Genomic DNA, 230,686 nt, shown 5'->3' on the forward strand with positions numbered 1-230,686 from the left:
AGGATTGATTGCCAATTCATCCCGATTTTTTACTGTACCTGTCACTTCAATGACATATTCACTACGGCATTTATCTGCGATTTCCCATGCTTCTTTATTGATTTCTGGATTAAAGACAAGTTGAACAATCCCTTCACGATCACGTAAATCGATAAAGATCACGCCACCTAAGTCACGTCTTTTTTGTACCCAACCTTTTAATGTAACTGTTTGTCCTAACTGCTTTTCTGAAACCAGTCCACAGTAAACTGTTCGTTGTGCCATCATTTTTCCTCCTGTTCAGTAGATAATGTCATTTCATCATAGACTTTATCAAAGTGGTCATAAATATCTTCTAGTGCAAAGCTTTTCTCTGTACGATTAGCCATTGATTTGACGTTGATCGTTTGATTTGCTAGTTCATCCGCACCAATCACTAAAACCAACTTCGCATCGGCTTTGTCTGCTGTCTTAAATTGTGCTTTGGCTTTACGTCCCATAAAATCACGATCTGCGGAAAAACCAAAATCACGGATTGCTTGAACGATTTTCAACGCTTCGATATTTGTTTCTTCGCCTAGTGCCACCACATAGGCATCTAATGTATTCATTACAGGAACAGCTACTTCTTCTGCCTCCATCGTTAATAAAATACGTTCGATCCCCATCGCAAAACCAAATCCTGGTGTCGCTGGTCCGCCTAGTTCTTCCACTAAGTTATCGTAACGTCCTCCAGCACAGATCGTTGCTTGTGCGCCCATTTTAGGCGCGTCACTCATCACTTCAAAAATCGTATGCGTATAATAATCCAATCCACGAACCATGTTGCTGTCGATTTCGTAAGGCACATCTAACGCATCCAACATGGCAATCACTGTTTCAAAATGCGCTTTGGCTTTTTCACTTAAATAATCTAAGATCGATGGCGCTTCTGCGACAAATTTTTGATCACGTTTATCTTTGCTGTCTAATACACGCAAAGGATTTTCGTGTAAGCGACGTTGTGAATCTTCACTTAATTCAGCTTCGAATGGGACAAGATAATCGATCAACGCTTGGCGATAGGCTTGACGTGTTTCTTGATCCCCTAAAGAGTTGATCACTAAGCGGATTTGACTGATCCCAAGTTGTTTGAAGAAGTCTAAGGCCATCACCATGCTTTCAACATCTGTCGCAGGATTTTCAGAGCCGAATGCTTCGACACCGATTTGGTGAAATTGACGTAAGCGGCCTTTTTGAGGACGCTCATAACGAAACATTGGTCCCATATAAAATGTTTTGTAAGGTTTTGTGTATTCTGGTCCAAATAATTTGTTTTCAACAAACGAACGAACGATTGGCGCAGTTCCTTCTGGACGAAGCGTAACATGACGCTCGCCTTTGTCATAAAAATCATACATTTCTTTTGAAACGATATCCGTCGTATCGCCTACACTACGAGCGATCACTTCATAATGCTCAAAAATCGGCGTGCGGATCTCATTATATTGGTAATCTTTGAATAATAAACGGGCAGTTTCTTCCACAAATTGCCATTTTTCGGATTCTCCAGGTAAAATATCATTTGTTCCTTTTGGTCTTTGGAAGTTCATCTTTTTCTCTCCTTTTCTTCACACTATGTAGTCAATGCAAACAAAAAACACCCTTGTTCGCCATGAACAAGGGTGAATGATTATTTCATACACGGTACCACCTATATTTGAAAGATTGCTCTTTCCTCTCACGATTAACGCTCGTCTACGGGACGGCTTTGCACGCGTCCATCTCCAGAGTGTCTTTCAGAAACTACTTGTTTTAGATCGCTCTCAGCCACGACGATCCTCTCTTATAAAGCCTTTAGTTACTTACTCGCTCTTTCATCGATATTTAGATATTAATTATAACCTACTAAAAACACAGCTTAAAGTCAAGTATATTCTTGTTGATTTCTTTTTCAAAGTCTTTTTGATTCAGCTTTTGTTCTTTTTGATTTAGACTAAATAAAAAAGGAGGTAGAAAAATGTCAGAAGTAAAAATTGGTCATTCTCAAGTATATGCCGAAGCAATCGGCTTAGGTGCAAATGCAGTCGGAGGACATAATCTGTTTTCTGGATTAGCGGATGAAACCGGAAAAGAAGTTGTCAGAGCCGCCTTAGATAATGGCTTGAACCTCATCGATACTGCTTATATTTATGGCGAAGGTCGTTCGGAACAATTGATTGGAGAAGTCTTGCAAGAACCGGCTTATGAGCGTTCCCGCATCATCATTGCCACCAAAGCAGCTCATCTCCCAGATCAACCAAAAAAATTTGATAATTCTCCTGAATTTTTGAAAAAATCAGTTGATGAAGCTTTAGAACGTTTGCAGACAGATTACATCGATATTTTTTATATCCATTTTCCAGACGAAGAGACACCTAAAAACGAGGCAGTTGCCGCTTTACACGAACTGAAAGAAGCGGGGAAAATCCGTGCCATCGGTGTATCGAATTTCACTTTAGAGCAATTGAAAGAAGCCAATCAAGACGGCTATATCGATATCGTACAAGATCAATTCAGTTTGATCCATCGCACAGCGGAAAAAGAATTATTCCCTTACCTCGAAGCTAACGAGATTGGTTTTGTGCCTTATTTCCCACTTGCTTCAGGTTTATTGACTGGCAAGTATGATCTAGAAAGTCCAAAACATTTTTCTGAAGATGATCCTAGAAAGAACAAACCAAACTTTCAAGGTGAACGATATGAACAAATCATCACAGCGGTCGATCAACTCAAACCGCTTGCTGAAAAGTACCAAGCAACTACTGCTCAATTAGTCTTAGCTTGGTATATCGCGCACCCGCGGATTTCATTTGTCATTCCTGGCGCAAAGAAACCCGAACAAGTCGCAGATAATGCCAAAGCTTTGGATATTCACTTATCTTTAGAAGATGCTCAAACAATCGATCAGCTATTCCGAGAGTTTAAATAATACTCAAAAACAACCATCGAGTGAAAATGCGGTGGTTGTTTTTTTTATTATGTACAAGATGTTTCAGCATAATCCTAGCTCCTTTTTCATTTCGTCATGCGAGACGCTTTCATCAAATTTCTGATGATCCTTCATCGCTTCATTATAGATTGCCAAGTCAATTTGTCTTTCTAACGTACCTAATATCATCGTTCTGGCTAATTCCGATATCGTCAGTCCGTTCAAATCAGCCATTGCCAACATCAATGCTTTTTCTTTCTCTGATACATGAATTGTAACTTCGCTCATTCTTTTATACCTCCTGTATATTTTTATAGAACGAGGTCGGGAGAGAAGGAGTCCACTACCTAAGAGGCTACTTCTCTTCCCTCTACCTAATCGATTCAAATACGTACCCCATGCTGAAAGTCCACGTTATTCTTTATACAATAATCCTCGGCTATTCGGATAAGTCGGAAATTGATTGAATGGAATCGTCCAATCTTGTTCTGGCACAGCAAAGGCAAAACGATTCACTAATTGATCGGAAAAGACGCGTAAACTATGCAACGTGATCCATTCACCTGCGCATCGGTGCATTTTTCGGAAGTCACCGCCACCTTGCGCAATCATCTCATACTCTTCTTCATAAGAGATTTTTTTCGCTTTACCAATATACCGTTTGATCAAAAATGCCTCTGGTGAATCCACTGTCCGTTCATCATGATTTGTTCCATACAAATCTAAAATCACCCAGCTGTCTTTAGGAATGCGGTAACCATCTACTTCTACATCTTGCAAAGCAAATGCCGGTAACATGGGGAAAAATGGATAGTATCGACGCATCTCCTGAATAAAAGGATCTTGTAACTCCGTAAAATCATTTTTCAGTTGTTGATAGAGATCTGGTCGGCTGAAAAGAGCATGCCCCATCAATGCCGCCCATACGGTCAATGCCACAGTCGGCCGTATGATATTCAACAGTTCTACCGCAGCAATATCCAATGGTAAGAGATTTCCCTTAAGATCGGTCGCATTCGCAAAAGCATAGAGCGCTACATTTTCTTTTCCGGCTACTGGATTTTCTCGTGCTTCTTCTAACAACTCTTGCGCCCATTTTTCTGATTTTTTTCGATTCTCTACTCCTTTAAAATGATCGATCGGCGAAGTGACTGTCCCACTGATCATAGAGATCTGATAATCTGCCAGTTGGTTGATCTCTTCTTCTGAATAATCCGCTAAGTTGATTCCCGACCACTCACATATAGCGGTAAAAAGTACTTTTTTACTCAGGTCAAATAACTCAAAAGTACCATGTTGTTGTTCCAATTCATGTGCCAATACTCGATCCAATATTTGATGATAGTCTTCCATTCGCTCTGGCGTCATCAAATCCATAAAAATTGCTTTACGGTGATGATGTTCCGCGCCATCTAAAGACTGCACACCGTCCTTTCCAAACAATGTTTTTTGGACCATTTTAGGCATTGCACCTTCTCGTTTGAAATTTCTTGGATCATAAAAACGCTTCGCTGCCTCTTCTCCGTAGATGATCACAGCTTCCTTATTGAATATCTTTGCTTTCACAACAGGTGATTGGGCTTCTTCTCTTAGCTTTCCAAGCATTTTGTAGCCCTCGTTATAGTATTTTTTGATTTCGGTCATTTTGATATCGACCACGGGAATTTCTTGCATGTTTTTTGCTCCTCCTAATAAATAACTTTAGATATTATTAGGATACTCCTTGTACAATAAAACTGACAAAAGAAGTGTTTGAGACGGAACTATACCATTTATTCCTCTTGCGCTGCCTAATCCCAAATAAACGGCTTCCTCATAACTCATTCACATTAAATAAGATTTCATTATAACGTTCTGTAGCTCTGTCACTCACTTGTCCTTTTTCACAAAAAGATAATTTCCTTAACTTAGGCACCACTCTTTCCACTCGAATCATTCCTTCGTCTAATTGGGAAGCCAGCGCATGTAGTGCTTCTTTAAATCGCACGTCTTTTCTAGCGTATTTGTAAAAAGATAGAACATAGACATAATAAAATAAATTGTAACTTCTAAATGGGTATTCTACTTGCATGAATAGTGTCCCAATCCCATGATGACAAGGTCCAATCGGTTTTTTTATCGTCCAATGAGTCAATAAAAATTCCACTGCTTGGTCCAACCGCTCATCAATGTTGATCCATTCGGAGAAACGAAAAGCATCTAAAACTGTTAAGGTCGTCATAGGTGTAGAAAATTCAGTTTCAGGACCTTTGCAATAACTATACTTATTGCACTTCCATCCGCCATCATCTTCTTGAGTCGCTAGAAAATAATCGAATGTCTTTTTGAGTCTCTTGTCTGTTGCATGTTCCAAATAACACAATGTTCGAAGTGCAGCAGCCGTATGGCAGGGGTAGATCGCACCCTTTGGCGAAACTTTGAATCGTCCATCTTTCCGCCATGCTTCAAATATCAAATTCGCCGTTTCTTGCATGACCTTTTCTCCAGGTAAAACACCGGCATCTAAAAGATACAACGGGCATTCTAACGTAGTAAAAGGGGCGCCTTTGATCAACTTTTTATCTGGTGTTGCCCAGTAATCAAAGCCATTATCGTAGCGATGAGAAAAGATTTCGTCTATCGTTGCTTGATTCTTATTAGCCATTGGCAAGCACCTCCTATCCTCTATTTTAACTTATCTACATACTCCTGACGAACAAAAACAGAAAGCGCATTCTCAAATTGAAAACATAGCAAACAAAAATAAGCCTGATTTTGAAATATTCCATCAAAATCAGACTTGTTCTTTTTATAAAAATCATTTGTTTTGAGAATCGATGATGATCGTCACTGGCCCATCATTGACCAGAGACACAGCCATATCTGCGCCAAATTCGCCTGTTTCCACTGTGATTCCTCGTTGTCTTAGCCCATCATTAAAGGCTTCGTATAAAGGAATCGCTGTTTCCGGGCGAGCCGCTGCGATAAAACTTGGGCGATTGCCCTTTTTTGTATCTGCAAAAAGCGTGAACTGAGAAATACTCAACAGCGCTCCTTTGACATCTTCAATACTTAGATTCATTTTTCCTTGTTCATCTTCAAAGATACGCATCTGGGCAATTTTTTTGATCAAATAATCGACGTCTGTTTGCGTATCTGTTTCATGAACACCTAGTAAAATCAACAAACCATGATCGATACGCCCCACTTCTCGTTCGTTGATCGACACAGCTGCTTGACTCACTCGTTGGATCACTGCGCGCAAGGTACTACCTCCTAGCCATTCATCCGGCGTACGCTATATACATCCGGTACGGTCTTGATTTTATCGACAATACTTTTTAGGTGAGACAAGTTACGTATCCCTACTGTCAAATGGATTGTCGCCATTTTGTCTTTATTCGTTCGTGCTTCGACACTGTTTAGATTTTTAGTCATCGCATTCACTGTTTGCAAGACGTCATTTAACATGCCCGAACGATTATAGCCATAGATCTCTAAATCAGCATCATACTCTTTGTTCGTATTTGAAGTGTCTTCCCATTCCACGTCAATCAAACGTTCTTCCACATTTGGCTTATCTGGTTGGACATTCGGACAGTCTTTACGGTGGATCGAGATACCACGTCCTTTGGTGATATAGCCCACGATGTCATCCCCTGGTACAGGATTACAACAACGGCTGATCCGGATCAACAAGTTTTCAACACCTTGGATGACGACGCCACCTTCATGACGAACCTTCATTTTTTCAGGCTCTTTTTTAGGTTGATTCATCAACTCTTCTGCTTCTTGTTTTTGTTGCTCGATTTTTTGTTCTTTCCGCTCTTTTTCAGTCAAGCGATTAGCCATCGTCAATGGACTTACTTCGCCATAACCAATCGCAGCATACATATCTTCTTCTGTTTGAAAATTCAAGCGTTCTAATGCGTCGTGTAATTTATTTTTTGAAAGAATCTCCTTTGGTACAAAACCAAGATCCATAATACACTTCACTAAAGCTTCATGGCCCTTCGTCACATTTTCGTCTCGATCTTGCCCTTTGAAGAAACGCTTGATTTTATTTCTTGCTTTACTTGTGGCTACTAATTTCAGCCAATCACGACTTGGTCCAAATGAATTTGGCGAAGTCAGAATCTCGATGATATCACCATTCTTCAATTTGTAATCTAATTGGACCATTTTCCCATTGATTTTGGCACCAGTCGTTTTGTTCCCGATATCTGTATGGATGCTATAAGCAAAGTCTAACGGTCCTGATCCTTTAGGAAGTTCAGTCACATCGCCTTTAGGAGTGAACACATAGACTTTATCACTAAAGATATCGCCTTTCACACCCTCCATGAATTCAGAAGCATCGTAACTTTCATCTTGCAATTCGATGATCTCATGGAACCAACTTAACTGTTTTGTCATCCCATCTGGTTCGACTTTGTCGCCTTTTCCTTCTTTATATGCCCAGTGAGCAGCTACCCCAAACTCAGCGATTTCGTGCATTTCTTGGGTACGGATCTGGATCTCGACAGGGTTGCCAGCTGGTCCGATAACAGTCGTATGCAACGATTGATACATATTCGCTTTAGGCATCGCGATATAATCTTTGAATCTACCTGGCATCGGTTTCCATTTCGTATGGATCGCTCCTAGTACTGCATAACAATCTTTGATCGAATCCACGATCACTCGGATTGCTAGTAGATCGTAGATTTCATTGAACTGCTTCTTTTGGTCTTTCATCTTACGGTAAATCGAATAGATGTGTTTCGGGCGACCATAGATCTCTGCAAAAATCCCCAATTCTTCCGTTGCTAAACGGATATCCTCCACTGTACCACTGACGTAATTTTCACGTTCTTCTCGTTTTGTTTGCATCAAGTGGACGATTCGATAATATTGCTTCGGATTGAGATAACGCAGCGCCGTATCCTCTAATTCCCATTTGATCCGGCTGATCCCTAAACGATGAGCAAGCGGTGCGTATATTTCCAATGTTTCTTGCGCAATGCGTCGTTGTTTATCTTCCCGCAAATGCTTTAACGTACGCATGTTATGTAAACGATCGGCTAACTTCACCATGATTACACGTAAATCTTGAGCCATAGCTAATAACATTTTGCGATGATTTTCCGCTAGTTGTTCTTCGTGGGATTTATATTTGATTTTACCTAACTTCGTCACTCCGTCCACCAACATTGCCACGTCGTTCCCGAAGGCTTCTCTTAAATCTTCTAAGGTTACTTCTGTATCTTCTACCACATCATGTAAAAAACCAGTGGCAACCGTGTGGGGGTCCATCCGTAGATCTGCAAGAATCCCTGCAACTTGGATCGGATGGATGATATAAGGTTCCCCTGATTTACGAAATTGTCCCTCATGGGCAGTGGTTGCGTAGTCACATGCTTTTTGCACGAAAGCGACATGTTCAGGTCCCATGTATTGGCTAACCATCTTAATGACGTCAGGGCCCGTTAATATTTCTTCTTTTGGCATGGGAAACATCCCCCTTTCTATTCATAATCAAAACAGATATTTTTTATCGTGAGAAAGCACTTTTTTATAGCTTAGGATTAAATAATTGTTCTTATTATACCGATTGTGTCAATGATTTTCAATTCCGTACAAAAGGAAAAATGCCCCTTCACTTTGAGGGATCAAGAAAACAGAAAAAGTCATTCATTTGTTTTGTAGAGGATCGCTACCCCTGACGATCAACTCGCCTATTACTTGCTAGGTACTTGTAATTCAAGTTGAAAACTTGCAGCACTTAACAAATACAATGGGGCAGTTTCTGTTCGTAGGATTCTTGGACCAAGGCCACAAAGAATGCCACCTTGTGCTTCAAAATAAGCAACTTCTTTTGGAGATAACCCGCCTTCTGGGCCAAACACTGCAAGGATCCGAGTACCTGGTAAAACAGATTGAAGTATTTTGGCTAAATTAGCAGCTTCCCCTTGTTTTGCTGATTCTTCATATGCAATCAGAAGGACATCATACGAACTGAGTGTCGTATAAAATTCCTTTTCTGTCTCCATTAAAGATACTTGCGGTACGACTTGGCGATGCGACTGCTCCGCCGCTTCCTGTGCAATCTTGATCAATCGTTCTTGCCGCTTTTTGCGTTTTTTGGCATCCCATTTGACGACAGAAGCTGCAGCAGGAAATCCCACAAACCCGTGAGCGCCTAGTTCTGTGCCTTTTTGTACGATCCAATCCAACTTATCCCCTTTAGGATATCCGCTAGCAATCGTGATCTTGCATGGTAATTCTTTTTGAACACTTTCTTTCGCCACTTCGACTAAGAAAACTTCATTCTCGTTCATTTCATTGATTTCTGCAATGATCGCAATCTGGTCGTTGAAGGCTAAATAGACCTGATCTTTCACTGCCATTCGCATGACTCTTACCATATGGTGATAGGCTTCACCCTCTATTACAAAACGCTCTTGTGGTCGATAAGGCTCATCTAGAAAATATCGTTGCATTTAATCCACCTCAGGCTTTTTTAGCATAATGGCATACCAATCTTTTTGTTGGAACACTTGGTCGACAACAAAACCTTGTTCTTCCATCGCTGCAAGAACCATTTCTTTCTTCTCTTCAATGATTCCAGAAACGATCAACGTCCCAGTTTGTTTTAGTAAACGCCACGCATCAGGGATCATCAACAAAATGATATCTGCCAAAATATTAGCCACGATCACATCGCTCTCGATCTCGATACCTTTTAATAGGTCATTAGCTGACACGTGCACATCTTTTGCTACTTCATTTAGATCCATATTTTCTTTTGCTGAACGCACTGCCACTTCATCGAGATCATACGCATAGACTTCTTTTGCTCCTAAATGCTTCGCCGCAATACTCAACACTCCGGAACCAGTACCGACATCTAAAAGCGTTTCTCCACCTCGCAAGGTCGACTCCAGTGCTTGTAATGTCAAAGAAGTCGTTGGATGTGTCCCTGTTCCGAACGCCATCCCTGGATCTAATGTAATGATTTTTTCTAATGGATCATTCGTTTGGTAACTTTCCCAACTTGGTACGACAGTTAGTAGACGTGTGATCCGAACCGGATGATAATATTTTTTCCAAGCCGTTGCCCAATTGCTTTCTTCGACTTCACTCACCGTCACAATGTTCTTACCGATCGCTAATCCAAATTCGGGTAATTTTGTCACACGTTCTTTGATAAAAGGTAAAATTTCCGGTAAAAAGATCGTTTCAGGGAAATAAGCCATCACAATGGCACCCTCTTCAATCGTTGTAAAATCTTCTTTTGTCAGGATTTCTCCATAAGGATCAGATTTAAAATTTTCGACGTCCAATGAATCTTCGATCGCGACACCACTCGCTCCTGCTTCCATTAAAATATTTGCGACTGCTTCAACCGCTTCACTCGCCGTTTCGATTTTGACTTCATTCCATTTCATATACGTTGCTCCTTAATAACTAGGATAAGGTAAGTATGTCTCTTTACCATTTTGCTGATTTTCTTCGACTAAACGTGCGAATTCATGGTTGTCCCATTTCAATTCAAAGACAGCTGAGTCGTCTTCTGCATCTAAAAAATCTAACAAGTCGCTTTGACCTTGTGCTAAAACATCATTCAAGTAGTCAATCAAAGCATCAGCTACAGAACTCGCTAAACCTTTCTTACCTTCATAGGGAATCGCCGCAAGATAATCTTGCTCATCAAATGTTGATTTTTCTGGGTTGAATAACAAGACACCATCTTCAAATTCAATAATATCTTCCTCTGAGACAACACCTTGGGCATCATCTAATTCAAAATGTGCTTGATTTTCTGCAAATAAACGTACCACGATCTCAATCGTATGATTTTTTGTGTCCCAATCTAACGCCACATCATAGTCTGTAATTTTCTTTTCGATGGCTGTATCAAGGTAATCCAATATTGTTGTTTTCTTCATTTTGTTTCCTCCAACCCCAGTCTTCATCGACTTGGTTCTTTTTTTGTAATGAAAGATACGGATTTCCAGCAACGACAAAACGCAATGGTTTTTCCGTCCATTCTCCTTTATTCGGTATGCCTATTCTCGGCAACGCCAAGATTTTTTTAGGTAGCCGTTTTTTCTCAAAAACCAAACGCAACGAGCTATCACGAATCGACTGTCCATATAAATCTGGTGATAGACCTAAGGCTGCCACTAATTTCCCCGGACCATTACTAATATCAGGACCCGCCTTCCCTTTGCGATTCAGACTCATTTGCTCAATCCCCTCTACAGGCTCAATGGCACGGATCATCACTCCTTGTGGTACTCCTTCAGGTTGCGTGATGATATTTAAAATCAAGTGCGTGTGCATCGTGTAGAGATAGATCGTTCCTGGTTCTTCATACATCGCGCGTACTCGTGGTGTACGCCGCATACCATAACTGTGTGCAGCCAGATCTTCCGGACCTAAATAAGCTTCTGCATCTACGATATACCCGCCTAATATCCCATTGGGCGTTTCGTATTCCAAATACATGCCTAATAAATCTCTTGCAACTTCTGCCGTTGTTTTATTTAATAAAAGTTCATCTAATTGTTTTTGATTTGTCATTTGCTTCACCACCTTTATCATACACAATATTAGGCAAAGAAGCTATGAAAAAAGCGGGTCAACGAGTTTGCGATTTCCATGGTTAAACTAGCGAAAACTATTTCTAGTTCCTCTCCCTATTCTGACTATTCCCTCGCCTTTCGTGACCCTTTATCCTGTGGGATATGTTATAATAAACGAACGAATAATCCAAAGGAGGCAGACTGATGCAACAACCATTAGCCTATCGGATGCGTCCGAAAAATATCGATGAAGTCGTTGGCCAACGCCATTTAGTTGGTGAAGGTAAGATCATTCGCCGTATGGTTGATGCAGAAATGTTATCTTCCATGATTTTATATGGACCACCCGGCACAGGAAAGACAAGTATCGCTAGTGCCATTGCTGGCTCAACTAATTTTGCGTTTCGGATGTTGAATGCCGCGACCGATTCTAAAAAAGATCTACAAGTTGTCGCCGAAGAAGCTAGAATGAGTGGCACTGTGATTCTTTTACTTGATGAAGTCCATCGATTAGATAAAACAAAGCAAGATTTTTTACTTCCACATTTAGAAAACGGTCGTATCATCTTGATTGGGGCAACCACTGAAAATCCTTATATCACAATTAATCCAGCAATCCGTAGTCGGACACAGATTTTTGAGGTAAAACCGTTAGACGAAGAAGACATCCAAACAGCCATTCATCGTGCATTATCCGATAAAGAAAATGGCTTAGGAGAATCATCGATCGAAATAGATGAAAATGCCTTGCTCCATTTGTCTCGTGCCACCAACGGCGATTTGAGAAGCGCACTTAATGGCTTAGAACTTGCTGTACGTTCCACTAAAAAACAAGAAGACGGCACGATCCATCTCACCCTCGCTATTATCGAAGAATGTATCCAGCGAAAAGCATTGACTCATGATAAAAATGGAGATGCTCACTATGATGTGATCTCCGCATTTCAAAAATCCATTCGTGGGAGCGACGTGGATGCTGCATTACATTACTTGGCGCGTTTAGTCGAGGCTGGGGATTTAGCAAGTATTTGTCGTCGCCTGATGGTGATTGGCTACGAAGATATTGGCTTAGGCAACCCTGCTGCTGCGGCTCGAACAGTCAACGCTGTGCTAGCTGCCGAACGTTTAGGTCTACCAGAAGGTCGTATCCCTTTAGCTGATGCAGTCGTCGATCTTTGCCTTTCACCAAAATCCAATTCTGCCTATACCGCATTAGATACAGCCATTGCAGACATAAGAGCAGGAAAGGCAGGTGAAGTTCCTGATCACTTAAAAGATAGCCATTATCAAGGTGCCAAGTCATTGAATCGAGGTGTAGACTATCAATATCCTCATAGCTACGAAAATGCTTGGGTCGATCAACAATATCTACCTGATAAACTGAAACATACACAGTATTATCAACCTAAAAATACTGGGAAGTACGAACAAGCCTTAGGACAGCAATATCAGCGCATTAAAGAATGGCAGAAAAAAACACAATAACCATCGTCATTGAAAGCGTTCAAAATTATTGAGCGCCCACATTGCTCTTTTTAAATCCATGTGCTACTATAGAAGTGGGAAATCTGTGATGTTCGAATTGTCCTCTTTGTGTGTTGACCGAACATTTTTATTGATATCTTGGGACCTGTCTTGTGTCACAGCTGGTAACATGCCTTATCATTTGGTAGTTCGATGCGACGACCATGGGACCCACCTGCTTGAATTCGCGGGATCAATACTACAGGACAAACAACGGCATTAACGGAGATTACCATTTTTTTACCTATTAAGAGGCAGTACCGATTTATCGGTGCTGTCTCTTTTATGGTATGATTGGTTTTAGAAAAAGTAGGAGTGGATACAATGATTCGTTTATTGATGGCGATTGCCGCCTTATTGCTATTATTTGTCAGTTATTACTTATTTAAAAAACAAACGATTTTTTTCGTTCTTATCGAACAGAATAAAAAGAATCAAGATTTTCTAAGTATTTTCGGTTCGATCTACGCGTTTTTAGGACTTCTAGGACTCGTTGTCGTAGCAATCAATCATCGGTTTTTTGCATTACTTTATTTAGTCATCGTAATTGCTGTTGCCTCTGTCTTCAGCATCGGTTTTGCCAAAAAAATGACGAAACCTGACAGTAAATAATTCTCATTTCTTTAAATTTGCTTTACAATAGAATTGTAAACCAAGTATCTTTTTTGAAGGAGTGAATGCTGATGTTACAACAATATAGAAAAATCATGGTTGCGGTCGACGGTTCTGAAGAAGCCGAATTAGCGTTTAAAAAAGCAGTAAACGTTGCTTTAAGAAATAACAGCGAGCTTTTATTAGCTCATGTCATTGACACACGATCTTTCCAAACTGTTTCATCCTTTGATGGCATGTTGGCAGAACAAGCAACAGAAATGGCCAAGCAAACACTAGCCGATTATGAGATGAAAGCTAAAAAAGCTGGATTACATCAAGTGACAACTGTGGTAGAATACGGTTCTCCAAAGCATATCATTGCTAAAGAAATCCCTGAAGACCATGAAGTGGACTTGATCCTTTTAGGTGCAACTGGACTCAACGCAGTCGAACGTCTATTTATCGGTTCTGTTTCAGAATACGTTATTCGCAATGCAGCATGTGATGTTCTAGTCGTACGTACAAACTTAGAAAATCAATTACCAAAAAAAGAAGATAAGTAATTATTTCATAAAAAGCATTGAGAAATAAAATTTCTCAATGCTTTTTATTAGTTAGATTCTGTCTTTGAACGTAGCATGAGCAATCTTTCTTTGCTATCTACTGTGCCTTCTGTAACAGGAGTAATTGATTCATACGACAAAGAATTGGTGATAATCACCATTACCGTATCATCATAGCCGGCTTGCTTGAGCTTTTGCTGATCAAATCTTCCCAACAACTGGCCTTTCTTTACCTTATCTCCTACCTGAAATTCTGTCGAAAACCCTTGACCATTTAATTCAACTGTATCAATACCGATATGGATCAAAATTTCTCCACCAGCATCTGTTTTCAACCCATAGGCATGTTTCGATTCATAAACAACAGTCAGTTCACCATCGGCTGGAGCAAATAAAAGTCCTTCCGTTGGTCTGATTGCTATTCCTTTCCCCATCATTTCTTGAGAAAACACAGGGTCATTTACTGCTTGCAGTGATATCAGTTCACCAGAAACAGGAGCGACGATTACTTCTTCTATCACACGTTCCTCCTCTTCTTTTGCATCACTCGGTACATCTGCTGTTTCCGGTTCTTCACTAGCAAGTAGGTATGCATGTTTTTTTCCATAAAGATATGTTGTAGTGAAACCAACGAGTAAACTGATCAGGATACCTATCATGAAAAAAGGAATCTGATTAGGCGTAATTGAAATAAAGCCGATGACGCTGGCGGGACCTAAAGCAATAGCAAGTACATGGAAAAAACCGATGAACATGGAGGAGATCCCGGCAGCAATCATTCCACAAATAAATGGAAACTTTAATTTTAGATTGACACCAAAAATTGCTGGCTCTGTAATTCCTAGTAAAGCAGAGATGCTAGCAGAAGTTGCTAAACTTTTTTGCTTTGTATTTTTAGTCAATAACATGATGGCAAGTGTTGCTGCCCCCTGTCCAACGTTTGCCATTGAAGCAACTGGGAAAATAAATGTTCCTCCCGTTCGAGCCACATCAGCCAATAAAGATGTTTCAATTGCTGGAAAACTTTGATGAAGACCAGTGATCACGATTGGTGAATAGAACAAACCAAAAATCCCTAAGCCGATTGCTCCAGTTGTTTGATACAACCAACTCAACCCTGCTGTTAAGCTGTCTCCGACTGCTTGCATCACTGGACCAACCACAACGAATGTCAAAAAACCTGTAATGATAATTGCTAACATCGGTGTAAATGTATAATCAAATGCATTAAGTAAACGTTTATGGAAAAATTTCTCTAAATTCGCCAAAATCCATGAAACAGCTAAAACTGGTAAGACCGATCCTTGGTAACCTGCTTGAGCAATGTTTAACCCAAAAATATTCCAATAAGGCATTGTTCCTTCTGCCACAGCATTTGCTACGCTGTACCCATTGACCAGCTCCGGCATCACCATCGCCATTGCCATTGCTGCTCCTAGATAAGGATTGCCACCAAATCTTCGCGTTGCTGAAAAACCTACTAGGATCGGAAGAAATGCAAATGGAGCAGAAGCCAGTAAATTAATAATGCTAGTCACATCTTTTAAATTAGGATACATCTCAATCACTGATTGTGGTCCGAATAGATCTTGTGCGGTCAAAACATTATTGATTGCCATCAATAACCCACCTGCGACTAAAGCAGGAACAATTGGTACGAAGATATCAGACAGTACTTTGATCAAGGACATAAAAGGATTCTGTTTCTTCCCTGATTGTGCTACCGCTTTCAAATCGTCAGTCGACGCTTCTTTTGTACCGGTCAGCTGGATAAGTTCGTCGTAAACGTTATTCACATCACCTGCGCCTATAATGATTTGGAATTGATGGTTTGCTTCAAAGGTTCCTTTTACTTCATCAATGGCATCTAGTGCCTTTTGATTCACTTTCGCTTGATCTTTTAATACTAAACGCAAACGAGTTGCACAATGTGCGGCAGCTTGGATATTATTTTCCCCTAGTGCGTCATTGATTTCTTTTGCCACTTTTTTATAATCCACTTTTTGTCCCCCCTATATAATCTAAGCATCAATTTTTTTGTAACCGTTATCCTAGCTTGAGTATGCCACGACACTTCACAATTGTCAAACGTTTATCAAAAATAAATCTTATCTTTTATAATAAATAACTAGAGAGAATGATGAAACAAACAACAATAATGATATACGTTTGACATTGATGCTGGTTCGAGCTATTCTATAATAGAATACGTTTACAAGGAGTCGTACTTATGAATAATAATTTTAAATGGACACGTCAACTACGTTATCAAGCTTATCAGGCGTGGCCTCAAGAGTATCAAACACTGTTAAAGGAACAAGTAGCTCATTCTCCTTGGCGTTTGGATTACCACATTCAACCACCTTCTGGTTTGTTGAACGACCCAAATGGTTTTTCTTTTTTCAACGGCAAATGGCACTTATTTTACCAAGCTTATCCGATGGGCACTGTTCATGGGCTAAAATCTTGGTACCACTTGACTTCGAAGAATTTAGTCGATTGGCAAGAGGAAGGATTGAAACTTCTACCCAGCACATCATATGATAGTCATGGCGTCTATTCCGGTTCAGCACTTCCGGTTAATGACAAATTATTTTTGGCCTATACAGGCAATGTCCGTGATGAAAATTGGGCACGCACTTCGTCTCAGTTGGGTGCATGGATGCAACCTAATGGCGAACTATCCAAATTAACCACCCCACTGATTTCTAAGCCCCCTTACGGCTATACACAAGAATTTCGAGATCCTCAAGTGATTTTTTATAAAGACGAATATTTGTTATTGTTGGGTGCACAAAATCAAAATAAACAAGGGGAAATTTTAGTTTACCGTAGTCCCGATCTAGACACTTGGTCTTACGCAGGTCCTTTACAATTTACGCAACAATCGATGGGATTTATGATCGAGTGTCCTAACTTAGTATTCATTGACGGAAAAGCGCTATTGCTCTTTTGTCCACAAGGCTTAGAACAGTCAATTTTGGAGTATCAAAATATATACCCGAATACTTACATCATCGGAGAAGCCTATGACATCGAAACGAATCAACTTACCCAACCTTCAACCCTTAAAAATCTTGACGAAGGCTTTGATCTTTATGCTACTCAAGCATTCAACGCTCCTGATGGTCGTGCCTTAGCAGTTAGTTGGATCGGGTTGCCTGAAATCAGTTATCCGACTGATCCATTTGGCTGGGCCCATTGTTTAAGTATCGTCAAAGAGTTGACGATCGAAAATGGGACACTCCATCAACGTCCTGTAAAAGAAATGAGTCAATTACGGATTGATCCGCCATGTTCTTTGAATCAATCAGTCTCACAGATAAATACCGAGCAAAATCGCTACGAAATCGACTTAGAGTTTAAAGAAAATCAAAGTGGAAAAATTCATTTATGTAGTGATCCCATGGGAAATAACGGATTGATCCTCTCTTTCGATCGCAGGCATGGTAAAATGAAAATAGATCGTAGCTTATCAGGAGAAGTATTTGCAGAAGATTATGGTGTCACAAGAGAATTTACAATTTCACAAGAACCTTTGTCTTTACAAATCTTTGTTGATATCTCTGTAGTCGAAATCTTTATCAATGACGGTAAACAAACGGCTACTGCCCGAATTTTCCCTTCAAGCGAACAGACCACACTCTTGATCGAATGTGACCATGCCTTCTCAGGAACGCTTTGGAAGTTACGTAAAATGAATGAATAGAGGGTAAGTTAAATGGTTGTTAAATTAACCGATGTAGCCAAAAAGGCTGGAGTCTCACCAACCACTGTATCACGTGTCATCAATAACTACGGCTCATTGAGCCAAAAAACAATCGATAAAGTAAATCAAGCAATGAAAGAATTGAATTATCAACCCAATTCATTGGCTCGTTCTCTTCAAGGAAAAAACACCCAATTGATTGGCTTGATTTTTCCTACAGTTGCCAACCCTTTCTTTGGTGAATTAGTCGAACAATTAGAAAGTAAGCTATTTGATTTAGGATACCGTTCAATATTATGCGATAGTGCAAACAATAAAGAAAAAGAACGAAACTACCTCAACATGTTAGCTGCAAACAAAGTAGATGGTATCCTTGCTGGAGCGCATAATCTGGGTATCCAAGAATACGAAAATATTGAACTACCCATTGTCTCCTTCGACCGCTATTTAGCAGAAGGCATTCCAATTATCAGTAGTGACAATTTACGCGGTGGATACTTAGCTACCGAAAACCTTTATTTAAAAGGTGCCAGAAACATTGCCATCCTAACTGGCTCCCAAGAATCAAATTCACCGACCAATCAACGATTGAATGGCTATTTGGCATTTATGGAAGAATTCCAGTTAGAGCCGCACGTGTTTCATTTTCATTCTACTGCCCGCTCAACTGCTTTAAAAAATTTAGAGATCAAACGGATTTTAGAAATGGAAAAAATTGATGCTTTATTTTGTACAGACGATTTAACTGCTATTTTAGCCTATAATCTCTGTCAAGAGTTGCATATTAAAATTCCTGAAGAAATAAAAATCATCGGGTATGATGGAACAAAAATGATTCAAAATTATTTCCCACAGCTCTCGACCATCGCACAACCAATTACAGATATCGCTGACATCTTAGTCGACCTAATGCTCCAACGGATCCAAGATCCAGAGAAACCACTTGAATCCAACTATGTGTTACCAGTGAAATTGATCCAAGGAAGCACGACATGAAACAATCAGCGATTTGAATGAAAGTATATCTTCTATTTTCCCATTACTAGAAGATATACTTTTCTTAGGCGTTGCTTCAGCTTCGTTCAGCTGATTTAAATTAGGCAAAAAACCAAAAAGAGCTGGACAATGTCCAACTCTTTTTTTAGAACCCTTATGTTAATCTGACTAATTTCTTAGCGTCATCCAAATTAACGCAAGCGTTCTACATCACGTGCAATCATTAATTCTTCATCTGTTGGGATGACTAATACTTTGACTTTTGAGTCTTTTGTTGAGATGTCTAACTCTTCACCACGTAATTTGTTCAATTCTGGATCGATTTCACAACCAAACCATGTCATACCTTTGATCACTTCGTTACGCACATGACCATCATTTTCTCCGATACCCGCAGTAAATACGATTGCGTCAACGCCGTTCATTGTTGTTACATAGCCACCAATATATTTACGGATACGGTCAACAAACACATCATAAGCCAAACGGATTTCTTCTTTATCGTAATTGTTTTCAAGGTCACGCATATCACTAGATAGATTTGTTAACCCTAAAAGACCAGATTTTTTGTTTAAGATATCAACCATTTCATTGATATCGATCGATAATTTTTCCATTAGATAAGGTAAGATCGCTGGATCGATATCACCAGAACGAGTACCCATCGTTACACCTGCTAATGGCGTGAAGCCCATTGATGTATCAACAGATTTACCACCGTCAACAGCAGTAATTGAAGCACCATTTCCTAAATGACAAGTAATGATTTTTAAGTCTTCGATTGGTTTACCTAACATGTCTGCCGCACGTTCAGAAACATAACGGTGACTTGTTCCGTGGAACCCATATTTTCTCACTTTAAAATCTTCGTAGTAAGCGATTGGTAAGCTGTACAAGTAATTGTGTTTCGGCATAGTCGCATGGAAAGACGTATCAAAGACAGCTACACTTTGGATATCTGGCAAAATTTTCTTAAATGCTTTGATTCCCATTAAGTTGGCAGGATTATGCAATGGCGCAAATTCTGCTAATTCTTGGATGCGTGCCATTACTTCTTCATCAATGACTACAGAGTCACCATAAGTTTCTCCACCGTGAACGACACGATGTCCGACACCTGTGATTTCATCATATGCGCCTAAAATATTTAATTCGATCAATTGATCTAATAACATTTTTACAGCAACTTCATGATCATCAATATCTAAGATTTGTTCAAATTTTTGGCCTTCACCATACTTGATTGTAAAAATTGAATCATTTAATCCAATTCTTTCAACGATTCCTTTAGCGACTACAGTTTCTTCTGGCATTTGGTATAACTGCCATTTTAAACTTGAACTTCCAGCATTGATTGCAATTGTTTTTGACATGTTACTCTCCTTTTTGGTAAATAGTTATAAGGAAGCTGATTTCCAGTTTTTAAATTCGTTAAAAAACTTCGTCACCTTCTCTGGTTCTTTTAGTGAATCAAGTTTAACAAGCAGTACTTCTTTGGTTTGTTTTGCTTGTTTGCCTTTTTTCTGTAAAATCAAAATACTTTTTTGTGATTGCTTATTTCGGAACAACTCATCCGGCAATTGGATCATACCTTGAAGATAGCCTTCTTCTTTAAACCATTTTTTAATGTACTCGCTTTGCTCTGTCTCCAAGAAATTGCTTGGCATCAAGAACAAACCGAAACCATCTGGCTTGACGTATTTCATTGCCTGTTCCAATAAAAGATGATGAGCATAACTGTGACCTTCTGTCGCGCTTGTCAAAAAGTCTTGCGCTTTTTGATCATTCGGATAAAAGCCGATTGGCAAGTCACTGATAGCGACATCGACTGGTTCGATCAATAAGTCTTGTAATCCATCTTGGTGAAAGTATTGAACACTCGCTTGCGTCAACTCACTTGTAGAAGCCGCGACAGACAGTAGTGTATCATCGATATCCACACCAAAACCTTCTGTATGGTATCCAGCAATGTTTAGGTTTAAAAGAACTGTTAATAACAAATTGCCCATTCCTGCTGAAATATCCAAGACACCGATTTTCTCTTTATGAATAGGGAATAGTTGTTCGATCAAGAAAACAAACAAGAAACCAATACTATCTGGTGTCAATTGATGGTTTGCTTGTAAGTGCTCCGTTTGACTTCCCTTTAACAAAAGCAACTGCGATAAACGACGCCACTCTTCCGGTTCAAATGATAATTCACTCAGTTTTTGATAAAGCTCTGAGATCTGTTGGGTTGTCTTTTCATTTGGTACACCATCTACTACACGTACTTGATAGTTGTCTCTTAAATTTTCGGCATTTTCAACATAAGCTTCTAAAAAAGAAGTTCCCAATGCGTTTTGTAAAAGCTGAATAGCTTCCAGGTTTTGCTCAAACCCTTGTTCCATTTTTTCTGGTAACATCGTGCGCCTCATTTCTAGATATATTATAACAATTATTTTACCTGTTTAATTCTAACGAACAATCGCTAAAATTTCAATCGTTTTCATCCTTTTTCTTTGTGAAATAGCGAACATTCAACACCTTCAAAACAGCTGTATTACAGAAAAGAACGGTTATTGCTTTGGAACTTCTTAATCTGTAGTATTATCTGTATCAATGACTCGCTCTGTAAATTCAAATCGGAAAGGTGAAACAGTTATTACTAGCTCCACTAGGTCCTGTTTGACTGTATACTGGACCGTGCCTACATTGTAATCATACTCCCCTTTGCCTTGCTCTTCCAACTGATTGGATTCCATCATAAACATTTGCTTGATGATCTTTGCTTGGTAATATTTTTTGATGCGTAAATAACTGTCTATTTTTAGACGATAACTTTCAAGTAATCCTTGCATGAAGAATATACATAATAGAAAAAGAGCCAAGGTCGAAAACAACACATTTCCTTTTAACCGCTTATGTTTTTTGCTTTGTCCAAATACCATACTTGTTATCTCCATTCATAAATTCAACATGCAGTAAAATCACTTGATCTTCTTCTTTGAATTGGACACGCTTAACACCTGTCAGCATAGGCTGATGGCCACCAGCAGTTCCACGTTTTCTGATCATTTGCTGATAGCCTTCTATGATGAACGTTTTCTCGTTTTCATAATATAAGCGATTCTCAATGATCGAAATACGTTGACTTGAAGCAAGTTCGTTTTCGAATTGAGCTAAGAAAATCAACCATTCTGTTTGTTCGTCTTTTTGAAAAAATGTATTCAACTTTTCGCTTTGTCGAATAAAGAGACCAAATGATAAAAGAATCGTATTTAGAATAAGTAATGCAATCAGACATTCAATCATTGTAAAAGCAGATACGTTATTTCTTCCGTTCAATGGCGATCACTTCATTTCCATCACTGATTGAAACTTTTCTTATTCTCTGGCTTTGCGTATCGATTACTGTAGTTCCTTGCTCCCACTCTGTTGGTCTTGTCGGCAACTCTCCATACCTACGATAGTTTCTCACGTCTTCATACAATGTCCTCAATAGAAGAATTTCTCGGTCTTTGGTTTGTTCTTGTTGGACCAAGAACAAATTACCAGAACTCATAATATAAATACTCATGGCTGTGATCATTAGCGCGGTTAATGATTCAAGCAGTACAAAGCTAGCTAGATTGGATTCTTTTGATATAGCGACCACCTCCTAGTTGGAATTGGTAAATGATTCTTTGTTTCTTTTCTGGCCAATAAAATTCATATGCCTTCAACGAGCTTTCGTTCCCTGTCTTCGCAGCATAAGTAATCGGTGCATGACGTTGGATGGTCAAAGCTTTAGGGATCGGCAACACTTGCCACTCCATTGATGAGTAAGGAGGCACCTCAAATAAAAGACTATGGTGCTTTGGATCATAATAAAAACGAGTAGCTTGTTGGTGGATAATAGCACTTTGTTGTACGAGATCGATTCTTTTTTCTAGCTGATCAAAAAAACGATGGATCGATTGTTCTTTTTCTAAAGAATGGAATGAGAGGACAGGAAAGATAAAGAAAGCAAGGGAGACAATCAAGACAATGATCGTTTCTGCTAAAGTGTAAGCTTCGGTGAGGTGTTGTTTAGTTTTTGCGATAAGCATCGGCATGTTCCTGTTTGATGTATCCTTCTCGTAACAGCTCATCAATACTTGGGATCTTTCCATCATTTTGTAATGCGTAAAGTTCACTTTGAGCATCAATCAATTGCATAACTGCTTCACGTCCTTCCTTGTTGACATGATCACGATAACGAGAAATATTTGGAACAAATAATAAAACCAATGCACTGATGACGAGTAAGACGATCAACATTTCAATCAGTGTAAAACCTTTTAGCCGAGCCATTCTTTTTCTATTCTTCATATTAGGACCTCCTCGATATTTCCATATACTGGCAATAAGATAGCCGCATAAATCAGTAAGATCAATGCAGCGATCCCTAAGAAAATGACTGGTTGGACCCAGTGCAACCAACGATGGATCTTTTGAAAAAATTCTTTACGTGTCAAATCACTGTAAAACAATAATTCTTTGCCTAAACTTCCTTTGGCTTCTCCTTGTAGTACGATTCGACTAAACTCGGTCGTCAAAAAACCGTATTGCTCAAATTGTTGCGCCAAAGGAATACCTAGTTCGAGTCCTTCCATTAATTGATACGCTAAAGACTGAACCAAACTTCCTTCTTTAGTTTCTTTCAAACAGCGAATAATTTGTTTCAAGTCGAGGCCTTCATAAAATAGTTTGCCTATTTCTAGTGCTAGATAAGCTGATTGATAGGAACGATAGATCTTTCCTATCATCCATTGCTTACTGATCCACTCACTTCTCTTGACAACTTCCCACTTTTTCAAGCGAAAAAAAATCATTGAACCACAAAAAATACTACTACCAACGGCACCTAAGAATAGCCAATGACTTGTTTGAAGCAATCGAATCCCCCAATGTGTCGTGGTGACCATGTCGGTCTGAAGCAATTGTGGCAAGACGAGCTCACGTAGACTGACTAAAATGCCGACTAAAAAGACCAACAATACCAGTGGATAGCTGATGACCTTTTTTAATTCTCTTCGAAATTGTTCAATCAATTGAAATTGTTCAGCGATGCCCTTTAAAGTTTCGACTAAATTTCCATGGACTTCTGCCAGTTCCACCTGTACGAGTTGCTCTTGCTTAAATCCCAATTGCTGAAGGACAAAATGAAAAGATTCGCCAGCTTGAAGATTTCTTTTAGCGAAATGGACATAAACTTGTGGTATCAGTTGCAGTAATTCCAATAAATCAATTGCTTGCTGTAAACTAAAGCCATTCAAGAGTAACTCACCGATCGTTTGGATAAAACGAGTTTGTTGTTTGTGATCCATCTTTTTAAAATGGATAGGATTGCCAAACATTTTTTTGTGCCTCTTCATAGCTAGCTCTCCATTCTTTTCTTTCGATTTCATTGTCAGAAAAACAATAAGACCACAATGCCGTCAGTTGTCCATTAAAATCAGGCAGCAACTCTTGATAGATAACGCCGGACAAACATTCGTCAAATCCATCGTTTCTCGTTAGTTCTTTCATCCTTGCCACAGTCCCCTTGAGATCTCGTGCATGGACGGTAGCAAATACACGATGGCCCGTCAACGCTGCCCGAATCGCTGCATCTGCTGTCTTTTTATCTCTGATTTCACCGACAATCAATAAATCAGGACGATGACGTAAGGCTAGTTTTAATAGCTGATCATAAGTCTGATCAATTTTTTCATTGACTTGTAACTGTAAAAACAATGGCTCTTCAATTTCTACTGGGTCCTCGATCGTGATTACTTGTTCCTCATTCCTACGAGCAAGGTGATACATCAAGGACGTTTTACCAGAACCGACCGGCCCACTAAACAAAAACAATCCACGGTTGTTCGTACTCCGCTCAATAACTTGCAAGTCTTTGGGGACAAAACAGCGAAAACTTTTTTCACTCAACGCATAGAGTATTCGGATGACTAAGCTCTCTCTTTGTAAATAATCACCTACGGACGAGAGTCTTAACCTTATCATTCGTTGATCCACTAAATAAGTCAGTGAGCCTAGTTGTGCTTTTCTTCTTTCACCGATATCCATTTGTCCCAGGTACTTAAAACTAGCGATCAATTGTTGTCCAATCTCAAGGGAGATCGATTTTTGGAATGTTCGTCTTTTACCTGTACGAAAATAAACCTTAAAATCTTCTACATATGGCAAAATATAGATATCTTGCACTTTATTTTTAGCTCCTCCATAAATGATCTCATTTGCTAAATCTTTTATCTTCATTTCTTTGCCCTCCAAGAAAATATACGTCTTTTTAAGATGAATCGTTTATTTTTACAAAATTTAATGAAAATCATAGGTTAAATCCGAATTTATGTTATACTAGTAAAAATTTATTTGGGGAGGTTTCAGAGTGGATTCGCACTTAAACAAACACATTGCAGTTGCAGGAAAAAAACAACCCGCTGATTTAGTTATCAAACATGCAAAAATCGTCAACGTCTTTACGAAAACAATCATGGAGGGTGATGTCGCTGTCTGCGACGGAAGAATCGTAGGTATTGGGGAATACGAAGGTACGACTATCTATGATGCAAAAGGACAGTATTTAGTTCCTGGTCTGATCGATGGTCATGTGCATATCGAAAGTTCTCTGTTAGCACCTAAGGAGTTTGCGAAAATCTCTCTATTACATGGTGTGACAACAGTAGTAACTGATCCTCACGAAATCGGTAATGTCGCCGGAAATCTGGGCCTTGAATTTATGCTGGCAGATGCAAGAGAGACACCAATGAATATATTCATCATGCTACCTTCATGTGTGCCTGTCACACCATTTGAAACAAGTGGCGCTGTCTTAGATGCAAAAGCACTTGCTCCTTTTCTTGAGTATCCTGAAGTACTTGGTCTAGCTGAAGTAATGAACTATCAGGCAGTCGCTTCAAATGAGCAAACGATTATCGATAAATTACAGCTGATGCATCAAAAGAACAAAAAAATCGATGGTCACGCCGCAGGAATAAACGGAGACGACTTAAACGTTTATTTAACTGCGGGCATTCGGACAGACCACGAAGCAACGACCGCCCAAGAAGCGGAGGAACGTTTAGCGCTAGGAATGTATTTGATGGTTCGAGAAGGAACCGTAGCAAAAGATCTCCAGGCACTCTTACCTGCTATCACACCAGACAATTCACGTCGCTGTTTATTCGTGACTGATGACAAATTGATCAATGATCTTGTAACAGAAGGTTCTATCGATCATATCGTCCGTGAAGCCATCTTGGCGGGCATGGACCCACTACAAGCCATCCAAATGGCTTCATTGAATGCGGCAGAATGTTTTGGTTTACAACATTTAGGGGCAGTTGCGCCAGGCTATCAGGCAGACTTTTTCTTAACAGATGACTTGAAAAAGTTGCCGATCAATACCGTGTTCCATCAAGGAGAAACGGTTGTGATAGATGGACAGTTGGTCCCTGAAGTTACAAAATTAAAAATTCAGCCAGCGATTGATGCATTACCAAAAATGACAGTTGCACCATTTGGTCCACACTCTTTGGAACTAGCTTTATCTTCACCAACCGCTCATGTCATCGAGATTATTCCAAATAGTTTGTTGACCAACGATTTATTGGAGCAAGTTCAAGTCGAACATGGTTCTTTCACTCCTTCAGTGGCAGATGATCAACTAAAGATTGCTGTCATCGAACGACATCATGCTACAGGAAATATTGGTTTAGGAATTGTCAAAGGATTCCAACTAAAAAGGGGGGCCTTAGCTACTACGGTGGCTCACGATTCACATAATATCGTCGTTGTAGGAACAAATGATGAAGATATGTGCTACGCTGCTGAACAATTAATCCAAAAAGGCGGCGGGATGATTGTTGTAGATCAACAAACTGAATTAGCTTGTTTACCATTACCTATTGGCGGTTTGATGTCACTCGAATCTTATGAAACAGTTAATCAGCAATTACTGAACTTGACTGACCAAGCGCATCATTTAGGCGCAAGTGAAGCATTCGATCCATTCTTGACACTTTCATTTTTAACGTTATCAGTTATTCCTGAATTGAAAATCACTGATATGGGGCTCTTTTCTTTTTCAAAATTTGACTTGATTCCCGTCTGTGATCAACAAGACTAAAAAAATAAAAAAAGAAGAGACAAGAACTTACAGTTCCTACTCTCTTCTTTTTTCTATTTGGTTTTGTCCACAAACTGTGCTTCCACACGATAGATCCGTTGTCCTCGAGAAGAAAACTTCTCTTCATATTCTGTCATGATATTGTCTTCAAAATCACTTTGATGTAAATCAAGCCAGACTTTTTTTAGACGCATCCCGTATTGTGAAAAACTAGCCAACGAATATTCAAACAATCCTTGATTATCTGTTTTGAAATGAATTTCGCCATTTGGTTTTAGGATCTCTTCGTCAACAGCTAAAAATGTACGATACGTCAAGCGCCGTTTTTCATGTCTCTTTTTAGGCCATGGATCTGAAAAATTCAAATAAATCTGATCGATCTCATTCTCTGAAAAGTACTCAGTCAAAGCAGAACCGTCCACGTGCAATAATCTTAAATTAGGTAATGGTTCCTCCAATACTTTATCTAAAGCAATAGACACGACACTTACTTGCATTTCGATCCCGATATAATTGATTTCTGGATGAGCTTTGGCCATCCCAGTAATAAACTGTCCTTTTCCCATGCCGATCTCAATATGGATTGGTTGATCATTGCCAAATAATTCTTTCCATTTTCCACGCCATTTTGTTGGCTCACTGATGACGATCTCTGGATGAGCGGCTAGCATTTCTGCTGCATTTGGTCGGTTGCGAACACGCATCTTTTTCTTCCTCTCTATTCCTACAAAAGATTGTTCCTTGTATTTCACTGAATTTATTGTAAACCGCTATTGGTATTACCCCTAAAAATAAAAAAATCAACTGAATATCCGAGCTTAACCACTAAAAATTCGTTTGAGTTGTAAAATCTCTTCATTCATTCGTCGATAATCTTCACGTTTGCAGTAGCGTGTGATTTCTTGTAATAGGTTCATCACCGCATACCAATGTAGTTTTTCTAAAATTTCATCTGTTGGTCGGATACCGTAGCTGATCAACCACTGATTCCAACTAGACAATGGCACGTAATTTCCTAAAATAGTCGCGATATCTACCGCTGGATCAGCGAACATGATTGAATCCCAATCAACTAAATATAAATAATTTTTACAGACTAACCAATTCCGATGATTGACATCTCCATGCACGACCGCTAATTTTTCCTTGTCTACCGAAGGAACTTGTTGGCACAAATAGCGATAAACGAGTTGTAAAAATTGATTGTTTTTTAAGCTGTCAGGCAAATCTTGTTCATAGTATTGTAGCATTTTCTGGGGTGTCAATACCCTACCACCAATTCGAGAAAGCATGGTTTTTAAAGACGTTGAATGATGTAGATGATAAAGTACATCAATGACATCATTTCTTTGGCCAATCTCATTAGGCGTCAACAAGCGGCCTTCCAGCCATTCTTGTGCGGTCAAGGTATCGCCATCTCCTGTTCGCTTAGTCCACACTAATTTAGGCGTAATGCCTTCACGAGAGAGTGCAGCGAGCATTGGCGTTGTGTTCCTCTTGATAAAAACTTTGTCTTTATCACGCATGCCTATGTATGTTTTTCCTGTGTCACCTTTGATGGGGCGTAACCGCCACTCTTGGTCTAACTGAAACTCCATCGCGCATTCTCCCGTCCTCTACTATATGTTTGCAGTATCTATTATTCTAGTCGCCCAAGTCTTGAACGTCAAGCACATATACGTTCTTTTTCTATGTTTTGCCTTCTAAAAAACCAACTTTTATCAAAATAAAAAAAGTCCCTAGTGATTTCTTCCTATTCATAAGGTTTAGTGCATCCTTTTTTGACCATGAAAAAGAATAGGAAAGTTCGAAAAAACATAAAGTAATTTCGGACTTCCCCACAATTCTTGTGATCTATTCTCGTAAAATAATAAAATTTTTCTGTTTGATTTCTCAAGGCTACTCCGCAATCTTCTTGATCCGCGATGGCACGTACCATTTGATCAAGAGTCCGTTGACAACAAGATAGACCAAGATAGGTAGCCATCTCTCATTTCCATCAAGAACAACAGTAGCAATCACTCCAAATAAAACAGCAACAAAAGTCAATAACCACGTCAAAAGACGTTGGAGTGCTTCACTTTTTTGACTCTCTGGGATAGGATACAATTGGACCAAGATCATATAGCGAAACTGACTATATAAAGGTAATAACTGAAAGCCAATCAAATATAGAAATAATGAACCAATACCTAAAGTAAAGTATAGATCGTTGATTCCGGCGATAATGATCGAGCCAATCACTGTCAAACGTACGTACAAGCCAATAAAGTCTGATCCTCTAGCAAAACGTCGAACAAATAAATAAAAATACGTGTTTTTCGTTTCTTTCTTGATTCCTTGTAACACCGGATCAAGATAACGGCGCCTTTTGACTTTTGCAGTGATCTCTGGCACATCTGTAAACAAATTAATGAACTGATAGATTTGGTGCAAACGTTGCTTTTCTAATTGGATCATTTTTTCCCAGTCCAAATGAGCGGATAGATTTCTCCATAAGAACCAATAATAGATCCCCGCTTGAACTGATGAAAGAATCAAGCCCAACCAAATATTCCCATAAAAAGAAAGAAGTAAGATACCAAATGACGAGACCCACCAACCATATTTAAACAGGTTTTTACGTGTTTCTTCCATACGATAAAAATCTGCTCGCTTCACTTGTAAATGACTAGACTTCAAACTCCATAGTATAAGCAGATAAACAAAAAACAGCGAAAATGGTTGTTGGGTTGAAACCACAACTAACGGCATCGCAAATCCACACACTAATCCTAGAAAAACCATAGGAAAAATACAAGAATAACGAAAAGCTCGTTGCAAATAGCCTTTCATTTCTTTTTCTTTGGGTAAAAGAAAAACTAAATCTGCCGGCTCCGCAAAAGTCGCGATTTTCCCAACGATCAAGCAAATCATCCAAATCAATGAGACGATGATACCTCCCATCGAAAAAGGAGCTTCAAGTGTTTTTAGCCAGTTAGAATAATAAAGGCCTAGACCCCCGATCAAAAATAAACAGACTAATACAAAATGGTCGTTGAATACATAGCGTAAATATTTCATCATTTTTTTATGATGTTTTGCTAGTCTTTTTTGAAAAAAATCATTCATAACCTTGCTCCTTCGTCAATGCGATGTAGATTTCATCTAGGGATGCTTCCGGCATTCGAAAAGCAGTTTGCAACTCTGCTAACGTGCCATCTGCTCTGATTTCTCCTTCATGAAGAACAACAAAACGGTCACAATATTTTTCAGCAGTGGCTAAAATATGCGTAGACATCAAAATACCCGATCCTTCATTTTTCATCTCTACCATTAATTCCAACAAAGCATTGATTGCCAACGGATCTAGCCCTAGAAAAGGTTCGTCAATGATATACAAAGATGGTTCAATCAAAAAAGCACACAAAATCATGACTTTTTGTTTCATCCCTTTTGAAAAATTCGCTGGAAACCATTCTAACCGATTGGACAAACGAAACGTGTGTAACAACTTTTCTGCCCGTTTCATCGCGATATCCATCGGAATGTTATAAGCCATCGCCGTTACTTCAATGTGTTCTTTTAACGTAAGTTCTTCATATAATGAAGGTGTTTCTGGAATATAACCAATTTGTTTACGATAATTTTCTACATCCTTTTTAAGGGATAATTGATTGATCTCGATTTTGCCTTTCGTTGGTTCAAGCAAACCGATAATATGTTTGATCGTTGTACTTTTTCCTGCTCCATTCAAACCAATCAACCCAACCATTTCTCCAGGTTGAACGTTAAAACTGATATCTTTCAAAACAGGTAAATGACCATAGCCACCTGTAACATGTTCGATTTTTAAACTCATATTTCTTCCTCCGTTATTATATTGTCTTCATTATACCACGAAGCAAATCACGTCCAATTATTTTTTACGTGCATTCTCATGAACTTATGTTAAAGTTGAGGTAACGAAATTTGAATAGAAGAAAGGTGTTTTTATATGGACAATTGTATTTTTTGTAAAATCATCAATCAAGAGATCCCTAGCTATAAAATCTATGAAGACGAGAAAATCTATGCGTTCTTAGATATCTCTCAATCAACTAAAGGACACACATTGATCATTCCTAAAGAACACGTAACTGATATCTTTGATTACAACGAGGAATTAGCCAGTGATGTCTTTGCCCGTATCCCAAAAATCGCTCGTTCCATCGAAAAAGCATTTCCGCAAATGGAAGGTTTAAATATTATCAATAATAATCGAGAACTAGCCTATCAAACCGTATTTCATTCCCATATCCATTTAATTCCGCGTTATAGTAAACAAGATGACTTCTCCATTCACTTTGGAAACCATCAAGCAGATTATACAACGGAAGAAATGACTGCTATCCAAGAAAAAATCAAAGAGCAGGTGACGATTCATGGTTAAAAATTTTCTAAAAGGATTAGTATTCGGTGCTGTTACTGGTGCAGCAGCAGGATTATTATTTGCACCACGTAGTGGAAATGAGACCAGAGAGAAATTGATTGCAGAATTAGATGAAGCAACTGAATTAACCAACGAATTAAATAACAGTTTAAATCATTTTAAACACGCGTTATCTGAAACAAAAAAAACAGCTGAAACTGTTATTCCAGCTTTTCAAGAATCAATCGAAAAAGACCTTGAAAATTTCAAATTCCAAGCAGAACCACGAGTTACACAAATCCAAGAACAAGTAGAAAAACTTTCGGCACATTTACCTGAAAGCTTGACAGACGTGCAATAATGATCAAAAATCAAGCACTTTTGATAACTATATGTCTTTTTCATGTACCTAGATGTATGGAATGTGACAAAAATTTGAATTTTGTTTGAAACTATCAGTCAGAACGTTTTTATTCGCTCATAGATATGGTATAGTAATATTTGTGAAAACCAATAATAAATTACAGGAGTGCAAAACTTAAATGAAAAAGAAAAAAATAATTTTAGCTGCGACAAGTGCGTTAGCTATTCTAACACTAGCAGCTTGTTCTGGTGGCGGGGATACAAACAAGGATATCGTAACCATGAAAGGCGGCACAATCACCGTTGCTGATTTTTATGAAAAAGCAAAATCTGAATCCGCTAACCAACAATTACTTCAACAAATGGTGATCTATGATGTATTCAATAGCAAATACAATGATAAAGTTTCAGATAAAGAAGTAGATGCTGAATATAATAAAACAAAAGAAACTTATGGTGACAGCTTCGAGACACAATTAGAATCTGCAGGATTTACAGAAGAAAGCTACAAAGAATTCCTTCGTAATAATCTTGTCTTTAAAGCTGGGATCGAATCTCATGTGAAATTGACAGATGAAGACTTGAAGAAAACGTGGGAAACATTCCATCCAGAAGTAGAAGCACAAATCATTAAAGTTGCCAGTGAAGACGAAGCAAAAGAAGTTAAGAAATCAGCTGATGACGGCAAAGATTTCGAAGAACTAGCGAAAGAAAAATCAACAGATACAACTAAAGACGATGGTGGTAATATCAAGTTTGATTCAGAAACACAAACTGTTCCATCTGAAGTAAAAGAAGCTGCTTTCAAACTTAAAGACGGTGAGATCTCAGATGTGATCACTGCAACAAATCCTTCTACTTATGCAACAGAATACTATGTCGTTAAAATGGTGAAAAACCAAGATAAAGGAAATGACATGGATAAATTCAAAGATCAATTAGAAGAAATTGCGACTCAAGCAAAAGTGAATGACAGCGAATTTACAACAAAAGTAATCGGTGAAGAACTAAAAGAAGCGAATGTAAAAATCAAAGATGACGCATTCCAAAACATCTTGACACCATTTACTTCAGCTACAACAAGTACATCTTCAACTGAAGACTCAGCAACAGAAAGCTCAGAAACAAAGAGTTCTGAAACAAAATCAACTGATTCTACTGAAGCATCAGAAACAGAGCAAAGCACGACTGAATCAACAAACGAATAAGCATTGCTCAGCTCTCAGCAATGAAACAAGCATAATAGCCAAATAGGTTGTGAGACAAGCACGAGCAAAAAAGCCGAAAATGATCTTTCATTTTTTCGGCTTTTTTGTTTATTTCCAATAAAAATACTTCTGATATACTATTCATTCAGATACAGGTACTTTGAATTCATTTCCCCTTGATGATATTTATTAAAAGTCTTAACTGAGTCGTTTAATAATGTTTATTTGAAAAATTATATAGAGTCAGTAAATTCAACTTCCTCTCCTGTTTGTAACTCAAGGATTTTTTTTGTCAAGTTGGTCCAATCGATCACTCTCGGTGGGTCTAGCCATACTACTACACTAGTCGAAAGACTATCATATACATCATTCATATTAGTGATCACAATATCTGCCTGATGGTAGAGATTGGGATCAATGATCACCACATTTAAATTAACATACATAGCTAGGTTCTTTTTGATGAACGCATTATAAAGTTCTCCATAAGAAAAATCGATTGCAATTTTGATTGGTACTTTTAAGTGTTCCACTGGAATCACATGGATCAGTAGCATCAAGTAATTAAAAAAAAGAATGCTTTTATTTTTCGAGAAGGCACTAAACTCATGCGCGATATGTTTTGTATGTTCGAGTAAAAAAAGATAGAATTCTGGATAGGTTTGATAAAAAAAATGCGTATCGATTTCTATTTTATTAAACTTTTCTATTGGGTAATATTTACTAGTGAAATGGATTCTTGCAAGACCTTCTGATAATTTATTTTTTATGTCATTTGTTAGTCGGGTGAATCTCTTTTCAAATTTATTGATAAATGTATGATTTAATACTTGGATTTGACTATCTTTATTGCGATTGACATAACTGTCGTCTAGTTTATTATAAATATACAACCAAGATAAAAGATAATACGTATAACTGAACGATTCCAAAGACAGTGCTTCTTTGAACATCACTATTTTTTGTTCATTGAAAAAATGAATGATTTCATCTGCTATATTCAACTCTTCTCTCCTATTTTCAATCATTCCAAGTGCTAAGTAATGAAAAAGTTTTTGCTTTTCATAGTTAGAGAACACGAAATCTTGTTGCAATAAATCAATCAATCGCTCGACTTCGTTTATCAACTTTTTATCATAGATATCTATAAAATCTAGATTGATCAATAAAAATAAGTGATATAAAAAAAACAAACTGTTTTTTCTATCTCCACTCATCTTACCTTTTTCAATAATGATGTTGTACATAGCCAATTCATGTTGTAGTCTTTTCATTGTTTTGTATGCAACAGAATAGCTCACATGGTGCTCGTCCATAAAATCTTCTAGAGTAGTAAAATCCCTTTTAAAAATTAAAATAAGCAACGTGGTTGATAAAGATTGTTGGATATACTTCGAAAAAATATAATTACTTGTATAGTCACCGTTGATTTCCAAAATAATTTCTACATTTTCAATCGATAATTTGAAGCTCTCAGTGAGACCCCAGTTGTCAATGTCACTATTCAAATTTTCGATTGTCTTTTTTACTAAAAAAGAAGACAAATTCAATTCTTCTTGCAACTTTGTGAACGATTCAGACAAAGTGACACTCTTTTCCAGATACTTTAGCAAATCATAGCTTCTTCTATCTTCTTTACTTAGTAAAAATCCATAATCCATTAGTAATCAACTCTTTCTTCCATAAATTGCTGTACCTACTAATCCACTGACAAGATCTAAATAAAAATTAGCGGTATGTCTTCCTCCTCCCCCGCTTAGTTCATCATTCATGATTGCTTCTACCGCCTGGCCATCAAATAAATCTTCCGACAAATAAAATCTTTCACGCCTTAAAGGATTCCTTTCTTGTCTGGTTCTGCTTAACGCTCCTTTCTCTTCTCCCACCTCTTGCGTTTTGGTTTCTTCAGGTTCAGCCATTGCCTCTACACTTTCTTCAGACACTTCAGAAATCTCCACTTCTTCAATCAAACTAGAATCTTCTATAAGATGCACGTTATCTAAAGGTTCAATTTGTTGACTAGGATCAGCAGGATTATAAATTGGATTTTGATTTTCATCCGCATAGACACTCGTCTTTACTTGAAAAAGTGATAAGAGCAATGTACTCCATAACAAAATGTTTTTATATCTCTTCATCGTCATTCACACATATTGCCAAAGCGCATAGTTCCCTATTATGAGGAAAAGCAGAATGATCAGAATAGGAACTACACTATATTTCACAATACTCTTTCTTATTATTTTTACATCCTGAGTTTCATTGACATACTCTACTCGTTTTTCTTGTTTCTCTTCAAGTAATCTAGCGGTGATAACCACTCTTTTATCTGTAAGTGTCGGTTGATCACAAGTAATTACTGTCAATTGAGGATGGTCAGTATTTTCTAATACACTCAGATCTGTCTCCATCACTATTTTATTTTCAACGACTTGATAGTATAAGGACTCTGACAAATACCTCACATGAATAAGATCATTTACTTCAAGATTTTTCACATTTCCTAATAAAACTTCTGCCATTCCTAAATGATGCCCAAATAACAATAAATTTTCACTTTTAGGTTTTCTTTCTGGATACATCATTCCTGCGCCAAAAAGCATCTGCTCATTGTTCAATCCAGCAAAAATTGGAACATGGATTTTTTGGCTAGGAATAACTATTTCTCCGATTGCAGTACCGATATTGTCTGAGCTAGCAGCTAGATAGCTTTCTAATGTAGGTAAATAAATGACTTCATCTGATTCTTGAAGGGGTAATTCGGAAGAGATTTCTATTCTTGCCAGTTGAAGTTTCATCAATGTCACCGTATTTTTTATTACAGGAAATGAAACCAAACTAATTCCTATTACAAAGAGCAGATGGATCACCAATTTAATCTTCTTTTTCCTCATTTTTCTTTTTTCTCCAAATCAACCAAAGAATCAACAAGACAACTAATACTAAAAGTAATACTCCAATTAAAAGATAGATCCATGTGTGGTCTTCTGGGATCGTCACGTCTTTTGCATTTAACTCTCTTGCAACTTGTCGGTCAATTGTAAATTCTTTTTCAAGTTCCCAATAATTTTTATATTTGATTGGTTCATTCTCTGTTTCTCTGATAAATTCGCCTTCTTCATCCTCATTCGCAAAAATAGTTGCTATGATTCGATAGTCACCTGGTTCTAAGGCAGCACCATTCAATGATGTCGGGAAAGCAAAACGGGTATTAGGTGCAATCTGCAATCTTTCCTTATTTTCCTCATATAAAACGGCATCGCTCCCTTTTTTTGTGATTTTGGTTTGGATATTCACTTGATTGATATATGTTTTTTGATCATTTTGCAGCGTAGATAAAATAACATTTCTTGCATTGATCTGCCCTGGTTCAACTTCATGGAGTACTAAATTAGGCGCTACTTCATTTTCAGTTTGTCTCATCAATAACGCAACAACATAGGAATATTCATTTTTTATGGACAATCCTTGTTCATTATTCTCGTTTTGCTCATTCTCGCTTATTTCTTTGAATGTGATCCCTCCTGCTAAAACACCATCGAATGCTGTCTTTGGCATAGTGACTTGGAAAACTATTGTTTCATTACTATTTGGTGCGAGCGTCACTGTCTCTGGATACGTCACATGATCTTCCAGATCAATCATCAAACTATCATCTTTTTCAATCAAATTTTCACCATATTCAACGACTACATTTGAATTGGTGGTTGCACTTTTTAAAGAAATACCGATTTTTACTTCGTTATCTGTATCATTTCTTAAATCAACTGACAATTCTTCTCTCTGTTCTGGATCAAGTTTTATATCAAAGTATGTGATATTTTTATCGATTTGACTGTTTGGTGGTGTCGTGGTGACAGCAAAATTGAACTCACTTGCTGACACTGTCACATTGAACAAGAAAGTACTTAAAATAAATAATAGCATCCTAAATAATTTTAGTTTTCTTTTCACTGTATTTGCTCCTTTACGTATGTAAGGTTTTTGTGATCATCGAAAATCGTCATCGTTTCGTCCCATAAAAATAGTGGAAATAGAAGAACTTCCTCCAAAAACAAGTGGGATTTCACAACGATCTAGAAAACAATCGCTGTGAAATCCTTCTCATCTTCGTGAAAAGTATTTACAGAATTTCTCTCATCTCAAAATCCTTGATCTATTCATTAATTTCCAGGGGTATCTGATAATGTCCAAGTCAGCTTAGTTGCATACTGTTCAGCATACTTTGTCGTTGAACCAGGAACGTTCAATTCAATACTTGCATTCGCTGTGGCAACATTTCCCCAAGCAAATAAGTAAGTTCCTGCACCTTTACCTGCACTAGCAGCCATCACATTTGATTGTGCCCCAGCTGCATCTAAAACAATTGTCGCTTCTCCATCAGGTTCTTCCGATGTTGAAGCGGTTACCACGTTACCATTTCTTAGTCTGATTGTCGCACCGGTCAAAACTTTTCCAGAAGCGGAAGTAAACTGACCTTCTTGATTTACTTTTAGACTCCAACCAGTTTCCGTTCCACGATTATCTGTCACCTGCACATAATTAGGCCCTTCTTTAATATCAGTCATTGGGTTGCCATGCTCATCAAGCGCTCTATATTTTTGTGAAGCAGCAAAATAAGTTTCATCTTTAGAAGTGATTTTTTGCACGCCAAAATCTAGACTTGAAGCGTAATCGATTGACAATGGCCCATTCGTGCCGGGATCAGGATCGCCACCAGGATTAGTCGGATCAACTGGGGCAACCGGATCAACGGGGTTAGTTGGATCGACCGGTGTCGTTGGATCTGTATTAGGTATAAATTGAACGACACCATTTGAAGTATACACTCCTCCATCTGTTGCAAAGGCTGTTGATGGTAGGGCAAATGTACTCAATGCAATCGTTGACATAATTAAGTTGGTTGTTTTTTTCATTTTTTATTTTTCTCCATTCCATGATTCATTTTAGTTAGGGGACATCTTCTAGTGACCAAGATAATGTCCCTACGAACGTTCCGATTCTTTGAAACTCTACAGGAATAGTTGCTTTTATTCCTCTATGGTTTTGCTTATCTAATAAATCTGACAAGTTACTCTCGCCTTTTTGACTACTGGCGCTAATGATTATGCCAGATTCTCCTATCTCCATTGCTCCATTCGTTGTTATAAACGAAAGCACACCTGGTATCTCAAATCCGTTGTTTATTAACGGTTTATGTTGTTTTAGTTGTAATCGCCAACTGCTAGTAGCCCGTTCATCGATGACTTTTAACTGACCAGTCGGTTGACCAAAAACAGTTAATGTAGTTGATACTATTTTGTGACTGCCAAAGTCAAATCGCGTAGGTGCTTCAGAAAGATAGAGTCGTCCAATTCGATAATAAAAATAGATGTCGTCGGTTGTCTCTGAAAAAACGTCTTCTGTATTCCCAGAGTCTGAAACAAAAATATAGCCATCAATTACAAGTGGGTTTTCTTTATATGCTTCACCGATGGTACCAGTAAGAGTTTTCGATTGCGCAATCTCTTGCAATGTATCTATGTCTTTATGATAAACTTGAATTGTTTTTTCTTGAGATTGTGCAATGGTGATATTTACTTCATTTGTCTTTTTAAGAAGCACCGTTTGCTCCAAATACTCAAAATTGGTTGTGATCACTTTTTCTGGAGTGTCATCCTCAAGTACTGTTTCTAGTTCTAAAACTAATGGTTGGTTCGACACAAGATGATTTCCTAACTCTACAGTGACTCGATGATCAACAATCGAAACATCTGCATCATTTACTGGCTTTCCATCAAGGGTGATCGAACGAGGGACAGGCCCCAATTCCTCTGGAAGCACAATACTAGCTTTAGGATTTCTTTGTTCTAGCGAAGAACCTTCTACATTTAGCATTTTCCTGATAAAGATCCGATCATTTTTTGATGCCTCGACTGATCGCCCATATTCTCCGTCATTTACTTTTACATCTGCTTCTGATGTGACATTCGTTGGTAATTGCGTCATTGCCAACGCATTTTCCTGCACGAATGTTCCTGTGGAAGAAGTAAAGCCCCAGTAAACATCCGTCCCACCAAATTGGGTAGTTAGATTTGACACAACATGAGAGTTACTTCCAACACCGCTTAAATCATATGTCAATCTTCTTTGTGCTGCATTCCAGTGGACTGTCAGCATGCGCCAGGTACCATTCGATAAAAAGGTAGGAGCTAAAGTTACGCCAGAATGCTCTCCTGAATAATGATTATTATTTGATTTTGGGGTGACGAATGCGACGTGACCAAATCCAGTATCTGCACTAATCTCTCGGTCCATTCGATTGGAAGTACCCGTATTTTTATACGTATCAAACTCAATCGACAACGCATTCCTAACAAATGGGCGATTTGCTGCTGTTGCATAAGCGCCTAGTCCCATCCCTGGTGAACCGATCACCTGTTGAGGCGCTGTACTCATTCTTGGATCATTGGTTAGTGTAAACGTCATGCCGTCTCCAGCACTGCCTCGTTGATCTCCTAAATACAAATAACTTTTGAAGGTGAAATCTGAGAGCAAACTTACTGTTTCTTTCGACCAGATCGCCCCTATCTGTGAAGGACTCGCTGGATTCAACTGCAACAACTTCCCGCCCTCTAATAAAGTTGTGCTTGTTCCAATCTGAGGTTGAAAAACCTGATCGATGGGAATAATATTTGGATCATTCGGCAAACTTATGGCGTAGGAGGAGATACTCGAACGAGCAACTTCTTTATCAATTTCAAGTTTGCTCGTTTGTTGATCCTCTTTCTCGTCTGTAGAATCTTCAGAAGTATCCGCTTCTTCCTTTGTTGAATCGCTTGTTATTTGTTCAATTACTGTTTTTAACTGTTCCTCACTTGATAATGACTCGTCATTTCCCTCCATCACTTCAATAGTCGAACTGGTCTCACTGAGTGGCTGTTCCTCAGTAATAAGAGGAGAGATAGTCGCCGTTACTATCGTGCTTAAGATAAGTGTGAATAGTTTTCCTCGTATCATCTCTTTTCCCTCCTACTTCTTACATTCCTGGAACATCTGTCAACATCCACACTAGGCTTGTTTGATATGTGACTGCATCTTTCGGTGTGGCACCAGGTACTGACAGTTGAATATCTTTCGTAACATTTACAGATTGGCTCTCCCCATATTCATCCCGCTCTTCCATTTCTATCACTTCACCCCAATGTGTTGACCAAGTTCCAGCTCCAGCTCCTATCTTCGCTGTCACTAGTACAGACTCTTCACCAGGTATTAGAACGACTTCATCCATCGCTTCAGGCTTTTCGACATTCAACGCGTTACTGTTCACTGTAGGTCGTGCTAACATGATTTGTGCACCTGTCAACACGTTATTCAATGTTTCACTCGTTGCCGTCAATTGTTTTTGTTGTTTCACTTTCAACGACCATCCACTATTCGTCCCCCGATGATCTGAAACTTGGACAAAATTAGCTGTGTTGAATTGATCCTCATGATACGATTGTGCCCTCGCAAAATACACCTGATCTCTATTTGAAATACGATTTCTCCCGAATTTCAAACTGGAGGCATAGTCAATGGATAAGGGGCCAATTGTTCCTGGATTAGGTCCATCTGGATTTGTCGGATCGACTGGTTTAACAGGTTTTTCAGGATCTGGATTCTCTGGATTGACAGGGTCTGTCGGATCCATGCTTGGAACAAACTCGACTAGGCTATTTGATTCATAATGTTTATTCTCTTCGGCGTAGGCTTCGATTGATAAGCCTGAAATTCCTAGTAAACTAACTACCGAAACACTAAACAAAAGTTTTCTCATCGTTTTATTTCCCCTTCAAGGAAATTAGTTTGGTGTATCTTCTAGAGACCAAACTAACTTAGTTGTATATTGTTGTGCCAATTTAACTGATTTACCTGGAATCGTTAATTGTACTGCATCCTGGTTATCTGCTTCATTTGCACCAAAACGATAGACCCAAGTTCCGACTCCTGTGCCAGCCTCCGCATTGATTGCCAATGTTCCGCTTAATCCCGGAGTCAAGGTTAACTTATTATTGACTGTTGTAGGCGTATATTGTGAATCGACCACAGAATCTGCCTGTCCTTTAGTAAAAGCCAACTCTGCCCCCACAAGCTCATCTCCGTTGATCGTTTTAAACTGTTCTGGTTGAGAAATACTTAACTTCCACCCAGTCAACGTTCCCCGTTTGTCAGTCACTTGAACATACGTTGGTTTCTTAGAACCATCTTGCATCTCATCTGGTGCTGCATAGTAAGTTTGTGTCGTCGAAGAAATCTTTTGTGTACCAAATTTAAATTTTGATCCATAGTCGATTGACAATGCGCCACCTGTTCCAGGTCCTGGAGGATCGACTGGTGTGACTGGATTTTCTGGATCAGGATCTTCCGGATCGACTGGTGGTGTCACTTCGGTTCCGCCCGCTTCAAATGTGATGGTTCCATCTGTGTTATATTCTTTTGGAAATACCTCATTCGCAGAAACTTGCATACTCCCTACGACAATTCCAAGTAGAACAATTGTTGATAGCATTGAAATTTCTTTTTTCATCTTATTAATCCCCCGTTTTTCTTTTTATATGAATCATCAAAATAGCTAGTCCACTCAATAGAATAAAACCAATTTGCGTATATATTGGTTGAAGATTCTCACCTGTTCTTGGTAAAACACTCAAACCAGTAACTAGTTGATTGTCCGAATGACGCGAATGACTCGGATTTGTGTCAACCGACCGATGTTCATCTTCTTCTGCATACTCGTAATTCCCATAAAAACTAGTCTTTCCAATCGACTCCTTTTGTTCAACCGCTCCAGTTTTTACGGCAGTCATTATAAGCATGACTATAAATAAAGACACGATAACTGATAAACTCTTTTTCATTTCTCTCTCCTTTCTTATAAATTGATTAATCGTTATCGAGTTAAATTATAATAAATTTTTCTTTATTTTAATTTTTTATTATTTTGATTTATTTCAAAAAAAAAGATTCAGGACATTTAGCATTCCAAAATCTGGGAAAGTGTTTAGTTAATAAAGATTTTTATATAAGAAACTACCTAATTAAAACTCCATAATAAATCATAACAGTTTCGTCTGGTAAACTTCCAGATTTTCAGCTTACTTTCAAGTTCAAACTTTTTGCCTTTTCCTGAAAAAAAATTGGCTCCGCGTGATTTTTATTCATGTTATAGAATAAAGTATTAAGCAAGAGCAAGACTACAAAAAAAAAGAGAATCTCTCTACGTTCGACCCAACTGAACGATACCTTTAGGTAAGCAAGCTGTTTTCTAAAGTAAGAGAAGGAAGTGTTTTTTATTACAGAACAACTATGTATATATACTCAATTGTTTTTCAGAAGAAATGAATGCTCCTTATCCATATCGATAAAATAACAAGCGTTTTATATAAAACCACAAAAAAGATGTCAGCACCCTTCACCAACATCTTTTTTTGTAGGTGTAACAGAACACAACTCCGAAAATCAGCAACAAAGGAGTTGCTTCTGGAACACCTTTTATTCAGTTTTAGAAAGGGTGAGACAACGATCGTCACAGACTCTGAGAAGACGTTCTTACTTATTTCTGTTTTGGTACATAAAAACTACGATTATCTAAACCAAATATTCGATCTGTATATTTCCCTGGCTCTGTTTGACGAATCGCAGTAGTCATCATTTGCATTGAAGCATCGATCGTGTCGATTTGGTGTAATACTTCCGCTTCCATGATTCGAGGACGAACAGGCGAACCATATTCTAACAATCCATGATGTGATAGAACCATATGACGTAAGATCAGCACATCTTCTTCTTCCTCACTGATTTTCAATGCTAAACAAGCTTTTGTTATTTCTTCATCAATTAAAACTAAATGCCCTACTAAATTACCCGCTAATGTGTATTCTGTTGCCATTGAGCCGGACAACTCGATCACTTTTCCTAAATCATGTAAGATAATCCCCGCATAAAGTAGTGGGCGATTCAATTCAGGGTATTCATCAGCAATCGCTTTACCTAAGTGTAACATCGATACTGTATGATAAGCCAATCCACTAGCAAATGCGTGATGATTTCGTTTTGCTGCTGGATATTCAAAAAATTGTTTTTGGTATTTATTGAGCAAATAACGTACGATTCGATTCCAATGTGCATTGGTGATCTCAAATAGCAATTGGTTGATTTCTTCTTCCATTTCTTCTTTTCTCAATGGTGCTCTTTCCATGTACAAACTGGGATCACTCGGTTCATCAACTTTTGTTAAACGCATATGCAAGATTTTAACTTGAGGATTTCCTTGATAGACCTCGCGTTTACCATTTAAAAAGACAACTGTTCCCGGTGTAAATTTTTTGATCTCGTCCTCTGATGCATCCCAATATTTGCCATCAATTGTTCCTGATGTATCTTGAAATGTAAAAGCGATAAATTTCTTACCGTTCTTAGCGATTCTTACATCTGCATTTTTGATCAAAACGAATTGTTCGAATTGTTCATCAACGACTAATTCACGTATTTTTTTCACTATTTGCACCTTCTAACTTTCTCACAGATTGTTCTAGCTCATGATAATAGCTTACCATTTCTTGATCAGAAGACAAGCAGATTACTTGATAGGTTTTGCTAAATTCAGCTAGTAGTTTAGCTAAACGGTATTTTCTCTTATGGTCGTAGTGTAGCCAGCCATCATCAATGATCACTGGACAGATCGAACGTTTCGCTTCCAAAGCAAGATATGCAAAACGCATCGCCATAATCATCTGATCCTTTGTCCCTGTCGATAGTTCATAAATTGGAAACTCATCTGTACCATTTGTTAATGTCAATGTATCGTTTTTCAATTGTATTTCTTGGTACTGTCGATCAGTTAGGATACTTAGATAGTCTCCAGCTAATTTGAGTAACTGTGGTAATTGCCGTTCACTTAATTCTGTCGAAAGATCACCTAAAAATGTCCCAGCAATCACTAAGCCTCCCCACTCTTCAAATAAATTTTGTAGTTGTGCTTTTTGTAGACTTTCCTGTTGATATAATTCATCTAATGTCCCGTCTTGTTGTAATCCCTCAATTTGCAACTGCAAACGTTGACGTTGCTCACTCTTCCTACTTTCTTCCCTCTTTAGTTCTTGCAATCGTTCGGATTCACGAGCAATCTGAGTCTGCAACTGGCTATAAGTAATGACAGTTTTAAAAATTGGGGAAAGAATGTGCGTCAATTCTTCAAAACGCGCTTGTTGTTGCTTCGTTTGCTCCGCCTTTTGTAAAAAAATCGGTACTTCTGATGGGTAAGAAAGTTCTGCTCTAGTAAATTGTTCTTTGTATTCCTCCAACCACATTTTTTGTTTCTTTTTCAATGCGTTGATTTCTTGCTTCAATAAAGTATTCTGTTGATAACTTCTAGCATATTTCATTTGTTCCATCTCTTGGATGAACGTGGTTAATAGCGCCATTTTTTCCGAGAGAGATTTATGTTGGAGTGGTAGCCATTCTTTTGCTAGGTCAAGTTCCCCATCTATCTGTAAGAGTTGTTCCTGTATCTCACGTTCTCGTTGTTGCTTTTTTTGGAAAACAGCATAAAGCTTTTGATAATCTGTTACTTCTTGGCCCTCATTTTTCATCGTTTCAAGCGTGTTCATTATTCCTAATGAGTGATGATAGGCAAAATCAGCCACTGATTGTTCCATTTTTTGTTGCTTTCGTTTATTCTCATTGATTGTTTGAGTAATCTCTTCTAATTGTGCCAATACAATATCCAGTTGCCCTAGTTTCTCTTGCCATTTCCCTTTGATTTCTGGCAAATTTTGGTCTGTAGTGTTCTTAGGTTTTCTACGAGTAAACGTATAGCCAACCACTCCCAAAGCAAGCAATGGCCCCAATATTTTTCCAGGCATAGGTAAGATTAAACCAATCACAGCTAACACTAACGCACTAACGTAAAATTTGAAAAAGGATTGTTTTTCTGGAACATCCTGGGTTGGTCTTGTTTGGATCAGCGTTGGATGGGCTAGTTCTAATTCATTGATCTCTGCTTCTAGTGTTTGTTGCTGTTCCTTCACGATATCAAAACGAATCGCTAACTGACTGTGTTCATCATTTAATTGTTGCGCCATCGTATACAAAGAACGCCACTCTGGATCATCAATAAATTCCTGTGGTCGTTGCAATCGATCCCAGCGCCAACGTTGTTCTAAGATTTTCAATTCTGACGCTGTTTCCCTTGTCTCTACTTGCAGTCTTTGCCACTCATCCATTAATTGCTCAGTTGAAAATTGCTTTTGCTGTAGTGCTTTTAACTCTTGTTCTTGTTCTAAATAAAAATAATAACGTGCAGACTGCTGATCCATCCCACTATGTCGCTCTAACGAAGCCTCAAGTTCTTCCAGCCGTTCGTTCATTTGTTGATAACGTTTGGTAAATACTTCTAAATCTTGTACTAGTGATTCATCCGGTACTTCAGCTAGCATATTTTTTTTCAGTGATTGCCATTCTTCATATAAAGAGAAGTTCAATTCTTGTTGATGATATAACGTAAGTTTTTGATTGATTTTTTCGATATCATGCAATAAGAGCTGTTGCTGTTCTGCTAGACGTTGCTCTTCCATGATCCATTGACTATAGATCGCCTCTTGCTCTTGCTTTTGATAAATCTTTTCTTGTAGTTGTTTCCATTCATTTAGTCTCTGATTGATCACTAATTTTTGACCTTTTCTTTTAAACAACTTATCAGCTGATTGATAATATTCTTGTCTTTTTTGAAAGACATGAGAACTTCCAGTGATTCCTAATGAAATCAACGCGTCATGTAATTCTTTTTCTGTTAAATGAGCAAGTTCACTCAGTTGCTCTTGTTGAAATGTAAAAACCTGTTGGAATAACTCTTTCGTCAAAGGTGAAAGTAGTTTTTCTAAGAGTTCATCACTTCCACTTTGGCCATTACATGTGACCTTCGATTTACCTCTATTTTGTTGTTTATATCTCTCAACATAAATTTCTCCATGTATGGGATGATTCAGCCATAATTTCCCACCATATGCAGAACCGTCTCGCGGTGTGTAATCTTTCTTTTTCTTCCCTTTAGATGGAAACCCAAAAAGGATGGCTTGGATAAATTGATAGATCGTTGACTTTCCCGCTTCATTTTCACCATAAATCAACTGATTGCCAGAGGTAAAATCAAAGGTTTGCTGACGCCACTTTCCGAAAGCTGCTATTTCGATTTTTAAAATATTCATTCAGTATCCCCCTCAAACAAAAAGTCTTGCCGAATGATTTCTTGGGCCTTTTGTATCGTAGATTCTTGAAAATCCGGTAGTAGATCCAACACTTTGATTGCCTCTTGATTTGTGTAGGCTTCTTGTAGTATATGCTGAAAGTCTTCCTTTGTTTGGTAATTTTCGAATAGTTGTTCAAACATCGCTGTTGAAGCAGATAAAGAGATTTTCGCCTCATTATCTCTTTCTAAAGTAGATATACGCCAAATAATCAAATTTGAAAATCTCCTATTTGTTTCTTCCTTCAAATAATCTAATAATTCTCCGGAGTGAATACGATCCAACACTTCCTGATCTAAGTGCTCATAATCAATGATCTCAAATTCGACTAGTGTCATCGCATTGGGTTCCACTAATTCTTGTTGGATTTTCTTCAGTACATCCGTCGTTTGTTTCACTTCCCTGAGAGAAATTTGCTGGCGTTCCCAATAAACTTCTGCAACTTTTATAGGTGTTGTTCGACAAGTCGCTCCTTGAAGTTCAACTAGAACTACTGAAGTCGCAGACTCTTCTTTTTTGGTATGTCCTTGTGGTGCACCTGGATAAAGAATTGTTCCTTTTTCATTTAATTTAGTTGGAACATGGATATGGCCTAATGCCCAGTAGTCATAGCCTTTTGCTTCCATTTGATTTGCTTGAAATGGTGCATAATTCCCATGAGTTGACCCAGTTTCACCATGATAGAGTCCAATATGGTAGTCGACAGCAAAACGTTGGGGAAAATCAGGTACTTTTTCCTCAGTGATCCATTGTTTTGTGTAACTAAAACCACTGAGTGCAATCGTTTCGCCAGCATCCGTCGTCATTTGCAGTGTCTCTACAGTTTCCGAAGTAAACAAAGAAAGATTCTCGGGAAATTCAAACCAATATCTCTCTTTTTGATAAAAATCATGATTACCAAATGTTAAAAAAACTGAGATATTGTGTTCTCCTAAGCGCTTGATTTGTTCCGAAAAATGCTTTTGGATCTTTAGCGAAGGACGATTCTGGTGGAAGCTATCCCCTACCAGTAAAACAAAATCAACCTGATGTTTGATTGCCTGTTCCACAATATTTTCAAGTACGGTCAAATTAGCCCGTAATAATTTCTTTTGAACTTTTCCATCGATTCCCACTAATCCTTCAAATGAACGATCCATATGCAAATCTGCCGCATGAATAAATTTGACCATTAAGCTACTACCTCCCTATACATAAGATAATAAAATACAAGTTTGTCTGTATCGCTTTACTAAAACAGATCGATATCTGTTGACTTTTTTGGTTTATACATGGTTTATCATAACATTTCCATTGCTTTTTTTCAGCAAAAAACCGAAAATTTGTTCGCATCTAGACAAAAAAACAGCTGAACTTTCGTTCAACTGTTTTCCTTTGCGTGGCGGCGTCCTACTCTCACAAGGGGCAACCCCTCACTACAATCGGCGCTAAGAAGCTTAACTTCTGTGTTCGGCATGGTTACAGGTGTATCCTTCTCGCCATCGCCACCACACTTGGTGTTATCTATATTGAGTAAATCTTGTTCACTCAAAACTGGATTTGAAGTATTAGTAAGAAACTCTCCGAGTTTTTTCATTTTATTTTGGTTAAGTCCTCGATCGATTAGTATCAGTCCGCTCCATACATCACTGTACTTCCACTCCTGACCTATCTACCTGATCATCTCTCAGGGATCTTACTTTCTTAAAGAAATGGGAAATCTCATCTTGAGGTGGGCTTCACACTTAGATGCTTTCAGCGTTTATCCCTTCCCTACATAGCTACCCAGCAATGCCCTTGGCAGAACAACTGGTACACCAGCGGTAAGTCCATCCCGGTCCTCTCGTACTAAGGACAGCTCCTCTCAAATTTCCAACGCCCGCGACGGATAGGGACCGAACTGTCTCACGACGTTCTGAACCCAGCTCGCGTGCCGCTTTAATGGGCGAACAGCCCAACCCTTGGGACCGACTACAGCCCCAGGATGCGACGAGCCGACATCGAGGTGCCAAACCTCCCCGTCGATGTGGACTCTTGGGGGAGATAAGCCTGTTATCCCCAGGGTAGCTTTTATCCGTTGAGCGATGGCCCTTCCATGCGGAACCACCGGATCACTAAGCCCGACTTTCGTCCCTGCTCGACTTGTAGGTCTCGCAGTCAAGCTCCCTTCTGCCTTTACACTCTTCGAATGATTTCCAACCATTCTGAGGGAACCTTTGGGCGCCTCCGTTACTCTTTAGGAGGCGACCGCCCCAGTCAAACTGCCCATCTGACACTGTCTCCCACCACGATAAGTGGTGCGGGTTAGAGTGGCCATAACGCAGGGGTAGTATCCCACCAGCGCCTCCATCGAAACTAGCGTTCCGATTTCTACGGCTCCTACCTATCCTGTACATGCGGTACAGACACTCAATATCAAACTACAGTAAAGCTCCATGGGGTCTTTCCGTCCTGTCGCGGGTAACCTGCATCTTCACAGGTACTAAAATTTCACCGAGTCTCTCGTTGAGACAGTGCCCAAATCGTTACGCCTTTCGTGCGGGTCGGAACTTACCCGACAAGGAATTTCGCTACCTTAGGACCGTTATAGTTACGGCCGCCGTTTACTGGGGCTTCAATTCGTACCTTCGCTTACGCTAAGCACTCCTCTTAACCTTCCAGCACCGGGCAGGCGTCAGCCCCTATACTTCATCTTACGATTTTGCAGAGACCTGTGTTTTTGATAAACAGTCGCTTGGGCCTATTCACTGCGGCTGATCTGACGATCAGCACCCCTTCTCCCGAAGTTACGGGGTCATTTTGCCGAGTTCCTTAACGAGAGTTCTCTCGCTCACCTTAGGATTCTCTCCTCGACTACCTGTGTCGGTTTGCGGTACGGGTCGTTGTTTTCTCACTAGAAGCTTTTCTCGGCAGTGTGACGTCAGGAACTTCGGTACTATTATTTCCCTCCCCATCACAGCTTGTCCTTAAAGTTAGAAGCATTTGACTCCTATCAAGACTTACTGCTTGGACAGACATTTCCGATCGTCTGCATTCCTTAGCCTCCTGCGTCCCTCCATTGCTCAAACAAAAACAACGAGTACAGGAATATCAACCTGTTGTCCATCGCCTACGCCTGTCGGCCTCGGCTTAGGTCCCGACTAACCCTGGGCGGACGAGCCTTCCCCAGGAAACCTTAGTCATTCGGTGGACAGGATTCTCACCTGTCTTTCGCTACTCATACCGGCATTCTCACTTCTAAGCGCTCCAGCAGTCCTCACGATCTACCTTCAACGCCCTTAGAACGCTCTCCTACCAATACACCTAAAGGTGTACTCCACAGCTTCGGTAATATGTTTAGCCCCGGTACATTTTCGGCGCAGGGTCACTCGACTAGTGAGCTATTACGCACTCTTTAAATGGTGGCTGCTTCTAAGCCAACATCCTAGTTGTCTGTGCAACCCCACATCCTTTTCCACTTAACATATATTTTGGGACCTTAGCTGGTGGTCTGGGCTGTTTCCCTTTCGACTATGGATCTTATCACTCACAGTCTGACTCCCGGATATGAATGAATGGCATTCGGAGTTTATCTGAATTCGGTAACCCGAGATGGGCCCCTAGTCCAAACAGTGCTCTACCTCCATCATTCTCAATTCCGAGGCTAGCCCTAAAGCTATTTCGGAGAGAACCAGCTATCTCCAAGTTCGTTTGGAATTTCTCCGCTACCCACACCTCATCCCCGCACTTTTCAACGTACGTGGGTTCGGTCCTCCAGTGCGTTTTACCGCACCTTCAACCTGGACATGGGTAGATCACATGGTTTCGGGTCTACGACTACATACTCAAACGCCCTATTCAGACTCGCTTTCGCTGCGGCTCCGTCTCTTCAACTTAACCTCGCATGCAATCGTAACTCGCCGGTTCATTCTACAAAAGGCACGCCATCACCCATTAACGGGCTTTGACTTGTTGTAGGCACACGGTTTCAGGTTCTATTTCACTCCCCTTCCGGGGTGCTTTTCACCTTTCCCTCACGGTACTGGTTCACTATCGGTCACTAGGGAGTATTTAGCCTTGGGAGATGGTCCTCCCGGATTCCGACGGAATTCCTCGTGTTCCGCCGTACTCAGGATCCTCCTAGGTGCCTTCCAAATTTCATCTACGGGGCTTTCACCCTCTCTGACTGACTTTTCCAAGTCATTCGACTATCTGAAAGAACTACCATATCGGAGTCCTACAACCCCAATGAGCAAGCTCATTGGTTTGGGCTTTTCCCGTTTCGCTCGCCGCTACTCAGGGAATCGAATTTTCTTTCTCTTCCTGCAGGTACTTAGATGTTTCAGTTCTCTGCGTCTACCTCGTATACGCTATGTATTCACGTATACGTAACATCCTATAAAAGATGCTGGGTTCCCCCATTCGGAAATCTCTGGATCATAGCTTACGTACAGCTCCCCAAAGCATATCGGTGTTAGTCCCGTCCTTCATCGGCTCCTAGTGCCAAGGCATCCACCGTGCGCCCTTATTCACTTAACCTTATCAACCTTGCGGTTGGGTTTTGATCTTTCTTCTAGCGATAGAAGTCCAATCAAGAAAAATAAGCAATTGAACTTATTAAAAAACTCTATCCAGCACACAAATCAGCCTTTTCGACAAAAAGATCGTCCAATCTGTGAAAGCAAGCTTTCACTTCTGGCCGCCTATTTTGCTTAAGGCTAAACGATTTGTTTAGCTTTCAAATTCAACGCGGTGTTCTCGGTTTGTATTACTTACATTTTTACTTCAATATCCAGTTTTCAATGAACAAAATTTTGAGAGTAGACCTCTCAAAACTGAACAAAGTATCGACAAACGTGTGTAGTCTCCGTAATATTCCTTAGAAAGGAGGTGATCCAGCCGCACCTTCCGATACGGCTACCTTGTTACGACTTCACCCCAATCATCTATCCCACCTTAGGCGGCTGGCTCCAAAAAGGTTACCTCACCGACTTCGGGTGTTACAAACTCTCGTGGTGTGACGGGCGGTGTGTACAAGGCCCGGGAACGTATTCACCGCGGCGTGCTGATCCGCGATTACTAGCGATTCCGGCTTCATGTAGGCGAGTTGCAGCCTACAATCCGAACTGAGAGAAGCTTTAAGAGATTAGCTTAGCCTCGCGACTTCGCGACTCGTTGTACTTCCCATTGTAGCACGTGTGTAGCCCAGGTCATAAGGGGCATGATGATTTGACGTCATCCCCACCTTCCTCCGGTTTGTCACCGGCAGTCTTGCTAGAGTGCCCAACTAAATGATGGCAACTAACAATAAGGGTTGCGCTCGTTGCGGGACTTAACCCAACATCTCACGACACGAGCTGACGACAACCATGCACCACCTGTCACTTTGCCCCCGAAGGGGAAGCTCTATCTCTAGAGTGGTCAAAGGATGTCAAGACCTGGTAAGGTTCTTCGCGTTGCTTCGAATTAAACCACATGCTCCACCGCTTGTGCGGGCCCCCGTCAATTCCTTTGAGTTTCAACCTTGCGGTCGTACTCCCCAGGCGGAGTGCTTAATGCGTTAGCTGCAGCACTGAAGGGCGGAAACCCTCCAACACTTAGCACTCATCGTTTACGGCGTGGACTACCAGGGTATCTAATCCTGTTTGCTCCCCACGCTTTCGAGCCTCAGCGTCAGTTACAGACCAGAGAGCCGCCTTCGCCACTGGTGTTCCTCCATATATCTACGCATTTCACCGCTACACATGGAATTCCACTCTCCTCTTCTGCACTCAAGTCTCCCAGTTTCCAATGACCCTCCCCGGTTGAGCCGGGGGCTTTCACATCAGACTTAAGAAACCGCCTGCGCTCGCTTTACGCCCAATAAATCCGGACAACGCTTGCCACCTACGTATTACCGCGGCTGCTGGCACGTAGTTAGCCGTGGCTTTCTGGTTAGATACCGTCAAGGGGTGAACAGTTACTCTCACCCTTGTTCTTCTCTAACAACAGAGTTTTACGATCCGAAAACCTTCTTCACTCACGCGGCGTTGCTCGGTCAGACTTTCGTCCATTGCCGAAGATTCCCTACTGCTGCCTCCCGTAGGAGTTTGGGCCGTGTCTCAGTCCCAATGTGGCCGATCACCCTCTCAGGTCGGCTATGCATCGTGGCCTTGGTGAGCCGTTACCTCACCAACTAGCTAATGCACCGCGGGTCCATCCATCAGCGGCACCGTAAAGCGCCTTTCAAAACGAAACCATGCGGTTTCGATTGTTATACGGTATTAGCACCTGTTTCCAAGTGTTATCCCCTTCTGATGGGCAGGTTACCCACGTGTTACTCACCCGTTCGCCACTCCTCTTTTCCCGGTGGAGCAAGCTCCGGTGGGAAAAGAAGCGTTCGACTTGCATGTATTAGGCACGCCGCCAGCGTTCGTCCTGAGCCAGGATCAAACTCTCATAAATAAAAGTTAGAACAATCTTGCGATTGTTAAGCTCAATTTGTTTGCTAGCATATTGCTTGCTTGTTAAAAATGTTTGTTGTCTTGAATTGAATCAAGACGCCCTACACATTTGGTTTGTCTTACTTTGTTCAGTTTTCAAAGGTCTACGTGATAATTGAAACACAACTGTCTCAACTTATCGTTTGTGATTGCCGTAGCAACTTTTATACCTTAGCAAACTCTCGAATGATTGTCAACTATTTTTTAAAAGTTTTTTGAACTCGTTTTTCACAAGGTCGTTTCAGCAACTCACTTATCATAACTCATCGTTTGTTATTTGTCAACATGTTTTTTTGTTTATTTCTTAATAAAATCAACATCTAAAAACTCATCTCTCATAACCAACTTCGTTATATTATCACATGGAATTATGATTGTCAACAAAACTTTTAAACAAATTTCATGATTGTTTTCATGTTTCAGCAACGTTGACTATACTATCATTAAAAAAAAGATTGGTCAAGGTAAAATTTAACTTTCACTGCACCTAATCTTTTTTTATTTCATTCCATTTCTATTTCCTGATAGTTGAAATAATCAAAATCAGCATAGCTCCCTCCTCTTACGTTTAAATCCTGCACACCAATACCAACAAAGTTTCCTGTAAAACCACCTGATAGTGTCTGCACATCAATTTCAGCACCGATTTTTTTCCAGTCTTGCGAACATTTCACATAAAATTGTCCAAAAGTCTTTTCAACAACTACTTTAATCACTGTCTCTCTTCCTCTTAGCGGATAAATTTCAGGCCTAATCGTAACATGACCGTCAACTGCACTAAGTAATCGGAGACACTTCCCTATCTTTTCATCCCAGGTCACACAACAATAATAATAATTTTCTTCATTTAGAAAAAGAAGCAGTCCAGCCATTTGGTTGAAGTGCTTTGGCTCATATTCCATCTTAGTTTGTGCAATAAATGAAAACGTTGTTTGCCGTATCGCTAATAAGTGTTGGTCAAACGTTGACTGCAGTGATTCTCCTGCGAGCATTCTTAGATAGCCATATCGGCTAGTCAAATCGCACCAAGTTGTGTCTGGTAAACAACGACGAGCGTTCCAACTTTTTTTCATTTCACCTGCAAAATCATCAAAAAAACAAGAATTGATCTTTTGGATCACTTTCTCTTGTGTTGGAATGGTGACGATCTCTCTTGGTTCATTTCCTCCTTCTTTTATCCGCAACCAATAGTCTTCTGTCCAATACATTTCTTGAATAGCTGTTTCTCTACCTAAGATAGCAACACCTTCGATAGGGCGAGTACAAAGATGGACTATATACCATCTGTCGAATTCTGTTTGAACTAAACTTGCATGTCCCGCACATTGTAAACTTGAGCTTGGATACCCATTTGCTGTCAACATTGGATTTTGGGGATCGACTTCGTATGGTCCTAACAAATCACGACTACGACAAACGGTAACAGCATGTCCACTACCAGTACCACCTTCAGCAGTCAGCAAATAATAGTAATCATTGACATAGTAAAGATGAGGTGCTTCGGTCTTTGCGAGTTCGGTTCCTGTAAAGATCGTGTGAATCGGCCCGACTAGTTGTTTTTGTTTTGCATCATATTCTTGAATGACGATCCCTGCTGATTTATTCGGTGTAGTTAGTCGAAAATCCCAGATTTCATTCAAAAGCCATTTCCTACCTGTACGTGGATCATGAAAAAGCGAGGGATCAAAACCACTACTATTTAGATAGATTGGACTTTCCCAAGGTCCATTGATATCCTCTGCGATCATCATGTAATTGTGGGTGTCTTTAAAAGGACGTGTTACGCTTTTAACCTCTGTATAAATAAGATAAAATCGCCCAGCTGAGTAACTGATTTGTGGCGCCCAGATACTTCCATTGATTGGATGACCCTTTAACGATACTTGATCAGTTAAAATATCTGTTTTATGTTCCCAATTGATCAGATCTGTCGATTCATATACACGAATACCTGGTAACCACTCAAAAGAAGAAACGATCACATAATAAGAACTACCCACTTTCAAAATATTCGGGTCTGGATTAAATCCTCGAATGATTGGATTGACTACTTTACTTTGAAACATCCGATCTCCACCTTTGCTCTATTTTTTGGCGATACATACTTGAACCCGCTGCTAATAGATAGAAAAAGACAAAAGGGTACGCAATGAATTGTGTACCGAACAACAACAGGACTCCTGAAATCAAATAAATGAGTGCCGCCATCGGACTTGCTTTTCCCTTCAACGATAGGTAAAGAGCCAGACACAGCCCAACCAATGAGAGGAATAGGCTAACGCTAAACAACCCCGTCATGCTCCGTAGTGACTCAAAGGTTTCTTTTACACTACCAAAGCCCTCTAATGAGAGAGCTTGGTATGTTTCTCGGAAATTTGAAAGAGACATTTGATTGAAGGTCACAGCAATCCCACCAAAAAACAACAAAGCGGTAGACCCACCGATCAAGCCAAAAGTTATTTCCCATTTTTTCGTCATCTAATCGACCTCCGTTTCCACAGTAACCCATGATTCGCGACAAATTCCTCTTTGATACCTATTATTTTTTTCATAAAAGCGGGCTGTTTGTCTGTTTTGTTTCTCATCCCAGTCATGCCAGCCAATTTGGTAGACATGCGCTCCTACATCACACTCTTCAAATGTCACCTGAGCATACGGACGCCAAGGTCGACCTAAATAGATAGAAGGTGCCTCGTAATCTGCGATGATTGCACACCTAAAAAAAAGAAAACCTCGTTCTTGTTCTTTTACCGTTGAAGCGGCTGTGATATAACCATTAGAAGAACTAACCAAACTGTGGATGAAACAGCGGTCAAACAACGCATCTGCCCCACCGAAAATAAAGTCCACCGTCCCTTCGATCCAACATCGTTCATAAGATTGCCGACAATACTTACGCTCCTTTAACACTGGGGTAAAAAATGGGCGACCATCTTTTTGAATCGGAGGCAACGGTCCTGTGCATAATGTATCTTGTTGCCCGCACAACCGACAATTGATCAACTGGACTTGATGGGCATAATTGAATAGCGCGACTGCTTGACCTACTTGTTCTCCTGCACCGGCGTTATTGATGATTTGTATATTTTCGAGACGAATATTTTCTCCTTCAAGAAATAGTGTCGCGGTTCGAAATGTTTCTCTTGCTTCACCAGATGAAAGTGTTTGTTTCGCAAAACGGCATCCAACAATCTTTACTTCTCCTTGTCCAAACATTTGGAAATTTGACAGCCGACATTCGATATATTCATGATAGACCCCTTCTCGAATGATCATGGTCTTTTTTACGTAATTCGGCAATGAGCTAAGATGAGCAATTCCTGCTTGAATGGTTTGATAGTCTGCTTTTCTTGAAATCGGGTCGATCACGATTTCTGTTTTCATTATAGGTGCTCCTTTAAAAATGCTTGCCACTTCATTCGCATATCACGTGTTTCAAAGTGTCCACCATTTAAAGAGTATCCTTGAAAATTCGTTGGTACTCCCAATTGTTGATAATGCAAATCTAGCTGTTTATTCAAGCGACAGACGCCTTCTGTTGGACACATTCGATCGTTTTTCCCTACTATAGTGAGGCGTTTACGAGGAGCAATTTTTTGCTGAATAGCTAGGGTCGTATACTCCGTCAATAAATCAGGAACATAATAATAGTAACCGTGGTAGTCTAACATTTGATGTTTCAAGAGTGTTTCAACCTCTACTTGGCTAGCTAGGTCAATACATACTTTCACACGTTCATCCAATGCACTTGTCCACCAACTTAATAGTCCACCCATAGATAACCCGATCGTTGCGATACGTTGTGTGTCAATATCTTCTCGTGTTTCCAAGTAGTCGATCAAACTTAGCACATCAAAGATCCGCATTCCCCAAAGTGTTCGTCCTGTTAATAAGAATCGCTTAAAAAGTTCACTTTCAGCAATTCCGCCGCGTTCTTCAAATCCCCAAGCATCAATCGACCATACACCATACCCCATACTCGTCAAGGCCTTTGCAAACGAAGGTTCTACAAAATAGGATGCACCTGCTAGCAATTCACTTTTTCCTAATGAAAAATCACCCCCATGCGAATGCAGATAGATCACAGCAGGCAAAGGTTCCTTCTTTTTTACTGGATAAACATAAATGGCAGAAACAGGTTCAAGATCATTTAATATCAATTGATAATACTCAATTACTTGATCATCGTTGATTTTTTGTGATAAACAGCTACCGCTCGGTCTCAAGCAACGTGCGTCTTTTCCTAAGTACTCGATCAACTCCATTTTATTTAAGTTCCTTCTATAATAGATACATTCTTTTTATCCAACTCTGTCGATCGCATACGTTTAATTTCGATATCTTCCGAATCTTCAATCATGATTGCTGGTCCTTCATGATGATCGATCGTGATCTGCTGGAAAGAAATATGCTTACCAAACCGCACATAAAATCCTTGTTGGCGCATGGGTTCTAAACCTGTCATCATAGCTGGCACGCCCGCTTTTGCATCTTTTGCCATTGATATATCGACATGATCGAAAGAAATGTCTTGAACCGCTTGTTCTGCTAGACCATAAATAAAGCCCGCGGAAGCATGAACATTTCGAGCAGTGATCGATGAAAAATGAACACGTCGAACTTGTGGCGTTCGCTCATCGATTGGATACACTTCCTTGTCCCAGACATAAGGATCTTTGCCACGAGGCCCGCAAAAATAATAAAGATTGATGACAAACGGACACAGTACTTGGTCCATGATCAAATTAGTTACTCGGACATCTTCGATCATCCCACCTCGACCTCGGCGTGTCTTTAATCGAATTCCACGATCGGTTTGTTGGAATACGCAGTTCGAAATCGTTACATTCCGAATCCCGCCACTCATTTCACTGCCCAAAACTACGCCACCATGACCGTGTACCATCGTACAATTAGTGATCGTGATATTTTGACAAGGCACTTTATTAACGGCATCCTCTGTCCCTGCTTTGATCGCAATACAGTCATCGCCCACATCAATATGGCAATTACTGATATGCACATTATGACAAGACTCTGGATCAATACCGTCTGTGTTCGGCGAATCAGCAGGATTACAAATGACTACGTGATCGATAGTCACATCTTGGCAATGATTCGGATGGATCGTCCAACTTGGTGAGTCGACCAACTGGATATCACGAATCGTTACTCGTCGACAATGATCAAAACCAAGCAATTTTGGTCGCGGGTACTCAAGTGTTTCATGCTCCTCTCGAAAAATGCGCCACCAGTTAGGACCACTACCATCTAATTCCCCTAAACCAGTGACAGCAATATTTTCTGCATGTTGCGCATAGATACATGAAGCATAGACCTTTTTAGGTACCCCCTCCCAGCTGGATAAAATGGCTGAATACTGGGCTGGGTCATCTGTAAATTTCAATACTGCTCCAGGAGAAAGATACAACTCCACATTACTTTTCAAGCACAATGGCCCCGTTAAAAACTGCCCACTTGGAATGGTTACTCTTCCCCCACCTGCTTCTGCTACTTGATCAATGGCTTGTTGGATCACCGTCGTGTTGAGTATATCGACTGAGGCACCTAAGCTTAAAATATTTATCACCTAGATACACCTTCCACTTCTACTAAGGCTTGCAAAAAAGCCCCAACACCTTTTTGATCATTACATACGATTGGCTCACTAATATAGTAGGCGTAAGAACCATCTCTTTGGTCCGCCCCGCCTAGACCTGCAACTTGGCAATTTTTATTCAGATTCAGCCAGCCTTCTTTTGTTTCCAAAACAAATTCATCAAATAAGCCTTGATAAGATTTTTTCAACTGAGGAAACCACACTTCCTTCTCCAATATTCCTATGCGAATCCCCTTTGCCATCGCATAAACGAACATGCTGCTTCCTGAAGCTTCTAGATAATTCCCTTTACGGTTCGTTTCGGTTGTTACTTGGTACCAGGTGCCAGTTTCTGATTGATAAGGTAACAATGCTTCTAATGTGGATGTCAGAATCCGCCCCAATAATCGACAATCCACTTCTTTATGCAACAACTCGTAAGTATCAACACACGCCATCAAATACCAACCAATTGAGCGGCTCCAAAAATGATGAGATAATCCCGTTTCTGTATCCGCCCAAGGTTGGACCTTTTTTTCATCCCACGCATGGAACAATAAATTCGTTTTTGAGTCGAACAATCGCTGATAACTGATCTCGAATTGACGTAAAACGTCTTGATAGTCTTTTTTCGACATAAAGGTTTGGATATATTCCGCATAAAAAGGCGCTCCCATGTACAATCCATCTAACCATATTTGCCAAGGATAGATTGCCTTATGCCAAAATACACCTTCAGATGTTCGTGGGTGATTCAACAATTGTTTGGCGCAAGTTTCTGCTGCTTTGCGATATTTCTCATCTCCTGTTTCTTTATAGAGTATAAAGAACAGTTTTCCGGTATTGATATGGTCGATATTGTATTCTTCTAATTCATAGCCTTTGATCGATCCATCTTCTTGTACGAAGTAATCAATGTTTGTTTGGATGAAGTCTAAGTACTTCTTCTCCTTTGTTTTCAGCCATAACAACTGAAATCCTTTCAAAACAACGCCATAATCATAAGACCATTTTTGTTTATATCCTTTATCTAGATACAAATAGGGTGTACGCGCCATAATACTATCTGCTAATTTCTCTGACCAATTCAATCTTCTTCCTCCAATCAATCATTTTAAGAGAGAAAGGGCTGCGGTTGGAATGGTTACAGCCCTTTCTTGATATATCTACTATTGCTGTGCAGCTTTATAAGCCTCTTCATATTCTTCAGCAATTTGATCGCCACCTTGGGCACGCCAATTGCTGATTGCTTGTTTGAATCCATCTTCATCTATTTGTCCCATAATGTATTGGACAGTTGCATCGATCATGATTTTTTCGATTTCTGAACCGACTTCATTGTTTTTCTCTGAATCTAATGGAACCGTTGGATCTAACACTACAAACTGTTCATTTTCCTTGACTAATTGATTGGATAATTCTTTCTCTGGATCAGCATCTTTAAACGAAAATGTGACTTCACTTGGTCTTGAACTAGACAATGGTTGCACTTCCTGTTGCCAAAGGTCCATGTCGATATATTCGATTGCGCCATCGTCTTGCAATTGGTAATGTGTTCCTTCAATACCACCTGTCATCAATTTATACATATCTTCTTCTAATAAATCATCGACAAACTGAAGTAATTTCTTCAATTGTGCTTCATCTTTGACCGAGGATTTAGGAAATGCCAATAATCCCCCTACGCCATTTCCTTCTGACCACACATGATAATCCCCATCTTCACCATCTGATATTTTATTTACTGGCACAAGCTCCATCTCTGGTTGAATATCTTTCCCCATATTTTTTAGGTTTTTGATATCGATCATCCCGGTATAGATCCCTGTCTTACCTTGTGCAAATTGTTCCTGTTGGTCTGTCTTTTGAGTCACTGCAAAGTCTTGCGCTAAGTAACCGTTTTCAAATAAATCTCTAGAAAAATCCATCGCTTTCTTATATTCATCTGTATCAAATTCGGGAGTAAATTTCCCGTTGCTCTCTACTTTCCAACCATTTGGTGCGCCGTAATACGAAGTGAATAATTTGAAGCTTGTATAACGGATATCACTTGGCGCGCGATCGCCAAAACCAACCGTATCATCGACACCATTGCCGTCTGGATCATTTTCTGTGAATTGTTTTGCTACTTCATAAAGTTCATCCAATGTATCTGGTACTTCTAAGCCTAGATTATCTAACCAATCTTTCCGGATAACTAAACCTGCACGAGCATAGTCTTTTTGCATAGGTACGCCATACAATGCACCATCGATACTTGCTGCTTCGATTCGATCCTCTGATATTTTACTTAAATTTTTATAGTCAGCTAAATAATCAGACACATCCCAGAAAACACCGGACTTCAATGCATTTCGTACAGAGGAATTTTTTAACATAGCAATTTGTAGTGTCACGATATCTCCCAGCTCATTTGAAGCTAATGCAGTGGTCAACCGTTCCTCTTTTGACGCATCAGGAATCCAGTTAAACGTCAATTCTGTATTGGTTTTCTCCTCGATTTTATCAACGATCGTATCATTAGGTGGTGAAGCTGTATGTAAAATGTTCAACCACGTGATTCGCGTTTTCCCATCCTCTGTATCTGCGGATGTGTCACTTGAATCATTGCCACAAGCTGACAAAGCAAGTATGCTGAGCAAACCGATCCCTGCTGTTACTAACGTTTTTTTCTTCATAATTGTTCTCCTTCACTGAATGTATTTTTATCTATTGCTACTTCTTTCTTTTTAAGACGATCAAATAGTTGCACCGCTGTCCAAGTGATGGCAAAAAAGAAGAAGCTACTCCCCATGAACGTCAACATACCCGGTATCAAGCGAATAATTATCGCGTAACTGCCAATAATGATCAACAGTAAAACGAGTGAATAATGTAACTGAGAAAAACCGAATAAAAAAGCCATTTTGATTTTATAAAACATCCCTTGCCATTGGTAATGGGCCATAATTGGGAAAATATATAGTGCAGATAACACGTAAAAAAAGCTAATGACCAAAATCACAACGCGTAAATACCAATTTTGGATATAGGCAAGATCTACGTATAAGACGAAAGCAACTGAAAAATACAACCAACTGATCAACAACGTTTCTTTGTAGTTTTCTTTAAAATAGTGAAAGTACGTCTGTGTCAGTGGAAAATCCTCAGATGAGCGTAACCACTTCCGGATTACTGAGACCATTGCGTAAGACGCTGGACCAAAAGTGAATAGTCCGAGACCCAAAACAACTAATATTCCCCACAAAAAATTTAAGTAAATGAGTTGCAGGAATCTGATTAATTTTTTATTTGTACTCTCTAACTTTTGCAACATCTGTTTGCTCCTTTGCTAGTACACACCGTCTTCACCCAGTTTTTTTGCTACCTTGTTCGCAAGTATGACCATAAACAAACCTACTACACCTTTGAACAAGCCCATTGAAGTACTAAAACTTAATTGTCCATTTTTCAATCCAGCAGTATAGATATATGTATCAAAAATCTCTGCCACACTGCGATTTAATGAATTGAGTAGTAAGTACATATGCTCAAATCCTAGGTCAAGTGTTTGACCAATTTTCAAAATCAACAAGGTAATGATCACTGGACGGATCGCAGGTAATGTCACATGCCATGTCTTACGTAAACGTCCTGCGCCATCCATTTCGGCTGCTTCATATAATTGCGTATCTACTGCGGTAATCGCAGAAAGGTAAATGATTGTTGACCAACCGAGTTCTTTCCAAATCACCTGTCCAATGTAGACTGTTCGTGTCCAGTCAGGTGATGTCAAAAAACTTATTTTATCTAACCCAATACTGGCCAAAAATTCATTGATGACTCCACCATCCACATTTAAAAAAACATAGGTGATCGAGACGATGATGACCCAAGACATGAAATGTGGAATGTAAATGATTGTTTGGATACTATTCTTGAATCGCTTGCTGGTTACTTCATTCAATAGAAGCGACAGGATGATCGGCATTGGGAAAAAGACAAAAATGTTCAGTCCAAACAAAATCAGCGTATTCCTCAACAACATAAAAAATGTTGGCTCAGTAAATAAACGAATAAAGTGCTTGAAACCAACCCAAGGACTCCCCAGAATCCCCAGATAGGGTTGATAGTCTTGGAACGCAATCACTAAGCCACCCATAGGTAAATATCTGAAAATAATGAAATAAAGGATTCCTGGAAGAATCATCAAGTACAAAAATTTATTCGTTTTGATTCCAGCAATCGTCTTCCTTCTTCTTTTTGTTCGTTCTTCCTTTTTTGATAAAGTAATTGAACCTAGCTCTCTTTTTACACTCTCCATAAGCCCTCCTTGTTAAACATTGTGTGACTTTAATCGCTATCCACAGCATAAAGGAAGAAAAGTGATTCCGTATATAATCATTTTCACTGACGTAGGTAACTGTCGATCATCACTTGATTAATCACTTTTCTGCTTCATCTGTTTGATTTTTTAGGAAATGCCCGTTCCATCTATATGAAACCTCCTGATTTCCCCTCCCTAAAAAATGATTATGTACGTAATTTCAAGCAGATGATAGATTGGAGGTACAAAAATACTTATGGTTTAAAGGAGGGTTCTCTCTAAATGAAAAAAAAGGTTTCGCTTGGAGAAAAAAGCTTTACGATTTTTAATTCCATTTTTCTACTATTATTAGCTTTGATCTGTATCGTACCGTTTTTAAATATCATCGCCACTTCATTTGCTTCTACACAAGAAGTCGTAGCAAAAAAATTCATCCTTTTCCCGACTACGTTTTCTTTAGATGCCTATCGTTACATCTTATCTACACCAACGATTTTTCGAGCTTTAGCTGTTTCTATTGGTGTTACTGGGCTTGGGACAGTCGTCAGCATGTGCGTGACTTCATTGATGGCCTATGGATTATCACGTAAATATCTTTTTGGGCGAGGCTTTTTTAACTTTATGGTTGTCTTCTCCATGCTCTTTAGTGGTGGAATGATCCCGACATTCTTAGTGGTGCGCTCTTTGGGGTTGATCAATTCGTACTGGTCGATGATCCTACCTGTAACTGTCAACGCCATGAACATGATCATCATGCGTAACTTTTTTCAAGCTTTACCTAATAGTTTAGAAGAATCTGCCAAAATGGATGGCTGTACTGATTTTGGGGTCTTTTTCAAAATTATGTTGCCTCTTGCTTTACCTTCTATCGCGACGATTTCACTTTTTTATGCTGTGACCTATTGGAATACTTATATGACGGCGATTTTATACATTAACGATTCCTCAAAATGGCCGATCCAAATCTTGTTACGTCAAATCGTGATCGTGTCAAGTGGGATGCAAGCAGAAAGTAGTGCTGTCGATATCATCCCGCCGGCACAGACGATCAAAATGGCCGTCATTGTAATTGCTACAGTGCCAATGTTGGTTGCTTATCCGTTTGTTCAAAAGTACTTTGTGAAAGGGGCATTGGTCGGCTCTGTCAAAGGTTGACCCTTTCACACTTAAAGATACGCGTAAAAATAATTATTCATTTAAATAGCACGATCTAAGAAAAATTCATTTTTCAAAGATCGTGCTATTTCTCGCAATCGAAACAACTATTTTTCCTAAGTAACTTATGTAGGACTTTAATGATCGGCGTTCACTAAGTTGTCCTCAACGGTTTTTCTTACGGTACTCACCAGGAGTGACGGATTCTTTCTTTTTGAAAAAGCGAATAAAGTTTTGTGAGTTACGATATTTGAGTCTTTCTGCAATTTCTTTCACGGATAACGTCGTTTCTGTCAACCATTTCTTAGCGATCTCTAAGCGATAGTTCTGAATGAAATCTCCAAAGTTTTCACCGGTTTCTTTTTTGAACACGTTACTCAAATAGTTAGGATTATAGTGCAGGCGGTCTGCCACCATGTCTAGTGATAGATCACGATCGTATTCGCTATAGATGATATGGATCATTTTTTCTGATAACGATTTAAACTCTTGCTCCGTGATTTCTTGAGCGCTTTTTGTGATTGGTTGAACAAATTGTTCTAACAGCAATTGTTCAAGTTCTTGAGAATGATAAGTATGTAACACCTTAACATATATTTGCTTCAATTCTTCAAACTGCGTAATATTCACACCCAATAGTTGTCCCAACTGAACAAATTCATTGACTAACCGAATAGCGACAACTTCACGATTCAATCGATTTTTATTTTGAGTGAACATCTCAATGATCAATTCGTGAAGAAGGTGACTGACGTGTTCGTCTCCTGAACGGATGGCTTCAAATAAACGATTTTGTTGTTCCATCGGATATTTGATCAATGTCTTCTCCTGCTGCTCTGAGATGATTTCATGGTAGAACACAATTGAATTTGGTCCAGTATTTACCCGATGGTATAAGGCTTCTTTCGCTTGGTCGACAGATTGCTTACTGTCATTGAGCGTAGTAAAACATTCACTGATCCCAATGCTAACAGTCAATTTGAGATATTCTTGAATCATTTTTTGGATCTGACGACAGTGATCCATTACTTTTTTATTCGCGAATGCTTCTTCTTTAGTAATTCGATAAATCGTTGCTTGCATTTCTTCGTTTAGCACGATAGGAATCATTCGTTCTTCTTTAGGAACGATCTCAGCAATCATTTGGTTGATAGCCAATAGCAGTAAATCTCGTTCTCCTCCATGACTGTCTTCTAAAAGATCGATCTGCACGATTGCTGTATAGTAACATTCATTTTGCGAGTCGTAGTTGAACTGCCGTAACCGTTGATCCAACTCCCGTTTTTCCACACGATTTCTAAAGAGACTCAAGACAAATAATGTTTCTAGTTGTGGTTTTTGAGTAATCAAATTTGCACTCAATAGTTCATTTTCACCAATTACTTGGCTCACTGACTGGACAACGTTCTCTAGTTTCTTTCCAGATAAGCCTTCCGAATGAAGATTCAGTCGGTCTTGAATCTGGCTGATAGGACGAACATATCGTTCAGAAAAGATATAGGACAAGCCCCCTACTAAAATGATCAAAGTAAAGGATACAGTAGCTAATCCGATTTGCAAGTTTCGGACAGTCGTACCTATAGTTGCAGGATCGATCTCTAATTGATACTGCCATTGATTGTAATCAGATTGGAGCAAGATGAAATTCCGACCATTTCTTTGAACCACTGTTGGTACATTCGCTTCGATATTTTGGACTGGTATCATCCCTTCTCTTGATGATTCAGCATCAGTAAAAAGTATCTCTGCTCCATAATAGATTGTTAAGCGGTCTTCATTGCTTCGTTCAATGATTCGTTTCAGTGCCTGATGGTCGATCGAAGCAAAACCTAGCGCATACTTTTCACTGACTGCTTTAGGTAATGCAACAACCATTTCAATTCCATCTGGTTGTTTCGTCCAAAAAACTTGTTGATCCTGATGGACGTACTGGGCTTTTAAATCAGTCACTTCTTGTGGTGATAGTTGATTCAGCGACCCATTCACGACACCCCAACCGCCTTCTAGGCTGACTAACTTGAACGCATTTTCCTCCATTGCGATCGTTTCAATAAAATTAAGTTCTTTTCGTACTTCGGAATAAATAGTGTAGTCGGTATGATTCAAAGGAGATTGAAATATTTCGGAGAAGTTTTTAGTGGAGCCGTATGTAGCGAAAGAGTATTCAATCGTCCGAAACTTCCATTCTACATTTGTTTTGATTTGTTTCAATAGATTTTGTTTATCTAATAAGTAGTTCTCTTCAATCGATTCATAGGTGTTGGTATAGATAAACAGACTAAAGCCAACGACCAGTACCACACCGATAATAAAAAGCGGCATAAACATTTGATAAAACAACATTTTGTTCCTCATTTAGCTTTCTCCCCTTCCAGAATTAAAAGGCTTACATTTTATGTAAAATTGATTATCTTCTAAAGCAATGAGTATCTTCACTCTTTCAGATTAACATACTACTATTTAAAAACATAAGTTTTTTTGAAAGAGCAAAACCTAACGATAGCAAGCTATATTGACTAAACCTTTCATTCATATTACGATGAATGCGCTACCAAAAAAAATGAACCTAGCATGAAAATCAAAAATAGATTTATCTATAAAAAAAACATCAAATCTGTCAAAAAGAAGCATGAAACCGTCATAAAAATAACAAATATTGATAATTCTCGTTTCGTTCCAGAGATTTTTATCATAAAATTTTTGTCTCACAGAAAGGAAATCATTCGATGGAAAGATTAACTAAAAAGCAATACCCTAAAAACCAAGCTGCAATTACTTGTCTACAGTTTGGTGAAGGAAATTTTATGAGAGGATTCGTTGATTGGCAACTTCAGCAGTTAAACAATCAAGGACTCTATCAAGGAAATGTTGCAATCGTCCAGCCACTAGCTCACGGCTTAAGTGACAAGCTGGCTGAACAAGATCAGCTCTATACGGTTCTACTTCAAGGGTTAATTGATGGCAAAGTCATTGATACGACAGAACCAATCACTGTGATCGACCGTACGCTCAACCCTTACGAGCAATGGCAAGAATTCCTCGCATTGGCAGAAATCGATGAATTAGCCTTTGTTTTTTCTAATACGACAGAAGCTGGTATTAGTTATCATGAAGCCGATACTCGAAATGATATCCCTCCAACAAGCTTCCCCGCAAAATTGACTGCCTTTTTGTATCATCGATTCAAAATGAATAAAAACGGACTTACGATCATCCCATGCGAATTGATTGATCGCAATGCAGAGCTTTTAAAAAAATTCGTTTTAAAGTATGCAAAAAATTGGCAGCTTGAAACAGAATTTGTCGATTGGCTACACCAAGAAAATCATTTTTATTGCAGTTTGGTGGATCGGATCGTTCCTGGATTCCCGAGAGATGAAATCGATGAATTGCACCAACGATTGGGATATGACGATCAACTGTTGGTCAAAGCTGAACCATTTATGTTGTGGGTGATCGAAGCACCAGAGGAATTGAATGAACGCTTACCATTGAAAAAAGCAGGTCTGAATGTTGTTTTGACTGATGATTTGACGCCTTATCGTGAGCGGAAAGTCCATCTACTCAACGGTCCTCATACTGCAATGGTGCCGATTGGTCTACTGTCAAACGTCTCAACAGTCGAAGAAGTCATGAAAGATCCTCTGCTATCCGATTACATCAACACATTAGTGACTAGTGAATTGATCCCAATGTTACGCTTACCCGAAGAAGAATTGCTGGCGTACGCTAGACAAATCAACGAACGGTTCTTAAATCCTTTTGCACATCATCAATTACATGCGATTGCTTTGAACAGTGTTGCCAAATTTCAAACACGATTACTACCTATTCTAAAAAAATACATTGAAAAAAGGGAAGCGCTCCCTTCCTATCTGACTGTCTCATTTGCTGCCTTGATCTTGCTTTATCGTTCCGATCATTCGAAAATTCAGGTAAACGATGACCCTATGGTACTCGCTAGTTTCGCTGAAGCTTGGGCTGAGCCAGAGACTGCTGTCCTTCAACTATTGAAAAATCCAACGCTTTGGGGCGAAGATCTATCCGTACTTCCTGATTTAACAGAAACAGTTTCACATTACGTGACAGAGATCGATCAAAAAGGCATTCGTAACGTATTACATGAATTGAAAGGATGAAAAAAATGACTGATCCAGATTTCTCCACTCGAATCATCCAATTACACCCACAGGACAGCGTTGTCGTAGCTACTACCACGATTCCAACGAATACAACACTTCGCTTCGATGATGTTACGTTGACTACCTTTGAAGAAATCCCCTTAGGCCATAAAATTGCTTTGTCTGATTTGAGCGCAGGGGCTGATGTGATCAAGTATGGCTATCCGATTGGTCATCTCTTGACAGATGTCAAAGCGGGGCAATGGATACATACGCATAATATCAAAACAAATCTTTCTGGTGAGGAAAGCTACCAATACCTACCAAAATCACGCCCCATCGTCTATCCACAAGAAAATCGCACTTTTCAAGGTTATCTTCGTGAAGACGGACAAGCTGGGATTCGCAATGATCTCTTTATCGTTCCAACCGTTGGCTGTGTCAATGGAATTGCTGAATTGATCATCCAAGAGTTTAAAAAACGACATGCAGATGACAATCCTTTCGATCATCTTACGATTTTAAAACATCCTTATGGTTGTTCTCAACTAGGTAAGGACCATGAGAATACGAAAAAGATCTTAGCTGATGCCATCCATCACCCGAATGCTGGCGGTGTGCTTGTATTTGGATTAGGTTGTGAAAATAATACGATACAAGAATTAAAAGCTAGTTTAAATAAATATAACAAACAACGAGTAAAATTTTTAACTGCCCAAGATGTCACTGATGAAATAGCACATGGCGTATCATTACTTGAAGAATTAGCAGAAATCGCACGAAGAGATTTCCGTGTTCCTGTTCCTCTGGATAAACTAACGATCGGTTTGAAATGTGGTGGTTCGGATGGATTGTCAGGGATTACTGCCAATCCATTGCTAGGTGCCTTTTCTGACTATTTGATTTCACAAGGAGGTAGCACGATCTTGACGGAAGTGCCTGAAATGTTTGGTGCCGAACAAGTACTGATGGCACGAGCAGAAAATCAAGAAGTCTTTGAATCGATCGTTCGTTTGATCAATGATTTCAAACAATATTTTCTCTCTTATAATGAACCAGTCTATGAAAATCCTTCTCCTGGAAACAAAGCAGGCGGTATCTCTACCTTAGAAGACAAGTCACTTGGTTGCACCCAAAAAGCAGGAAATTCAACGGTAGTCGATGTGTTAGCCTATGGTGAGAAAGTACGTAAAACTGGGCTGAGTTTACTGGAGGCACCCGGTAATGACCTTGTTGCCGCATCTGCGTTAGCTTCTGCTGATTGTCAACTCGTCTTGTTCACCACAGGCAGAGGAACACCTTTTGGTTCTTACGTTCCCACGCTGAAAGTATCAACCAACACACCTTTATTCGAACGAAAACAACATTGGATGGACTTTGATGCTGGTGAATTATTGACTCAATCCATGGCAGAGGTCTTACCTTTATTTATCGATAAGATCATCCGTGTTGCGAGCGGAGAAGAGACAAAAAATGAAGCCAACGACGTAAGAGAACTAGCTATTTTTAAAAATGGTGTCACACTTTGATTTTTCTTATCACTACCTAATCTGAAATTGAAAGAAGTGAAGTAAATGTTTTTATCTGATGATTTTTTATTAACCAATCAATGGTCAAAAAAACTGTACCATTCATCTGCTGAAAAAATGCCGATCATCGACTATCACTGTCATCTATCACCAAAAGAAATTTATGAGAACAAATCTTTCACTAATTTGACAGAAGCCTGGTTGAGTGGCGATCATTACAAATGGCGTTTGATGCGAGCTTGCGGGGTTCCTGAAGAAAAAATCACTGGTCACGCCTCAGATTACGAAAAATTTTATGCTTGGTGTCAAACGGTGCCGAAAATCATAGGCAATCCTTTGTATACTTGGACACATCTTGAATTGAAACGTTTCTTCCAAATCGATTTACTGATCAATGAAGAAAACGCCCTTAACATTTGGAAACAAGCAAATAAACGTTTAGCTGAACCAGCGTTTCGGCGACGAGAGATGGCGAAAAATGCGAAGGTGACTGTCATTTGCACAACAGATGACCCCATCGACGAATTAGTTTATCACGAATTATTGGCAAAAGAAGAACCTGATCTCAAAGTATTACCAGCATTCCGTCCCGATGCTGCGTTAAATCTCACCCACGAGGGATTTTCTGAATGGTTGTCAAAATTGTCTCACGTAATTGGCAAACCAATCGCTGATTACACTTCTTTGATCACCGCATTGAGTCAAAGGATCGACTATTTCCATCAGCATGGCTGTCGCCTATCGGATCATGGGTTAGATCGCTTGTCCTATCATACAGCTTCGGAAAATGAGCTTGAACAGATTTTCCAGAAAGCATTGACGAAAGAAACACTGACACAAACAGAAATTGATGCTTATCGAACGGAAACACTTAACCGGCTGATCACTTTGTATCATGCGCATGGTTGGACGATGCAGTTGCATCTCCATGCTTATCGTAACTGCAATACCCAAGCATTCACACGCTTAGGGCCAGATACTGGTTATGACGGGATCAACGACCAACCACTAACCAACCACCTGCAAAAGTTACTCGATCATGCCGATCAAACCAATCAATTACCAAAGACGATCCTTTATTCACTCAATCCAAATGATTATCCCTTACTTCTTGCTCTGATGGGTTGCTTTCAAAAGGAAACCGCCGGAAAACTTCAACTCGGTTCTGGTTGGTGGTATAACGATACCCGAGCAGGCATGCGTGAACAGATGACACAACTTGCTGATGGCGGTGTTTTAGGAAATTTCGTCGGTATGTTGACGGATTCTCGCAGCTTTCTCTCTTATACACGACACGAGTATTTCCGACGTGTTCTCTGTGAGCTGATCGGTGAAATCGTGGAACGAGGTGAAGCGCCCGAAGACATCCATCTTTTAGGAACCTTAGTGGAAGATATCTGTTATACAAATGCGCGAAACTATTTCGGTTTTTTTGAGGAAGAAGAATGACTATGCAAACGATCCATATCGCAGGCGACTCCACTGCTTCGATCAAAAACATGACTGCTCGACCAGAAACCGGCTGGGGAGAAGTTCTTGGTAAATACTTCCAGCCTAAGATTCGGATAAACAATCAAGCAAAAAATGGCCGTAGTTCAAAATCATTCATTGAAGAAGGACGATTCACTCGCTTGAAAGAAGAATTTCAAGCGGGGGACTTTTTGCTGATCCAGTTTGGCCACAACGACCAAAAAATCACTGAAGCAAAAGGAACAGAACCATATGGTGGGTATATAGATGCACTTGCTATCTATGCACAAACAGCCTTATCCTCAAATGTACAGCCAATTTTCTTGACCCCTGTCACACGACGCCTTTACTTGAAAAATGGGCAATTAGATCCTCATTGCTTAGGAGAATATCCAAAAGCAATGAGGCAATTCGCAGAAAAAAATAACTACCCCATTTTGGATGTTTTCACTCGTTCACAAGCAACTCTTCAACAGTATACGCAAGAAGAAACAAAAAAATTCTACTTGCATTTACCAGTGGATACTTATGAAAATTATCCCTCAGGCCTTTGTGACAACACTCATTTTAGTCCAGAAGGCGCTGCTTTAGTCGCTCAACTCGTCGTTGAACTACTAAAAGAAACTGATCTTCCATTAGTAAATTATCTTGATGCTCCTCATATCTAAAACTTGATTCAAAGGATTTACAATTTTACCCAGACAAAGCAAAAACTTAAAGCATACAATATGCTTTAAGTTTTTGCTTTGTCTATTAAATTAGGACTCAATGATACGATCAAAGGCTTTGTGTTCGATCATTATTCTTTTGTTTTTCCGCTAATGAAGGTCTTCTAGCCGTAATTGCCAAACTGACGCCCTCTTTTAATTTTTCAAACATAAAAAGATCTTTGTTTTCTACTTGTGGACTTTGGCGGATTTCTTGGAAGATCATTCGTTGGTCTTTCACTGTATAACGTGCATATTCGTGAATATAGCGATGAGTTACCATAAATGAAAGAAGAGCAAAAGGCGTGTGATTCTTTTGTTTTTCTGTTAACCGCTGATATATGACTCGATCCAGTTTTTCTGCCCAGATCAAACTGTTTTGATAATGCTCGAAATGCGTTTTTGTGGATACCCAACGAAAATTTTTATCATAGGCCCATGAATCTTCGACAAGCTGATGTTTCAATTTTTTTAGTGTCTGTAGTAACTCTTTTGTTCGTTTATGTAGGATAAATTGATTGAAAAGGGCTAAGTCAAAAGGTTTCGTAACATTCAATTCTTTAATAGGTGCGGTAATTTCGATCGTCATTTTTTTTCGCATAGGTTCACATCCTCTCGTTTGTTTATCGGTGTCTTTCTGCAACTTAATGATAACAAAGGATGATCCTTGCCTGTCCATCACTTTTTCTTCTGAAAGAAAAAATTGTTTTTCATAAAAAAACTGGCATGAAATCCTTTAGAGATTTCATGCCAGAAAGTTATTTTGTTGGTGACTATTCGCTGTACAAGTCGCGTACTGGTGTCATGATGATACGGTTTAAATCGTTGATGATCGTGCTGAACCCTTGTTCTTTTTGCATCAAGTCATTGATGACTTCTTCTGTTTGGATTTTCATTGCCATTTCTTGCGCTCTGGCAGCATCTTCATCGCTGAATTCTTGTCCGCTCATTTGTTTTTCTTGTAATTCGATCTGCATCGCTTGGAAATCTTTGAACAGTTGGTGTGCTTCTTCATTTGCTTTTACTTTTGCATAAGCTTCTTCTAGCTCTTTGAATTCTTTTAGTTCACGAATCTCACGTTCGATTTGATTTGCACTATCATAAATATTTGACATACGACGGCCTCTTTTCTTCTATTTAATAAACTCTATTGTAACATGAGGTGATTTGTTTTCAAAGTGCCTACTCTCCTTGGAATCGACGCCATAGATCTCGTGTTGCATCACCGATACCTTGTACGCCTTCTCTCAGCATATCGCCAAAATTCCTTAGGCCATCTTTTGCTTGTTCGCCATAACGATCTAAATTGTCTTGCCAGTTCCCCTGATTCTCTTCATTTGTTTGTGAATTATCTGGTACTTGATCTGCTGGGACGACTTGACCGCCGGTAGCATAGGCATCCGCAACGTTGAATCTTGTTTGCTCGGTGTAAGGCAAGATGCCTTCTGCTGCTGATTTGAAGACTTTCCCCACCACATTGCCACTTGTACCTTCTAAATAGTGAAGTTCACTCGTTTCTTCAAATCCCAACCAAGTAGATATGACTACGTCTGGGGTATATCCAACGATCCATTGGTCATTCGCTTTTGTAGCATCAAAATTCGTTTCTGTCGTTCCTGTTTTCCCTGCCACCGTATAACCATATGGATTCGCTGCAACACCCGTTCCATTAGAGAACGTACCTAGTAACATGCTGGTCATTTGATTCGCCGTTTCTTCGGAAATGACCTGCTTTGGTTTACTGTTGGTATTATCAACGATGACTGCTCCAGTAGAGTCAACGATCTTGGTGATCAAATGCGGTGTATACATCTTCCCATTATTGGCAAATGAACCATAAGCCCCCGCCATAGTCATAGGAGATACCCCATTTTTCAAACCACCTAACGCTAACCCATAATACTTGTCTGAATCAGCTAAAGGTAAGCCAAATTCTTTTGTCTTATCAAAGCCTTTTTGAAGACCGATCTCATGAAGTAACCACACAGCTGGTAAATTCAAGCTTTGAGCAACTGCTTGATACATCGGTACTTCCCCTTGATAGGTCCCATCAAAGTTGTGTGCATCATAATAAGATTGTGGTTTATCTTCAAGAATACTTGACGGTGTATAGCCAGCTTCTAACGCAGGTGCAAACACACTGAGTGGTTTGATTGATGAACCAGGCGAACGTTTCATCTGCGTTGCAAAATTGAATCCTCTAAAGACATGTTCCCCACGTCGACCAACGAGCGCTGCAACCCCTCCTGTTTTCGGATCTAGTGCAACTGAACCTGATTGGACCATGGCACCATCTGTCGCATTTGGAGGGAATAACGCATCATTTTGATAAGTCGCTTCTAGTTGTTGCTGATAATTCTGATTCAATGACGTATAGATTTTATAGCCTTTGTTCATGACATCTGCTTCATCTAAGCCATATTCACTAACAGCTTCATCAATCACTGCATCAAAATAATAAGGATAACGATAACCAGACTCCGAACCAGTATACGTATCATTCAAATAGTGTGTGATGTCCGTCTGAGACTCAGCAGTTGCTTGTTCTTCACTGATTTTACCATTGTCTGCCATCACGCTTAACACCGTATTTTTCCGATTATTGGCATTTTCTGGATGATCGATTGGGTTGTAGATACCAGGACCCTTCAACATCCCCGCTAACGTAGCAGCTTCAGACAGCGTGACATTGTTAGCATCCACTCCAAAATAGCGTCTCGATGCATCTTGTACACCCCAAACCCCATTACCAAAATAGGCATTGTTCAGATACATCGTTAAAATTTCTTCTTTGCTGTACTTCTTCTCGATCTCAATCGCTAGAAAAAGTTCTTTCGCTTTTCTGTCAAACGTTTGATCTAGTGTAAGATACGCATTTTTGGCTAACTGTTGGGTAATGGTACTTCCGCCACCCCCGCCTGTACCACCAGATGTGATCATCCTTACTGCTGCTCTGGCAATCCCTTTGATATCAAAACCAGGATGTTGATAAAAATTCCGGTCTTCGGTCGAGATAACGGCATCTTGGATCAGTGGAGAAATCGCATCTAACTCCACATAAGACCCTTTTTGTGCATACAACGTCCCCGCCTCTTCGTTGTTTTTATCATAAATCACGGTCGACTGACTCAAACCAGATTTCAGTGTTTCAACATTCGCTTGTTTTGCTAATACAAATAGATAAATACTCGTGATCAATACGAAGATCAGTCCGATCAGTAAAATCAACTTGTTGATATGATATTTTTTCCAAATGCGCTTACGCCATCGATGGAATTGTCCGAGGTAAGGCTTAATCCATCGCCAAAAACTGATGAGCGCAGTTTTTATTCTTCTTAACATGCTCTGAAAATCCATTCACTTCTTCTCCTGTCTATTGATCTCATTCTTCTCATTTTAACATAACTAATTATGCGTGACGTCCTGCTTGAGATGTAGGTGTACGCTTTGTTTATTCACAATGTGGATAGTTTAGCATATGAAGTGAAGGAATTTTTCCATTTTTTTCTTAAATATCTGTTAAAAATGTTACAATGAATCTGAATTTTAATGAAAGGTGTGAGCATGTGGACATCACAATCACGTTACCTGAATCTCATCCAACCATGACGATTCGAGAATTATTAGAAAATGAGTGGCTTGTACCAAGAAAAGTCCGACACTTTTTACGTATACGTAAAAACGTCTTATTGAATCGCGAACCTGTTTTATTCCATCGCGAAGCAAAAGCTGGAGATCAAATCACTTTGCACTTCGAGGAAACTGACTATAGTTACCAAGAGATCCAATTGGGGGAAGCAACAAAAGTCAGCGTGTTGTATGAGGATGAGCACTTGATCATCGTCAACAAACCAGTCGGTATCAAAACGCATCCGAATGAACCGACAGAAACGAATACGTTATTGAATCATCTGGCTGCTTACTTAGATCAAAAAAAGCAACGTCCATATGTCGTTCATCGATTAGACAAGGAAACGAGTGGAGCTGTTCTATTTGCTAAAAATCCTTTTATTTTACCTATTTTAGGTAGAATGTTGGAACAGAAAAAAATCTACCGCCGTTATCAAGCTGTTGTTTGGGGTAAACTTTCTCAAGATGTAACGATCACAGACAAAATCGGCAGAGATCGTCATGATCGTCGCAAACGAGTGGTTGATCCAAGAAATGGACAACCAGCCATCACACATGTTCAAGTCGCCGAAGTTTCGGCAGATAAAACAAAGGTCTATTGTGTCTTGGATACAGGACGAACCCACCAAATCCGTGTACATTTAGCAAATCAAGGACACCCCATTGTTGGTGACCCGCTCTATCAAACGAAGTCAGCGAAACGTTTGATGCTCCATGCGTTAGAACTCCATATGCCCCATCCATTTACACAAGAAAAAATCATTGCACGAGCATTGCCGGGATTATGGTAAACACTTGAAAATAGTCATAAACAAAATAACTGAGATTTGGGAACTTAACACGATCCCGATTCTCAGTTTTTTCCTGTTTCTATCAAAAATATGAATTGACAGTAAGCGCATACATACCAGACTTACATTAGTATGTATATAAAAAATATCAAGGAGATCATTCATATGAATATTGAAATAACTAACCTTTCGTCCCAAATTGCTGTAGCAACCAAAGCGACTGCTGTTACTATGGAGAACATGACCGCTACAATAGATACTGGCTATGAAAAATTGATGCACGCTGTTGCTGAACAAGGTGCCCAACTGATTGGCGCCCCCTACTGCGCTTACCTGAATAGCAATGAAGACTTTACCGTCTTTGATATCGAATTAGGGATTCCGATCAATACGGAGATTTCTGCAAATGATGAGGTGTATATGAGTCAAACATACGGTGGAAAAGCCGTAATCGCCACACATCAAGGTTCTTACGCCACACTTGAGGCAACATACGAGGCAATGCTGGTTTATCTCCAAGAAAATCATTTGGAAAGTACGGGCATTTATTATGATTACTATCTAAGTAATCCGCTTGACACACCGGAAGACCAATTATTGACACAAGTTGTTTTTCCAATCAATTAAGTTCGGATTCATGTTGCTCCAAACTAGTCTCATTTGCAACGATTATTTCTTGTAAATAATGCTTCTATGACCAATAGCAAATATTTCAATTATAATTTCAGAGTCAATTATATTTGCTAGTATGCGATAATTCCCAATGCGGTACCGCCACTCACCACCTCGATTTCCCGTCAATCCTTTACCGTGTTGACGAGGGGTGCTGGTTCCTTCCAAATTTTTTCTAATCCAAGCAACGATTATTCTTGCCTGATTTCGATCCATCTTTCTTAACTGCTTCTGCGCTTGAGGCATATAGATAACTTTATACTTCATCTAGCAACTTCTCCATGTCAGACTGAGAAATCCCCTTCTCTTTTTTCTTTTTAGAAAGTGCCATTGCATCTTTTAATAATTTTAAATCAATCTCATCTTCGATTTTATCAAGAACTGACGTCCTGTAAAGTTCCGTCAATGATGAGTTATGTGCTTTAGCATATTCTGCTACTAGTTCTTTTTCATCATCTGGAATTCTAAATGTAATTGTGGATTGTCCCATAATCTATCCCTCCGCTCTAATTTGTAACAACATCGTACTAAAAATACATCTTTTTGTCAATACAACGTTAGTACGTGATATAGAGAATAAAAAAGAACGGCTACCAATAATGACAGTCGTTCTCTATACCTATTTTTATTCAAGTTTCCATCTAAAAATTAAAAGTCGCTATTTTCTTCTTAGATTTATGCAAATTCGTTTCCTTCTCGATGTGCTTTTTCCGCTAAAAGTAAGCTTCCGATAATCCCACTCTCATTTGGCATTCCCCATTGAACAATATACTCCTCGACTGGAGGTGTTTCCATGTAACTAGCCATCAATGTCGTAAATTGTTCTCTCACTTTTTGCAGTAAGTGTGCTTGGTTCATGACACCACCGCCTAAAATGATTTTTTCTGGTGCTAGTGTCAACGTATAATTGACTAATGCTTGGGCAAGATAATATGCTTGGATATCCCAGACAGGATGATCCTCAGGTAAATTTTGTCCCTTGATTCCTGTACGTGCTTCGATCGATGGTCCAGCCGCTAATCCTTCTAAACAGTCTTTATGGAAAGGACAAGTTCCTTCGTAGTCGTCTTCTGGATGACGTTTGACCATGATGTGTCCCATTTCCGGATGCGCACTCCCAGAAAGAATATCGCTATTCAACACAACTCCGCCACCAATGCCTGTGCCGACAGTCAAGTAGATGCAACTGTTTTTCCCTTGCGCCGCTCCTTTCAACAATTCACCATATGCCGCAGCATTGACGTCAGTTGTCCATGCCAAAGGAACGTCGTATCGTTGTTTGATGCTTCCTAAGAAATCAAAATCTCGCCATCCTTGTTTAGGCGTAGCTAAGACATAGCCATAGCGATCATTCGTTGGATCAATACCGATTGGACCAAAGGAACCGATTCCAATTGCTTCTAATTCAAAGCGATCAAAGAAATCAAACACTAACGCCAATGTTTCCTCTGGTAAAGTTGTCGGTACACTGATTTTTTCAATGATTTCTCCCTGATCTGATACTGCACAAATAAATTTTGTTCCACCTGCTTCTATTCCACCATACATCAATTATTCCTCCTCAAAGCCGACTGTCCGAATCTCATAAGGCTGGAGCATTTCGTCAATCGTCTCTTGACATTCTTCTTCAAGGAGATTCAACGGTTTGCCTTTTTTGCCATTTTTCGTCAAATGCAACGATTCTAAATGACTAGACATATTGAATCCTCTCGCTACTAGTTTATCATTAAGTTTGCTTCGTTTCAAAGCAGTAATTGCAAACGTTTCCCCTTCGATTGATAAATATTGGTTTTTCGGTGATAGTTTGCCTACTTGAATGGACAATTGCTTTGTCGAAAATGGAATTTGAGCTGCATAAGCATGTTTGTATGTGGCAAATTTATCTTTTCCGGAGTGAACCTCTAAACTGTAATCGAATTGGTGAACACCTAAACACTGTGCCTCCGGTGTCGGGAAATAACCCCAGTCGCCCATCTCACCGACGCAACGCAGTAATGTCACCGCAATGGTTTTTCCATCCAAGATTTCATATTCATTCAAACCAAAATTACCAATCGTTATTCCTTGGGTTGCATCGCCTAATTGGACAAAGGCATGTTGATGCTGGGGATTGGTCGGGTTCTCCCAACTTGCAGAGACTTGATTTGGACGAGCTACGACTTCAAAAATACTATCTGCTTCGTGTTGTTCCACATGTAACTTCGTTGGGAATAAGACACGTAAGCGATGATCTTTCATCTGATTGTCGATGGTTGTTGTAAAATCGATCTTTTTGCTCTCTGCACGCAACGTAATCAGTGTTGTGATTGTCAGTGGCTTTGTTTCTTTTGAGCGTTGGGCTTGTCTAAAGCGGAACTCTCGTACCATTTGTTGCTCTTTTTCTAACCGATCATCTGCAGAAATAGGGATGTCAATGGTTTGAGTTAGTTTGATTTGAGCGATTTCAGATGTATCCTGGATGATCTCAACAGTACTTCTCGGTTGGTCTTTTGAAAGAATCGCTTGTTCATTCTCTGGTTGCTTGAAGATATATTCGTTACCGATGTCACCGACGTCTTCAAATGTCAATAACTCTTCAAATTCTTGCCCGGTCGTTTTATCCAATAAGGTCAATGTCCCATTTTTCTCAATGGATACATGCACAAATTGATTTTCAATACAGCGTCCTGCTTGAGTAATCATCGACTCTTGTTTTTCATCCGTTGCTCCTTCAACTAAAGCGAATGTTTCCCATGAAAATGCAGGCATTTCATCAATTGGTAGCTCAATCGTGACATATCTTGCCATATATGGCACTCTAAAGCGATCTTTCGGTAAATCATAGCCAAATGATACAACTTCTTCAGAAACCAAAGCTGGGATCTGTTTTTTTTCAGACGTTTCAACATGGTAGTATTTCTTAGGTTGTTCCGCCAATTCTTGATATAGCTCCTCTGGAATCCCTTCTGCAAATCGTTTTCGTTCCAACTCTAAAGTGATTACGGCTGACCCTGTTTTGGGCATTCCTGCTGTATTGAAAATAACAAAAGGATAGCTTTGCTTCGAAAATCCACTGGTATCAATAGCTGTTGCCAGTTGATCCAATGCTTCTTGTGCTAAAAATCTCCCCACTTCATTGGCTTTTTCAAAACGCGGAATCATTTCTCGATGAACGGAGTCAACTGAGCATCCGCAAATGCTATCATGAGGATGATTTTGCATCAGTGTTTTCCAAGCGTAATCTAATTGATCGTGCGGATACTTTCCTGTCACTTCATACGCCATCGTTGCTAAAGGTTCTGTGACATTTTCAAGTTGACGTTGTACTTTTGTGTTCCACTGTTTGAGGTAAACTCTCGCAGAAGCTGTATTGGCTAACGTATACCAGCCATCGGTTTCTTGACTCGTCAATTCTCCTTCAACTGCGCCAAGATCCTGAGGAAGATCCTGTTGTACCGTTTCTAGATAATCCGTAAAATTGGAATGAATAAATTCATAGTCAGGATACAATTCATTGGCTAATTGAATTGCCTTTGATATATCTTTTTGTACAGGTTGATGATCCACTCCATTCATCATCAATAAATGGTTGGTTGACGCATATTGCTCGGCATCTGCTAACTTCTGATCCCAAAAACGAATCGCAGCTTCTTTCTCAGCTGGAATCTCATTTCCGTTACTGTACCAGTTGGCAAACAATAACCCAAAGATCTCCGTTTGATCAGGGCCTTTCCACCACATCTCAGAATATTGTGACGAATAGTTCTCAGCTTCTAGTACTTGATTATCAAAGCCTATCGGTTTCACCCCACGACCAAACGCAGCAGCTTCAAGTCCTACTTGCTTCATCATTTGTGGCGTTTGTCCCATATTGCCAAAAGTATCAGGGAAATAACCTAGCATGACCGGCGTTCCCCATTTGCGACTTTCTTCCATACCGATCAACATATTCCGAACATTTGACTCTGAGCTAATTAAAAAATCATCCTGTAAAATATAAAATGGTCCAATCCGTAATTTTCCTGCATCGATGGCTTGTTGGATTGCTTCTCTTTTTTCAGGTCGTACTTGTAGATAGTCATCTAAAATAATGGTCTGTCCATCTAAATGAAAGCTGTTGAAGTCTGGATCAGTTTCAAACAGCTCCAACAAATCATCCATTAACTCCACTAATCGCATGTGATGTTGCTCATATGCCATGTACCACTCACGATCCCAATGGCTATGAGAAATGATATACACTTTTTTCTTCATATCTATTCTCCTCCTTATTTTTCCACTCGGATATCAAAGTAATCCATGACTAATTCACAAAACATCATGTTTGCCCAAGAAAACCATTCTCTTGTGTAGTTTTGCGGATTGTTCACATCAAAACCTTCATGCATCAAGTGTGTCCCTGCATCGGTCGCTACTAGTAAATCAAGGATTCGTTCTTTTTCTTGTTTGTCTTCTGTCGTCATTCCTTCCATCGCTAGGGCGATTGGCCAAATATAATTCTCGGGCGTATGCGAAGAACCAATTCCTTTTGCATACTTCCCTTCATAAAAGTAAGGGTTCTCTTTACTTAACAAAGTGTTTCGCGTATTTATATAGTGTTCATCTGTACTGGAGCAATAACCCAAATAAGGTGCTGAAATCAAATTAGGCACATTGCTATCGTCCATTAATGAGGCATTCCCTAAGCCGTCTACTTCATACGCATAAATCGTTTCACCTTGTTGATTTTCGATTTTTCCATAGGTGGCAATCCCCTCTTGGATGGCTGTTTTTAAGTCGTTTGCTTTTGTAACGATTTCTTGGTCTTCAAGAATTGAGGTGAAAATCTCTTCCACATATCCTAGAATAACTACAGCAAACATATTGGATGGGACAAGATAGCCATATTGACAGGCATCATCGCTCGGACGAAATCCTGACCAAGTCATACCCGTGGGCGCAATCGCCGATCCACGTCCCTCGTTGACTAACGTATCTTCTTTTCTTGTGGTGTCTCTTGTAAAGGTGTAAGGCGATTGTCGATGGTCTTGTTCTACTTGAAAAACTTCTAAGATTTTTTGAATCCCCTCAATAAATGAGTGGTCAAATTGATCTGTACGTCCGGTATTCTTGTAAAGTAAACAAGCTAGTTGAACAGGGTAGCATAAAGAATCGACTTCATATTTTCTTTCCCAGATCCAATCGTTCATTTGAGTGTGATCGGTTTGATGCCCTGCGCCATTTGCTTGTTCATTGAACGCATTTGCATATGGATCGATCGTGATATAGTAAAATTGCTTTTTGACTAACCCACTGATCATGTCAGCTAAATCTTCATCCTCTTTCGCAATCACTAAATAAGGACGAACCTGCGCGGTGGAATCACGTAACCACATTGCAGGGATATCTCCTGTGAGTAGAAAAGTTGTCCCATCCTCTTGCCGTTTGACTGTGGTCAACAACGTATTCGCAAAGGCCGAAGAAAAATTCTTAGCCCAATCTGCATGCTCTTCTCCACATTTTTGTATGATGTCATCCATAAATCGCTTCACTGAATTAGGTATATCTTTATAAGCCATATTATATAAACTCCCTTTTATTTGATATGTCATTATGGATTATACCTGCTCACGCTATAAATGTCTACGCTTTCAATAAACTTTTTTCTATTTACTTTTTCAAGTATTATGCTATGATTTAATTATGATATATCATTAAGAGGTGTAATTATGGATCAACCATTATATAAAACAATATTTTTAGCGCTAGAAAAAGCAATACATGATGGAACTTTACCTGTCGACAGTCAAGTTCCCACTGAAAAAGAACTATCCCAACAATACAATGTTAGTCGGATCACGTCCAAACGGGCATTGACAGAATTAGAACAACTAGGATTGATTTATCGTGTACGCGGAAAAGGAAGTTTTGTTAAAGCTCCCAAAAAAGGTGTTCCTTCACGTAGTCTCTCTACTCATAAAAGAATCTTATTTCTTTTGCCTTACTTGTCTGATTTATCCGTGGGTGACTTTACTCAGGGCTTGAATCCAATCATGCAAGAACATCAATTCGAGGTCATGATGACGACTTTAGATTTTTTAGAAACAAAGACAGCCAATGATTTGATGCAAGAATTTGATGGCTTGATTTATTATGCTTTTGAAACAGATCAACATCTTGACTTGCTTTTTGAGCTTTCCTTAAAAGACTTTCCAGTACTCATGCTAGATAAAAAAATATATGAGTTACCTTTTCCAACTGTCTTATCGGATAACTTTCAAGGTGGTTCTTTAGCAACCAATCAACTGATTGAACAAGGTCACAAAAAAATCGCTTATCTTTTTGGTGATTTGTCCCATCCACAATCCGTGAGACAACGCTATCTCGGTTATCTTGAAGCACTGAATAAAGCAGAATTATCGTTCCATACTGCATTAAATGATCCAATGGCGACCACTAATGAATTAGCTAACTATATTCATACACATAACGTTACAGCATTTGTTTGCGAGAATGACTTAGTTGCAATTCAAGCAATGACTACGTTAAAACAATTGGGTTACACCATTCCCAATGATTTTTCTGTCATCGGGTTCGATGATATCCAAGCTGCTGCTTTGGTTGATCCGCCTTTAACAACGATTGCCCAAGATTTTCTCCAATTAGGCGAATTGGCGGGCAAAGCGATGATCCAGTGGTTGCAAACAAAAGAAACACCGGCTGACATCAAACATCCTGTTACTTTGATCCAACGACTATCGACAAAGGAGTATACACATGGACATTCAACAAATTGATACACGTCATGGCACTGCGAATCAAGCCAACTTTTCTAATGGGAATTGCCTGCCTTATACAGGCGTTCCTTTTGGTATGAACTATTTTGCCCCACAGACAAATGAACAAAGAGGTAGTTGGTGGTTTCACCCCGATGACCGGATTTTCCAAGGCTATCGTTTGACTCATCAACCTAGTCCTTGGATGGGGGATTTCAGCCACTTTTTGATGACTCCGTTCAGTGGAGTATTACAAGAACCCACGGTGTTCCATGCCCAAAGTTCGTATCGCCCAGAAGAATGTACTTTTTGTCCCACCCACCTTTCCATTGACCAATTGCGTTACGGTATTCAATCGACATTGATCCCTAGTATGTATGGCGGCATCCTTTCCATCACTTACCAACAAAATAATAGCGGTTTATTACTAGCATTTCCTGGCCGTTTCCGTCTTACTGCAAAAGATGCCTACACACTAGAAGGCCAAGTCACTCATTTTGCGGGCGCAGAAGATCCGAATTTCACTTTTTATTTTGTTTTGGGCTTCGAACAGCCTCTGACAACTAGTGAACTCGAGTATTCTAGCGAACAAGCAGACACCGTAGCTCTTTATTTTGGTCATATCAAGCAACAGACGATTCGGCTAGGGACGTCATTCATCAGTAATGAGCAAGCTCACCACAATTTGGAACAAGAGCAAGAAAAACAAGAAAAAGACTATCTTTTAGACAGTCGGGAGCAATGGCAAAACTACTTTGATCGAATCAAAATCAACCATCATGATCAAAAACAAACGCAAACGTTCTATCACAATTTATATCGGACATTCCTATTCCCACAAACCTTTTACGAAATTGATCCAGAAGGAAAAAAAATCCATTATGATACCACTAGTTGTACAGTAAAAAATGGGATTCTTTATACAAATAATGGGTTTTGGGATACGTACAAAACGGTTTACCCACTCTTTTCATTGATTGCGGTCGAAAAATATGAAGAGATGTTGGAAGGTTTTTTAAACAGTTATCGAGAAACTGGCTTCTTACCTAAATGGCTTTCTCCAGATGAACGAGGTCTCATGCCTGGAACATTGATCGATGCAGTGATCGCTGATGCTGCCATCAAAGGTATCGGCAGTCAGAATATGCCGGAATTTTTAGAAGCCATGAAAAAAGGAGCGACAGTTCAAAGTGATCAACAAAATTATGGTCGCCAAGGGACAATCGATTATTTAAAGTATGGCTACGTGCCAAACCATTACCATGAATCGATCAATCACACACTTGATTATGCCTACAGTGATTTTTGTATCAGTCAAGTTGCTCAAACACTAGCTGATGTTGAAACAACTCGTCACTATCAGCAACAATCCATGAACTATCGCAATGTTTTTGATACAGAAACTGGTTTTATGCGTTCAAAAGACCTGTCTGGACAATTCCGTCCTGATTTCTCCCCTACTTCTTGGGGCACAGATTATGCAGAAGGAAGCGCATGGCAAAGTAGTTTTGCTGTTTTCCATGACTTTGCAGGACTGATCGAAGCGCATGGTGGAAAACAAGCTTTTGAGAACAAATTAGTTGAATTATGTAATCAACCGCCTAAGTTTGAAGTCGGTGGTTATGGTTTTGAGATCCATGAGATGAGCGAAATGGCTGCGATTGAATTTGGGCAATTAGCTATATCCAATCAACCAAGTTTTCACTACCCTTATCTTTTCCATTACCTTGGGAAACCCGAAATGGCACAACCTTTGATCAAACAATTACTTACGCAACTTTTCGATGCATCATCCACTGGCTATCCTGGTGATGAGGACAATGGTAGTATGGCTGCTTGGTATATCTTTAACAGTTTAGGTTTTTATCCGGTTACACCTGGGACAGGCGAGTATGTTATTGGTATCCCACTGTTTGATCAAGTGATCTTAACACTTTCAAACGGCAATCAATTGACTATCCATGCTACGCCTAATCAGCCCCAACAACAGTTTATTCACCATGTAAGTCGAGATGGCTACACTTATGAAAAGCTATATTTTACTCATAAAGATTTACTAAACGGTGGCACGATCAACTACCATTTAGGTATTGTTCCTCATACTAAAACTTATTCAGAGGATAGTTTGCCTTATTCTTTAAGTCGCCAAGAATAATATCAGTGGTTCAGCTAGAAAAGAAGCATGGTTAAGGAAGCTTCTACCCCAGTGCTTACTCTTTAGTTAATTCCATTTGCCATCCGCTTCAGCACTAATTTTAGAGAATGTGCGACTCCATTAGGACTTTATTGAATGATTGATTTTACTCATGACTCGTTGTTTACAGATGACTCGTTGAGATGCTATACTAAAGAAAAGAAGCGATGCGCTAACATCGCTCCAATGTAGCCGTTTTGTGGTAGCATGTTTTGAGCTAAAATAAACCCGTCAACTTCGCTAAAAGTTTATGACGGGTTTATTTTTTATCGTTTTTGCTGATTGTCAGCATAATGCCAACAAGCGCAAGCATCAATGATCCGAACTGGATCATCAATGCCAGTGCTTCCGCAACAGACAAAATGGCTACTCCCTTCGTTGAAGTAGGAAAATGCTCATACGCATCACCCCCTGAGTAGCTACCATCATAAACAATCTACATCGTCCATTTTAACATAGAACCCATCACATATTTTATGTTTTTTGTTTTTTTATATGATTGTTTTTACTTATTCAATCATATAAAAACAGAGATAATGAGATGTTAAATCTCACGATCTCTGTTTTTTATTCAGATGAAACTTCCTTCTGTTTGACTTTGATTTTCTCGGTATTCTGAAGGCGACTGTCCAACGATTTTTTTGAATAATTTTGAAAAATAGGTCGTATTATTATAGCCGATTTCATTAGAGATCTCATTGATATTTTGATTACTATGGATCAGCAACCATTTTGCTTGTTCCATTCTTAAGTGATTCAAGTACGCAGAGAAGCTTTTTTTAGTTTCTTTTTTAAACAGTTGTCCTAGATACATGACATTCAGATGCAAATGTTCTGCGACTTCTCTCAAGGTTAACGGTTCTTTATATCTCTCATGTAAGATTTGAAGAACTTTTTCGACATTTTGACTATATTTTTGATTATGCTGATTTTCCAATAAAGATAGTAGGAGTTGATGCAACTCTTGGACAGATTTTGCTTGATTGATTTTTTGGATGCCTGTTAAGTATTCATCATCTTCTAAACGGATCAGCTCACGATAGATATCCATAAATAATAAAAAACTGAAATGACGGATATCTTCAGGCGACATGACCGCCTGTTGGAATTGCTCGAAAAAGTCAGAGATCATTTGTTGTGCGAGCGCTAACTGACCACTTTTCAACACACGACTAAATGATACAAAATCAATTGATTGTTTAATTTCTGCTTGTTCGGCATAGAAAATACGTTGATTTTGATCCCCATAGAATTGATGTAGTTGTAAATTATCTTTAGCATGCTGGAAGCTTTGCGGTATCGTTTCCGGATCACAAGATTCATCTCCAATACTGATCAGCCAATTCTCACACATCAGCGACTGTTCAATAAAATGGCTAAACAGTTCTACTGCCTCCTCCTGAAGCAACAAAACAAATAAAACAAGTTCTCCATAATTTCGTTGGTAATAAAAAGGTTCTTTTCTTTTTGTCAGCCACTGACTGATTGTCGTTTCAGCCTGCCTAGGTACTTGTGCAAGTAAGACACGTCGCTGACGCTTGCCTAGTTTTTCTAAAAGTTCTTCTTCACTAGGTTCATCCAATTCATCATTCAACCATTGGCTAAATAGAATTTCTTGGTACACTTCTTGTTGATTTTTTTGTTGTCTTCGATGATCCAAGCGTTTCTTGACGGTTTCAAGACTAGTAATCAGTTCTGCTTTATTGACTGGTTTCATCAAATAATTAACAGCGCCTAACTGCATCCCGCTTTTTAGATAATCAAATTCTTGATAGCCCGATAAGATCATAAATTCAAAAAGATGTTCTTTTTGAGCAGCTTCAATAAATTCTAATCCATTCATCTCAGGCATCGTTACATCTGTGACGACTAGATCAATTGGCTGTGTTTCTAAAATCGACAGTCCTTGCATAGCATTTTCTGCGGTAGCAACAACGTTAAATCCTAAATTTTGCCAATCGATGATTTTTTGTAAGCCAGCTAAGATCATATATTCATCATCAACTAATAGTACGTTATAAGACATCAGCAGCTCCCCTTTTTATTTTAAAAGTAATATGGATCGTTAATCCACCAGTTGCATTTCTAGCTAGGGTCATCTGATAACTCGGTCCAAAACTAGCACGCAACCGTTCATTGACATTTTGTAAGCCGATCGATCCACTGAGTTCTACTTTACTTTGCGCCAACTGTGCGCTGATTTCAGCTAATCGCTCTTCTGTGATTCCTTTGCCATTATCACGAATCAAAAGATGAACAAGTCCATTTTCTTCAAATACTTTTACACTCAATGCGTTATCAAAACGAGTAAAATCAACGCCATGTTTAAAATAATTTTCTACTAATGGTTGGATGATAAATTTCGGTACTTCAATCTCTTCCAATGATGATTCGATTGTGAAATGATAGGCGATTCGGCTAGGATAACGCATTTGATAGAGGTACACATACTTCTCACAAAAATCCAATTCCTCTTTTAAATGAATCGTCTTTTCCTGATTGGTGTTATTACGTAATAATGCAGAGAAAGCATAGACAACATCTGCTAGTTCTTCACTACCTTCACTGATGGCATACATTCGAATATATTCCAATGTATTGTATAGAAAATGCGGATTGATTTGTGCTTGTAATGCGCGCATGTGCGCATCTTGTTGTTTGATTTCTAATTTGTAGATATCTTCCACATATTGATTGATACTGCCTAGCATCTCATTGATTCCGACTGATAGGTCTTTTAGCTCGTATTCAGTGATACTAGTATCCACACGAGTATCTAAATTCCCTCTAGCCACTTCATCCATGGCTTCCATGACACGATCGATTTGTTGAGAATAACGTTTGAACGTCTTGTATAAAAATAAAAGCAATAAACCATCCAATAAAATGACGCCAATAATTAACGGTGCTAAGCTTTTTTCTGTTACTTGGCGAACCGTACGCTTATCTAATGTGGCTAAAATACGATAATCGTCGGACACCTCTTGCGATTGGATAAAATTCGATTTTTCTAATTTCTCCACTGGTAATGTAGAATCCGCTTGTAGGGTCTGATTGATCAACTTTTCCTGCTTAAAGATTCGTTCTTTGCCCAGTGCTCGATCATGAAATGTATACAACCGATTACTCGTTCCGGAAATCATGTAAAGAGATAATCCATTAAACGTATTTAAATTCGTCAGCGCTGCATCAAGTTCATCTTTATCAAACCCTACAAACATACTGCCAATTTCTGCGCCACCTTGTGTAATCGTCATTTTGATATAAAAAGCCTGTTTTAATTGTGGCGTTCCCTGCTTGACTATCCCGCCTTTGTTCTCTCTAGTGGACTCAAAATATTCTGGTAATTGGTTGAACACAAGGTACACACTACTTACCTCTTCATAATTGACATACATATCACGAACTACGTTAGGGAATGAAAGAAAATCAGCAGATTGTCGTTGTCGGTCGTACGCATACATCAAATATTGATCGATCGGTTTCGTTAAATAAGTGGTGGTATTCTCGATTTTATCTGAATCCCCTACAAATTGATCTTTGATCACTTTACTTAACGTTGTTTTATCACTAAGCGTTCGCAACGTACTTTGAACTGCTTCATTCACTACTTGTTGTGCCTGGATTTGTCTTTGGATGAATGTATGCACGCTGATGATGATCGTTGCAATCATCGTCAAAGCAATCATCATGATCGCATATTTACGCAATAAACGGTTTAACAACGTTCCTTTTGAAAAGATAAAATCTAACCTATTCATATGTTTCCAACTGCAAGTCCAGATTTTCCCGCCATTGTTTGGTGATCGTTCCGTTCCAAACTGTAAGTAACCCAATCAAACCAAATAAAATCAACCCTTTATAATTCCACGTCACCCAAAGAATCAGACCACTGCCAAGGATGATTTTTAAGAAAGTTGAAAAACTTGCGAAACTGGAAATCAAGCTCAACTTCAGTAGATTTCTTAAAGTCATTTGATAGCCACTATCTAAAATCATACTATATTGATACGTCGCATAAGCGTACAACATGCTAAACAGTATAATAAAATCAATCACTAAGAAAAGAATCCCTTGAATCTGAACAGATAAATACAAGTTATAACTAAGCAAAAAAAGACAAGCCGAAAAAAGACCAAACAATTGATTTCCTCGCACGAAGGACTGTTTGAACATCTGCCAACTTTCGCTGATCGTGATGTCTTTATATTCGAAACCATGGAGATAAAACTGTTCATTGACAACTTTCCAAGCTGGCCCGATTCCTAAAACGACGCCGCCACACACAGCTAAGCCCCAAAAATACAATGTCAATTTCATGATGACCCATACGCGTATGAATACTGTTTCCAATGCTCTACCTAACACAGGACTTTCCCCCTTTATTCTTCATCATATCCTATTATACAAAAACATACTGTAACCTTGAGCATATTGGAATATCTAAAACCAAATAAATGGTGTTCAAGAAGCACATCTTCGGTCATCAGCTAGAAGTAACTCCTTCGGAAATAAGACGAAATCCACAAAAATTCAAGAGCAATTTCCGTGGATTCCGCCTTATTTATCGGAGCTAGACACTTCCGTCACAACCTTAGCTTTGTTTAGTTGTTTTCTTGTCGGAATGTATCATATTGTTTTTGCATTTCTGTCAGTACTTTGTCGTATCCAGCTTTATCTAAGGCATCCATTAGTTTTGGTAAGGTTTCATCTGGATCGACAGTTCCAGTGTTCAATCCATCAAGGTATTGATTCATGACGTTTGAGATATTACTCAATTCAGTTTTTACGCTGTCTGTATTAAAGCTGAAGCCTAAGATTGGAGAAGTTTCAGCTTCTGCAATCGATTGATCTCTTTTAGCGATCATTTCATCGGTAATCGTATCTTGTGTATAAAGAATCTTATTGTTTCCAGTATTCCAAGCAGACATGTGTGTTTTTGGCTGATAGCCGTCTAATAATTTTACTTTGTCATCGCCAACTTTTTCCCATGCCTCTCCTTCGATTCCCCAAACCAAGCCGTTAAGCAATTCAGGATCGCTATTCAATAACGCTAAGAACTCTACTGATTTCTCTTTGTTTTTTGATGTATTAGAGACAACAAAATTTGCCATTTGCGCTTGTCCTGTTGATTTCAAAGGAACAGTAATTGGTTTCGATACTAATTCTTGATTTGCAGCATTTGTTAAAATCGTATCGCCGTAATCGTATGGTCCTTGTGTTTCTCCACGCATCAACCATGTATTACCTTCTAACGGATAATCTTTGTTACTAGTCGCTGCATCACTAGGGATCAATCCTTGATCATACCAACTATGCATCGTCCGTAACAGTTCGATGTAATTTTCGTTGTCATATTGGTTAATGATCTTTGTTTTGTCACCATTCAAATCAACCGCAAATGGCAAAGTATTTCCTAATGGATAATCAAAATCCCCTTGTACTTTAAATCCTTGGCCAATGGCAAAGGCCGCTGTATTCGGTTCTTTTTTATGGAATTCTTGTAAAACTTTTTCTGCATCTGCATACGTTTCAATACCATCAATCGATAAATTGTATTTGTCTAATAATGGCTTATTGAAAGTCAACACTTGTTGTGCAAAGACATTGCCGTTTACAGGGAAAGCATATAATTTCCCATTGACCAGATTGCCTTTGATATATGCTTCATCCAAAGAATCATACGCTTCTTTTCCATATTTAGGCGCTAATTCAGTCAAGTCTGCAAACGCGCCTTTTTGTGCATTTGATACGTAATTGTTGGCAAAAGCGATATCGTAATTTTCACCGGATGAGATGATGACGTTCATTTTCTTCTCATAGTCGCCCCAACCAATATAATTGATATTGACTTTTACACCAATTTTTTCTTCAATACGTTTATTTGCGACTTCCATCAGCTGATCAAGGTTATCTGGTTTGTCACCGATCTGGTACATTTGTAATGTCGTCGTATCACTGGCCGCTGCATCGTCCTTGTCACCTGAACCGCCCCCACAAGCTGCTAAACTGATTGCTGTTAGTGCTGAGAATCCTGTAAAAGCTAATTTTTTCCATAACTTCATATCTTTTTCCTCCTATTTTAGTGCTTTATTCTTTGACGCCGCCAATCGTTAACCCTTTAACAAAATGTTTTTGGAAAAATGGATAGCTGATCGCAATCGGTAATGTTGAGATAACAACGATTGCCATACGAGCAGACTCTCCAGGAACAGAAGCAAGACCGCCGGCTAACTGACTACCTGCTCCAGCATTTTGAGTAAGATATTGGATATTGCTTTGAATCTTCATCAATAAATATTGCAATGGAACGAGATTATCGTTTTGAATATACAGTAACGCATTGAACCAGTCATTCCAATAACCTAAAGCTGCAAATAAACTGATTGTCGCAATTCCTGGAATCGCTAAGGGTAAGACGATTTGTACAAAAATCCGAAGTTCACTCGCCCCATCTATCCTAGCAGATTCAATGATCGAATCAGACACCGAACGTTTAAAGAATGTTCGCATCACGATAATATTGAACGGACTGACTGCCATCGGTAAAATCAATGCCCAAATCGTATCTTTCAGTTGTAATAAATTCGTCATCACTAAGTAGTTCGCAACCATCCCTGGTGAGAACAACATCGTGATCAAACAAAAGACTGTAAAGAAACGACGAAATGGAAAGTTGGATCGAGAAATAGCATAAGCATATAAAGAAGTTGCTGTACTATTGATCAACGTTCCTACTACTGTCACAAGAACAGTGACGAAAAGAGCCTGAAAAATTTTGTTTTGCATCTGGTCAAACAAAAAAGTATACCCAAATGTACTAAATGTTTTAGGCCAGAAACTATACCCTTGTGTGGACAAAATGGATTCATCTGTAAAAGAGATCGCAATTACAAAAATAAATGGTAACACACAAGAAAAAGCAAAAAGTGCAATCAAAATATTGGAGAAAAAGTTGGTGGTTTGACTAAACGAGCGGATCTCTACTCGTTGAACTTTCTTTTTATTCATTTTTCTCCTCCTTAGAACAATGCCGATTCGCTGTCAAAACGACGAGCAATCGTATTGGTGATCATTAATAAAACAAAGCCGACGACTGATTGATACAGCCCAGCTGCGGCCGTCATACCAAAGTCGCCAGTGGATGTCAGCCCATTATAGATATAAGTATCTAAAACTTGTGTCACTTCATAAAGCGCTCCGGAATTTCTTGGGATATTATAGAACAAACCAAAGTCCGCTCGGAAAATATTTCCAACTGCTAATATCGTCAAGATCGTCATCAGAGGGACCAATTGTGGAATCGTCACATGTTTGATTTGTTGCCACTTGCTTGCGCCATCCACCATCGCTGCCTCGTAATACGTCGGATCGATTCCCATAACTGAGGCAAAATAAATGATACTGTTATAGCCGATCCCTTTCCATGTTCCAATAAAGACTAGAATAAATGGCCAATATTTAGGATCATTATACCAATTGATTGTTTCTCTCCCACTTGCTGCCAGCCATTGATTGAAGATCCCTTTATCTGGACTTAAAAACGCATAGACAAAGTAACTAATGATGACCCAAGAAAGGAAATAGGGAAGCAATGACATGGTCTGGTATACTTTTACCAATCGTTTATTTCGCAATTCACTCATAATGATTGCAAACACGACAGATATCAAAAGATTCAGTAAAATAAATGTCACATTATATAAAATCGTATTTTTGGTAATCAGAAACGCTTGGTCAGAAGAAAATAAAAACTTGAAATTCTCCAATCCAACCCATGGGCTCTCCCTTAAACTGGCAAGAAAGCCATCCGCAGAAATATGGAAATTTTTAAACGCAACGACATTCGCTAATACCGGGATGTAAAAGAAAAAAATCATCCAGATCATCCCAGGGATCGCCATTAAAACAAGCGCCTTATAGCGCCATAAATTCCCAAAAAAACCTTTTAACCCCTTCCTTTTTCTCATATAAAAACTCCTTTCACCTCATTCGCACTGTCATTATAGCGCTTTCAAAAGATATAATAAATGAACAAATCATAGGGAAAATGAAACAAATTATAGAGAAGATTGTAAAAGAATCATTTTGATCTAAGGCGTGAGACAGAAAAATGAAAAATAGCTGTTTTAGGTTGCCATCTATCATGATTTCAATAAATAAACAAAAAAACTTACAGGATTTAGGAAAGCGTTCCTGAATCCTATAAGTAGGTTTTGTTTCTATTGCTCTATCTATTTTTAGTCTAAATGCAGTTAGAAAAATATTTATGTACTTTGCTATTGGATGCTTACATAATAACGTATGACTGTGGTTGGATAATAGTTAAGTCAGTTTATTTGCTCTACATACGCATGTTTTTATAAATCTATACTTTTATTTAGTGAGAATGTGAAAAAAAGAACTCCGTAATAAAACTGATTACATATGGAAAAAATACCAATGTTAATACAGTGAAAAAGTTCTCTTAAATCTCTGAATACTGATAAATTCTATTATAATAGTGTAAAATACTAACACTATAGAAAGTATTAACATAAAAAAAATCATTGAAAAGAAAATGGCATTTCTGTGATGTCCCTGTAAATCATAGGGCAAAATAGAATTGAACAAAGAAACTAGTTTCATATTTAGAAAGATACAAATGATATAACTAAGACTTAATCCAATTATGTAGATAAAAAAATTTTTTAGTAGTAATTCTCTCAATACATATTTAGGTTGGATTCCCAAATATATTTTTGTTTCAACATCTGTTCTATCAATTACCTTGATTAGTAAAATTTTATTTCTAAAGTCAAATAATATATATATGCTAATTATCACTATTAAAAAGGATAAAATATCCCTCCCAAAAGAAATTTGCATAATTAAAAACTGATTCCCATCTAAACTTAGTTGTGCCGACTTTAAATCGCTACTCATTATTTCTTGTTCCATTATTTGAATAAATCTTTGTAAATACAGTTGCAAAAAGACACACTCAAAAAATAGGATGCCAATAATAGTAACCGAAACAACATATCTAAATCCTACTTTACATGCGCTTTTAATACTTCTCCTAACAAGATATAGGTTAGATAAAATAGTTGGACCCACATTGATCATATACCTTCTCTCCTTTAGTTAACTTAATGATTCTAAATTCAGATTCTTTTATAAAGTTAGGATCGTGAGTAGACATAATAATCGTAGAGCCAAGTTTATTCTTTTTTTTCAATAACTCAAATACTATTTTTGCATTTGCCTTATCTAAATTAGCTGTCGGTTCATCAGCAATAATAATTGGGGGATTCGCAACGATTGCTCTGGCAATATTCACACGTTGTCTTTCACCACCAGATAAATTTCTAGGTAAATTTTTTATACATCGATCTATTTTTAGATCTGCTGCAACTTCCTCAACTTTCGACTGTATCAATGAGGATGGATAACCTAAATATTCCAATTTATAAGCTATATTTTCAAATACTGTCCACTCTTCAATCAATCTTGTATCTTGAAAAACTACCCCCATCATTTCCCTTAAATTTTGTAATTCCTTATAGTTATATTGACATACTTCTTTATCATTGATTTTCAAGCTACCCGTATTATACATTCGTCTCCCTTGAATCAACTCAATTAAAGTGGTTTTTCCCGAGCCACTTTTTCCTATCAAAAATACAAATTCTCCATGTTCAATTTGCATATTTATATTTTTTAATACTTTAGTGTTTTTATGTTCCACTCCAAGATTATCCATCAAGATGAAATTATCCTTTTTCATATTCCCCTCTGCCTTGTTTTGAAATATTGATATAGAACCTACCTAAGATATTTTCTCTGAACTGCCATTTCACATAAATAAATTATTATTCCTGGTTACAAACTAAATAACTTTTTAAAAACAGCTTTTTTTCATTCGTTATGTACCTCCCATTTGGGAAAATAGAAATATAATAGAGCATAATATTCCCTAAAATATTATTTGAGCAAATGACATAATTAATATTTTTAGTTAATAAAAAATTCAAATGATTTATACACTGAGTATCATACATTATATATTTATTATTTTGTTTTATCCATCATAATTGGTTGATTTAACATCATATTCGTATAGGGAAATTACTTTTTAGTTCCTTCTTGTGTTTAGATTTTCCACTGTACACTTCTTTGACCGCGCCCTAAACAAAAAACTTACAGGATCGAGTAGTATACCCCAATCCCATAAGCGGTGTTTTCAGGCTCTATTTACTTCTTACTTGTGCCAATTCATCTGGTGTCATTTGGCGATACTCTCCTAAAGCTAAATCTTCTGGCAGAAGAAAATTCCCCATACGTATTCGTTTCAAGTACGTGACTTCTTTGCCAACGGCTTTTACCATCCGTTTGACTTGATGGAATTTCCCTTCATGTAAGATCAAGCGGATACGAGAAGTGTTTGTTTCTTCATCGACTGAGTCAATGAACAGTTTTGCAGGCAGTGTCTGTTCATCTCCATCAATGAGTAATCCTTCTGCAAATGCTGACACATCTGCTTTCGTCATCACACCTTTGACCTCTGCCAAGTATTCTTTTTCTACGTGTTTTTTAGGAGAGAGTAATTGATGTGAAAACTGTCCATCATTGGTCAGGATCAACAATCCTTCTGTATCTTTATCTAACCGACCGACTGGAAATAGATCTTCCCGAAAATCTTCATCAGAAAGTAAGTCGATAACGGTTTGATCATGATTATCTTGAGTTGCTGAAACTATACCAGCTGGTTTATTCAAGATATAATAAAAATCTTTTTGATAATGTAAGGATTCATCTAGATACATCACCGTGTCTTCGGTTTCTTTCACTTGATATTTATCACTTTTAATACAGTTTCCATTGACTGTGATCAAGCCTTTTTTGATCAGCCCTTTGACTTCTTTGCGGCTACCAAGACCGATGTCAGCTAAAAATTTATCTAAACGCATGTGATTGTCCCCTTTTCAAGCAATGCCTGTCTTATTTGATGCGCAAACGTCGGCGTAAACGAATCATTCCTTGACGTCCTAATAACTTATCTGCGAGACGAAGCTTCAGTGCCAGATACGTATAAACCAAACCACCTACTCCGGCGACTAAAACAATTAATAGTAGTGATTGGAACTTACTGTCTTGGCTCAAGAACATCCCGAAAACCATTTTCGTCAGCCCAGCTGCAAGGAGCATCAACAGAGTAAGAATAAAAATCAATAAGGTGCGGCGCCATACAAATTTCCGATTGAAGCGAGCCACTTGATGGATTTTCTTTAGTATCAACGAACAAGAAACGATAAAACCAATCATCGTTGCAAGCAATGGCCCATACACTTCAAAAATACGGATTGCTGGATATTGCAAGACTAGTTTTACGAGAAACCCAACCAGTAAGTATTGGATCGCTGCTTTATTTTCAAACATCCCTTGAAGCATATTCGATACAAGCATATAAAGTCCGAGAAAAAGACCGACAAAACTTGCTTGGATCAATACTTGGCTTCCTAATTGATCTGGTGTATAAAATAAAGTATTCAAAGGGTATGCCAAGAGCATCACACCACACGTTGCAGGAAACATAATAAAGGAAAACAACTGTAAATTACTGCTTGTTAATTTTGCTAGTCCACGACGATCTTTGATCGTTACCGCTTCCGTGATCAAAGGTAAGCCTGTCGCAGCAATCGACGTCGCTAAAGCAATGACGACCATTGTCAACTTGTCAGGATTCGCACTGAAAATTGAAAAAAGATCCAATAATTGGGCATTGGAATACTCAGTAGTATCCGACATGATTTTAATAAATGTAAATTGATCGACTAATTTAAAAATCGTGATCCCTGATCCTACGATGATAAAAGGAATCGCTTCTTTGATCGTATCCAACAATAATTCTTTCGTGGCAATGGTCACTTGGTTTTCACTGTATTGCACACGAGCTGCTGTATACGCTTGATGTTTCTTCAAAAAATATAATAAGACAGCCAAGCTGACGATCATCCCAATAAATGCTGCAAAAGTCGATTGGGTCACCGCAGTTACGTAGTCCCCTGACAGGACTTTCATGATGATGAATGTAGAAAGCAACAGATAAAATACGCGCGCAATCTGCTCAACGATTTGCGAAAGTGCATAAGGCATCATTTCCTGATTTCCTTGGAAGTATCCTCGAATAACACTCATACAAGGAAATACTAATAGTGCTGCACTTAATGAGCGCATGATTGGAATCAATTCTTCCCCACCACCAGAGGCACGAGCTAACCAAGGCGAAGCAAAATACATAAACCCTGCAAAAAACACCCCTAAAACAGCCATCATTTGCATTGCTCGTAGAAACAACCGGTGAGACGTCCCGTATTCATTCAATGAATTGTAACGTGCGGTTTGTTTCGCAATGGCAGCTGGAATCCCCGCAGTTGAAATCATTAAGAATAACGCATAAATATTGTACCCCATATTGAATAATCCATTGGCAGCCTTTGCATTTTCGCCCATCCAAGCATACCAAGGAATAATATAGACTGCGCCCAGTAATCGAGAGATCATATTACTTGCAGTCATCCAAGCAGAACCTCTAGCCATTTTCTCTTGAACTGTCAAATTTTCTACTGCTGGTTTTCTTTGATTAGTCATTGATCAGATTCCAACTTTCTTCAAAACATTACTCATATTTTAAGTGTAAATCCACAAAGTAGCAATCTTTTTATCGGCTTTTTTTATTTTGTAGCGGTTGTAGTTTTTACGTAATCACTGTTTTATTTCAATCACAGGATGAGCTGGTTCTCTATCTTCGTTCTTTCGAAATCATCGCTTTTTCATTTTTTTCTAAGTTGCTATTTACAACAGTTGCATATTTTTTTGCATAATCACATTTTCTATTAAAACCTTCTGTTTCGAATTTAGGATATAATTTTCGACTATTTTGATCAGAGATAACTATAGCGTCTCTTGTCTTTCCATCATTCGTTGATTTTATAGGAAACATTTTGCTTATAGGTACAGTCTTTTGAGATGAACACTTGCTAGGAATTAGTTCTTCTGCAAATTTACGATCTATCTTATTTAACACATGCTCTAACGCTGCTGCTCCTTTAGTCGGTTCTCCTTCTTTAGCTAACGACGCTTGCATCTCCGGGTTAGTTTCTACATGTTGGATCAAATCAGCGAATACAGATGGATTTTTTTCTCCTGCTTGTCGCAGATACTTTGTGATAGCTGGACGGCTAGAAGGGAATTTTTCTGCAAATTTACGATCTATCTTATTTAACACATGCTCTAACGCTGCTGCTCCTTTAGTCGGTTCTCCTTCTTTAACTAACGATGCTTGCATCTCCGGGTTAGTTTCTACATGTTGTATTAAATCAGCGAATACAGATGGATTTTTTTCTCCTGCTTGTCGCAGATACTTTGTGATAGCTGGACGGCTAGAAGGGGATTTTTCTAAAGATTCACGATCCATCTTATTTAACACATAGTCTAACGCTGCTTCCCCTTTAGTCGGACCTCCTTCTTTAGCTAACAATTCTTGCAGTTTAGGGTTAGTTTCTACTTCTTGTATTAATTTAATTAATTCATATACATCATATTTTGCACGTTGTCGCCTATACTTATTGATATGTGGGGTGATCGAATTCATAGTGATTTCTGGATTCATTGTCCTATTCCTTCTTCCATTTTTTATTTAAATAACAAGTTTTAAATTGAAACAAGTTAAATTGTTTTCCTTACCCTCCTTTTAATGTTTTGTTTTACTGAGACTTTCACGCTACGACAAAACGTTTATCTTCGTTCTTTTGAAACCGGATGATCTACCTTTTTAGTTAATGAGGTATTTACTGCCTGTGCCACTTCATTCGCCGAACGAATTTTACGTGTGAAGTATATCGGGCTCTCTTTCGCAGTCAAAATAGACTTTTTGGTCCTTTGTGGGCTATGTAACGAATCACCTGTAACCTTTACATCCTTAAATGTGTTAGCGTTTTTTGTTCTACTTGTAGTCGAGTCGCTTCGGTTGATTCCTTCTTTTGATCGTTGTTCATTGTTGTTTGTAGTGACGATTTGTTCCTTATTTAAAGCGATTCTATCGGACTGTCGACCGCCTCTTATCACTCCCCATGTTCTTCTCCACAGTGACTGAATCGCTCGACCGATTAGCTTTATGGGTCTGAATCTTTGTTCACGATGAGGTTGATCGATCGCCTCATTAAATGAGTCTTCTTTGCGTACAAAGTTGTTTTCTAGTCTGGCTATTACATCATCTTCTAGTATATTATAATGTGAAACTATATATTTAAAGGCTATAAGCTTCTCCTCTTTCGATAGATCCTTTTTGTTAAATAACTTTTCTCCTACTTCACGTATTTCTTCATCAATCATTTTCTATTCCTTCTTTCTTTTTTTATTTCAGACTCGCCTTTTCAGATACTGTTAGACAGACCTCGTTTGTTTCTGTCCTTTAACGTTTTTTCTACTAAAACGTTCAAGCTGAGATCAAACGATTCACCCTCGTTCTTTAGCAACCATCGCCTTTTCTTTTTTTGAAAATAAGTTATTTGCCGTTTTTGCAGCTTCATTTGCCGAACGGATTTTACGTGTGAAGTATGTTGGAAGATCATTTAATCTCTTAGTGGACTGCTTCTCGTTTTTTTGACTCGTTTGTGGCTTCGGTAACGAATGATCTTCAGCTGTTCTAGGTTCTTTCCTCTTTGTTGTCCTGCCTATTTTTTGAATTTTTTCAGCTATGTATGACAAAATTCTTCGTCGTTTTGATGTAGACTGTGGAGAGGTTGTTACACTGTTGTCTGTTTTTTTGGCTTGTCCCCTAGGTATCAAATGATCTTGTGAACTATGTATTGAGCTATCTTCTAGACTATAATAGATTGAGTCAGATTCTATACTATACATTGAACTATCCTCTAGATGATGTTTGCCATGTAGAGATGCAGTAATGCTTGTCCGTTCAGCTTGCTCTGGTTTCTCTTTAGATAGACTATTTTTCTTTGATAACTGCTCTTTAAATCCGCTTGTCTCTTCAGGATTCATTTTTTAGACCTTCTCTCTTTTTATTAACATCAGTGATTCTTTCCTAAAGTTGCCCTGATTTGTCATTAACTACGTAAAAATTCTTTTTTTTCTCTTTGCCGATTAACCTTGCTTGCTACTGACTCATTTCTCCAATACGCTATTTTTTCTACTCTACGGATTGTTTTTTCAACGAACATCCGATTATCGGGTTGTCTTGTTTCCTGTAATGGCCGATTTTTCTTATCTCTATCTTCGGAGAATTTTGTCTTATCTTGCTTTAGCTGTTGTTGGATATCAACGAAGAAACGTCCCTGCACGTTGCTATATTCGGTGTATTTATTGTTCGCTACTTTCTGTTGGGTACCCACTTTTTTCTGGCGAAAAATGGCCCATTTTTTTCGTAACCAATTATTATTTTGAAAACTTTTAGGTTTGTACGCTTGCCACATCTTCTTGTACTCTGAGGTGTGCCACGGTGGAGCAACTTCTTTTCCATCGTTAAAGAAAATAATTTTTCCTTCCAACTGTGACCAATTGCGATAGATATAACGAAGTTCATGATTGGTTACGTTGATAGTCGGCATTTTTATTCGAGGTTTAGTCAATACTCGTTTCATATCAAGTCCGTCTAATAAAAAATAGATAGTGACATTTGGATTTGTTTTTGCAATATCGATGCCAATTTTTGATCCCCTGACAGTGTGGAATACTGGTGAATACATTTTACCTTTTTTGACATATGCATATCGATGTTCACCTAAATCTACGTTAGGATCTTTAGCTAATTCACTGTAGATATATCTCCCTAATTCTTTGTTGTCAGGGATTTTCAATACACTAAACTCATTTGGTCGATAATTTTTAGAATAGGCGTTTACAAAAAAATAACGCTGAGCAACTGTTCCTTTATAAAGACGAGCAAACCAATTTTTATAGTTTTGTTGTGTATGATAGTAATAATCTTTCCATAGTGGCCAATCTCTATATTCAGGCTTGATATATTCAGGCCATTCATAGGAAAACTTCTCCCATTGTTCTGGTGTTGTTAACTTTGACCCTTTTGTCCTTAACATATCCCGTAAATAACTGATATAGCGATCAAATGAATACTGTAGCAAAGTTTCATCTTCTGCAACTGTCATATTTTTCAAGTAGAGTTTCCCTGCGATCATTCGTTCAAAATAGTCAGCTCTTGTTGTCGACAATCCAAAAAATAAAATCATTTGTTTCTGTCCACTTTCCATATTCTACCTTCTTTCATTTTTACTTAAATCGTCTGTTCACGAAAATACGTAACAAAAAATATGCTATAATAAACCAAATAAATACAAAGTGAGGGATGATTCAATGAGCTTCTCCTTAGAAGATATCCGCAACTTATTGTTAAAAGAAAATCTGTTAAAAGAATTTGTATCACCACAGGGGTGGCATCTGTATGCTCCAGAAAATAGAGTATTCAAGAAATTAAGTTATGACTCACGTCAGGTCGATGCTGAGACATTATTTTTTTGTAAAGGATTAAATTTTAAAGAAGAGTATTTAACTGCCGCAATTGCTCAAGGACTTAATTACTACGTGGCTGAAGAACCTTATGAGAACGAAGCTTGTGGCATAATCGTGACCGATATTCGCAAAGCAATGGCAATTCTTTCTATGGCTTTTTATGATTATCCACAAAACAAGATGCTAGTCATCGGATTTACTGGGACTAAAGGTAAAACCACCGCTGCATACTTTACCAAGGCCATTCTAGACCATACGACTAACTATAAAACTGCCCTGTTTTCAACAATGAATACCACATTAGACGGCAAGTCTTTTTTCAAATCTAATCTGACAACACCGGAATCACTCGACTTGTATCGCATGATGGCTGAAGCAGTAGAAAACGGGATGACACATCTTGTCATGGAGGTTTCTTCCCAAGCGTACAAAACGCAGCGTGTTTATGGACTCACTTTAGATGTCGGGATTTTCTTAAATATTTCACCCGATCATATCAGTCCAATCGAACACCCGACGTTTGATGATTACTTTTATTGCAAACGTCAGTTGATCTTAAATTCAAAAAAAGTGATTTTAAACCGTGAGAGTGATTACTTCGATTTATTAGTGGAGACGGGGCAAGTCCATGGTATTCCTGCCATCACTTACGGACGAGCAGATACAACAGACGTTCAAGTGAAAAGTTTAGAAAATCAAACACAAGCATTCAAATTGATCACACATGGTTCTGAATTGCCTGTTGAAGCAGAATATGAAATCAAGTTAGCTGGTGGCTTCAATCAAGAAAATGCAACTAGTGCAATCATTGCAGCGACATTAGTGGGCGCTTCGATTTCAGATGCCCAACAAGGTCTAAGCGAAGCTCGAGTACCTGGTCGAATGGATCAGTTGACTCATAAGAACGGTGCCCATGTGTATGTTGACTATGCCCATAACTATTTAAGTTTAAAAACGTTATTGGCATTTGCTAAGAGTGAACATCCCAATGGTCGTGTGATCGTCGTCCTAGGAAGTCCTGGAAACAAAGCAATTTCCCGTAGAAAGGATTTTGGGGAAGTCTTGTCAGAAACAGCCGATGTGGTTTTCTTGACCGCAGATGATCCTGCTTTTGAAGATCCGCAAAAAATTGCGGAAGAAATCCATGCATCAATCACAAATAAAGAGCTTGCTGTCCATTATGAAATGGATCGTCCGACTGCGATCCAACTAGCGTTAGCAGAAAGCCAACCAGAAGACTCCGTTGTGATTGCTGGTAAAGGCGTGGATGCATATCAAAAAGTTGGTGGCGTCGATGAACCTTATGAAGGTGACTATGACATAGCAAAACGCTTGATCGAACAATGAAGCTTTCTAAAGAAGAACAACACGCTTTAACTTAGACAGATAACTCTAGCTAAAAAAAGGCAACTCCTTATGAGTTGGCTTTTTTAGCTGTTTATTCCAATATCTTTGAAATGATTTTTTGTCTTGCCACATCAACTCATAGATAATCTTCTAAAAATCTCAGGCAATATCCAATATACGCTTTATCTTTCCGATTCAGTTGAAGCTCGCTGTATCTTTATTCGAGATGACTCTCGTTTCTTTTGCTCATTTAATTCCTCTGCTCGTTTAGCAAGTCCTATCGTCATTTTACGAAGTACCTGAGTGCCATTTGTACACATTTTCTTTTGTTCAGGACTGTGTATACCCGCTAGGAAAGAAGATATCTCCATTCCTTTAGAAACTTTATTTTCCCGATTTTCGATATAAACTTGCCAATCTTTGACAAAGTCGCCTTCATGCCAAGGTGGTGGTATAATCCGACTTTTTGACATGAAAGTCACCTGATCTTTTATGATCGGCCATGATCGATAAGCATAGCGCAACATTTTACGAAGTTGCCCCGTAGGATACACCCTAAAATCACGTCTATTTGCTATATCTTTCATCTGTATACCATCTAAGATGATATACGCTTTTATAGTGGGATAGCATTTTAGCATGTCTATCCCGATTTTCCCTCCATTTTCATCTAATTCTTTGATGAATACTCTATCTTCATGCTTGTCTATGTAGTATAGCTCTGTCCCTTCTGTCCCAATTTTATTTCCACTTTTGTCCCGTTGTATGCCCTCTATTTCTATGTTTCCAGCTTGGATTGCACCGGAAAAACTATTTGTCCATTGATTCTTAGGGTTTTCTTTAGATGCAGCCATAAACTCTTTCCACAACGGTAAGTTGTCTGATCTTACATAATCATTTATACCGCCATTAGCAAATTGTTGCCATTGTTTCCTTGTTACCAGTTCATCCTTTCTGACTTTATCATAAATGATTCTTTTCACTTCATCATTATAAGTATCAACCATATAGGCTCGATGATCCTTTTCTTTTAATTCTCCTTCAAATCTATGTTTCCCTTCATTTAAGTCCTTAAATAGTCGTTCACATGAAACATCCAAACCAATCAATAATACTTTATCTCCATCTAATGGCATGACCATTCCTCCTCTTTTAAAATAGCGATCTCGTGTCCACTCAGCACTGACTTTTTTGATTGAAAGAATATTCGAATTGATATTTCCTCTTTCTTATGTATCTAAAAAATATAGTATTTCAAAAACTATATCGTCAGGGCCCTTTGCCTACGTGCAGATGGTCTCTTTTGCTCTGAGATATTATTTTGCTTTCCTATTGCTTCTTTAAGTAACAATTGCAAGTTTTTATGTTCTTGTGCCCTCTCTCTTGTAAGGAATGTACTTGATTGGATATTTTCCATCGACTTGCACGCTTGCTTGTTGAGATTCCATGTGAAACGCCGCTTTCGTATTTCACTATATTTCTGCCATTCCTTGACATACTTTCCTTTGATCCAAGGTGCTTTCACAATTTTTTTATTTTCAAAAAAAACAACTTTTTCTTTTAACTCATCCCAGTGCCGAAAAATATAACGCAGTTCTTTACACGTATAATCACTTTCGTAATGTCCATAACAATTTTTTTTAGAGATATTGTGCATATTCAGTTTATCCAGTACAAAATATATCCTAACATTAGGACAGTAGATGGCTATATCGATACCGTTTTTACACCATCTTTCGATATGCTTATTAAAACTTTTTTTATCTTTATACTTGTTGCGATAGTAGAGTGCCCCCTTTTCCACGAATAATCTTCTTTCAATTACTACTTTTTTAAGTATATTCAACAAGCGATTCTTAGGGTTCCATTGCATAGACAGCCAGTATCTTTTCCAATGGGTAGATGCTTATACTCTTCTGATAATAAGCTAGGCCACTCTTTCTCAAATTCTTGCAGTTCTTCTACGGTCTCTAGCTTTTTTTCCGACACTTTACTAACGATCAATTCATGTAACCCTTTATTATAGCGATCAATGACATATGCTGATGAACTTGATTCTGTCAGACTAGCAAATCTTTTCAGTTGCACTTTTCTCGAAATGACATCTTGGTAAAATAGCTTTCGTTGATCATCCATCCCAAATAATAAAATATACATTTTGTCTGTATCCATTCCGCTATCCCACTTTCTTACACTTAATCATGGACTCATAATATTCAGAAAAATAAACTAATTTTTTTTCATTTTGCGGAAATAGTAACAAAGGCAAATTATCAGAAAAATCCTCCCAGTCTTGTAATGTTAGTAGTTTATTTTCCTTAACAAACTGAATGATCAACTTCTCTATTTCATTATTGCACGCGTCAAACATTTGTACTTGATAGTCTTTACCCGGTTGGAATCGTTCCGATTCATTGGACTCAAATAGCCGTTGATACTCGCTGTTCTTCCCCAAAAATATAATTTTTAATTCATTTGTTATCATTCATTTCTCTCCTGTCCCCAGTGACACCTAATCACTCTACGGATCACCTTCACTGACCAAATATTTTTCCGTAACAGCCAATATATGCACCGATCATCTAAATACATCACAAGGTGAACGCTCGCTGTCTACCGATCGATTTTTCCATTTTTTTCTGGATTTTTCCTTTCTCATTTACTTCTAAAAGTAGTGCTTTGAAAGATTTTAATTCATTTTTCTTCTTCTCTTTTGGTAAAGCATCATGTGTTAAATCGTCCACAGATTTAGCGATTTCTCTTTTTCCCTTTTTCTTTCGATGCTCGTGATACTTTTGCCATTGGCGAATGTGATTTCCTTCAATCCAAGGCGCTTTTACAATTTTTCGATTTAAGAAAAATACAACTTTATCCTTTAATTGATACCAATGTCGGAAAATATAGCGTAATTCTTTACAGGTATACTCACTTTTATATTTTTTTTGGCGATTTTTTTGCATGACTTCTTTCATTTTTATGCCATCCAACACGAAATAAATGAGAATGTTGGGATAGTACATGGCCATATCGATGCCATTTTTACAGCCTCTAGTAATGTGGTCATTACAACTGATTGTCTCGCCTGCTTCATTTTGAAAATATAACACGATGCCCTCTAGTCGAAGATTCTCATGAAAGATCGGATAATTGAACGTTGCCCACAAACAGTTCTTAGGATTCCAGTTCATACACTGCAAGTATTGTTTCCAAAGCGGATATTCATTCCAAAATCGGAATAACACAAAAAGTAATTGATCTATAAATAGACGCCATTGTTCAAAAGTGCGTAACCTTCCTGATCTTTTTCGTTCAACTATCGCCATATGTAGCCTGTTATTATAATAATCAATGATATGTGCATGTTCTGATTCACCAGATAAGGTTGGATAGCCTTGTAGATCAACTTTATTATTCTTTACATCGGCAAAAAAAGTTTCACGTTTCTTATATAAGCCATAAAGCAAGATATCTTTTTCTGAATCCATTTATCTATCCCTCCATGAACTTGCTTTGACACAGCTTCCTCTACTTGAACTTGTTCGCAGTTTTTCCATTTACTGATTTGGACATTCAACGCCCTCTTCCATAGATAGGCGCTGGATGTCTAAATCCGTTCAAGCTTTTTCAAATCAAAGTTGGTCTTGTTCCATGATTGCGACTACTCGTGTCCAACCAGCACTCGCTTTTTTGATTTTCGTTGGGAAACAGCTTAGCATGAAACCAGTCGGTGGCAGTTGATCTAAGTTCGTCAATTTTTCGATATGACAGTATTTCTTTTCGATCCCAGCAAAATGGCCTTCCCAAATAATCGAGGAGTCTCGAGTCTCTTTAAATTCTTCCGCGATAAAAGGCAACGGTCGATCCCACGACCAAGCGTCGGTACCAACTACATGTATCCCTTGCTCAATTAACCACAGCGTTGCCTCTCGTCCGACACCGCACCCACTGATCAAATAATTGGGTGTGCCCCAAAACGGCGCAGCACCTGTCTGGATCAGCACGATATCTTTTTCTTTGAGTGTATAGTTGATATTTTTCAAGGCGTGTTGAAAGTCAGTGACCGTCAACTGATAGCCATTTGGTTTATCTGAAAAATCAAGCATGACACCTTCTCCATAACACCAGTCAAGAGGCACCTCTTCAATGGTCCAAGCTGGCTGTCCATTATCCATTGTCGGATGATAATGGTAAGGTGCATCCATATGAGTACCTGTATGCGTAGTGAGCTGGACACTTTCCATCGCCCAAGCTAAGCCATTAGGCAAGTCTTCCTTTTTTGCCGTTTCAAAAAAGCGTAACATATCCGGCACGCTTTTCTCATGGTCTAAATAGTTGATCACCGGAATCATTTCTTGCGGATCACTTGGCACTTCATTTTCAATCGTGATACTTAAATCAATCAATTTCATTTACTTGTCCTCCTTTTTCTAAACCTCTTTATTTCATACTTGTGTCTAGTATACGGAGGATTTCCCACATATTTGTCCTTTTTTTTCTGTTATTTGATATAAATATCAAGCATCATTGAGTTGCCATCGACCATTTTTACATCTTTTTATGACTGTCCATATATGAACCAGGCTATTCCCCTTATTTTTAGAATGTTGCACTTTTGACTCTCCTGGCAATTGAAATGTCGCGGCTTGCTTTAAGAGGGGGAGCAACTGTTTTCTAATATTCCCTTGCCTTACTTTGATAGTGTTCTCCCTCTAGAAGTAACTTCGTAGGTTCTATTGACTAATAGATATCTATTTTTTTGTATACAAGGTTATTTTTACAAGCTTCCCCCAATTTTCTCATTATTCAACATATATAGGCTTTCCTTTTTTCATAACAACTCACTAAAAAACTCAGTTACCATCTCTAACGAATGGCAACTGAGTTTTCTTTTGAATCACTATGCCACTGAACCTTCTCTTGCTAATTCTGCGGCTTTTTCTTGTTCTTCAGTCAATAGTTTATTGTCATAAAACTTGATGAATGGCAACCAGATGATAAACCCGAGAATCGCACATAAGACGGCTAAGACAGCGGCTTTCCAGTCACCTCCACTACCAACAAAGGCGCCGATCCCCACTGGTGAAGGCCACGGCATTTGAGCTAACATTGGTCGAACGATTTCTAGTTTGATGGCAAAGTATGCTAATGATGCGGATGCCATTGGTGCTAAGAAGAACGGTACTGCCAAGTAAGGATTATAAACGATTGGCATCCCGAAAATGATCGGTTCATTAATATTAAAAATACCTGGTACTAATGAAGCTTTTCCTAATACTTTTAACTGATCGGATTTTGCCATGAATGCAATAAAGATAATCAATCCTAGTGTCGCTCCAGAACCACCAACTGTTACATAAGAGTTATTAAATTCGCCGGCTAAAGGATAATTTGCACCTTGAGCATTTGCTGCCATGTTCGCTAAAACGATTGGTGTCAAGAATGAGGTAATAATGTTCGCCCCATGAATCCCTACGATCCATAACGCGTGGATCAAGAAATAAATGATCATGATCCCTATCCACGTATTCGTCAATTCTGTTACGAAGCCAAAAGGAATAGCGATCATTTTGAAAATATCTGTTCCTAACGCAACTAATGTGCCGTTGACAAGCATCACCACAAAGGCAATCACAAACGTTGGAATCAATGCGGTAAAGGAACGTGAAACCCCAGGTGGTACAACATCTGGCATCTTGATGACCCAGTTGCGTTTTACACACATACAATACAACTCAACTGCAATGTAAGACATGATGATTGCGGTAAAAATACCTGACGTACCTAGACGTTCGACAAATGCGCCCATACGTACACCACTAACGACGGTTTCTGCATCGGTCATACTAGAGATCAAGCTGATTTTTCCATCTGAAATGATCAACTCTGGAATACACATGAAGAAAGCAAAAACAGATAATAGCGCGCCAGTTAACGGATTGACGTTCAGTGCTTGTTCATCTCTTTCGATCGACGTTAATTCATAAGCAAATACAATAGCAAAATAAACAGATAATATCCCCATCGTCATTGTGTTGACGATCATATACAAGTCGCTGACTTTAAAGAAAGTGGCATTGAAAAATCCTTCTAAAAACGGAAATGGTAACGGTAAAATATTCAAAACTAAAAACATCGAGCCTACGATCGTAAAGGGAATCGACGCCATCCCAGCAGCCATTACTGCGCGTACGATCTTGAATTGTGCCACTTTCCCCATCGGTCCCATCAAATATTTCTGTAGAAAATCAAACATCTATTTACTCCCCTTTCCAAAATGTACTACACGTTCATACTCTTTGATTCGTTGATAATGACGATCCGTATTTGCATGGATTTTATTCAAACGTCGCTGACAAAACAGACAGATCAGTAGCCCACTAGCAATCACAAACAGAATCAATGCTTGGCCATTTGAACCATTCGCCATAAAAGGAAACAACTGAGAATAACCTGGTGAAAATACTGCTAATAGGAGAAATACATTGGTTACCGCTTGCAAGCGGAAATAATTTCGAGTAACCGTTGCATTATTTTTATGTGTACGATAGAGTGCCACTTGTTCTGCGACGACTGGTAAAAGAAAGAATAATAGCCCTAATGGCACCCAAAACATCTTGCTATTCGCAAGGAGTAAGGAAACCAGCCAATAAAGATTGGTAAAAAAGAAACCAGCCGTTAAGTAGCGAATGATCAGATAGCGATTAAAATACAAGACTTTCAAACTAAATGCTTTTTTCTCTAATTCTCGTTGTTTTTTCTCAGCTTCACTCATTTTTTCACCCCCTGTTCTTGTTTATTTTTGATATAGATAACTCATTTCTTTTGCGACTTCCAATAACGTCATCGTCGTCATCAGATGATCTTGCGCATGGACCATGATGATCTCCATTTCAATTTTTTGCCCACTTGCATACTCTTTCAATAAATGCGTTTGTGATTTATGGGCTTCTAAAATTTCCTGATTTGCTTCGTCTAGCTTTTCTTCTGCTTCTGTAAAATCTTCTGCTCGTAACAAAGCAAATGCCTCGTGGATCAATGTTCGTGCATTGCCACTGTGAAAAATAATATCAAAAGCGGTCACTTGAAGCTCTTCACTCGTGATTTTTTCCGTCATCAAGACTCCTCCTTAGTAAATCATTTTTATAAATTGTTCATTAAAATTTTCAAACGTTGGTTCAGTTAAAATCAGCTGCTGTAGGTCTAATCGATCAATGAATTTCACGATTGCCTTTGTGACAACAGTGATTCCTTCATTTTCGATACAAGAAGGAGAGACTAGAAAAACAAATTTGATCGCCTCTTGTTCGTCCCATTTCATCCCATCAGGAATGACGCCGACTGCAATTTTAGCGGTGGCTCCAACTGGGATCGCTGGATGTGGGACGACCACTTGTTCACTGAAGATGATCTGCCCCATTTTCTCACGACGTTCGATTTGGTGAATCATCTCAGACGTATAATTCTCCGTTTCATCTACTTGTAAAAGTGCCAACAAATCAGCGATAACTTGCACTTTTGTTGGCGCTGTAGGATAGACCTTAAACCATTTTCTAGAAATCTGTTCTTCATAAAAGTCTGCTTTTTCTTTCATAAGAGATAACGCTTCTTGAGGTTTCACAAAGCAAATTGGACGTTGTTCTTCGATCACTTTACGGATTTTTTGAACATCCTGATCATTCAAGAAAACACTGACATGAAGAACAGGCACTTTGAAAAACATCGTCGACAAATCAATGGAAGAAATGATCACATCAATATCCTCTAACGCCTGTTCATCGATTTCGTAGTAGCCTTTCACTTGTTTCACTGCAATGTTTTTCCCAAATTCACTCAACACCCGATTTTTTAACAATTGTGCACTTCCATAGCCAGTCGCACAGATGATCAACGCCTGGAGTTTACAATCGACCTTATTTTTTTCAATCGCTGCCATCAAGTGAAGTGCTAGATACGCCCATTCATCCTCATTGATTTTATAATCTTTCAAAGAAGGCATCTGACTAAAATAGTGTTTAGTCAATTCAAAGGCTCGTGGATCTTCTTTTTTGATCTCTTTTGTTAAAGGATTTTCCAGAGCAATTCCTCTCTTTAAACGAACTAACATGGGTTCTAAATGATTGAGTAAGCCATTCCTGAATTGATAATCTTCGACGATCGACTGTCCAAGAACCTGAGCAAGCTCTTTAAGAACTGACATTAGCTCTGTCACTAACTCTTGATTCTCCCTTTTATGGCTTTGATTTGATTTAGCCATCAAATGTAAGGCTAAATAAGCAATTTCATCTTTAGGGAAACGAACATTCATGATAGACTCGATCCGTCTGGTTATATTCTTGGCTGCTTGATATTCGGTCTCATGGATCTCTTCTCCAGTGATCTCAGGCACTTGGATCTCAAAACCGGCTCGCATTCGCTTGATTGCCAATGCTAAATGTAGCGCTAAATTTTGGATCACAAAATCAGAAACCCTCAATTTGGATTCACGAATCTCGTCCAAGATAATGATCACTAATTCTTCGAAATTGATTTCCTTGAAGAATTGACTGTTACCGAGGTATTCTTTTAAAGAATTGGTATACTTATTTCCAAAAAAGGTATCCATGATCACATGTCGCTTGTCTTGTTCTTGACCCTCGATCCACATCCCCTGTTTATGTTTCGACACAACTTTCAACGAATAATCGGCTAACTTCTCTTTGATCTCTTGGATATCATTCACTAAACTCGAACGGCTGATATATAACTCTTCTGCCAAATCATCGATCACGATTGCGCGATCTTCCAAAAGTAGTTTATTTAAAATATACTTTTTTCGATCTTCTGAACCATAAAACTCAGTCACCTGATCACCATATTCCACAGTGACTTCCCGTTGCTTTAAAAACAGGGCAAAAGCAAGCTTATTGACGACCTCTAGTTGATACCCTTGACCTTGCTTGGCAATGAGTCTGCCGCCATTATTTTCGATTACTTCATTCAATGTTTTCAAATAGTTTCGAATCGTACGGTCAGATAATAATAATTCAGAAGCGAGGTACTGGCTCGTGAGGTATTCTCCTTGATGATCAATCAATTGCCGCAATAACTCTTTTTCTGTTTGTTTCATTATTATCTTCCCCTATTCGTCTATATATTTTCCTCAATCAGCTCCGCTAATTTTTGGATACCTGTAGGGATAGGAACATACGCTTGGAATGGTATACTTACGACCGGTTTCCCTACTGTTTTTCCTAGTTTAACAAATTTATCCAAGTACATTGTGGTTTGAGGACTGATCAAGAACAAATCGAAATCACTTGTCTTGATTTGGTTGTCCCCTTCAGTTGCAGAAACCGCGTCAACAAATACATCTTCCCCTTTTCCTTTAAAATATTCTGTTGTTTTTGATGCCATCATCGAAGAAGACATTCCTGCGGCACAAATAATCAATGCTTTTTTCATTACGATCACTCCTCTAATTTTTTAATTGGATTTCTTACATTCACTATAAAATGAAATCGCTTTCTTTTCAAAATAGATTTTTCCGTATCGCTTAGGAAAATAGTTATAAGATTACGCACAAAAAAAGAAGTCACACGGCTGTGCAACTTCTTCTTATCAATTACTGCGCATGAAAATTCAAACGCATACTGTAGATTGGATTCAATGGATCATCTAAGCTTTCAAAGTCAAAGTTTTCACCAACTGTGCCAAATAATGAGAAGGAGAAAGCAGTACTATGCCCTTCGATCGTTCCTAGTTCTCTGCGGTTATTGAGGTTTTGACCTGATGAGATCAACATGACTTGATTGTCATTCAGATTGTTTTTCACCCCTAGATCGATTTCTGTTAGTTTTTCGGTATCTGATTGACTAACGACCGAACTTACTGACACTTGGACCGCACGTTCCGCATTGTTTTGGATCTGATAAGTGGGTGAGACGATACCATTGCTTTCTTTACTTTCTGCAAAGGACACGTTCACAGGAATCGTCACATCAATATACTCAGACGTATCTTCTAGAATCGTGACTTGACTGTTCAATGTCCGAGCGTTGCCAGCTTGGTCTGTTAAGGTGATCGTTACACCATGATCGCCTACCGCTAAATCGGCAAATTGCACATTGTTTTCATATGCAACTTCGACTTGAATATCTGGTGACAATGACCAGTTGTCGGTCGGATCACCATCTAAAAATTCACGTGGCTCTGGTGCTGTTTGTCCCTTCGTGAACACTAATGGATTTTTTAATGTTCCGTCAGGTGCCGTGGTATCTTCAATCCGTACCTTAGTATCTTCAATTCTTATTGTATTGCCAGCTTCATCGGTCGCATCTACATGTACTTGAAAATACCATTCACCTAAACTATTCGGTCGTAAGCTGTGTAACGGAAGATTATTTTTTAACGTGATACTTTCTCGTTCTGTCCAATTATCTTCTAAGTCAATGAGTAACGAACGCAATTCTTCCTGTGTAAAATCACGCGTTCGAGTGGCTTCGAAAATAGTGATTTCTTGGTTAATTGAACCAGTCGGTGCTTGTGTATCGACCACGCGATACTTCACATCATAGTCCGTATAATTACCGCGGATATCCTCTAGACGAACATTGGCATCATAAATGGTTGTCGATGGGGCAACATTGACAATACTTACGATATCTCCGTTATCATTACACAAAGAAAGATCAATTTGATCGGTTGGTGTCGTATTGTCCAATGGGTCTTCAGTAAAGAACTGCAATAGCTCGTCTTTCGTCAATTCTTCTTTTCTTCGTGCTTGGAAATCGACAGGTTGGGTGACGACGTTTCCTGTTGGACCTTCGTTGTCTCCCGCAAGAAATTTGACTTCTTGTAACTCCGATTGATTTCCTTGCTCATCTTCCAAACGAATAAAGCCAGTATATTCTTTGTATTCTAAGTCGTCTAACTCAAATTCGTTCCCTTCACTATCGACTAATTCAATGGTGATGTTTTCTGGTAAGCTCCAGTTATCGTCGGGGTCACCGTTGAAAAACTGCAACAAGTCCGTTCGAGAAAACGTGTTCGATGTAAGCGTGGAAAAATCAATGACTTCATCCTTGAAATTAGCAGTTGGTGCTGTAGTGTCCACTACTCGTGCCATGGTATTGTCAAAAATGTGTTCATTCCCAAATTCATCGGATGCCGTGAGATCCAGTTTATGGTAAGTGCTTCCACTATTCGGATACAAATCATATAGGTGACGATGATTTTTTAACTGGATATTTTCTAACTCTGACCAGTTGTCCGCTAAATCATTTATTAGTAGTCGCAATTCTTCTTGGGTAAAATCTCGATGGCGGTTTGCCTCAAAAACAGTCCAAGTTCCTTTGACACTTCCTGTCGGTGATTGCGTATCCACCACCCGATAATTGACTGAATATTCCGTTTGGTTGTTCGCTTGATCTTGTAAACGAACTTTCGCATCATAAAGAGTCGTCGACGGTGCGACATTGACAATACTCACAACATCGCCAGCATTGTTACGTAAGGAAAGATCAATCTGATCGTTTGGTGTCACGTTGTCTAGAGGATCTTCTGTAAAGAAGCGTAAAAGATCATCTCTCGTCAACTCATCCTTTCTTCGCGCTTGGAAATCTACGGGAGAGGTTGTGACATTTCCTGTTGGACCTTCCGCATCTCTTCCCTGGAATTTTACTTCTTGTAGGTTTGATTGATTTCCTTGTGCGTCTTCTAAGCGAATATAGCCTGTATAAACGTTATCCTCTGACTCTAAATTTTGTAAATTTATCACTGAACCATTACTGTCAACGAGTTCGATTTTGATGTTTTCTGGTAATGTCCAGTTGTCATCCAGATCATTATTCAGAAATGCCAAAAGGTCTGTCCGTGAAGGAATATCCGTTGTTACCCCAGAGAGGTCGATCGTCTCTGATTTCACTGTCCCTGTTGGCGCTATGGTATCAGTAATACGCAACTTCGTATTCAGCAATGAACGTTCATTACCCGACTCATCTGTCATTTTCAACCAAACATTTTGATAACTTGTACCAGGACTAAGATTATTTAATTTTCTCTCAAAAGTTAGTGTGATGTTAGCCAATTCTGACCAGTTATCTTTCAGTCCATTGACTAATAATCGTAACTCTTCTTGGGTAAAATCTCGGTGACGATTGGCTTGGACTGTGACAAAATCACCGACTGCCGTCCCTTCTGGTGGTGTAGTGTCTACAACGACATAGTTTGTCGGAAAACGTTCATAGACGATTGAATTGGAAGAATCAGCTACACTGACTGTTAAGGAACCAGTTCGACCTGGATACCACATATTGTTGTTTATTGTACCAGAGACATAGTAATAATAATTACGCGCATACGTAGGTACGGAATCAAACCAAGTATCACGTATTATAGCAGTAGGTACAATAGCTGGACGTTGGGCTTCGATTGTCACAGGATTTTTAATTACATATGTCACTGTTGGATTGATCGTCAATCGTCCAATTGTTTCACTTGAATAACTAAGATTCATCACTTTTCTTGGTGTTGCATACTCTGGATATAGCGTCGCAACACCTGTTGTACCTAAACCAACATTTCCACGAATATCTAACGTTACAGCTTCATTTCCCGCCTGCACTCTTGTTACTGTAAAGTTAATAGTAGCGGTGAAATTGTTATTGATTGTCACTGTAGCAGCTACACTGACAGCTGCATGACTTGAAGAAATGTTCGTCAATGTGTAAGTGTTCCTATGCGTCGAATGATTCCCATAATACATCTGTGTGTAAAACTCGTCTGGCATTCCGACATCACTGTCCGTAACGATCGATGAAATCCAACCGTTATTTCCATTGACACGCTCTACCAATGAATGTGTTGGTACAGTGACAGAGAAACTGGCTGTTGAGTTTGCGGCACTCGCTAAATTGATGGTTCGGTTGATTGCCTTTTGTAATACACCTTCAAGATAGGAACTCCTACCATAATTCGTTAATTGATTTACATTTTCTGTGGTCAAATTCAAGCGTGCTAAGTAATTAGCCACTAGCGAATTTTCATCAAGTGGTGGTAAAACTGTTTCCTCAGCTGGTATATCCGTCGTTGGTTCTTCTGGGACAACTGGCTCTTCTTCGATCACTTGTGCTTCCTCTACAATCGCTGGCTGCTCAGAGAGGATCGGTTCCTCCGAGGCCTCTTCTTGTACTATTGGTTCTTCTACTGTTGGTTCTTCTACTGTTGGTTCTTCTATAGTAACTTCTGGTGTTTCTTCAGATAAGTGGCTTTCTGGCTGTTCTTCCGTGATTTCCGTACTAGCAATCGGTTCATTTTCTATTGCAAATACTGCCGATGGTAACAATGCGTGTTGGAATAACAGGAATGAAGTAGCGATCATCCGAATTTTTTTCGCTTTCAAAAATTCTGTCCCCCTTTCTCTTTCTTAGAATGTGCCTATTCAAAGTACTGATTATACGGATCTTTGAGATCAACTGATAACTATATGTAAGCATTCAAAAACTATGTGCTTGATCCCAAAAATTCTGCTTGATGACTCATACAGATAGAAGATATGTCTGTTCCATTCAGTACAAACAGTTCGCAGAATCGCCTTTTCACGATCGAATAATTGCTTTATGTAATTGTTTCACTGAATGACCTTCTTCTCCCTTTTTAACTGTTAAAAAAATAACACACATTCACATTAAAATTATCCATAATTCTATTATAGGAACAAAATCTTTTTCTACCGTTAGAAAGGTAAAAAAATCATTTTTTAATCTAAATTAGAGGAATGAACAGCAAATTTTAATCTTATTATTACCAAATTGCTTGATACGTTTTCTCAACATCTACTAAATATCGCTGATTACTCATCACATTTTTTTTCTATCGCACTTTATTCAAAACCATAATTTCCATAAGTAAAAATTAGTGGTTTTTACTATGAGAAATTGCAAAGATGCCTCTCATAAAAAATATTTTTTAACTGCATAAAAAAAGAACAACAAGAAAGTAGATTCTTTCTTGTTGTTCCAAAAATTATTCTAAGATTTCTTTTCATGTATATCATTTACCAAAAGCCATTTTTATTCCTTTGCATTGAAGTTCAAACGCATACTATACACTGGGCTTAATGGATCATTCAAACTTTCAAAATCAAAGTTCTCTCCAACCGTTCCAAATAACGAGAAGGAGAACGATGTATTACGACCTTCGATTGTTCCTAGTTCTCTGCGGTTATTGAGGTTTTGACCTGATGAGATCAACATGACTTGATTGTCATTCAGATTGTTCTTCACACCAAGATCAATCTCTGTCAATTGTTCCGTATTGGATTGACTAACGACAGAACTCACTGACACTTGAACCGCACGTTCCGCATTGTTTTGGATCTGATAGGTTGGTGAGACGATGCCATTACTTTCTTTACTTTGAGCAAAGGACACATTCATTGGAATCGTCACGTCGATATACTCGGACGTATCTTCTAGGATCGTAACTTGACTGTTCAACGTCCGAGCGTTGCCAGCTTGGTCTGTTAAGGTGATCGTTACACCATGATCGCCTACCGCTAAATCGGCAAATTGCACATTGTCTTCATACGTAACTTCGACTTGAATATCTGGTGACAATGACCAGTTGTCGGTCGGATCACCATCTAGAAAATCTCGTCCGCTTGGAGCTGTTTGCCCCTTCGTGAACACTAATGGATCTTTTAATGTTCCGTCAGGTGCTGTGGTATCTTCAATTCGTACCTTAGTATTTTCAATTCTTATTGTATTGCCAGCTTCATCGGTCGCATCAACATGTACTTGAAAATACCATTCGCCTATACTATTAGGTCGTAAGTTGTGTAACGGAAGATTGTTTTTTAACGTGATACTTTCTCGTTCTGTCCAATTATCTTCTAAGTCAATGAGTAACGAACGCAATTCTTCCTGTGTAAAATCACGCGTTCGAGTGGCTTCGAAAATAGTGATTTCTTGGTTAATTGAACCTGTCGGTGCTTGCGTATCGACCACGCGATAGTTAACCGGATATTCCGTATAATTACCGCGAATATCTTGTAAACGAACGTTGGCATCATAAATGGCCGTTGAAGGAGCAACATTGACGATACTCACAACTTCTCCATTATTATTTCGTAAAGAAAGGTCAATTTGATCGGTTGCCGTCGTATTATCTAATGGGTCCTCAGTAAAGAACCGCAATAAATCTGCTCTCGACAATTCGTTTACTCGGCGTGCTTGAAAATCCACAGGTTGAGTAACGACATTTCCTGTCGGCCCTTCATTGTCTCCTGCAAGAAATTTTACTTCTTGCAAATCTGTACGATTTCCGTGTTGGTCTTCTAAACGAATATAGCCTGTATATTCTTGGAACTCCAAGTCATCCAATGCAAATTCATTTCCCTGACTATCGACCAATTCAATGCGGATATTTTCTGGTAACGTCCAATTATCTTCCGGTGTGCCATTGAAAAATCTTAACAGATCTGTTCGAGAGAACGTATTCGATGTAAGAGTAGAAAAGTCGATCACCTCGTTTTTAAAGTTAGCAGTTGGCGCCGTAGTATCCACTATCCTTGGCATAGTTCCTCTAAAAATATGTTCATTTCCAGCTTCATCGATTGCCGTGATATCCATTGGATGGTATGCACTTGGTTCATTTGGAGATAAAACATATAGGCGACGATGACTTTCTAAGCGAATATTTTCTGATAAGGTCCAATTATCCGAAATGCTATGAAATAGTAATCGTAATTCATCTTGGGTAAAATCTCGATGACGATTCGCTTCAAAAACAGTCCAGGTTCCTTTGGCACTTCCTGTTGGCGCTTGCGTATCGATCACACGGTAATTGACCATTTGATTTCTATTCGCATTACCTGCTTCATCTTCTACATTTAAAAATCCCGTATACGTTTGGAGTAAGTTAGGTGCTACTCCAGCAATCGAAGTAGACGTACCTAGCGAGTCAAGCAATGATAATTTAATATCATCATTCAAGGTCCAGTTATCCGACATCGAATCAACAAACGGTAACAACTCTGAGCGCTCAAGCCCTCCAATTCGTCGTGCTTGTAAATCTCTAGTAGTTGTATTTGTGGTAACATCTGGAGACTTTGTATCTATTACACGATAAGTAACTGGTAAATCACGAAAATTACCAAATTCATCAGTTAAACGGATTGCTGCATCATAGACATTTGTGATTGACGGAGCAACATTACTGATACTTACTGTATTCTCAGAACTATCGATTAATGAAATATCGATTTGATCCGTTGGTGTACTATTATCCACTGGATCATCGATAAAGAATTTCATAATATCTTCTTTCGTCAAATCATTCACTCTTGTGGCTTCAAAATCTACTGGCGTAGTCGTGACATTTGCTGTTGGTCCTTCGATATCTCTCAGATTAAATCTCACTTCCTGTAGCGCCGATTGATTCCCAAATTCATCTTCTAGACGAATATAACCTGTATGAACGCTATTTGATGGTTCTAGATTTTGCAAATTGATAACTTCCCCATTACTGTCTAACAGTTGAACGATAATTTCATCTCTTAATGTCCAATTGTCCTCCAAATCATTATTCAAAAATTGCATGATTTCTGAACGAGAGGGAATGCTTGTTTCAACATTAGAAAGATCGATTATTTCTGATTTCACTGTTCCTGTAGGGGCTAATGTGTCTATAATACGCATTCTTGTTTCGTAAAAATTTTGTGTATTTCCACTTTCATCTGTTGCATTTAGATTAATTAAATTAGTGGAGTTAGGTACTAATTCCGTCAAGCTTCTTGTAGCTGCCATTCTAATATTACTCAACGTAGACCAATTATCTTGAAGATTATTTATAACCGAACGTAATTCTTCCTGGTTAAAATCTCGGTGACGATTTGCTTGAATATCTGTCCATTCTGTTTTTTCCATACCTGTAGGTGCTTCAGTGTCTACGACCGTCACAGTTGTCCAAAATTGTGTGATTCCACCAGTGGAATTATTGATAAGATAAACTGGCAACTGATTAGTATAACCAGGGAACCAACCAGTTCCAAGATTTGAGGTGGAGAAACTCCAATTTCCTGGACCTGGTAATGTATGGAACCAACTTTGAATCACTTCTTGAGACAACGATTGGCTTCTCGTGGCCTGAACCGTCACATTCGCATGCACACCGACTGTTGGGACTTCTTCCTCATCTTCCGCATTCACTGTCAATTGTCCAATTGTTTCCCCCGTATAACTAAGATTCATCACATGTCTTGGGGTGGCAATGTGTGTGAACTGTGTCGCAACACCAGTCGTACCTAAACCGACATTTCCACGGATATCTAACGCTACGGTCGTGCTTGCCGCCTGTACTCTTGTGACTGTAAAATTGATCGTTGATGTAAAATTGGAATTGATTGTTACAGTAGCAGAGACACTCACCGCTGCATTACTTGACGAAATATTCGTTAATGTGTATGTATTTCGGTGAGTCGAATGATTCCCATAATACATCTGTGTGTATAATTCATCGGGCATTCCGACAGTACTGTCCGTAACAATTGAAGAAATCCAGCCATTACTAGTACCTTGCCGCTGTACCATGGAATGTGTCGGTACAGTCACGGAGAAAGTGGCTGTCGAATTTGCCGCATTGCCTAAAGTGATAGTTCGATTGATGGCATTTTGCAAGACAGCTTGAATATAGGAGCTTCTCCCATGATTGGTTAGTTCTGCTACGTTCTGTGCAGTTAAATTCAGCCGTCCCAAATGGACAGATAGCGGACTTTCATCAAGTGGTGGCACTTCTTCTTGCGTTTCCACCGTCTCTATAGTCTCCTCCGTCGCTGGTGCTTCTGGTGGTGCTTCCATCGGTGGCACTTCTTCTGCCACTTCTGGTGGAGCTTCAGGAGTTTCCACTACTACTTCAGGCTCTTCGTGAGTAATTGGTGCTTGTTCTTCGACCACGTCTGTTGCTTCTTCAGATAAGTGGCTTTCTGGCTGTTCTTCCATGATCTCTGTATTAGCTATCGACTCGTTTTCTATTGCCATTACCACAGAAGGTAGCAATGCCTGTTGAAACAATAGGAATGAGGTAGCGATAATCCGTATTTTTTTTGCTTTCAAAAATTCTCTCCCCTCTCTTATTTTTTGACAATGCATGTAATCATCTATCTTTTTGGATAAACTGATTGAGACAAGTAATCGTTAAAACGAGCTACTCGGTCGTAAGTTTTCTGCAAAGTTCAGCTATAAATAAAAGGTATGTAGTTAGTTCAGGCACCTTCGCAAAAATCATTGCGAGTTTAAGCAGGATTTTTATGTGGAATCAATGGTGCAAACCCGCTAAAAAATGAAAAAAAACTCAAAAAATAATAATGCAAATGCCATACAAATATTATCCATAATTTCAAAATACTAATAAAATCTTTTTTTACCGTTAGCAAGGTAAAAAAACACCCAAGACGTGAACGCCAGTCGATCACTATTTTTTTCGACTTTACCTTTTTCTTGTCTACACTAGATTAGTTACTATTCCTTGAACAAAAAGGGATAACTATTATATAGAGTAAAAATATGAAATTATCACTGATAATAAAATTTCCCTCAGATGGAAATTTATAAAAAAAACCACATTCTCATGAAATCCAAATGATTTTCATGAGAATGTGGCATCTCGTTTTTACTTTTTTTCTATTGGTGCTTACTTATTAATTTGCGACGATGTTGACTAATTTATTTGGAACCACGATCACTTTTCTGATTGTTTTTCCTTCTAATTGTTCTTTGATACTATCATCGTCCATCGCTGTTTTTTCTAGTTCTTCTTTTGATAAGTCACGTGCAACACTGGCTTTGGCACGAACTTTTCCATTGATTTGGAAGACGACTTCTACTTCATCTTCAATCAAAGCAGCTTCATCATAAGTCGGCCATGGTGCATAAGAAAGATCTTGTTCATTGCCTAGGATCGCCCATAGCTCTTCGCCGATATGTGGCGCGATCGGTGCTAGTAATTGAACAAATCCTTCGATATATTCATAAGGTAAGGCATCGACTTTATATGCTTCATTGACAAAGACCATCAATTGCGAAATCGCTGTATTGAAGTGTAGATTTTCGTAATCTTCTGTGACTTTTTTGACTGTTTGATGATACACTTTGTCAAGCTTACCGTCATTCAGTGTCGTGATACGATCACGCATTTTGTTGTTTTCATCTACGATCAAACGCCAAACACGATCTAAGAACTTACGACTGCCTTCTAAGCCATTTTCACTCCAAGCAATCGATGCGTCTAATGGGCCCATGAACATTTCGTAGAGACGTAACGTATCCGCACCATATGCTTCTACGACATCGTCAGGATTAACCACATTGCCACGAGATTTAGACATTTTTTCGTTGTTTTCTCCAAGGATCATTCCTTGATTGAACAATTTTTCAAAAGGCTCTTTTGTTGGTACCACGCCAATATCGTAAAGGAATTTATGCCAGAAGCGAGCATACAATAGGTGAAGTACCGCATGTTCTGCCCCACCGATATAAATATCTACTGGTAACCATCGTTCTAGTTTTTCATAGTTAGCTAATTCTTTTTTATTATGTGGATCGATATAGCGCAGGTAATACCATGAGCTTCCTGCCCATTGTGGCATCGTATTCGTTTCACGACGGCCTTTTTTACCTGTTTCAGGATCAACGACATTGACCCACTCGTCAATGTTTGCTAATGGTGACTCCCCTGTTCCACTTGGTTGGATATTAGTTGTTTTTGGTAAACGTAATGGCAACTCTTCTTCAGGTACAGTTGTTACTGTGCCGTCTTCCCAATGGATGACTGGGATTGGTTCACCCCAATAACGTTGACGAGAGAATAACCAATCACGCAAGCGATAGCTGACTTCTTTTTTCCCAACACCTTGTTCTTCCAACCATTGATTCATTGCATCGATGGCTTCTTCTTTGTTCAATCCGTTCAAGAAATCAGAATTGATATGCACACCATCTTCTGTGTAGGCAGCTGTTGAAGTATCGCCACCTTCGATGACTGGTAAGATTTCTAGATCAAAAGTTTTTGCAAACTCGTAATCACGTTCATCATGTGCGGGTACTGCCATGATCGCTCCTGTTCCATAAGAAGCTAACACATAGTCAGCGATCCAAATAGGGATTTCCTTGCCATTCACTGGGTTGATGGCATAAGCACCTGTAAATACGCCTGTTTTTTCTTTGGCAAGATCAGTACGTTTAAGATCTGATTTTTTCGCTGTTTCTGCGATATACGCTTCCACTGCTTCTTTTTGTTCTGGAGTCGTGATCTCACGAACCAAGTCTAGCTCTGGTGCTAGCACAGAGTAGGTTGCGCCAAATAACGTATCCGGACGTGTAGTAAAGACTGTATATTCTTTATCTGTTCCAGCCACTTTGAACGTGACATTTGCTCCAACTGAGCGACCGATCCAGTTTCGTTGCATTTCTTTGATGCTTTCAGGCCAATCAACAAGTTCTAGGTCATCGATCAAACGATCTGCATAAGCAGTGATTTTCAGCATCCATTGACGCATCGGTTTACGGATGACATCATAGCCACCACGTTCACTTTTTCCGTCAATGACTTCTTCATTAGAAATAACAGTCCCTAATTCAGGTACCCAGTTCACGGCTACTTCGGCTTCATAAGCTAAGCCTTTTTCGTATAATTTAGTAAAGATCCATTGTGTCCATTTGTAGTACTCAGGGTCTGTTGTGTTTACTTCACGATTCCAATCGTAACTAAAACCAAGTGAATTGATTTGGCGACGGAAGGTTTCAATATTTTTTTGCGTAAATTCTGCAGGGTCATTCCCTGTATCCAATGCGTATTGTTCTGCCGGTAGACCAAATGCATCCCACCCCATTGGATGTAACACGTTGAAACCTTGACTACGTTTGAAACGAGCTAGGATATCTGTTGCAGTATAGCCTTCTGGATGCCCAACATGCAGACCTTGTCCTGATGGATATGGAAACATATCCAACGCATAGAATTTTGGTTTACCTGGTTCATCATGCGTATTGAAGGTGTTATTTTTTGCCCAATATTTTTGCCATTTTTTTTCAATTTCTTTGTGATTATAGCTCATCTTGAACCCCCTATTTTGATGTAATGATCTGTTTTTCTTTTAGCATTTGGCCTTGAAAAACAAAAAAATCCTATAAAAAGATTGCTCTTTTTATAGGACGTAATCTACGTGGTACCACCTAATTTTGCCTTACTAAACAAGGCCTTGAACGTTGTAACGGTCGTCACCGCCTCTGCTTACTGGGAGAACTGTTCAGCAGGTGCAACTCAAAGGCGAGTTCAAAAGCGTCCGTACACATTTTCACCAACCATGTGCTCTCTAAAACTTTCGACTTTTTACTACTTCCTTTTCAAACGTTGATCAACTAAATTTTTAGTAGCTTCATAGTAACAAATATTATTGAATCAATCAACTATTATTTCAGTCAGATCGATTATTTTGCAACGATCAAACTTTGTCCTGGGTAGATAAAGTTATTTTTGATGTTGTTCCACTCGATCAATTGCGCCATTGAGATGCCATGGCTATCAGCTACACCCCAAACGGATTCACCTGCTTTGACTGTGTAACGTTTGCCATCATTAGACGTAGGTGCTGCTGTTGTATTTCCTTTTTTCACGATCACTTTTTGGCCTGGATAAATGAAATTATTTTTGATATTGTTCCATTCGATCAGTTGATCCATCGTGATGCCGTGTTTATCAGCTACCCCCCAAACGGATTCACCTGCTTTGACCGTATAGATCGTATCACCAGATGTTGATGTGTTCGTTGCTGCTGACGTATTCGGTGTGCTTGGCGCAGCTGCCGGCGTTGTTGTCGGTGTAGATGTTGGCGCTGCTGTACTTCCACCTTTTACGATCAGTTTTTGACCTGGGTAGATGAAGTTATTTTTGATATTGTTCCATTCAATCAATTGGTTCATCGAGATCCCATTTTTATTTGCGACGCTCCACACCGATTCCCCTGCTTTGACCGTGTAGGTGCCTGAGCCTTGGCTTGCTGTGTTTGAAGTCGTTGGATTATTCGTCGGTGTTGAAGGTGCTGGATTCGTTGATGCAGTGCTTGTTGCGCCACCATTTGAAACAACCAACTGTTGTCCTGGGTAAATAAAGTTGTTCTTGATGTTGTTCCATTGGATCAACTGTGCCATTGAGATGCCATGGGCATGAGACACACCCCAGACAGAATCGCCTGCTTTGACCGTATATTTTGCACCAGAAACTGAAGCACCTGTACTTGGTGTTGATGGTGTTGTGCTTGGTGTCGATGGTGTATTTACAGAAGCAGACCCACCATTAGAAACGATCAAGCTTTGTCCTGGATAAACAAAATTATTCTTGATATTATTCCATTGGATCAATTGTGCCATTGAGATGCCGTGGGCATTCGAGATACCCCAAACAGAGTCACCTGCTTTGACTGTATAACGCGTACCGGACGAATTGTTTGTTGTTGTTCCAGCAGAACTGCTGCCTGCAGAAGCTGTATTGTTTCCTGAATTTGTTGTTGAAGATCCGCCAGCTGTACCACCTTTGATCGTCAATTTTTGTCCTGGATAAACAAAATTATTTTTAATATTATTCCATTCAATCAATTGTGCCATTGAGATGCCATGAGCATTTGAAATACCCCAAACAGAATCACCAGATTTTACTGTGTACGTCGTTGAACCCGTAGTCGTACTTCCACCAGTATTTCCTGTATTCGCGCTTCCTGTATTTGTACTTCCTGTGTTACCTGTATTGATCGTATTGCCGCCGCCAGTAGTCGCACCACCGCCTGCATTTCCAGTTGCTGGTGTGTCATATTTGGTCAAGCCATACGTCATGATAAGATTGTTTAATTTTGTCGCATAACTTGGGTCTGTCGCATAGCGTCCTGTCAAATGGGCAGTAGCATCCGTATAAGAACGAGTATTACTCTTCCAAGCACCTGCATAGTAGTAGCCATTACCAAATGAAGTATTTCTAAGTACATAGGCATTGTCACTAAAAGACTCTGCGAAAGAAGGATATTGACGGAAAGGTTCTTTTTTCGTCACCCATTGGTTGTTCAAGAATTCAAGCGTGTCCATATAAACAGTTTGTCCTTGGTAACTTCCTTTGATCCCAAATAAGTTATGATACGGTGCACGTGATAATGTACTGCCACCCCAACCACTTTCGACGACTGCTTGAGCGATCATTACTGAAGCATACAAATCATTCGCGTTTGCGATTGGTTGTGCAAATGTTGCAATTTCTGTGATAAATGCAGCGGTATTGATCCGAGAGTTCATTTGGATCGGTGTTTCATCCGCATTGACAGCGACTGATTGTAATACTGGTGCTACAGCTGAACAGCCCACCATTGCGGTTCCGACGATTGCCGCACTTCGCTTTACTTTACGGTAACGCTTTGCTTGTTCCAGACGTCTGCGTTCTTTTCGTCCTACTAATTCCTTTTGCATATACTATCCCCCATATTTAATTACTTTTATCTAGCCTTATCAATAATTATAACTTCTCTTAATATTTATTAAAAGTTATTTAAGACTATTACGTTGTTTTGTAATCTTTATGTAATCTTTCGTAATTTTTTGATTTGACGCTTTTGTTAACCCTTTAATCAAACGATTCCGAGTTATTAAATTATATATGACCACCTATTTTTTAAATTAAATATGTCGGTTATATTACTTGAGGGTTGCTGTTACATTACAACTTGCATAACAATATATTTTTATTCATTGATCCAAGTGAACAGGAATAGAAAACTCTTGTTTTTCGTTCTTATAATAAATGCTATAATGATTGGGCATGAAGGAGGAGTTAAATGAAAAATAAAAGAATCTTCCAAATCTCAGCCGCAAGTTGCTTCTTGCTTTTTCTAGCGTTGAGTCTACTTGTCTTATTTCGCGTGGATCTATTGTCTAGTTTTGACCAAACGCTGACCCATTGGATTCGTATTCCTTATCCTGATTGGAATCCATTTCAGCGGTTGATCACGACATTTGGAAATGCAATAACTGTCATTTTAGTATTTGGATTAGTTGCTCTTTGGTTATGGCACAAGAAAAAAAGAAAAGAACTGTATTGGTTCATCTTCAACTTTGTGCTAGTTGCTGGGATATTAAATCCACTAATCAAGCTTTTAGTGATGCGTGACCGTCCAAGTCTTCAACATTTAGTTGTCGAAACGACGTATAGTTTTCCCAGCGGACATGCCGCAACGAGTATGATCTTGTATGGCACATTGATTTTTTTGATGCCATCTTTGATCAAGACGAGAGAATGGGCATGGATGATCCAAGTATTGTTAGGTTTACTGATTCTGAGTATTGGCGCTAGTCGTGTCTATCTGGGTGTCCATTATCCTAGTGATATCCTCGGTGGTTATAGCTTGAGCCTATTTTGGTTATGCTTGACTTATCCTTGGTATGTCCAACAACGCTTGCCATTTACACAATCAAATAGGAAGAAGGGATTTTAATGGAATTTCCTTATGCTGAAGGTAATAAACGTTACCATTCTTGGAATTATGCGTTACGCCATGAATTTGGTGGGAAAATTTTTAAAGTACCGATTGATGGTGGCTTTGATTGTCCCAATCGTGACGGAACAGTTGCCCACGGTGGTTGTACCTTTTGTAGTGTTTCTGGCTCTGGTGATATGATCGTTGCTCCAGAAGAGCCACTACCGATCCAGTTTCAAAAAGAAATCGATATGATGCACAAAAAATGGCCACAAGTGAATCAATACATCGTTTACTTTCAAAATTTCACGAATACCCATGCGCCAGTCGAAGTTATTCGTGAACGATTTGAACAGGTCATCAACCTACCAGGTGTCGTTGGTTTATCAATTGGTACCAGACCAGATTGCTTACCCGATGAAGTCGTGGATTACTTAGCTGAATTGAATCAACGTTTATACTTATGGGTAGAATTGGGCTTACAAACGACTTATGAAGAAACCTCCGTCTTGATCAATCGAGCACATGATTATCAAACATACCTAGACGGTGTTACGAAATTACGGAAGCACAACATACGTGTATGTACGCATCTGATCAACGGATTACCAGGAGAATCATTGGAAATGATGCGGGAAAATGTTCGTCGCACGATCTTAGATTCTGATATCCAAGGAATCAAACTACATTTGATGCACTTGATGCGTAAAACAAAGATGTTACGTGACTATCATGAGGGCAGACTGCAATTGATGAGTCGAGCCGATTATGTATCTGTCATTTGTGACCAATTGGAAATGATTCCTCAAGAGATCATCATTCATCGTTTAACTGGTGATGCGCCTTGGGACTCGTTGGTCGGGCCAATGTGGAGTTTGAAAAAATGGGAAGTCTTAAATGCGATTGATGAAGAAATGATTCATCGCAATAGTTATCAAGGAAAGTACAATATTCGAGAAGGAGTCAAAAGCGGATGTTGAAAACGGCACTTCATTATAGTCATACGCTATTGGAGGAAATCATCCAACCAGGAGATCATGTGATTGATGCCACGATGGGGAATGGACATGATACTGTATTTCTTGCAGATAAAGTCGGACGAACTGGCCAAGTGTACAGCTTTGATATCCAAAAACAAGCAATGGAAGCCACGCAACAGAAATTGTCAGAAAATGGCTTATTGGATCGGACGATACTGTTTTTACAAGGACATGAAACCATTGGTGAAGTCATTGCTGAACAACAAGCGATCAAAGCCGGCATCTTCAACTTAGGCTATTTACCCAAAAGTGATAAATCCGTCATCACGCTACCTGAAACGACAAAAACAGCGATGGAAGAAATCTTGAAACGTTTAGTTCCACAAGGTCGCATGATCATCGTCGTTTATTATGGTCATGAAGGCGGCGAAGCAGAACTAGATATGGTACAAAGCTTTTGCCAAGCGTTGCCTCAAGAACAATTCAATGTTTTGAATTATCAATTTATCAATCAAAAAAATAATCCTCCGATCTTGTATTGTATTGAAAAAAAGAAAAACCACAACTAATAAAAACCTCCTTATCTTCTAGGGTGATAAAACTGAGAAGATAAAGAGGTTTTTCATTTGTTTAGCAGAACCTAACGACCTATTAGAATACCGTTTTCTTCATGACCCTCACTTGATCACATTTGACCTATGATTTGGTGAAATACTGTTTTAGCACACGAATGATCAATATTGTTACGCCTACTGCCAAAATAAAACTGATGATGGCTATTAGGATTCCTAAAATACCCATGATGTTCTCCTTACTATGTTCTATGTAACACGCTTAGACAAAACCCACTAACCCGCCAGCTAGTGGGTTTTGGTCGTAATATGAACCTGTTCTTTGTTGAATACATTATACTATAATACAATTAATATTCCAGTGTGTCTGTGTATTTAGAATAGAAATTCATCGTCACTTCTATTGATCAAACGATTATCATGAGGAATACTTGACTAAGTTCTTTTTATTTTGTATAGTGATGATTTCTAAAATCATTGACCTGACTTAATAAGAAATCACAGATTCACTTTCTAATAACTGAAAACTATTTGCCATAACTTTTGTTACATAAGTACGAGAGCCTTGCTAATTTTCAAAGGTTCATGTTTGGATTCATCCAAAAGCGCCAATCAGACTACATGACATGAAAAACACCAAACCAAGGGCTTCTTGATTTGGTGTTTTTCGACTTCCATTTGAACATTCGTTACACAATGACGGGAGTGGAGACATTCGTTCTCTCCAACCGCCTATTCAAACACAAACTGATTATGATACAACTCTGCATAAAAGCCATCTTCTGCTAATAATTGATGATGGTTTCCTTCTTCGATCACTTTGCCATCACGTAAAACAACGATGCGATCAGCGTTCAGGATCGTCTTCAAGCGATGGGCGATCACGAAACTTGTCCGACCTTTGATCGCTTCATCCATTGCTTTTTGGATTCTTGCTTCAGTTACTGTATCCACGTTACTTGTTGCTTCATCTAAAATCAATAGGTCTGGATTCGTGATGATTGTTCGCGCGATACTGATCAATTGCTTTTGCCCCGTACTGAACAAATTATTTTCCTCAGAGACGTGGGTATCATAGCCATGTTCGAGCGTCTGGATAAAGTCATGGATATTTGCTTGTTTCGCTGCGCTAACTACTTCTTCATCCGTTGCATCTGGTTTACCAAAGACAATATTGTCTCGGATCGTGCCAGAAAATAGAACGGATTCTTGTAGAACGATGCCGACATGTCGACGCAATTCGTCTAAATCATACTCGCGGATATCTGTTCCGTCAATGCTCACAGAGCCACCGTTCACATCATAGAAGCGATTCAACAAGTTCATGATCGTTGTCTTACCTGAACCAGTTGGGCCTACTAAAGCAACCATCTCGCCTTTATTCACATCAATGGAAACGTCATTTAAGACTAATTTCTCTGGACTATAGCCAAAATCAACATTCGTCAATGATAAGCCCTTTTCGATCCCTGCAAACGGTTTGCCGTTTTGTGGTTTCACTTCATCTTTTTCAGCAAACATTTCATTCAGTCTTCGCGCTCCAGTGATCGCTAACTGGATCATACTGTAGCCAGAAGAAATTTGCATCAATGGTTGATAATATTGTTGAGAATATTGGACGAAAGTAACTACTAATCCTAGCGCTACTGAACGTTCCAAATCACCATTCAACGCTAACCATCCACCAAAGAAAATCACGATCGCGGTGTTGACTAAAGACATACCTTGCATCATTGGGAAAAGTAACCCTGAGTACGCTTGTCCTTTAAATGTTGCTTCACGAACAGTTTTATTATGAGCTAAGAAACCTTCGATTGTTTCTTCTTGCAGGCCATTCGTGATGATCACGCGTTGCCCACTGATCTTTTCATCCATATAACCATTCAATTTACCGACTTCATCTTGTTGGATGTCGACATATTTGCGGGCTTTTTGGATGACTAGGACAGCAATCAAAATCGCGACCGGTGTAGAAGCAATCGTCGCCCAAGCAAGTTGGACATTTTGGCGGAACATCATGATCAAGATACCAACTAATAGAACCGCATTCGTGATCACTTGAAGAAGTGCTTGGTTCAAACTATTTTGGATATTATCCAAATCACTAGTGAAGCGACTAAGAATCTCTCCATCTTGATGGGAATCAAAAAAGCGGATCGTTAATTTTTCTAATTTATTGAATAATCCAATACGCATCCGGTTCGTTGATTTCCCGACCACTTGTGTAAATAAAATACTGTAAATAAAATTTGCCGCACTGGCTAAAACATAAAACATCAAAAGCTTCCAAATAATCGAAAGGAAATTGCTTTTATCATCGACACCTTGCATCAAAGCAGTAATATAATTTGCTAATTCTTGGAAAGCTTCCCCGATATATTGAGGTGCTTTTACTTGTAAGTAAGTTGCTGCAATCACAGTAATAAAGATAAAGAAGAAGGAAACCTTGTACCGCTTTAAATAATGATAGAAAAACTTACTTGCTTTAATCAAATCAGTCATGGCTACTCCTCCGTTCCTTTTTGAGTTTCGAAAATCTCTTGATATACCTGATTGTTTGCAACGAGTTCTTCATGCGTTCCTTCACCCACTAGTTTTCCTTCATCTAGTACCAAGATGCGGTCTGCTTTGACAACAGAAGCAATCTTTTGAGCGATAACGATCGTTGTCGTGTCTTTTAACTCACGATCAAGGGCTTCACGAACCAGTTTTTCTGAACGGGCATCTAATGCACTGGTACTGTCATCTAGAATCAGGATTTTTGGCTGACCGATCACACCACGTGTGATAGATAAACGTTGTTTTTGTCCACCAGAAAAGTTACTACTACGTTCTTCGACTGGTGCTTCATAACGATCAGCTAATTTCTCAATAAATTCTTTGGCTTGAGCGATAGAAGAAGCATTTTCCATATCCTTTTCTGTTGCATTCTTGTTCCCTTGACGTAAATTCTGGGCAATCGTGCCTGAAAAAAGAATCGCTTTTTGTAAAACAAACGAGACGGTTTTTCTTAAACTGTGTTCATTCACTTGTCGTAGATCAACACCACCAACTTCTACTTTCCCTTCCGTTGGATCGAACAAGCGTGGAATCAATTGTGCTAAAGTTGACTTTCCTGCTCCAGTTGCCCCAACAATACCAACCATTTCACCAGGCTCGATCGAAAAAGTGATATTTTTGAGTGTGTCTGCATCATCACCAGGATAACGGAAAGACACGTTTTCAAAACGAACAGAACCAGTCAATTCTTGTTCAGGTACATCTAGATAAGTTAAATCTGGTTCAGTATCTAAGATCTCTTTGATCCGTTTTAAGGAAACAGCGGCTCTTGAGGTCATCATCATCATCATACCGCCGATGATGATCGCCATCATGATCTGCATCAAATAGTTCATAAATGAAGCAATACCACCAATCAGGGTTGGATCATCTTTTGCAAGATCACTGACGAAGAAGATTGCTCCCACCACAGCTAAGTTCGCAGCTAACATAAATGAGGGGATCATGACTGAAAATAACGTTCCAACAATGATATTGTGCTTCGTTAAATCTTCACTAACTTTACTAAATTCATTCAACTGATTTTCTTCTTGGACAAACGATTTGACTACTCGAATCCCCATTAGATTTTCTTTTGCGATACTATTAACTTTATCGATCAGTTTTTGGATGATCATAAAGTGCTTGCCCATACGTGTAAAGGACAGAGCTGTGATCAAGAATACAGTAACGATCAAAAGAACGATGATCCACCACAACTGAGGCATTGTTGCCATCGCAAGAATAAATGCACCAATAAACAGAAACGGGATACGGAACAAAGATTGCAAAGAAATCATCACTAAGTTTTGGATCTGCGTAATATCATTCGTTAAGCGCACCACTAAATTTCCAGCAGAAAACTGTTCAATATTACCAAATGAGAAGGTCTGGATCTTGCGAAACGCTTCCTCCCGGATATCTGCACTGACACCCTGTGCGACTTTAGCAGAAAATATCGTGTTCGTGACTCCAGCTGCTAAACCTAGGAGTGCTAAACTAATCAAAGAAATGCCAATCGTACGCATTTCATCGCTGTCTTCTGTAATGATTGCTTCTAATACTTGTTGCAACAACTTAGGTTGCCAAAGCGTAGCTGTCACCATAAGTGCGACAGAAAGCAAAGAAACAAAAACAGCTAATCGATAGTTTTTTGCATGTTTTAAAATAAGCTTCATATTTGTGACTTACACCTCTCTTTTTTTATAATAAATCGTCCTATTTTATAATTCGTAAAAATAGACCGACTAACAATTTACCATGTTTGAAAAAAGAAATCAACCTGTAATTTTTTAACGCTGGAACTACTTTTATAATAGAAAGAAACTTTAAATTATCTGTTTTTAAATACACCTTCTTTCTTCTTGAGTTCATCTTCCTCTCACTATAAAAGGTACGTTATAGAATTCTTCTTTATTATGCTTATTTCCAATCCGTTTAGCACCTATCTTGCTCGGATCGATAAAAAAAGAAGCGATCTTTTTATAGGATCACTTCTGCATTTCTTCTACCATTCATAAGTAGACTTATTCTCGTTCTCTTGTCCAAGGGAGATCTAAAGATAAACTAGCGGCAAATTCTTTATAGGCTGTTCTTTCCTTCTGTCTTGTAGCACGGCGTTCCTCGTACCCACTGCAAACTAATTGCTCTTCCTCGGTTTCAGGAATGACATGTGGCACGGTAAACTCTTTTTCAAGGTTCATATGTGAAGGAACCGCAACGAATGTCGTAAAGCAAGTAGCAGCCAAATAGCGTTCACCTGTCGTTAAGTTTTCACCGATGATCTTCACAAAAACCTCCATTGATTTCTTATGGGCACCGGACACATAAGATTCCACGCAAACGGAATGATTTTCATGCAAAGGCTTCAAAAAATTCAAACTATCTAAAGAAGCAGTGACTGCCCCTCTGCGACAATGACGGGTGACCGAAATCGATGCTGCATCATCGATCATTGCCATTAGTTTCCCTCCAAAAAGATACCCAAATGGATTCAAATCAAAGGGAAAGATCCGATGTGTTTGGATAACCATCGAGTCTTTGCAATACTTTGTTTCTTCCATACGGTGTCAGCTCCTTTTGTTGAACAACCAAGCGAGCGCTCGTTGGATCCATTGATCCCAAAAAATCCAATCATGTTCACCAGGACCATGTTCAAATGTCACATCGATGTTGTTTTCTTTTAAAATTTCTGCCATTTCTTGGTTGGCTTGATAGAGAAAATCGGATTCACCACAAGCAAGATAGATGCGTGGGGCTTCTTTGCCACTGTTAGCCAACGCTTCGACAAGGTAAGCCGGATCATTGACTGAACCTTGAATGCTATCTAGTGGACCAAAAATCCCTTCCCAGAACTTGGCTTGACGGATCATCAATAAATCGTCCATTCGATTACCAACCGACACCGCACCTGAGAGAGAAATAATAGCTGAGAAACGTTCGGGCTTTGCTAACCCCAATTTCAACGCACCATATCCACCCATTGAAAGACCGGCTGCATACGTTTTTTCTCGTTTCGTTGTCAGTTGTGGGAACAATTCGTGACAGATTTCTGGTAATTCTTCTGAGATAAACGTCCAGTACTTCATATCATACGTTGTGTCTGTGTACCAACCTAAATCCGTTGATGGCATGATGACGGCTAACCCGTAATCCGCCGCATATCTTTCAATGGAAGTCCGCCGTTGCCAAACACTATGATTGCCTCCCATACCATGTAACAGGTAAAGCACTGGAACATCCGTCAGATTTGCCGACGTACTTGTCCCAATCACTTTTTTGGTTGTCTGAGGTAAGATCACATTTAGATTGACTTCCATTTCTAATACGTTTGAATAAACATTTGCTTGGATAAATGCCATATGTTTTTCGCCTTCTTTACTTTATTCAGATCGTTTTTCTGACAACAATCTGTAAATTTACTTGTATTCTTTTATTGTAGCATTTTTTTGACGAAGTAAAAATGTTAGCCCCAGCGCGATGATGACTAATAATAAGCCTACTAGATAGACTTGGTGTAACCCATGATACAAAATTTCTCGTAATGGTGTTAATATTTCTGCGTCAATCATTTTTGCTGTTTGTGGATTGACTAATTTGTTCATGATGTCCGGATCGTCTGTCAATTGTTTGGCAGCAAGTTCAGCTTGCGTGACTCGGTTGATCAATAATCCAAAAACTGCGACCATCACTGTTTGCCCAATGGTGCGGACTAACGTATTAAACGAAGTGGCAACACCCATTTGTTCTGAAGGCACACTGTTTTGTGCGCTGACAGTCGATGTTGTCATTGTGATCCCTAAACCGACACCGATGATCGTTGAAATCAGGAAGAACCATAAAAAATTACTTTGAAATGGCATCAACCAAAGTCCTGCACCACCGATAATGGTAATGAACAACCCGATACGTAACACTCGATAGGTGGTCATCTGGGTCATCCACTTACTTGCTAAGAACGAACCAACCATCCAAACAAGAGAAAGTGGTGCCAAAACTAATCCACCAATTGCCGCATTAAGTCCTAATACTCCTTGCATCCACATTGGGATATAGACATCGATCCCCATTAAAAAACCACTTGCTAAAGCTGCTGCTGCATTCACAACGACAAAAAGCGGGTTTTTGAATAGGTGAAGCATGATGACAGGATCTTCTGCTCGTTTTTCAACAAATAGGAATAAGAAAAAGAACAAAATACTCCCTATCAATAATCCCAATACAAATGGTGTCAGCCCTTGATCACCTAGTAATTGAAAACCTAGTAACAGCAAAACCAACGTAAACATCAAACTAAAACTACCTTTAAGATCCATTGGTTTCGCTTCACGAGTTGTTTTTGGTTCATTGAGATAGAGCCAAATCAGCACCATCAGTAATAACCCGATCGGCACATTGATGAAAAAAATCCAGTGCCAACTCAATGCTTCCACAATAAATCCACCAGCTAATGGACCAAACACACTAGCGATTCCCCAAGCTGAACTATTCAACCCTAACACTTTTGCTCGTTTTTCAATCGTGTACAAATCGCCAATGATCGTCAATGCGACTGGCATCATTGCTCCTGCACCCATCCCTTGAATTGCCCGCGAAATAATCAAGCCAAGCATAGATTGAGAAAGCCCACAAAAAAGTGAACCGATAATAAATAATAGCGTACCGAAAATAAAAATCGGTTTTCTTCCAACTTTATCTGCAAGTTTCCCATAGATGGGTGTCAACATGGCATTCGTCAATAAATAAATCGAAAACACCCAGTTCATCATTTCCATGCCGTGCAGTGAACCAACGATCGTTGGCATTGCAGTCGTAACGATTGTCCCCTCAATCGCCGTCATAAATGTAGCGATGAACACGCAGATCGTTACGACTTTCACGTTTGTTTTTCTTTCCATTCTCAAGCCCACTCCTTATCGTAACTTCCGTTATTTAAATGGCATCATCTGCCTAATAAACTTCGACTCTGCTAAAAAAGCCAAAATACTCTAAAAGTAGCATAAGCTACTTTCGAATATCCCGGCTTACTGGTCTACATTTGATGTGCGTCACACGCAGCGAACACATTCAATTCAAACATAAATTATTTAGCTAAACTAGCTTTTAATGCATCTACTTTATCTGTTTTTTCCCATGGCAAGTCAACATCTGTACGTCCAAAATGACCATATGCAGCTGTTTGTTTATAGATTGGACGACGCAAATCAAGCATTTCGATGATTCCGGCAGGACGTAAGTCAAAGTTTTCTCTTACCGCAGCAATCAACGCTTCTTCTGGCACTTCTGCCGTTCCAAAGGTATTGATGGAGATCGAAACTGGTTGAGCGACACCGATTGCATAAGCCAATTGGACTTCTACTTTACGAGCAAGTCCTGCTGCTACGATATTTTTCGCAATGTAACGTGCCGCATAACTTGCTGAACGGTCAACTTTCGTTGCATCCTTCCCAGAGAAAGCACCGCCGCCATGACGGGCATACCCACCATACGTATCAACAATGATTTTTCGTCCTGTCAATCCAGCATCTCCTTGAGGTCCGCCGATCACAAAACGTCCAGTAGGGTTAATATAATATTTTGTTTGTTCGTCCAGTAGTTCTGCTGGAATAACTTCTTTGATCACTTTTTCAATGACATCTTGACGAATCGTTGCATTATCAACTGCATCATCATGTTGTGTCGAAATAACGATCGTATCAACTCTTTCTGGTTGTCCTTGGTCATTATATTCTACAGTGACTTGTGATTTTGCATCTGGGCGCAAATATGTTAATTCTTTTGATTTACGCAATTCAGCTAAACGTCGTACTAAGCGATGACTTAAGGCAATTGGTAATGGCATCAATTCTGGTGTTTCGTCCACTGCAAAACCAAACATCAAGCCTTGGTCGCCAGCGCCGATTTCATCTAATAAATCTCTTTCTTTTTCGTCACGGATCTCAAGTGCTTCATCCACCCCTTGAGCGATATCTGGTGACTGCTCGTCAATTGCTGCCAATACTGCTACAGTATCACCATCAAAGCCGAATTTTGCACGAGTATAACCAATTTCTTTGACTGTCTCACGTACCACTTTTTGGATATCCACATATGCTGTCGTAGAGATTTCGCCAAATACTAAAACTAGCCCTGTCGTTACAGACGTCTCACAAGCTACTCTTGCATTTGGATCTTGTTCTAGGATCGCATCTAAAATCGCATCACTGATTTGATCAGCGACCTTATCCGGATGTCCTTCTGAAACAGATTCTGATGTAAATAAATGTCTTTCTACCATAATTATGATTCCCCCTAGTTAAATTCGGTTACAAGGCATCTCCGTTCGTACGGATCCTCTCGGGAACTTGCAACGAGTCAAGTATAGCAGATAAACAGATTTTACGCTCGTTTTTTTGTTACTTTTTAGAAAAAAGAGAAAGTTGTAAAAATGATAAGGAAACGACTTTTTTAGAATAAATACTCTAGAAGGAGTTCGTGTGTTTTAGTTCGTAAAATCAGTTATTGAACGTATTTAATTGGCTCTTTTTCTATTGCCTTTTTAGTTCATTTATTGCTGGCTTTCTGGCTAGATCTTTACTTGTTACTTTTGCCTGATGTTTGACTTGAGAAAGCATAGAAGAGAATCGATTTTCTCGTGAGGAACAAATAGTAACTTCTTCCGAAGCAGTTGCCAGTGTGTGAACAGCTTGCCTACTGGTATTATGCCAAGGTAAGGGAATCCATTGTTTACTTATTTGATTGAAGTGATTAAATTTTTCAATTCTGTTGCGGTGATTGATTTCTTTCTGAATTTCTATTGTTTTTTCCTGAAGAAAATCAATCGAAGAATCGATTATTTCTTTTGCTATTGGTATCTGGGTATAGGTGTTTCGATCGGTTATAAAACTTATTTCATGTCTAATACTTAGAAGTGCGCGATGCAAGTCCGACAAGTCAACTTCACTGATCTCACGTTGATATAATGTCCCCGGCGCCTCTGCTACTTTTAAGATTTTTTCTGTTATTTTTTCGTCGACTGCTGGTGGAATACTGCCACCTCTATTCAAGATTACCTTTATATAAGGATCTTCTCTGTATAATGAACGGATATTTCGATACCATTTCTCTTTGCTAAGACTACTACCCGATTGTTGCGCATGCGTATATATCGAATTTCTAAATCGACAATAACCAAAAACATAATCAAAGTTTTTATTCCATTCCCGATTGTGTTCCTTCATTGCATGAAGAAATCTTTTCTGCATCTCAAAAGTTGCGTTCTTATGCTTACTATTCCACGTTGGTGTTATTTTAGAGCAATCATCTAATTCAAATAGGCATTTATTACAATTGAACAAAATCAATCTTAAAGATGTTTCGATGCCACTTACTCCATAATTATTAGTCGTTGGCGGTTCCAATTTTATGGCAGGAATCTTTTTGAATTGGTGAGAAAGAGCTTCAATTTTTATTAATGTTCCATATGGATGGAAATTTAATAAATCCCGTGCAGAAAATAAAATATTACTCAATTCTTCAGCTTTAGCGGCTGATACTATCACATAAGATACAGCCCCCGCACCAATCTCTTTTTTCTTATCTACTTGCATCACCAGAAACTGGTCATCCTTTTTGTAGACAGTTAGCCCACAGACATGTCCAGCTTGGTCAGAAGCTAACGTAGAATAACTCGTCGGAAAAAGCATAAAATCTGTCGGATCATTATTTCTCAAATTCTCTAAAACAATTTTTAACTTCTCCATTTGGTCAAAGCGATACAACGCAATCGTTCGTTCCAATGACTGAATGATAGATAGTTGCCTTTTTTTATCAATAAAAAAGCCATCTTTGTCATTTTTGATCATTTTTATGTAAGTTGAAAATAATAATATGTAATTTTCCGGTCTGACAAAATAATCCTTATTACTTTTTAGCGACAAAGTTAATGCTAACATATCCATTCTTCTTGCAAATTCATATAACTGTTTTGTTTCTCCAATCTCTGATGATAAAAAATAGGCGCTAGTCCTTGGTATCCACTTCTCTACAAACTGAACCAACCACCCTTTATCACTTAGCAATCCCCATTCTTTTTTTCTTAATTCTGTTCGTCTCTTTATTTCTGCGTAGTTTTCTTGAAAACGCTCGTCAATCCTTAAAAGTAGATGTTCATTCATTTTTTTAGCTACTGGAATTTTTATGAATGCTAATCGTTCTTTGATGATGGATCGTATACATCCATCAAATTTGAGCATTAGCACTAACTTATCATCAGCAACCTTCTTAATATCCTCTTCATAAAGTTCACTTAATGATTCTACTGCTCGATCAAGTCTTTTGATTAATTTCGCTTCATTTAGAATTGGAAGATCTCCATTACCATTTTGTATAGCGAGGATATAAGGATCCAATTTAAAAACCGTTTCAATAAGCTTATACCAAATTTTTTCTTGACTGTGGTGATGGAGGATCGTAGTTTCTATATCATACCCTTTTCGGTATAAATAATAACCAAAGATATAATCATACTGAGCATTCCATTTTTTGTTTTTTCCTTTGACTACTTTAAGAAACCTTTCGCGCATTTCTACTGTTGGATTCGGATGAACTAAGTTCCATATCGGTGTTACTCTCTCATTTATATCAATCGAGAATATATCTCTTTGGCAGTGATACAAAGCTAATTTTAACGTAGCCTCTAATTCCAGAATCACACAATTCCCTGTCATCTGTTCTTTCATTTGTATTGTTGGAATAGATTGAAATGCTGCTGAAATTGCTTCGATATCTTTAAATATATCAAAAGGTTTGTGTCCGTAATGATCTCGATTAACAAAGAGTATTTTACTTAAGTGCTCGATCTTCGTTAGCGGTATCTGGGTATAGGAAACAACGGTCTGTTTAAAGTATCTTTGTTTATCTACTTGGATCGCCAATAAATGATTGGTTTTCCGATAGAAGATCAAGCCACATAGATGAGCAGATAGCTTATGCTCAAACACAGAAAAAGTAGCCGGGAAAATTAGAAAGTCTGTGGGGTCATCACTCCTCAAGTTTAGTAATAATTCTCGTATCTTCATGGGTTTCTTGATCTCGAAAATCTGTTTCGAGTATTTTAATGATTCAATAATGTGTGCCTTTCGTTCCTTATCAATGAAAAAGGCATCTTGATCATTTTGGATCATTTTTTCATACAGTGCAAAAATCATTTCTAGTCCGTCATAAAAGCGATCATTTTCTTTCAAAGACAGATTCATGGCAAGTATATCAATTCTTTTCTTAAAATCATTTATTTCCATTCGTTCTTTTTTCGATTGTTTCTTCATTATTCATAGTTACCTCCAAAATAAATCATTTTAGGTTTTGTTACAACATTCATCGTATTGCTAACAAAATATGACACATTTTATCGCCCATTTTGGGCTTTTAAAAAGAGAGAATGGACGGACAAATACCTTGCATATTATGGTAGGTATTTAAATCTATCCTTTCTCTCATGTATTTCTTCATATGCACTCGTTATAGGTAAGTTGTAATCAGCAAGCTATGCTCTTCGAATGAATCAAAACTATTTATCTTCTTTTAAAGCCAAGCTTAAAGCGAACTTAGCTGATTTTTTATCCATTCATTTCCATAGTTATTGTTTTCGACAATCCCTTCACTTTCCATTAAAATAATTAACGAAAAATCACTTCTCTTGTCTATGATTCGTCTTGTTTGTTGCTTCTCTCACTAGATTATTGCTGACAGAACCAGATAAATTTTTTGCTCGATCACATAGTTCTGAAAAGCGCCCTTTTAGAGTATCACCCAAATTTGTACTTCTCGTTACCAAATTAAGTGAGGCACGAGAGCTGTGGGCAACTGGACTTGATGTTTCCGTAATTGGCATAGTGGTGGAGCGATAGATTGGTTCTTCCTTTTGTTTCTTTTGTGCGAGATCTACCCGTCTCTGATACTCTCTTTGCAATCTGTCATTCTTCATTTCGGTATAATAAACCATGTGTTCGGACATTTCTTTGGCTACGGGAATTTTGATAAATGGGAGGCGTTGTTTTATAAAACCTTGCACATATGCGTTAATTTGAATCTCTTGCTGGATCTTAGATGTTTCCATTATTCTCAAGACACTATCAGGTAACGATCCCATTGATTCAACCATTTCCTTCACTTTTTTTCTTAGTTGTTCATCAAAGATCGTCGGAATCTCCCCCCTTCTGTTTACCATTTCTTGAATATAAGGATCATGCTGAAAAAGATACCGGATATTCTTAAGAAGGGCTTGTTTTTGATCAATTCCTGAATGTTCCATTTTTTTACATATGTTTTTAAAATAAAAATAATAATCGTAGATATATTGCAAATTTTTATTCCAATTCCCATTCATCCCTTTAACTGCCAAAAGAAATCTCTCTTTCATTGTTACAGTAGTTCCAAGATCTTCCATCCACCAATTTTGGCGTCTCTGAGGTCTTGCTAACATAGGCTCATCCAGCTTTCCCCATTTGGGGGTCACCTTCTCCTGGTCATTCAAATGAAATATATCTTTTTTACAATTAAACAGGATAGTTCTCAACGATGCTTCTATTTCACTAATGACGGAATTATCAATGGTTTGCTCTTTGAGTTGTATTGCTGGAATCGGGCGAAATTCATGTGATAACCCTTCAATTTTTTTTAGTATATCGTATGGTTTTTCATTTGAAAAATGGCGTTCTGAAAAAAGCAATTGACTCAATGCTCTTGCCTTTTCAAAAGGAACTTTCACATACGATACCGATCCTGTACGATAGGACTGTTCTTTGTCCACTTTCAGCACAACAAAATTGTTTTCTCTTTTGTAAATTGTCAGACCGCAAACATGCCCAAAATACTTCTGTGTATGATCAGTGGAAAAAGCTACCGGAATAAGCATAAAATCGGTGGGGTCATAATTTTTCAGTTTTTCGAAAATAGTTTGGAGACTTTCTGCGCCATCCATGCGATACAACTGTATTGTTCTCTTTAACGAATGGACAATATTCATTGTTTGTATTCGATCAACAAAAAAATTATTATAATCCGTTTTGATCATCTTCGCATAGATTGAAAATAGCAATTCGTAACTTTCCGGTGAAACAAATGATTGATCATTCGGTTTCAGCGATAATGACATAGCTAACATGTCCACTCGTTTTGCAAATTCTTGTCTTTGCTCTATTGCCTCTGGATTCGGAGTGATATAATCCATGAGACTAGTTGGTACTACTTTTGAGACGAACTGCGTGATTCTACTGCTTTCATCCAGCTTTCTTCTTATTGTCATACGACGCTTTAATTCACCCTCTATTTCTTGAGTGCGAACTTCCATTTTTGAAAGACACAGTTGGGTCATCTCCTTAGCTATCGGAAGTCTGATTAGAGGTAATCGTTCTTTATAAACGCTGATTATTTCACCATTCTTATGAAGCCCATTTTCTAACTCACTAAACGGCAAATCGATGACTTCTCCTCCTCCTAATTGATCTAATGCATCTAATACATCTACTACGGACATTTCCATTCTGTTCCTTAGATAAGAGAGTTCCCTGCTAACAGTTCTTGAAATATCACCGTTGCTTTTACGCAATGCTACTATATAGGGATCTTCTACAAATAGAAATTCAACGATGTTCGACCACGGTGGATAAAAGCTCTCTGTTGCTACGACAGAATTTTCAATCAATCGATTTTTCTTATATAAAAAATAATCAAAAACATAGTCAAACTGATCGTTCCATTCTTGCTTTTGACCTTTGACCGCTTCAAGAAATCTTTTTTTCATTTCAATATTTGGATCAGGATGTTTCATGTTCCATGGTGGTAACGGTTGAATAGTCGAGCTGATATAAAATTCATTTGTGCGACAATTGGACAAAATGATCCTCAAAGCACTCTCTACTTTACCGATCCAATGATCATTGAACGCTATAGTTTCTTTTTTATCAATGGGCGTAGGCGTAACTTCGTATTGGTCTGAAATTTCTCTGATTTCATCCACTATATTGGGTACTACTGAATCAATTGATTCAATCGTGTTACGACTAAAAGAGATAATTTCACATAAACTAGCGACATCCATTAAGGGTATCCAAAAATATTCCAGTTGCCTTGGTTCATCCTGTTGTCCATTCTCTACCTGCGTCACAACAAAATAATCTTCTTTTTTATAGATTGTTAAAGTGTTCAACTGTGGCTGCATATATTCACTAATCGGATTCTTAATAGGAATAGGAAATATCATAAAATCTGTTGGATCATTATTCCTCATATTTTCCAACAATTTTTTCAAGTTCTGGCTATTTTCAATGCTACAGAATTCTTTTGATCGTTGTAAGGATTCGAGTACACTCACCTGTTGCTCTTTTTCCATGAAAAACTCATCAGGATCGTTCTTGATCATGCTGATATAAGTTGAAAAAACCAATTCATACATTCCTAATGATGAACGAAAGTTTTCCCACATTGTATCCAGTGAGAGTGCCAAAGTCAGCATATCTAGTCTTTTAATAAATTCATCTTCCGTGTCCATATCATTCTTTCCTCCTATCTAATCTAGTTATTTATGACTCCCCTTAGTACAAACCTGTTGTTTTTGTCCTTCGTATCTATTAAATAAGTTCCCAACCACAGAACCCTATTGATTAACTTACTAAAATCACATATATATTTTTCAAGATCCATCAGTTACTTTGTCAATGTATTCTGCACGTTACATTTGACCTGTTTACTGACTAAACGTTGATTTTTAGCTTCTGACACTTGTTTCACTTGATCAATCATCGAAGTAAAGCGATTCGACACAGGGATCATAGTCCCTGTTGTTCTTTGAGAAGTAGGTGATGATAGTTGAGGGCTTTGAACGCTAACAGTAGGGGATACTATTGGTAGCCGTTCCATCAATTGACAGGTAGATTCTTTTGGTTCAATGCCGATACGTCGACTGATTTCCTTCTTTATTTCTATATTCTTTATCATTATGCGAGCAATATAGTAGTCTAACATTTCTTTTGCCACAGGGATTTTGAGAAAGGAGAGTCTCCCTTTTAATAATTCTAGTTCATAGGTATTCTCTTGTATTTCTTTGTATAGTTCAGATAACCCGACTGCTTTGATTTCTCTGTTCAACAATATACCTGCTTTTCCTACGAGTTCTATCATTTTCTCTTTTAAAGGCACATCAAAATCAGCTGGGATCATTCCCCCGCTATTCAGTATTTCTACAATGTAAAGATCATTAGAATATAAATGACGTATGCTTGTATACCAGTAATCTTTATGTATAGATAATTGTGCTTCTCCCCATTTTATCGATTGTTTTTTTCGATAAAGATAATAACCCAATACATAATCAAAATTTTCATTCCATTCCTGATCTGTTCCTTTCATTGCCTCAACAAATCGTACCTTCATCTCTATGGTTGCTGAATCTTGACTATCTCCTCCCCATTTTGGAGTGATTCGATCACACGTTTGTAAAGCAAAGATATCCTTTTTACAGTGGAATAAAATCAATCTCAAAGTAGCTTCGATTTCAATAATTCCACAATTACCAGTGGTTTGATGCGCTAATTTTATCGATGGGATCGTTTTGAATTTATGAGAAATAGCTTCGATTTTTCTTAGGATTCCATATGGCTTAAAATCAAAAAATTCTCGTGCAGAGAAGATAATTTGACTTAACTCCTGAATATTTTTTAACGGTACTTTAACATAAGATACTGCACCTGATTCAAAAAAAGACTCTTTATCTACTTGCATAATAATCAATTCATTGTCTCTTTTATATATGGTCAATCCACAAATATGCCCGCCTTCTTTTGGATCTAACATATGAAAATAAGCTGGACACAGTACAAAGTCCGTTGGATCATTATTTCTTAAATTCAAAAAAATATTATGTAAGTCTTCTATGTTTGTTCGTTTATAAATCTCTATCGTTCGTTGTAAGGACTGGATAATATTGGGTTGACGTTGCTTATCAATAAAAAAATCTTCTTGGTCATTTTTGATCATCTTAATGTAGGTCGAAAATAATAGATCATAAATTCCTGGGAAACAATTGATATCATCATTGGATTTTAACGATAACGTTAAAGCCAACATATCTATGTTTCGTGAAAAAACCTGTTTTTTCTGTTGTTTCATTATTTCTGTTTGAACTAAACTACTGTCATTTGTTGATACTATGTTTGTTCCTAGCTGAACTAAACTATAACTATTACTTTCCAGAGTTAGTTCTTCTAGTTGATTCTTTATGATACGTCGTTTCATTTCTTTATTTATTTCTTGGTATCGCTCTTGTAGTCTTGAAAGGAAACGTTGATTCATTTCTTTTGCTATAGGGTTCTTGATCATAGTCAACCGATCTTCATAGATAGTGATCATTATTCCATCATGATAGAGTGTATTCATCAATTCAATCGAACTGACTAATGGGAGCTCTCTATCATACAGTACATTTAATGGTTTGACGGTTAAGACAAGATTTTTTTGCAATAGCTCCTCATCTATATCTAAAATCTTTCCATCGCTACTCATCAATGCAAGGATATAAGGATCATTATTAAAACTTTTTTTGATACTGTCCCGCCACTCATTTTGTTTATTACTAGGTAAAATTGCATTGATTCCAATATTTCCAGTTTGATACAAATAATAATCAAAAATGTAGTCAAATTGTTCATTCCAGATGTGATTGTCCGTTTTTATTGCTGCAAGAAGACTTTCACGTATTTGTATGGTCAGTTGAATATTTGCCCCCTGCCAGAGTGACTTTATCCTATCAGTCGTATTTAACGAAAAAATGTCTGCTATATAGTGGAACACTAGTATTTTAAAGATATCTTCTAAGGTACTGACCGGATTGTCCATTCCTTTTTTTACTATATTATTTAAAACAGGAATTTCCTGAAATCCAGCTGAAATTGACTTGATCCCATGGAATAAAGAGAACTCATCTGAATTTTGCACGTTCAACTTTAAAAAAAATAGTTCACTTAAACAAGCTGCTTTTGTTATTGGAATCCTAGCATATGACACCTGTCCTACACCAAATTGCTCTTTTCTATCTACTTGAACAACAAACAAATCATTTTCCCTTTTATATACGATCCAGCCACAATCATGTTGTAAATTATTTCCATCTTTATCTAGATTATTCCAATTTTGGAAAAGCATGAAGTCTGTTGGGTCATTATTGGTCATTTTTTCAATGATTTTCTGTAGAAAATTTGGATGACCACTGCTATAAAAATCCATAGATCTTTTCAGTGAATCAATCACTTTTGACTGGTTTTCTATATCAATAAAGGATTGATCATCATCATTTTCTAGCATGTTTATGTATGTTGCATACAGTGAATTATAAAAATCTGGTGAAGCAACTCTTTGATTATTTTCCTTTAACGAAAGTGCTAACGTTAATATTTGTAGTTTTTGGAGAAATTCATTTTTATTGTTTTCTTTCATCATTTCTTCGGTATTCATATTTTCCTTTGCCAAAATTCTATAAATAGTTCTAACCAATTTTAGAAGCTGTCAGATCAATGTTGATTTCCTGTTTTTACATTTCCGATTTTGCCGCTCGCTGACTACGCTCATTTGGTTCAATACGAGACGTCAATCCAGATCAAACAACTTCGATACACCTACTTTTTCGTTTGATGGATGCTCGTAAAATCGGCACTATAACTAAATTCAGTTGAAGATTGTCATCTCTATTCGCTGTATGTCAAGCTTTGTCAAAATGATAGGTGCAACAGGTTTAAAACATTCGGGGCATGATTGGAAGCTAGGATAGAGTCGTTTCCACTTCTATGGATTCAATTGCCATTATCTTCAATCTCCATTTCAGTTGACGGTTCATTGAGGGATAGTGCGGACGAAAATTGGTTTGTTTTCGATGTATCTGTCGAATCTTCTTTTCTAATTTATAGATATTACTTGTTTTGACTAACAGGTTTCCTCCCTACTCATCGTATTTTTTTACTTCTATTTACTTTCTTACTTGAGCACTGACTTTTAAGTACAGTACTTCTTTTGCTTGATAATTTTGTACCGATCCATTTGTAAGTAATGAAAAAATCATCTGAACTACAAGGCAGCCTATTTATTCCTTCTTTAAAACCAGCAACATTTCTATGGTTGTCTGTTGCTTCTTCTCCTTCCATATAATCCTTCTAACTAGATTTTTCTATCATCTAGTTAGAAAATTTATAGGTTTATAACCTCATATTTGGTACATTCTAACTAATTATAGTATAGTGACTGCTCCTATAAAAATTACCCATTTATTTTAAAATCACGAAAAAAGTACTCTCCCATAACATCAGCAAATCAATAAGTTAAAAAAAATAGTAGATTTATAGGATGAGCGTAATCATTCCCGCAGCTCTCCATCCAAAAGATGATAAAGGCCCTATAATGAAGAAAACTGATAAAAACAAAGCTGTACAGAAAAGAATTTCTCCATGGATGAACTTACAAAAAAATACTTAATGTAACAGGCAAAAAAATCATTTCCAAAGAATTAGCTTTAAGAAAAGAAAGAAGGTAGAGCCTCTCCACCATGATTCATGTAGGGTTAGATAATCAACCAACAGTTGATTGTATGGCATGTAAAATGAAAGTGACTAAATATAGAAATGGAATCATAAACGCCTTCCAAACACCTTATAGTTACGAGACATTGGAAGGAACAGACAATAATGTTAAGATCAACAAACAAATGACTCAAAGATACCGTCATTCCTGCCATTTTTGTGACCGTATTTACTTGATCTAAGGCTGTGGTATCACAGATCGATCCAAAACAAAAAGAATCAATCGAAGCGTATTTCTACTTCGATTGATTCTCGATGAAATTCTATCAATTTGAACTCGCCAACACTACTTGTCAAAGAGCAAAAAAAAAGATACTTGCTTGAAGTATCTTCGATGACCCGTACGGGATTCGAACCCGTGTTACCGCCGTGAAAGGGCGGTGTCTTAACCGCTTGACCAACGGGCCAGGTAAAAATATGAAAATAATGGGCCTAAATGGACTCGAACCATCGACCTCACGCTTATCAGGCGTGCGCTCTAACCAGCTGAGCTATAGGCCCATAAAAACTAAAAGCGGGTGACGAGAATCGAACTCGCGACAACAGCTTGGAAGGCTGTGGTTTTACCACTAAACTACACCCGCAGTATGGCGCGGGACAGAATCGAACTGCCGACACATGGAGCTTCAATCCATTGCTCTACCAACTGAGCTACCGAGCCAAACGGTTCCGACGGGAATCGAACCCGCGATCTCCTGCGTGACAGGCAGGCATGTTAACCCCTACACCACGGAACCAATGTTTTTAGTTTTTAATTGCGGGAGCAGGATTTGAACCTACGACCTTCGGGTTATGAGCCCGACGAGCTACCAGACTGCTCCATCCCGCGATAATATAAAAAAGGAGGATAAGGGATTCGAACCCTTGCACGGTTTTACCCGCCTGACGGTTTTCAAGACCGTTCCCTTCAGCCGGACTTGGGTAATCCTCCAATATAAAGCTAATGACCCGTACGGGATTCGAACCCGTGTTACCGCCGTGAAAGGGCGGTGTCTTAACCGCTTGACCAACGGGCCAGATAAAAATGAAACGGAGAAGGAGGGATTTGAACCCTCGCGCCGGTTTCCCGACCTACACCCTTAGCAGGGGCGCCTCTTCAGCCACTTGAGTACTTCCCCAAAACCATTAAGATTTTGAATAAATGGGCCTAAATGGACTCGAACCATCGACCTCACGCTTATCAGGCGTGCGCTCTAACCAGCTGAGCTATAGGCCCATAAAAACTAAAAGCGGGTGACGAGAATCGAACTCGCGACAACAGCTTGGAAGGCTGTGGTTTTACCACTAAACTACACCCGCGTGGCGGTCCCGACGGGAATCGAACCCGCGATCTCCTGCGTGACAGGCAGGCATGTTAACCCCTACACCACGGAACCAATGTTTTTAGTTTTTAATTGCGGGAGCAGGATTTGAACCTACGACCTTCGGGTTATGAGCCCGACGAGCTACCAGACTGCTCCATCCCGCGATAATATGAAAAGGAGGATAAGGGATTCGAACCCTTGCACGGTTTTACCCGCCTGACGGTTTTCAAGACCGTTCCCTTCAGCCGGACTTGGGTAATCCTCCAATATGAAATACAACGTCGCTATGGACCTTGTAGGACTCGAACCTACGACCGGACGGTTATGAGCCGTCTGCTCTAACCAACTGAGCTAAAGGTCCAGGCTCTTAAATAATCGCGGCGGAGGGGATCGAACCCCCGACCTCCCGGGTATGAACCGGACGCTCTAGCCAGCTGAGCTACACCGCGAAAAAAAGTATTCATTATTTAAATGAAATGGAGCCTAGCGGGATCGAACCGCTGACCTCCTGCGTGCAAAGCAGGCGCTCTCCCAGCTGAGCTAAGGCCCCTTGAAACTATTTACTAATCGGGAAGACAGGATTCGAACCTGCGACCCCTTGGTCCCAAACCAAGTGCTCTACCAAGCTGAGCTACTTCCCGTAAAACTAACGCGCCCAAGAGGAGTCGAACCCCTAACCTTTTGATCCGTAGTCAAACACTCTATCCAATTGAGCTATGGGCGCATATTTGTAATGCCGAGGACCGGAATCGAACCGGTACGGTGATCACTCACCGCAGGATTTTAAGTCCTGTGCGTCTGCCAGTTCCGCCACCCCGGCGCGTAGTACATTGGCAAAGCGGAAAACGGGGTTCGAACCCGCGACCCCCACCTTGGCAAGGTGGTGCTCTACCACTGAGCTATTTCCGCATATTTACGATGCCGGCTAAAGGACTTGAACCCTCGACCCTCTGATTACAAATCAGATGCTCTACCAACTGAGCTAAGCCGGCGTAAAAAAATAGAAACAATCATATGATGCGGGTGAAGGGACTTGAACCCCCACGCCGTAAGGCGCTAGATCCTAAATCTAGTGCGTCTGCCAATTCCGCCACACCCGCAAAAATATGAGCCGTACAGGGCTCGAACCTGTGACCCTCTGATTAAAAGTCAGATGCTCTACCAACTGAGCTAACGGCTCATATGGAGGTTAACGGGATCGAACCGCTGACCCTCTGCTTGTAAGGCAGATGCTCTCCCAGCTGAGCTAAACCTCCAAAGATAACAAAGCGTGGCGGCGTCCTACTCTCACAAGGGGCAACCCCTCACTACAATCGGCGCTAAGAAGCTTAACTTCTGTGTTCGGCATGGTTACAGGTGTATCCTTCTCGCCATCGCCACCACACTTGGTGTTATCTATATTGAGTAAATCTTGTTCACTCAAAACTGGATTTGAAGTATTAGTAAGAAACTCTCCGAGTTTTTCATTTTATTTTGGTTAAGTCCTCGATCGATTAGTATCAGTCCGCTCCATACATCACTATACTTCCACTCCTGACCTATCTACCTGATCATCTCTCAGGGATCTTACTTTCTTAAAGAAATGGGAAATCTCATCTTGAGGTGGGCTTCACACTTAGATGCTTTCAGCGTTTATCCCTTCCCTACATAGCTACCCAGCAATGCCCTTGGCAGAACAACTGGTACACCAGCGGTAAGTCCATCCCGGTCCTCTCGTACTAAGGACAGCTCCTCTCAAATTTCCAACGCCCGCGACGGATAGGGACCGAACTGTCTCACGACGTTCTGAACCCAGCTCGCGTGCCGCTTTAATGGGCGAACAGCCCAACCCTTGGGACCGACTACAGCCCCAGGATGCGACGAGCCGACATCGAGGTGCCAAACCTCCCCGTCGATGTGGACTCTTGGGGGAGATAAGCCTGTTATCCCCAGGGTAGCTTTTATCCGTTGAGCGATGGCCCTTCCATGCGGAACCACCGGATCACTAAGCCCGACTTTCGTCCCTGCTCGACTTGTAGGTCTCGCAGTCAAGCTCCCTTCTGCCTTTACACTCTTCGAATGATTTCCAACCATTCTGAGGGAACCTTTGGGCGCCTCCGTTACTCTTTAGGAGGCGACCGCCCCAGTCAAACTGCCCATCTGACACTGTCTCCCACCACGATAAGTGGTGCGGGTTAGAGTGGCCATAACGCAGGGGTAGTATCCCACCAGCGCCTCCATCGAAACTAGCGTTCCGATTTCTACGGCTCCTACCTATCCTGTACATGCGGTACAGACACTCAATATCAAACTACAGTAAAGCTCCATGGGGTCTTTCCGTCCTGTCGCGGGTAACCTGCATCTTCACAGGTACTAAAATTTCACCGAGTCTCTCGTTGAGACAGTGCCCAAATCGTTACGCCTTTCGTGCGGGTCGGAACTTACCCGACAAGGAATTTCGCTACCTTAGGACCGTTATAGTTACGGCCGCCGTTTACTGGGGCTTCAATTCGTACCTTCGCTTACGCTAAGCACTCCTCTTAACCTTCCAGCACCGGGCAGGCGTCAGCCCCTATACTTCATCTTACGATTTTGCAGAGACCTGTGTTTTTGATAAACAGTCGCTTGGGCCTATTCACTGCGGCTGATCTGACGATCAGCACCCCTTCTCCCGAAGTTACGGGGTCATTTTGCCGAGTTCCTTAACGAGAGTTCTCTCGCTCACCTTAGGATTCTCTCCTCGACTACCTGTGTCGGTTTGCGGTACGGGTCGTTGTTTTCTCACTAGAAGCTTTTCTCGGCAGTGTGACGTCAGGAACTTCGGTACTATTATTTCCCTCCCCATCACAGCTTGTCCTTAAAGTTAGAAGCATTTGACTCCTATCAAGACTTACTGCTTGGACAGACATTTCCGATCGTCTGCATTCCTTAGCCTCCTGCGTCCCTCCATTGCTCAAACAAAAACAACGAGTACAGGAATATCAACCTGTTGTCCATCGCCTACGCCTGTCGGCCTCGGCTTAGGTCCCGACTAACCCTGGGCGGACGAGCCTTCCCCAGGAAACCTTAGTCATTCGGTGGACAGGATTCTCACCTGTCTTTCGCTACTCATACCGGCATTCTCACTTCTAAGCGCTCCAGCAGTCCTCACGATCTACCTTCAACGCCCTTAGAACGCTCTCCTACCAATACACCTAAAGGTGTACTCCACAGCTTCGGTAATATGTTTAGCCCCGGTACATTTTCGGCGCAGGGTCACTCGACTAGTGAGCTATTACGCACTCTTTAAATGGTGGCTGCTTCTAAGCCAACATCCTAGTTGTCTGTGCAACCCCACATCCTTTTCCACTTAACATATATTTTGGGACCTTAGCTGGTGGTCTGGGCTGTTTCCCTTTCGACTATGGATCTTATCACTCACAGTCTGACTCCCGGATATGAATGAATGGCATTCGGAGTTTATCTGAATTCGGTAACCCGAGATGGGCCCCTAGTCCAAACAGTGCTCTACCTCCATCATTCTCAATTCCGAGGCTAGCCCTAAAGCTATTTCGGAGAGAACCAGCTATCTCCAAGTTCGTTTGGAATTTCTCCGCTACCCACACCTCATCCCCGCACTTTTCAACGTACGTGGGTTCGGTCCTCCAGTGCGTTTTACCGCACCTTCAACCTGGACATGGGTAGATCACATGGTTTCGGGTCTACGACTACATACTCAAACGCCCTATTCAGACTCGCTTTCGCTGCGGCTCCGTCTCTTCAACTTAACCTCGCATGCAATCGTAACTCGCCGGTTCATTCTACAAAAGGCACGCCATCACCCATTAACGGGCTTTGACTTGTTGTAGGCACACGGTTTCAGGTTCTATTTCACTCCCCTTCCGGGGTGCTTTTCACCTTTCCCTCACGGTACTGGTTCACTATCGGTCACTAGGGAGTATTTAGCCTTGGGAGATGGTCCTCCCGGATTCCGACGGAATTCCTCGTGTTCCGCCGTACTCAGGATCCTCCTAGGTGCCTTCCAAATTTCATCTACGGGGCTTTCACCCTCTCTGACTGACTTTTCCAAGTCATTCGACTATCTGAAAGAACTACCATATCGGAGTCCTACAACCCCAATGAGCAAGCTCATTGGTTTGGGCTTTTCCCGTTTCGCTCGCCGCTACTCAGGGAATCGAATTTTCTTTCTCTTCCTGCAGGTACTTAGATGTTTCAGTTCTCTGCGTCTACCTCGTATACGCTATGTATTCACGTATACGTAACATCCTATAAAAGATGCTGGGTTCCCCCATTCGGAAATCTCTGGATCATAGCTTACGTACAGCTCCCCAAAGCATATCGGTGTTAGTCCCGTCCTTCATCGGCTCCTAGTGCCAAGGCATCCACCGTGCGCCCTTATTCACTTAACCTTATCAACCTTACGGTTGGGTTTTGATCTTTCTTCTAGCGATAGAAGTCCAATCAAGAAAAATAAGCAATTGAACTTATTAAAAAACTCTATCCAGCACACAAATCAGCCTCTTCGACAAAAAGATCGTCCAATCCGTGAAAGCAAGCTTTCACTTCTGGCCGCCTATTTTGCTTAAGGCTAAACGATTTGTTTAGCTTTCAAATTCAACGCGGTGTTCTCGGTTTGTATTACTTACATTTTTACTTCAATATCCAGTTTTCAATGAACAAAATTTTGAGAGTAGACCTCTCAAAACTGAACAAAGTATCGACAAACGTGTGTAGTCTCCGTAATATTCCTTAGAAAGGAGGTGATCCAGCCGCACCTTCCGATACGGCTACCTTGTTACGACTTCACCCCAATCATCTATCCCACCTTAGGCGGCTGGCTCCAAAAAGGTTACCTCACCGACTTCGGGTGTTACAAACTCTCGTGGTGTGACGGGCGGTGTGTACAAGGCCCGGGAACGTATTCACCGCGGCGTGCTGATCCGCGATTACTAGCGATTCCGGCTTCATGTAGGCGAGTTGCAGCCTACAATCCGAACTGAGAGAAGCTTTAAGAGATTAGCTTAGCCTCGCGACTTCGCGACTCGTTGTACTTCCCATTGTAGCACGTGTGTAGCCCAGGTCATAAGGGGCATGATGATTTGACGTCATCCCCACCTTCCTCCGGTTTGTCACCGGCAGTCTTGCTAGAGTGCCCAACTAAATGATGGCAACTAACAATAAGGGTTGCGCTCGTTGCGGGACTTAACCCAACATCTCACGACACGAGCTGACGACAACCATGCACCACCTGTCACTTTGCCCCCGAAGGGGAAGCTCTATCTCTAGAGTGGTCAAAGGATGTCAAGACCTGGTAAGGTTCTTCGCGTTGCTTCGAATTAAACCACATGCTCCACCGCTTGTGCGGGCCCCCGTCAATTCCTTTGAGTTTCAACCTTGCGGTCGTACTCCCCAGGCGGAGTGCTTAATGCGTTAGCTGCAGCACTGAAGGGCGGAAACCCTCCAACACTTAGCACTCATCGTTTACGGCGTGGACTACCAGGGTATCTAATCCTGTTTGCTCCCCACGCTTTCGAGCCTCAGCGTCAGTTACAGACCAGAGAGCCGCCTTCGCCACTGGTGTTCCTCCATATATCTACGCATTTCACCGCTACACATGGAATTCCACTCTCCTCTTCTGCACTCAAGTCTCCCAGTTTCCAATGACCCTCCCCGGTTGAGCCGGGGGCTTTCACATCAGACTTAAGAAACCGCCTGCGCTCGCTTTACGCCCAATAAATCCGGACAACGCTTGCCACCTACGTATTACCGCGGCTGCTGGCACGTAGTTAGCCGTGGCTTTCTGGTTAGATACCGTCAAGGGGTGAACAGTTACTCTCACCCTTGTTCTTCTCTAACAACAGAGTTTTACGATCCGAAAACCTTCTTCACTCACGCGGCGTTGCTCGGTCAGACTTTCGTCCATTGCCGAAGATTCCCTACTGCTGCCTCCCGTAGGAGTTTGGGCCGTGTCTCAGTCCCAATGTGGCCGATCACCCTCTCAGGTCGGCTATGCATCGTGGCCTTGGTGAGCCGTTACCTCACCAACTAGCTAATGCACCGCGGGTCCATCCATCAGCGGCACCGTAAAGCGCCTTTCAAAACGAAACCATGCGGTTTCGATTGTTATACGGTATTAGCACCTGTTTCCAAGTGTTATCCCCTTCTGATGGGCAGGTTACCCACGTGTTACTCACCCGTTCGCCACTCCTCTTTCCCCGGTGGAGCAAGCTCCGGTGGGGAAAGAAGCGTTCGACTTGCATGTATTAGGCACGCCGCCAGCGTTCGTCCTGAGCCAGGATCAAACTCTCATAAATAAAAGTTAGAACAATCTTGCGATTGTTAAGCTCAATTGTTTGCTAGCATATTGCTTGCTTGTTAAAAATGTTTGTTGTCTTGAATTGAATCAAGACGCCCTACACATTTGGTTTGTCTTACTTTGTTCAGTTTTCAAAGGTCTACGTGATAATTGAAACACAACTGCCTCAACTTATCGTTTGTGATTGCCGTAGCAACTTTTATATCTTAGCAAACTATCGAATGATTGTCAACTATTTTTTAAAAGTTTTTTGAACTCGTTTTTCACGAGGTCGTTTTAGCAACTCACTTATCATAACTCATCGTTTGTTATTTGTCAACAGTTAATTTTGTTTTTTTCTTTGCGAAATCAACGTTTATCTATTGTCGTTCACAAGCGACTTGGTTATCTTATCATGTGTTGTCCCACACGTCAAGAACTTTTTTATGATCATTCAGAAGTTATGAAACTTAACTTTTGAACAAATAATAATATACCAACTAAAATCTTATTGGTCAACGAATTTTTTTGTGTTTTTTCAAGTTTTTTAGTTATACGATTAATATAATGAAAAGCGATATAAACGTTCGCTTTTTACATGGTATAAAGAGATTGAAAACCTTTATCTATATAAATTATTCGCCATTGCAACTGTGCTGAAACTTCTATAAAGCAGACCCATTTCTAATGGTTCCGTTTTCTTTTTTTATATCTATCTTATCCCTTGCCATAACTTTCTCTGAAATGGTTCATTGATACGCATTTACTTAAAAATTAGTTTCAATAAAGTCTTAAATATAGAACCAGATTTCAAGCAAAGTTATCTCATTTTTTCTCTAAAAAATAAACCGACAGCAGCTAGAAATAAAAATCATTTCTGGCTATTGTCGGTTTGGTTCCCTGTACAGGTTGTTTCTATTTATGTCTCAAATTTAACGCATGGTTGGGAATAGTAATACGTCACGGATCGATTGAGCATCGGTCAATAGCATGACTAGACGGTCGATTCCGATACCTAGTCCGCCAGTTGGTGGCATACCATATTCTAATGCTTCTAAGAAGTCTTCGTCTAAACCATGTGCTTCATCGTTTCCAAGCTCGCGTTCTTTTTCTTGCGCTTCAAAACGTTCTCTTTGATCGATTGGATCATTCAGCTCAGTAAAGGCATTCGCAAATTCTTTACCTGTGATGAACAATTCGAAACGGTCAGTAAAACGTGGGTCTTCAGGATTTTTCTTCGCCAATGGAGAAACTTCAACTGGATGTCCATAGACAAATGTTGGTTGTACTAATGTTTCTTCCACGAATGCTTCAAAGAATTCATTGATGACGTGACCAACACCCATTGCTTCTGTCACTTCAACTTGGTGTTCTTTTGCAATCGCTAGTGCTTCTTCTAAGGTCATTTCTTTCCAGAAATCAACACCTGTATGCTCTTTGATTGCATCGACCATATGCACACGTTTGAAATCACTCTCTAAGTCAACTGCTTGACCTGCATAAGTGATTTTAGCTGTTCCTAATACTTTTTCAGCTGCATTACGGATGATACCTTCTGTCAAGTTCATCACATCTTGAAAATCAGTATATGCAGTGTATGCTTCAAGCATCGTGAACTCAGGGTTGTGGGTCGTATCGATTCCTTCATTACGGAATACACGGCCGATTTCATAAACTTTTTCCATACCACCAACGATCAGACGTTTCAAATGAAGTTCTAACGCAATACGTAGATATAGATCCATATCTAACGCATTGTGATGTGTAATAAACGGACGTGCTGCTGCTCCACCGGCTTCATTATGCAAGACTGGTGTTTCAACTTCGATATAGCCGTTCCCATCTAAATAGCGACGGATCTCACTAATGATTTGACTGCGTTTCATGAAGCGGTCAAAACTATCTCTATTACTTACTAAATCAAGGTAACGCTGTCTGTATCGTTGTTCGATATTCGTTAATCCATGATATTTATCTGGTAATGGACGAAGTGCTTTTGATAAGATGACGATTTCAGAGGCTTTGATCGATACCTCACCTGTATCAGTTTTCATGATTTCTCCAGTTACACCAAAGAAATCTCCTAAGTCAGCATGTTTGAATACTTCATAAGCTTCTTCACCTACTCGGTCTTTGCGTACGTAGATTTGGATTTGGCCTTCTCTGTCTTGCAGATGGGCAAATCCAGCTTTTCCTTTTCCACGGCGTGTCATCATACGGCCAGCAACACTCGCTGTCAATGCCATCTCCGCCAATTCTTCTTTTGTACGTGGATCAAATAATTCGTGCAATTCTTGGGAATTATGTGTACGCTCAAATCGCTTACCAAATGGATCGATCCCATTTTCTCTCAATTGCTCCATTTTTTCACGACGAACAATCATTTGATCGTTTAAATCTTCTAATTGATTTTGTTGTTCCTCAGTCACAAAAGTTCCTCCATTCTCATCTTATTCTCTTCCTTATAATGCCAATGAAACGCAAAAAAAGCAAGCCGAACTTAGTGTTTCGGCTTGAATTTCGCAAAAAACTTAGAATAACTTCCTAAGATTGAAGTGATAATTTTTCACTTTTTTCAACCAATTGGTCAAGCAGTTCATTGATTTCATGCTGTTTCTCAGTCTTATTGATTGCTAATTTGATCTTGGCTGCACGTGAGATACCTTTTAGATAGTAGGAAGCGTGAGTCCGAAACTCACGACAGGCGATGGTTTCTCCTTTTAAATCAACTAAACGTTCTAGATGTAATTTTGCAGTAGCGATTTTTTCGCGTGCGGTTGGTTCCGGAATCAGCTCTCCAGTTTCTAAATAATGTTGTGTCCGATGGATCATCCAAGGATTCCCTAAAGCTGCACGGCCGATCATGACGCCATCGGCACCCACGTATTCCAACATGCGTTTTGCATCTTCTGGCGTTTTGACGTCCCCGTTCCCCATAAAAGGGATCGTTAGATGTTTTTTGACTTCCTTTAACACTTCCCAATTGGCTTTTCCTTCATACATTTGCACACGTGTTCGTCCGTGCATGGCTACTGCACCGGCTCCAGCTGCTTGAGCGGCTAATGCGTTTTCGACAGCAAAAACATGTTCTTCGTCCCAACCAATACGCATTTTCACAGTAACTGGCACATCAACTGCCGATGCAACTGCATGAACCATTTCATAGACTTTATCAGGATCTAATAACCATTTTGCACCTGCTTCAGCTTTGATGATTTTATTGACTGGGCATCCCATATTGATATCAATGATATCTGCTGTAGTATGTTTCTCAACAAACTGTGCTGCTTCTACTAATGTGTCTTTGTTCCCACCAAATATTTGCAAGCTTAATGGATGCTCCGTTTCGTCGATATGCAGCATTTCCAATGTTTTTTTGTTGCGGAAATGAATACCTTGGTCACTGATCATCTCGCAAACGACCATTCCTGCACCAAATTCTTTGACAGTTACACGAAATGCGGCGTTCGTGATCCCTGCCATTGGTGCTACAACAACGCGATTCGGTATTTCAACGTTCCCGATTTTCCATGTGTGATCCACTTATAATCCTCCCAAGGCTTCTGTCTTCAATGCTGCTAGGTCATCTTCTGTGTAGGTATACTTACTATTGCAAAATGAGCAAACTGCTTCTGCGCCATGGTCTTCATCGATCATTGCTTGGATTTCTGCTGCGCCTAAAGCAATGATTGCTTCGCCAAACTTTTCTTTCGAACAATCACATTTAAACTGTACAGGCATTTTTTCTAGTACTTGCAATTCGTCTGTTCCTAACAATCCTTGCAAGATTTCTTCAGGTGTCAATCCTTCATCTAAGAGTGTAGAAATACGTGGTGTTGTTTTCAGTTGCTCTTCGATTTTCGCAATCGTTTCTTCGTCTGCCCCTGGCATGATCTGGATCATAAAACCACCCGCTGTTTTGATGGTATCATCCGTATTGACTAAGACGCTTAGCCCTACAGCTGAAGGGATTTGTTCTGAAATCGCTAAATAGTACGTGAAATCTTCAGCTAGTTCACCAGATACAATCGGTGTTTGTCCTGAAAAAGGTTCTTTTAACCCTAGATCTTTTGTCACACTAAACATCCCTTGCGTCCCTACTGCTCCACGTACATCGATTTTTCCTTCTGCGTTCAGCGGTAAACTCAGGTGTGGATTTTTGATGTACCCTTTGACATCACCTTTACCATTCGCATCAACAACGATCCCACCTGCAGGGCCATCGCCTTGGATGCGTACTGTTAATTTATCTTCTCCTTTAACTGTCGCACCTAGCAGCAGACTGCCAACTAATGCACGGCCTAATGCTGCGGATGATGTATGCCAAGTATCATGGCGTTGCTGCGCTTCTGCGACAGTATTGGTTGCACGAACAGCATATGCTCGAACAAACCCGTCATTGGCTAATGCCTTCACTAAATAATCTTCCATTTGTATGTACCTCATTTCCCGATTTTAAAACTCATAGTGAATCATACTAGTAACTTCCAAATTTTTCAACTTTTGAATTTGTAAATTCTACGTTTCTTTTTTAATTGTCAGACACAAAAAAAGAGCTGCGACTTTCGTCACAGCTGCTTTCTTTATCTATTTTGATCATCTGAATGATTTTGTTCATCCGTTGAAGTCGATTGATTGTCATCATTCAACTCTTTTTTCGCTTCATCAAACTCATGTTTTTCTTCTGCTTGTTTTTCCGCATCTTTTTCTTCTAGTGCACGTTTTGCTTCTTCAAACGTTTGCGCTTCTTTTTCACTAGGGAAGTCTGCCGATTCTGCTCCTTCAGGCATTACACCTTTTTCAAAGAGAGATTTGATTGCTTTGGCATCCAACGTTTCAAATTCAAGCAGTTTTTCTGCGATCAGTTTGTGTTGCGCACGGTGTGCTTCGATGATTTCATGTGCTTTTTGATGTGCTTCCATCAAGATCTTGCGTACTTCTTGGTCGATTTCAAAAGCAACTTGTTCTGAGTATGCTTTCGTTTGACCATAGTCACGGCCTACGAATACTTGGTGGTTTCCTTCATATTGGACAGGACCTAAGCGATCACTCATCCCATACTCTGTAACCATACTTCTTGCTAGTGCTGTTGCTTGTTCAAAGTCATTTGATGCACCAGTAGATTGAACGTTGAAGATGATTTCTTCTGCGGTACGTCCACCTAGTAATCCAACGATTTGTTCAAACATATCTTCTTTTGTCATTAAGAATTGATCTTCTTTTGGTAAAGCGATCATATATCCACCAGCACGTCCACGCGGGATGATCGTTACTTTGTGAACGACACGGGCACGACTCAAGACAAGTCCAACGATCGTATGACCTGCTTCATGGTAAGCGACCATTTCACGTTCGCGTTTGCTGATGACACGGTCTTTCTTGGCTGGTCCAGCAATCACGCGGTCTTCTGCTTCATCGATATCAGAAGCATCGATTTTTTTCTTGTTTCGACGAGCAGCTACTAATGCTGCTTCGTTTAAGACGTTTTCTAAATCCGCACCAGCAAAACCTGGTGTTTGTTGTGCTACGACTTTCAAATCAACATCGTCAGCAATTGGTTTGTTTCTTGCGTGAACTCGTAAAATCGCTTCACGGCCTTTGACATCTGGACGACCAACTAAAATTTGACGGTCAAAACGTCCTGGACGAAGCAAGGCTGGATCTAATACGTCTGAACGGTTTGTCGCTGCAATCACGATCACGCCTTCATTTCCATCGAATCCATCCATTTCAACAAGCAATTGGTTCAGTGTTTGTTCACGTTCATCGTGTCCGCCACCCATACCAGCGCCACGTTGACGACCGACCGCATCGATTTCATCAATAAAGATGATTGCTGGAGCATTCTTTTTCGCAGTTTCAAATAAGTCACGAACTCGGCTGGCACCGACCCCAACAAACATTTCAACAAAGTCTGAACCCGAAATAGAGTAGAATGGTACGCCAGCTTCACCAGCAACTGCTTTGGCAAGCAATGTTTTACCTGTTCCTGGAGGTCCTTCTAAGAGAACTCCGGCTGGAATACGTGCGCCTAATTCAATGAAGCGTCTTGGATCTTTTAGGAACTCAACGACTTCGACAAGTTCTTGTTTTTCTTCTTCCGCACCCGCTACATCAGAGAAACGAACGCGATTTGCTTTTTTGTCGGCTTCTTTTGCTTTGGATTTCCCAAAGTTCATCACACGGCCTCCGCCGCCTCCGCCGCCACCTTGTTGTCCCATCATCATATAGAAGAAGAAGACGATGATCACGATTGGCAAGAAGCTTAATAGGAGTGATACCCATACGCCGCTACTTGATTCTTCTCTGATCGTAGTTGCTACGTTGTTGTCTTTTGCCAACTCTGTGACTTGGCTCAATGTTGTATCGTTTGGCAAAATAATCGTAGTGAAGTGCGTAGTTGATGTCTCAGTAGTACCTAGAATCGATAGACCGCCACTATTTGCAACTGTCTGTTGTTCTTTGTATTCACCTGAGATCTTATACACACCATTAGCAGGTTGCACCTCAAAGTTTTTGATTTTGCCTTCTTGTAATTGTTCAGTGAATTTTGAGTACTCGATATCTGACGACCGTTGGCCATTGTTACCAAAAATAAAGTAGACGACCATTACCATCGCTAAGATTACGAGGACATAATACAAGGCATTTTTCATCATGCCATTGTTTTTTTTGTTCATAGTTGTCCTCCCTATGCGTTATTTTTACTTGATAAATCTTTTATCAATCCTGACCATACTATTGTAACATAATTTATGAGAGATAGATGATTAATTTGATTGATAAACGCTCGGTTTTAGTACACCGATGTATGGAAGATTTCGATAGGCTTCTGCATAATCTAATCCATAACCTACCACAAACTCGTTTGGCACATTGAAACCAATGTAATCCGCTTCGATATCTACGACTCTGCCTTCGGGCTTATCAAGGAGTGTCACGATTTTGACTGAGTTTGCTTTACGGTATTTGAATAGATCGACTAAATAAGCAAGTGTTCTTCCGCTATCAATGATGTCTTCGACGATCAATAAATCACGGCCTTCCACATTCGTATCCAAGTCTTTTACGATTTTTACTTCACCTGATGAAACAGTTGCGTTACCGTAACTTGAAACATCCATAAAATCCAATTCTAGGTAAGCATCGATCGAACGGATAATGTCTGCCATGAATGGGACAGCACCTTTCAATACACCAACAACCAACGGATTTTTATCTTGATAATTTTCAGTTAACTCTTTTCCTAGTTCTTTACAACGAACTTGTATCTCTTCTTGCGTGATCAATACTCTCTCGATATCTTTTTCTAACATCAGGTTCTCCTTCCAATTGCTTCTTTTTGATATTTGTAAAGAAGTATGTAGTGTATTTTATCAGTTTCTACACCAATACTCAAATAAGAATGGACAAAAGGGACTAGACTCCATAGATTTCTCCCCTCATCTATAATAACCCATGAATTTGTTCGTTGTGTAACAGATATTTTTTTATCGATAAAATATCTTGACACTTTTTTGTTCAATGTCTCCGTCAATTGGATGCGATCTCCCGGTTTTCGCCGATCGACCCAAAGCGATTGTTCGGCGGATAACCATAGATCATGAGTGAAGATTTCACCTGTTTCATCCAATTTCCAATCTGGAAGTTGGTCGGGTGTGTAGATCCCTAACCATTCCGACTCTCCTAACTGAATGGCTTGATTCGGTATGATTTTTAACGGAGTATTTTGGTGGTTGGTTGATCGTTCCTTTTTTCTTTCATAAAGATAAAGTACTTCATAGGAACGTTCGATCACCCAGCGTTTGCCCAGATCAATCTGCCATTGTCCTGCGGCTTGTTCACATTGTTGTAACAACGTGTCAATCTGTTTTTCTTTGATCGTCACTTTCGTAACTGGAAAAACGTAATCAAAGAACGTGTAAAAGAAGAAGTAACGTTCAAATGATTCCAAACGTCCGATCACCTTCCACGGAATAGATAAGCGCTCTTCTCCATACGTAAGATGTTCCGTGATCATCTGATGAGTATTTTTTCGGATGAATTGTTCTGCCCATTGGATCTGTTGCGAGAATTTTTGGAAATGAGCCATCGCTTGGGTATTTTCTTTTTTCAATTGTGGTACGACTAAATGACGAAGTCGATTACGTTGGACAGTTAGTTCCTGATTGGTATGGTCCTCAAAAAAAGGTAAATCTTCTGCTTCCGCATACGCATACAATTGTTCTTTACTAAATGACAACAACGGTCGAATAAGTCGCCCACCAGCAAAAGGTTGCGTTTCCTTGATTCCCGCATAGGTACCTAGCTGCCCACCACGAATGATTTTCATCAAAATCGTTTCCATTTGATCATCCCCATGATGCGCTGTCATCAATGTATCATAATGATAATCTCGTACGATCTCATCAAATTTCTCATACCGAAAAGCTCGAGCAGCCGTTTCAATTCCTTGTTCCGCGGGATTCTCCCATACTTTTAAGTGGAAAGTAAGATTGTTTTTATCGCAAAAGTCAGCAAGATAGGCTGCTTCATCCGCAGAAACGCTCCGTAAGCGATGATCGATATGGACAACCCCTAACCGAAAGCCAATTTGTTTTTGGGCAGTCATTAAGCAATCGAGTAAAACCATCGAGTCTACACCACCGGAAACAGCAACTAGTATTTTCGCATGTTCAGACAGATAGCCACGGCGTAAGCCTCTTTTTATAAATGCTTGTTTAAACTGACTTGCTCTTCTATCCATTGGTGTCACATCCTTTTACAAAATAAAAAGAGCGGACAAAAGTCTGTGACAATTGCCTGCCCTTCAATTTCGCTTAGCTTAGCTACGGCGACCGCCACGGCCTCCGCGTTTTCCTTCTGTGTTGCGTTTTAAGGAAGTCAATCGATCATCGCTATCTTTTAAAAATGAGCTCATCAATGAATCGAAGTCTTCTTTTGTATTGGAAGGTTGGCTGCGAGAAAAAGATTTTTTCTGCGGTGCGCGTCCTCGATTATCTCGAGTTTCTTTTTGTGGATATCTCTTTTGACGATTTTCATCATTAGTTTCTACTGGTTGCTCTTGTGCTTTGCGGATAGATAAACCGATTTTCCCATCATCATTGACTGTAATGACTTTGACTGTTACCTCATCACCAACGCTCAATACATCATGAATATCCTTGATATAACCGTTTGATACTTCACTGATATGAACTAACCCTGTTTTGCCAGCTCCTAAATCAATAAACGCGCCAAAATTTGTGATTCCTGAAACTTTTCCTTGCAGTTTTGCTCCTACCTCGATTGACATAAAAAAAATGTTCCTCCTAATTATTTCCCTTTTTTTATATTACTGCTTATTGGGCAGTTGTTGAACTCGTTGTTTGTTCATCGGTGTCTGCTGAATTATCTGTCGTAGATTCAAGTATCGGGTAGACTTGCTCCCCTTCTTTTGAATAGAAAAATTTGCTTCTAGCAAGTTTTGCTACGTAATCTTCATCTTTAAGCAATTTCACGTCTTCTGTGAGTTGGTCTACATCTTTATTGATTTGTTGTAACTCTGTATCTGCTTCGACTTTTAATTCATTTAAATGATTCATTCGTTGCATATCATTAAAAATTTGGAAACCTATTACAGCGAAAATGACCAAAGCACCTAAAAAGATGGCTGCTAACCTGCGTCTACGAAAAATCAATTGGCGTTGTTGTTGTTGAAATTCGACATATTTTTTCTTTGCATACTCTGTGTCTAGTGCAGCGATTTTATTGCTTTTGTTTGCCACCTGTATTCGCTCCAATCTTTTTTGATTGTCATTCTTTATTATACCAACATCCTGAATGCTTGTCTAATCTATTTCGCTCGTGTTTTGTACTCGTGTTTCTGACAAGACTTCATACATTTTTTGTGCATCTTCTTTTTTTGTTGACTCATGCAACTCTGCTACCTTGATTTCCATCGTCTTGTTGCCAAATTGGATGTCCAATTGATCTCCAACCTTGACATCACTGGAAGATTTCGCTAGTTTGCCATTGATTTTGATTCGGCCTTTATCCGCCACTTCCTTAGCGACAGATCGGCGCTTGATGATTCGCGAGATTTTTAAAAATTTATCTAGTCGCATCTCATGTCCTCACTTTTCTTTTTTTATTTTTTTCAAACGTAAGATTTTCTTACCAAATGGCAGTAACAGCCATTCACGGATCGTAAATAATTTTGTCCAGATCACTGCATATACAAATGTGACTACGCCTATAATGACACCGCCTAGGCTGGCAAAAAGAGCAGTCGAGCGATGGCTCACTGGACCAAACAATAAGTTTAAGAAGCCATAATACACAAACAACGCTAAGACCATCCAACCTAAACATTGGATCAATTTCTTACCAAATTTTCGCTCGTGCCAAAAACTATTGATTGCTGGAGTTTCAGTACGGACAAAATACCATAAAGTCACTGATAGTCCAAGTAATGTCGATAAACTAGCACCGACTGTTCCTAAATAACTCGTGAGAAGCGGTGTAGCTAAAGCTTTAGCAAGCAAGCCCCAACCAGCACCCTTTAGTGAGGGGCGGAAAGAGTTTTTACTTTGAGCAATGCTTTGGTACGCTTGAATAATTGCAGTTAGTCCAATGGAAAAAACAAATAGAACTAGTGTCATATTCCCAGCATAATCTTTAAACAATGCGTAATTGATATAAGGCAACAATACAGCTAATCCTACTGAAGCTGCCAATGCCAATGCAGTCGTCAGACGCAAGTAAATTTTGGCTGTGGAATAAAATTGTCCTTTGACTGCACTCGTTAGGTAGCGTGTCAATGCGGGTAAGAACGTAGCACTTAAAGCTGTAGCAATAACTAATCCTAATTGAACTAACGGTTGTCCACGATCATATACTCCTTTAGCTATTTTAGATGCTTGCTCGGATAAACCATAGATTTGTAACGCATTCTTAACAAAAAAAGAATCAATCAATTGGAAGAAGATCAATAGACCACTATAAATGGAGACTAATCCCCCTTCAATCAAGAAACGGCGCATGAGTGATTTCGCTGGCCTTCTTAAAATCGGAAAGTGGCGGAAGCTCAATGCACCACCATGGATTTTTTGTTCATAATAGTACAGTACACCATATGCACATACGCCACCAAATACTGCGCCACTCATTGCCGCTGTGCCTGTTTGATAGACTGTCCAGCCTAATCGCTTAAAGGCAATTGCGCTAAAAACAATGATTGCTACACGAACAATTTGTTCCACGACTTGCGAAACCGCTGTGGGCTCCATTAAAAATCGACCTTGAAAATTCCCACGATAATAAGATAGTCCTGGCATCAACAAAAACGTGAAGGAGACGATCCGAATCAACGGCATCAGTTGTTGATCCCCCATCATGAGAGCGATCCAGTGACTAAATGAAAATACGAAGAGCCAGAGTAAAAAGCCTGACCAAAAAACAAGGGGATAAAGATTTTTCAATGCTTGTCTTTGTTCGAAAGGGTCTTTTTTTTCTGCTACATATTTAGAGATAAACTGGGGTAGCCCCGACAAAGCGAGTGTCATCGCAATACCATAAATAGGATAAACTTGTTGATAAACATAAAAACCTTCATCGCCCACTAAGTTTTGCAATGGAATCCGATAGAGTGCGCTGAGGACTTTTGCTATAAAGGAGGCAAGCGTCAACACAAAGGCACCATGCATCACTTGACGCATTTCTTTATGATCCAAAGGTTCAGCCCCTTCCTATGCAGTCGCATATTTCTGTTCGCGCAATGCTTTGACAAATTGTTGGATTTCTTGCAACCAAATAGCAGTCGTTGTTTGAGGTGGCAAGGTCAAACGAATCATCATTTGTTCTTTTTCCACACCAAGTCCTGCTTTTAATTTTGTGGCAGTCAGCGCTTCAAATAATTGTTCAACCGTGTAGCGCTTTGTTCCCACTTTGCTCAACTTGAACACGATGGTTTGTTGTTGCTTACGAATCATCTCTAGCAATGCACGATCGCCATCCATTTTGATTTGTCCAATCGTCAACAAATGCGCGACTTCTTCAGGATATTCACCAAAACGATCCAGTAGATCTGCTTCTAATTCTTCCAACATCTCTTGTGAATCCAATTCGCGAATCCGTTTATAGATTTCGATTTTTTGGCGTTGATCTGACACATAACTTTCTGGTAGATAGGCATCGACGCCTAGATCGATCTCCACAGAAGTTTTTTCTGTTTGCTGATTTTTACCTTGTTTACGAGCGACTGCCTCACTCAACATTTGAGAGTACATATCAAAACCAACAGCATCGATAAATCCATGTTGTTGTGCCCCTAGCAAGTTACCAGCACCACGGATCGATAAATCTCGCATCGCGATTTTAAATCCTGAACCCAATTCCGTAAAGTCTTTGATTGCTTGAAGACGCTTTTCGCTGACTTCATTAAGGATTTTTTGCTGTTCGTACATAAAATAAGCATAAGCGACACGATTGCTTCGTCCGACACGTCCTCGTAATTGGTAAAGCGTAGAGAGTCCCATATAATCGGCATTTTCTACGAAGAGTGTGTTTGCATTTGGAATATCCACACCAGTTTCGATGATCGTCGTCGTCACTAAGACATCATACTGTCCCTCGATAAAGTCGAATAATGTGTTTTCCAGTTGGACTTCCGTCATCTGTCCATGCGCATAGGCGATTCTCGCTTCGGGAACTAATGCTTGGATTTCTTCTACTTTACGTTCAATCGTTTCTACACGATTATATAAGTAGAAAACTTGTCCCCCACGTCCCATCTCTCGCTGAATCGCTTCTCGGATCGCACCTGGATTTTTTTCCATCACATATGTTTGGATCGGATACCGATTCGCCGGTGGCGTTTCAATCACCGATAGATCCCGTACGCCTAGCATCGACATATGCAGCGTTCGCGGAATAGGTGTCGCTGTCAAAGTCAGCACATCCACTTGCGCACGCAATTGTTTCAAACGTTCTTTGTGTTTTACACCGAAACGTTGTTCTTCATCAACGATTAATAGTCCTAAATCACTAAATTCAATATCTTTTGACAATACACGATGAGTACCCACAACAATATCTAGTTGTCCTGTGCGTAATTCTTCGATCGTTTCTTTTTGTTGTTTCTTTGTTCGGAAACGACTCAGCAAACCAACATTCACTGGGAATCCCTCAAAACGTTCCAACATCGTTTCGTAATGTTGTTGCGCCAAGATTGTTGTCGGCACAAGAAATGCCACTTGTTTACTTTCTTTGACTGCTTTAAAAGCGGCACGTAGCGCAACTTCTGTTTTCCCATAGCCGACGTCCCCCACAAGTAAACGATCCATTGGTTTTTCTTTTTCCATATCTCGTTTGATTTCCGCCGCACTTCGGAGTTGGTCATCTGTTTCCGAATATGGAAAAGCATTCTCAAATTCTTTTTGATAAGAGTCATCCGGACCAAATGCGTATCCTTTTTCTGCTTCTCTGACCGCATACAATTGGATCAAGTCATCCGCAATATCTTCGATTTTTGAGGAGATCTTACGTTTCGTTTTCGTCCATTCACTACCACCGAGTTTGTTGATTCGTGGTGTTTTCGATTCCGAAGCTACATATTTTTGGATCAAGTTCAACTGCGTGACAGGAATAAATAGCTTATCATCATTTTGATAAATGATCGTCATATAATCTTGGTGGACACCGTCGACTTCTAAGGTTTCCATACCGATATATTTCCCGATTCCATGATTCGCATGGACAACGTAATCTCCAGCTTTTAGTTCGTTGTAGCTTTTTAGTCGTTCTGCATTCGTTACCGTTTGACGACGTGTCTGTTTTTTTGTTGTCTTTTGAAAAATCTCTTTTTCCGTGATCGTTACGATTTTTTCTTGCGGCAACTCAAAACCTGTCATCAATGCGCCTTCGACTAATTGGACTTGTCCTTTGATCAGTTGGTCTGCTTCTGTTTCTACCACTAATATGTCTTCGTCACGCAACATTTGTTCCGCCTTACGGATACGTTCTTTCGTTGGAATGAAGATGACGACTGTCTGCTCTTGTTTGCGCCAACGATCCATTTCCGTTTTCAGCAATGGCATTTGTCCAAAGAACTGTTGCATCGTGCGATACTGGAACTGGTAAAGTGCTTGGAACCTGAGATTTCCCATTCCTTTTTGGAATAAAGAGAAAAAAGTGGTCGCAAATTTTTCTTTTTGGATGATCCCATGTACATCTGCCACAAATTGTTGTTCAGAGAATACGCGTAACTCACTAATTTTTTGTGTATGCCATTCCGCTGCTTCTCTCTCCATTTCGCGATTCGTTTCCATGATTCGTTGGTAATCGTCCACGATCAGCAAGCTATCTTGGGGGAAATAATCCAAAATCGATAAATGTTCAGGATATAAAAGATCCGCATAGAACTTCGCTTGGTCTGTCGGGATATTACGTTGCCACTCCGAGATCAACTGACCGAAATAGTCATGCAAAAATTGTCGTTCAGTAGGTTCTGCGGTCGTTGCTAATTTCTTTTCTAAGAGGTTTTCTATTTTGTTGATACCGTCAAGTAGATTCTCTTGAGAATAAATTTGTTCACTTGTTGGTGGCAACCACACTCCTTCGATCTTTTCAATCGATCGTTGCGTATCAGCTTCGAAGTATCTCATGGAATCAATTTCGACATCAAATAATTCCACACGAACAGGGTATTCAAATGTCAAAGGATAGATATCGACAATACTCCCTCGCATACTAAATTCCCCAGGTTTTGCGACCATCTCTGTCCGCTCATACCCCATCAAGACGAGTTGTTGCGGTAATGAGTCCACGGCGATCTCGTCGCCAATCTGCCAATGTAATTGGGCATTGCTCCATGTTTCTTTATCAGGAAGACGTTTGTGTAGTGCTGCCACTGGAAGAAGATAGATTCCTGGCTCATCTTGTTGCAAATGATTCAACGTCGCTACACGTTCCGCCCGAGCTTCAGGAGAAGAAAAAGCCATTTCTGCGGAAAGCACTTCATCTACTGGAAATAAGTGGATACTTTCAGCCGGCAGAACGTGTTGCAGATCCTCTGCCAATTGGTTGACGTAATATAAATTCGGCATCAGGATAATCAGATTTTTATCCAGTTTTTTAAACGCATGTGCAAACAACAACGTCTTAGCAGATCCAGCTAAACCTGTAATCAACTGTCTAGACATCCGTTGTTCAAGATTCATGGACCATTCAGCTACTTGAGCATCTTTGCCAATCAATTGGATCATATCCATCGTTTCATTCTCCTTTCTTAATTAAATTGATTCATTGTATCTATAAAGGAATGGCCATCCAATAGAAATTCAACAGCAGCGACAGATTGATCGATGCTTTGTTCGATCAAGGGTTGCGTCTCTTTACTAAAGGGACTGAGAACATGTTGGACGACTGTTTTTTTACCTTCTGGTCGACCAATACCAACTTTTATTCGATCAAAGATCGTACTATCCAAATGAGAGATAATACTCTTGATCCCATTATGTCCGCCTGCACTTCCTTTTTGTCGTAAACGGATTTTACCGATTGCTAAATCTAGGTCATCATAAACAACCACCAACTCTTCTGGATAAATCCCAAAGTAAGTCATCAATGAACCAACCGCTCGGCCAGATTCATTCATAAATGTTTGGGGTTTGACTAATAAAATTTTCTCACCTTTGTGGAAAAATTCAGCTACTTCTGCTTCAAATGTGTTTTTCTTAAAGGTCGCTTGGTGTTTTTCAGCCAAACGATCCACCACCATAAATCCAACGTTATGCTTTGTATGTTCATATTTCGTTCCTGGGTTTCCAAGCCCTACGATCATTTTCATTTCTGCGCTCATCCAATCTTATAAACAGCACAAAAGGCTGGACTGCTCATAGGCGGTCCAGTCTTTGACTCGATTTTTTATTATTTTAGCTCCTATTAGTATAACACACAATCCTTTGTTACAGCTAAAAAGAGAAACTTAATAAATGAAAAAATGATTAAAATTATAATTCAAAACTAATGAAATCATTGGTTTTGCTAAATAGTGAAATAACGCACATGTAAGCTTTTACATATGGTACAACCTTGTTATCTGTTATATTTTGTAACCAAATAGCGTGACAGCAGGCTTTTTCCATGTTAGCATAGGCATGGAAAAAACAAATCAATGGAAGGATTGATATAAATGACTGCAAACGCAGAAAAAAAAGATCATCAAAAAGTAATACTTGTTGGAGACGGTGCTGTAGGTTCTAGCTATGCCTTCGCTTTAGTTACACAAAATATCGCTCAAGAAGTTGGTATCATCGATATCAATACAGCAAAAACTGAAGGAGATGCGATCGACTTATCACACGCTCTAGCATTTACTTCACCTAAAAAAATCTATTCAGCTTCTTATGCAGATGCACATGATGCAGACTTAGTCGTTATCACAGCTGGTGCACCACAAAAACCAGGTGAAACACGTTTAGATCTAGTAAATAAAAACTTAAAAATCAACCGCGAAGTTGTTACACAAATCGTTGACTCAGGTTTCAATGGTATTTTCTTAGTTGCTGCTAACCCAGTTGATATTTTAACTTACTCTACTTGGAAATTCTCAGGTTTCCCTAAAGAGCGCGTAATCGGTTCAGGAACTTCACTTGACTCTGCTCGTTTCCGTCAAGCACTTGCTGAATTAGTTGACGTTGATGCACGTAACGTCCATGCGTATATTTTAGGTGAACATGGAGATTCTGAGTTCCCAGTTTGGTCACATGCCAATGTTGCTGGTTTACAAATCTATGAATGGGTGAAAAATAATCCAGACGTGGATGAAGAAGCAATGGTCAACTTATTCTTCGGTGTACGTGACGCTGCTTATACGATCATCGAGAAAAAAGGCGCAACATTCTACGGTATCGCTGTAGCTTTAGCACGTATCACTCGCGCGATCTTAGACGATGAAAATGCAGTTCTTCCATTATCTGTTTATATGAATGGTGAATATGGACTAAACGATATCTATATCGGTGCACCTGCTGTCATCAACCGTCAAGGTATCCAAAAAGTCATTGAAATTCCATTAAGCGACAGCGAACAAGATCGTATGGCCGCTTCAGCAAAACAATTAAAAGATATCTTAGATGAAGCTTTTGCTAAATTGGATGCTGAATAATTAATTACTTGAGACGCTATCGTTCTCACTAAAAAAGAATACACGTTGTTCCAGAAGTAATGTCTTCGAAAACAACCTCATCTTCACAGGGAATCCTGAAAATCGACCTTCCATTTTCTAGGATTTCCTGTTTTTTATACACTTCTGTATATAAAATCCTTGCCTAACTATCGTTATTTTTCTAAGCAGTATGTTAATTTTTATATAAAGAGGGACATCATTTCGTCTTTTACTGTAAATTATGCTATGATAGAGTCGTTACACCCTATAACTATTATTATTAAGGAGTTGCAGATATGACAAGATCTTCTCATCGAAAAAAATCAATGCGTATTGGTTTGCTTTCTGTTCTCGGTGTGATTCTAGTATTAATCGGCTTTTACACCTACCGTAGTACATATTACACGAATCGTTTTCTTCCTAAAACGGAAGTCAATTCGATCAATGTAAGTAACCTGACGATCGACCAAGCAAATGACAAGCTAAAAGAAGCTTATTCCAATAAGACGATTTCAATCAAAGAAAACGGAACGGTTTGGAAAGAAATTGCAAAGTCCGATCTTGGTTATAAAAAGGATTTTTCAACTGATCTAGCTTCCATCTTGAAAAACCAAAATGCTTGGACTTGGGGAATGAACTATGTAGCTGCGGCCGAAAAACAAGAAATCGATCCATTAAGTGCGGAACGGGAACAACTGGATCAAACGATCGAGACATTGTCTACGGAATTGACTGAATTGAATAAAGACCGTACGCCAACTGCCGATGCAACGATTGAAAAGTCTGGTGACTCATTTAAAATCAAGCCTGAAGTGAAAGGGAACACGGTCGATGTCGAAGCCGTTACGAAGGAATTGACAACTGTTGTCAATGATGGAAAAGATACCATTGATCTGACTGAGTTCCAAAAAGAACCAACGGTCACATCTACAGATAAAAAGTTGACTGAGCAATTAACGACAATGAATAATATCGCTAAAGTAAAAGGAACTTACAGTATCAATGGTGAAACAGTGACGATCCCTTCTTCACTCATCGTTGAATGGCTCACCTATGAAGATGGAAAACCTGCGCTTGATTCAGAAAAAGTTCGTCAATATGTTAGTGAACTTGGCGAAAAATACAATACAAGTACGAATGATACTAAATTCAAAAGTACCAAACGTGGCGAAGTAACTGTTCCTGCTGGCACGTTCAGTTGGACGATCCAAACAGATAGCGAAGTAACAGCTTTAACAGAAGCGATTTTAGCAGGACAAGATTTCACACGTTCACCAATTGTTCAAGGTAGTACAACTGCCGACCACCCATTGATTGAGGATACGTATATCGAAGTCGATTTAGAGAATCAACATATGTGGTTCTACAAAGATGGGAAAGTAGCACTTGAAACAGATATCGTTTCAGGAAAACCTTCTACCCCTACTCCTCCTGGTGTCTTTTATGTCTGGAATAAAGAAGAAAATGCTGTATTAAGAGGAACGAACGATGATGGTACACCATATGAAAGTCCAGTGAACTATTGGATGCCAGTCGATTGGACAGGTATCGGTATCCACGATTCGGATTGGCAACCAGAATATGGCGGCGACTTATGGCGAACTCGCGGTTCTCATGGTTGTGTCAATACGCCACCAGGTGTCATGAAAGAATTATTTGGAATGGTTGAAAAAGGTACGCCTGTTTTGATTTTTTAATCGTAACTACTAGAGCACAGTTGCAGACACGCAACTGTGCTCTCTTTTTTACTTCCTCTTCTTTATAAAAGTAAATAAAATACATATAACAACTGCAGTCAATGCCCCCATCGAATCAAGCATGACATCTTCGAACATTGGTGAACGGTCGCCTGTCAACATTTGATGGAACTCATCTAGACCGGCGTATCCTGTCGCAGATAACCAAGCAAGAACCCCCGTTAACCACCAGATTTTCATTTTCGGGAATACGCCTAGATACAGACTACCTCCTAATAGAAAATAGGTACCAAAATGGGCGCCTTTTCTTAAAAAGAATTCAATGAATTTGCTGTATCCAGAATGGTCGATACTGATAACACTTTCTCCATAAGTAAACTGGATACCTGATAATGCTTCTTTAAAGGGTTGGTTTGGGAACCACGCATCAATTCTTGAAAGTTGCGATTGTTGTCCATAGGTTTGCGAGGAGCTATAAAATAAAATAGCCATGATCATTAATGCAAACACTAAATAAAAATTTCCATTTTTTCTTTGTTTTTTTAAAAACTCCATAAGTCACCTCTTCTTTCTATGATAGCTTTTTTTTCATAAAACAACAATAATTTCTCCAAGACTTATTCCTTCTTTAAATGCTATACTAGAGATAGTACCATAAATATGAGAGGGGTTTTTTGATGACTTATTCGCTTAACTGGGATTTAGATTCTATCTTTCCTGGAGGAAGTGCTTCAACTGAATTAAATGAACGTTTGGCTCAATTAGAACGACAAATAGAAACATATTACGAACAAATCAATCAATGGTCATTTTCATCCGAAGATATCGATTCTCTTGTGACGATTTTGGCACTTCAAGAAAAAGTAACCAACGGCTTCAGCCAATGTAATAGTTATATTACTGCTTTATTATCTGCTAATGTAAAAGATTCCGATGCAAAGATTTTGTCTGGTAAACTCTATGCTTCATTACCACGTTGGCAAGCAGCAGATACGATCTTATCGAAAAAATTTGCAGAAATATCTGACAATGAATGGACACACTTGAGTGCTCAAGATCAATTAGCTCCGATTGCTTTTCGCATGAACGAAATTCGTCGCGATGGCGCACGCTTGTTATCTGAAAACGAGGAGCACATTATCAATACATTATCTTTGGATGGTTTGAATGCCTGGAGTAGTCATTATGATACGATTGTCGCTAGCGTGACTGTACCATTTGAACAAGAGGGAGAAATCATTGAATTATCTGCTGGTCAAGCATTCAATAAAATGATGGGTGATCCTGATCCAGAAGTCCGCAAACAATTATTTACAGCTTGGGAAACTGCTTGGCAAGAAAAAGCACCTTTATTTACAGACACTTTGAATCATTTAGATGGGTTCCGTCTATCCACCTATAAACTACACGGTACAACAGATTTCTTACAAAAGCCTTTAGAATATAATCGCTTGAAAAAAGAAACATTAGATGTAATGTGGGAGACGATCCAAAAAAATAAACAACCCCTTGTCGATTACTTAACAAGAAAAGCCAATCTTTTCGGTAAAGAAAAAATGGAATGGCAAGACCAAGATGCACCGATCATTCTAGGTGATATGAAAGAAAAAACCTTTACCTTTGATGAAGCGGCAGCATTTATCATTGAGAATTTCAATAAATTCAGTCCTAAAATGGCTGAATTTGCTCAAGACGCTTTTAACAAAAGTTGGATTGAAGCAGAAGATCGTCCTGGCAAACGACCTGGTGGTTACTGTACCGAATTGCCTGAAACACAAGAATCTAGAATCTTCATGACTTATAGTAATTCAGTCAACGAAGTCGCTACTTTAGCCCATGAGTTAGGTCACGCTTTCCATAGTAGTACGATGTGGGATCTTCCAGCGTTGAATCGTGAATACGCGATGAATGTTGCTGAAACAGCAAGTACCTTTGCAGAATTGATCGTAGCTGATGCAACACTTAAAGCGGCAACAACAAAAGAAGAAAAAATCAATTTGTTGGATACGAAACTACAAAATGCTCTGGCTATGTTCATGAATATCCATTCTCGTTTTATCTTTGAAAATCAATTCTATACTGCTCGACAAAAAGGACTAGTGGCAGAACAAGAGATCACTGATATGATGATCGAAGCGCAAAAAGAAGGATATGCAAATGCATTATCTACTTATCATCCTTATTTCTGGGCAGCAAAACTACATTTCTTTATTGATGATGTACCGTTTTATAATTTCCCTTATACCTTTGGTTACCTGTTCAGTTTAGGTATTTACGCCTATGCTAACGAGCAAGGTTCAAGTTTTGAACAAGAGTATATCGACTTACTACGCGATACTGCTTCGATGACAACGGAAGAATTGGCTCAAAAACACTTAGGTGTAGACTTAACGAAACCAGATTTTTGGCAAGCAGGTATCAACATGGTCTTAGAAGATATCCAAAACTTCATGGAATTGACGGAAGAATTTATTTGATCATGCTTTCTAAGCAAGAAAATTTTAAAGGATCGAACAGACAGTTACCAAAAACTGTTTGTTCGATCCTTTTCAGTTTCGTAAAAAAAAGAACTAACTCACTTTAGAGTTAGTTCTTCATAAATTACATACTTACAGCAAAGTCAGGTGCATACCATTGAACTGAGCCAATTTTAACACTTTCGCCCGGTTGTGGTGCATGGATGTATTGTCCGCCACCTAAAGAAATTGCTACGTGGTAAGTGCCACCAGCTGCTCCCCAGAATAATAAGTCTCCAGCTTTTGCTTGAGAAACTGAGATTCTAGCTCCTGCTGATTCTTGAGGTACAGTCCAACCACCGATGTCACGACCAGTTACTTGTAGGTACACATAGCGTGTAAATCCAGAACAGTCAAATCCACTTGGATCTTTTCCACCCCATACATAAGGAGTCCCAATGTATTTCATCGCTTCAGCTACAATCGCTGCTCCATTAGTAGATGGAGCCGTTGGCGCTGGAATTGATGGTGCCGGTGTTGATGGCTCCGGCGTTGATGGAGCTGGTGTTGCAGGTGTTGATGGCTCCGGTGTTGATGGAGTTGTTGGCTCCGGCGTTGATGGTGTTGTTGTTTCTGGAACTGATGGTGTAGTAGTAGATTCTTCTGTTGAAGATTCTGGTACACTGCTTTCAGTTGTTGAATCTTCTGTTGATGTAGATGATTCAGGAACTGAAGATTGTTCTGTTGAAGATTCAGCACTTGATGATGATTCTGAAGTAGCTGATTCAGAAACTTCTGTTGATTCTTGTACTGATGAAGAAGAAGCTTGTTCTTGCTCTTGTGCTGCTGCAGCGGCAACTGCTGCTGCTTGTTCACGTGCTTCTCTTTCAGCTTGTTCTTGTGCTGCTTGTTGACGCGCTTGCTCTGCTAAACGAGCTTGTTCACGAATACGTGCTTGCTCAGCTTCTGCTTCTGCTTTTTGGCGGTTCAAGTCTTCTTTTTTATCTTCTGCTGTTGCTTGTTCAGCCGCTAAAGTAGTTTTTAGGACATTTAAATCAGCTTGTTTTGATAGTAAGTCGCCTTTTTGTGATTCTAAAGCCGCTTGGTTTTCTGCTAACTCTTGTAGCTTCGCTTCATTTTCAGCTTTTTTATCTTCAACTGCCTGTTTGTCTTCTTTTTGTTGTTTCACTAAGTCTTGGTTCGCACGTACAATTGATGACATTGCTTGAACGCGTCCAATAGCATCTGAGAATGACTCAGCATTCAATACTGCATCGATGTAGTTAGAGCTTGTACCTTTAACTTGTGTTTCACGTGCTTGCTCTTGGATCGTTGCTTCGCGTTTTTCGATACGTTCTTGTAGATCAGCAATTTCTTGTGTCAATTGAGAAGACTCTTGACGTAGTGTTGCTTGATTAGCTAATAAAGTTTCAGCTTTTGTATTGATGTCAGCGACTTGACCTTCTAATGCCTCGATTTGAGATTGGGCACTTGCTTGTTGGTTTTGTAATTCCGCAATTTTTTGATCTTGTTGTTGTATTTGAGAATCAAAATCTTCCGCCGCGGCTGCGATCGGTGATGCTACGGCAGTCAAGGCCATTGAACTTACCATTACTGCTGATATTAAACTCTTTTTCACTCTTCATTCCTCCGACTGGCTTAATTTAATAAATATCTAAAAATATTTAAGTCTTTCTTAACGATAACAAAATTGTACCATAGCTGTATGTCAATGAGATAATAGTTATGTTACAAAAACATTTCAAAACAACTGATTATAATGACAGAAATGTAAGATGACATGGTTATTTTCATAATACATTTTTCAATAATTAAATAATACCCGTTTTAAATTAAATAAAAAAAGCCTGAGACATTGGGCCTCTCGCGTCACCTAAAACAGATTAAATGGCAGGCACAGAAGTAACTTCTTCGGCAATAAGGCGCCATCCACAAAAATTTGAAAAACAATTTTCGTGGATGGCGCCTTATTTCTCGAGACTAAACACTTCTGTCCCGACCTTCTTTGAATAGCTTCTTTAATGGGAATACAAGTAGAGCGAACAATACCATATTCAATAATAATGTTGGGCCTAAATATTTAGTGATAAAGTACGTACTATCTACACTCGCAAGTTTGAATACCATTTGTACGATCAATGTAAACAACTCATAGCCTGTGATGAAAATAATGAGGCTAAAAAACTCAGTAAAAATATTTACATGGATGACCGATTTCATCCCATACATGATAAATACTAATAAAGGTAAAGCAACTGCGTAAATACCGATCACACCAATATAGTAAGAATCAAAGATAATACCTAAAACTAATGTCGTGATCAATAAGTAGCGTTTGGAAAAACTCAAACTGCAAAATAGTAAAACCAATATCAAAAGATGCGCACTTGCCATGTAGTCACCGCTCGACCACCTGAACATCATTCGGGTAAAGTGCCCATCGATCAACATGAGTAAGAACAGGAGGATCGGCAAATAAATGGTCATTTTCTCTTTTTTCAGCATGGACTATTCCTCCACAAGACGTTTGATGATCGTTACTACTGGGAGATCATACATATCCGCATAAGGTTTGACATAGACTTCGCGATCTAGCCCATAACTATCTGGTTTTGTTTTGATGACTGTACCGATTTGTAGATCTGCTGGCGAGTTGCCTCCAAGACCTGATGTTTGTACTACGTCGCCCTCTTTGATTTCACTGTCACCTGTTAGCTGTGTCACAACTAGCGCTTGTAACTTTTCGTCATAATTCTTGAGTAAACCGAAAGATTCTCCGTTTCCAGAAGATACGCGGACAGGGAAATGGTTGGAACTTACATTTGATGAAGTCAGCAATTCTACTTTAGAAGAAGTGGCATTGACTTCAATGACACGTCCGACTAAACCTTTTTGCGCCATGACTGCCATATTGACTTCGATTCCATCATTTGATCCTTTATCGACGACTAATAGATCTTGCCATGAGTCAGGTGAACGAGTGATCACATTTGCTGTGACTCTTTCATAACTCGTCAACGTTTGGCTTAAATCGAGTTCGCTTTTTAGTGCATCGATTTCTTTTTGCATGTTCTTGTTTTTTTGAGCTATCTCATCATAGCTGTCGATTTTTTCTTTTAACCGTTCATTTTCTGAATAGGTGGTGAAAAGATGATGTACTGAATCCACGCCATTTTGGACCCATTTGACCGGAGCAGAAATCGTCCGATCGACAAAAGAGACACTGTCGTTCACAATAGATTGGAAGAAATTGGGCTTTCCTTCATTCGCTCGCTGGGCAGCTGTCACACTTAGGACCGTTACTACAATAATAACGATGACTAAGGTAATAATGATATTTTTATTAGGATTGAACTTCTTCACAAAGACACCTCGAATTAAATTAGACTCTTACCTGTAATTTTATCATTAAATAAGGGGAAACAAAAGGCTCGACCCTTCTTTTAAGCTTTTTTTAGCAAATAATTTAAACTGTCATTTTTCCGCTTCATTTCTTTTGCTACTTTGTCCTGAACCGATCAATCAATCTTTACTTTGGATGACTGAAATGATTCCTTCAGAGAAGCTGAAGGATGCTTTGTCAGTGACAAATTCATTGCTTGCATAAGAAGTTGGACGAGATACTTCCTCGTTTGATAGTTGATATTTGCTGTCAGATAATGTCAATTGACTAACAGGTGTCAAACAACAGTAAGCTAAATACTTCATTTCAGGAATTTTTTTTATCTCGTAAGCTCCTGGTAGATAGTAAGTGATTACGTTTTGTTTGTCTTGTATTTGGATCTGTCGTATAAAAGGTTGAAACCGTGGTTCTAATGCTAACCATAGATTAGCTAATAAATGATCTAATCTTCCACCAGTTGCACCGATCAGTGTCACGATTGCTTCTGGAAAGTGTTCGAATGTCTTTGCTAAACCTAGCTGAGTGTCCGTATCGTCTTTCTCCGCTGGCGCTTGGTGTACTTCGACAGCTTTATCGGATACTCGTTGATATTCTGAGGAAGACAATGAATCAAAATCACCGATTGCTAGATCTAACGAATAGCCTTTTTCAAGCAAATAGAGTGCCCCACGGTCGATGCCCACGTATCGATCAAATGATTGCTGTGACAAGTCTGGCCAATTTTCTGGTGATCCGCCTGCAACAAGTAATACTTCCATTAGCCTAATGCCTTTTTCAATTGATCGATTTGAGCTGCTGGATCTTCTGCACTATAGACATAGGAGCCTGCCACAAATACGTCTGCACCTGCTTCATGACAAATTTTTGCAGTTTCTGGAACGATTCCACCATCCACTTCGATTTGATAGGTCCAATCGTTCACCTTGCGTAATTCCGCTAACTCTGCGATTTTATCCACTGTTTCTGTAATAAAGCTTTGTCCGCCAAAGCCTGGATTGACTGTCATCACTAACACTTGATCAACTAAAGGCAAAACATGCTTGATCATTTCGATCGGTGTACCAGGATTGATAACGACCCCTGCTTTGACATCTAAATCTTTGATCATCTGGATCGCACGATGGATATGTGGTGTCGATTCCACATGGACCGTAATGATATCTGAACCTGCTTTTGCAAAATCAGCAATATAATTTTCAGGATTGATGATCATCAAATGAACGTCTAACGGTAGTTTTGTGACCGGACGAATTGCTTGCACTACATTCGATCCGAATGTAATGTTGGGAACGAATTGGCCGTCCATTACGTCCACATGGATATAGTCTGCTCCACCTTTTTCTACTCGTTCAATGTCTGTTTGGAGATTGGCGAAATCTGCGCTTAAAATCGATGGTGCTATTTTCATAAAAATACCCTCCTACTTTCTTCTAGTTTCTTTTTTGTTGTACATCGGTTTACGGTTTTCAACTTCTTGCAAAAATTGCAAGTAATTGTCATAGCGAGTCTGTGCAATTTCTTTTGCCGCTACTCTTCGTTTGACTTCACAATCTGGCTCTTTTACGTGCATACACTCTCTAAAGCGACAGTCTACAGAAGCATCGACAAATTCAGGGAATTGTTTGGATAACTCGACAGGTTCGATGACTAAGAAATCAATAGAACTGAAACCTGGTGTATCGGCAACCAATCCATCATAAAGTGGTAATAACTCGACATGTCTTGTCGTGTGACGTCCCCGTCCCAAAGAATCAGATATTTCACCTGTTTCTAACTCAAGTTCTGGTGAGATTTGGTTGAGCAACGTCGATTTACCTGCACCTGACTGTCCCATGAAAACAGTCAGTCTTTCTGGAAAATAGCGAACTAATTCATCCGTGTCACCCTGTGTGCGAGGGACGATCACTGGATAGCCGATTTTTTCGTAAGTCTCTTTAATTTCTTTTATTTGTGTAGAATCGACAGCTAAATCCGTTTTCGTCAAATAGATCACTGGCTCGATCGATTCATATTCCAACATGACTAAAAAACGGTCGAGTAGATTATAAGAGAATGTTGGTTCAATCAGACTCGTCACAACAACTCCTAAATCAACATTTGCTACTGGTGGTCGTACTAATTGATTTTTACGTGGTAAAACTTCTAGTAGATAGCCATCGGTCTTGTTTTCACTTTCAAATATGACTTGATCGCCAACAAGGGGCGTGATCTTTCGATTACGAAAATTCCCTCGACCTCGTGTCTGATAGGTCTCTCCATCTTTATATACGTAATAAAATCCACTTATTGCTTTTCTGATTTGCCCTTTAATGAAACCCACCTCCATTTTTAGTATATTTTACCATAGGACAACAGAAGTTAGGAGAAATCACCAAAAAATAGACCTAAGAATTTCCTCAAATGCCGCCGACATTTTGAATTCTCAGATCTATTTTTTATCATTGTCGTTTTAGTTCGTTTAATTCTGTCTACTAGTCACTATCCGTCGAGGACGTTGTAGTGGTACTACTACTAGTTGTTTCGGAACTTGAACTACTGCTTGAACTGCTAGAAGAACTGCTGGAAGAATCTTTTTCAGAACTTGATGATGCTTTCGCTGGGTCTGGTCCTTTTGAGTAGATCACACTGACGATCGTTCCTGATGTGATTGATGCACCTACTCCTGGATCTGTACGGATCACTTTGTCTTTTTCTACTGTATCTGAAAACTCATACGTTTCATGACCAATGTAGTCGGCACCGATACCAGATAAGTAACTTTGCGCATCACTTTTCGTATAACCAGAAATGTCATTCAGTGTCTTCGCATCTGGTCCTTTACTCACCACGAAACTAATAAATGTCGCATCCGTCAATGGTTCCCCAAAACTTGGTGACTGACTGATGATTGCACCGGCTGGGACCGTATCACTATAATCATTCGTTGCACTGATATTCGTATAGCCATTCGTTCTCAAAATACTAAGAACTGTTTCATAGTTTTGTCCGGTGTAATCGCTCATCGTCGGCTGACTTCCTTTACTAACGGTAAAAGTAATCGTATCTGATGTGGGGTCGACTTCTGTTCCTTCATCTTCTGATTGTGAGATGATATTTCCACTAGTGACCTCATCACTAAATTCTTCTTCTTTTTTGATTCTACTTGAAGAGAAACCTAAATCCAGTAGCTGCTTGCGCGCTTCATCGTAAGACATACCCGTAAAATCATCGAGTTGGATTTTCTTCTTACCTGTACTGATATAAAGCGTGACTTCACGATTTTGTTTCACTGTTGTTCCTGAGGCTGGATCTGTTTTGACCACATTTCCTTTCTCAATCGTATCGTCAGCAATTTCTTCAGTGTTCGTTGCTACCTTTAATTTTGCTTGTGTCAAAGCTTCTCTTGCTGAAGCTTCGGATTGACCCGAAACATCGGGAACCGTTACTTCTCCTCGTCCACCTGAAGCAAATAAAATCGCTGTCCCAATTCCTAACAAAGCAAGCAAGACCAGCAAAATGATCCACCATTTTTTTCTTTTTTTAGTCTTTACATCTGGCATTGTTTCTTCGGGATCTGGTAATTCTTCCGCTGGTTTCTCTTCGGGAAGAGGCATTGACTTAAAGGAATCTGGCATCGGTGTTTCTGCCGTCAGTGGTGTCAATACTCTTGTTTCGTTGTCCATCGCCTGGGGTTGCCATTTTTCTTCGTTTGCTCGTTCTAACGACAACACCGTTGCTAGGTCATCTGCCATTTCTTCTGCCGTTTTATACCGGTCGACAGGTTCTTTGGCTGTTGCTTTCAAGACAACATTCTCCAATGACTGAGGTGCCCCTGGATCTAACTCTTTGATTGAAGGCAAGTCATCCTGAAAATGTTTCAGTGCAATGGTGACAGCTGATTCCCCATCAAAAGGAACGCTTCCTGTCAGCATTTCATATAAAATGATCCCTAACGCATAGATATCTGATTGTTTTGTCGCCATACTACCTCTTGCTTGTTCTGGTGAAAGGTAGTGAACCGAACCAAGCATCGTATTCGTTTGGGTGATCGATGTTTCAGATAAAGCAATCGCAATACCAAAATCGGTGATTTTCACAACACCTTCATTATCGATCAAGACATTTTGTGGTTTTAAATCTCGGTGGATGATTTGATGGCTATGTGCTAAAGAAATCGCAGACAAGATTTGTTGCATGATGTTTACTGCTGTTTCATAAGGAATCGGATAGTGCGTTTGGATATAACGTTTTAAATCCATTCCCTTTACATATTCCATAACTAAGTACTGCATGTTATCTTCTTCACCGACATCATAAACACTGACGATATTTGGATGAACTAATTCGGTTGCCGCTAATGCTTCTCGTTGAAAACGACGGATCGCCGTTTGGTCATTTTGGAAATCAAAGCGTAGGACTTTGATTGCAACATCTCGATCTAAAATCAAGTCATGGGCTAAAAAGACATTTGCCATACCGCCACTACCGATGTTACCGGTAATTTGGTAACGACCATTTAATTTTCTTCCTGGCTCAATCATGCAACATCCTCCTTGTATTCAATAAGAAGAACGCTGATATTATCTGCTCCGCCAGCTTCATTTGCTTGATCCACTAATTGCGTTACTTTTTCTGATAATGATCCTTCTTGATTGATGATCGTACCGATCGTTTCTTCTGACAGCATATTCGTCAAACCATCCGAACATAGAAGCAAACGATCTTGGAGTTGCCAAAGATACGTTGCAACATCGACTTCTAATGATCCTGGCATGCCGACAGATCGAGTCAAGATATTCTTACGTGGATGATTGACGGCCATTTCTTCGCTGATTTCACCAGATTTGACTAATTCATTTACTAAAGAATGGTCTTCCGTCAAGCGAATGATCCGATTATCGCGAAGCAAATACGCACGACTATCGCCAACATTGGCAATCGTGAAACGTTCCTCTGATAGGGCAGCTGCTACGATCGTTGTTCCCATTCCGTTATATTCAAGCTGTTCTTGTCCTAATTGATGAATCGCGCGGTTTTCTTCTTGGATTGCTTGGATAAACCACTGCGCGATTTTTTCGTCATCAAGTAACGCTTGCTCTTCCCAGGCTTTCCCTAAATTTGTGACGGCCATTTGACTAGCAATATCGCCTGCGCGGTGCCCACCCATGCCATCTGCTAAAACCGCCAGCGTGAGACCGACTTGGTTTTCAAATACACTGACATAATCTTGATTCGTATTACGTCTTCTTCCTACATCTGATTGATATTCAATCTGCATACTTTCACCTCATTACTTTTTGCGCAAACAGCAAATGAAAAAGCCATCTGTATAAGATTGATGTGGATACAACGTCAACATCTTATCCTTGATTGATGATTGTAGCACAGGATCAACTAAAACATCAATCTTCTCAAAATCAGGATGTCGTTGTAAAAACGCTGAAACAACTTCTTGATTCTCTTCTTTCAAAATCGTACAAGTACTGTAGGTCAATATTCCTGAAGGTTTAAGAGCCGTAGCCACACTTTCCAAAATAGCTAGTTGGATAGCCGGTAAATTGGCTAATTCTTTTTCATTATTTTTATAACGAATATCTGGTTTTCGGCGTAACAAGCCAAAACCGGAACATGGAGCATCTACTAAAATACGGTCAAATTGTTCTGCTTCAAACTGTTCTTTGACTTCACGTGCATCCATTTTTTGTGCGAACACTGCGTTGGCAACTCCTAAACGGCGAGCGTTCTCTTCCACTAGTTTTACTTTGTGGTCATGGACATCTAGAGCCACGACTTCTCCTCCACAAGTTGGATCAAGGAACGTGGCGATATGGGTCGTTTTGCCACCAGGGGCAGCGCAGGCATCTAGTACATGATGTTCTGGCTCAATCTGCATCGCTGGTGCAACAAGCATCGAGCTTTCATCTTGGATCGTCATCAAGCCATCGTGAAAAAGTGTCGTAGAGGCAAGTCTGCCCTTTTCAGCAATCACACCATATGGGCTTATTGGACTTGCTTTTACATCTAGTCCTTCTTCTTTCAATTGATCCAGTGCTTGTTCACGCGAAAGTTTACGGGTATCAATACGGCCACTCACATGACTTGGTTGATACAATGAAAGACCTAACTTTTCTGTTTCCTCGTAGCCGATTTGGTCAATTAAGCGCTGTGTCAGCCAATTCGGCAGACTTAATTTAACGGCTAAACGTTCGACTTCATCTGTGATAGTTTCCAGATCAGGTTTTCCTTGACGTAAATAATTTCTTAATACGCCGTTCACAAATTTCCCTGCGCCGGGGTTACCTTTGATTTTTGCAATTTCTACTGCTTCATTCAAAATTGCATGATCAGGTACTTTATCTAAAAATTCGAGTTGATAGACAGACAAATACAGCAAAGTTTTGACCCAGTCATCCACTTTTTTTGCATTTGCAATCAATGGCGCAACATAAAATGCAATCAAACGATGGCGACTGATCGTTCCATACACTAGTTCTGTAAACAGACCGATATCTTTTTGGTTAAGATCGCCTTGGTTGATCATCTCATTCAACAATAGATTGGAGTATGCTCCACCTTTGTTGACACGCTCTAATGTCATCAACGCCATAAAGCGAACCGAACGTTTCATTTTTTTTGGTATTTTCGCCATTATTTCACCTGCTGTCCTACAGCGACTTGTTGTCCACTGCCATTTAGGAATTCTTGTATTAGTTGTTTTGCTTTACCGGCAGGTTGTAGTTCTTTGATCGATAATACCGTCTGTTCCCCACAAGCTACCCATAATTGTTTTTTATCTTTATGGATGATAGTCCCTGGTGTTTCAGATGTCGTCTCATCTGCCAACACATCTACTGCCCAAAGCTTCCAGCGTGTTCCTTCATAGGTTGTAAAAGCAATGGGCCATGGACGCATGCCACGAACTTGGCAGTCGATTTCTTCTGCTGTTTTTTCCCAATTGATTGCTTCTTGTTCACGTGTGATATTCGGTGAAAACGTTGCTTGATCCTCATTTTGAGGCGTAGGCGTCAATTCGCCAGAAATGATCTTTGGTAGTGTTTCTAGCAATAACTCTTTGCCTAATAGACTAAGTTTTTCAAACATCGTACCGACATCATCTTGTTTAGTGATTGGTAGGCTTGCTTGTGAGAAAATACCGCCCGCATCCATTTTCTTGATCATCTCCATGATCGTTACACCTGTCTCTTTTTCCCCGTTGATAATGGAATAATGGACTGGCGCACCGCCACGATATTTTGGTAGTAAAGAGGCATGAACATTGATTGCTCCATGTGTTGGAACTTGCAATAGTTTCTCCGGTAAGAATTGACCAAACGCTGCTGTTACCAGCACATCTGGTTGCAAATCAATGATTGTTTGCATTTCTGGAGAACCCGTGATTTTTTCTGGCTGTAGCACAAGAAGATCGTACTTCAACGCCGCTACTTTCACAGGTGTTGGGGTAATGATTTTTTTTCTTCCCACTGGTCGATCAGGTTGTGTCACGACAGCGACGATCTCATACCCTTGGTCGATCAGCCCTTCTAGTACAGGAACTGAAAATGCTGGGGTTCCCATAAATACGATTTTAGTCATCTAAATGTTCCTCCATGTATTCTTCGAGTTTTTCTTCGGGGATTTGTTCGATCATTTTATCGATAAATAAAATCCCATCTAAGTGATCGATCTCATGTTGAAAGGCACGTGCAAGATAGCCAAACGCGGTAACTTCGATTTCCTCTCCGTCACGATCATAATATCGAACTGTTACTTCATCTGCACGTTTGACTGTACCGTAGACATGCGGAATACTTAAGCAACCTTCCACATCGATGCTTTCTCCTTTTGCCTCGATGATCTCAGGATTGATGAGTTCAAACTTATCCCCTTCATCGACTTCAACAATAGCGATCCGTTGATTTTTGCCGACTTGCGGCGCGGCGATGCCGACGCCGTCATTTGCCACCATTGTTTCATACAAGTTATCTAACAAGACGATGGTCTCATCAGTGATCATATCGATTGGTTGGGCTTTTCGATTCAATTTTTTATTTGGGTGGATCATTATTGGATAACGCATAGTGTTTCCTTTCTTAAATAAAATGTAGCGGCTCGTTGTCGATCGCAACAAATAGATTTTGTCGCTGTTCTTTTTGACTTTGATCCAAAATTTCTTTCAGAACGTTAGGCAGTTCTGGTTCATGTTTATATTTGATGATCAGCTGATAGTAATAGCGATTTTTCACACGTAAAACGGTGCTAGGTACCGGACCTAACAGAAGGCTGTTCGTTCCTAATACTTGTTTTAATTGACTGGCGATCTGAAAGATTTTTTTGGCTGCGACTTGTTCTTCTGGATGGCTCGTCGTGATTTTCACAGTGAAGTAATAAGGCGGATAGCCTCCACGATGGCGTACATTCATTTCTTGTTGATAAAAGCGTTCATAATTTTGTTCCTTTGCTAAAGTTACCGCATAGTGATTCGGATTAAATGTTTGGATCACGACTTCCCCAGCTTTTTCGGCTCTTCCTGCCCTTCCGGAGACTTGTGTCAATAATTGGAAGGTATGTTCACTAGAACGAAAATCTGGCAGATTCAACGAAGTGTCTGCATTTAGAACGCCGACTAAGGTCACATCAGGAAAATCTAACCCTTTTGCGATCATCTGCGTTCCTAGTAGAATATCCGCTTGTTTGTCCCCAAATTTTTGTAAGATTCGTTCATGCGCGCCTTTTTTTCTGGTGGTATCCACATCCATCCGCAAGATTCTTGCTTGAGGATACAGTGCTTTTAACTCTTCTTCCACTTTTTGTGTTCCCGTTCCATAATACCGGATCTTGTTTTCCCCACAATTTGGACAACGATGCGGGATCGCTTCTTCATGTCCACAATAATGGCAACGCATCGAGCGAGAATCCATATGGAGAGTCAATGAGATATCGCAATTTGGGCAAGGCAAGACAAAGCCACAATCTCGGCACATCACAAAGGAAGAATACCCTCGTCGATTCAATAGAAGAACTGTCTGTTCTTTTTTTTCTAATCGATCTTGGATTTTTTCTTGTAATAATTGAGAGAACGTCGATGTCTGATTCTTTTCGAATTCTTCACGCATATCGACGACTTCGATCTCAGGTAATTGCGCACTCATTTTCGCACGCTGACTCAAATGCAACATGCGATAGACCCCTTTTTGTGCACGGGCTCTTGATTCGAGGGAAGGTGTCGCGCTCCCCAAAACGATCGGACAATGATGGTAATTCCCACGCCATATAGCTAAATCTCTGGCATGGTAACGCGGGGTTTCATCTTGTTTATAGCTCGATTCATGCTCTTCATCAATGATGATCAACCCAATGTTCTCTAGTGGGGCAAAGATCGCTGAACGTGCACCGACGACGACCTGCGCTTCATTGCGCTCGATTTTACGCCATTCATCATATTTCTCACCTTGAGATAAGCCACTATGTAAAACTGCGACGGATTCTCCAAAGCGCCCTTTAAAACGTTCGACCATCTGAGGGGTCAATGCGATTTCAGGAACCAACATGATTGCTGTCTTCTTCTCTGCCAAGACATCAGCAATGGCTTGAAGATAGACTTCCGTTTTCCCACTACCAGTAATTCCTTCAAGTAAAAAGGTTTCATTCTTTTCCTGATGACAGGCTTCAATGATCTGCTGAACCGCCGATTGTTGTTCTTCATTCAATTGTAAGGCAGTCGTTCGTTCAAATACCCGGTCTTTATAAGGGTCACGATAACTTTCGACTTCTTCGATACGCAACCAACCTTTATCTCTACCTTGATTCAATACGGCAGAACTGACTCCTTTTTCTTTGAAATAAGCAATAGGCATTGGTTTTTCCATTTCTGACAAATAAAGAAGTAATTCTTTTTGTTTTTTCGCATTTTGCCTCAAGGTGCCCCAAGCTTCATCGAGTTGTCCTTTTGACAAAAGAGAGTGCACGACACGGATCGTTTTCACTTTGTTTTTTGTATGGACTTCGTAACGGATATCAACTAGCTTGTTTTTACGCCAACGGATCAATTGCGGTAAGATCCCAGTTTCTTCCGCTTCCTTCCAAGAAATCTCTTGTCTACCTGCGAAAAATGCAACGACTTCTGGTTCATCGGTCACTGGGTAAATGAGCTTATCGTATTCTGCTTTCATGACACTTGGTAGCATCGTTTGTAAACAGGTGATTTTAAAAGCATACGTAATGGTTTTCATATAGTCTGCTAACCTCATCAACTCTTGATTGACAACAGGTGCCAGGTCAAGTAATTGAAGGATTGGCTTTAATTCTTTTTTTAGAGGTTGCTCGTTGGCTGTCAACGCCATCACAAAGCCTTGGACTTGGCGATTGCCGTTTCCAAATGGTATCGCTACACGCATACCGACTTGGATAGCCGCTTCCATTTCAGAAGGAACCAAGTAGGTGAATGCTTGGTCGGTTTGCATAGTTGGTACATCGACAATCACATCCGCAATAACAGTCATGGACTCCTTCTCCTTTCTTCATCTTGGTTTTAAACACAAAATGGCTCTTGCCTATTTTACTAGAGATTCCTTGTTTTGTCTTACTTTCTGCCAAATCCTAACAAAAAATTAACGCAGGAAAAAAAAGAGCCTAGGAACATTTCCCAAGCTCAAATCTTTTGCTATCCATAAGCTGAATAGTGAGTTGATTTTATAGTTTTTGCTCGTCACGGATACGAGACTCTAATTCTTGTTGTGCACGGTCTTTTTGCGCACGACGTTCTTCGTCTTCCATACGTAGACGTTCACGTTTTAATTCAGGATGTGGATCACTGATCACATTTCCTGCTTCGATTTCTTCTAAAGCTTGTCCAACACTTTTGACAGAATCAAATGAATCCATTGTTGGTTGTGCTTTTGCGTCTAATTCATGTGCGCGTTTACTTGCTAAGATCACTAGAGAATATTTTGAATTCACGCGATCTAATAATGAGTCGATTGAAGGTTTTAACATCATAAGACTACATCTCCTTTAACATTTTGATATATTTTCCGATGACACGATCGACACGGAAATGTTCACTTGCAATAATATCTTTGATTCGGTTGACCGCTAATGGAACTTCATCATTGACAACAGCATAGTCATACAGTGCCATCATCTCGATTTCTTCCTTAGCGACTTTCATTCGTTCTTCGATTACTTCATCTGCATCTGTCCCACGCCCAACGATTCGTGATTTCAATTCTGCTAAATCTGGGGGCGTCAGGAAAATAAATACGCCGTCAGGTACTTTTTCTTTTACTTGTTGTGCACCTTGGACTTCAATTTCAAGAAAAACGTCTTTTCCTTCGTCTAAGGTTTTGTTGACATACGATAGTGGTGTACCATAATAATTCCCGACATATTCTGCATATTCCAACATTTCGCCTTTAGCGATCATTTGTTCAAATTCTTCGCGGCTTCGGAAATAGTAGTCGACTCCTTCAACTTCTCCTTCACGCATCTTGCGTGTCGTCATCGAAATCGAATATTGGAAATCATTATCCTCACTCTCAAAAATTGCTTTTCGCACTGTGCCTTTTCCCACACCGGATGGACCAGACAACACGATTAATAATCCACGCTCTGACATGACGACGTCCTTTCAACTAGTCTTTTTTATACTATTGCTTATTTTGCACTTTTTTCTTGCAACTTTCAAGGCTATTTTTTTATTATAGCTAGAAAACCTAGAAAAAGCTAGTCTACTTCCCACTAAAGAGTCCGAGACAAAAGTAAAAATAACTTTTGTTGGATACCTAAAAAACGAATAAACGGCGGGAACAGGAGTAACCTCTTCGGAAATAAGCCTGCCTAACGGACAGGTCATCAATTAGACAGGCTGGACACTTATTCAATATTTTGGATTTGCTCACGGATTTTTTCTAAAATCGTTTTGGACTGAACGACATGGTTTTTGATTTCGATCGCGCTTGATTTTGAGCCGATCGTATTGATTTCGCGATTCATCTCTTGTAAAAGGAAATCTAGTTCTCTACCGATGGGGTAATCTGCTTCAAGTAGCTCTTCCAATTTCTGCGTATGGATGATTAAACGGTCGATTTCTTCATGGATATCGCCACGCTCTAAAAGAATCGCTATTTCGGTCAATAAACGATCTCGCTCAACTTCTGCACCAAGAAAAGCTTCTAATTTTTCTTGGTATCTCGTCTGAAATTCTTGCTCATAAATCTCGACAAAGTTAGCTAATCCAGCAATATTTTGTTTTAATTCTGCGGTTTGTTGAAGTAATACGTTCGCCAAGGCTTGGCCTTCTATACTCCGACTTTCTTCGATTGAACGAAGTGCTGTTTGCATCGTTTCTTTCGCTAATTGTGCAAGTAAGTCTTGATCCTCTTCCGTTGCTTCAGCAATTGTCACAAACTCTTCGTTTAGTGCAAAACGTTCGATCAGTTTACCGATCGACAATGCATTCGCTTCGCCATACCTTTCTTTAATACCGGTAGTCATCTGTGTATAGAGCGTATCGATCAGTTGCCAATTGATCGTCACTTTTTTATCTTGTTCACCCAAGTATGTTAAATTAATAAAGACATCGACACGTCCTCGACTTAACTTCGTTTTGATCAATTGTCTCAATTCATTCTCAACAAAGCCTAATACTTTAGGGCTACGTATCTGGATATCTAAAAACCGTTGATTGACGCTTTTGATCTCGATTTCAAGTTGATAGTTCTTTTTTTCGCGGATGGCATTGCCAAAGCCAGTCATGCTCTTCATGCGACAGAGTCCTTTCTTTTACATATTTTTAATTGCTTTTTGTAACTCTTCAAACTCTTCGTTCGTTAATGTTAGTCCCTTACCCATTTTTTCATGGTCCGGTGCCCAATCCCGCAAGTCAAATTTTGGTGGTCTGCCATTCCAACTCACTAAGTTCAATTCTTTGCGCCATCCCTTATTGTTTTCAGATAAAACTGCAATTTCTTCTACGATCTCATATGAGAATTCTTGTGCCATTTTTGTTCCTCCTTTAGATGATAAAGATAGAGATACATCAAAGTTTCTACTGTATCTGCATTGAGTTGTCGTTGTAAGCGATCATTCTTTTTTTCTTTCACGTATTGGTAGATCGCGTGTTCCTTCATTACGTGTATTTTAGCATTTCGTTCCAGTTTTCGAAACTTCAACCATTCACTGGCATTTAATTGACCAACCTTTTTTAAAAATGCTTCATCGATTTTACTTTCTTGGCAAATGAGCGGCAAGATCTCTTCGACGGTATACACTTTATTCGGTAAGATCAATTTTTGTTTCGCTAGTAGCTCAAGCATCGCCAATCCGCATGTTTCACTTGTGACCCTGTCTTTATATACATTACGCAAGTCCCGCCAGAATTTTTCTTTGTAAAAAAAGGATACGTCTAAATCAAGTGTTTCGACTAAGAAACGTAAGAAACGTCGCCAATAACGTTCAGCTGGCTTTGCTGTTTCAAACGTATACCAGTTTCCTTGATAGATCCCTAAACATTTTTTAGCCTCTAAATAACCTAATTGGATATTCAATTGGTTTCTTTGTCGCTCAAAAACTAAGAAACCACCTAAAGACCAGTTTGAACAACATTTCCAGGTCACCAAAGCATCAGGTTCCTTGTATTTTTTTGTCACCCCAGGTCCTTGGACATCGACAATCAAGACTTCGGTTGCACCTTGTTGGATAGCAACATCTACTGGCACGTTATTTCGATAGCCCCCATCAACATATTTTGATCCGTCGATCTGACGATAAGCCATGGCAGGATAAAAAGAAGCAGAGGCGAGGACCCAATCGGTGATTTCTTTTGGTGCTAATGCTTGGATCCTTGTAACTGTTTCTTGAAATTCTGGGATTTTAGTTGCGATTGTATAGAGTTGCGGTTTTTCTGTACATTTGATTTTTTCCGCATCTAGGTACTGCTCTAGTAATGCTTCCAACGGTGCAATCGAGGTTCCTCCTTCGACTACTGCACGACGTGTCATCAAGCTGGCTTCTTGGATATAACGTTGCCTCAAATCTTCTGATAAGGCAACCTCTGGTAAAGCCAATACTTGATTGGTTGACAGTTCCTGCCACAAGTCAATGGCTTGTGTTAGTTGATCCTGAACGACCAAAGCCCCATTTAGCGCACCTACAGAAGTACCAGTAACGAGTGAAATCTCTAGATTTTCTTCTTTCAGTGCTTTCCAAACACCTATTTGATAAGCACCATGCGCCCCTCCTCCACCTAAGACAAGAGCGATATGATAGGATATTTCCTTCTCAAACGATTGCGTTCCCAAATAACCACTTCGGTGGAAAAGGTCGATCATGTTCGGTGAGATTGAATGATCAAAGCGGACGAGTCCGTATTTTTTGAAAAAATAACGAACCGTACTTTCTAGCAATAGGAAAATATCGGACCACTGCCAATATTCTTCTTCAATCAACACGTTGGTATAGATCAATTTTTCATTCGTTATTTCTGCAGTAAAGTAAATGTTCAGTCTTTTCGATACGATCTTCCATGCCTGTTGTTTTTTTGCCTGTTGCCAAAAATGTTGCCGGCTTTCTTGATGTGTAGTAAAAAAACTAAAAAGTTGTTTTGCTTGCTGCACTCGATTCTGCTGATAACGTTCCGACCAATAGACTTTTTGAACTTTCATAGACACCTCGGATTCTCTTTTTCTTTTATTATATCAGTAATCAGAAAAAAAGGGTGGGGGTGAATAGTCATCTGATAGCAGTGTTATATATATATAAATTTTTACTCTATGTTCATCGTTTATTCATAAAAAAAAGTTGCTTTGTAATCGAATTTTAAAATAAAAGAAACAAGCTTTTTTTCAGTAAATGTTGTAAAATGAAAGGGATGAGATACAGGGGAGGAGGAGCATGATGAGTGATTCAGTATATGTACATATCGATACAACTAGTAACGCCGTTTTGACCAAAGGGCTGACGATCAATGATTTTTCAAATAGCATCGTGCATTTTCCTCAAAATCTACTTTTGTTGGACCCTTCCGCATCTGCTGGAGAATATGAATCACACACAGGCTTGAAGGTCATTCGTGGAACTGAGAATATCCAAAGATTTTTCCAAACCGTTCGCAGCCGTAACAATAGTACGGATCTTAAATGGATCGATTTTACGGATTTGACGATGTTAAAAGAATTAAGCCCTTTAGAAATCTCAGAGTTGCTTTATTTTGGTCATATGAAAACACATCTCCATTCACCTTTTTTCTATAAATTACAAAATAACTTTGTTTATTTTGATTTGAGCGATCATCTAGGTAGAACCTATTATCGTTATTTAGATGAATTTTATCGGATTTTTGCCAACAAGTTAAGCACGATCTTGGCGGGAAAAATCAACGAAAAAAAATCATTCTTTCGAAAAGAGATCCCTGTTGAAAAAATCAGTGTAGAGATACTGAAAAAGATGCGTAATTTGATGCAAGAAGGAATCATTTTTTCGTTTGATCAAGCAGGTTTGGTCGATGACAAGTATGAGATCCCGATTTATGTCATTGAAGATTACGTTTGGAAATTAAAAGGAACACGTTACTTGGAAGAAAAACCGGTAGCTGTTCTCGTCTATCATGCCACTCAACAACGTTGGCAACTAGACGGCAACGTTTCTGATTTTGTCTACAACACATTTGTATAATGACAGTCAACTCCACTAAAAAAGCGTAAAGGTCAGCTGCCTTTACGCTTTTTTTTAATTTTTACTTTTACGTACCTGCAACCCTTCGCCTACAAATAAAGAAGGAACGGTCTGTTCAATACCTAATAGGACAACCGTTGTTACAATACCGGTAGCTAACCCACTAGCGCCATTCATGACTAAAGAGAACAACCATGGATTCATCCCCCATAGTGCGAAACTTCCCCAAAAAGCAACCCCAGCGACAAAATGCCAGAAATATCTGGCAGTCACACCAACGAATGTCGCTAAAATGATCGTTGAGGCCATTTTCTTACGATTGCCTTGCAGATAACTCTGTTGCATTCTTTGCGAAAAAATTCCTGCAACGCCAGCAAACGTAAACGCGATCGGATACTCGATCAACACTTGGATGACACTCAAGTAATAGACAGTCCCCATGGGAAAATGAAGGATTCCCCATAGAAAAGCCGATCCCATACCAGCTTTCCAACCCCTTCTCAAGGCAAATAAAGTTAAAGGGATTTGCCCGAGTGAGATTTCAAAACTACTACCTATTTGTAGAGGAATCATCGACAACACTAAAGATAATGCTGCGACGATCGTTCCCTCGATCCAGACACGATGATTCTTATTCATAAAAAAGCTTCCTCCTTTATAATTGGACATCACAAAGGAGGAAGCAAGTTTGTTTTTTTACAAACAGCTTCGTGCTTTCACACTAGCTATTCATTCACAATTCCTACGCTCGCATAACCGAAACAGGTACGAAGGGTTTAGAATATATTCAGTCTCAGCCCAAAATGGACTCCCCTTTGTGATTGTAATTATTTTGTTTTTATTTTCCTTTATCTTTTTGTTTCAAACAAAGGACTAACTGGTTTGTTTTCATGGATACGTTTGATTGCGTCACCCATCAAGCCACCAACGCTTACTTCGTCAATCTTATCAATTTTGCGATCTTCTGGCAAATAGATTGAATCCGTTACAACTAAGCGCTCGATTGCAGAGTCTTCGATTCTTTGTAAAGCAGGTCCTGACAACACAGGATGTGTACATGAAGCATAAACGCTCACTGCCCCAGCTTCTTTCAACGCATTAGCAGCCAATGTGATCGTTCCAGCTGTATCGATCATGTCATCGATCAAGACACACGTTTTGCCTTCTACTTGACCAATGATATTCATCACTTCTGCCACGTTTGCTTTTGGACGGCGTTTATCGATGATTGCAATTGGTGCTTTTAAAAATTCAGCCAATTTACGTGCACGAGTAACACCACCATGGTCAGGTGAAACAACGACAACATCATCGCCTTGAATCCCTTTTTCTAAGAAGTAATTCGCAATCAGTGGTGCGCCCATCAAATGGTCGACCGGAATATCAAAGAAACCTTGGATTTGGACTGCGTGCAAGTCAAGTGTCAACATTCTTGTTGCTCCAGCTTTTTGGATCATATTTGCCACTAATTTTGCAGTGATTGGTTCACGCGCGCGCGCTTTGCGGTCTTGACGTGCGTAGCCGTAATACGGCATTACCACGTTGATCGTTTTGGCACTTGCACGCTTCAATGCATCGATCATGATCAACAGTTCCATCAGGTTATCATTTACCGGACTACTTGTTGATTGAATAACGTATACGTGTGAACCACGGATACTTTCTTCGATATTGACTTGGATCTCACCATCACTAAATTGAGTGACCGATGATTTTCCTAATTCAACCCCAACAGCTGCAGCAATTTTTTCTGCCAATGGACGATTTGAGTTTAATGCAAATATTTTTAATCTTGGATCAAAGTAATGTTTGGACATGAGGACCTCCGCTTTCTTTTTCACAACTCTACTACCTAATAAATACTAGTCATATTTGCCGAATAAATCAAGTGATTTTGCAAAAAGTATCAATTTGAATATGGGAGTTTCTTCGCGTATCCTTCTTTATTGACTTGTCTAGCGCGTGCGATTGCCATCGCATGTTCAGGAACATCGTTAGTGATTGTCGAACCAGCAGCGATACATGTATTCTCTGCCACGTCTACTGGCGCCACAAGATTCGCATTTGACCCAATAAAACTATGGTCACCGACTGTTGTATGATGTTTTGCTTTTCCGTCATAATTGACAAAGACGACACCACACCCCACATTGATTTCTTCACCTAGTGTTGCATCCCCAACATACGTCAAGTGACCAACTTTTGTGTTTTTGCCTATTTTTGCATTTTTCACTTCTACAAAGTTGCCGATATGGACGCCTTCTTCAATTTCTGCTTTTGGACGTAAATGGGCATACGGTCCTACATCTGCTTTACTTTTGACCACACTGTGTTCGATCACTGAGTTTTCGATGACTACTTGGTCACCGATCTTGCTGTCAACAATACGTGAATGTGCACCAATAAAACAATCTTCACCAATTTCTGTTTCTCCTTGGATCTGAACGCCCGCTTCGATCACTGTATCTGAACCAATCACAACATCTGCATCAATATACGTAGTTGCAGGATCAACAAAGCTAACGCCATTGACCATATGTTTTTTGTTGATTCTTTGGCGCATCAACTCGTTTGCTTTTGCTAGTGCCATACGATCATTGACACCCATACACTCATCGAAATCTTCCGTCTGATACGCAGCAACTGGATTTCCAGCATCTTTCAGGATCTCAACGATGTCTGTTAAATAATACTCGCCTTGTGCATTGTCTGTTCCTACTTTATTCAATGCTTCAAATAACGCTTTGTTATCGAAACAGTAAGTTCCTGTATTGATTTCTTGAACTAACGCTTCTTCTGGCGAAGCGTCTTTTTGCTCAACGATTTTTTCAACGATTCCTACATGGTCACGAATGATTCTGCCATAACCTGTCGGATCTTCTGCTTGTGCAGTCAAAATCGTAGCACTTGCATTTTTCCCTTGATGGTATTCAAACAAGTTGTTCAACGTCTCAGTTGTCAATAAAGGGGTGTCACCACTGATGACTAACGTCGTGCCTTCCTTACCTGCTAAAAATGAGGCTGCTTGTAGTACCGCATGACCCGTCCCAAGTTGTTCCGCTTGTAACGCATACTCGCTACGTTCGCCTAGCTGAGCTTTGACTTTCTCTGCACCGTGACCAACGATCGTCACGATTTGATCAGGATTTGTCTCACTTACACGGTTGATGATGTGTTCGACCATCGGTTTCCCAGAAACAGGGTGTAGGACCTTGTATAGTTTTGATTTCATGCGAGTACCTTTACCCGCGGCTAATATGATTGCATAACGTGCATCCAAATGTGTCACTCCTAAATTACGATTTATTATTTTTAGTTTAGCCCAGTCGCTCTTTTTTTTCAACTAAACGTTCATTTTAGCAACCAGGACGCAAAAAAAGAAGAGACATCATCCATCGCCTCTTCTTTTTCCATAGCACCGCTATGTTCGTTGTTTTATTCTTCGAAATAGTTGCCTGGTACTACAGTGATATTTTTCGTTTTTGTATCCACATCTTTGACGTAAAGTAGCGACGTGTAGTCATTGATTGCGCGATGTCCGTTGAATTTTGACTCCGCAAACACAGTGATACCGACAAGCTCAGATTCAAATTCTTCAATCAAGCTCTTCATTCCGTTCACTGTTCCGCCGCCTTTCATAAAGTCATCGACGACAAGCACGCGAGAACCACGTTTCAAACTTCTTTTTGATAGTTCCATTTTTTCGATCCGTTCAGATGAACCTGAAACATAGTTCACACTCACTGTAGAACCTTCTGTAATCTTAGAGTCACGACGAACGATGACAAACGGTGCGTTCAAGTAATAGGAAACGGCTTGAGCGATTGGCACCCCTTTTGTGGCTACAGTCATTACAGCATCGATTTTTTCTCCTAAATATTTTGAGGCAATGATTTTCCCTACTTGACGTAATAGCTCAGGTTCTCCTAATAGATCAGATAAGTAAACATAGCCTCCAGGGAGTAAACGGTCTTGTTCAGACAAGCGCTCAGCTAGCGATTCAACATATTTCTTTGCTTCTTCGTAGGAAATCTCCGGAATGAATAGAACACCTCCGGCTGCACCAGGGATTGTTTCAAGCGTTCCGTAACCTCTTTCTTTAAATGTTTTTTTGATGATCCCCAAATCTTCACTGATCGAAGATTTAGCAGATTCATAACGTTCGGCAAAGCTTGTTAATGAAATCAATTCATGCGGATGATCTAATAAATACTGTGTCATATCGACAAGACGCTCACTGCGACGTACTTTCAAAAATTCCAGCTCCTTTTTCCAACAAATTTTATCGTGTTTCATTATATAAGTTTTTTCGGGAAAATTCGAGCATTTTATCCAAAATTAAGAAAATAGTTCGGTATTTATAAAAAAACAGGTAACTATTTAAGACATTTGTTTGTCTCAAATAACTACCTGTTTAAAAAATAGTGGTCTATTTTTTTCTTCTAATTCCTAATAAAATACGTTTACTCAAGTTGACTAATAAGAATAAAAAGATAAATACTAATGTGATAGTTGCCCCTGGCGGTGTATCCAAGTAGAACGAACTAGTTAACCCAGAAAGCATACCAATAAAACCAACGATGATACTGATCAATATAACAATATTGAAGCTTTTCCCTAAACGCATCCCGATTGCTGCTGGTAAAACCATAATAGCAGAAATCAGCAACGCGCCTGCTATCGGAATCATGACAGCGATTGCTACCCCAGTAATAATATTGAACATCATTGACATCCAACGAACCGGCAGTCCATCGACATGAGCGGTGTCTTCATCAAAGGTCAACACGTACATCGGACGTTTGAATAAGAAAAACAAAAGACCGATCACTGCAAACAAAATACCTAGGAATAGAACTTGTGGCCAAGTGATCGTCACAATTGATCCAAATAAATAAGATTGGATGCTCGTGGCAGAATTACCCCCACTCAAATTCATCAAAACTAATGCAAGCGCAAGTCCTCCTGCCATTAAGATCGCAATGGAAATCTCTGAATACGTACGATACATCGAACGTAGGTATTCTAAAATGATTGCAGCGATAACGACTACCACCATTGTGGTCATCGTTGGATTGAGATTGAGGAAAAATCCTAAGGCTACCCCTGCTAAAGAAACATGAGACAGTGTATCTGCCATCAACGATTGCCGACGTATCACTAAGAATACTCCTAACATCGGTGCGATTCCTGCAATAAAGATCGCAGCAAGAAATGCCCGCCTCATGAATTCATATGAAAGCAACGCCATTGAGAATCCTCCTTTCTCACTAAACGGATTTGTCGATCCGCATATTGTTTGATGTCTTCGTGATCATGAGTGATCATCAATACAGCTTTCCCATGGTCGTGTGCGCTATGGCGCAATAAACGATAAAATTCATTTCGTGATTCTTCATCCATTCCAGTAGTTGGTTCATCAAGTACAAATAAATCTGGATCAGTCGCAAAAATACGTGCTAAACTGATTCGTTGCTTTTGACCACCAGACAGCTCACCAATCCGACGATGACGCATATCCCACATACCAACAGATTCTAACGCACGCTTGACATGCTCATGGTCTTTTTCGCTTAACCGTTTGAACCAACGACCTCTCGGATATCTGCCAGAACGTACTAATTCTAAGACTGTACTAGGAAAACCCGCATTAAAGGAAGAAACTTGTTGTGGAATGTACCCGATACTTAATTTGTCTCCGTCCTGATTTTTTCCTGCAATTTTGATGGTCCCTTTAGAGGGTTTCAATAACCCCAAAGAAGCTTTGATCAATGTAGATTTTGCCGCCCCGTTTTCACCAGTCAAAATCACAAATTCACCGGCATCTACATGATAAGAAACACCTTCTAACACAGGTTCTTCATCATAATAGAAAGTGAGATCAGCTATTTCGATATAACGCACATAGAGGACTCCCTTCGTTTTACTTTATGCTCTCTTTTAATGCCTCTAGGTTTTTCTCCATGGTAGAAATGTAAGTTTCACCCGCTTCGATTTGTTCATTCGTCAAACTCTCAAGGGGGTTGAGTACTTCCAGTTTTACGCCTGTTTCTTTTGATAATGTTTCAGCTACTTTAGATGACGCATTTTCTTCAAAATAGATGACTTCGATTTTATTTTGATCGACAAAATCTTTCAATTCAGCCAATCGACTAGGCGTAGGCTCTTGATCCGGTGAAACTCCTGAGATGGCTACTTGTTTTAGGTCGTAGCGATTTGCTAAATAAGCAAAGGCAGCATGTTGCGTCACAAATGTTCGATTGGTTGCACCTTTTAATGCTTCTGTATAGTTCTGATCCAATGCTTCTAATTTTTTGATATAAGCTGCGGCATTTTGGTCAAATGTATCTTTCTTATCTGGATATTTCTTGCCGAGCTCTGTAGCAATCGTCTGTACTTCTTGGATTGCTAATGTTGGATCTAACCAAACATGAGGGTCATAGGCATGGTCATGCTGATGGCCTTCTGATTCTTCGTGCTCTTCTTCATGCTCTTCTTGTGACTCGAGACGTTCAATTCCCTTAGCGGCTTCGATCATCAACGTTCGATCGGTATCGACCGTATCTTTCAATGAGTCAACAAAAAATTCCATATCTGAACTGTTATAAACAAAAACATCTGCATCCGCAATGGTTGCACTTTGTTTGGCACTTGGCTCAAAATCATGGGGTTCCGTTCCTGCGGGGATCAATAATTCGACCTTCCCAGTATCACCAACGACTTCTTTCGTAAATTCATACATCGGGTAAAACGTTGCGACAACGTTCAACTCATCTTGTGCCGATTCTTGGGTTGTCTGTCCACACGCTGTAAATAGGAAAGCTCCTATTGCTAAAGATGCGGCTAATAAATATTTCTTCATATATGCTCCTTTCAAAACAAATCGTAATATTACGATTTATCAACGAGGATTAATGTACCAAATTAAAAAAAAACAGTCAATAGTTTAACCTGATTTTCTGATTTAAATGCAAACTTACCATGTAAATCGGAAAACAAATGAATTGCCCGTCATATCAACAACGAACGTAATCGTTTTCTTTCAACTTTGGTCAAAAAGTGGCTGTTCCACACTATTATTTTATGTCCCGAGAACAATGAACGATTGGTTGAGATTGATAACAAAAAAGAAGGTAACGATCCTTCATCTTCTAAAACGAAATCAGCGGGAAAGATGTCTGGAATATTAGTCCACTCACATCTCCTAAAACTGAATAAACGGCAGAAACAGAAGTAACCTCTTCGAAAATAAGGCGCCATCCACAAAAATTTGAAAAACAATTTTCGTGGATGGCGCCTTATTTCTCGAGGCTAAACAATTCTATTCCGACCTCTTTTACCGCTTATTTTTCGAAGCTGACTGCTTCCGTCATGACATCATGTCTCTTTCATGCATTTATAGCGTTCGGACAAGATAAACTTCCTCACAAAAACCTTTTAATCCATTGTAGACGCGTTGGGCTCTGGAATAGTGTTGACAAAGGGCAAAAACAGTTGGTCCACTACCACTCATCAGGGCCGCGTCTGCACCATATTTGATCATTCGCTCTTTGATTTGATAAATGACCGGATGGCGTTTTCCTGTCACATCTTCAAGACTATTCCCCATTTTCGTCAACATTTTTTGATAATCTTGTTGTCGAAGCGCATCAGCCAACCCAGGAATATCTTGATGTTGGATTTTTTGCGTATCGATTTCTCGAAAAACAGTTCGTGTCGAAACACTCATTTTAGGTTTTACCAAAATGATCCAGCAAGAGGGCATCGCTGGCAACAATTGGACGATTTCTCCCTTTCCGCCTACGTAAGCTGTTTGGCCATAAACACAGTAAGGAACATCTGTCCCCACTTCCAAGCCGATCTCTGCTAGTTCTTCTAAGCTACAGCCTAACTCCCATAACCGATTGATTCCACGCAACGCGGCAGCACAATCTGTACTTCCACCACCTAGGCCAGCAGCGACAGGAATATTTTTTTTCACAACGATTTTTACGCCTTTTTTGATTTGATATTTCTTTTTCAACAACAAAGCTGCTTGATACACATTGTTACGCTGATCTACCGGCAAAAATGCTTTATTCGTTTCAACAATGATCCGATCTTCCGATAGCTCTTCAAAGAACAAGTGATCAGCTAAATCTACACTTGACATCACCATTTCCAACTCATGATACCCATCTGGTCTTTTATATAACACATCCAACCCTAAGTTTATCTTCGCTGGTGCTTTTTCAATCAATTCCATCCTCTCACCCATTCGAAAAGTCTAAGTCGAAAGTATTCTATCATAGGGGAAAATAAAAGTATAGCTTCCACCAACATGCGTAAACACTTTCCTCACAGCTTTACAATCATTTTTACAATTCTGTCAGAACTTCTTCTGCTAGACTTGTTCCTTTTTCTTTCCCTTTGCCAATCAATAAGAAAAGCTGCCATGTGGCTAAAGTAAAACTACTTCCTTTCATATACGCAAAATAACGGCCCTCCCAATGAGTAACATACCGTTGTTTTTCTTCGTAAGCTAATTGGAATGAGTAAAAGAAATTCCCGTAATTAAAGATGATCCTCATCACTTTTTCTTGTAAGAACGAGAAATCAGTTTCTCCGACATTTGCAAGTGGAGCCAGTCCCAGATTTGCTTCTGCATACCCATTTTTGCGATAGACATCCAGTAGATTTGCAAGTAAGTAATCACCTAGACTATTCGGCTGGTTCGGTAGATACCGCAATAAATCATACCCCGCTTGGCGGTCATTGATTGGTTGAGATGTAATAAACCCAACGATTTTCTGCTCTTTCCGAACAATACCAATACCACTCATCAAGAGATACTCTTTCTCAAAATAACCAACAGAGAAATGCTTCTCACGAGAACCATCCAACCATTTTTGAGAAACTTCTTGGATCGGTTCGAGCAACTCTTCAGGTAATTGGTCATACCAGGTAAAATGGTAGCCCTCATTCGTCAAACGTTGCAATTCGATCTGCTTTGTGCGCCAGTGTAGCCCATCTGAAGAAAGATCAGTGATCGCTGCTTCGCCAACTTTTGCAAAGTGAAAGCCCGCTTCGTGAAGCATGACGACATAACTTTCGGATACTTTATAAAAAGCTAACTCATAGCCAAAACAATCGGCTTTTTTCAAAAACTCATGCGTAGCTGTACGTATCTTCGTTGGATCACCAATCGGATCACCAAGAACAAAACATTTATTCCCTTTGATTTGGTAACCAAACACTACTTTATCTTGATCATTTTCCTGATAATAAAAATAAGTATATCCAGGTAAGTGCAGATAATGACTAGCTGCCGTTCCACCATAGGCAGCCAAAAGGCGATTTAAACGCATTTGATCCAGAGGTTCACCAAACCCTGTCTCTGAAGCTAAATATTGGTACAATGCAACTAACGCAAGTAATGAGATCCCTAAACCAATCAGTCCTGAAAACCAAACATCCTCAGATGGAAAGAGAATAAAGCGATTCGCAGTTAAATCACCTACCCAAAAACTTCCACGGTGATAGCCTGCGATTGCATAAACAATAAATAAAAAGCCAAACAAACACGCATCAAATATGATTGCTCCCCAAGAATAGACGAACTTTTCACGATAAAACTCTTTTCGGGATAACCACACCGCTAATAAAATCAAAAGGTATACAACAATCAATTCCCATGATAAGGTGCGCATCACAGTATTGATGATGCCAAAAGCGAGTAAAGCAATCGTAGGAATAAATGCTTTTTTGACTTTCATCGCTAAAGCTCTAGCTAGTCCTAACAATAAGAACCCAACCAGCAGATTCAATGACTGATCTAAAAAATCAAACGAAAAGGGTAAGAGTATTTGAAACAAGCGACTGACAGTCGAAAGATTCGTGATCGTTGAAAGTAAGACCATCATGATTCCCGCAAAATAAACGGCACACACTAACACCAAATGAGCAATTTTTTGAAAAAATAGTCGGGGAATATTATCTAAAAATCGATTGATTTTGACACCTGTGTGTGTCAAAAATAAAACGATCCCTGAAAGAAATGGTAGAACATAATAGAACAAACGATAATAAAGTAACCAAACAAGTGCAACATCTTGCCGCACGCCAAGTTGACTCATTCCTAAGATCATCAGCACATCAAATGTGCCTACACCACCTGGCACCATCGTCAACATCCCAATCAATGTGGCAATGATAAACATAGGGTACAAGGACCATACAGAAATATCTACAGCCATCAAGCGCCCAATCAACAAGAAAACTACTAAGGCACCGGTCCATTGTCCAAAGGAAGCCAGCAACAAGCCCAGTAAGCCTTTAGGATAAAATTCTACAAATAGCGTTTTACGTTTCAAGTATGCAAACAAAAAGATAAGCGGTGCCAAAAAGCTACCACCGAATAACCAAATCCAATAACTGCGAAATACACTATCTGTTTGAAGAAAGAAGACATTGATGAATGTCACTAATGACCAAATAGAAAGACCCGTCAATAGAAACAAAGCAACCTTAGAGACTGTTGCCAACACCATTTTCCGATTCGTGTGCTTGCCATAAAAACTGGCGCGCAAGCTTGCTCCGACAATCCCTCCGAATCCTGCCAAGTTATTGATCATATTCGTGATCCATGCAGATAACAAAAAGTCTTTACGACTCATTTTGGGCTTGCCTTGTTTTTCCAATACTCGAATCGTTACCCAATCATAAAGTAACATCGGCATCACACCAATCAAACCTGCTAAAATCATCCATGCTAACGTGACATGACTTTGTTGTTCCATCGTGTGCCAGACATCTTGCCAACTCATCCCATGGGCAATGTTTGCGACTTGATTCGCCACAAAAACAAGGATCGATCCAAAGAAAATCAGCTTCAAAATCAACTGATGTGCTTTCACCCACTGGATCATGATCTGTAATTTATTTTTCACCGGCACCCTTCCTCACCTGTAGACTTTCTAAACATATACACTCATGTTATCTTATTTACATTGATTTTTCCACTTTGGGCATTAGGTTGTGAAAAAGCCGTTAAGCTCCAAGTAGTAAGACAGAACGTGGGAAAATAGCTTCTCATATTTTTTCACGTTTTGACTTACTATTGAAGGAGCTGGCTTTTTAATCGCTTTTATTCCCCCAGAAAAATCCGCCATTCACTAGCTTCACACTCACTGTCCTCGCCTTATGTATACTCTCCTTGAGTTCTTCAAAATCAGTTCGTCTCTCGACTTGCAGATTATGAGAAAGAAAGCTATGCTAAAAATCAAAGGAGAGGATTATATGAAAATCGGATTTATCGGTACAGGAAATATGGCACAAGCAATTATTCACGGTATCTTAGCAAATAATCTAGTGGCTAAAGAAGATATTTTTGTTTCAAGCGGTCATTATGAAAATGCCCAACGCTTTGCTGGTAAAGTTGGGGTCAATGCTTGTCAAACCAATCAAGAGATTGCTGAAAAAGCAGAAATCGTTGTTTTGGCAGTGAAACCAAAAATCATCGAACAGGTGTTAAATGAATTACGCGACCATCGTAAACAACAGTTGTTTATCTCAATTGCTTCAGGAAAATCGCTTGCAACACTAGAACAAGCACTTGATCCAGAAGCTGCTATCATTCGTGTGATGCCCAATGTCAACGTAAGTGTTGGCGCGGGTGTTTCTGCAATCTGCAAAAACCAAGCAGCAACAAATGAACAGTTGACACAAGCGACACAAATCTTTGAAGCGATTGGTAGTGTTTATCCTTTAGCAGAAGATGATTTCAGTACATTTATCGGATTAGCTGGAAGCTCCCCTGCTTTTATTTATATGTTGATCGATGCAATGGGCCGTGCAGGTGTTTTACATGGACTACCTAAAAAAACAGCAACAGAAATTGCAGCCAAAGCGATTTTAGGTTCCTGTCAAAAGTTTCTAGCAAGCGATGAAAACCCTTGGGAATTAGTTGATCAAGTATCTTCTCCAGGCGGAACGACAGTTGCTGGTGTCGTCGCATTAGAAGAAGCTGGGTTTATCCCCGCGATCATCACAGGGATCACCAAAACGATCGAAAAAGATTTAGAGATGTTGTAGAATTTTCAAACTATTGACATTCATTGTCCCTCTTCTATAGTTGGGTGACGAATGTCACTATAACAGTTAAACGATTCTTCTTTATCATCTACTTTTCTTAGTATCTAAAGCAAGAGAAATACACTCTTACTCCCAATAAACATTTAGAACAGAAATAACCTCTTCGAAAATAAGACTGCACATTTTTATGCTTACTGTCTTAGTGATCGAAGAGGTTATTCTTCATATTTTAGCTGATACTTACAGTAGTAAAATTATACTTTATCTCTGTGCTATCTTTTTTTGGCTAGTGCCCTTTACTGTTCGTTTTACAGACTAACCTGTTTTCCCTTCACGATAGACTGCTGGTAAGTGATTGTCGCATTGGTCTCTTTACTAACCTTTTTGCCATGACTTATGACCTTTGCAAAATCTACCGCCCCATCTCTTGTTTGAGCAGGTGCTTCTGTCGACGTTTTTGGTATTGCTTGTTTCTTTTCTAAAGGTTTATCTTGTTCAATCACTAAAAAACCACCTGTTTTCATCGTCGTTGCACTACTAAACAGTTTACCATCTCCCAATCCTTCTTCTTTTATCTCTCTTTTGACGCGGGGCTGATCGTGGGACTGATTTTTATGCTCAACCCCTCTCATGATCCTTGCAAAATCTGCCGCTTCATCTCTTTTTTGAGTAGATGCTTCTGCCGGCATTTTTGGTACTGCTTGTTTCCTTTCTAAATTTTTATCTGGTGGTACAATTGAAAAATCATCGTTGGAATTCTGGTAAGTTGCTGTCGCATTGGTCGCTTTATTAATCTTTTTGCCTTGACTTATAATCTTTGCAAAATCCGCTACTTCATCCCTTGTTTGAGTAGCTCCTGTCGGCGTCATTTCAGACAATTCTTGCTTTTTTTCTAAATCTTTAGTTTGTTCTAAAACAAAGAAATTACCTGTTTCCATCATTGCTAACACAGTGAATAGCTTGCCATCTCCCAGTCCCTCTTCCTTTGTTTCTCTTTTGACACGCGGTTGGTTATAGAACCCATTTTGATTGGCAAAATCTCTTATAATCGTTGCAAGCAATTGAGCATCCGTCAATTTGAAGTTAGTAAATAATAAAGGGTCTTTTTGAAATGCTTTGATGACAGTTTTTTTAGATAATCGAGGGGCATTTTGATGTTTTGCTACCGCTGTAACAAATTGATCAAAATTAGGATGTTCAAAATATTCTGCGTATCGTGCAAGAAAATCATCTTTCACATTTTGACCACTCGGCAAAAATCCAATAGGCGTTAGCCCATATTTAACAACATCATATGTTCCTGAAACAATGTGTGTGGTTTCATGCGTAATCGTTATCTCTGGGGGTGCTGCCATTTGGATTCCTGGTAAAATCTCTGGTCTTTTATGGAAAGCATCCGCTACAATAATGATGCGACACTCGGCATCTTCTTTCAATACAAAGGCATAGGCTTTCGGATCATCATTACTAATGGAATAATAGGCATGTGTCTTCTCATCTAGAACAAAATCAGTCGAAACGATCCAAATATTTTCAAATCCCCAGTCTGCTGTTTGACGCAAAAATTGTTCGCCTTTTGTTGCGATCGAAAGGAGCCTCTCTACTGATTCCTTTAAAATCTTCTCTTGTTGAAAAGAAGGTGGTATATCAAGGAATTTTATTAAGTATTGACCTTCGGCTGTTTCTGCTATTTTATCTACTTTTAATAATTCTAAACACACATCTTTGACGATTCTGAAATTTTCCATGGCGTTCTCGAATTCTTGTGGAAGTTTCTCTATAAACGGTCTAAGTGATTCCGGCACTTTACTTATATCTAAACCGGAAAAAACGCGAAACTGATCCCCTGGTTTCAAAGACAATACTTTGGTGATAGCATCAGCAATCGATTTTTGTGCTTTCTCCTCGTCAATAAAGACAATTCTTTGTGGTTCTGAGACAAAATTATCCAACGGTTTAATCGGAACTGATTCATCTTCTAACCTTGAAATCCCATGTAACGGCGAATACTCGATTGCATTCAGCATGCTATACCAACCCCACCATCGATTGGGGGATACTGGAAGGGTATTATACGGCGGATACAATGAATTCTCACGCCTCTGCATAACTGCTCCTCCAGAAACTGAGCCTACATCTGCTTTTTTAGATGTGCTTGCTTGTGGAGAATTAGGTCCATGATGTTGGACAGTCCCTGGATATTTTTCATGGGATTTCTCTAAAGACGTTTCAAAACGAAAAACACCATTATTTGTGTCCAAACGTAACACGGTCATTGGTGAAAGGAAATTTTTTTTCACCAAATGGTAACGATTCGTTTCTTTGTCCAACAGAACTAATGGAAGGTATTGTTCTTTGATTCTGATATAAGATCGCCCAGCAGAATTCCACATCAAACCATTCTCATCCGGTGGCGATAGCGTAGTCGGAGTCAGTAATGACTCATACTGATCTAGTTCCTTTCCTACCTTTTCACGTACTGCTAGCGAAACACTTGGACTAGTTTCTGCTTCAAAATACCACTCTACCCCATTAAAGTTTACCGGATGTATCGCTCCTCGATCATATACATCATAACGGACACCATGGTTCTCAATTGTACTGATTCTAACAGGCACTAGTTTCTTATTCATTTCAATGAGGGTATGGCGAAAATCTCCTTCCCCAGTAACCGTTAAAGTAGTTGCCTCCCCATAAGCTTTAGGATTTAAATTTAGTTCTTCTACAGCTAAGTCTCTGTTAGGAATCTTCATTGAAACTCGCTTAATCAAATATTTGTGTCTGCGAAAAAAAACTGCCTGTCCCTCAAACAGTCTTAGTTTTGTCCCACGTAAGGTAAACCGGTTCCCATAAACATCCCCTTTTTTTAAATCTGAAACTGGAACATATAAATGATCTTGCACTCGTTTCACACGGATTTCTGGGCCATTATTTGGTAAAGTAGCTTGCGTATAACTTTTAGCCCAATCGTGGGTTTCTACACCAAATTTTTCTAGTTTTGCCGCTACTTCCTTGAGTTCCTTTCTAATAAATACCTGGTTTTTTAACCGTATCAATCCCTTAGATAAGGCTTTTGAACTATCATACAAAAATCCTATTCCTGGATCAGCGTAAAGTATAGCACTCACAACAATTGATCGAAGCTCTGATGGTTTGGGGAGAAAACGTGTGCTATGGCGTACTATACCTGCTGCGCCATGTTTCATGATCGTTCTTGCCATACCAAATACAAATCTCGTATTAAATGCAGTGACTTGACCCAATACAGGAATCAAGGAAACTGCATCAAGCATGCAACTGGGGACCGCCTCACCAATATCTTTATTGATACTACCGACCACACAATCGTAAAAAGGAATGAGATGTTTGAAAACATCCCAAACTTTTTCAGCCGTTGTTGTCTCTCTTCCTGAATCATATAGTTGGCGATAGACTTTATCCCGGTGTTTACCGCTAATATGGTTGATAAATGTCTCCTGTGCATTACCTTGTAATACGAGTTTGTTCTGATTCGAATCCAGTTTAAGAATGTACGGCTTATCTCTGATCAGAACTTTATCGTCATATTTTCGAAATTCATTTTTCCAAAGATCGGGTCGATTAAAAAGCCCATAGCGGAGATATAACATAGGATCTTTATCCACGCGATAAAGCTTGTATCCTCCATCTTTTTCCAGCCTTTTCAACGCATAACATCTTTCTTCTCCTCCACGAGTAACTACAAATAAATCTGTCTCATCCAATGTAAGGAGCGTCTCTACTTCCACTTCTTTTGCCAAAAAGACTGGTGGAAAACCTGACTTTCCTGGTCCGCTTGCTGGATGACTTGCTTTATGACTCAATACTGCCTGTGCCTCATATATACGACTTTCCGGTGAAAATATAAAATACAAATCATCTTTGTGGAATGAATCCATCTCAAGTCGTATCAGAAACTGATCCAACGAATAAAATGATTCGGATACAGCTTTCGTTAACCGCGTATACCATTCATTGATATCTGGTGGGATCCATGGACCCGGACAGGGATTTCCGCCAGAGAGATAAACTTGTCTGCCCGCAAGACTAACTTTGATACCGAGTCTATTGCACTCTTCCAGTACTTCATCCACAAGCACTGATTGTTGGCGCCAGTTGATTACTGCTGTTTGATAAGATAAGACAAGGTCATTGACCATTTCTTGCTTTTTTATTAGTTCAAAATAGCCACGTTGCAAATAAGTGACAAAGGTGCTTAACGCGACTTGTTGATAGTTCCCTTTTGCTAATGGACCTCTTAGGATATTTGGGTCCAACTGAGCGGTAGCCAGTGTCGCTGGAACTAGGAGATGAGAAATTTCTTCGACAGTATCAATCCCTTTATCTCTAAAACTATCAAAGAAAAGCTCGCCTACTGATTTGATTTCTGTCTGATTGAATTTCTCAAGGTAACCTAGATCCTTTAATATTCTAGAACCTGTCATCTGCATTAAAGAATCATAATCAGCGATCAATACATCGTCACCAACTTCACTTGATTTAAGAAAGTAATTAGGGAGTGCTCGATTCATGAACATAATCCATAGTTTAGTGATGTTATTTTGTAAGCCTTTTTTTTGATCTACTTGTGGAGTGACTGATTTCGGTGGGATGTTGATTAGATCTGCTTTTATCAATTCTTCTACTGAAAATGACTTCCTAAGCTGGCCGATCGTAAATGTAGATGGGTCAGATGAATCAATGATCTGTTTTGCTGCATACCCTTCAATGGTGGTACCCAGGACATTTTCAACTGTCCATTTCATTACGGTCAATTCAGCGTCTCTATCTGAGATCACTTCTCCTGGCTGTCCACCATATAGTTTTAACTCTTTCAGAATGACTTTTGCTATCGCTTGGACTTTCTCAGATGAGACTCTGCCATCCATCCCTGTTTGTCCAAACCATTCCCCTATAGCAGACAAAATATCTTCTTTGCTTACTTGGGTAGCTGACAGCGTGCCTTTTTGACGAAAAAATGTCTCAATTTGTGTCATGATTTTCTTATCCAACCATTTATTGATTGTTACTGCTGGTGTAGATCCTGCTTTTTCATCTACAGTCGCAGAGGGAGTGGTGGTAGGCAAAACTAAATGATTGCTTTCGATCATGTCCCATAACCAATTCGTGAACGTGATTTCAGCGCCTTTATTTGAAATGACGCCATCTACTTCCTCACCAAGGATGACTTGAGCAATTTGCTTCATTTTAACCATGTCTATAACCTCTTGATTTGCGCCTTCTAGCAATACCCAATTTGAGACTATTTTCGCAAAAGCATTGTCATCCGTAGTTTCACAATCCACGCCTTTTTCAGTTAGGAATTTAGCTACTCTTTGTTTTTCTTTTTCTAACTTTATACGATCTATGGTAATATGTAACACTTCTTTTGGCTGACTATTCGTTTGTGTCGTAGGCTTAAAATCATTTTCTGAAAAAAAACGTTCAATTTTTTTCTTAACTTCCTCTTCATGCTCCTGTTCTTGATTCTTTTTGATTTCTTCAATATCGATACCCAAACGATCGTCTTGCCCCTTCTTATACGTATAGCCCATCTGTGCGTTATTGTTTTCCCACTGCAAGATAATCGCTCGTGCCTCAGTATCCGTTAAGGGGATACCTTCCTCACCATGAGCCCTCAAAATCATATTCGCTGCTATGTTCTGCCTTTTGCTGATTTCTTCATACTGTAAGCCTTCAAAGATCCATTTTCGCAATAACAAAACCAGTTGGCGTGGTGTTGCCGTTGTGAAATACATTTGTTCTTTATATAGGAACTTTCCGACTACTCCATTCGCCTCTTGGGTATGCTTTCTCATATCAAAAAGCTTTTTATGATAATAAATTGGCACGATTAGTGTTTGCTTTGGAATACTATCTGGTCGACCATGGATGAAATCATCATAGATTTGATTATTTTCTTTTAAATGTTTTTTAACTTGAAGAATCGAGACGGACTCCGCTGGTGATAAATCATATTGAATAGTTTGTTTCGTCTTCTCTTTATAACGATACCCCACTAGCAACGTGTTCGTTTTCCATTGTTTATAAATTGCTTGTAATTGTATATCGGATAAGAAATCTCCTAGTCTACTATTTTCAATCCCGTACCCTTTGTGGATGAGATAAGCTAAATACTGTGCCCGCTCCGACTGTAAGGTTTGGTCATTTTTCCAATTCCTACCTGCCCAATTTTGAACAACCTTGATCAACTCCAAGTCGGTATCTATCTGGCTCACAACTCCTGTACCGATGAAAAAAGATTTAAGCAGATGATTCACATCAGTTGTCTGATTTTTCTGCTGAAAAAGCTGTTCATCAAAATGAAAAACTGGTAATAATTCTGACTGATCAAAGGGTTGTATATCTTGAGAGATGGCTTCGGTGATTTGAAGGACCTTACTATAGTCAGAAGCACTAACAGGAATGAATAAATTATTGGTTAGATCATTTTCTGTGACTGTTTCATTATGTTTTTGTATCGGATTGATCTCAATATTCTTAATTTCAGTAAAAGTATATGGTTTAAACACGTTATTTGTTTCCCATTGAAAGAAGATATTGATTGCTCTAATAGCAGTTAACTGCCCAACTGAAAGACCATAAGCACTAAGAATAATCTTAGCAAGCTGTTGTCGCTTCTCAAGAAGCTCATGATTTGATGCACCTCTGTTTGCCCAGCTTTGAAGAGCAAGGAAAAAATCATGGAATGGCTTCTCTTTCATGTCACATAATTCACTATGCTGTTCACAAACAGCCTGTCTGATTTTTTCATTTGCTTTGTCTGTTTCATTACGCTGACCAAAGACTTCTTGATCATACCAGAACGGAGTAAATGGTTCATCGACGGGCACGGGTGACAGTTTATTTTCCAGATAAGCTAACATGACTTTGTTGATTTTCTCAAGTGTTTCCTCAGAAAGTGCTTCTGACGATTTCAGACCAACAAGCGTTGGGTTTGTCGGTGGTTCCATTACAGGTGGCTCATCCATCGATTGCGTAGGAAGGGTTGCTGCTTCCGCGACAATCCTTGTTTTTAAGAAATCATACCGCTTAACAAAACGGTCAATCATTTCTGAAAAATCTCCGGCTAAAGCCACAAGTTTTGCGGAAATGCTCACGTCTGTTTCATGAGATGCTCGTCTTTTCGAATCATCTGTCCGGAGCTGCTGACTTAAAATAGGTTGCTGATCATATTTCCTATTGTCTTTGCCTAACGAATCAGAAGATTTCTCTTGTGTTCCAGGATCGCTAGAGAAAGTTTCGATTAATAACTCTGTAAAATGTCCTAAAATATTGTATTTTCCATCTGTGTGATTCCTCGAATCAAGGGTTTGTTCTTGCTGATGAAAGAAGGAGCTGAATACTTTATTTAGACCATCCCAAAAAGAATGAACACTAAGAGTCACATTTTCTGGTATTGGAACGTCTGTGGTCGTTTCATTCTTCTGATACTTTTCCTCAAAAGTCTGTTGAAAAAAATTTTTCAACTTTTCAGCCGCATTACTTGCATTAAATTGCTGTGGATCATTTGCATTCGTGCTTTTCTTGAATGAAAATTGCTGTAAGGAATGGGTTGTATGACTTCGTGCTTCATTCAATGTATGTGATTCAGCGATAGCATTTTGGCATACTGTCTTAAAATGGATTTGAGTATGATTTTTATTTTCCCACAAACCGTAGTCTTTCTTGTGAAAGGCTTGTTCGGTCGTCGAACAGTCAATAAGATCTGAAATACCATGAGCAAATTTGTGCACATCTATACTAAATTGATGAGCAGCGTCTGCTAAATCCGAAAGTGGCGAGACAACTTCTGGTTTGGATTGTTTGATTTGGGTGGTGTTCGTTGGTAAAGGCAGGGTCATTCTTTTGGGGTTAAACGTCGAGCTAGACTTGAGCGCAGGCATCCGCACTTGATTTCCGATCTGTTGAATTTCAACATGCGTATCTACTTCTAAAACCGCACCTGAATCTTGAACCGCTCGTTGCTGATCAGGGCGTTCCTCTGGCATCCGTAGACCAGCTAGAACGCTCCACATAAAGAGGAATCCTGTAGGGGTTAGGAGGTCTCTCGGGGTCTGACCTGACTTACTTACAATGTCATGGACTATATTGTCTCGCTCTTTTAGATCATCTTTCTTATTAAATTCGTTGTGGAACTCACCAATTTTTCGATTAAAATCTTCTCCTGGCATTTCTTCTCACTCCTTCATTAAAAGATGCAAATCAACTGAATAAGGTGATAAAAATCACTAGTTTTATTTGCTTTTCTACAAATCTCTTCTCCCCATCACTTTCATCATACAAGGGTGGTAAAAATTTATGTGCCTTTTATTCAAGTAATTTAGAAAAAAATGGTCAAATAAATTAGATTGAACGTTCCAAGATGAAATGGCTGATTTTCAACTTATTACTCAAGAAGGTGTGCATTTTTTGGCTAGGTAAAAAGGAATTCATTTAAGTGTTTTTTTACACCTAAAACGACTGAAATGAACACTTCCTGTCATTTCAGCCGTTTTTTATGAATGTATGTAAACATATCTTTTCTTATTGTCTTGTTTTAATTTCCTCTTTTTTTTGATTTGAGTTTAACGATCGACAATTCTATGACATAGTAAAACATCAGACTATAAATGCCTCTCGGCAGGAAATCACGATTCACGATATATTCAATCGTGATCCCAAAAGCACTCCCAACCAATCCAGAATAAATGACGATTAGATAGGGATGTTCGTCAGCAAATTTCATTATTTTCATCCGCAATATGCTTCGCCTCCTTATACTATAGTTATTTCAAGTATTACTATACCGTTAAAAAACTATGGATATCTTATCTGTCATAAAAGATCATTTTAAAGTCATAAGCGTTGTCACGATCTGTTCTGCCCTAGAATAAAAAAAATGACCCAACAGACTAATCTAATCTGTTGGGTCATCCTATATTTTAACTATTTTTTATTTCGCATAATCGGTTGCACGAGTCTCTCGGATCACGATTACTTTGATGTGTCCTGGGTAATCCAGATCATCTTCGATGCGTTTACGGATATCGCGTACTAAGCGTACCGCATCTAAATCAGAGATTTCTTCTGGTTTAACCATGACGCGTACTTCACGTCCGGCTTGGACAGCAAAACTTGATTCAACACCGGCAAAGCTGTTTGAGATCGTTTCTAGGCTTCTCAAACGACGGATATAGTTTTCCAATGATTCGCTTCTTGCACCTGGGCGAGCTGCTGATAATGCGTCTGCAGCGGCAACTAGGACGGAAATAACAGAAGTTGCTTCGACATCGCCATGGTGAGAGGCGATCGCGTTGATCACAACCGGATTCTCTTTGTATTTCGCTGCTAGTTCTGCACCGATCTCAACATGTGAGCCTTCAATTTCATGGTCTAATGCTTTTCCGATATCATGCAACAATCCCGCACGTTTCGCCAATTGGATATCTTCGCCTAACTCCGCTGCTAAGATTCCTGATAATTTCGCTACTTCGACCGAGTGTTTCAACACGTTTTGGCCATAACTTGTTCGGAAATGGAGACGACCCATGATCTTGATCAAATCTGGATGAAGCGTATGTGCGCCGACTTCAAAGGCTGCTTCTTCTCCATATTCACGAATCCGTTCGTCCATTTCTTTGCGTGATTTTTCAACCATTTCTTCAATACGTGCTGGATGGATCCGTCCATCTTGAATCAGTTTTTCTAATGTCATTCGTGCGATTTCTCGACGAATTGGATCAAATCCTGAAAGAACGACTGCTTCTGGTGTATCATCAATGATCAAATCGATCCCTGTAAGGGTCTCAAGAGTCCGAATATTTCGTCCTTCACGTCCGATGATACGACCTTTCATTTCGTCATTTGGCAATGTCACGACAGACACTGTCGTTTCAGAAACTTGATCTGCTGCACAACGTTGGATAGCCAATGAAAGCAAGTTCTTCGCTTTGCGATCTGCTTCTTCTTTTGCACGTTGTTCTGATTCTTTTACCATCAAGGTCAGTTCATGATTCAACTCTTCTTCGGTTGATTTCATGATTACTTCTCTTGCATCTTCTTTCGATAAACCAGCAATTTTTTCTAATTCTTTTTGTTGATCTTCAATCAATCTTTCAACGTCTTTTTCTCGCTCTTCAATTAATTGCTGTTTTGAACTAAGTGCCTCTTCTTTACTTTCAAGTGAGTTTTCTCGTTTTTCTAACGAGTCATCTTTACGATCTAACGTTTGTTCGCGTTGGATCAATCGATTTTCTTGAGATTTTAGCTCTAATTTACTTTCTCTCAGCTCACTTTCAACTTCAGAACGATATTTCTGATTTTCTTCCTTAGCTTCCAACAATGCTTCTTTTTTTAGAGTTTCTGCTTCTTTTTTTGCACCTTCAAGAATACTTGCAGCTGATGTTTTTGCACCAGCAATTTCTTTCTCATGACGTGACTTCGCAACCATAAACCCTAAACCAAGACCGACAATTAAACCGATGATAGCGAGGAGAATGTTGAGTCCCATTAAATCCACCTCCATACTATCTTTTCCATTTTTATCATCTACCAATTTCTATGATAAATTATTCTAAACTATAAATATGCTGTTGCATATGTGCATAAAAACCTGCACAAGTTTATTCTAATGTTTGTTTCCAGTAGTGTCAACTTTAAATACGAAAAGAAACGGCTTCCTTGTTTTTCAAAAAAGGGAGGTTTTGAGCGAGTGATGATTGATTTTTTTGTGCTTATTCTAGAGAAAAATAAAAAAACATCCGGTAGTTATTAGACTACCGGATACCCGCTTATTTCTTTATTCATCTAGTGGTAATTCTTCTTGTGCTTCTTCTGGTACATCAACTGGTTCACCGATGCCATAAGCTGCACGCACTAATGTAGATACTTCAGCCATCATCTCTGGATGATTTGACATATAGATCTTCGCGTTTTCACGACCTTGACCGATGCGATCTTCTTTGTAAGAATACCATGCACCACTCTTGTCAACGATATCTTTTTCAACTGCCATATCCAATAGCTCGCCTTCTTGAGAGATACCTAAGCCATACATGACATCGACTTCAGCGATTTTGAATGGTGGCGCTACTTTATTTTTTACGACTTTGATCTTTGTACGGTTACCGACAATGTCCGTTCCTTGTTTCAATTGTTCAGCACGACGTACTTCCAAACGGATCGTTGCATAGAATTTCAGCGCACGTCCTCCTGGTGTGATTTCTGGATTACCGAACATCACGCCAACTTTTTCACGAATTTGGTTGATGAAAATCGCGATCGTTTTTGTTTTGTTGATCGATCCTGACAGTTTACGTAAGGCTTGAGACATCAAACGAGCTTGTAACCCTACGTGTGAGTCACCCATCTCACCGTCGATCTCTGCACGTGGTACTAAAGCTGCTACTGAGTCGACAACGACGATATCTACTGCACCACTTGATACTAAAGCATCAGCGATCTCTAATCCTTGTTCTCCTGTATCTGGTTGAGAAAGGAGTAATTCATCGATATTTACCCCTAATTTTTGGGCATACTGCGGGTCTAAGGCATGCTCCGCATCGATAAAGGCGGCAGTCCCACCATTTTTTTGGACTTCTGCGATTGCATGAAGTGCAACCGTTGTTTTACCTGAACTTTCTGGACCGTAGACTTCAATGATCCGTCCACGAGGATAGCCACCTATCCCTAAAGCAACATCTAGTGCAAGAGAACCACTTGGAATTGTCGAGATTTGTTGGTCGATTTTTTCGCCCAGTTTCATGATCGAACCTTTCCCATAGTTCTTTTCAATTTTTTTCAATGCAGCATCTAAGGCTGCTTTACGATCATCTGCCAATACGATAATCCTCCTTATTTTTACGACTCAAAGTAACATTTCATTACGTTTATAATATCTTTTTTATTTATAAAAAGCAAGCAAAAACCGAACAAATATTCGCATTTATTTTTTTCTTAATAGTTGCTTTCTCAGCAGATCAAATCCTTGCATAATCGCACTATTTCTGATTGCAGCACGGTCTCTCGTGAAGTGACACTCTTTTGTCTCTACGCCTTCTTTAGATGCAACGGCCAGCCAAACTGTTCCTGCAGGATGTCCTTCTAATGTGTCGGGTCCTGCCACGCCGGTAAATGCTACGGCATAATCTGTACCGACGAGCTGACGCGCGCGGATCGCCATTTGTTCGGCACATTCTTTACTGACTGTGCCAAACTGCTCTAACAGGTCTGGATCGATGCCTAAGAGCTTTGCTTTGGTCTCTGCTGAATAAGTCACAAAACCACCAGAAAAGACTTGAGAGACGCCAGGAATCGCTCCTAGTGCGGATTGAAAGCCTCCGGCTGTCAAACTTTCAGCTGCTGTGACTGTCTTCCCCTGTTCTTTCAGTAGATCCACGACAGCTTGTGGCAACGAATAGTCATCCCCATATCCATAAAAATATTCACCGACACGGGCTTGGATCTTTTCTTCCAGTGCGTGCAACGCTTGATTCCCTGCATGAATATCTGACGTTTTGACGGTCAATCTCAGTGTGACTTCATTTGGTTTGGCATAAGGAGCAATCGTGGGATTGATTTGTGTAGCAATCAAGTCTTTTAGATCGGTTACTAATTGTGATTCACCAATGCCATAGAAGCGCAACACTTTTGAGATCAGTTTTTCTTCTGAAGGGAATTGTTGTTCTAACAAGGGGCGTACTTGTTCTACAAACATCGGCTTCAACTCACTCGGTGGCCCAGGAAGTAAAAGATAGGCATTGCTTTTCGTTTGATAAAACGTGCCTAACGCTAAGCCAGTTCGATTAGGTAATGGTGTGCCACCTTCAATGATTTGGGACTGTTGTAAATTGTTATCCGTCATTTTTCTTTTTGTCGTTTCGAAAAATGCCAACAGTTTCTTGTAACCTTCTGTATTTTGGATCAGTTTTCTATCAAGGTGTTTTGCAACAACTTCTTTTGTTAAATCATCTTCTGTTGGTCCTAATCCACCACATAAAATGATTAGTTCACTTCTTGATTCAGCTAACTGGAGTAACTCCTCCAAACGAGTCGGATTATCCCCGACAACTGTGTGATAATAGACATCGATTCCTAGATCTGCTAACTGTTCTGATAAAAATGTCGCATTCGTATTCACGACTTGTCCAAGTAATAATTCTGTTCCTACTGCTATGATTTCAGATTTCATATTTGATCGCTTCCTTTAGTTGGGGAATAGTTATAGAATCCCCTTAGTTATCTGTAAATTAGTCTTTGTTTGACTAATTGGCTCTACCTAATAGTATACGCTATTTGATGGTAGATTCGTTTTTCCTTGCTCATTTTATTCTTGCTGGTGCGTCTTTTTTCCAAAAAAAAACAGACCGGGAACAACCGATCTGTTTCTGATAAGAACTAAGTGATTCGATGATGTTACATGGATCCTTTGAATACGCCACGATTCTTGATAAAGTAATCGACACCTGAATAGATGGTAAAAATCAGACAAGCGTATAACATGATTTGATCAAGGGGTACATTGATCAAGTTGAATGGGATATTATTGATGAATAATAAAATGATCGCAATCATTTGAGTAGCTGTTTTTACTTTTCCAGGCCAAGCAGCTGCCATGACTTCCCCATCCTCGACAAGCAATAATCGTAACCCTGTTACAGCCAACTCACGACAAACGATGATCGCAATCACCCATGCTGGCGCTTTTCCTTGACCTACCAACATGATAAAAGCTGTCATAACTAACATTTTGTCTGCTAATGGATCAGCAAATTTTCCGAAGTTCGTCACTAATCCTCTGGAGCGAGCAATTTTCCCATCTAGCCAATCCGTCACACTTGCTAAAGCAAAAATGATGGCACCTACTAGCTGAGTGATCGCTAATGACGTTGTTCCTACCGTTAATTGCCCCCAATCTAACGGAAGGCCGACGACTAAAATAAACACTGGAATCATACAGATTCTAAGTACAGTTAATTGATTTGGTAAATTCACAAGAACGACTCCTTTCTTTCCTATTTTACGTCAGTCCAGCAAAAGTTTCCACCAATAGTCTCTCAATTGCTAAACAAATCTTTCACTAAATTATAACCTACTATCTAAACAAGAAAAGAGAGCCCAACACAAGATTCCGGCTCTCTTTTACACGGTTGATGTTTAAACTAGTTATTCTGCATACTGCAAGGAAAGCGAAATATTCTTCAGGCTCGTATTATTTGGACCTGCGTTGATAGGCAGTTCTTCACCATTTAATTTGACCGTTGCATTACTCGCTGCTCCAAGTGTGATCATTGCATTTGTCGTATTTTCTGGAAGTTCTGTTGTTTTTGTATCATTGGCAACCAAGGTTTCTTGATAGTGATAATCAAACGTATTGTTCAATTGGACACCAATCCAGACACGTTCACTTGCTGTAAATTCCAATGTGATCGGTTTTTTCGCATCTTTTACCTCGATTGAAAGCGCACTTCCTGTGTCTTGTCCCGGTGTGATGGTCATTTTTTTCTCTTCTTCTGTTGATTTTGTTGTCGATTCCACGGTCGATTCAACCGTTGATTCACTTGACTCCGGTTCTTCTTCCGTGATCGAACCATCGACAGATACCGTTGAAGCTGTTCCACCAATGATCGGCTCCGATTGACGGTCTTGCCATGACATATATGCCACTACTGTGATGATTGCTACAGCGACTAATCCTAATAAAATCACTGGCAGACTTGTCCAGAATTTTGTTAGATTCTTTTCTTCTTCGTGCATGGCTTTTCTTGAACCACTCACTGTTTCTGGTTCTGGTCGTTTTTTGATGGTCTCATCTGCGAAAGATTTTTTCCCATCAAAAACATCCACTAAATAATCACCATCTTCACCAACAGCTTCTGCATATTGACGAATAAATGCACGAACATAAAATTTACCTGGCAATTGATCAAATTCATTTTGATCGATCGATTCCAAGTAACGTTTTTGGATCTTCGTCATTTGTTGTAATTCATCTAATGATATTTTTTTGTTTAAACGGGCTTGCCGTAATTTTTCCCCGATGGTTTCAAAAGCCACTCGTTCATCTTCTCCAGTCTGTGTATTCTAGTCAGAAGGTGCTTTCTCTACTGAGGATCGACCATTTTTTCTGACTGCTTCTCATTGAATTTTTGCTTTATTCATGCTCAATGTATAGTGTTCCCTCTATATTGATCAATCTTGCACTCAATCTACTTAAGAATACCACAAAGCGAACTTACTTTGGATAACATTTCATCTGTTTTAAAGTGAAATTTAAAACTTTCTTTTATTCTTACAAAAAGCATGACGAAACAGCGAGTATGTCCAATAAATTCAGAGTTTTTTTACTGTTTCACTTTTTTGGCTGCATATAAAATTCACTAAACACGTCAGCATTGATAAAAGAGCGTCCTACTTGAAGAAGATCCGTCATCTGGATTGATTCAATGATTTCTGGCAGATCAAACAATGTTTGGTCACCAAATAGACTTTGTGTAAATTGATTGGCGATGTATTCGATGGAGTTCAATGATTGGAAATACTGCCCTAACATTTTCTTTTTCAATAAGATCAAGTTTTCTTCTGTGATTCCTTCGTCATGTTCAAAGTTCAATAGAATCTCTTTTATTTTTTTTACTGCTAGTTTTGGTTGGTCCGAATCGCCACTGAAGTCAGCAAAATGAAATTCACGATCTAAACTAAACTCAAAGCCAAAACTATCATCAATAATTCCTTCGTTGTAAAGGGCTAAATAGTTTTGTGCAGTTGGGCCTAAAAGTAATTGTAGTAACAAACGAATCGCTGTTTTATATCTGAGCAATTCTCTCCCATTTTCAGGTAACACATCGATTCCTTTGATCCCTAACACAAATTTTTCTCGTGTGATCGCTGCTTCTAAGGTACTTATCGGCAGAACATCTGCTTGATTTTCGGGAAAGAATCGTTCGATTTTTTGAGCGGGTGGAAATTCTTTGGCAGCTTGATTGTGGCGAATTTGCTCCATCAACTGTTCTGGTTCCAAATTACCAACTACAAATAACACCATATTGCTTGGTTGATAAAAGGTGCGATAGCAAGTATATAGATCCTCTGCTGTGATGTCAGCAATACTTTCCACCGTTCCTGCAATATCAATGTGTAATGGATGATTGGGGTATAGATTGTTTAAGATACCAAAGAATAACCGCCAATTCGGATCGTCTTCATACATCTGGATTTCTTGACCAATGATCCCTTTTTCTTTATTGACTGTTTCTTCAGTAAAATAAGGCGCTTGAACAAAATCAAGTAGGGTCAAAAGATTTTTTTCTACTTGATCTGTCGTTGAAAATAAATAGCTGGTTTTTGTGAAGCTCGTGAACGCATTCGCTGATGCTCCTTGTTGACCAAACAATTGGAACACATCGCCTTCTTCTTTTTCAAATAACTTATGTTCCAAGAAATGCGCGATCCCATCAGGAACTTTCACTTTTTCCGTTGCACCATAAGGAATAAATTCATTGTCGATCGATCCATAATTCGTACTGAATAAACCATAAGTTTTGTGATAATCGTTTTTTGGTAACAAGTAAACCGTCAAACCATTCGGTAAGACTTCGTGATACAGTGTTTCATTGATTTGGCTATACTCTGCTTTATGCATTCTCTTCACCTCCAGCTAAAAAGAAGATTGCTTGTAATTCGATTTGGTTTGCTACTTCTTGAATATCTTCGATCGTTACACGTTCCATGCGAGCCAACCATTCCTCGTCCGATAGTTCAGTATCAGGAAGCCAGTGTGCTAAATAAGCGGATTCGATTGCAGCTTGTGGCGAATCCAAAGACAACAAATAGTGATTACGTAACATTGCCTTGGTTTGTTCAAGCTCCAATTCAGTGACTTCGCCATTTTGTAAACTTGCCAGTTGTTGATGGATCAAGTGCAAGACTTGATTACGATTTTTGGTCTCAATGCCTGTTTGTACAGTCAATAACCCACGAAAAGTATCAACGTTGCTAGACGCATAATAAGCTAAGCTTTCTTTTTCACGTACATTCATGAAAAGTTTGGAGTGAGGGAAGCCTCCGAATAAGCCATTGAAGACCATCAATGAAAAACGTTCTGGTTGATCGTAATAAACATTGGTTTGATAGGCTAGGTTCAGTTTGGCTTGCACCACTGGTTCTTGGATTTGTCGTTCCTTGATCACGTTGTTTTGTGTTTGTTGATAAAAGATTTCTGGTCGTACCACTTTTCGCTCAGTGAAAGGAAGCTCTTTTAACGCTTCGATTGCCATTGTTTCTTCGATATCACCCACTACAAAAATATCCACTTGGTCTTCTTTGATCATACGTGCATAATATTCTGCTAAGGCACTTGATGTGATATTTTCGAGTTCTTCAACGGACCCCATACTTGGGATTTTTTGTGCATCTGACTGTTCAAAATATAATTCTTGTAATGCTAATGAAGCCATTGTTTGCTTATCTTCATTTAAGCTTTCCAAATATTGCTTTAAGTTATTTTTCTCTAAATCAAATGTGGCTTGATCAAATGTTTGATTTTTGATGTTAGGGAAGAATAATACCTCTTTTAAAAAGGAAACGGCATTTGTCAAAATCGTGCTGTCATTGACATACGCACCATTGACGAAACTGATTCCGGCATTCATCCAATGTAGATTGCCTTTTTTCCGGACAGAAAAACCGAAACCAGCTCCATACAAATCAGCTAATTTTGCACTTAATTGTGTCTGATCCGGATAGTTCAAGCTATTCGTCTCTAATAAACTACTCAGTAATGAACGTTTGGTGACGATGTCTTTTTCTAAGGCTGTGGTGAACCGTACAAAAATACGGATCGTTTTAAATTGTTTGGTTGGTAGCACATGAAGGTTGACACCTTCTGTCAATTGATAGGCCATAAATAACTACTCCTTTTTGTCATGATCCTTGGATCTCTTAGCGATGATCGTTGTTGTTTCAACGACATAAAAGTTCTCTTTTTTTGTCCAATTTTTTTAAAAGTCACTTTCTAGTATAGCATACAAGTGATTGAACGAACGTGTGGGGATATTATTAAGCGTGTTGTTTTTACATTTTTTTATTCTTCGATATACTAGGATTAACAAGAAAGGAGAAAAACAATGATCAAAGAATTTAAAGAATTTATCATGCGAGGCGATGTGCTAGATCTAGCTGTCGGTGTAGTGATCGGTAGTGCTTTTACGGGCATTGTGAATCAAATCGTTCAAGGTCTGATTACTCCCTTAATTGGTTGGGTCGTTGCAATGATCACAGGTACCTCTGATTTGGATGGTGCATTGTCTGTTCTTGATTGGTCACCTGCGAAAGGGGTCACCTTTTCTTTTGGGAATGTTATTAGTGCAATTATTACATTTGTCATTACTGGTTTTGTTCTATTCCTAGTGGTCAAAGCAGCCAATCATGCGAAAAAATTACGACCAAAAGAAGAAGAAGTGGTGGAAGACAAACCCACTGCGGAAGATTATCTTAGTGATATTCGCGATCTATTGGCACAACAAACAGCTGAAAATAATGCACGCCCAACTGCCCAAGCAACTTCTGAGAGCACGGATCCTAAAGCGTGAGATAAAAAAAACAGAAGGAAATTCTTCTGTTTTTTTTATGCTTGTTTTCTCATGTCTAAGTGGGGGATTCCATCTTCTAAATATACTTCTGAGATTGCCTGAAAACCAAAGGATTCATAAAATGATTGTAGATATTCTTGTGCCCCGATCACGATCGGACGTCCAGGTGCATTGGCTTCGATCGCCGCTAATGTTTGTGCCACGATTTTTTGTCCTAAACCTGACTTGCGATGCGCCTGATTGACCAAGACTCGTCCAAAATGAACTGTGTCTTCTTCTGCATAAATACGTGTATATGCCAAAATCGTACCATCTTCATCTTTAAAATAAGTATGCCATGCGATTTCATCGATCTCATCGACTTCTTGGTAAGGACAATTTTGTTCAACAACAAATACGGCGATTCGCTCTTTCACGATTGCATAAAATTCTGCTGTTGTTAGTTCTGCAAATTTTTTTACATAATGCTTCATCATCAGGACCTCCGTTCTTTCTTGCTAATAGCATAACGAGTTAGATACAAAAAAGCAAACGAACCTCATGTATAATCTAGGTCCGCTTGCTTTTTAAACTGCTTCAGTTAAAAATTCGATCTCAACTGTTCGAGTAAGTACATCCGAATAACTGTAAGATACTCGTTCAAATGAATTTTCTTCAGGATCCAAGTCTACGACAAAGACTGAAGGATAGGTTTCTGTTAAAACGCCTCGGCGTTCCGTTTGACGCTTTCTTCCGGTCTGTGCAACCAACATGATTTGGCTGCCGATACGACCTTCTAAATCTTTTTTGATTGTAGCTAAAGTTAGTGGCATACAATTCACCTCAATTACTATCATACCATATATAGTAAAATTTTTCAAGTTTACCATATCAAAAAAAGAAATGCAATAGAAATAAGTAAGAAAAACATTAGTAATGCTATAAAAAATCACTCATTATAATCTTTCAGATGTTTTTTTATCTTATATTTCACTCGACCGTAAGCGCTTTTTATTTGCTTCAGATCCATTGATAATTCTCTCTCCATCTCGCTAAAATCATTGCCTTGCATGTAATGTTGAAAGATTTTTGCCTCTTTTGATGAGAATTTGATATCGCAGTCCTCGAAAGCTTCTTTTAATAGTAATTGTTGCATCGCAACAGGTTCTTGGATGGTGATCTCGGCTAAAAAATCTGGTCCTTCTGTCGCTATTTTTTGTTCAATAGAAATTTCATTTTTTTGGTCTCGACGTTTTAGCGCGTTTTGCTTACGCAATAAAGAGTAGATTTGGTTACTGATAATACTTTTGTAATAACTCCCAAAACTGACACCTTTATTATTTTCGTACGTTTTAAGTGCTTGATATAGAGCAATCCTTGCTTCTTGTTCCCAATCTTCACTTACATAATTCCTTAGATAATAAATATTTTTCAACCGTAATAATAACGGGAAATATTTTTGATACAGCATAGAAAATGCTTCTTCATCTCCATTACGGGCGGCGCACAATAACTCCTCGGACATAAAATAATTCCTCCATAACTTTCGATTATGGAGGAATCTTACCATCAATTCATTGAATAACTAATCGTATCTGGCTGTTATTTTTCTTTTCTCATTAAATCGTCCAATTTTTGGGACAATTTTTCTAATTGTTCTTCATTCCACGGAGAATTTCGTCGAAAATCAATAAAACGCATATTTATATTATCTTGGGTAATATTTTTTTCTGTTTTTTTGATTGTTTTATATAATTCGTACGCGGAAGTTCGTAAGGCACCTTGTGAAAAAATCACCCATTGTTCTGCTAAGTCACTCGTTGCGACAGTCACTTGCGTCAAACGAGTATTCAACTCTCCAGCGATCCGCTCGATATACGTATCTGCCGTTTCATCCTCTTTTGTGAACACGACTTCTAATTGGTATTTTCGATAATTTTGTTGGATACCTGGAACTAATTGTGCATCAAAGACGACGATTACTTCAATACCTTCATATTTTGCATAATTCGATAAACGATGCAACAAGGCTTCTCTGGCATCCGCCATTTTATCTTGCTTTTTCAGTGCCACTAATTCCGGCCAAGAACCGATCATATTATAGCCATCGACGATCAACAGCTGCTTCTTCATGCCTTATCCCCCCTGACGCTGAGAAAAAGCCTGATACATCAGTAGTCCAGCCGCAACACTCGCGTTCAAGCTTTGAACATGACCGACCATAGGGATCGTCAATAGCTCATCCATTTCTTTCTTCAAGCCTGCACTCATGCCACGACCTTCGTTACCGATCACTAACGCTATCGATCCTTTTGCATTCCATGATTGGAAATTCGTTCCTTCCATATCCGTTCCGAATACCCAAAATTGTTGCTCTTTTAGCTGCTGGACAGTTTGAACTAAGTTTGTCACACGAGCCACTGGCACGTGTTCAACGGCGCCTGTCGATGTTTTCGTCACGATTGGCGTGATTCCGACTGCGCGATGTTTAGGAATGATGACACCATCCACCCCACTGGCATCTGCCGTTCGTAAAATCGAACCAAAATTGTGAGGATCTTCGATACTGTCCAAGATCAAGAAAAAGGGTGTTTCCGTTTTGCTCTTCGCCTGTTCCAATAGTTGATCCAACGTCAGATATTCATAAGGCGTGATGGCCAATACCACCCCTTGATGAACACCACGATCACTCAGTAGGTCTAATTTCTGCTTAGGGACCCACTTGACCGGCACCGATTGTTCTCGAGCAATATTTTTCAACTCTTCAACCTTGTCGCCCCGTGAATCTTCTTGGAGGAACAATTTATTTCCACGACCTTGTTGCAAAGCTTCGACTGTCGCATGATGACCAAATACAAAATTGTCTTCACTCGTTGTGTCCTCTTGACCAACATAAACTGTTTCCTTCTTGGCACTACGTTTCTCATTGCCTTTTGTAAAACGTTGAGAATCTTTTTTGTTTCGTTTTTGATAATTACGTTCTTTATTTTCTTTCCTCATGGGTTTCACCTACTTTCTCAATACACCAATTGATCAATTCTTCCATACGTTCGGTTTGTTTTGTTAGATGTAAGTAGCCCATCAAGGCTTCAAACCCTGTTGCAACGCGATAAGTGGTAATATCCGCATTTTTTGCACTCGTATGGCTTTTGGCATTTCTACCCCTGCGATAGTAAAGTTCTTCATTTTCTGTTAACAGGTTTTCTTGCAACATTTGTTGGATCAAAAAAGCTTGTGCCTTTGCCGAAACATAGTGTGTCGCTGCTCGGTGCAGTTTATTCGGCTTTGTTTCACCTTTTTCAATCAAGTAATCTCGAATATAGATTTCGTAGATAGCATCTCCAACATAAGCAAGTGCTAAACCATTTAGTTGTGTATGATCTCTCATGCTTCTCTTCTCCAACGAGTACCTTGTGGAGTGTCATCTAACAAGATACCTTTTTCTTTTAATTGGTCC

General features: G+C 39.4%; 180 protein-coding genes, 25 tRNA genes, 6 rRNA genes, 1 other RNA gene, 2 riboswitches and 2 other annotated features (2 of these 216 running past the window's edge). Of the genes, 32 read left to right on the top strand and 180 right to left on the bottom strand.

Annotated elements, in window-relative coordinates; all coding sequences use genetic code 11:
• Positions 1 to 264 carry the start of an aspartate--tRNA ligase gene (aspS, locus tag IGJ39_RS12130; RefSeq protein WP_019723873.1) on the bottom strand. The gene continues 1,503 nt to the left of window position 1, outside the view, so only the first 264 of its 1,767 coding nucleotides appear in the window; it begins with the start codon at positions 262 to 264; its stop codon lies off the left edge, out of view.
• Entirely contained in the window at positions 264 to 1,571 is a 1,308-nt protein-coding gene (hisS, locus tag IGJ39_RS12135; protein ID WP_019723874.1) for a histidine--tRNA ligase, read from the bottom strand. The genes aspS and hisS overlap by 1 nt, the downstream gene beginning before the upstream one ends.
• Before the next feature lie 65 nt (positions 1,572 to 1,636).
• Positions 1,637 to 1,848, bottom strand: a binding site (T-box leader).
• A 130-nt stretch (positions 1,849 to 1,978) separates the two neighbouring features.
• Here hisS and IGJ39_RS12140 point away from each other — a divergent pair.
• On the top strand, positions 1,979 to 2,929 hold the full coding sequence (locus IGJ39_RS12140; protein WP_019723875.1) for an aldo/keto reductase: 951 nt from the start codon (positions 1,979 to 1,981) through the stop codon (positions 2,927 to 2,929).
• A gap of 63 nt (positions 2,930 to 2,992) precedes the next feature.
• Here the strand turns inward: IGJ39_RS12140 and relB (IGJ39_RS12145) are convergent, their stop codons facing one another.
• From relB (IGJ39_RS12145) to IGJ39_RS12185, 9 genes are all read right to left on the bottom strand, one after another.
• Positions 2,993 to 3,217, bottom strand: coding sequence for a type II toxin-antitoxin system RelB family antitoxin (relB, locus tag IGJ39_RS12145; RefSeq protein WP_430607987.1), 225 nt, complete (start codon positions 3,215 to 3,217; stop codon positions 2,993 to 2,995).
• 126 nt (positions 3,218 to 3,343) lie between these two features.
• Positions 3,344 to 4,603 carry a cytochrome P450 gene (locus IGJ39_RS12150; RefSeq protein WP_019723452.1) on the bottom strand — a complete coding sequence of 420 codons (1,260 nt, stop codon included), beginning with the start codon at positions 4,601 to 4,603 and terminating at the stop codon, positions 3,344 to 3,346.
• Positions 4,604 to 4,742: 139 nt separating this feature from the next.
• Positions 4,743 to 5,573, bottom strand: coding sequence for a hypothetical protein (locus tag IGJ39_RS12155; RefSeq protein ID WP_019723451.1), 831 nt, complete (start codon positions 5,571 to 5,573; stop codon positions 4,743 to 4,745).
• A gap of 153 nt (positions 5,574 to 5,726) precedes the next feature.
• Positions 5,727 to 6,173 (bottom strand): D-aminoacyl-tRNA deacylase, encoded by a 447-nt coding sequence (dtd, locus tag IGJ39_RS12160; protein WP_019723450.1) that lies wholly within the window; start codon positions 6,171 to 6,173, stop codon positions 5,727 to 5,729.
• A gap of 11 nt (positions 6,174 to 6,184) precedes the next feature.
• Complete coding sequence (locus IGJ39_RS12165) at positions 6,185 to 8,398, bottom strand: RelA/SpoT family protein (protein ID WP_010734222.1); 2,214 nt, start codon at positions 8,396 to 8,398, stop codon at positions 6,185 to 6,187.
• A 230-nt stretch (positions 8,399 to 8,628) separates the two neighbouring features.
• Entirely contained in the window at positions 8,629 to 9,390 is a 762-nt protein-coding gene (locus tag IGJ39_RS12170) for a 16S rRNA (uracil(1498)-N(3))-methyltransferase (protein WP_438764844.1), read from the bottom strand.
• The gene (prmA, locus tag IGJ39_RS12175) at positions 9,391 to 10,338 is read right to left on the bottom strand and encodes a 50S ribosomal protein L11 methyltransferase (protein WP_086335196.1); all 948 of its coding nucleotides are present in this window, start codon (positions 10,336 to 10,338) and stop codon (positions 9,391 to 9,393) included. It lies immediately after the preceding gene.
• Between the two features lie 12 nt (positions 10,339 to 10,350).
• The gene (locus IGJ39_RS12180) at positions 10,351 to 10,839 is read right to left on the bottom strand and encodes a DUF3013 family protein (RefSeq protein WP_104872321.1); all 489 of its coding nucleotides are present in this window, start codon (positions 10,837 to 10,839) and stop codon (positions 10,351 to 10,353) included.
• The gene (locus IGJ39_RS12185) at positions 10,808 to 11,476 is read right to left on the bottom strand and encodes a DNA-3-methyladenine glycosylase (RefSeq protein WP_104872320.1); all 669 of its coding nucleotides are present in this window, start codon (positions 11,474 to 11,476) and stop codon (positions 10,808 to 10,810) included. The genes IGJ39_RS12180 and IGJ39_RS12185 overlap by 32 nt, the downstream gene beginning before the upstream one ends.
• A gap of 206 nt (positions 11,477 to 11,682) precedes the next feature.
• On the opposite strand from IGJ39_RS12185, the gene IGJ39_RS12190 reads away from it, so the two are divergent.
• The 4 genes from IGJ39_RS12190 to IGJ39_RS12205 all read left to right on the top strand — a co-directional run bounded on the left by IGJ39_RS12190 (position 11,683) and on the right by IGJ39_RS12205 (position 14,159).
• Positions 11,683 to 12,963 (top strand): replication-associated recombination protein A, encoded by a 1,281-nt coding sequence (locus IGJ39_RS12190; protein WP_438764847.1) that lies wholly within the window; start codon positions 11,683 to 11,685, stop codon positions 12,961 to 12,963.
• 77 nt (positions 12,964 to 13,040) lie between these two features.
• A non-coding RNA gene (ssrS, locus tag IGJ39_RS12195) (6S RNA) lies at positions 13,041 to 13,235 on the top strand.
• A gap of 91 nt (positions 13,236 to 13,326) precedes the next feature.
• Positions 13,327 to 13,614 (top strand): hypothetical protein, encoded by a 288-nt coding sequence (locus IGJ39_RS12200; protein ID WP_010734216.1) that lies wholly within the window; start codon positions 13,327 to 13,329, stop codon positions 13,612 to 13,614.
• A gap of 71 nt (positions 13,615 to 13,685) precedes the next feature.
• A complete protein-coding gene (locus IGJ39_RS12205; RefSeq protein ID WP_010734215.1) occupies positions 13,686 to 14,159 on the top strand; it encodes a universal stress protein in 474 nt (157 codons plus the stop codon).
• A 47-nt stretch (positions 14,160 to 14,206) separates the two neighbouring features.
• Here the strand turns inward: IGJ39_RS12205 and IGJ39_RS12210 are convergent, their stop codons facing one another.
• Positions 14,207 to 16,159 (bottom strand): sucrose-specific PTS transporter subunit IIBC, encoded by a 1,953-nt coding sequence (locus IGJ39_RS12210; RefSeq protein ID WP_195339036.1) that lies wholly within the window; start codon positions 16,157 to 16,159, stop codon positions 14,207 to 14,209.
• A 230-nt stretch (positions 16,160 to 16,389) separates the two neighbouring features.
• Between IGJ39_RS12210 and IGJ39_RS12215 the strand changes: the two genes are divergently transcribed.
• Positions 16,390 to 17,868, top strand: a complete 1,479-nt coding sequence (locus IGJ39_RS12215) for a sucrose-6-phosphate hydrolase (RefSeq protein ID WP_019724193.1) — start codon at positions 16,390 to 16,392, stop codon at positions 17,866 to 17,868.
• Positions 17,869 to 17,880: 12 nt separating this feature from the next.
• Positions 17,881 to 18,864: a LacI family DNA-binding transcriptional regulator gene (locus tag IGJ39_RS12220; protein WP_019724192.1), complete on the top strand. Its 984-nt coding sequence runs from the start codon at positions 17,881 to 17,883 to the stop codon at positions 18,862 to 18,864.
• A 191-nt stretch (positions 18,865 to 19,055) separates the two neighbouring features.
• Here IGJ39_RS12220 and IGJ39_RS12225 read toward each other — a convergent pair whose 3' ends face one another.
• From IGJ39_RS12225 to comGA, 9 genes are all read right to left on the bottom strand, one after another.
• Entirely contained in the window at positions 19,056 to 20,237 is a 1,182-nt protein-coding gene (locus tag IGJ39_RS12225; RefSeq protein WP_062806107.1) for an acetate/propionate family kinase, read from the bottom strand.
• A 24-nt stretch (positions 20,238 to 20,261) separates the two neighbouring features.
• Entirely contained in the window at positions 20,262 to 21,269 is a 1,008-nt protein-coding gene (locus tag IGJ39_RS12230) for a class I SAM-dependent methyltransferase (protein WP_065096629.1), read from the bottom strand.
• 171 nt (positions 21,270 to 21,440) lie between these two features.
• Complete coding sequence (gene comGG, locus IGJ39_RS12235; RefSeq protein ID WP_019722632.1) at positions 21,441 to 21,794, bottom strand: competence type IV pilus minor pilin ComGG; 354 nt, start codon at positions 21,792 to 21,794, stop codon at positions 21,441 to 21,443.
• Complete coding sequence (gene comGF, locus IGJ39_RS12240) at positions 21,766 to 22,191, bottom strand: competence type IV pilus minor pilin ComGF (protein ID WP_019722631.1); 426 nt, start codon at positions 22,189 to 22,191, stop codon at positions 21,766 to 21,768. The genes comGG and comGF overlap by 29 nt, the downstream gene beginning before the upstream one ends.
• Complete coding sequence (locus IGJ39_RS12245; RefSeq protein WP_438764851.1) at positions 22,175 to 22,501, bottom strand: hypothetical protein; 327 nt, start codon at positions 22,499 to 22,501, stop codon at positions 22,175 to 22,177. The genes comGF and IGJ39_RS12245 overlap by 17 nt, the downstream gene beginning before the upstream one ends.
• Positions 22,467 to 22,934, bottom strand: coding sequence for a competence type IV pilus minor pilin ComGD (gene comGD / locus IGJ39_RS12250; RefSeq protein WP_081308343.1), 468 nt, complete (start codon positions 22,932 to 22,934; stop codon positions 22,467 to 22,469). The genes IGJ39_RS12245 and comGD overlap by 35 nt, the downstream gene beginning before the upstream one ends.
• A complete protein-coding gene (gene comGC / locus IGJ39_RS12255) occupies positions 22,915 to 23,196 on the bottom strand; it encodes a competence type IV pilus major pilin ComGC (protein ID WP_066025824.1) in 282 nt (93 codons plus the stop codon). Before comGC ends, comGD begins: the two co-directional genes overlap by 20 nt.
• Entirely contained in the window at positions 23,193 to 24,242 is a 1,050-nt protein-coding gene (gene comGB, locus IGJ39_RS12260) for a competence type IV pilus assembly protein ComGB (RefSeq protein ID WP_438764854.1), read from the bottom strand. Before comGB ends, comGC begins: the two co-directional genes overlap by 4 nt.
• Positions 24,199 to 25,125, bottom strand: a complete 927-nt coding sequence (gene comGA, locus IGJ39_RS12265) for a competence type IV pilus ATPase ComGA (RefSeq protein WP_019722626.1) — start codon at positions 25,123 to 25,125, stop codon at positions 24,199 to 24,201. Before comGA ends, comGB begins: the two co-directional genes overlap by 44 nt.
• Before the next feature lie 130 nt (positions 25,126 to 25,255).
• Here comGA and ade point away from each other — a divergent pair, with 130 nt between their 5' ends.
• The gene (gene ade / locus IGJ39_RS12270; protein ID WP_066025822.1) at positions 25,256 to 26,995 is read left to right on the top strand and encodes an adenine deaminase; all 1,740 of its coding nucleotides are present in this window, start codon (positions 25,256 to 25,258) and stop codon (positions 26,993 to 26,995) included.
• A gap of 53 nt (positions 26,996 to 27,048) precedes the next feature.
• Here the strand turns inward: ade and trmB are convergent, their stop codons facing one another.
• The 4 genes from trmB to IGJ39_RS12290 all read right to left on the bottom strand — a co-directional run bounded on the left by trmB (position 27,049) and on the right by IGJ39_RS12290 (position 30,836).
• A complete protein-coding gene (gene trmB, locus IGJ39_RS12275; protein ID WP_010734194.1) occupies positions 27,049 to 27,699 on the bottom strand; it encodes a tRNA (guanosine(46)-N7)-methyltransferase TrmB in 651 nt (216 codons plus the stop codon).
• 114 nt (positions 27,700 to 27,813) lie between these two features.
• Positions 27,814 to 28,593: a phosphotransferase family protein gene (locus IGJ39_RS12280; protein WP_066025820.1), complete on the bottom strand. Its 780-nt coding sequence runs from the start codon at positions 28,591 to 28,593 to the stop codon at positions 27,814 to 27,816.
• Between the two features lie 301 nt (positions 28,594 to 28,894).
• The gene (locus IGJ39_RS12285; protein ID WP_066025819.1) at positions 28,895 to 30,106 is read right to left on the bottom strand and encodes an ABC transporter permease; all 1,212 of its coding nucleotides are present in this window, start codon (positions 30,104 to 30,106) and stop codon (positions 28,895 to 28,897) included.
• Entirely contained in the window at positions 30,099 to 30,836 is a 738-nt protein-coding gene (locus tag IGJ39_RS12290) for an ABC transporter ATP-binding protein (RefSeq protein ID WP_010734191.1), read from the bottom strand. The genes IGJ39_RS12285 and IGJ39_RS12290 overlap by 8 nt, the downstream gene beginning before the upstream one ends.
• Positions 30,837 to 30,971: 135 nt before the next feature.
• On the opposite strand from IGJ39_RS12290, the gene IGJ39_RS12295 reads away from it, so the two are divergent.
• The 3 genes from IGJ39_RS12295 to IGJ39_RS12305 all read left to right on the top strand — a co-directional run bounded on the left by IGJ39_RS12295 (position 30,972) and on the right by IGJ39_RS12305 (position 32,956).
• Complete coding sequence (locus IGJ39_RS12295) at positions 30,972 to 31,406, top strand: HIT family protein (RefSeq protein WP_438764857.1); 435 nt, start codon at positions 30,972 to 30,974, stop codon at positions 31,404 to 31,406.
• A complete protein-coding gene (locus tag IGJ39_RS12300; protein WP_019722620.1) occupies positions 31,399 to 31,746 on the top strand; it encodes a YtxH domain-containing protein in 348 nt (115 codons plus the stop codon). Before IGJ39_RS12295 ends, IGJ39_RS12300 begins: the two co-directional genes overlap by 8 nt.
• A gap of 181 nt (positions 31,747 to 31,927) precedes the next feature.
• The gene (locus IGJ39_RS12305; protein WP_010734188.1) at positions 31,928 to 32,956 is read left to right on the top strand and encodes a peptidylprolyl isomerase; all 1,029 of its coding nucleotides are present in this window, start codon (positions 31,928 to 31,930) and stop codon (positions 32,954 to 32,956) included.
• A gap of 233 nt (positions 32,957 to 33,189) precedes the next feature.
• Here IGJ39_RS12305 and IGJ39_RS12310 read toward each other — a convergent pair whose 3' ends face one another.
• From IGJ39_RS12310 to IGJ39_RS12425, 24 genes are all read right to left on the bottom strand, one after another.
• Positions 33,190 to 34,617, bottom strand: coding sequence for a helix-turn-helix domain-containing protein (locus IGJ39_RS12310; protein ID WP_438764860.1), 1,428 nt, complete (start codon positions 34,615 to 34,617; stop codon positions 33,190 to 33,192).
• 6 nt (positions 34,618 to 34,623) lie between these two features.
• Positions 34,624 to 35,094 (bottom strand): hypothetical protein, encoded by a 471-nt coding sequence (locus IGJ39_RS12315; protein WP_438764862.1) that lies wholly within the window; start codon positions 35,092 to 35,094, stop codon positions 34,624 to 34,626.
• Positions 35,095 to 35,100: 6 nt separating this feature from the next.
• Positions 35,101 to 35,850, bottom strand: coding sequence for a class A sortase (locus tag IGJ39_RS12320; protein WP_438764864.1), 750 nt, complete (start codon positions 35,848 to 35,850; stop codon positions 35,101 to 35,103).
• Positions 35,831 to 36,883 carry a DUF916 and DUF3324 domain-containing protein gene (locus tag IGJ39_RS12325; RefSeq protein WP_438765044.1) on the bottom strand — a complete coding sequence of 351 codons (1,053 nt, stop codon included), beginning with the start codon at positions 36,881 to 36,883 and terminating at the stop codon, positions 35,831 to 35,833. The genes IGJ39_RS12320 and IGJ39_RS12325 overlap by 20 nt, the downstream gene beginning before the upstream one ends.
• A gap of 236 nt (positions 36,884 to 37,119) precedes the next feature.
• On the bottom strand, positions 37,120 to 37,872 hold the full coding sequence (locus IGJ39_RS12330; RefSeq protein WP_019722615.1) for a WxL domain-containing protein: 753 nt from the start codon (positions 37,870 to 37,872) through the stop codon (positions 37,120 to 37,122).
• 34 nt (positions 37,873 to 37,906) lie between these two features.
• Positions 37,907 to 39,955 carry a lectin-like domain-containing protein gene (locus tag IGJ39_RS12335; RefSeq protein ID WP_438764866.1) on the bottom strand — a complete coding sequence of 683 codons (2,049 nt, stop codon included), beginning with the start codon at positions 39,953 to 39,955 and terminating at the stop codon, positions 37,907 to 37,909.
• 19 nt (positions 39,956 to 39,974) lie between these two features.
• The gene (locus IGJ39_RS12340; RefSeq protein ID WP_438764868.1) at positions 39,975 to 40,754 is read right to left on the bottom strand and encodes a WxL domain-containing protein; all 780 of its coding nucleotides are present in this window, start codon (positions 40,752 to 40,754) and stop codon (positions 39,975 to 39,977) included.
• Positions 40,755 to 40,778: 24 nt separating this feature from the next.
• Positions 40,779 to 41,504 carry a WxL domain-containing protein gene (locus IGJ39_RS12345; RefSeq protein WP_438764870.1) on the bottom strand — a complete coding sequence of 242 codons (726 nt, stop codon included), beginning with the start codon at positions 41,502 to 41,504 and terminating at the stop codon, positions 40,779 to 40,781.
• 4 nt (positions 41,505 to 41,508) lie between these two features.
• Positions 41,509 to 41,835: an LPXTG cell wall anchor domain-containing protein gene (locus IGJ39_RS12350; protein ID WP_438764872.1), complete on the bottom strand. Its 327-nt coding sequence runs from the start codon at positions 41,833 to 41,835 to the stop codon at positions 41,509 to 41,511.
• A 695-nt stretch (positions 41,836 to 42,530) separates the two neighbouring features.
• Positions 42,531 to 43,475 (bottom strand): 3'-5' exoribonuclease YhaM family protein, encoded by a 945-nt coding sequence (locus IGJ39_RS12355; protein WP_010734187.1) that lies wholly within the window; start codon positions 43,473 to 43,475, stop codon positions 42,531 to 42,533.
• Positions 43,459 to 46,182, bottom strand: coding sequence for an AAA family ATPase (locus IGJ39_RS12360; RefSeq protein ID WP_438764874.1), 2,724 nt, complete (start codon positions 46,180 to 46,182; stop codon positions 43,459 to 43,461). Before IGJ39_RS12360 ends, IGJ39_RS12355 begins: the two co-directional genes overlap by 17 nt.
• Complete coding sequence (locus IGJ39_RS12365) at positions 46,179 to 47,393, bottom strand: metallophosphoesterase family protein (RefSeq protein ID WP_438764876.1); 1,215 nt, start codon at positions 47,391 to 47,393, stop codon at positions 46,179 to 46,181. Before IGJ39_RS12365 ends, IGJ39_RS12360 begins: the two co-directional genes overlap by 4 nt.
• A 204-nt stretch (positions 47,394 to 47,597) precedes the next feature.
• Positions 47,598 to 47,713 (bottom strand): 5S ribosomal RNA (gene rrf / locus IGJ39_RS12370).
• A 90-nt stretch (positions 47,714 to 47,803) separates the two neighbouring features.
• Positions 47,804 to 50,718 (bottom strand): 23S ribosomal RNA (locus IGJ39_RS12375).
• Between the two features lie 344 nt (positions 50,719 to 51,062).
• A 16S ribosomal RNA gene (locus IGJ39_RS12380) occupies positions 51,063 to 52,623 on the bottom strand.
• The 16S, 23S and 5S rRNA genes sit together here, the layout of an rRNA operon.
• Positions 52,624 to 53,164: 541 nt before the next feature.
• Positions 53,165 to 54,727: a glycoside hydrolase family 43 protein gene (locus tag IGJ39_RS12385; RefSeq protein WP_438764878.1), complete on the bottom strand. Its 1,563-nt coding sequence runs from the start codon at positions 54,725 to 54,727 to the stop codon at positions 53,165 to 53,167.
• On the bottom strand, positions 54,714 to 55,139 hold the full coding sequence (locus tag IGJ39_RS12390; protein ID WP_010734183.1) for a DUF4064 domain-containing protein: 426 nt from the start codon (positions 55,137 to 55,139) through the stop codon (positions 54,714 to 54,716). The genes IGJ39_RS12385 and IGJ39_RS12390 overlap by 14 nt, the downstream gene beginning before the upstream one ends.
• Positions 55,140 to 56,045 (bottom strand): pectinesterase family protein, encoded by a 906-nt coding sequence (locus IGJ39_RS12395; RefSeq protein ID WP_438764880.1) that lies wholly within the window; start codon positions 56,043 to 56,045, stop codon positions 55,140 to 55,142. It lies immediately after the preceding gene.
• Positions 56,045 to 56,926 (bottom strand): alpha/beta hydrolase family protein, encoded by an 882-nt coding sequence (locus IGJ39_RS12400; protein WP_438764882.1) that lies wholly within the window; start codon positions 56,924 to 56,926, stop codon positions 56,045 to 56,047. Before IGJ39_RS12400 ends, IGJ39_RS12395 begins: the two co-directional genes overlap by 1 nt.
• A gap of 5 nt (positions 56,927 to 56,931) precedes the next feature.
• Complete coding sequence (locus IGJ39_RS12405) at positions 56,932 to 58,251, bottom strand: glycoside hydrolase family 28 protein (RefSeq protein ID WP_438764884.1); 1,320 nt, start codon at positions 58,249 to 58,251, stop codon at positions 56,932 to 56,934.
• A complete protein-coding gene (locus tag IGJ39_RS12410; protein WP_019723547.1) occupies positions 58,248 to 59,351 on the bottom strand; it encodes a glycoside hydrolase family 88/105 protein in 1,104 nt (367 codons plus the stop codon). The genes IGJ39_RS12405 and IGJ39_RS12410 overlap by 4 nt, the downstream gene beginning before the upstream one ends.
• Before the next feature lie 78 nt (positions 59,352 to 59,429).
• Positions 59,430 to 60,938 carry an extracellular solute-binding protein gene (locus tag IGJ39_RS12415; RefSeq protein WP_066025642.1) on the bottom strand — a complete coding sequence of 503 codons (1,509 nt, stop codon included), beginning with the start codon at positions 60,936 to 60,938 and terminating at the stop codon, positions 59,430 to 59,432.
• Entirely contained in the window at positions 60,935 to 61,576 is a 642-nt protein-coding gene (locus IGJ39_RS12420; RefSeq protein ID WP_019723545.1) for a YesL family protein, read from the bottom strand. The genes IGJ39_RS12415 and IGJ39_RS12420 overlap by 4 nt, the downstream gene beginning before the upstream one ends.
• A gap of 15 nt (positions 61,577 to 61,591) precedes the next feature.
• Positions 61,592 to 62,563 (bottom strand): ABC transporter permease, encoded by a 972-nt coding sequence (locus IGJ39_RS12425; protein ID WP_019723544.1) that lies wholly within the window; start codon positions 62,561 to 62,563, stop codon positions 61,592 to 61,594.
• A gap of 285 nt (positions 62,564 to 62,848) precedes the next feature.
• On the opposite strand from IGJ39_RS12425, the gene IGJ39_RS12430 reads away from it, so the two are divergent.
• The gene (locus tag IGJ39_RS12430; protein WP_023520460.1) at positions 62,849 to 63,721 is read left to right on the top strand and encodes a carbohydrate ABC transporter permease; all 873 of its coding nucleotides are present in this window, start codon (positions 62,849 to 62,851) and stop codon (positions 63,719 to 63,721) included.
• 165 nt (positions 63,722 to 63,886) lie between these two features.
• Here IGJ39_RS12430 and IGJ39_RS12435 read toward each other — a convergent pair whose 3' ends face one another.
• Complete coding sequence (locus tag IGJ39_RS12435; protein WP_195339504.1) at positions 63,887 to 66,076, bottom strand: helix-turn-helix domain-containing protein; 2,190 nt, start codon at positions 66,074 to 66,076, stop codon at positions 63,887 to 63,889.
• A gap of 371 nt (positions 66,077 to 66,447) precedes the next feature.
• Between IGJ39_RS12435 and IGJ39_RS12440 the strand changes: the two genes are divergently transcribed.
• The 4 genes from IGJ39_RS12440 to IGJ39_RS12455 are packed head-to-tail and all read left to right on the top strand — an operon-like array spanning position 66,448 to position 71,509.
• Positions 66,448 to 67,860 carry a tagaturonate reductase gene (locus IGJ39_RS12440; protein ID WP_195339505.1) on the top strand — a complete coding sequence of 471 codons (1,413 nt, stop codon included), beginning with the start codon at positions 66,448 to 66,450 and terminating at the stop codon, positions 67,858 to 67,860.
• Positions 67,861 to 67,865: 5 nt separating this feature from the next.
• On the top strand, positions 67,866 to 69,371 hold the full coding sequence (locus tag IGJ39_RS12445; protein WP_065095596.1) for a UxaA family hydrolase: 1,506 nt from the start codon (positions 67,866 to 67,868) through the stop codon (positions 69,369 to 69,371).
• Between the two features lie 45 nt (positions 69,372 to 69,416).
• Positions 69,417 to 70,820, top strand: coding sequence for a glucuronate isomerase (uxaC, locus tag IGJ39_RS12450; protein ID WP_438764889.1), 1,404 nt, complete (start codon positions 69,417 to 69,419; stop codon positions 70,818 to 70,820).
• A 2-nt stretch (positions 70,821 to 70,822) separates the two neighbouring features.
• Positions 70,823 to 71,509 carry a rhamnogalacturonan acetylesterase gene (locus IGJ39_RS12455; protein WP_438764891.1) on the top strand — a complete coding sequence of 229 codons (687 nt, stop codon included), beginning with the start codon at positions 70,823 to 70,825 and terminating at the stop codon, positions 71,507 to 71,509.
• Between the two features lie 109 nt (positions 71,510 to 71,618).
• Here the strand turns inward: IGJ39_RS12455 and IGJ39_RS12460 are convergent, their stop codons facing one another.
• The 3 genes from IGJ39_RS12460 to IGJ39_RS12470 all read right to left on the bottom strand — a co-directional run bounded on the left by IGJ39_RS12460 (position 71,619) and on the right by IGJ39_RS12470 (position 74,905).
• Positions 71,619 to 72,149, bottom strand: a complete 531-nt coding sequence (locus IGJ39_RS12460; protein ID WP_066025648.1) for a hypothetical protein — start codon at positions 72,147 to 72,149, stop codon at positions 71,619 to 71,621.
• Between the two features lie 172 nt (positions 72,150 to 72,321).
• Positions 72,322 to 72,663 carry a YlbF family regulator gene (locus IGJ39_RS12465; RefSeq protein ID WP_010734167.1) on the bottom strand — a complete coding sequence of 114 codons (342 nt, stop codon included), beginning with the start codon at positions 72,661 to 72,663 and terminating at the stop codon, positions 72,322 to 72,324.
• Between the two features lie 67 nt (positions 72,664 to 72,730).
• Complete coding sequence (locus IGJ39_RS12470; protein ID WP_023520466.1) at positions 72,731 to 74,905, bottom strand: PBP1A family penicillin-binding protein; 2,175 nt, start codon at positions 74,903 to 74,905, stop codon at positions 72,731 to 72,733.
• 209 nt (positions 74,906 to 75,114) lie between these two features.
• Here IGJ39_RS12470 and IGJ39_RS12475 point away from each other — a divergent pair, with 209 nt between their 5' ends.
• Complete coding sequence (locus tag IGJ39_RS12475; RefSeq protein ID WP_019723050.1) at positions 75,115 to 75,969, top strand: RluA family pseudouridine synthase; 855 nt, start codon at positions 75,115 to 75,117, stop codon at positions 75,967 to 75,969.
• Between the two features lie 165 nt (positions 75,970 to 76,134).
• Positions 76,135 to 76,596, top strand: coding sequence for a GyrI-like domain-containing protein (locus IGJ39_RS12480; RefSeq protein ID WP_019723049.1), 462 nt, complete (start codon positions 76,135 to 76,137; stop codon positions 76,594 to 76,596).
• A 42-nt stretch (positions 76,597 to 76,638) separates the two neighbouring features.
• Here IGJ39_RS12480 and IGJ39_RS12485 read toward each other — a convergent pair whose 3' ends face one another.
• From IGJ39_RS12485 to IGJ39_RS12505, 5 genes are all read right to left on the bottom strand, one after another.
• The gene (locus tag IGJ39_RS12485) at positions 76,639 to 76,908 is read right to left on the bottom strand and encodes a type II toxin-antitoxin system RelE family toxin (protein WP_019723048.1); all 270 of its coding nucleotides are present in this window, start codon (positions 76,906 to 76,908) and stop codon (positions 76,639 to 76,641) included.
• Positions 76,898 to 77,131: a type II toxin-antitoxin system RelB family antitoxin gene (gene relB / locus IGJ39_RS12490; protein ID WP_019723047.1), complete on the bottom strand. Its 234-nt coding sequence runs from the start codon at positions 77,129 to 77,131 to the stop codon at positions 76,898 to 76,900. Before relB (IGJ39_RS12490) ends, IGJ39_RS12485 begins: the two co-directional genes overlap by 11 nt.
• 185 nt (positions 77,132 to 77,316) lie before the next feature.
• Positions 77,317 to 78,189: an ROK family protein gene (locus IGJ39_RS12495; protein ID WP_019723046.1), complete on the bottom strand. Its 873-nt coding sequence runs from the start codon at positions 78,187 to 78,189 to the stop codon at positions 77,317 to 77,319.
• A 3-nt stretch (positions 78,190 to 78,192) separates the two neighbouring features.
• The gene (locus IGJ39_RS12500) at positions 78,193 to 80,874 is read right to left on the bottom strand and encodes an alpha-mannosidase (RefSeq protein WP_066025649.1); all 2,682 of its coding nucleotides are present in this window, start codon (positions 80,872 to 80,874) and stop codon (positions 78,193 to 78,195) included.
• 14 nt (positions 80,875 to 80,888) lie between these two features.
• Positions 80,889 to 82,178 carry a glycoside hydrolase family 125 protein gene (locus IGJ39_RS12505; protein WP_438764895.1) on the bottom strand — a complete coding sequence of 430 codons (1,290 nt, stop codon included), beginning with the start codon at positions 82,176 to 82,178 and terminating at the stop codon, positions 80,889 to 80,891.
• Positions 82,179 to 82,328: 150 nt separating this feature from the next.
• On the opposite strand from IGJ39_RS12505, the gene IGJ39_RS12510 reads away from it, so the two are divergent.
• Together IGJ39_RS12510 and IGJ39_RS12515 are read left to right on the top strand one after the other, a co-directional pair.
• On the top strand, positions 82,329 to 83,396 hold the full coding sequence (locus IGJ39_RS12510; RefSeq protein WP_438764897.1) for a GntR family transcriptional regulator: 1,068 nt from the start codon (positions 82,329 to 82,331) through the stop codon (positions 83,394 to 83,396).
• A complete protein-coding gene (locus tag IGJ39_RS12515) occupies positions 83,377 to 85,530 on the top strand; it encodes a GH92 family glycosyl hydrolase (RefSeq protein WP_438764899.1) in 2,154 nt (717 codons plus the stop codon). The genes IGJ39_RS12510 and IGJ39_RS12515 overlap by 20 nt, the downstream gene beginning before the upstream one ends.
• Before the next feature lie 298 nt (positions 85,531 to 85,828).
• Here IGJ39_RS12515 and IGJ39_RS12520 read toward each other — a convergent pair whose 3' ends face one another.
• The 14 genes from IGJ39_RS12520 to IGJ39_RS12585 form a co-directional block, all read right to left on the bottom strand.
• Entirely contained in the window at positions 85,829 to 85,933 is a 105-nt protein-coding gene (locus tag IGJ39_RS12520) for a putative holin-like toxin (RefSeq protein WP_308726865.1), read from the bottom strand.
• Between the two features lie 207 nt (positions 85,934 to 86,140).
• Positions 86,141 to 87,595: a response regulator gene (locus IGJ39_RS12525; RefSeq protein WP_438764901.1), complete on the bottom strand. Its 1,455-nt coding sequence runs from the start codon at positions 87,593 to 87,595 to the stop codon at positions 86,141 to 86,143.
• Positions 87,585 to 89,330: a sensor histidine kinase gene (locus tag IGJ39_RS12530; RefSeq protein ID WP_438764903.1), complete on the bottom strand. Its 1,746-nt coding sequence runs from the start codon at positions 89,328 to 89,330 to the stop codon at positions 87,585 to 87,587. Before IGJ39_RS12530 ends, IGJ39_RS12525 begins: the two co-directional genes overlap by 11 nt.
• On the bottom strand, positions 89,323 to 89,937 hold the full coding sequence (locus IGJ39_RS12535; RefSeq protein WP_065095929.1) for a YesL family protein: 615 nt from the start codon (positions 89,935 to 89,937) through the stop codon (positions 89,323 to 89,325). The genes IGJ39_RS12530 and IGJ39_RS12535 overlap by 8 nt, the downstream gene beginning before the upstream one ends.
• Positions 89,938 to 90,173: 236 nt before the next feature.
• Positions 90,174 to 91,634 carry an ABC transporter substrate-binding protein gene (locus IGJ39_RS12540; RefSeq protein ID WP_438764905.1) on the bottom strand — a complete coding sequence of 487 codons (1,461 nt, stop codon included), beginning with the start codon at positions 91,632 to 91,634 and terminating at the stop codon, positions 90,174 to 90,176.
• A 25-nt stretch (positions 91,635 to 91,659) separates the two neighbouring features.
• On the bottom strand, positions 91,660 to 92,580 hold the full coding sequence (locus IGJ39_RS12545; protein ID WP_023520476.1) for a carbohydrate ABC transporter permease: 921 nt from the start codon (positions 92,578 to 92,580) through the stop codon (positions 91,660 to 91,662).
• An 11-nt stretch (positions 92,581 to 92,591) separates the two neighbouring features.
• Positions 92,592 to 93,539 (bottom strand): ABC transporter permease, encoded by a 948-nt coding sequence (locus IGJ39_RS12550; RefSeq protein ID WP_010734151.1) that lies wholly within the window; start codon positions 93,537 to 93,539, stop codon positions 92,592 to 92,594.
• A 1,106-nt stretch (positions 93,540 to 94,645) separates the two neighbouring features.
• A complete protein-coding gene (locus tag IGJ39_RS12555; protein WP_104776195.1) occupies positions 94,646 to 95,338 on the bottom strand; it encodes a cell division ATP-binding protein FtsE in 693 nt (230 codons plus the stop codon).
• 463 nt (positions 95,339 to 95,801) lie between these two features.
• Positions 95,802 to 96,521 carry a pseudouridine synthase gene (locus tag IGJ39_RS12560; protein WP_104776194.1) on the bottom strand — a complete coding sequence of 240 codons (720 nt, stop codon included), beginning with the start codon at positions 96,519 to 96,521 and terminating at the stop codon, positions 95,802 to 95,804.
• A 31-nt stretch (positions 96,522 to 96,552) separates the two neighbouring features.
• Positions 96,553 to 98,202, bottom strand: a complete 1,650-nt coding sequence (locus tag IGJ39_RS12565; RefSeq protein WP_108146105.1) for a putative polysaccharide biosynthesis protein — start codon at positions 98,200 to 98,202, stop codon at positions 96,553 to 96,555.
• A 151-nt stretch (positions 98,203 to 98,353) separates the two neighbouring features.
• A complete protein-coding gene (locus IGJ39_RS12570) occupies positions 98,354 to 99,223 on the bottom strand; it encodes a hypothetical protein (RefSeq protein WP_104776192.1) in 870 nt (289 codons plus the stop codon).
• 125 nt (positions 99,224 to 99,348) lie between these two features.
• Positions 99,349 to 99,945: a hypothetical protein gene (locus tag IGJ39_RS12575; RefSeq protein WP_066025656.1), complete on the bottom strand. Its 597-nt coding sequence runs from the start codon at positions 99,943 to 99,945 to the stop codon at positions 99,349 to 99,351.
• Between the two features lie 123 nt (positions 99,946 to 100,068).
• Positions 100,069 to 100,611: a hypothetical protein gene (locus IGJ39_RS12580; protein ID WP_438764909.1), complete on the bottom strand. Its 543-nt coding sequence runs from the start codon at positions 100,609 to 100,611 to the stop codon at positions 100,069 to 100,071.
• Positions 100,612 to 100,676: 65 nt separating this feature from the next.
• Positions 100,677 to 101,837, bottom strand: a complete 1,161-nt coding sequence (locus IGJ39_RS12585; protein WP_104776189.1) for a hypothetical protein — start codon at positions 101,835 to 101,837, stop codon at positions 100,677 to 100,679.
• Between the two features lie 103 nt (positions 101,838 to 101,940).
• Here IGJ39_RS12585 and IGJ39_RS12590 point away from each other — a divergent pair, with 103 nt between their 5' ends.
• Positions 101,941 to 103,443: a UDP-N-acetylmuramoyl-L-alanyl-D-glutamate--L-lysine ligase gene (locus tag IGJ39_RS12590; RefSeq protein WP_438765047.1), complete on the top strand. Its 1,503-nt coding sequence runs from the start codon at positions 101,941 to 101,943 to the stop codon at positions 103,441 to 103,443.
• Positions 103,444 to 103,625: 182 nt separating this feature from the next.
• On the opposite strand, the gene IGJ39_RS12595 is transcribed toward IGJ39_RS12590, so the two are convergent.
• From IGJ39_RS12595 to IGJ39_RS12665, 15 genes are all read right to left on the bottom strand, one after another.
• Positions 103,626 to 104,579, bottom strand: coding sequence for a hypothetical protein (locus IGJ39_RS12595; RefSeq protein ID WP_195339523.1), 954 nt, complete (start codon positions 104,577 to 104,579; stop codon positions 103,626 to 103,628).
• Positions 104,580 to 104,704: 125 nt separating this feature from the next.
• The gene (locus IGJ39_RS12600) at positions 104,705 to 105,316 is read right to left on the bottom strand and encodes a hypothetical protein (protein ID WP_438764911.1); all 612 of its coding nucleotides are present in this window, start codon (positions 105,314 to 105,316) and stop codon (positions 104,705 to 104,707) included.
• Positions 105,286 to 105,615 carry a hypothetical protein gene (locus IGJ39_RS12605; RefSeq protein WP_019722558.1) on the bottom strand — a complete coding sequence of 110 codons (330 nt, stop codon included), beginning with the start codon at positions 105,613 to 105,615 and terminating at the stop codon, positions 105,286 to 105,288. The genes IGJ39_RS12600 and IGJ39_RS12605 overlap by 31 nt, the downstream gene beginning before the upstream one ends.
• 4 nt (positions 105,616 to 105,619) lie before the next feature.
• Positions 105,620 to 105,928 carry a hypothetical protein gene (locus tag IGJ39_RS12610; protein WP_019722559.1) on the bottom strand — a complete coding sequence of 103 codons (309 nt, stop codon included), beginning with the start codon at positions 105,926 to 105,928 and terminating at the stop codon, positions 105,620 to 105,622.
• Between the two features lie 106 nt (positions 105,929 to 106,034).
• Positions 106,035 to 106,928, bottom strand: coding sequence for a hypothetical protein (locus tag IGJ39_RS12615; protein WP_438764914.1), 894 nt, complete (start codon positions 106,926 to 106,928; stop codon positions 106,035 to 106,037).
• A 144-nt stretch (positions 106,929 to 107,072) separates the two neighbouring features.
• On the bottom strand, positions 107,073 to 107,852 hold the full coding sequence (locus IGJ39_RS12620) for a cyclase family protein (protein ID WP_438764916.1): 780 nt from the start codon (positions 107,850 to 107,852) through the stop codon (positions 107,073 to 107,075).
• Between the two features lie 488 nt (positions 107,853 to 108,340).
• Positions 108,341 to 109,696: a PTS cellobiose transporter subunit IIC gene (celB, locus tag IGJ39_RS12625; protein WP_086335574.1), complete on the bottom strand. Its 1,356-nt coding sequence runs from the start codon at positions 109,694 to 109,696 to the stop codon at positions 108,341 to 108,343.
• Positions 109,697 to 110,215, bottom strand: coding sequence for a hypothetical protein (locus IGJ39_RS12630; RefSeq protein WP_104871413.1), 519 nt, complete (start codon positions 110,213 to 110,215; stop codon positions 109,697 to 109,699). It abuts the gene before it with no gap.
• A gap of 21 nt (positions 110,216 to 110,236) precedes the next feature.
• The gene (locus IGJ39_RS12635; protein WP_104871412.1) at positions 110,237 to 110,557 is read right to left on the bottom strand and encodes a PTS cellobiose transporter subunit IIA; all 321 of its coding nucleotides are present in this window, start codon (positions 110,555 to 110,557) and stop codon (positions 110,237 to 110,239) included.
• Positions 110,558 to 110,569: 12 nt separating this feature from the next.
• On the bottom strand, positions 110,570 to 112,549 hold the full coding sequence (locus tag IGJ39_RS12640; RefSeq protein ID WP_438764918.1) for a BglG family transcription antiterminator: 1,980 nt from the start codon (positions 112,547 to 112,549) through the stop codon (positions 110,570 to 110,572).
• A 20-nt stretch (positions 112,550 to 112,569) separates the two neighbouring features.
• Positions 112,570 to 112,884, bottom strand: coding sequence for a PTS cellobiose transporter subunit IIB (locus tag IGJ39_RS12645; protein WP_438764920.1), 315 nt, complete (start codon positions 112,882 to 112,884; stop codon positions 112,570 to 112,572).
• Between the two features lie 160 nt (positions 112,885 to 113,044).
• On the bottom strand, positions 113,045 to 116,821 hold the full coding sequence (locus IGJ39_RS12650) for an Ig-like domain repeat protein (protein WP_438764922.1): 3,777 nt from the start codon (positions 116,819 to 116,821) through the stop codon (positions 113,045 to 113,047).
• Between the two features lie 670 nt (positions 116,822 to 117,491).
• Complete coding sequence (locus IGJ39_RS12655) at positions 117,492 to 121,532, bottom strand: Ig-like domain repeat protein (protein ID WP_438764924.1); 4,041 nt, start codon at positions 121,530 to 121,532, stop codon at positions 117,492 to 117,494.
• Between the two features lie 584 nt (positions 121,533 to 122,116).
• Complete coding sequence (gene leuS / locus IGJ39_RS12660; protein ID WP_438764926.1) at positions 122,117 to 124,531, bottom strand: leucine--tRNA ligase; 2,415 nt, start codon at positions 124,529 to 124,531, stop codon at positions 122,117 to 122,119.
• 90 nt (positions 124,532 to 124,621) lie between these two features.
• Positions 124,622 to 124,834 (bottom strand) — a binding site (T-box leader).
• Between the two features lie 70 nt (positions 124,835 to 124,904).
• Entirely contained in the window at positions 124,905 to 126,923 is a 2,019-nt protein-coding gene (locus tag IGJ39_RS12665) for a LysM peptidoglycan-binding domain-containing protein (RefSeq protein ID WP_438764928.1), read from the bottom strand.
• Between the two features lie 365 nt (positions 126,924 to 127,288).
• Here IGJ39_RS12665 and IGJ39_RS12670 point away from each other — a divergent pair, with 365 nt between their 5' ends.
• The 3 genes from IGJ39_RS12670 to IGJ39_RS12680 are packed head-to-tail and all read left to right on the top strand — an operon-like array spanning position 127,289 to position 129,476.
• The gene (locus IGJ39_RS12670; protein ID WP_071867920.1) at positions 127,289 to 127,945 is read left to right on the top strand and encodes a phosphatase PAP2 family protein; all 657 of its coding nucleotides are present in this window, start codon (positions 127,289 to 127,291) and stop codon (positions 127,943 to 127,945) included.
• Positions 127,945 to 128,907 (top strand): TIGR01212 family radical SAM protein, encoded by a 963-nt coding sequence (locus IGJ39_RS12675; protein WP_019722572.1) that lies wholly within the window; start codon positions 127,945 to 127,947, stop codon positions 128,905 to 128,907. Before IGJ39_RS12670 ends, IGJ39_RS12675 begins: the two co-directional genes overlap by 1 nt.
• Positions 128,901 to 129,476, top strand: a complete 576-nt coding sequence (locus tag IGJ39_RS12680) for a class I SAM-dependent methyltransferase (RefSeq protein WP_104776181.1) — start codon at positions 128,901 to 128,903, stop codon at positions 129,474 to 129,476. The genes IGJ39_RS12675 and IGJ39_RS12680 overlap by 7 nt, the downstream gene beginning before the upstream one ends.
• A 735-nt stretch (positions 129,477 to 130,211) precedes the next feature.
• Here IGJ39_RS12680 and IGJ39_RS12685 read toward each other — a convergent pair.
• The 10 genes from IGJ39_RS12685 to IGJ39_RS12730 all read right to left on the bottom strand — a co-directional run bounded on the left by IGJ39_RS12685 (position 130,212) and on the right by IGJ39_RS12730 (position 148,186).
• The gene (locus tag IGJ39_RS12685) at positions 130,212 to 131,981 is read right to left on the bottom strand and encodes an ABC transporter ATP-binding protein (protein ID WP_108146029.1); all 1,770 of its coding nucleotides are present in this window, start codon (positions 131,979 to 131,981) and stop codon (positions 130,212 to 130,214) included.
• A gap of 2 nt (positions 131,982 to 131,983) precedes the next feature.
• On the bottom strand, positions 131,984 to 133,696 hold the full coding sequence (locus tag IGJ39_RS12690) for an ABC transporter ATP-binding protein (RefSeq protein WP_062806054.1): 1,713 nt from the start codon (positions 133,694 to 133,696) through the stop codon (positions 131,984 to 131,986).
• Between the two features lie 348 nt (positions 133,697 to 134,044).
• The gene (locus IGJ39_RS12695) at positions 134,045 to 134,581 is read right to left on the bottom strand and encodes an acyl-CoA thioesterase (protein WP_010734132.1); all 537 of its coding nucleotides are present in this window, start codon (positions 134,579 to 134,581) and stop codon (positions 134,045 to 134,047) included.
• A gap of 6 nt (positions 134,582 to 134,587) precedes the next feature.
• Positions 134,588 to 135,379 (bottom strand): alpha/beta hydrolase, encoded by a 792-nt coding sequence (locus tag IGJ39_RS12700; protein WP_104776178.1) that lies wholly within the window; start codon positions 135,377 to 135,379, stop codon positions 134,588 to 134,590.
• A gap of 57 nt (positions 135,380 to 135,436) precedes the next feature.
• The gene (locus IGJ39_RS12705; RefSeq protein ID WP_104776177.1) at positions 135,437 to 136,915 is read right to left on the bottom strand and encodes an MDR family MFS transporter; all 1,479 of its coding nucleotides are present in this window, start codon (positions 136,913 to 136,915) and stop codon (positions 135,437 to 135,439) included.
• Between the two features lie 185 nt (positions 136,916 to 137,100).
• Complete coding sequence (gene metK / locus IGJ39_RS12710; RefSeq protein ID WP_010734128.1) at positions 137,101 to 138,294, bottom strand: methionine adenosyltransferase; 1,194 nt, start codon at positions 138,292 to 138,294, stop codon at positions 137,101 to 137,103.
• Positions 138,292 to 138,372, bottom strand: a riboswitch (SMK box riboswitch). It overlaps the preceding gene by 3 nt.
• 172 nt (positions 138,373 to 138,544) lie before the next feature.
• Positions 138,545 to 141,322 (bottom strand): hypothetical protein, encoded by a 2,778-nt coding sequence (locus tag IGJ39_RS12715; RefSeq protein ID WP_438764933.1) that lies wholly within the window; start codon positions 141,320 to 141,322, stop codon positions 138,545 to 138,547.
• 362 nt (positions 141,323 to 141,684) lie between these two features.
• On the bottom strand, positions 141,685 to 144,546 hold the full coding sequence (locus IGJ39_RS12720; RefSeq protein WP_438764935.1) for a hypothetical protein: 2,862 nt from the start codon (positions 144,544 to 144,546) through the stop codon (positions 141,685 to 141,687).
• Positions 144,547 to 144,701: 155 nt separating this feature from the next.
• Positions 144,702 to 147,485 carry a hypothetical protein gene (locus tag IGJ39_RS12725; protein WP_438764937.1) on the bottom strand — a complete coding sequence of 928 codons (2,784 nt, stop codon included), beginning with the start codon at positions 147,483 to 147,485 and terminating at the stop codon, positions 144,702 to 144,704.
• Positions 147,486 to 147,988: 503 nt separating this feature from the next.
• A complete protein-coding gene (locus IGJ39_RS12730) occupies positions 147,989 to 148,186 on the bottom strand; it encodes a hypothetical protein (RefSeq protein WP_019723238.1) in 198 nt (65 codons plus the stop codon).
• Positions 148,187 to 148,385: 199 nt separating this feature from the next.
• On the opposite strand from IGJ39_RS12730, the gene IGJ39_RS12735 reads away from it, so the two are divergent.
• Positions 148,386 to 148,514: a hypothetical protein gene (locus IGJ39_RS12735; protein WP_438764939.1), complete on the top strand. Its 129-nt coding sequence runs from the start codon at positions 148,386 to 148,388 to the stop codon at positions 148,512 to 148,514.
• A 70-nt stretch (positions 148,515 to 148,584) separates the two neighbouring features.
• Complete coding sequence (locus IGJ39_RS12740) at positions 148,585 to 148,800, top strand: hypothetical protein (RefSeq protein WP_195274038.1); 216 nt, start codon at positions 148,585 to 148,587, stop codon at positions 148,798 to 148,800.
• 153 nt (positions 148,801 to 148,953) lie between these two features.
• Here the strand turns inward: IGJ39_RS12740 and IGJ39_RS12745 are convergent.
• The 40 genes from IGJ39_RS12745 to pth form a co-directional block, all read right to left on the bottom strand.
• A tRNA-Glu gene (locus IGJ39_RS12745) sits at positions 148,954 to 149,025 on the bottom strand.
• A gap of 20 nt (positions 149,026 to 149,045) precedes the next feature.
• Positions 149,046 to 149,119 (bottom strand) — tRNA-Ile (locus IGJ39_RS12750).
• Positions 149,120 to 149,131: 12 nt separating this feature from the next.
• Positions 149,132 to 149,202: transfer RNA gene (locus IGJ39_RS12755), tRNA-Gly, on the bottom strand.
• Positions 149,203 to 149,206: 4 nt separating this feature from the next.
• Positions 149,207 to 149,279 (bottom strand) — tRNA-Phe (locus tag IGJ39_RS12760).
• Positions 149,280 to 149,282: 3 nt separating this feature from the next.
• Positions 149,283 to 149,355: transfer RNA gene (locus IGJ39_RS12765), tRNA-Asp, on the bottom strand.
• An 18-nt stretch (positions 149,356 to 149,373) separates the two neighbouring features.
• A tRNA-Met gene (locus IGJ39_RS12770) sits at positions 149,374 to 149,447 on the bottom strand.
• Positions 149,448 to 149,459: 12 nt separating this feature from the next.
• Positions 149,460 to 149,549 (bottom strand) — tRNA-Ser (locus tag IGJ39_RS12775).
• A 13-nt stretch (positions 149,550 to 149,562) separates the two neighbouring features.
• Positions 149,563 to 149,634 (bottom strand) — tRNA-Glu (locus tag IGJ39_RS12780).
• 14 nt (positions 149,635 to 149,648) lie between these two features.
• Positions 149,649 to 149,736: transfer RNA gene (locus IGJ39_RS12785), tRNA-Ser, on the bottom strand.
• A 24-nt stretch (positions 149,737 to 149,760) separates the two neighbouring features.
• Positions 149,761 to 149,834, bottom strand: a tRNA-Ile gene (locus tag IGJ39_RS12790).
• A 12-nt stretch (positions 149,835 to 149,846) separates the two neighbouring features.
• Positions 149,847 to 149,917 (bottom strand) — tRNA-Gly (locus IGJ39_RS12795).
• A 1-nt stretch (position 149,918) separates the two neighbouring features.
• Positions 149,919 to 149,994 (bottom strand) — tRNA-Asp (locus IGJ39_RS12800).
• An 18-nt stretch (positions 149,995 to 150,012) separates the two neighbouring features.
• Positions 150,013 to 150,086, bottom strand: a tRNA-Met gene (locus IGJ39_RS12805).
• A gap of 11 nt (positions 150,087 to 150,097) precedes the next feature.
• Positions 150,098 to 150,187: transfer RNA gene (locus IGJ39_RS12810), tRNA-Ser, on the bottom strand.
• Between the two features lie 22 nt (positions 150,188 to 150,209).
• Positions 150,210 to 150,283, bottom strand: a tRNA-Ile gene (locus IGJ39_RS12815).
• 14 nt (positions 150,284 to 150,297) lie between these two features.
• Positions 150,298 to 150,371 (bottom strand) — tRNA-Met (locus IGJ39_RS12820).
• Positions 150,372 to 150,399: 28 nt separating this feature from the next.
• Positions 150,400 to 150,472: transfer RNA gene (locus IGJ39_RS12825), tRNA-Ala, on the bottom strand.
• A 17-nt stretch (positions 150,473 to 150,489) separates the two neighbouring features.
• A tRNA-Pro gene (locus IGJ39_RS12830) sits at positions 150,490 to 150,563 on the bottom strand.
• A gap of 9 nt (positions 150,564 to 150,572) precedes the next feature.
• Positions 150,573 to 150,646 (bottom strand) — tRNA-Arg (locus IGJ39_RS12835).
• A gap of 10 nt (positions 150,647 to 150,656) precedes the next feature.
• Positions 150,657 to 150,742, bottom strand: a tRNA-Leu gene (locus IGJ39_RS12840).
• A 17-nt stretch (positions 150,743 to 150,759) separates the two neighbouring features.
• Positions 150,760 to 150,831: transfer RNA gene (locus IGJ39_RS12845), tRNA-Gly, on the bottom strand.
• 10 nt (positions 150,832 to 150,841) lie between these two features.
• A tRNA-Thr gene (locus IGJ39_RS12850) sits at positions 150,842 to 150,914 on the bottom strand.
• Between the two features lie 26 nt (positions 150,915 to 150,940).
• Positions 150,941 to 151,022: transfer RNA gene (locus IGJ39_RS12855), tRNA-Leu, on the bottom strand.
• Positions 151,023 to 151,029: 7 nt separating this feature from the next.
• Positions 151,030 to 151,102: transfer RNA gene (locus IGJ39_RS12860), tRNA-Lys, on the bottom strand.
• Between the two features lie 3 nt (positions 151,103 to 151,105).
• A tRNA-Val gene (locus tag IGJ39_RS12865) sits at positions 151,106 to 151,178 on the bottom strand.
• A gap of 12 nt (positions 151,179 to 151,190) precedes the next feature.
• Positions 151,191 to 151,306 (bottom strand): 5S ribosomal RNA (gene rrf, locus IGJ39_RS12870).
• 89 nt (positions 151,307 to 151,395) lie between these two features.
• Positions 151,396 to 154,310, bottom strand: a 23S ribosomal RNA gene (locus IGJ39_RS12875).
• Between the two features lie 344 nt (positions 154,311 to 154,654).
• Positions 154,655 to 156,215, bottom strand: a 16S ribosomal RNA gene (locus IGJ39_RS12880).
• A gap of 913 nt (positions 156,216 to 157,128) precedes the next feature.
• A complete protein-coding gene (gene lysS, locus IGJ39_RS12885) occupies positions 157,129 to 158,625 on the bottom strand; it encodes a lysine--tRNA ligase (protein ID WP_010734126.1) in 1,497 nt (498 codons plus the stop codon).
• A 115-nt stretch (positions 158,626 to 158,740) separates the two neighbouring features.
• Positions 158,741 to 159,739, bottom strand: a complete 999-nt coding sequence (gene dusB / locus IGJ39_RS12890; protein WP_010734125.1) for a tRNA dihydrouridine synthase DusB — start codon at positions 159,737 to 159,739, stop codon at positions 158,741 to 158,743.
• Entirely contained in the window at positions 159,740 to 160,627 is an 888-nt protein-coding gene (hslO, locus tag IGJ39_RS12895; protein ID WP_019722332.1) for an Hsp33 family molecular chaperone HslO, read from the bottom strand. It lies immediately after the preceding gene.
• 152 nt (positions 160,628 to 160,779) lie between these two features.
• A complete protein-coding gene (gene ftsH / locus IGJ39_RS12900) occupies positions 160,780 to 162,876 on the bottom strand; it encodes an ATP-dependent zinc metalloprotease FtsH (protein WP_019722333.1) in 2,097 nt (698 codons plus the stop codon).
• Between the two features lie 90 nt (positions 162,877 to 162,966).
• A complete protein-coding gene (gene hpt, locus IGJ39_RS12905) occupies positions 162,967 to 163,512 on the bottom strand; it encodes a hypoxanthine phosphoribosyltransferase (RefSeq protein ID WP_010734122.1) in 546 nt (181 codons plus the stop codon).
• Positions 163,512 to 164,942, bottom strand: a complete 1,431-nt coding sequence (gene tilS / locus IGJ39_RS12910) for a tRNA lysidine(34) synthetase TilS (RefSeq protein WP_438764942.1) — start codon at positions 164,940 to 164,942, stop codon at positions 163,512 to 163,514. Before tilS ends, hpt begins: the two co-directional genes overlap by 1 nt.
• A gap of 78 nt (positions 164,943 to 165,020) precedes the next feature.
• Entirely contained in the window at positions 165,021 to 165,491 is a 471-nt protein-coding gene (locus tag IGJ39_RS12915) for a S1 domain-containing RNA-binding protein (RefSeq protein WP_010734120.1), read from the bottom strand.
• 46 nt (positions 165,492 to 165,537) lie between these two features.
• The gene (locus IGJ39_RS12920; protein WP_010734119.1) at positions 165,538 to 165,963 is read right to left on the bottom strand and encodes an FtsB family cell division protein; all 426 of its coding nucleotides are present in this window, start codon (positions 165,961 to 165,963) and stop codon (positions 165,538 to 165,540) included.
• 63 nt (positions 165,964 to 166,026) lie between these two features.
• Complete coding sequence (locus tag IGJ39_RS12925; protein WP_019722335.1) at positions 166,027 to 166,302, bottom strand: RNA-binding S4 domain-containing protein; 276 nt, start codon at positions 166,300 to 166,302, stop codon at positions 166,027 to 166,029.
• 9 nt (positions 166,303 to 166,311) lie between these two features.
• A complete protein-coding gene (locus IGJ39_RS12930; protein ID WP_108145319.1) occupies positions 166,312 to 167,910 on the bottom strand; it encodes a putative polysaccharide biosynthesis protein in 1,599 nt (532 codons plus the stop codon).
• A 15-nt stretch (positions 167,911 to 167,925) separates the two neighbouring features.
• Positions 167,926 to 171,447 (bottom strand): transcription-repair coupling factor, encoded by a 3,522-nt coding sequence (mfd, locus tag IGJ39_RS12935; protein ID WP_438764945.1) that lies wholly within the window; start codon positions 171,445 to 171,447, stop codon positions 167,926 to 167,928.
• 17 nt (positions 171,448 to 171,464) lie between these two features.
• Positions 171,465 to 172,025 carry an aminoacyl-tRNA hydrolase gene (gene pth, locus IGJ39_RS12940; RefSeq protein ID WP_438764947.1) on the bottom strand — a complete coding sequence of 187 codons (561 nt, stop codon included), beginning with the start codon at positions 172,023 to 172,025 and terminating at the stop codon, positions 171,465 to 171,467.
• Positions 172,026 to 172,370: 345 nt separating this feature from the next.
• On the opposite strand from pth, the gene IGJ39_RS12945 reads away from it, so the two are divergent.
• Both IGJ39_RS12945 and IGJ39_RS12950 read left to right on the top strand, forming a co-directional pair.
• Positions 172,371 to 173,345: an L-lactate dehydrogenase gene (locus IGJ39_RS12945; protein ID WP_019722338.1), complete on the top strand. Its 975-nt coding sequence runs from the start codon at positions 172,371 to 172,373 to the stop codon at positions 173,343 to 173,345.
• Between the two features lie 296 nt (positions 173,346 to 173,641).
• Complete coding sequence (locus tag IGJ39_RS12950; RefSeq protein WP_062806046.1) at positions 173,642 to 175,042, top strand: L,D-transpeptidase family protein; 1,401 nt, start codon at positions 173,642 to 173,644, stop codon at positions 175,040 to 175,042.
• Positions 175,043 to 175,090: 48 nt separating this feature from the next.
• Here IGJ39_RS12950 and IGJ39_RS12955 read toward each other — a convergent pair whose 3' ends face one another.
• Positions 175,091 to 175,597, bottom strand: coding sequence for a VanZ family protein (locus IGJ39_RS12955; protein WP_019722340.1), 507 nt, complete (start codon positions 175,595 to 175,597; stop codon positions 175,091 to 175,093).
• A gap of 122 nt (positions 175,598 to 175,719) precedes the next feature.
• Between IGJ39_RS12955 and IGJ39_RS12960 the strand changes: the two genes are divergently transcribed.
• Positions 175,720 to 177,519, top strand: a complete 1,800-nt coding sequence (locus IGJ39_RS12960) for a M3 family oligoendopeptidase (protein ID WP_019722341.1) — start codon at positions 175,720 to 175,722, stop codon at positions 177,517 to 177,519.
• A gap of 124 nt (positions 177,520 to 177,643) precedes the next feature.
• Here IGJ39_RS12960 and IGJ39_RS12965 read toward each other — a convergent pair whose 3' ends face one another.
• The 17 genes from IGJ39_RS12965 to IGJ39_RS13045 form a co-directional block, all read right to left on the bottom strand.
• Positions 177,644 to 179,137, bottom strand: a complete 1,494-nt coding sequence (locus tag IGJ39_RS12965) for a C40 family peptidase (RefSeq protein ID WP_019722342.1) — start codon at positions 179,135 to 179,137, stop codon at positions 177,644 to 177,646.
• A 362-nt stretch (positions 179,138 to 179,499) separates the two neighbouring features.
• Entirely contained in the window at positions 179,500 to 180,024 is a 525-nt protein-coding gene (gene mreD, locus IGJ39_RS12970; RefSeq protein WP_019722343.1) for a rod shape-determining protein MreD, read from the bottom strand.
• A gap of 3 nt (positions 180,025 to 180,027) precedes the next feature.
• The gene (gene mreC, locus IGJ39_RS12975; RefSeq protein ID WP_010734107.1) at positions 180,028 to 180,882 is read right to left on the bottom strand and encodes a rod shape-determining protein MreC; all 855 of its coding nucleotides are present in this window, start codon (positions 180,880 to 180,882) and stop codon (positions 180,028 to 180,030) included.
• Positions 180,883 to 181,041: 159 nt separating this feature from the next.
• On the bottom strand, positions 181,042 to 181,680 hold the full coding sequence (locus tag IGJ39_RS12980) for a thiamine diphosphokinase (RefSeq protein ID WP_019722344.1): 639 nt from the start codon (positions 181,678 to 181,680) through the stop codon (positions 181,042 to 181,044).
• Positions 181,680 to 182,330, bottom strand: coding sequence for a ribulose-phosphate 3-epimerase (gene rpe / locus IGJ39_RS12985; protein WP_019722345.1), 651 nt, complete (start codon positions 182,328 to 182,330; stop codon positions 181,680 to 181,682). Before rpe ends, IGJ39_RS12980 begins: the two co-directional genes overlap by 1 nt.
• Before the next feature lie 12 nt (positions 182,331 to 182,342).
• Entirely contained in the window at positions 182,343 to 183,242 is a 900-nt protein-coding gene (gene rsgA / locus IGJ39_RS12990) for a ribosome small subunit-dependent GTPase A (protein WP_029593934.1), read from the bottom strand.
• 151 nt (positions 183,243 to 183,393) lie between these two features.
• Complete coding sequence (gene pknB / locus IGJ39_RS12995) at positions 183,394 to 185,442, bottom strand: Stk1 family PASTA domain-containing Ser/Thr kinase (protein ID WP_019722346.1); 2,049 nt, start codon at positions 185,440 to 185,442, stop codon at positions 183,394 to 183,396.
• Entirely contained in the window at positions 185,439 to 186,179 is a 741-nt protein-coding gene (locus IGJ39_RS13000) for a Stp1/IreP family PP2C-type Ser/Thr phosphatase (RefSeq protein ID WP_010734102.1), read from the bottom strand. Before IGJ39_RS13000 ends, pknB begins: the two co-directional genes overlap by 4 nt.
• 12 nt (positions 186,180 to 186,191) lie before the next feature.
• Complete coding sequence (gene rsmB, locus IGJ39_RS13005) at positions 186,192 to 187,550, bottom strand: 16S rRNA (cytosine(967)-C(5))-methyltransferase RsmB (protein ID WP_019722348.1); 1,359 nt, start codon at positions 187,548 to 187,550, stop codon at positions 186,192 to 186,194.
• A complete protein-coding gene (fmt, locus tag IGJ39_RS13010) occupies positions 187,550 to 188,494 on the bottom strand; it encodes a methionyl-tRNA formyltransferase (RefSeq protein ID WP_019722349.1) in 945 nt (314 codons plus the stop codon). Before fmt ends, rsmB begins: the two co-directional genes overlap by 1 nt.
• Complete coding sequence (gene def / locus IGJ39_RS13015; RefSeq protein ID WP_019722350.1) at positions 188,487 to 188,978, bottom strand: peptide deformylase; 492 nt, start codon at positions 188,976 to 188,978, stop codon at positions 188,487 to 188,489. The genes fmt and def overlap by 8 nt, the downstream gene beginning before the upstream one ends.
• Before the next feature lie 13 nt (positions 188,979 to 188,991).
• Positions 188,992 to 191,400, bottom strand: a complete 2,409-nt coding sequence (priA, locus tag IGJ39_RS13020; protein ID WP_019722351.1) for a primosomal protein N' — start codon at positions 191,398 to 191,400, stop codon at positions 188,992 to 188,994.
• Between the two features lie 190 nt (positions 191,401 to 191,590).
• Positions 191,591 to 191,896, bottom strand: coding sequence for a DNA-directed RNA polymerase subunit omega (gene rpoZ / locus IGJ39_RS13025; RefSeq protein ID WP_010734097.1), 306 nt, complete (start codon positions 191,894 to 191,896; stop codon positions 191,591 to 191,593).
• Between the two features lie 4 nt (positions 191,897 to 191,900).
• A complete protein-coding gene (gmk, locus tag IGJ39_RS13030) occupies positions 191,901 to 192,515 on the bottom strand; it encodes a guanylate kinase (protein ID WP_010734096.1) in 615 nt (204 codons plus the stop codon).
• Positions 192,516 to 192,772: 257 nt separating this feature from the next.
• On the bottom strand, positions 192,773 to 193,663 hold the full coding sequence (locus tag IGJ39_RS13035) for a YicC/YloC family endoribonuclease (RefSeq protein WP_019722352.1): 891 nt from the start codon (positions 193,661 to 193,663) through the stop codon (positions 192,773 to 192,775).
• A gap of 18 nt (positions 193,664 to 193,681) precedes the next feature.
• The gene (locus IGJ39_RS13040; protein WP_019722353.1) at positions 193,682 to 193,900 is read right to left on the bottom strand and encodes a YdbC family protein; all 219 of its coding nucleotides are present in this window, start codon (positions 193,898 to 193,900) and stop codon (positions 193,682 to 193,684) included.
• Positions 193,870 to 195,561: a patatin-like phospholipase family protein gene (locus IGJ39_RS13045; protein WP_029593935.1), complete on the bottom strand. Its 1,692-nt coding sequence runs from the start codon at positions 195,559 to 195,561 to the stop codon at positions 193,870 to 193,872. Before IGJ39_RS13045 ends, IGJ39_RS13040 begins: the two co-directional genes overlap by 31 nt.
• A gap of 232 nt (positions 195,562 to 195,793) precedes the next feature.
• Here IGJ39_RS13045 and IGJ39_RS13050 point away from each other — a divergent pair, with 232 nt between their 5' ends.
• Entirely contained in the window at positions 195,794 to 196,570 is a 777-nt protein-coding gene (locus tag IGJ39_RS13050) for a hypothetical protein (RefSeq protein WP_010734092.1), read from the top strand.
• 54 nt (positions 196,571 to 196,624) lie between these two features.
• Here IGJ39_RS13050 and thiT read toward each other — a convergent pair whose 3' ends face one another.
• The 9 genes from thiT to mprF all read right to left on the bottom strand — a co-directional run bounded on the left by thiT (position 196,625) and on the right by mprF (position 207,498).
• Positions 196,625 to 197,209 carry an energy-coupled thiamine transporter ThiT gene (thiT, locus tag IGJ39_RS13055; RefSeq protein WP_019722355.1) on the bottom strand — a complete coding sequence of 195 codons (585 nt, stop codon included), beginning with the start codon at positions 197,207 to 197,209 and terminating at the stop codon, positions 196,625 to 196,627.
• A gap of 83 nt (positions 197,210 to 197,292) precedes the next feature.
• Positions 197,293 to 197,395: riboswitch (TPP riboswitch) on the bottom strand.
• 23 nt (positions 197,396 to 197,418) lie between these two features.
• The gene (locus IGJ39_RS13060; protein WP_019722356.1) at positions 197,419 to 198,387 is read right to left on the bottom strand and encodes a ribose-phosphate diphosphokinase; all 969 of its coding nucleotides are present in this window, start codon (positions 198,385 to 198,387) and stop codon (positions 197,419 to 197,421) included.
• Between the two features lie 89 nt (positions 198,388 to 198,476).
• A complete protein-coding gene (gene glmU, locus IGJ39_RS13065) occupies positions 198,477 to 199,850 on the bottom strand; it encodes a bifunctional UDP-N-acetylglucosamine diphosphorylase/glucosamine-1-phosphate N-acetyltransferase GlmU (RefSeq protein ID WP_019722357.1) in 1,374 nt (457 codons plus the stop codon).
• A gap of 155 nt (positions 199,851 to 200,005) precedes the next feature.
• The gene (gene purR, locus IGJ39_RS13070; RefSeq protein WP_010734088.1) at positions 200,006 to 200,824 is read right to left on the bottom strand and encodes a pur operon repressor; all 819 of its coding nucleotides are present in this window, start codon (positions 200,822 to 200,824) and stop codon (positions 200,006 to 200,008) included.
• A 175-nt stretch (positions 200,825 to 200,999) separates the two neighbouring features.
• Positions 201,000 to 201,821 (bottom strand): metal ABC transporter permease, encoded by an 822-nt coding sequence (locus IGJ39_RS13075; RefSeq protein WP_019722358.1) that lies wholly within the window; start codon positions 201,819 to 201,821, stop codon positions 201,000 to 201,002.
• Positions 201,794 to 202,474 carry a metal ABC transporter ATP-binding protein gene (locus IGJ39_RS13080; RefSeq protein WP_010734086.1) on the bottom strand — a complete coding sequence of 227 codons (681 nt, stop codon included), beginning with the start codon at positions 202,472 to 202,474 and terminating at the stop codon, positions 201,794 to 201,796. The genes IGJ39_RS13075 and IGJ39_RS13080 overlap by 28 nt, the downstream gene beginning before the upstream one ends.
• A gap of 19 nt (positions 202,475 to 202,493) precedes the next feature.
• Positions 202,494 to 203,432 (bottom strand): metal ABC transporter substrate-binding protein, encoded by a 939-nt coding sequence (locus IGJ39_RS13085; RefSeq protein WP_019722359.1) that lies wholly within the window; start codon positions 203,430 to 203,432, stop codon positions 202,494 to 202,496.
• Between the two features lie 534 nt (positions 203,433 to 203,966).
• Positions 203,967 to 204,815, bottom strand: a complete 849-nt coding sequence (gene ispE, locus IGJ39_RS13090; protein ID WP_019722360.1) for a 4-(cytidine 5'-diphospho)-2-C-methyl-D-erythritol kinase — start codon at positions 204,813 to 204,815, stop codon at positions 203,967 to 203,969.
• Positions 204,816 to 204,927: 112 nt separating this feature from the next.
• The gene (gene mprF / locus IGJ39_RS13095; protein ID WP_438764954.1) at positions 204,928 to 207,498 is read right to left on the bottom strand and encodes a bifunctional lysylphosphatidylglycerol flippase/synthetase MprF; all 2,571 of its coding nucleotides are present in this window, start codon (positions 207,496 to 207,498) and stop codon (positions 204,928 to 204,930) included.
• A gap of 349 nt (positions 207,499 to 207,847) precedes the next feature.
• Here mprF and proC point away from each other — a divergent pair, with 349 nt between their 5' ends.
• Positions 207,848 to 208,642: a pyrroline-5-carboxylate reductase gene (gene proC, locus IGJ39_RS13100; protein ID WP_019722362.1), complete on the top strand. Its 795-nt coding sequence runs from the start codon at positions 207,848 to 207,850 to the stop codon at positions 208,640 to 208,642.
• 308 nt (positions 208,643 to 208,950) lie between these two features.
• On the opposite strand, the gene IGJ39_RS13105 is transcribed toward proC, so the two are convergent.
• From IGJ39_RS13105 to yfmF, 9 genes are all read right to left on the bottom strand, one after another.
• On the bottom strand, positions 208,951 to 216,855 hold the full coding sequence (locus tag IGJ39_RS13105) for a QWxxN domain (protein WP_195475980.1): 7,905 nt from the start codon (positions 216,853 to 216,855) through the stop codon (positions 208,951 to 208,953).
• A gap of 365 nt (positions 216,856 to 217,220) precedes the next feature.
• Positions 217,221 to 217,424 carry a hypothetical protein gene (locus tag IGJ39_RS13110; RefSeq protein ID WP_029594071.1) on the bottom strand — a complete coding sequence of 68 codons (204 nt, stop codon included), beginning with the start codon at positions 217,422 to 217,424 and terminating at the stop codon, positions 217,221 to 217,223.
• 192 nt (positions 217,425 to 217,616) lie between these two features.
• On the bottom strand, positions 217,617 to 219,173 hold the full coding sequence (rny, locus tag IGJ39_RS13115; RefSeq protein WP_010734077.1) for a ribonuclease Y: 1,557 nt from the start codon (positions 219,171 to 219,173) through the stop codon (positions 217,617 to 217,619).
• A 288-nt stretch (positions 219,174 to 219,461) separates the two neighbouring features.
• Positions 219,462 to 220,502, bottom strand: a complete 1,041-nt coding sequence (gene recA / locus IGJ39_RS13120) for a recombinase RecA (protein ID WP_019723454.1) — start codon at positions 220,500 to 220,502, stop codon at positions 219,462 to 219,464.
• Positions 220,503 to 220,607: 105 nt separating this feature from the next.
• Complete coding sequence (locus tag IGJ39_RS13125) at positions 220,608 to 221,852, bottom strand: competence/damage-inducible protein A (protein WP_019723897.1); 1,245 nt, start codon at positions 221,850 to 221,852, stop codon at positions 220,608 to 220,610.
• A 224-nt stretch (positions 221,853 to 222,076) separates the two neighbouring features.
• Positions 222,077 to 222,655, bottom strand: a complete 579-nt coding sequence (gene pgsA / locus IGJ39_RS13130; protein ID WP_019723896.1) for a CDP-diacylglycerol--glycerol-3-phosphate 3-phosphatidyltransferase — start codon at positions 222,653 to 222,655, stop codon at positions 222,077 to 222,079.
• A 171-nt stretch (positions 222,656 to 222,826) separates the two neighbouring features.
• Entirely contained in the window at positions 222,827 to 223,717 is an 891-nt protein-coding gene (locus IGJ39_RS13135) for a helix-turn-helix domain-containing protein (protein WP_019723895.1), read from the bottom strand.
• A gap of 295 nt (positions 223,718 to 224,012) precedes the next feature.
• Positions 224,013 to 225,302, bottom strand: coding sequence for an EF-P 5-aminopentanol modification-associated protein YfmH (gene yfmH / locus IGJ39_RS13140; protein WP_019723894.1), 1,290 nt, complete (start codon positions 225,300 to 225,302; stop codon positions 224,013 to 224,015).
• Positions 225,295 to 226,563, bottom strand: a complete 1,269-nt coding sequence (yfmF, locus tag IGJ39_RS13145; RefSeq protein WP_019723893.1) for an EF-P 5-aminopentanol modification-associated protein YfmF — start codon at positions 226,561 to 226,563, stop codon at positions 225,295 to 225,297. The genes yfmH and yfmF overlap by 8 nt, the downstream gene beginning before the upstream one ends.
• Before the next feature lie 222 nt (positions 226,564 to 226,785).
• Here yfmF and mscL point away from each other — a divergent pair, with 222 nt between their 5' ends.
• A complete protein-coding gene (mscL, locus tag IGJ39_RS13150) occupies positions 226,786 to 227,250 on the top strand; it encodes a large conductance mechanosensitive channel protein MscL (protein ID WP_019723892.1) in 465 nt (154 codons plus the stop codon).
• 35 nt (positions 227,251 to 227,285) lie between these two features.
• On the opposite strand, the gene IGJ39_RS13155 is transcribed toward mscL, so the two are convergent.
• The 7 genes from IGJ39_RS13155 to cysS form a co-directional block, all read right to left on the bottom strand.
• Positions 227,286 to 227,723, bottom strand: coding sequence for a GNAT family N-acetyltransferase (locus tag IGJ39_RS13155; protein ID WP_023520523.1), 438 nt, complete (start codon positions 227,721 to 227,723; stop codon positions 227,286 to 227,288).
• A gap of 93 nt (positions 227,724 to 227,816) precedes the next feature.
• The gene (locus IGJ39_RS13160) at positions 227,817 to 228,062 is read right to left on the bottom strand and encodes a Veg family protein (RefSeq protein WP_010734068.1); all 246 of its coding nucleotides are present in this window, start codon (positions 228,060 to 228,062) and stop codon (positions 227,817 to 227,819) included.
• A gap of 116 nt (positions 228,063 to 228,178) precedes the next feature.
• Positions 228,179 to 228,754 (bottom strand): sigma-70 family RNA polymerase sigma factor, encoded by a 576-nt coding sequence (locus tag IGJ39_RS13165; protein ID WP_019724411.1) that lies wholly within the window; start codon positions 228,752 to 228,754, stop codon positions 228,179 to 228,181.
• Positions 228,755 to 228,831: 77 nt separating this feature from the next.
• Positions 228,832 to 229,362, bottom strand: coding sequence for an NYN domain-containing protein (locus tag IGJ39_RS13170; RefSeq protein WP_019724412.1), 531 nt, complete (start codon positions 229,360 to 229,362; stop codon positions 228,832 to 228,834).
• A 3-nt stretch (positions 229,363 to 229,365) separates the two neighbouring features.
• A complete protein-coding gene (gene rlmB / locus IGJ39_RS13175; RefSeq protein ID WP_066025867.1) occupies positions 229,366 to 230,229 on the bottom strand; it encodes a 23S rRNA (guanosine(2251)-2'-O)-methyltransferase RlmB in 864 nt (287 codons plus the stop codon).
• Positions 230,213 to 230,617, bottom strand: a complete 405-nt coding sequence (locus IGJ39_RS13180) for a Mini-ribonuclease 3 (protein ID WP_010734064.1) — start codon at positions 230,615 to 230,617, stop codon at positions 230,213 to 230,215. The genes rlmB and IGJ39_RS13180 overlap by 17 nt, the downstream gene beginning before the upstream one ends.
• Positions 230,614 to 230,686, bottom strand: partial view of a cysteine--tRNA ligase gene (gene cysS, locus IGJ39_RS13185; RefSeq protein WP_195339457.1) — the final stretch only. The gene runs 1,340 nt beyond the window's last position; 73 of the gene's 1,413 nt are visible here — the last part of the coding sequence; its start codon lies off the right edge, out of view; it ends in the stop codon at positions 230,614 to 230,616. The genes IGJ39_RS13180 and cysS overlap by 4 nt, the downstream gene beginning before the upstream one ends.

It is taken from the genome of Enterococcus sp. AZ140 (assembly GCF_051714405.1).
GTDB classification, from domain to species: Bacteria; Bacillota; Bacilli; order Lactobacillales; family Enterococcaceae; genus Enterococcus_B; species Enterococcus_B pernyi.

Coding starts and splice junctions, on each gene's coding strand:
- IGJ39_RS12720 (WP_438764935.1), bottom strand. CDS start 144,546: ATGGACACGGAAGATGAATTTATTAAAAGACTAGATATGCTGACTTTG.
- IGJ39_RS12165 (WP_010734222.1), bottom strand. CDS start 8,398: ATGCCAAAAGAAGAAATATTAACGGGCCCTGACGTCATTAAGATGGTT.
- IGJ39_RS12630 (WP_104871413.1), bottom strand. CDS start 110,215: ATGAGTGAAGCTGAGAAAAAACAACGAGAATTAGAGAAAAAAGCATTT.
- mfd (WP_438764945.1), bottom strand. CDS start 171,447: ATGGATATGATCCAATTGATTGGCAAAGATGCTCAAGTAGCTGAATGG.
- IGJ39_RS12540 (WP_438764905.1), bottom strand. CDS start 91,634: ATGAAGTTATGGAAAAAATTAGCTTTTACAGGATTCTCAGCACTAACA.
- fmt (WP_019722349.1), bottom strand. CDS start 188,494: ATGACTAAAATCGTATTTATGGGAACCCCAGCATTTTCAGTTCCTGTA.
- hisS (WP_019723874.1), bottom strand. CDS start 1,571: ATGAACTTCCAAAGACCAAAAGGAACAAATGATATTTTACCTGGAGAA.
- comGG (WP_019722632.1), bottom strand. CDS start 21,794: ATGGTATTTGGACAAAGCAAAAAACATAAGCGGTTAAAAGGAAATGTG.
- IGJ39_RS12620 (WP_438764916.1), bottom strand. CDS start 107,852: ATGAAATTGATTGATTTAAGTATCACGATTGAAAATGAAGTGCCAAGT.
- IGJ39_RS12455 (WP_438764891.1), top strand. CDS start 70,823: ATGCAAACGATCCATATCGCAGGCGACTCCACTGCTTCGATCAAAAAC.
- IGJ39_RS13060 (WP_019722356.1), bottom strand. CDS start 198,387: ATGTCCAAACATTACTTTGATCCAAGATTAAAAATATTTGCATTAAAC.
- IGJ39_RS12435 (WP_195339504.1), bottom strand. CDS start 66,076: ATGAGGAACAAAATGTTGTTTTATCAAATGTTTATGCCGCTTTTTATT.
- IGJ39_RS12715 (WP_438764933.1), bottom strand. CDS start 141,322: ATGAAGAAACAATCGAAAAAAGAACGAATGGAAATAAATGATTTTAAG.
- trmB (WP_010734194.1), bottom strand. CDS start 27,699: ATGCGTGTTCGCAACCGACCAAATGCAGCAGAAATGCTAGCCGCTCAT.
- IGJ39_RS12685 (WP_108146029.1), bottom strand. CDS start 131,981: ATGACTGATTTGATTAAAGCAAGTAAGTTTTTCTATCATTATTTAAAG.
- IGJ39_RS12565 (WP_108146105.1), bottom strand. CDS start 98,202: ATGACTAATCAAAGAAAACCAGCAGTAGAAAATTTGACAGTTCAAGAG.
- IGJ39_RS12590 (WP_438765047.1), top strand. CDS start 101,941: ATGAGCTTCTCCTTAGAAGATATCCGCAACTTATTGTTAAAAGAAAAT.
- IGJ39_RS12150 (WP_019723452.1), bottom strand. CDS start 4,603: ATGCAAGAAATTCCCGTGGTCGATATCAAAATGACCGAAATCAAAAAA.
- IGJ39_RS13165 (WP_019724411.1), bottom strand. CDS start 228,754: ATGTCCGAGGAGTTATTGTGCGCCGCCCGTAATGGAGATGAAGAAGCA.
- IGJ39_RS13170 (WP_019724412.1), bottom strand. CDS start 229,362: ATGAAGAAGCAGCTGTTGATCGTCGATGGCTATAATATGATCGGTTCT.
- yfmF (WP_019723893.1), bottom strand. CDS start 226,563: ATGGCCTATCAATTGACAGAAGGTGTCAACCTTCATGTGCTACCAACC.
- IGJ39_RS12575 (WP_066025656.1), bottom strand. CDS start 99,945: ATGATTGATGAAGAAATACGTGAAGTAGGAGAAAAGTTATTTAACAAA.
- IGJ39_RS13160 (WP_010734068.1), bottom strand. CDS start 228,062: ATGCCACTAACTTTAGCTACAATCAAAAAAGATTTAGAAGGTCGTATC.
- IGJ39_RS12280 (WP_066025820.1), bottom strand. CDS start 28,593: ATGGAGTTTCAGTTAGACCAAGAGTGGCGGTTACGCCCCATCAAAGGT.
- IGJ39_RS12735 (WP_438764939.1), top strand. CDS start 148,386: ATGAGCGTAATCATTCCCGCAGCTCTCCATCCAAAAGATGATAAAGGC.
- proC (WP_019722362.1), top strand. CDS start 207,848: ATGAAAATCGGATTTATCGGTACAGGAAATATGGCACAAGCAATTATT.
- IGJ39_RS12640 (WP_438764918.1), bottom strand. CDS start 112,549: ATGAAACAAACAGAAAAAGAGTTATTGCGGCAATTGATTGATCATCAA.
- IGJ39_RS12595 (WP_195339523.1), bottom strand. CDS start 104,579: ATGCCATTAGATGGAGATAAAGTATTATTGATTGGTTTGGATGTTTCA.
- IGJ39_RS13125 (WP_019723897.1), bottom strand. CDS start 221,852: ATGAAATCTGAAATCATAGCAGTAGGAACAGAATTATTACTTGGACAA.
- comGA (WP_019722626.1), bottom strand. CDS start 25,125: ATGAAGATAAAAGATTTAGCAAATGAGATCATTTATGGAGGAGCTAAA.
- IGJ39_RS13040 (WP_019722353.1), bottom strand. CDS start 193,900: ATGGCACAAGAATTCTCATATGAGATCGTAGAAGAAATTGCAGTTTTA.
- IGJ39_RS12305 (WP_010734188.1), top strand. CDS start 31,928: ATGAAAAAGAAAAAAATAATTTTAGCTGCGACAAGTGCGTTAGCTATT.
- IGJ39_RS12605 (WP_019722558.1), bottom strand. CDS start 105,615: ATGGATACAGACAAAATGTATATTTTATTATTTGGGATGGATGATCAA.
- leuS (WP_438764926.1), bottom strand. CDS start 124,531: ATGAGCTATAATCACAAAGAAATTGAAAAAAAATGGCAAAAATATTGG.
- IGJ39_RS12725 (WP_438764937.1), bottom strand. CDS start 147,485: ATGAAAGAAAACAATAAAAATGAATTTCTCCAAAAACTACAAATATTA.
- IGJ39_RS12645 (WP_438764920.1), bottom strand. CDS start 112,884: ATGAAAAAAGCATTGATTATTTGTGCCGCAGGAATGTCTTCTTCGATG.
- IGJ39_RS12440 (WP_195339505.1), top strand. CDS start 66,448: ATGGAAAGATTAACTAAAAAGCAATACCCTAAAAACCAAGCTGCAATT.
- yfmH (WP_019723894.1), bottom strand. CDS start 225,302: ATGCATAAAGCAGAGTATAGCCAAATCAATGAAACACTGTATCACGAA.
- IGJ39_RS12445 (WP_065095596.1), top strand. CDS start 67,866: ATGACTGATCCAGATTTCTCCACTCGAATCATCCAATTACACCCACAG.
- IGJ39_RS12170 (WP_438764844.1), bottom strand. CDS start 9,390: ATGCAACGATATTTTCTAGATGAGCCTTATCGACCACAAGAGCGTTTT.
- rpoZ (WP_010734097.1), bottom strand. CDS start 191,896: ATGATGTTAAAACCTTCAATCGACTCATTATTAGATCGCGTGAATTCA.
- IGJ39_RS12335 (WP_438764866.1), bottom strand. CDS start 39,955: ATGATACGAGGAAAACTATTCACACTTATCTTAAGCACGATAGTAACG.
- comGD (WP_081308343.1), bottom strand. CDS start 22,934: ATGCTTATCGCAAAAACTAAACAACACCTCACCGAAGCTTACACTTTA.
- ispE (WP_019722360.1), bottom strand. CDS start 204,815: ATGGAATTGATTGAAAAAGCACCAGCGAAGATAAACTTAGGGTTGGAT.
- IGJ39_RS12980 (WP_019722344.1), bottom strand. CDS start 181,680: ATGGAAGTATTACTTGTTGCAGGCGGATCACCAGAAAATTGGCCAGAC.
- priA (WP_019722351.1), bottom strand. CDS start 191,400: ATGACTGTTATTGCGGATGTGATTGTCGATGTACCAACTATGCAAACC.
- IGJ39_RS12670 (WP_071867920.1), top strand. CDS start 127,289: ATGAAAAATAAAAGAATCTTCCAAATCTCAGCCGCAAGTTGCTTCTTG.
- IGJ39_RS12525 (WP_438764901.1), bottom strand. CDS start 87,595: ATGTCTTATAACGTACTATTAGTTGATGATGAATATATGATCTTAGCT.
- IGJ39_RS12340 (WP_438764868.1), bottom strand. CDS start 40,754: ATGAGAAAACTTTTGTTTAGTGTTTCGGTAGTTAGTTTACTAGGAATT.
- IGJ39_RS12225 (WP_062806107.1), bottom strand. CDS start 20,237: ATGTCAAAAACAATTGCAATCAATGCTGGAAGTTCAAGTTTAAAATGG.
- IGJ39_RS12570 (WP_104776192.1), bottom strand. CDS start 99,223: ATGAATCCAGAAATCACTATGAATTCGATCACCCCACATATCAATAAG.
- hslO (WP_019722332.1), bottom strand. CDS start 160,627: ATGGAAGATTATTTAGTGAAGGCATTAGCCAATGACGGGTTTGTTCGA.
- IGJ39_RS12180 (WP_104872321.1), bottom strand. CDS start 10,839: ATGAAGAAAACAACAATATTGGATTACCTTGATACAGCCATCGAAAAG.
- IGJ39_RS12665 (WP_438764928.1), bottom strand. CDS start 126,923: ATGCAAAAGGAATTAGTAGGACGAAAAGAACGCAGACGTCTGGAACAA.
- IGJ39_RS12295 (WP_438764857.1), top strand. CDS start 30,972: ATGGACAATTGTATTTTTTGTAAAATCATCAATCAAGAGATCCCTAGC.
- IGJ39_RS12400 (WP_438764882.1), bottom strand. CDS start 56,926: ATGGAGTTGATCGAGTACTTAGGAAAAGACGCACGTTGCTTGAGACCG.
- IGJ39_RS13105 (WP_195475980.1), bottom strand. CDS start 216,855: ATGCCAGGAGAAGATTTTAATCGAAAAATTGGTGAGTTCCACAACGAA.
- pknB (WP_019722346.1), bottom strand. CDS start 185,442: ATGATTGAGCCAGGAAGAAAATTAAATGGTCGTTACCAAATTACCGGT.
- IGJ39_RS12495 (WP_019723046.1), bottom strand. CDS start 78,189: ATGTATGGTGGAATAGAAGCAGGTGGAACAAAATTTATTTGTGCAGTA.
- IGJ39_RS12585 (WP_104776189.1), bottom strand. CDS start 101,837: ATGGAAAGTGGACAGAAACAAATGATTTTATTTTTTGGATTGTCGACA.
- IGJ39_RS12155 (WP_019723451.1), bottom strand. CDS start 5,573: ATGGCTAATAAGAATCAAGCAACGATAGACGAAATCTTTTCTCATCGC.
- IGJ39_RS12955 (WP_019722340.1), bottom strand. CDS start 175,597: ATGGAGTTTTTAAAAAAACAAAGAAAAAATGGAAATTTTTATTTAGTG.
- IGJ39_RS12730 (WP_019723238.1), bottom strand. CDS start 148,186: ATGGAAGGAGAAGAAGCAACAGACAACCATAGAAATGTTGCTGGTTTT.
- IGJ39_RS12485 (WP_019723048.1), bottom strand. CDS start 76,908: ATGAAGTATAAAGTTATCTATATGCCTCAAGCGCAGAAGCAGTTAAGA.
- IGJ39_RS12230 (WP_065096629.1), bottom strand. CDS start 21,269: ATGTTACCAGAAAAAATGGAACAAGGGTTTGAGCAAAACCTGGAAGCT.
- comGC (WP_066025824.1), bottom strand. CDS start 23,196: ATGAAGAATAGAAAAAGAATGGCTCGGCTAAAAGGTTTTACACTGATT.
- IGJ39_RS12385 (WP_438764878.1), bottom strand. CDS start 54,727: ATGTTTCAAAGTAAAGTAGTCAATCCAATCATTCGAGGATTTAATCCA.
- thiT (WP_019722355.1), bottom strand. CDS start 197,209: ATGAATAAGAATCATCGTGTCTGGATCGAGGGAACGATCGTCGCAGCA.
- gmk (WP_010734096.1), bottom strand. CDS start 192,515: ATGTCAGAGCGTGGATTATTAATCGTGTTGTCTGGTCCATCCGGTGTG.
- mscL (WP_019723892.1), top strand. CDS start 226,786: ATGATCAAAGAATTTAAAGAATTTATCATGCGAGGCGATGTGCTAGAT.
- pth (WP_438764947.1), bottom strand. CDS start 172,025: ATGAAAATGATCGTAGGGCTTGGAAACCCAGGAACGAAATATGAACAT.
- rpe (WP_019722345.1), bottom strand. CDS start 182,330: ATGAAAATAGCACCATCGATTTTAAGCGCAGATTTCGCCAATCTCCAA.
- tilS (WP_438764942.1), bottom strand. CDS start 164,942: ATGGATAGAAGAGCAAGTCAGTTTAAACAAGCATTTATAAAAAGAGGC.
- IGJ39_RS12185 (WP_104872320.1), bottom strand. CDS start 11,476: ATGACAAATCAAAAACAATTAGATGAACTTTTATTAAATAAAACAACG.
- IGJ39_RS12480 (WP_019723049.1), top strand. CDS start 76,135: ATGAATATTGAAATAACTAACCTTTCGTCCCAAATTGCTGTAGCAACC.
- IGJ39_RS12505 (WP_438764895.1), bottom strand. CDS start 82,178: ATGGCTTATAAAGATATACCTAATTCAGTGAAGCGATTTATGGATGAC.
- IGJ39_RS12285 (WP_066025819.1), bottom strand. CDS start 30,106: ATGAATGATTTTTTTCAAAAAAGACTAGCAAAACATCATAAAAAAATG.
- IGJ39_RS13085 (WP_019722359.1), bottom strand. CDS start 203,432: ATGAAGAAATATTTATTAGCCGCATCTTTAGCAATAGGAGCTTTCCTA.
- IGJ39_RS12215 (WP_019724193.1), top strand. CDS start 16,390: ATGAATAATAATTTTAAATGGACACGTCAACTACGTTATCAAGCTTAT.
- IGJ39_RS12580 (WP_438764909.1), bottom strand. CDS start 100,611: ATGAATCCTGAAGAGACAAGCGGATTTAAAGAGCAGTTATCAAAGAAA.
- IGJ39_RS12205 (WP_010734215.1), top strand. CDS start 13,686: ATGTTACAACAATATAGAAAAATCATGGTTGCGGTCGACGGTTCTGAA.
- relB (WP_430607987.1), bottom strand. CDS start 3,217: ATGAGCGAAGTTACAATTCATGTATCAGAGAAAGAAAAAGCATTGATG.
- IGJ39_RS12500 (WP_066025649.1), bottom strand. CDS start 80,874: ATGAAGAAAAAAGTGTATATCATTTCTCATAGCCATTGGGATCGTGAG.
- def (WP_019722350.1), bottom strand. CDS start 188,978: ATGCGTTATCCAATAATGATCCACCCAAATAAAAAATTGAATCGAAAA.
- IGJ39_RS12560 (WP_104776194.1), bottom strand. CDS start 96,521: ATGCGTTTAGATAAATTTTTAGCTGACATCGGTCTTGGTAGCCGCAAA.
- IGJ39_RS12945 (WP_019722338.1), top strand. CDS start 172,371: ATGACTGCAAACGCAGAAAAAAAAGATCATCAAAAAGTAATACTTGTT.
- IGJ39_RS12960 (WP_019722341.1), top strand. CDS start 175,720: ATGACTTATTCGCTTAACTGGGATTTAGATTCTATCTTTCCTGGAGGA.
- IGJ39_RS12300 (WP_019722620.1), top strand. CDS start 31,399: ATGGTTAAAAATTTTCTAAAAGGATTAGTATTCGGTGCTGTTACTGGT.
- rsmB (WP_019722348.1), bottom strand. CDS start 187,550: ATGGCGAAAATACCAAAAAAAATGAAACGTTCGGTTCGCTTTATGGCG.
- IGJ39_RS13155 (WP_023520523.1), bottom strand. CDS start 227,723: ATGAAGCATTATGTAAAAAAATTTGCAGAACTAACAACAGCAGAATTT.
- IGJ39_RS12515 (WP_438764899.1), top strand. CDS start 83,377: ATGGACATTCAACAAATTGATACACGTCATGGCACTGCGAATCAAGCC.
- IGJ39_RS12915 (WP_010734120.1), bottom strand. CDS start 165,491: ATGTCAATCGAGGTAGGAGCAAAACTGCAAGGAAAAGTTTCAGGAATC.
- IGJ39_RS12310 (WP_438764860.1), bottom strand. CDS start 34,617: ATGGATTATGGATTTTTACTAAGTAAAGAAGATAGAAGAAGCTATGAT.
- celB (WP_086335574.1), bottom strand. CDS start 109,696: ATGTTTGATTTTCTACAGAAATATTTGATGGGACCGATGGGGAAAGTG.
- IGJ39_RS13050 (WP_010734092.1), top strand. CDS start 195,794: ATGAGTGATTCAGTATATGTACATATCGATACAACTAGTAACGCCGTT.
- IGJ39_RS12695 (WP_010734132.1), bottom strand. CDS start 134,581: ATGGAAGAAACAAAGTATTGCAAAGACTCGATGGTTATCCAAACACAT.
- IGJ39_RS12425 (WP_019723544.1), bottom strand. CDS start 62,563: ATGGAGAGTGTAAAAAGAGAGCTAGGTTCAATTACTTTATCAAAAAAG.
- IGJ39_RS12705 (WP_104776177.1), bottom strand. CDS start 136,915: ATGGAAAGAAAAACAAACGTGAAAGTCGTAACGATCTGCGTGTTCATC.
- IGJ39_RS12925 (WP_019722335.1), bottom strand. CDS start 166,302: ATGCGACTAGATAAATTTTTAAAAATCTCGCGAATCATCAAGCGCCGA.
- IGJ39_RS12610 (WP_019722559.1), bottom strand. CDS start 105,928: ATGATAACAAATGAATTAAAAATTATATTTTTGGGGAAGAACAGCGAG.
- IGJ39_RS12200 (WP_010734216.1), top strand. CDS start 13,327: ATGATTCGTTTATTGATGGCGATTGCCGCCTTATTGCTATTATTTGTC.
- IGJ39_RS12390 (WP_010734183.1), bottom strand. CDS start 55,139: ATGACGAAAAAATGGGAAATAACTTTTGGCTTGATCGGTGGGTCTACC.
- IGJ39_RS13180 (WP_010734064.1), bottom strand. CDS start 230,617: ATGAGAGATCATACACAACTAAATGGTTTAGCACTTGCTTATGTTGGA.
- IGJ39_RS12420 (WP_019723545.1), bottom strand. CDS start 61,576: ATGTTGCAAAAGTTAGAGAGTACAAATAAAAAATTAATCAGATTCCTG.
- IGJ39_RS12360 (WP_438764874.1), bottom strand. CDS start 46,182: ATGAATATTTTAAAAATCGAAATAGCAGCTTTCGGAAAGTGGCGTCAG.
- IGJ39_RS12550 (WP_010734151.1), bottom strand. CDS start 93,539: ATGAGAAAAAGGAAGGGGTTAAAAGGTTTTTTTGGGAATTTATGGCGC.
- IGJ39_RS12615 (WP_438764914.1), bottom strand. CDS start 106,928: ATGGATTCAGAAAAAGATATCTTGCTTTATGGCTTATATAAGAAACGT.
- IGJ39_RS12365 (WP_438764876.1), bottom strand. CDS start 47,393: ATGGTCAAATTTATTCATGCGGCAGATTTGCATATGGATCGTTCATTT.
- IGJ39_RS12460 (WP_066025648.1), bottom strand. CDS start 72,149: ATGCGAAAAAAAATGACGATCGAAATTACCGCACCTATTAAAGAATTG.
- IGJ39_RS12700 (WP_104776178.1), bottom strand. CDS start 135,379: ATGGCATTTATCCAAGCAAATGTTTATTCAAACGTATTAGAAATGGAA.
- prmA (WP_086335196.1), bottom strand. CDS start 10,338: ATGAAATGGAATGAAGTCAAAATCGAAACGGCGAGTGAAGCGGTTGAA.
- IGJ39_RS12220 (WP_019724192.1), top strand. CDS start 17,881: ATGGTTGTTAAATTAACCGATGTAGCCAAAAAGGCTGGAGTCTCACCA.
- IGJ39_RS12190 (WP_438764847.1), top strand. CDS start 11,683: ATGCAACAACCATTAGCCTATCGGATGCGTCCGAAAAATATCGATGAA.
- IGJ39_RS12290 (WP_010734191.1), bottom strand. CDS start 30,836: ATGAGTTTAAAAATCGAACATGTTACAGGTGGCTATGGTCATTTACCT.
- IGJ39_RS12140 (WP_019723875.1), top strand. CDS start 1,979: ATGTCAGAAGTAAAAATTGGTCATTCTCAAGTATATGCCGAAGCAATC.
- rny (WP_010734077.1), bottom strand. CDS start 219,173: ATGGGACTCAACATTCTCCTCGCTATCATCGGTTTAATTGTCGGTCTT.
- IGJ39_RS12690 (WP_062806054.1), bottom strand. CDS start 133,696: ATGAAGCTTATTTTAAAACATGCAAAAAACTATCGATTAGCTGTTTTT.
- ftsH (WP_019722333.1), bottom strand. CDS start 162,876: ATGAACAAAAAAAACAATGGCATGATGAAAAATGCCTTGTATTATGTC.
- uxaC (WP_438764889.1), top strand. CDS start 69,417: ATGTTTTTATCTGATGATTTTTTATTAACCAATCAATGGTCAAAAAAA.
- IGJ39_RS12320 (WP_438764864.1), bottom strand. CDS start 35,850: ATGAGGAAAAAGAAGATTAAATTGGTGATCCATCTGCTCTTTGTAATA.
- IGJ39_RS12395 (WP_438764880.1), bottom strand. CDS start 56,045: ATGAAAACAGAAATCGTGATCGACCCGATTTCAAGAAAAGCAGACTAT.
- IGJ39_RS12350 (WP_438764872.1), bottom strand. CDS start 41,835: ATGAAAAAGAGTTTATCAGTTATCGTGTCTTTATTTATAGTCATGCTT.
- rlmB (WP_066025867.1), bottom strand. CDS start 230,229: ATGAGGAAAGAAAATAAAGAACGTAATTATCAAAAACGAAACAAAAAA.
- IGJ39_RS12465 (WP_010734167.1), bottom strand. CDS start 72,663: ATGTCAAATATTTATGATAGTGCAAATCAAATCGAACGTGAGATTCGT.
- IGJ39_RS12415 (WP_066025642.1), bottom strand. CDS start 60,938: ATGAAGAAAAAAACGTTAGTAACAGCAGGGATCGGTTTGCTCAGCATA.
- IGJ39_RS12530 (WP_438764903.1), bottom strand. CDS start 89,330: ATGAATAGGTTAGATTTTATCTTTTCAAAAGGAACGTTGTTAAACCGT.
- IGJ39_RS12950 (WP_062806046.1), top strand. CDS start 173,642: ATGACAAGATCTTCTCATCGAAAAAAATCAATGCGTATTGGTTTGCTT.
- IGJ39_RS12740 (WP_195274038.1), top strand. CDS start 148,585: ATGATTCATGTAGGGTTAGATAATCAACCAACAGTTGATTGTATGGCA.
- IGJ39_RS12510 (WP_438764897.1), top strand. CDS start 82,329: ATGGATCAACCATTATATAAAACAATATTTTTAGCGCTAGAAAAAGCA.
- IGJ39_RS13075 (WP_019722358.1), bottom strand. CDS start 201,821: ATGGCGTTGCTTTCATATGAATTCATGAGGCGGGCATTTCTTGCTGCG.
- IGJ39_RS12325 (WP_438765044.1), bottom strand. CDS start 36,883: ATGCTATTATTTATTTTAAGTACTTTCTTGTTCAATGTGACAGTGTCA.
- relB (WP_019723047.1), bottom strand. CDS start 77,131: ATGGGACAATCCACAATTACATTTAGAATTCCAGATGATGAAAAAGAA.
- IGJ39_RS12315 (WP_438764862.1), bottom strand. CDS start 35,094: ATGAAGAGATATAAAAACATTTTGTTATGGAGTACATTGCTCTTATCA.
- comGB (WP_438764854.1), bottom strand. CDS start 24,242: ATGAAGAGGCACAAAAAAATGTTTGGCAATCCTATCCATTTTAAAAAG.
- IGJ39_RS12470 (WP_023520466.1), bottom strand. CDS start 74,905: ATGGATTTTCAGAGCATGTTAAGAAGAATAAAAACTGCGCTCATCAGT.
- IGJ39_RS12330 (WP_019722615.1), bottom strand. CDS start 37,872: ATGAAAAAAACAACCAACTTAATTATGTCAACGATTGCATTGAGTACA.
- metK (WP_010734128.1), bottom strand. CDS start 138,294: ATGGTAGAAAGACATTTATTTACATCAGAATCTGTTTCAGAAGGACAT.
- IGJ39_RS12680 (WP_104776181.1), top strand. CDS start 128,901: ATGTTGAAAACGGCACTTCATTATAGTCATACGCTATTGGAGGAAATC.
- IGJ39_RS13035 (WP_019722352.1), bottom strand. CDS start 193,663: ATGAAGAGCATGACTGGCTTTGGCAATGCCATCCGCGAAAAAAAGAAC.
- mreD (WP_019722343.1), bottom strand. CDS start 180,024: ATGCTGAAAAAAGAGAAAATGACCATTTATTTGCCGATCCTCCTGTTC.
- IGJ39_RS12675 (WP_019722572.1), top strand. CDS start 127,945: ATGGAATTTCCTTATGCTGAAGGTAATAAACGTTACCATTCTTGGAAT.
- IGJ39_RS12545 (WP_023520476.1), bottom strand. CDS start 92,580: ATGAATAAAAAGAAAGTTCAACGAGTAGAGATCCGCTCGTTTAGTCAA.
- IGJ39_RS12345 (WP_438764870.1), bottom strand. CDS start 41,504: ATGAAAAAAGAAATTTCAATGCTATCAACAATTGTTCTACTTGGAATT.
- IGJ39_RS12555 (WP_104776195.1), bottom strand. CDS start 95,338: ATGAAAAAGGATAATTTCATCTTGATGGATAATCTTGGAGTGGAACAT.
- IGJ39_RS12635 (WP_104871412.1), bottom strand. CDS start 110,557: ATGACGGAAAAAATCACGAGTGAAGAGCTTCAAGTGACCGCTTTTGAT.
- IGJ39_RS13045 (WP_029593935.1), bottom strand. CDS start 195,561: ATGAAAGTTCAAAAAGTCTATTGGTCGGAACGTTATCAGCAGAATCGA.
- IGJ39_RS12430 (WP_023520460.1), top strand. CDS start 62,849: ATGAAAAAAAAGGTTTCGCTTGGAGAAAAAAGCTTTACGATTTTTAAT.
- IGJ39_RS12600 (WP_438764911.1), bottom strand. CDS start 105,316: ATGCAATGGAACCCTAAGAATCGCTTGTTGAATATACTTAAAAAAGTA.
- IGJ39_RS13000 (WP_010734102.1), bottom strand. CDS start 186,179: ATGCAGATTGAATATCAATCAGATGTAGGAAGAAGACGTAATACGAAT.
- hpt (WP_010734122.1), bottom strand. CDS start 163,512: ATGTTAGAAAAAGATATCGAGAGAGTATTGATCACGCAAGAAGAGATA.